The organism is Streptomyces sp. NPDC044921, assembly GCF_056432865.1.
Map to the genome: position 1 here is coordinate 83,294 of NZ_JBWKIF010000009.1, position 228,452 is coordinate 311,745.

General features: G+C 73.2%; 203 protein-coding genes, 4 tRNA genes and 1 pseudogene (2 of these 208 running past the window's edge). 114 read left to right on the plus strand and 94 right to left on the minus strand.

Annotated features, from left to right (window positions below; genetic code table 11):
* The 3 genes from AC07DA_RS16165 to AC07DA_RS16175 all read left to right on the plus strand — a co-directional run.
* A protein-coding gene (locus tag AC07DA_RS16165; RefSeq protein WP_479128558.1) for an alkaline phosphatase D family protein crosses the window boundary here: on the plus strand, positions 1-344 show its final stretch. The gene continues 1,297 nt to the left of window position 1, outside the view; 344 of the gene's 1,641 nt are visible here — the last part of the coding sequence; its start codon lies beyond the left edge, outside the window; the stop codon is at positions 342-344.
* 185 nt (positions 345-529) lie between these two features.
* Positions 530-2,470: an FAD/NAD(P)-binding protein gene (locus tag AC07DA_RS16170; RefSeq protein WP_479128560.1), complete on the plus strand. Its 1,941-nt coding sequence runs from the start codon at positions 530-532 to the stop codon at positions 2,468-2,470.
* Positions 2,471-2,547: 77 nt separating this feature from the next.
* The gene (locus AC07DA_RS16175) at positions 2,548-3,000 is read left to right on the plus strand and encodes a DoxX family protein (protein ID WP_479128562.1); all 453 of its coding nucleotides are present in this window, start codon (positions 2,548-2,550) and stop codon (positions 2,998-3,000) included.
* Between the two features lie 125 nt (positions 3,001-3,125).
* Here AC07DA_RS16175 and AC07DA_RS16180 read toward each other — a convergent pair whose 3' ends face one another.
* On the minus strand, positions 3,126-3,665 hold the full coding sequence (locus tag AC07DA_RS16180; protein WP_479128564.1) for a superoxide dismutase family protein: 540 nt from the start codon (positions 3,663-3,665) through the stop codon (positions 3,126-3,128).
* 276 nt (positions 3,666-3,941) lie between these two features.
* Between AC07DA_RS16180 and AC07DA_RS16185 the strand changes: the two genes are divergently transcribed.
* Complete coding sequence (locus AC07DA_RS16185) at positions 3,942-4,538, plus strand: DedA family protein (RefSeq protein WP_479128567.1); 597 nt, start codon at positions 3,942-3,944, stop codon at positions 4,536-4,538.
* A gap of 156 nt (positions 4,539-4,694) precedes the next feature.
* On the plus strand, positions 4,695-5,978 hold the full coding sequence (locus AC07DA_RS16190) for a phosphatase PAP2 family protein (RefSeq protein WP_479128953.1): 1,284 nt from the start codon (positions 4,695-4,697) through the stop codon (positions 5,976-5,978).
* A 435-nt stretch (positions 5,979-6,413) separates the two neighbouring features.
* Here AC07DA_RS16190 and AC07DA_RS16195 read toward each other — a convergent pair whose 3' ends face one another.
* Positions 6,414-6,647 (minus strand): DUF2277 domain-containing protein, encoded by a 234-nt coding sequence (locus AC07DA_RS16195; RefSeq protein ID WP_479128569.1) that lies wholly within the window; start codon positions 6,645-6,647, stop codon positions 6,414-6,416.
* Positions 6,648-6,748: 101 nt separating this feature from the next.
* On the opposite strand from AC07DA_RS16195, the gene AC07DA_RS16200 reads away from it, so the two are divergent.
* Both AC07DA_RS16200 and AC07DA_RS16205 read left to right on the plus strand, forming a co-directional pair.
* Positions 6,749-7,663 carry a ketopantoate reductase family protein gene (locus tag AC07DA_RS16200; protein WP_479128571.1) on the plus strand — a complete coding sequence of 305 codons (915 nt, stop codon included), beginning with the start codon at positions 6,749-6,751 and terminating at the stop codon, positions 7,661-7,663.
* A gap of 51 nt (positions 7,664-7,714) precedes the next feature.
* Entirely contained in the window at positions 7,715-8,068 is a 354-nt protein-coding gene (locus AC07DA_RS16205) for a hypothetical protein (protein ID WP_479128573.1), read from the plus strand.
* A 76-nt stretch (positions 8,069-8,144) separates the two neighbouring features.
* Here AC07DA_RS16205 and AC07DA_RS16210 read toward each other — a convergent pair.
* Positions 8,145-8,216, minus strand: a tRNA-Val gene (locus tag AC07DA_RS16210).
* A 200-nt stretch (positions 8,217-8,416) separates the two neighbouring features.
* On the opposite strand from AC07DA_RS16210, the gene AC07DA_RS16215 reads away from it, so the two are divergent.
* From AC07DA_RS16215 to AC07DA_RS16230, 4 genes are all read left to right on the plus strand, one after another.
* Positions 8,417-9,286 carry a DUF4097 family beta strand repeat-containing protein gene (locus tag AC07DA_RS16215; protein WP_479128575.1) on the plus strand — a complete coding sequence of 290 codons (870 nt, stop codon included), beginning with the start codon at positions 8,417-8,419 and terminating at the stop codon, positions 9,284-9,286.
* Positions 9,287-9,360: 74 nt separating this feature from the next.
* The gene (locus AC07DA_RS16220; RefSeq protein ID WP_479128577.1) at positions 9,361-10,764 is read left to right on the plus strand and encodes a hypothetical protein; all 1,404 of its coding nucleotides are present in this window, start codon (positions 9,361-9,363) and stop codon (positions 10,762-10,764) included.
* Between the two features lie 22 nt (positions 10,765-10,786).
* On the plus strand, positions 10,787-10,999 hold the full coding sequence (locus tag AC07DA_RS16225) for an FmdB family zinc ribbon protein (protein WP_479128579.1): 213 nt from the start codon (positions 10,787-10,789) through the stop codon (positions 10,997-10,999).
* Between the two features lie 55 nt (positions 11,000-11,054).
* Entirely contained in the window at positions 11,055-11,822 is a 768-nt protein-coding gene (locus tag AC07DA_RS16230) for a DedA family protein (protein WP_479128581.1), read from the plus strand.
* Here AC07DA_RS16230 and AC07DA_RS16235 read toward each other — a convergent pair.
* From AC07DA_RS16235 to AC07DA_RS16245, 3 genes are read right to left on the minus strand one after another with little or no spacing between them, the layout of a single operon-like run.
* Positions 11,743-12,552, minus strand: a complete 810-nt coding sequence (locus tag AC07DA_RS16235) for an HAD family hydrolase (protein WP_479128583.1) — start codon at positions 12,550-12,552, stop codon at positions 11,743-11,745. The two genes, AC07DA_RS16230 and AC07DA_RS16235, sit on opposite strands and share 80 nt — an antisense overlap.
* On the minus strand, positions 12,552-15,098 hold the full coding sequence (locus AC07DA_RS16240) for a phosphoribosyltransferase (RefSeq protein ID WP_479128585.1): 2,547 nt from the start codon (positions 15,096-15,098) through the stop codon (positions 12,552-12,554). Before AC07DA_RS16240 ends, AC07DA_RS16235 begins: the two co-directional genes overlap by 1 nt.
* A gap of 44 nt (positions 15,099-15,142) precedes the next feature.
* The gene (locus AC07DA_RS16245; RefSeq protein WP_479128587.1) at positions 15,143-16,309 is read right to left on the minus strand and encodes an HpcH/HpaI aldolase/citrate lyase family protein; all 1,167 of its coding nucleotides are present in this window, start codon (positions 16,307-16,309) and stop codon (positions 15,143-15,145) included.
* A gap of 229 nt (positions 16,310-16,538) precedes the next feature.
* On the opposite strand from AC07DA_RS16245, the gene AC07DA_RS16250 reads away from it, so the two are divergent.
* On the plus strand, positions 16,539-17,444 hold the full coding sequence (locus AC07DA_RS16250; RefSeq protein ID WP_479128589.1) for a TerD family protein: 906 nt from the start codon (positions 16,539-16,541) through the stop codon (positions 17,442-17,444).
* A 54-nt stretch (positions 17,445-17,498) separates the two neighbouring features.
* Here AC07DA_RS16250 and AC07DA_RS16255 read toward each other — a convergent pair whose 3' ends face one another.
* The 6 genes from AC07DA_RS16255 to AC07DA_RS16280 form a co-directional block, all read right to left on the minus strand.
* Positions 17,499-18,233: a TerD family protein gene (locus AC07DA_RS16255; protein ID WP_479128591.1), complete on the minus strand. Its 735-nt coding sequence runs from the start codon at positions 18,231-18,233 to the stop codon at positions 17,499-17,501.
* A gap of 130 nt (positions 18,234-18,363) precedes the next feature.
* Positions 18,364-19,509, minus strand: coding sequence for a DUF475 domain-containing protein (locus AC07DA_RS16260; RefSeq protein ID WP_479128593.1), 1,146 nt, complete (start codon positions 19,507-19,509; stop codon positions 18,364-18,366).
* A 151-nt stretch (positions 19,510-19,660) separates the two neighbouring features.
* Positions 19,661-20,236: a TerD family protein gene (locus AC07DA_RS16265; RefSeq protein WP_479128595.1), complete on the minus strand. Its 576-nt coding sequence runs from the start codon at positions 20,234-20,236 to the stop codon at positions 19,661-19,663.
* A gap of 119 nt (positions 20,237-20,355) precedes the next feature.
* Positions 20,356-20,931, minus strand: a complete 576-nt coding sequence (locus AC07DA_RS16270; RefSeq protein ID WP_479128598.1) for a calcium homeostasis/redox stress adaptation protein — start codon at positions 20,929-20,931, stop codon at positions 20,356-20,358.
* A 147-nt stretch (positions 20,932-21,078) separates the two neighbouring features.
* On the minus strand, positions 21,079-21,537 hold the full coding sequence (locus AC07DA_RS16275) for a peroxiredoxin (protein WP_479128600.1): 459 nt from the start codon (positions 21,535-21,537) through the stop codon (positions 21,079-21,081).
* A gap of 110 nt (positions 21,538-21,647) precedes the next feature.
* Positions 21,648-22,085 (minus strand): DUF3052 domain-containing protein, encoded by a 438-nt coding sequence (locus AC07DA_RS16280; protein ID WP_361199032.1) that lies wholly within the window; start codon positions 22,083-22,085, stop codon positions 21,648-21,650.
* Positions 22,086-22,505: 420 nt separating this feature from the next.
* On the opposite strand from AC07DA_RS16280, the gene aceE reads away from it, so the two are divergent.
* Together aceE and AC07DA_RS16290 are read left to right on the plus strand one after the other, a co-directional pair.
* Complete coding sequence (gene aceE / locus AC07DA_RS16285) at positions 22,506-25,253, plus strand: pyruvate dehydrogenase (acetyl-transferring), homodimeric type (RefSeq protein ID WP_479128603.1); 2,748 nt, start codon at positions 22,506-22,508, stop codon at positions 25,251-25,253.
* An 83-nt stretch (positions 25,254-25,336) separates the two neighbouring features.
* Positions 25,337-26,071 (plus strand): potassium channel family protein, encoded by a 735-nt coding sequence (locus tag AC07DA_RS16290; protein ID WP_479128605.1) that lies wholly within the window; start codon positions 25,337-25,339, stop codon positions 26,069-26,071.
* A 67-nt stretch (positions 26,072-26,138) separates the two neighbouring features.
* On the opposite strand, the gene AC07DA_RS16295 is transcribed toward AC07DA_RS16290, so the two are convergent.
* Both AC07DA_RS16295 and AC07DA_RS16300 read right to left on the minus strand, forming a co-directional pair.
* Positions 26,139-26,450: a small hydrophobic protein gene (locus AC07DA_RS16295; RefSeq protein WP_479128607.1), complete on the minus strand. Its 312-nt coding sequence runs from the start codon at positions 26,448-26,450 to the stop codon at positions 26,139-26,141.
* Between the two features lie 242 nt (positions 26,451-26,692).
* Positions 26,693-28,312 carry an MFS transporter gene (locus AC07DA_RS16300; RefSeq protein ID WP_479128609.1) on the minus strand — a complete coding sequence of 540 codons (1,620 nt, stop codon included), beginning with the start codon at positions 28,310-28,312 and terminating at the stop codon, positions 26,693-26,695.
* A 116-nt stretch (positions 28,313-28,428) separates the two neighbouring features.
* Here AC07DA_RS16300 and AC07DA_RS16305 point away from each other — a divergent pair, with 116 nt between their 5' ends.
* The 3 genes from AC07DA_RS16305 to AC07DA_RS16315 all read left to right on the plus strand — a co-directional run bounded on the left by AC07DA_RS16305 (position 28,429) and on the right by AC07DA_RS16315 (position 31,261).
* Positions 28,429-29,061, plus strand: coding sequence for a TetR family transcriptional regulator (locus AC07DA_RS16305; RefSeq protein WP_479128611.1), 633 nt, complete (start codon positions 28,429-28,431; stop codon positions 29,059-29,061).
* 73 nt (positions 29,062-29,134) lie between these two features.
* On the plus strand, positions 29,135-30,343 hold the full coding sequence (locus tag AC07DA_RS16310; RefSeq protein ID WP_479128613.1) for an alpha/beta hydrolase: 1,209 nt from the start codon (positions 29,135-29,137) through the stop codon (positions 30,341-30,343).
* Between the two features lie 66 nt (positions 30,344-30,409).
* Positions 30,410-31,261 carry a DUF4429 domain-containing protein gene (locus AC07DA_RS16315; protein WP_479128955.1) on the plus strand — a complete coding sequence of 284 codons (852 nt, stop codon included), beginning with the start codon at positions 30,410-30,412 and terminating at the stop codon, positions 31,259-31,261.
* Between the two features lie 80 nt (positions 31,262-31,341).
* On the opposite strand, the gene AC07DA_RS16320 is transcribed toward AC07DA_RS16315, so the two are convergent.
* Together AC07DA_RS16320 and AC07DA_RS16325 are read right to left on the minus strand one after the other, a co-directional pair.
* A complete protein-coding gene (locus AC07DA_RS16320; RefSeq protein ID WP_479128615.1) occupies positions 31,342-32,355 on the minus strand; it encodes an aldo/keto reductase in 1,014 nt (337 codons plus the stop codon).
* Positions 32,352-32,816, minus strand: coding sequence for a MerR family transcriptional regulator (locus AC07DA_RS16325; protein WP_479128617.1), 465 nt, complete (start codon positions 32,814-32,816; stop codon positions 32,352-32,354). Before AC07DA_RS16325 ends, AC07DA_RS16320 begins: the two co-directional genes overlap by 4 nt.
* Positions 32,817-32,914: 98 nt before the next feature.
* Between AC07DA_RS16325 and AC07DA_RS16330 the strand changes: the two genes are divergently transcribed.
* Together AC07DA_RS16330 and AC07DA_RS16335 are read left to right on the plus strand one after the other, a co-directional pair.
* Positions 32,915-33,385, plus strand: coding sequence for a GNAT family N-acetyltransferase (locus tag AC07DA_RS16330; RefSeq protein ID WP_479128619.1), 471 nt, complete (start codon positions 32,915-32,917; stop codon positions 33,383-33,385).
* 18 nt (positions 33,386-33,403) lie between these two features.
* Positions 33,404-34,219, plus strand: coding sequence for a serine hydrolase domain-containing protein (locus AC07DA_RS16335; RefSeq protein ID WP_479128622.1), 816 nt, complete (start codon positions 33,404-33,406; stop codon positions 34,217-34,219).
* Here AC07DA_RS16335 and AC07DA_RS16340 read toward each other — a convergent pair.
* Positions 34,216-34,866: a pirin family protein gene (locus AC07DA_RS16340; protein ID WP_479128624.1), complete on the minus strand. Its 651-nt coding sequence runs from the start codon at positions 34,864-34,866 to the stop codon at positions 34,216-34,218. The two genes, AC07DA_RS16335 and AC07DA_RS16340, sit on opposite strands and share 4 nt — an antisense overlap.
* Before the next feature lie 62 nt (positions 34,867-34,928).
* On the opposite strand from AC07DA_RS16340, the gene fasR reads away from it, so the two are divergent.
* From fasR to fabF, 5 genes are all read left to right on the plus strand, one after another.
* The gene (gene fasR / locus AC07DA_RS16345; protein WP_479128626.1) at positions 34,929-36,134 is read left to right on the plus strand and encodes a fatty acid biosynthesis transcriptional regulator FasR; all 1,206 of its coding nucleotides are present in this window, start codon (positions 34,929-34,931) and stop codon (positions 36,132-36,134) included.
* 89 nt (positions 36,135-36,223) lie between these two features.
* Positions 36,224-37,159, plus strand: a complete 936-nt coding sequence (locus AC07DA_RS16350) for an ACP S-malonyltransferase (RefSeq protein WP_479128628.1) — start codon at positions 36,224-36,226, stop codon at positions 37,157-37,159.
* Positions 37,160-37,175: 16 nt separating this feature from the next.
* Positions 37,176-38,177 carry a beta-ketoacyl-ACP synthase 3 gene (locus AC07DA_RS16355; protein WP_479128630.1) on the plus strand — a complete coding sequence of 334 codons (1,002 nt, stop codon included), beginning with the start codon at positions 37,176-37,178 and terminating at the stop codon, positions 38,175-38,177.
* Between the two features lie 81 nt (positions 38,178-38,258).
* Positions 38,259-38,507 (plus strand): acyl carrier protein, encoded by a 249-nt coding sequence (locus tag AC07DA_RS16360; protein ID WP_003989952.1) that lies wholly within the window; start codon positions 38,259-38,261, stop codon positions 38,505-38,507.
* An 86-nt stretch (positions 38,508-38,593) separates the two neighbouring features.
* Positions 38,594-39,865, plus strand: coding sequence for a beta-ketoacyl-ACP synthase II (fabF, locus tag AC07DA_RS16365; RefSeq protein WP_479128632.1), 1,272 nt, complete (start codon positions 38,594-38,596; stop codon positions 39,863-39,865).
* Between the two features lie 68 nt (positions 39,866-39,933).
* On the opposite strand, the gene AC07DA_RS16370 is transcribed toward fabF, so the two are convergent.
* Positions 39,934-40,428 carry a DUF3145 domain-containing protein gene (locus tag AC07DA_RS16370; protein ID WP_479128634.1) on the minus strand — a complete coding sequence of 165 codons (495 nt, stop codon included), beginning with the start codon at positions 40,426-40,428 and terminating at the stop codon, positions 39,934-39,936.
* Positions 40,429-40,686: 258 nt separating this feature from the next.
* On the opposite strand from AC07DA_RS16370, the gene AC07DA_RS16375 reads away from it, so the two are divergent.
* Together AC07DA_RS16375 and AC07DA_RS16380 are read left to right on the plus strand one after the other, a co-directional pair.
* Positions 40,687-41,580: an SGNH/GDSL hydrolase family protein gene (locus AC07DA_RS16375; RefSeq protein ID WP_479128636.1), complete on the plus strand. Its 894-nt coding sequence runs from the start codon at positions 40,687-40,689 to the stop codon at positions 41,578-41,580.
* A 10-nt stretch (positions 41,581-41,590) separates the two neighbouring features.
* Positions 41,591-42,562 carry an aldose epimerase family protein gene (locus AC07DA_RS16380; protein WP_479128638.1) on the plus strand — a complete coding sequence of 324 codons (972 nt, stop codon included), beginning with the start codon at positions 41,591-41,593 and terminating at the stop codon, positions 42,560-42,562.
* Positions 42,563-42,652: 90 nt separating this feature from the next.
* Here the strand turns inward: AC07DA_RS16380 and AC07DA_RS16385 are convergent, their stop codons facing one another.
* The gene (locus AC07DA_RS16385) at positions 42,653-45,130 is read right to left on the minus strand and encodes a glycoside hydrolase family 3 protein (RefSeq protein WP_479128640.1); all 2,478 of its coding nucleotides are present in this window, start codon (positions 45,128-45,130) and stop codon (positions 42,653-42,655) included.
* Positions 45,131-45,194: 64 nt separating this feature from the next.
* Between AC07DA_RS16385 and AC07DA_RS16390 the strand changes: the two genes are divergently transcribed.
* Together AC07DA_RS16390 and AC07DA_RS16395 are read left to right on the plus strand one after the other, a co-directional pair.
* Positions 45,195-45,776 carry a TetR/AcrR family transcriptional regulator gene (locus AC07DA_RS16390; protein WP_479128642.1) on the plus strand — a complete coding sequence of 194 codons (582 nt, stop codon included), beginning with the start codon at positions 45,195-45,197 and terminating at the stop codon, positions 45,774-45,776.
* A gap of 103 nt (positions 45,777-45,879) precedes the next feature.
* Positions 45,880-47,112, plus strand: coding sequence for a pyroglutamyl-peptidase I (locus AC07DA_RS16395; protein WP_479128644.1), 1,233 nt, complete (start codon positions 45,880-45,882; stop codon positions 47,110-47,112).
* Here the strand turns inward: AC07DA_RS16395 and AC07DA_RS16400 are convergent.
* Positions 47,096-47,890: an EI24 domain-containing protein gene (locus tag AC07DA_RS16400; RefSeq protein ID WP_479128646.1), complete on the minus strand. Its 795-nt coding sequence runs from the start codon at positions 47,888-47,890 to the stop codon at positions 47,096-47,098. The genes AC07DA_RS16395 and AC07DA_RS16400 overlap by 17 nt on opposite strands.
* Before the next feature lie 197 nt (positions 47,891-48,087).
* On the opposite strand from AC07DA_RS16400, the gene AC07DA_RS16405 reads away from it, so the two are divergent.
* Both AC07DA_RS16405 and AC07DA_RS16410 read left to right on the plus strand, forming a co-directional pair.
* On the plus strand, positions 48,088-50,661 hold the full coding sequence (locus AC07DA_RS16405; protein WP_479128648.1) for a M14 family zinc carboxypeptidase: 2,574 nt from the start codon (positions 48,088-48,090) through the stop codon (positions 50,659-50,661).
* Entirely contained in the window at positions 50,658-51,803 is a 1,146-nt protein-coding gene (locus AC07DA_RS16410; protein ID WP_479128650.1) for a serine hydrolase domain-containing protein, read from the plus strand. Before AC07DA_RS16405 ends, AC07DA_RS16410 begins: the two co-directional genes overlap by 4 nt.
* 66 nt (positions 51,804-51,869) lie before the next feature.
* Here AC07DA_RS16410 and AC07DA_RS16415 read toward each other — a convergent pair whose 3' ends face one another.
* Positions 51,870-52,289, minus strand: coding sequence for an organic hydroperoxide resistance protein (locus AC07DA_RS16415; protein ID WP_479128652.1), 420 nt, complete (start codon positions 52,287-52,289; stop codon positions 51,870-51,872).
* Positions 52,290-52,395: 106 nt separating this feature from the next.
* Positions 52,396-53,418, minus strand: a complete 1,023-nt coding sequence (locus AC07DA_RS16420) for an NADP-dependent oxidoreductase (RefSeq protein WP_479128654.1) — start codon at positions 53,416-53,418, stop codon at positions 52,396-52,398.
* 98 nt (positions 53,419-53,516) lie between these two features.
* Here AC07DA_RS16420 and AC07DA_RS16425 point away from each other — a divergent pair, with 98 nt between their 5' ends.
* Complete coding sequence (locus tag AC07DA_RS16425) at positions 53,517-53,969, plus strand: MarR family winged helix-turn-helix transcriptional regulator (protein ID WP_479128656.1); 453 nt, start codon at positions 53,517-53,519, stop codon at positions 53,967-53,969.
* Between the two features lie 205 nt (positions 53,970-54,174).
* Here AC07DA_RS16425 and AC07DA_RS16430 read toward each other — a convergent pair whose 3' ends face one another.
* Positions 54,175-54,975, minus strand: coding sequence for an SCO2400 family protein (locus AC07DA_RS16430; protein ID WP_479128658.1), 801 nt, complete (start codon positions 54,973-54,975; stop codon positions 54,175-54,177).
* A gap of 254 nt (positions 54,976-55,229) precedes the next feature.
* Between AC07DA_RS16430 and AC07DA_RS16435 the strand changes: the two genes are divergently transcribed.
* From AC07DA_RS16435 to AC07DA_RS16470, 8 genes are all read left to right on the plus strand, one after another.
* A complete protein-coding gene (locus AC07DA_RS16435; protein WP_479128661.1) occupies positions 55,230-56,393 on the plus strand; it encodes a mandelate racemase/muconate lactonizing enzyme family protein in 1,164 nt (387 codons plus the stop codon).
* Positions 56,394-56,454: 61 nt separating this feature from the next.
* Positions 56,455-57,459, plus strand: coding sequence for a zinc-dependent alcohol dehydrogenase (locus AC07DA_RS16440; protein WP_479128663.1), 1,005 nt, complete (start codon positions 56,455-56,457; stop codon positions 57,457-57,459).
* Between the two features lie 111 nt (positions 57,460-57,570).
* A complete protein-coding gene (locus tag AC07DA_RS16445; protein ID WP_479128665.1) occupies positions 57,571-58,539 on the plus strand; it encodes a glycosyltransferase family protein in 969 nt (322 codons plus the stop codon).
* A 142-nt stretch (positions 58,540-58,681) separates the two neighbouring features.
* Complete coding sequence (gene chvE / locus AC07DA_RS16450) at positions 58,682-59,794, plus strand: multiple monosaccharide ABC transporter substrate-binding protein (protein ID WP_479128667.1); 1,113 nt, start codon at positions 58,682-58,684, stop codon at positions 59,792-59,794.
* A gap of 45 nt (positions 59,795-59,839) precedes the next feature.
* Positions 59,840-61,390, plus strand: coding sequence for a multiple monosaccharide ABC transporter ATP-binding protein (gene mmsA / locus AC07DA_RS16455; RefSeq protein ID WP_479128669.1), 1,551 nt, complete (start codon positions 59,840-59,842; stop codon positions 61,388-61,390).
* Positions 61,387-62,631, plus strand: coding sequence for a multiple monosaccharide ABC transporter permease (mmsB, locus tag AC07DA_RS16460; protein ID WP_479128671.1), 1,245 nt, complete (start codon positions 61,387-61,389; stop codon positions 62,629-62,631). Before mmsA ends, mmsB begins: the two co-directional genes overlap by 4 nt.
* 56 nt (positions 62,632-62,687) lie before the next feature.
* Positions 62,688-63,836, plus strand: a complete 1,149-nt coding sequence (locus AC07DA_RS16465; RefSeq protein ID WP_479128673.1) for an aldose epimerase family protein — start codon at positions 62,688-62,690, stop codon at positions 63,834-63,836.
* Positions 63,837-64,022: 186 nt separating this feature from the next.
* Positions 64,023-65,783, plus strand: a complete 1,761-nt coding sequence (locus tag AC07DA_RS16470) for a pyridoxal phosphate-dependent aminotransferase (protein WP_479128675.1) — start codon at positions 64,023-64,025, stop codon at positions 65,781-65,783.
* 60 nt (positions 65,784-65,843) lie between these two features.
* On the opposite strand, the gene AC07DA_RS16475 is transcribed toward AC07DA_RS16470, so the two are convergent.
* The 3 genes from AC07DA_RS16475 to AC07DA_RS16485 form a co-directional block, all read right to left on the minus strand.
* A complete protein-coding gene (locus AC07DA_RS16475) occupies positions 65,844-67,280 on the minus strand; it encodes a family 43 glycosylhydrolase (protein ID WP_479128677.1) in 1,437 nt (478 codons plus the stop codon).
* Positions 67,262-68,242 carry an arabinan endo-1,5-alpha-L-arabinosidase gene (locus tag AC07DA_RS16480; RefSeq protein WP_479128679.1) on the minus strand — a complete coding sequence of 327 codons (981 nt, stop codon included), beginning with the start codon at positions 68,240-68,242 and terminating at the stop codon, positions 67,262-67,264. Before AC07DA_RS16480 ends, AC07DA_RS16475 begins: the two co-directional genes overlap by 19 nt.
* A gap of 148 nt (positions 68,243-68,390) precedes the next feature.
* Positions 68,391-68,873, minus strand: a complete 483-nt coding sequence (locus tag AC07DA_RS16485) for an ATP-binding protein (protein WP_479128681.1) — start codon at positions 68,871-68,873, stop codon at positions 68,391-68,393.
* 141 nt (positions 68,874-69,014) lie between these two features.
* Here AC07DA_RS16485 and AC07DA_RS16490 point away from each other — a divergent pair, with 141 nt between their 5' ends.
* Both AC07DA_RS16490 and AC07DA_RS16495 read left to right on the plus strand, forming a co-directional pair.
* On the plus strand, positions 69,015-69,839 hold the full coding sequence (locus AC07DA_RS16490; protein ID WP_479128957.1) for a helix-turn-helix domain-containing protein: 825 nt from the start codon (positions 69,015-69,017) through the stop codon (positions 69,837-69,839).
* Positions 69,836-70,018, plus strand: a complete 183-nt coding sequence (locus AC07DA_RS16495) for a DUF397 domain-containing protein (protein ID WP_479128683.1) — start codon at positions 69,836-69,838, stop codon at positions 70,016-70,018. Before AC07DA_RS16490 ends, AC07DA_RS16495 begins: the two co-directional genes overlap by 4 nt.
* A gap of 3 nt (positions 70,019-70,021) precedes the next feature.
* Here AC07DA_RS16495 and AC07DA_RS16500 read toward each other — a convergent pair whose 3' ends face one another.
* Positions 70,022-70,573, minus strand: coding sequence for a YciI family protein (locus AC07DA_RS16500; RefSeq protein WP_479128685.1), 552 nt, complete (start codon positions 70,571-70,573; stop codon positions 70,022-70,024).
* A gap of 99 nt (positions 70,574-70,672) precedes the next feature.
* On the opposite strand from AC07DA_RS16500, the gene AC07DA_RS16505 reads away from it, so the two are divergent.
* Positions 70,673-71,236: a dihydrofolate reductase family protein gene (locus tag AC07DA_RS16505; protein ID WP_479128687.1), complete on the plus strand. Its 564-nt coding sequence runs from the start codon at positions 70,673-70,675 to the stop codon at positions 71,234-71,236.
* Between the two features lie 59 nt (positions 71,237-71,295).
* Here AC07DA_RS16505 and AC07DA_RS16510 read toward each other — a convergent pair whose 3' ends face one another.
* Entirely contained in the window at positions 71,296-71,946 is a 651-nt protein-coding gene (locus AC07DA_RS16510; protein ID WP_479128689.1) for a DUF4360 domain-containing protein, read from the minus strand.
* 373 nt (positions 71,947-72,319) lie between these two features.
* Positions 72,320-72,778, minus strand: coding sequence for an RrF2 family transcriptional regulator (locus tag AC07DA_RS16515; protein WP_479128691.1), 459 nt, complete (start codon positions 72,776-72,778; stop codon positions 72,320-72,322).
* 77 nt (positions 72,779-72,855) lie between these two features.
* On the opposite strand from AC07DA_RS16515, the gene AC07DA_RS16520 reads away from it, so the two are divergent.
* Positions 72,856-75,678 (plus strand): glycoside hydrolase family 35 protein, encoded by a 2,823-nt coding sequence (locus AC07DA_RS16520; protein ID WP_479128693.1) that lies wholly within the window; start codon positions 72,856-72,858, stop codon positions 75,676-75,678.
* 10 nt (positions 75,679-75,688) lie between these two features.
* Here the strand turns inward: AC07DA_RS16520 and arfA are convergent, their stop codons facing one another.
* From arfA to AC07DA_RS16540, 4 genes are all read right to left on the minus strand, one after another.
* Complete coding sequence (gene arfA, locus AC07DA_RS16525) at positions 75,689-77,203, minus strand: arabinosylfuranosidase ArfA (RefSeq protein WP_479128695.1); 1,515 nt, start codon at positions 77,201-77,203, stop codon at positions 75,689-75,691.
* 82 nt (positions 77,204-77,285) lie between these two features.
* On the minus strand, positions 77,286-78,119 hold the full coding sequence (locus AC07DA_RS16530) for a carbohydrate ABC transporter permease (protein WP_479128697.1): 834 nt from the start codon (positions 78,117-78,119) through the stop codon (positions 77,286-77,288).
* A complete protein-coding gene (locus AC07DA_RS16535) occupies positions 78,116-79,054 on the minus strand; it encodes a carbohydrate ABC transporter permease (RefSeq protein ID WP_479128959.1) in 939 nt (312 codons plus the stop codon). Before AC07DA_RS16535 ends, AC07DA_RS16530 begins: the two co-directional genes overlap by 4 nt.
* Positions 79,054-80,412, minus strand: coding sequence for an extracellular solute-binding protein (locus AC07DA_RS16540; protein WP_479128699.1), 1,359 nt, complete (start codon positions 80,410-80,412; stop codon positions 79,054-79,056). Before AC07DA_RS16540 ends, AC07DA_RS16535 begins: the two co-directional genes overlap by 1 nt.
* A gap of 260 nt (positions 80,413-80,672) precedes the next feature.
* On the opposite strand from AC07DA_RS16540, the gene AC07DA_RS16545 reads away from it, so the two are divergent.
* The 3 genes from AC07DA_RS16545 (at position 80,673) to AC07DA_RS16555 (ending at position 84,126) form a co-directional block, all read left to right on the plus strand.
* Positions 80,673-81,284 (plus strand): toxin-antitoxin system, toxin component family protein, encoded by a 612-nt coding sequence (locus AC07DA_RS16545; protein WP_479128701.1) that lies wholly within the window; start codon positions 80,673-80,675, stop codon positions 81,282-81,284.
* Positions 81,281-82,510, plus strand: coding sequence for a DUF6545 domain-containing protein (locus AC07DA_RS16550; protein WP_479128703.1), 1,230 nt, complete (start codon positions 81,281-81,283; stop codon positions 82,508-82,510). Before AC07DA_RS16545 ends, AC07DA_RS16550 begins: the two co-directional genes overlap by 4 nt.
* A 215-nt stretch (positions 82,511-82,725) precedes the next feature.
* A complete protein-coding gene (locus tag AC07DA_RS16555) occupies positions 82,726-84,126 on the plus strand; it encodes an NAD(P)/FAD-dependent oxidoreductase (protein ID WP_479128705.1) in 1,401 nt (466 codons plus the stop codon).
* A 66-nt stretch (positions 84,127-84,192) separates the two neighbouring features.
* Here AC07DA_RS16555 and AC07DA_RS16560 read toward each other — a convergent pair whose 3' ends face one another.
* Complete coding sequence (locus tag AC07DA_RS16560; RefSeq protein ID WP_479128707.1) at positions 84,193-85,041, minus strand: SMP-30/gluconolactonase/LRE family protein; 849 nt, start codon at positions 85,039-85,041, stop codon at positions 84,193-84,195.
* Positions 85,038-85,811 (minus strand): IclR family transcriptional regulator, encoded by a 774-nt coding sequence (locus tag AC07DA_RS16565; RefSeq protein ID WP_479128709.1) that lies wholly within the window; start codon positions 85,809-85,811, stop codon positions 85,038-85,040. The genes AC07DA_RS16560 and AC07DA_RS16565 overlap by 4 nt, the downstream gene beginning before the upstream one ends.
* A gap of 226 nt (positions 85,812-86,037) precedes the next feature.
* Between AC07DA_RS16565 and AC07DA_RS16570 the strand changes: the two genes are divergently transcribed.
* Positions 86,038-88,068 carry a TerD family protein gene (locus AC07DA_RS16570; RefSeq protein WP_479128961.1) on the plus strand — a complete coding sequence of 677 codons (2,031 nt, stop codon included), beginning with the start codon at positions 86,038-86,040 and terminating at the stop codon, positions 88,066-88,068.
* Positions 88,069-88,109: 41 nt separating this feature from the next.
* Here AC07DA_RS16570 and AC07DA_RS16575 read toward each other — a convergent pair whose 3' ends face one another.
* Together AC07DA_RS16575 and AC07DA_RS16580 are read right to left on the minus strand one after the other, a co-directional pair.
* The gene (locus AC07DA_RS16575; protein ID WP_479128711.1) at positions 88,110-89,354 is read right to left on the minus strand and encodes a PucR-like N-terminal domain-containing protein; all 1,245 of its coding nucleotides are present in this window, start codon (positions 89,352-89,354) and stop codon (positions 88,110-88,112) included.
* A gap of 3 nt (positions 89,355-89,357) precedes the next feature.
* The gene (locus AC07DA_RS16580) at positions 89,358-89,510 is read right to left on the minus strand and encodes a hypothetical protein (RefSeq protein WP_479128713.1); all 153 of its coding nucleotides are present in this window, start codon (positions 89,508-89,510) and stop codon (positions 89,358-89,360) included.
* Between the two features lie 212 nt (positions 89,511-89,722).
* Between AC07DA_RS16580 and pgfA the strand changes: the two genes are divergently transcribed.
* The 10 genes from pgfA (at position 89,723) to AC07DA_RS16630 (ending at position 101,569) form a co-directional block, all read left to right on the plus strand.
* Positions 89,723-90,718 carry a cell envelope lipid trafficking protein PgfA gene (gene pgfA / locus AC07DA_RS16585; protein ID WP_479128715.1) on the plus strand — a complete coding sequence of 332 codons (996 nt, stop codon included), beginning with the start codon at positions 89,723-89,725 and terminating at the stop codon, positions 90,716-90,718.
* 215 nt (positions 90,719-90,933) lie between these two features.
* Positions 90,934-92,085 (plus strand): glycosyltransferase family 4 protein, encoded by a 1,152-nt coding sequence (locus AC07DA_RS16590; protein ID WP_479128717.1) that lies wholly within the window; start codon positions 90,934-90,936, stop codon positions 92,083-92,085.
* On the plus strand, positions 92,082-92,879 hold the full coding sequence (locus AC07DA_RS16595) for a class I SAM-dependent methyltransferase (protein ID WP_479128719.1): 798 nt from the start codon (positions 92,082-92,084) through the stop codon (positions 92,877-92,879). Before AC07DA_RS16590 ends, AC07DA_RS16595 begins: the two co-directional genes overlap by 4 nt.
* Positions 92,876-97,048: an alpha-(1->3)-arabinofuranosyltransferase gene (locus AC07DA_RS16600; protein WP_479128963.1), complete on the plus strand. Its 4,173-nt coding sequence runs from the start codon at positions 92,876-92,878 to the stop codon at positions 97,046-97,048. The genes AC07DA_RS16595 and AC07DA_RS16600 overlap by 4 nt, the downstream gene beginning before the upstream one ends.
* Positions 97,045-98,292 carry a condensation protein gene (locus tag AC07DA_RS16605; RefSeq protein ID WP_479128721.1) on the plus strand — a complete coding sequence of 416 codons (1,248 nt, stop codon included), beginning with the start codon at positions 97,045-97,047 and terminating at the stop codon, positions 98,290-98,292. The genes AC07DA_RS16600 and AC07DA_RS16605 overlap by 4 nt, the downstream gene beginning before the upstream one ends.
* The gene (locus AC07DA_RS16610) at positions 98,289-99,032 is read left to right on the plus strand and encodes a class I SAM-dependent methyltransferase (RefSeq protein ID WP_479128723.1); all 744 of its coding nucleotides are present in this window, start codon (positions 98,289-98,291) and stop codon (positions 99,030-99,032) included. Before AC07DA_RS16605 ends, AC07DA_RS16610 begins: the two co-directional genes overlap by 4 nt.
* A gap of 15 nt (positions 99,033-99,047) precedes the next feature.
* Positions 99,048-99,953, plus strand: a complete 906-nt coding sequence (locus AC07DA_RS16615) for a hypothetical protein (protein ID WP_479128965.1) — start codon at positions 99,048-99,050, stop codon at positions 99,951-99,953.
* The gene (locus AC07DA_RS16620; RefSeq protein ID WP_479128725.1) at positions 99,950-100,171 is read left to right on the plus strand and encodes a Trm112 family protein; all 222 of its coding nucleotides are present in this window, start codon (positions 99,950-99,952) and stop codon (positions 100,169-100,171) included. The genes AC07DA_RS16615 and AC07DA_RS16620 overlap by 4 nt, the downstream gene beginning before the upstream one ends.
* Complete coding sequence (locus tag AC07DA_RS16625) at positions 100,168-100,995, plus strand: FkbM family methyltransferase (RefSeq protein WP_479128727.1); 828 nt, start codon at positions 100,168-100,170, stop codon at positions 100,993-100,995. Before AC07DA_RS16620 ends, AC07DA_RS16625 begins: the two co-directional genes overlap by 4 nt.
* Complete coding sequence (locus AC07DA_RS16630) at positions 100,970-101,569, plus strand: hypothetical protein (RefSeq protein ID WP_479128729.1); 600 nt, start codon at positions 100,970-100,972, stop codon at positions 101,567-101,569. Before AC07DA_RS16625 ends, AC07DA_RS16630 begins: the two co-directional genes overlap by 26 nt.
* Here AC07DA_RS16630 and AC07DA_RS16635 read toward each other — a convergent pair.
* From AC07DA_RS16635 to AC07DA_RS16645, 3 genes are all read right to left on the minus strand, one after another.
* Positions 101,560-102,303 carry a hypothetical protein gene (locus tag AC07DA_RS16635; protein ID WP_479128731.1) on the minus strand — a complete coding sequence of 248 codons (744 nt, stop codon included), beginning with the start codon at positions 102,301-102,303 and terminating at the stop codon, positions 101,560-101,562. The genes AC07DA_RS16630 and AC07DA_RS16635 overlap by 10 nt on opposite strands.
* A gap of 19 nt (positions 102,304-102,322) precedes the next feature.
* Positions 102,323-103,159, minus strand: coding sequence for a hypothetical protein (locus AC07DA_RS16640; protein WP_479128733.1), 837 nt, complete (start codon positions 103,157-103,159; stop codon positions 102,323-102,325).
* Positions 103,160-103,310: 151 nt separating this feature from the next.
* A complete protein-coding gene (locus AC07DA_RS16645; RefSeq protein ID WP_479128735.1) occupies positions 103,311-104,189 on the minus strand; it encodes an ATP-grasp domain-containing protein in 879 nt (292 codons plus the stop codon).
* Between the two features lie 152 nt (positions 104,190-104,341).
* Between AC07DA_RS16645 and AC07DA_RS16650 the strand changes: the two genes are divergently transcribed.
* The 8 genes from AC07DA_RS16650 to AC07DA_RS16685 all read left to right on the plus strand — a co-directional run bounded on the left by AC07DA_RS16650 (position 104,342) and on the right by AC07DA_RS16685 (position 117,393).
* Positions 104,342-105,436, plus strand: coding sequence for a MerR family transcriptional regulator (locus tag AC07DA_RS16650; RefSeq protein WP_479128737.1), 1,095 nt, complete (start codon positions 104,342-104,344; stop codon positions 105,434-105,436).
* 343 nt (positions 105,437-105,779) lie between these two features.
* Complete coding sequence (locus AC07DA_RS16655; protein ID WP_479128739.1) at positions 105,780-107,225, plus strand: acyl-CoA synthetase; 1,446 nt, start codon at positions 105,780-105,782, stop codon at positions 107,223-107,225.
* Positions 107,218-108,564: a carboxyl transferase domain-containing protein gene (locus AC07DA_RS16660; protein ID WP_479128741.1), complete on the plus strand. Its 1,347-nt coding sequence runs from the start codon at positions 107,218-107,220 to the stop codon at positions 108,562-108,564. Before AC07DA_RS16655 ends, AC07DA_RS16660 begins: the two co-directional genes overlap by 8 nt.
* 80 nt (positions 108,565-108,644) lie before the next feature.
* Entirely contained in the window at positions 108,645-108,983 is a 339-nt protein-coding gene (locus AC07DA_RS16665; protein ID WP_479128743.1) for a CU044_2847 family protein, read from the plus strand.
* The gene (locus AC07DA_RS16670; protein WP_479128745.1) at positions 108,980-110,668 is read left to right on the plus strand and encodes a VMAP-C domain-containing protein; all 1,689 of its coding nucleotides are present in this window, start codon (positions 108,980-108,982) and stop codon (positions 110,666-110,668) included. The genes AC07DA_RS16665 and AC07DA_RS16670 overlap by 4 nt, the downstream gene beginning before the upstream one ends.
* Before the next feature lie 79 nt (positions 110,669-110,747).
* Complete coding sequence (locus tag AC07DA_RS16675; protein ID WP_479128747.1) at positions 110,748-111,755, plus strand: AAA family ATPase; 1,008 nt, start codon at positions 110,748-110,750, stop codon at positions 111,753-111,755.
* A gap of 52 nt (positions 111,756-111,807) precedes the next feature.
* The gene (locus tag AC07DA_RS16680; RefSeq protein WP_479128749.1) at positions 111,808-116,187 is read left to right on the plus strand and encodes an SAV_2336 N-terminal domain-related protein; all 4,380 of its coding nucleotides are present in this window, start codon (positions 111,808-111,810) and stop codon (positions 116,185-116,187) included.
* Positions 116,188-116,355: 168 nt separating this feature from the next.
* Positions 116,356-117,393 (plus strand): rod shape-determining protein, encoded by a 1,038-nt coding sequence (locus AC07DA_RS16685; RefSeq protein WP_479128751.1) that lies wholly within the window; start codon positions 116,356-116,358, stop codon positions 117,391-117,393.
* A gap of 13 nt (positions 117,394-117,406) precedes the next feature.
* On the opposite strand, the gene AC07DA_RS16690 is transcribed toward AC07DA_RS16685, so the two are convergent.
* Together AC07DA_RS16690 and AC07DA_RS16695 are read right to left on the minus strand one after the other, a co-directional pair.
* Positions 117,407-118,360, minus strand: coding sequence for an anti-sigma factor RsbA family regulatory protein (locus tag AC07DA_RS16690; RefSeq protein ID WP_479128753.1), 954 nt, complete (start codon positions 118,358-118,360; stop codon positions 117,407-117,409).
* Positions 118,357-118,713 (minus strand): STAS domain-containing protein, encoded by a 357-nt coding sequence (locus AC07DA_RS16695; RefSeq protein ID WP_479128755.1) that lies wholly within the window; start codon positions 118,711-118,713, stop codon positions 118,357-118,359. Before AC07DA_RS16695 ends, AC07DA_RS16690 begins: the two co-directional genes overlap by 4 nt.
* Before the next feature lie 185 nt (positions 118,714-118,898).
* Here AC07DA_RS16695 and AC07DA_RS16700 point away from each other — a divergent pair, with 185 nt between their 5' ends.
* The 8 genes from AC07DA_RS16700 to AC07DA_RS16735 all read left to right on the plus strand — a co-directional run bounded on the left by AC07DA_RS16700 (position 118,899) and on the right by AC07DA_RS16735 (position 126,067).
* Positions 118,899-119,576, plus strand: coding sequence for an ANTAR domain-containing response regulator (locus tag AC07DA_RS16700; protein ID WP_479128757.1), 678 nt, complete (start codon positions 118,899-118,901; stop codon positions 119,574-119,576).
* A gap of 128 nt (positions 119,577-119,704) precedes the next feature.
* Positions 119,705-120,907, plus strand: coding sequence for a hypothetical protein (locus tag AC07DA_RS16705; RefSeq protein WP_479128759.1), 1,203 nt, complete (start codon positions 119,705-119,707; stop codon positions 120,905-120,907).
* 1 nt (position 120,908) lies between these two features.
* Positions 120,909-121,478: a hemerythrin domain-containing protein gene (locus tag AC07DA_RS16710; RefSeq protein ID WP_479128761.1), complete on the plus strand. Its 570-nt coding sequence runs from the start codon at positions 120,909-120,911 to the stop codon at positions 121,476-121,478.
* Positions 121,475-121,921, plus strand: a complete 447-nt coding sequence (locus tag AC07DA_RS16715) for a DUF2243 domain-containing protein (RefSeq protein ID WP_479128763.1) — start codon at positions 121,475-121,477, stop codon at positions 121,919-121,921. Before AC07DA_RS16710 ends, AC07DA_RS16715 begins: the two co-directional genes overlap by 4 nt.
* Complete coding sequence (locus AC07DA_RS16720) at positions 121,918-122,682, plus strand: cytochrome c oxidase assembly protein (protein WP_479128765.1); 765 nt, start codon at positions 121,918-121,920, stop codon at positions 122,680-122,682. Before AC07DA_RS16715 ends, AC07DA_RS16720 begins: the two co-directional genes overlap by 4 nt.
* 11 nt (positions 122,683-122,693) lie before the next feature.
* A complete protein-coding gene (locus tag AC07DA_RS16725; protein WP_479128767.1) occupies positions 122,694-122,831 on the plus strand; it encodes a hypothetical protein in 138 nt (45 codons plus the stop codon).
* 228 nt (positions 122,832-123,059) lie between these two features.
* Positions 123,060-124,811: a polyprenyl diphosphate synthase gene (gene uppS, locus AC07DA_RS16730; protein WP_479128769.1), complete on the plus strand. Its 1,752-nt coding sequence runs from the start codon at positions 123,060-123,062 to the stop codon at positions 124,809-124,811.
* 251 nt (positions 124,812-125,062) lie between these two features.
* On the plus strand, positions 125,063-126,067 hold the full coding sequence (locus AC07DA_RS16735; protein WP_479128772.1) for a ketopantoate reductase family protein: 1,005 nt from the start codon (positions 125,063-125,065) through the stop codon (positions 126,065-126,067).
* 31 nt (positions 126,068-126,098) lie between these two features.
* On the opposite strand, the gene AC07DA_RS16740 is transcribed toward AC07DA_RS16735, so the two are convergent.
* From AC07DA_RS16740 to AC07DA_RS16750, 3 genes are all read right to left on the minus strand, one after another.
* Positions 126,099-126,172: transfer RNA gene (locus tag AC07DA_RS16740), tRNA-Ile, on the minus strand.
* A 180-nt stretch (positions 126,173-126,352) separates the two neighbouring features.
* Positions 126,353-126,425 (minus strand) — tRNA-Asn (locus tag AC07DA_RS16745).
* Positions 126,426-126,430: 5 nt separating this feature from the next.
* Positions 126,431-126,503, minus strand: a tRNA-Asn gene (locus AC07DA_RS16750).
* Between the two features lie 158 nt (positions 126,504-126,661).
* Between AC07DA_RS16750 and AC07DA_RS16755 the strand changes: the two genes are divergently transcribed.
* The 4 genes from AC07DA_RS16755 (at position 126,662) to AC07DA_RS16770 (ending at position 132,278) form a co-directional block, all read left to right on the plus strand.
* Positions 126,662-126,967 carry a YtxH domain-containing protein gene (locus AC07DA_RS16755; protein ID WP_383322825.1) on the plus strand — a complete coding sequence of 102 codons (306 nt, stop codon included), beginning with the start codon at positions 126,662-126,664 and terminating at the stop codon, positions 126,965-126,967.
* Positions 126,968-127,060: 93 nt separating this feature from the next.
* A complete protein-coding gene (locus AC07DA_RS16760) occupies positions 127,061-128,506 on the plus strand; it encodes a xylulokinase (protein ID WP_479128774.1) in 1,446 nt (481 codons plus the stop codon).
* Positions 128,507-128,616: 110 nt separating this feature from the next.
* Positions 128,617-130,350: an ABC transporter ATP-binding protein gene (locus AC07DA_RS16765; protein WP_479128776.1), complete on the plus strand. Its 1,734-nt coding sequence runs from the start codon at positions 128,617-128,619 to the stop codon at positions 130,348-130,350.
* Positions 130,350-132,278, plus strand: coding sequence for an ABC transporter ATP-binding protein (locus AC07DA_RS16770; protein WP_479128779.1), 1,929 nt, complete (start codon positions 130,350-130,352; stop codon positions 132,276-132,278). Before AC07DA_RS16765 ends, AC07DA_RS16770 begins: the two co-directional genes overlap by 1 nt.
* A 103-nt stretch (positions 132,279-132,381) precedes the next feature.
* Here AC07DA_RS16770 and AC07DA_RS16775 read toward each other — a convergent pair whose 3' ends face one another.
* The 5 genes from AC07DA_RS16775 to AC07DA_RS16795 all read right to left on the minus strand — a co-directional run bounded on the left by AC07DA_RS16775 (position 132,382) and on the right by AC07DA_RS16795 (position 139,277).
* Entirely contained in the window at positions 132,382-133,680 is a 1,299-nt protein-coding gene (locus tag AC07DA_RS16775; protein ID WP_479128781.1) for an RNA polymerase sigma factor, read from the minus strand.
* 139 nt (positions 133,681-133,819) lie between these two features.
* Positions 133,820-135,736 (minus strand): DNA primase, encoded by a 1,917-nt coding sequence (gene dnaG / locus AC07DA_RS16780; protein WP_479128783.1) that lies wholly within the window; start codon positions 135,734-135,736, stop codon positions 133,820-133,822.
* 29 nt (positions 135,737-135,765) lie between these two features.
* On the minus strand, positions 135,766-137,031 hold the full coding sequence (locus tag AC07DA_RS16785) for an NAD(P)/FAD-dependent oxidoreductase (protein WP_479128785.1): 1,266 nt from the start codon (positions 137,029-137,031) through the stop codon (positions 135,766-135,768).
* Positions 137,032-137,165: 134 nt separating this feature from the next.
* Positions 137,166-138,443 carry a deoxyguanosinetriphosphate triphosphohydrolase gene (locus tag AC07DA_RS16790; RefSeq protein WP_479128787.1) on the minus strand — a complete coding sequence of 426 codons (1,278 nt, stop codon included), beginning with the start codon at positions 138,441-138,443 and terminating at the stop codon, positions 137,166-137,168.
* 63 nt (positions 138,444-138,506) lie between these two features.
* Positions 138,507-139,277: a sirohydrochlorin chelatase gene (locus AC07DA_RS16795; RefSeq protein WP_479128789.1), complete on the minus strand. Its 771-nt coding sequence runs from the start codon at positions 139,275-139,277 to the stop codon at positions 138,507-138,509.
* A gap of 212 nt (positions 139,278-139,489) precedes the next feature.
* Here AC07DA_RS16795 and AC07DA_RS16800 point away from each other — a divergent pair, with 212 nt between their 5' ends.
* The 3 genes from AC07DA_RS16800 (at position 139,490) to AC07DA_RS16810 (ending at position 143,031) form a co-directional block, all read left to right on the plus strand.
* Entirely contained in the window at positions 139,490-140,176 is a 687-nt protein-coding gene (locus AC07DA_RS16800) for a SanA/YdcF family protein (protein WP_479128791.1), read from the plus strand.
* Between the two features lie 102 nt (positions 140,177-140,278).
* Positions 140,279-142,474: a molybdopterin oxidoreductase family protein gene (locus AC07DA_RS16805; protein ID WP_479128793.1), complete on the plus strand. Its 2,196-nt coding sequence runs from the start codon at positions 140,279-140,281 to the stop codon at positions 142,472-142,474.
* A 131-nt stretch (positions 142,475-142,605) separates the two neighbouring features.
* The gene (locus tag AC07DA_RS16810; protein WP_479128795.1) at positions 142,606-143,031 is read left to right on the plus strand and encodes a gamma-glutamylcyclotransferase family protein; all 426 of its coding nucleotides are present in this window, start codon (positions 142,606-142,608) and stop codon (positions 143,029-143,031) included.
* 117 nt (positions 143,032-143,148) lie between these two features.
* On the opposite strand, the gene AC07DA_RS16815 is transcribed toward AC07DA_RS16810, so the two are convergent.
* Complete coding sequence (locus AC07DA_RS16815; protein WP_479128797.1) at positions 143,149-143,757, minus strand: NADPH-dependent FMN reductase; 609 nt, start codon at positions 143,755-143,757, stop codon at positions 143,149-143,151.
* Positions 143,758-144,026: 269 nt separating this feature from the next.
* Between AC07DA_RS16815 and AC07DA_RS16820 the strand changes: the two genes are divergently transcribed.
* Together AC07DA_RS16820 and AC07DA_RS16825 are read left to right on the plus strand one after the other, a co-directional pair.
* A complete protein-coding gene (locus AC07DA_RS16820) occupies positions 144,027-144,548 on the plus strand; it encodes a hypothetical protein (protein WP_479128799.1) in 522 nt (173 codons plus the stop codon).
* A 108-nt stretch (positions 144,549-144,656) separates the two neighbouring features.
* Complete coding sequence (locus tag AC07DA_RS16825) at positions 144,657-145,331, plus strand: class F sortase (RefSeq protein ID WP_479128801.1); 675 nt, start codon at positions 144,657-144,659, stop codon at positions 145,329-145,331.
* On the opposite strand, the gene AC07DA_RS16830 is transcribed toward AC07DA_RS16825, so the two are convergent.
* Positions 145,269-145,661, minus strand: coding sequence for a winged helix-turn-helix transcriptional regulator (locus AC07DA_RS16830; RefSeq protein WP_479128803.1), 393 nt, complete (start codon positions 145,659-145,661; stop codon positions 145,269-145,271). The two genes, AC07DA_RS16825 and AC07DA_RS16830, sit on opposite strands and share 63 nt — an antisense overlap.
* Before the next feature lie 106 nt (positions 145,662-145,767).
* On the opposite strand from AC07DA_RS16830, the gene AC07DA_RS16835 reads away from it, so the two are divergent.
* The gene (locus tag AC07DA_RS16835; RefSeq protein WP_479128805.1) at positions 145,768-146,688 is read left to right on the plus strand and encodes an NAD(P)-dependent oxidoreductase; all 921 of its coding nucleotides are present in this window, start codon (positions 145,768-145,770) and stop codon (positions 146,686-146,688) included.
* Here AC07DA_RS16835 and AC07DA_RS16840 read toward each other — a convergent pair.
* Complete coding sequence (locus AC07DA_RS16840; protein ID WP_479128807.1) at positions 146,685-147,467, minus strand: sulfite exporter TauE/SafE family protein; 783 nt, start codon at positions 147,465-147,467, stop codon at positions 146,685-146,687. The genes AC07DA_RS16835 and AC07DA_RS16840 overlap by 4 nt on opposite strands.
* Before the next feature lie 153 nt (positions 147,468-147,620).
* On the opposite strand from AC07DA_RS16840, the gene AC07DA_RS16845 reads away from it, so the two are divergent.
* From AC07DA_RS16845 to AC07DA_RS16865, 5 genes are all read left to right on the plus strand, one after another.
* Entirely contained in the window at positions 147,621-148,838 is a 1,218-nt protein-coding gene (locus AC07DA_RS16845) for an NAD(P)/FAD-dependent oxidoreductase (protein ID WP_479128809.1), read from the plus strand.
* Positions 148,838-151,444, plus strand: a complete 2,607-nt coding sequence (gene nirB / locus AC07DA_RS16850; RefSeq protein WP_479128811.1) for a nitrite reductase large subunit NirB — start codon at positions 148,838-148,840, stop codon at positions 151,442-151,444. The genes AC07DA_RS16845 and nirB overlap by 1 nt, the downstream gene beginning before the upstream one ends.
* The gene (nirD, locus tag AC07DA_RS16855; RefSeq protein ID WP_479128813.1) at positions 151,441-151,791 is read left to right on the plus strand and encodes a nitrite reductase small subunit NirD; all 351 of its coding nucleotides are present in this window, start codon (positions 151,441-151,443) and stop codon (positions 151,789-151,791) included. Before nirB ends, nirD begins: the two co-directional genes overlap by 4 nt.
* Before the next feature lie 46 nt (positions 151,792-151,837).
* Entirely contained in the window at positions 151,838-152,422 is a 585-nt protein-coding gene (locus AC07DA_RS16860; RefSeq protein ID WP_479128815.1) for a TetR/AcrR family transcriptional regulator, read from the plus strand.
* An 88-nt stretch (positions 152,423-152,510) separates the two neighbouring features.
* On the plus strand, positions 152,511-153,275 hold the full coding sequence (locus AC07DA_RS16865) for an SDR family NAD(P)-dependent oxidoreductase (protein ID WP_479128817.1): 765 nt from the start codon (positions 152,511-152,513) through the stop codon (positions 153,273-153,275).
* Between the two features lie 72 nt (positions 153,276-153,347).
* Here AC07DA_RS16865 and AC07DA_RS16870 read toward each other — a convergent pair whose 3' ends face one another.
* Positions 153,348-154,466 (minus strand): helix-turn-helix domain-containing protein, encoded by a 1,119-nt coding sequence (locus AC07DA_RS16870; protein WP_479128819.1) that lies wholly within the window; start codon positions 154,464-154,466, stop codon positions 153,348-153,350.
* A gap of 267 nt (positions 154,467-154,733) precedes the next feature.
* On the opposite strand from AC07DA_RS16870, the gene AC07DA_RS16875 reads away from it, so the two are divergent.
* The 4 genes and pseudogenes from AC07DA_RS16875 (at position 154,734) to AC07DA_RS16890 (ending at position 157,295) form a co-directional block, all read left to right on the plus strand.
* Positions 154,734-155,162 (plus strand): peptidase inhibitor family I36 protein, encoded by a 429-nt coding sequence (locus AC07DA_RS16875; RefSeq protein WP_479128821.1) that lies wholly within the window; start codon positions 154,734-154,736, stop codon positions 155,160-155,162.
* A gap of 242 nt (positions 155,163-155,404) precedes the next feature.
* A complete protein-coding gene (locus AC07DA_RS16880; RefSeq protein WP_479128823.1) occupies positions 155,405-156,562 on the plus strand; it encodes an alkaline phosphatase PhoX in 1,158 nt (385 codons plus the stop codon).
* A gap of 43 nt (positions 156,563-156,605) precedes the next feature.
* A pseudogene (locus AC07DA_RS16885) lies at positions 156,606-156,683 on the plus strand (excalibur calcium-binding domain-containing protein); the annotation flags it as partial.
* Positions 156,684-156,776: 93 nt separating this feature from the next.
* On the plus strand, positions 156,777-157,295 hold the full coding sequence (locus tag AC07DA_RS16890) for an NUDIX hydrolase (protein ID WP_479128825.1): 519 nt from the start codon (positions 156,777-156,779) through the stop codon (positions 157,293-157,295).
* A gap of 454 nt (positions 157,296-157,749) precedes the next feature.
* Here AC07DA_RS16890 and ppdK read toward each other — a convergent pair whose 3' ends face one another.
* Together ppdK and AC07DA_RS16900 are read right to left on the minus strand one after the other, a co-directional pair.
* Positions 157,750-160,497: a pyruvate, phosphate dikinase gene (gene ppdK / locus AC07DA_RS16895; protein ID WP_479128827.1), complete on the minus strand. Its 2,748-nt coding sequence runs from the start codon at positions 160,495-160,497 to the stop codon at positions 157,750-157,752.
* Positions 160,498-160,903: 406 nt separating this feature from the next.
* The gene (locus tag AC07DA_RS16900; protein ID WP_479128829.1) at positions 160,904-162,106 is read right to left on the minus strand and encodes an ROK family protein; all 1,203 of its coding nucleotides are present in this window, start codon (positions 162,104-162,106) and stop codon (positions 160,904-160,906) included.
* Positions 162,107-162,227: 121 nt separating this feature from the next.
* Here AC07DA_RS16900 and AC07DA_RS16905 point away from each other — a divergent pair, with 121 nt between their 5' ends.
* The 3 genes from AC07DA_RS16905 (at position 162,228) to AC07DA_RS16915 (ending at position 167,521) form a co-directional block, all read left to right on the plus strand.
* Entirely contained in the window at positions 162,228-163,643 is a 1,416-nt protein-coding gene (locus AC07DA_RS16905) for an MGH1-like glycoside hydrolase domain-containing protein (protein WP_479128831.1), read from the plus strand.
* Positions 163,640-165,577, plus strand: a complete 1,938-nt coding sequence (locus AC07DA_RS16910) for an amylo-alpha-1,6-glucosidase (RefSeq protein ID WP_479128833.1) — start codon at positions 163,640-163,642, stop codon at positions 165,575-165,577. Before AC07DA_RS16905 ends, AC07DA_RS16910 begins: the two co-directional genes overlap by 4 nt.
* Before the next feature lie 156 nt (positions 165,578-165,733).
* Entirely contained in the window at positions 165,734-167,521 is a 1,788-nt protein-coding gene (locus AC07DA_RS16915) for an alkaline phosphatase family protein (protein ID WP_479128835.1), read from the plus strand.
* On the opposite strand, the gene dusB is transcribed toward AC07DA_RS16915, so the two are convergent.
* Positions 167,522-168,655 carry a tRNA dihydrouridine synthase DusB gene (dusB, locus tag AC07DA_RS16920; RefSeq protein WP_479128837.1) on the minus strand — a complete coding sequence of 378 codons (1,134 nt, stop codon included), beginning with the start codon at positions 168,653-168,655 and terminating at the stop codon, positions 167,522-167,524.
* A gap of 78 nt (positions 168,656-168,733) precedes the next feature.
* On the opposite strand from dusB, the gene AC07DA_RS16925 reads away from it, so the two are divergent.
* Entirely contained in the window at positions 168,734-170,194 is a 1,461-nt protein-coding gene (locus AC07DA_RS16925; RefSeq protein WP_479128839.1) for an MFS transporter, read from the plus strand.
* Positions 170,195-170,351: 157 nt separating this feature from the next.
* Positions 170,352-170,558 (plus strand): hypothetical protein, encoded by a 207-nt coding sequence (locus AC07DA_RS16930; RefSeq protein WP_479128841.1) that lies wholly within the window; start codon positions 170,352-170,354, stop codon positions 170,556-170,558.
* Between the two features lie 19 nt (positions 170,559-170,577).
* On the opposite strand, the gene AC07DA_RS16935 is transcribed toward AC07DA_RS16930, so the two are convergent.
* From AC07DA_RS16935 to AC07DA_RS16955, 5 genes are all read right to left on the minus strand, one after another.
* A complete protein-coding gene (locus AC07DA_RS16935; RefSeq protein ID WP_479128843.1) occupies positions 170,578-171,435 on the minus strand; it encodes a GNAT family N-acetyltransferase in 858 nt (285 codons plus the stop codon).
* A gap of 121 nt (positions 171,436-171,556) precedes the next feature.
* Complete coding sequence (locus AC07DA_RS16940; RefSeq protein ID WP_479128845.1) at positions 171,557-172,144, minus strand: TetR/AcrR family transcriptional regulator; 588 nt, start codon at positions 172,142-172,144, stop codon at positions 171,557-171,559.
* 25 nt (positions 172,145-172,169) lie between these two features.
* Complete coding sequence (locus AC07DA_RS16945) at positions 172,170-173,174, minus strand: aldo/keto reductase (protein ID WP_479128847.1); 1,005 nt, start codon at positions 173,172-173,174, stop codon at positions 172,170-172,172.
* A gap of 60 nt (positions 173,175-173,234) precedes the next feature.
* Positions 173,235-173,849 (minus strand): LysE family translocator, encoded by a 615-nt coding sequence (locus tag AC07DA_RS16950; RefSeq protein WP_479128849.1) that lies wholly within the window; start codon positions 173,847-173,849, stop codon positions 173,235-173,237.
* Between the two features lie 137 nt (positions 173,850-173,986).
* Positions 173,987-175,369: a glycine--tRNA ligase gene (locus tag AC07DA_RS16955; RefSeq protein ID WP_383322718.1), complete on the minus strand. Its 1,383-nt coding sequence runs from the start codon at positions 175,367-175,369 to the stop codon at positions 173,987-173,989.
* Between the two features lie 171 nt (positions 175,370-175,540).
* On the opposite strand from AC07DA_RS16955, the gene AC07DA_RS16960 reads away from it, so the two are divergent.
* From AC07DA_RS16960 to AC07DA_RS16975, 4 genes are read left to right on the plus strand one after another with little or no spacing between them, the layout of a single operon-like run.
* Complete coding sequence (locus AC07DA_RS16960; protein WP_479128852.1) at positions 175,541-176,521, plus strand: metal ABC transporter substrate-binding protein; 981 nt, start codon at positions 175,541-175,543, stop codon at positions 176,519-176,521.
* Positions 176,522-176,541: 20 nt separating this feature from the next.
* Complete coding sequence (locus AC07DA_RS16965; RefSeq protein ID WP_479128854.1) at positions 176,542-177,309, plus strand: metal ABC transporter ATP-binding protein; 768 nt, start codon at positions 176,542-176,544, stop codon at positions 177,307-177,309.
* Positions 177,309-178,211: a metal ABC transporter permease gene (locus AC07DA_RS16970; RefSeq protein ID WP_479128856.1), complete on the plus strand. Its 903-nt coding sequence runs from the start codon at positions 177,309-177,311 to the stop codon at positions 178,209-178,211. Before AC07DA_RS16965 ends, AC07DA_RS16970 begins: the two co-directional genes overlap by 1 nt.
* Positions 178,212-178,269: 58 nt before the next feature.
* The gene (locus tag AC07DA_RS16975) at positions 178,270-178,689 is read left to right on the plus strand and encodes a Fur family transcriptional regulator (RefSeq protein WP_479128858.1); all 420 of its coding nucleotides are present in this window, start codon (positions 178,270-178,272) and stop codon (positions 178,687-178,689) included.
* Between the two features lie 68 nt (positions 178,690-178,757).
* Here AC07DA_RS16975 and AC07DA_RS16980 read toward each other — a convergent pair whose 3' ends face one another.
* From AC07DA_RS16980 to AC07DA_RS16990, 3 genes are read right to left on the minus strand one after another with little or no spacing between them, the layout of a single operon-like run.
* Positions 178,758-179,591: an isoprenyl transferase gene (locus AC07DA_RS16980; RefSeq protein WP_479128860.1), complete on the minus strand. Its 834-nt coding sequence runs from the start codon at positions 179,589-179,591 to the stop codon at positions 178,758-178,760.
* 34 nt (positions 179,592-179,625) lie between these two features.
* The gene (gene recO / locus AC07DA_RS16985) at positions 179,626-180,372 is read right to left on the minus strand and encodes a DNA repair protein RecO (RefSeq protein ID WP_094056176.1); all 747 of its coding nucleotides are present in this window, start codon (positions 180,370-180,372) and stop codon (positions 179,626-179,628) included.
* A gap of 26 nt (positions 180,373-180,398) precedes the next feature.
* Positions 180,399-180,614: a hypothetical protein gene (locus AC07DA_RS16990; RefSeq protein WP_436729156.1), complete on the minus strand. Its 216-nt coding sequence runs from the start codon at positions 180,612-180,614 to the stop codon at positions 180,399-180,401.
* Positions 180,615-181,104: 490 nt separating this feature from the next.
* Here AC07DA_RS16990 and AC07DA_RS16995 point away from each other — a divergent pair, with 490 nt between their 5' ends.
* Complete coding sequence (locus tag AC07DA_RS16995; protein ID WP_479128863.1) at positions 181,105-182,586, plus strand: alpha/beta hydrolase; 1,482 nt, start codon at positions 181,105-181,107, stop codon at positions 182,584-182,586.
* Between the two features lie 2 nt (positions 182,587-182,588).
* On the opposite strand, the gene AC07DA_RS17000 is transcribed toward AC07DA_RS16995, so the two are convergent.
* Positions 182,589-182,993 carry a phosphatase domain-containing protein gene (locus AC07DA_RS17000; protein ID WP_479128968.1) on the minus strand — a complete coding sequence of 135 codons (405 nt, stop codon included), beginning with the start codon at positions 182,991-182,993 and terminating at the stop codon, positions 182,589-182,591.
* 583 nt (positions 182,994-183,576) lie between these two features.
* On the opposite strand from AC07DA_RS17000, the gene AC07DA_RS17005 reads away from it, so the two are divergent.
* Genes AC07DA_RS17005 through AC07DA_RS17025 form a run of 5 tightly spaced genes read left to right on the plus strand, consistent with a single transcriptional unit; the run spans position 183,577 to position 190,114 of the window.
* Positions 183,577-185,205: an ABC transporter substrate-binding protein gene (locus tag AC07DA_RS17005; protein WP_479128865.1), complete on the plus strand. Its 1,629-nt coding sequence runs from the start codon at positions 183,577-183,579 to the stop codon at positions 185,203-185,205.
* Positions 185,206-185,209: 4 nt separating this feature from the next.
* On the plus strand, positions 185,210-186,172 hold the full coding sequence (locus tag AC07DA_RS17010) for an ABC transporter permease (RefSeq protein WP_479128867.1): 963 nt from the start codon (positions 185,210-185,212) through the stop codon (positions 186,170-186,172).
* Positions 186,172-188,145: a dipeptide/oligopeptide/nickel ABC transporter permease/ATP-binding protein gene (locus AC07DA_RS17015; protein WP_479128869.1), complete on the plus strand. Its 1,974-nt coding sequence runs from the start codon at positions 186,172-186,174 to the stop codon at positions 188,143-188,145. Before AC07DA_RS17010 ends, AC07DA_RS17015 begins: the two co-directional genes overlap by 1 nt.
* Entirely contained in the window at positions 188,142-189,185 is a 1,044-nt protein-coding gene (locus AC07DA_RS17020; protein WP_479128871.1) for an oligopeptide/dipeptide ABC transporter ATP-binding protein, read from the plus strand. The genes AC07DA_RS17015 and AC07DA_RS17020 overlap by 4 nt, the downstream gene beginning before the upstream one ends.
* Positions 189,182-190,114, plus strand: a complete 933-nt coding sequence (locus AC07DA_RS17025; protein WP_479128873.1) for a dihydrodipicolinate synthase family protein — start codon at positions 189,182-189,184, stop codon at positions 190,112-190,114. The genes AC07DA_RS17020 and AC07DA_RS17025 overlap by 4 nt, the downstream gene beginning before the upstream one ends.
* On the opposite strand, the gene AC07DA_RS17030 is transcribed toward AC07DA_RS17025, so the two are convergent.
* From AC07DA_RS17030 to leuA, 6 genes are all read right to left on the minus strand, one after another.
* Positions 190,111-191,298, minus strand: coding sequence for a sialidase family protein (locus AC07DA_RS17030; protein WP_479128875.1), 1,188 nt, complete (start codon positions 191,296-191,298; stop codon positions 190,111-190,113). The two genes, AC07DA_RS17025 and AC07DA_RS17030, sit on opposite strands and share 4 nt — an antisense overlap.
* Positions 191,295-191,963, minus strand: a complete 669-nt coding sequence (locus tag AC07DA_RS17035) for a response regulator (RefSeq protein ID WP_479128877.1) — start codon at positions 191,961-191,963, stop codon at positions 191,295-191,297. The genes AC07DA_RS17030 and AC07DA_RS17035 overlap by 4 nt, the downstream gene beginning before the upstream one ends.
* Positions 191,960-193,201 (minus strand): sensor histidine kinase, encoded by a 1,242-nt coding sequence (locus AC07DA_RS17040; RefSeq protein ID WP_479128879.1) that lies wholly within the window; start codon positions 193,199-193,201, stop codon positions 191,960-191,962. Before AC07DA_RS17040 ends, AC07DA_RS17035 begins: the two co-directional genes overlap by 4 nt.
* Positions 193,202-193,251: 50 nt before the next feature.
* Positions 193,252-195,345, minus strand: coding sequence for an MMPL family transporter (locus tag AC07DA_RS17045; protein WP_479128881.1), 2,094 nt, complete (start codon positions 195,343-195,345; stop codon positions 193,252-193,254).
* 408 nt (positions 195,346-195,753) lie between these two features.
* Positions 195,754-196,452 (minus strand): tellurite resistance TerB family protein, encoded by a 699-nt coding sequence (locus tag AC07DA_RS17050; protein WP_479128883.1) that lies wholly within the window; start codon positions 196,450-196,452, stop codon positions 195,754-195,756.
* Between the two features lie 186 nt (positions 196,453-196,638).
* Positions 196,639-198,360 (minus strand): 2-isopropylmalate synthase, encoded by a 1,722-nt coding sequence (gene leuA, locus AC07DA_RS17055; protein ID WP_479128885.1) that lies wholly within the window; start codon positions 198,358-198,360, stop codon positions 196,639-196,641.
* Between the two features lie 322 nt (positions 198,361-198,682).
* Between leuA and AC07DA_RS17060 the strand changes: the two genes are divergently transcribed.
* From AC07DA_RS17060 to AC07DA_RS17070, 3 genes are read left to right on the plus strand one after another with little or no spacing between them, the layout of a single operon-like run.
* Positions 198,683-199,744, plus strand: a complete 1,062-nt coding sequence (locus AC07DA_RS17060; RefSeq protein ID WP_479128887.1) for a M4 family metallopeptidase — start codon at positions 198,683-198,685, stop codon at positions 199,742-199,744.
* A 20-nt stretch (positions 199,745-199,764) separates the two neighbouring features.
* Positions 199,765-200,031, plus strand: coding sequence for a protealysin inhibitor emfourin (locus AC07DA_RS17065; RefSeq protein WP_479128889.1), 267 nt, complete (start codon positions 199,765-199,767; stop codon positions 200,029-200,031).
* 57 nt (positions 200,032-200,088) lie between these two features.
* The gene (locus tag AC07DA_RS17070) at positions 200,089-201,420 is read left to right on the plus strand and encodes a GH1 family beta-glucosidase (RefSeq protein ID WP_479128891.1); all 1,332 of its coding nucleotides are present in this window, start codon (positions 200,089-200,091) and stop codon (positions 201,418-201,420) included.
* A gap of 13 nt (positions 201,421-201,433) precedes the next feature.
* Here the strand turns inward: AC07DA_RS17070 and era are convergent, their stop codons facing one another.
* The 10 genes from era to AC07DA_RS17120 form a co-directional block, all read right to left on the minus strand.
* The gene (gene era / locus AC07DA_RS17075; protein ID WP_479128893.1) at positions 201,434-202,387 is read right to left on the minus strand and encodes a GTPase Era; all 954 of its coding nucleotides are present in this window, start codon (positions 202,385-202,387) and stop codon (positions 201,434-201,436) included.
* Between the two features lie 278 nt (positions 202,388-202,665).
* A complete protein-coding gene (locus AC07DA_RS17080; RefSeq protein ID WP_479128895.1) occupies positions 202,666-203,142 on the minus strand; it encodes a hypothetical protein in 477 nt (158 codons plus the stop codon).
* A gap of 172 nt (positions 203,143-203,314) precedes the next feature.
* Positions 203,315-203,668: a cytidine deaminase gene (locus AC07DA_RS17085; RefSeq protein WP_479128897.1), complete on the minus strand. Its 354-nt coding sequence runs from the start codon at positions 203,666-203,668 to the stop codon at positions 203,315-203,317.
* A gap of 20 nt (positions 203,669-203,688) precedes the next feature.
* The gene (locus AC07DA_RS17090; RefSeq protein WP_479128899.1) at positions 203,689-204,048 is read right to left on the minus strand and encodes an MmcQ/YjbR family DNA-binding protein; all 360 of its coding nucleotides are present in this window, start codon (positions 204,046-204,048) and stop codon (positions 203,689-203,691) included.
* Complete coding sequence (locus AC07DA_RS17095; protein ID WP_479128901.1) at positions 204,045-205,349, minus strand: hemolysin family protein; 1,305 nt, start codon at positions 205,347-205,349, stop codon at positions 204,045-204,047. Before AC07DA_RS17095 ends, AC07DA_RS17090 begins: the two co-directional genes overlap by 4 nt.
* A 6-nt stretch (positions 205,350-205,355) precedes the next feature.
* A complete protein-coding gene (gene ybeY, locus AC07DA_RS17100) occupies positions 205,356-205,853 on the minus strand; it encodes an rRNA maturation RNase YbeY (protein ID WP_311686795.1) in 498 nt (165 codons plus the stop codon).
* Positions 205,854-205,867: 14 nt separating this feature from the next.
* Positions 205,868-206,935 (minus strand): PhoH family protein, encoded by a 1,068-nt coding sequence (locus AC07DA_RS17105; protein ID WP_479128904.1) that lies wholly within the window; start codon positions 206,933-206,935, stop codon positions 205,868-205,870.
* A gap of 170 nt (positions 206,936-207,105) precedes the next feature.
* Positions 207,106-208,242 (minus strand): carbohydrate kinase family protein, encoded by a 1,137-nt coding sequence (locus tag AC07DA_RS17110; protein ID WP_479128906.1) that lies wholly within the window; start codon positions 208,240-208,242, stop codon positions 207,106-207,108.
* Positions 208,243-208,378: 136 nt separating this feature from the next.
* Positions 208,379-209,668 (minus strand): glucarate dehydratase family protein, encoded by a 1,290-nt coding sequence (locus AC07DA_RS17115; RefSeq protein ID WP_479128908.1) that lies wholly within the window; start codon positions 209,666-209,668, stop codon positions 208,379-208,381.
* Positions 209,665-210,612, minus strand: coding sequence for a 5-dehydro-4-deoxyglucarate dehydratase (locus AC07DA_RS17120; protein WP_479128910.1), 948 nt, complete (start codon positions 210,610-210,612; stop codon positions 209,665-209,667). The genes AC07DA_RS17115 and AC07DA_RS17120 overlap by 4 nt, the downstream gene beginning before the upstream one ends.
* Positions 210,613-210,707: 95 nt before the next feature.
* Between AC07DA_RS17120 and AC07DA_RS17125 the strand changes: the two genes are divergently transcribed.
* Together AC07DA_RS17125 and AC07DA_RS17130 are read left to right on the plus strand one after the other, a co-directional pair.
* Entirely contained in the window at positions 210,708-211,490 is a 783-nt protein-coding gene (locus AC07DA_RS17125) for an IclR family transcriptional regulator (protein ID WP_479128912.1), read from the plus strand.
* Positions 211,491-211,717: 227 nt separating this feature from the next.
* Positions 211,718-213,070 (plus strand): MFS transporter, encoded by a 1,353-nt coding sequence (locus AC07DA_RS17130; protein ID WP_479128914.1) that lies wholly within the window; start codon positions 211,718-211,720, stop codon positions 213,068-213,070.
* Positions 213,071-213,077: 7 nt separating this feature from the next.
* Here AC07DA_RS17130 and AC07DA_RS17135 read toward each other — a convergent pair whose 3' ends face one another.
* From AC07DA_RS17135 to hrcA, 10 genes are all read right to left on the minus strand, one after another.
* Positions 213,078-214,070, minus strand: coding sequence for an adenosine deaminase (locus AC07DA_RS17135; protein WP_479128916.1), 993 nt, complete (start codon positions 214,068-214,070; stop codon positions 213,078-213,080).
* Between the two features lie 20 nt (positions 214,071-214,090).
* Positions 214,091-214,996, minus strand: coding sequence for a ribonuclease Z (locus AC07DA_RS17140; RefSeq protein ID WP_479128918.1), 906 nt, complete (start codon positions 214,994-214,996; stop codon positions 214,091-214,093).
* A gap of 5 nt (positions 214,997-215,001) precedes the next feature.
* Complete coding sequence (locus tag AC07DA_RS17145; protein WP_479128920.1) at positions 215,002-215,355, minus strand: histidine triad nucleotide-binding protein; 354 nt, start codon at positions 215,353-215,355, stop codon at positions 215,002-215,004.
* A gap of 123 nt (positions 215,356-215,478) precedes the next feature.
* Positions 215,479-218,709: a S41 family peptidase gene (locus AC07DA_RS17150; RefSeq protein WP_479128922.1), complete on the minus strand. Its 3,231-nt coding sequence runs from the start codon at positions 218,707-218,709 to the stop codon at positions 215,479-215,481.
* A 45-nt stretch (positions 218,710-218,754) separates the two neighbouring features.
* The gene (locus AC07DA_RS17155; RefSeq protein WP_479128924.1) at positions 218,755-219,312 is read right to left on the minus strand and encodes a hypothetical protein; all 558 of its coding nucleotides are present in this window, start codon (positions 219,310-219,312) and stop codon (positions 218,755-218,757) included.
* Positions 219,313-219,361: 49 nt separating this feature from the next.
* Entirely contained in the window at positions 219,362-219,754 is a 393-nt protein-coding gene (locus tag AC07DA_RS17160) for a VOC family protein (RefSeq protein WP_479128926.1), read from the minus strand.
* A gap of 18 nt (positions 219,755-219,772) precedes the next feature.
* Positions 219,773-220,513, minus strand: coding sequence for a 16S rRNA (uracil(1498)-N(3))-methyltransferase (locus AC07DA_RS17165; protein WP_479128928.1), 741 nt, complete (start codon positions 220,511-220,513; stop codon positions 219,773-219,775).
* Complete coding sequence (locus AC07DA_RS17170; protein WP_479128930.1) at positions 220,510-221,598, minus strand: nitronate monooxygenase; 1,089 nt, start codon at positions 221,596-221,598, stop codon at positions 220,510-220,512. The genes AC07DA_RS17165 and AC07DA_RS17170 overlap by 4 nt, the downstream gene beginning before the upstream one ends.
* 124 nt (positions 221,599-221,722) lie before the next feature.
* Positions 221,723-222,859: a molecular chaperone DnaJ gene (gene dnaJ / locus AC07DA_RS17175; RefSeq protein ID WP_311686826.1), complete on the minus strand. Its 1,137-nt coding sequence runs from the start codon at positions 222,857-222,859 to the stop codon at positions 221,723-221,725.
* Positions 222,859-223,875: a heat-inducible transcriptional repressor HrcA gene (hrcA, locus tag AC07DA_RS17180; RefSeq protein WP_479128933.1), complete on the minus strand. Its 1,017-nt coding sequence runs from the start codon at positions 223,873-223,875 to the stop codon at positions 222,859-222,861. The genes dnaJ and hrcA overlap by 1 nt, the downstream gene beginning before the upstream one ends.
* 171 nt (positions 223,876-224,046) lie before the next feature.
* Here hrcA and AC07DA_RS17185 point away from each other — a divergent pair, with 171 nt between their 5' ends.
* Both AC07DA_RS17185 and AC07DA_RS17190 read left to right on the plus strand, forming a co-directional pair.
* Positions 224,047-224,778: an MBL fold metallo-hydrolase gene (locus AC07DA_RS17185; protein WP_479128935.1), complete on the plus strand. Its 732-nt coding sequence runs from the start codon at positions 224,047-224,049 to the stop codon at positions 224,776-224,778.
* A gap of 31 nt (positions 224,779-224,809) precedes the next feature.
* Positions 224,810-225,613, plus strand: a complete 804-nt coding sequence (locus AC07DA_RS17190; protein ID WP_479128937.1) for a DUF3097 domain-containing protein — start codon at positions 224,810-224,812, stop codon at positions 225,611-225,613.
* An 18-nt stretch (positions 225,614-225,631) separates the two neighbouring features.
* On the opposite strand, the gene hemW is transcribed toward AC07DA_RS17190, so the two are convergent.
* Both hemW and AC07DA_RS17200 read right to left on the minus strand, forming a co-directional pair.
* On the minus strand, positions 225,632-226,864 hold the full coding sequence (hemW, locus tag AC07DA_RS17195; RefSeq protein ID WP_479128939.1) for a radical SAM family heme chaperone HemW: 1,233 nt from the start codon (positions 226,862-226,864) through the stop codon (positions 225,632-225,634).
* A 48-nt stretch (positions 226,865-226,912) separates the two neighbouring features.
* On the minus strand, positions 226,913-228,452 hold the 3' portion of the coding sequence (locus AC07DA_RS17200) for a SpoIIE family protein phosphatase (protein ID WP_479128970.1). 578 nt of this gene lie beyond the right edge of the window; 1,540 of the gene's 2,118 nt are visible here — the last part of the coding sequence; the start codon falls outside the window, past its right edge — the gene reads right to left on this strand; it ends in the stop codon at positions 226,913-226,915.

Consider the following 228,452-nt stretch of genomic DNA (forward strand, 5'->3'; position numbering starts at 1 on the left):
ACATCGCCGAGCCCTCCTGGCGGTCCCGGCCGGCTCCGGGCGCCCGGGTGGTGCAGCTCGTCTGCTCCCCCGTCCACAACTCGGTCCCGTTGTCGATCCGGCTGGCCTTCCGGGCCGGCTGGAGCGCGACGGCGCGCGGGTTCGGCCGCCTCCTGGCCCGGCACGGCCGCCTGTCCCGTCCGCCGGTCGACTGGCGCAAGACGGGCGGGCCCTGGTTCGGCAACCAGCTCATGACCCTCACCCTGCGCGGCCGTTCGGCCCGGCTCCGGCTGGAACAGGCCAAGGCCCAGCAGGGGGCCGGCCCGCGGCTGACGACCCTCCTGGACTCCGAACTCGCCCCGTAACTCACCTGTTCCGCACGGTTTTTGCCGCTGCGCCCCGTACTGCGGGTGACGCACGCCACAGTGCGCTCCGAACCCTCCCACGGCCTCCACCCACCGCTCCCGGCGACGGCATGATGAGGCGGACCGTCCGCTTCCCCTCCGGCGGACCTCCGACCCCCGCACCCCCACGCCCTGGAGCCCCACCCTTGTCTGCGTCCACCGAGGAATCCGCACCGGCCGAGGCGTCCGTACCGCCCGGGACGGCGGAGCCGCTCTCCGTCGCCCTCGTCGGGGCCGGACCCCGCGGCACCAGCGTCCTGGAACGGCTGTGCGCCTCCGTGCCGGAACTCCTCCCGTCCGGCGCCCGGCTGACGGTCCATGTGATCGACCCGGACCCGCCCGGCCCCGGCCGCGTCTGGCGCACCGGCCAGTCGCCCGAGTTGCTGATGAACACCGTGGCCTGCCAGGTCACCCTGTTCACCGACGACAGCGTGGACTGCTCGGGCCCGGTCCGCCCCGGCCCGAGCCTGTACGACTGGGCGCAGGGCGCGCTGGGCCCGGACGACTACCCGGCCCGGGCCGACTACGGCCGCTATCTGGAGTGGGTGTTCGGCGAGGTCGTGCGCCTGGCACCGCCCGCCGTCCGCATCGAGACGCACCGGGCCCGCGCGACACGCCTCGACGACGCCCCCGACGGCCGTCAGAGCCTCGCCCTCGACGACGGCCGCACCCTGACCGGTCTGTCCGCGGTGGTCCTCGCCCAGGGCCATCTGCCGAGGACGGCCGATGCGGACCAGGCACGCCTCGCCGCCCATGCCGCCCGCCACGGACTGCGCCACGTCCCGCCCGCCAATCCGGCCGACGTCGACCTGTCCGGCGTCCTGCCGGGCGAGCCCGTGCTGCTGCGCGGCCTCGGCCTGAACTTCTTCGACCACATGGCCCTGCTGACCACCGGCCGCGGCGGCCGCTTCGTACCCGGCGACCGGGGTCTGCGCTACCTGCCCTCCGGGCGGGAGCCACGGCTGTACGCCGGTTCGCGGCGCGGCGTCCCGTACCAGGCCCGGGGCGACAACGCCAAGGGCCCGTACGGCCGGCACGTCCCGCTCGTCCTCACGCCCGAGGTGATCGCGGGCTTCCGCAAGCGTGCGGACTCCGGGGAGGCGCCCGACTTCCTGGCGGAGATATGGCCACTGGTGGCGAAGGAGGTGGAGACGGTCTACTACGCCACCCTGCTGCGGCGGACCGGGAGCGCGCGGCGGGAGTTCACCGACCGCTTCCTCGCCGTCCCGCACGGGGACCCGGAAGAGGCCGGGGTGCTCGACGAGTTCGGCGTGGCGGAAGCCGGCCGGTGGTCCTGGGAGCGGCTCTCCCGGCCGTACGCCGGGCGGGACTTCGCCCATCGGGGCGCCTGGCGCGACTGGCTGCTGTCGTACCTGCGCGCGGACGCCGCGCAGGCCGCCCTGGGCAATGTGCACGGCCCGCTGAAGGCGGCCCTCGACGTGCTGCGGGACCTGCGCAACGAGCTCCGGCTGGTCGTCGACCACGGCGGCCTCACCGGCGCCTCCCGCCGCGACCACCTCGACGGCTGGTACACCCCGCTCAACGCCTTCCTGTCCATCGGTCCGCCCCGGCGCCGCGTCGAGGAGCTCGCCGCGCTGGTGGAGGCGGGGGTGGTGGAGGTGCTCGGGCCGCGCCTGCGGGTGGCGGAGGAGGCCGGGGCCTGGACGGCACACTCACCCGACGTGCCCGGCTCGGCCGTCTGGGCGACGACCCTCATCGAGGCCCGGCTGCCGGAACCCGACGTGCGCCGCACGGCCGACGCGCTTCTCACCGGGCTGCTCGGGGCGGGGCAGTGCCGCCCCCACACCGTCGACGGTCACGAGACAGGGGGGTTGGATGTGACTCCACGCCCTTACCATCTGATAGACCGTCAAGGCCGGGCGCACGCACGGCGGTTCGCCCTCGGGGTGCCGACCGAGGGAGTCCACTGGGTGACGGCGGCGGGCGCTCGCCCAGGAGTGGATTCGGTCACTCTTTCGGACGCCGACGCGGTGGCGAGAGCGGCCCTACGTGCGGCTGGGGCCGACGCCGAGCGGCTCCCAGAGGTAAACCATTGGCCAGATGTTGAACTTGCAAGCATCTGTTAGGCGCACCTAGCGTGGGGAGTTCGGTTCCGTCCCCCGACCGGCCCGCCCCGGGCCGGCCGACCGAAGGAGACCCCCCCATGACCACTCGCCTCAACGGCGCCCAGCCATACGCCCTGGCGCTGTTCCGGATCGTCATCGGCCTGCTGTTCGCCTGCCACGGCGCCGTGGCCCTCTTCGGCGTCCTCGGCGGCGCGGACGGCAAGGGCGGCACGGCCGCGACCGGCGCCTGGCCGAACTGGTACGCCGCCGTCATCGAACTCGTCGGCGGCACCCTGGTGCTGCTCGGCCTCGGCACGCGGGTCGCGGCGTTCATCTCCTCCGGCGCGATGGCCTACGCCTACTTCAAGGTCCACCAGCCGGAGGCGCTGTGGCCGATCCAGAACAACGGCGAGGGCGCGGCCATGTACTGCTGGGCCATGTTCCTGCTGATCTTCACGGGCTCCGGCGCGTTCGGCCTGGACCGGCTGCTCGGGCGGCACACCGCCGAGCCGGGACAGCGGACACCGGACCAGGCACCGGTGGCCGCCTGACCCACCCCCGGATCCCGCCGCGAGGGCAGTGGCGTCTTCCCGCACGCGGAGGCGTCGTTCGCTCCGGCCGGACCCGGTCCCGGGCCGGGTGCTCGGACCCTTGGGTGCCCCTTCCGCTCGCCCCGCTAGCCGCCCCCGGCCACCCACCCGAACGGCACCGTGAAGCAGGCCACCCGCGCCCCCGCGCCGCCCGGCACGTCGTGGATCACCACCGAGGACGCCTCTCCCCGCCGGAAACCCCACGGGTGCCGGGCGCTCGCCGCGCCCCCGCCGTGCCGGTCGGCGGTGAAGTCCAGCCAGACCTCGTTGTGCGGTCCGACGTGGTGCGGCTCGTCCGAGGGCCGGTGCTGGTAGTGCCCGCCGGCGGCCTGCGGGTCGGCGCCGCAGGGCGCGCGGTGCACGTGGACGCCGTAGGCGTGCCCGGGCCTCATCCCGCTCACCCTCATGCGGACGGTCGTGGTCCCGTCCGGCGCCGTGCGCTGGCCGACCTCGATCCACGCGCCCACGGGCGCGAGACCACGGTCGTACGTGAGCGCCGGTGACCGTCCCGCGGCCCCCGGCGGGGCGAAGCGGGCGTCCGTCCGCATCGTGTACCCCCCGGCACCGCCCGTCCCGCTCGCGAAGAGGGCGGCGGCGACGGCGCCCGCACACATCCCAGCCAGCATCCTGTCCACCGTTCCTCACCCGGCGCGGGCCCCCGGGGGCCCGCCTCTTCTCCGTTGCTACGGGACGCCCGCACCCACCGCTCCCCGGGGCGCGGCAGCCGGGTGACAAAGTGACGACTCGGGACGAGGTGAACACTCCGTACCGAACATACGAGCCCCCCGTGAACCACCCGTCACACCCCCGCGTACGCTGTATGGCTGTCATCGGCCGCCCCTGCCGCTCCCCCCGCGTCACCGCGGCACGGTCTGGCCCACGGGGGATCACGGGGAGTCGCGGTGCTGGAGCAGGTGGGGTCGCTGATCGGCAGCCCGTGGATCTACGCGGTGGTCACCCTGTCCGTGCTGCTGGACGTGTTCCTGCCCGTCCTCCCCAGCGGCATCCTGGTGATCACGGCGGCCACGGCGGCGGCAGCGGGCTCGGCGACCGACGTGCCCGACATCCTCGTGCTCACGCTGTGCGCGGCCACCGCCTCCGTCCTCGGTGACCTGGCCGCCTACCGGCTCGCCTGGCGGGGCGGTGCCCGGCTGGACCGGGCGATCTCGCGTTCCCGGCGGCTGACCACCGCGCAGGAACGTCTCGGCGCGGCCGTCGCGCGGGGCGGCGGCGCGCTCGTCGTCCTCGCCCGGTTCGCTCCGGCCGGCCGCTCGGTCGTCTCCCTCGGCGCGGGCGCCGCGCACCGCCGCGCCCGCGACTTCCTCCCCTGGTCCGCCCTGGCCGGCCTGACCTGGGCCTGCTACAGCGTCGCCCTCGGCTACTTCGGCGCCCACTGGCTGGGCGCGAGCTGGCTGGGGACGGCGGTGTCGGTCGGGGCGCTGTTCGGGGCCGGCGCGGGGGCGGCCTATCTGATGCGGCGCGAGCCGCGGACGTCGTAGCCCGGCTCCGCGCCGGCACCACGCACGCCACGTCCACTCCACGACCACTCCGACTGGGAAGCGGCTGAGACAGTGACCACCACCGCGACGCGGAAAGACTCCCCGGCCTCGCGCACAGAACGGATCACCCGCACCGCGCGGCGGCATCCACGGGCGGTGCTGTGGGCCGGTGCGGGCGCCATCACCCTGGGATTCCTCGTCGCGCTGGAGATCATCGCACGCCACCTGGGCATACCCGGGCCGATCACCATGCAGGCGCGCGAGGTGATCCACGCCCCCAAGTCGGGCTTCCTGCTGTACGCCAGCATGGCGCTGACGATGGTGGTGCTGACCTGGCGCCAGCGGCTGATCGCCCTGGGGGCGGCGCTCGCCATCGACCTCGTCCTCCTGTCCGTGCGGTGGGCGATCGGCGCGTACCCGACGGACGGCCACCCCTTCGGCAACGGCGCCCTGTGGGTCATCCTGGGCCTCGCCGTCCTCGCCGTCACCCGCCGCACCGGGCCGGAACGCGTCCTGCTGCTCAAGGGCGTCGGGCTCGGTCTGCTGCTGGTGACCGGCCGCAAGACCGGGGACACCTGGCTGCTGATCACCTCGAAGACCCTCCCGGTCACGCTCGACCCCTACATCGCCATGGCCGACCACGCCCTGGGCAACCCGTCGTGGCTGGCGGGCCGGCTCCTGGAGGCGAGCGGCCCGGTCGGCGAGCACGCCCTCGACTACGTCTACGCCCAGCTCGCGGTGGCCGCGGTCGTCGTCGCCCTGTACCAGCTGCGCGACGTGGCCGCCGAGCAGCGCTTCCCGCGCCACCACCTGGTGCGCACCTTCCTGGTGATCGGGCTGCTCGGACCGGCCATCTACATGATCTACCCCGTGGTCGGACCGATGTACGCCTACGGCCCCGAGGGCGGGACCTGGGCTGCGGCCGACCTCTGGCCGAACACGCTGCCGCCGATCACCACGCCCTACCCCCTGCCCTTCGACGAGATCACCCCGCGCAACTGCATGCCCAGCCTGCACACCGCGTGGGCCACCGCGATCTACATCCACTCGCGCCGGGGGCCGCGGGCCCTGCGTCTGGCGGGCACGTTCTGGCTGGTCGCGACCCTCGCCGCGACGCTGGGCTTCGGCTGGCACTACGGCGTGGACCTCGTCGCCGGGGTGGTGTTCGCGTACACGATCGAGGCCGGACTGCGCACGTTCGACCGCGGCTGGGACCGGGCGGGGGTCCTGCTCGTCGCCTACGGGACGGTGGTCTTCGCCGCGCTCCTGACGGCGTACCGCTTCGCACCGCTGGAGATGGCCCGGTACCCGTGGCTCGCCGGGCCGCTGGTCCTGCTGGTCATGGCCTCGGTGGTCGGCGGCTACCAGCGCCTCACGAAGCTGTGGGAGGGCGCCACCGTCCCGGCCCCGCGGGCGGAGCCGCAGCCGGAACCGGCGTGAGGGCTCCCGGCGCCCAGGCGGGCACCGACGCGCCCGGACACCGCTAGGCCCCGGCGTCGCGCCCACCGGTAGGCCCCGGGTGCCGCGCCCACCGGTAGGCCCCGGCGCCGCGTCGCCCGCCGGCTCGACAGCCCGACGGCCCGCCGACCCAGCACCGCGCACGCCCTCGCACACGGCCCGACGCCGTGCACGCCCTCGCACGGCCCGGCGCTGTGAAGGTCACCGCACGGCCCCGACACCCGTGCACGCCGTGGCACAGCCCGACGTCGCGCCGCCCCACGGCCGGCCCGACGCCGCGAAGCCCCTCACAGGCACACGGCCGGCACCGCGCACGCCGTCGCACGCCGCCCAGCGCCGGAAGCCCCTCACACAGCCCGGCACCGACAAGGCCGCGCACAGCCCGGCACCGCGAAGCCCCTCGCACCGGCCCCGGCGCTAGCTCGCCCGGCGGCCGGCCCCGGCGCCCCGGACCTCCAGGCCGTCGAGCAGCTCGGCCGTGGCCCGGGCGACGGCCTCCACGGCGCGGTCGAACACCTCCTGGTTGTGGGCGGCGGGGGCGCGGAAGCCCGAGACCTTCCGCACGTACTGCAACGCGGCAGCGCGAATGTCCGCCTCCGTGGCCTCCTCGGGCAGCGCGGGCGGACGAAGCGTCTTGATACTCCGGCACATGCCCCCAGTCTCACCCCTTCGGCGCCCCCGCGACAGGGATTCCTGCCATGATCACGTCCAGGCGGCCACCATCCCGGGGCCGACCGACGAGAGGAACCCCCGTGGCGCACTCCGCGAATAAACTCACCGTGGCCGTCCTGGGCCCCGGCGGCGTGGGCGGTCTGCTCGCCGCCCTGCTCTCCCGCGCGGGCCACCGCGTGATCTGCCTGTCCGGCGAGGAGACGGCGAAGACCCTGCGCACCGATGGCATCCGCGTCCGCAGCGCCCGGTTCGGTGACTTCACGGCCCGCGTGGAGGCCGGCACCGAGCTGCGCGAACCGGTCGACGCCTGCCTGGTGACCGTCAAGCACACCGCCCTGGACCCGGCCCTGCGGCGGGTGCCCGCCACCGCCCTCGGCGACGGCCTGGTCGTGCCGTTCCTCAACGGCGTCGAACACCCGGCGGCCCTGCGCGCCCGCTACCGCCCCGACCGGGTCGCCCCGGCCGTCATCCGCGTCGAGTCGACCCGGGTCGCCCCGGGCGCCGTCGAACACACCAGCCCCTTCGCGGAGATCGACCTGGCCGGCACGGACGTGCCCCACGCCCGCCTCGACGCCCTCGCCGAGGCCCTGGGCGCCGCAGGTCCCGCCACCCGCGTCCGGGACGACGAGACGGCGACCCTGTGGGCGAAGATGTCGTTCCTGGCCCCGCTCGCCCTGCTGACCACCCGTTACGGCCTGCCCCTGGGCGACGTGCGCACCCACCACCGCGACGAGCTGACGGCCCTGGTGGAGGAGACGGCCGCGATCAGCGGGGCGTGCGGCGGCCCGTCGGACGCGGGGGAGGCCCTCGCCCGCTACGACGCGTTCCCGCCCGCGACGAAGTCGTCGATGCAGCGCGACGCGGAGGCGGGCCGGCCGCTCGAACTGGACGCCATCGGCGGCGCGTTGCTCCGCGCGGCCGAGCGCCACGGGATCGCGGCCCCGGTGACGGACCGGGTCGTGGGCGAACTGCGGCTGGTACACCCGTTCGCATGAACCACGGGAAGGAACTCGCTCCTCTAATTCGAACAGGCGTATCATTGGGCCGTGGCTACGACCTATGACTTTCCGAGTGACCTCCTCGCCGGTCAGGAGGAACTCCATCAGGTCCGGGCCGAGCTGTCGGCCCTTCTGAAGCGACTTCCCTGGTCGGTGGAGCCGCTGGACGGCTTCAGCGACGACAACGGCTGGCGCAAGGTGGAACGCCCCGCCTCCCCGGGCTGGACCGCCGACGAACAGGCCGAGGTGGAGAAACTCCGGCGGCGCGAGCACGAACTCGCGGTGTTCGTCAGCACACACCGCTACTGGTCCGAACTCACCGGACCCGACCGGGTGGCGGCCCGCTCCCAGCTGAAACACGCCCACGAGACCCCGTCGGAGGAGCCGGGCGGGGCGTCGTAGCGCCCCGCCCGCCGACGGAAGTCGCAGAAGAGGCCCCCGGGGGAATCCCTGGGGGCCTCTCGCTGCCCGGCACCGGTGGGCGCGGACGGTTTCGAACCGCCGACATCCTGCTTGTAAGGCAGGCGCTCTACCCCTGAGCTACGCACCCGTGCTCCCGGGACACGCGCCCAGGACGAGTCGACAGCCTACATGGCCCGGGGCACCGTCCCGCAAACCCGTGTGGCGGGGGCCGCCGGGGGTTATCCCCACCCCGGATCCGGGAGCCGCCCGGATCCCCCGGCGGGGCCCGGATCCCTACGGTCGTAGAGCGCCCGAGAGCGCCCGTCGTCCGCCCAGGGGGAGATCGTCATGGTCCGCGCCGCACGCACCGCCGTACCCGCCATCAGCAGCACCACCCGTACCCGCCGTGCCTCCCGAGCGGCCGCCGTCGCCGGCGCCGTCGCGGTGCTCGTCGCCGGGCTCGGCGCCTGCGGCGCCTCCGCCGGGGACGACGAGGCACCCGACCGCAAGTCCTTCGGCCTCCAGGGCCGCACCCTCACCGTCGACTCCGACGACTCCGCGCTGGAGATCGTCGCCGCCGACGGGAACCCGCCGGGCGAGATCCAGGTCACCCGGTGGTTCCAGAGCTCGGTGATGCTCGGCGAGGACCCCGAGGTCACCTGGGCCATGCGGGACGACCGGCTGGTCCTGCGCCTGGAGTGCTCCGGCTTCGTCGCCGACTGCTCCGCCAAACACCGCATCGAGGTGCCCCGCGGCATCACCGTGAACGTCCGGGACGGCGACGGCAGCGTCCGCGCCCGGGGCTTCCGCGACCCGCTGAACATCCGCACGGGCGACGGCTCCGTCCACGTCACCGACACCACCGGGCCCGTGGAGCTGCGCACCGGCGACGGATCGATCCGCGTCTCCGACACCACGGGGCCGCTGCGGATGCGCACCAGTGACGGCTCCGTCCGGGCCGACGTCTCCTCCCGGGACGTGCGCACCCACACCGGCGACGGCTCCGTCCGCCTCGAACTCGGCGTCGTGCCCGACCGCGTGGACGCCCGCAGCGGGGACGGCTCCGTGACCATCGCCCTGCCCCGCGCCGCCTACCGCGTGACCACCGAGACCGGGGACGGCGGCGTCGACGTCTCCGTGCCCCGCGACGACAGCAGCGCCCACGCGGTGTCCGTCCGCACCGGCGACGGCAAAGTGACGGTCCGCACGGCGAACTGACCGGGCCGTGTGTTCGTCCTCAACGGGTGGGAGAATGACACCGGGCAGGGTGGACCACAGCACGGGAGAGGGATGTGACGGCGACACCAGCGCAGCCGTACTCGCCGTCGGTGCCGCCCGCGCGCCGTCCGCGCCACCGCCCCCCGCGCAGACCCGGCCCGCTCCGGGACACGCTCACCCTGGTGACCCTGCCGCTGCTGGCCGCGCTTGCCCTGCCCGCGGCCTTCGCGGGCGGCGGCACCCGCCGCTGGTTCGGCGGCCGGGCCGAGAACCAGCGGGCCGAGGCGCAGGCCGCGAAGGACGCCGCCGCGGCCGCCTTCTACGAGCTCGACACCGCCCAGCGTGACCTGCGCATCTCCATCGAGACGATCACCGCGGTCGACGACTCCCCCGCCGCCCGGCGCGCCGTCGGCGACTTCGACGCCCTCGGCCGGCGCATCGACGAGGCCAGCCACCGGTACATCGACGCCGTCGACGCCCACGACCTCGACCGCGACGACCTGGAGGCCTCGGCCGCCTCCCGCGCCCGCGGGGAGCTGACCGCCGCCAAGGAGGAACTCGGCCGCGTCAAGCAGGAGCTGGACCGGTTCGCCGAGGGCCTCGGTCCCCTGCTCGGCAAGGCCGAGACGCAGCTGGCCCGCCTCGCCCCCGCGGTCGAACGCGCCCGCCAGTCCCTGCTCGCCGCCTCGAACGCCCTCGACGCCGTCCGCGCCACCGGCCTGAAGGCGGACGACCTCGCCGCCCGGCTGGCCGCCCTGTCCCCCGAGCTCACGAAGCTGAACCAGGGCGCCGGTCAGCACGGTGTGCCGCAGACCCTGGAGCGGGCCGAGCGCGTCACCCGCGAGGCCGAGGCCGTGCGGGTCGAAGCCGAGCGGCTGCCGGAGCGCGCCGCCGAGACCGACCGCCGGCTCATCTCCCTGCGCACCCGCGCCCAGGCCCTCACCACCCGCTCCGAGCAGGTCGACCCGATCCTCAGCGAGCTGCGCCGCCGCTTCACGGCCGCCTGCTGGCAGGACCTGCAGCACGTTCCCGACACGGCCGCCGAGAACGTACGCCGGGCCGAGGCGAAACTCGCCGAGGCCCGCGCCGCCCGCGAGGAGCAGCGCTGGGCGGACGCGACCGCCCTGCTGTCGACCGTGCGGGCCCTGCTGAACGCCACGGACGAGGCCGTCTCGGCCGCCGGCGACCGCCTGCACCGCCTGAACGCCGTGCAGAAGGACCCGGAGCAGGAGATCGAGCGCACCCGCTTCGCCATCCGCGACGCCCAGCGCCTCGCCATGGCCGGCCGCAACACCCCCGACCCGCGCCACGCCCGCCCCCTGGACGACGCGGTGGCCCGCCTGGAGCGCGCGGTCGGCACGCTGGAGGGCCGTCACCCCGACTACTGGCACTTCCTGACCGAGACGGAGGCCGTGCGCCGGGCCGTGGCACGCGTGGTCGCCCTGATCCGCGAGGAACGGGGGGCGGCGGGCCACTGACCGCGCCGGTTAACCTGGCCCCATGCCTCGCTACGAGTACCGCTGCCGTACCTGCGGCGACACCTTCGAAGTCAGCCGTCCCATGGCTCAGTCCTCCGCCCCGGCGGCCTGCCCCGCCGGGCACGACGACACGGTGAAGCTCCTGTCCACCGTCGCGGTGGGCGGCTCGGCCTCCGCCCCGGCCCCGAGCACGGGCGGCGGAGGCGGCTGCTGCGGTGGCGGCTGCTGCGGCTGACGCCTTCCGCGGCTTCCTCAGCGTCCCTTCAGGTCCGGTTCCCTAGCGTGGCGGCATGACAGCCATCGCCGCGGACGCCGGACCGCAGTGGGTCAACGACCTCATGGACGCGCTGGGCGCGCCGGGTGCCGGTCTCGCCATCGCCCTGGAGAACCTGTTCCCGCCGCTGCCCAGCGAGGTGATCCTGCCCATGGCCGGGTTCGCCGCGAGCAGCGGGCGGATGAGCCTGCTCGCCGTCCTGCTGTGGACGACGGCCGGCTCGGTGATCGGCGCGCTCGCCCTGTACGGGGTCGGGGCGCTGCTCGGCCGGGACCGGACGGTGGCGATCGCGGGCCGGCTTCCCCTGGTGAAGGTCTCGGACATCGAGAAGACCGAGGCGTGGTTCCTGAAGCACGGCACCAAGGCCGTGTTCTTCGGCCGGATGATCCCGATCTTCCGCAGTCTGATCTCCGTGCCGGCGGGCGTCGAGCGCATGCGCCTGCCGGTGTTCCTCGGCCTGACCACCCTGGGCAGCGCGATCTGGAACACCGTGTTCGTGCTCGCGGGCTACTTCCTCGGCGCGAACTGGCACACGGTGTCGGACATCGTCTCCACCTACTCCAAGGTGGTCCTGGCGGTGGCGGCCCTGGCGGTGGTGGTGTTCGTCGCGGTACGGCTGCGACGGCGCCCCGGAAGGGCGCGGGGAACCGCGCGATCGGCCACCACGGAGCCGCAGCCGTACGACGACCAGGACACCCGCGTGCTCAGGCGCCCCGTACCGCCCCCAGGAACTCCCGCAGGATCCGCTCCCCGGCGAGAACACCCCGGTCGGCGAGCACCCTGATCGAGGAAGCGGTGAAGCCCGCGTCCGCCAGCTCCCCGTGGCCGGGCCGCCAGCCCTGGTCCGCCGCGAGGAGCAGGTCGGTGTCGAGCAGGGAGTCGCCCGCGGCGAGCGTGAGATCGGCGCCGGTCCGCCGCGCCACCTCCCGCATCGCCGCGCTCTTGGTGAGCGGCTTGGGCACCGCGTAGATCTTGCGGCCCTGCAGGGACACGGTCCAGCCGCGGTTCTCGGCCCACACGGCCAGTTCCTTCACCCAGTCCTCGTCGAGCAGTTCGCGCTCGACGACGAGGTAGGCGAAGAGGTCGTCGGCGACGCGGTGCTTGCGCACCCACACCGGGTCGGCGGCCCTGAGCAGGTGTTCCTGCACCTCGGCCAGGGGCGCGCACTGGTCGGCCAGCCGCGCGGTCACCCGCGCGTGCCAGTCCGGGTCAAAGACGCCGTCGACCATCAGGTGGCCGCCGTTCGCGCAGATCGCGTACCTGGGCGGCGGACCGGGCAGGTTGATGCGCTGGTACTGCTTGCGCGTGCGGGTCGTCGTCGGCACGAACACGGCCGCGTCGCCCAGTTCGGCCAGGAGCCGCGCCGCCGTCTCGGTCATGTACGACAGCGGCTTGCTCTCGTGCACCTCCACGCACAGCAGCCGGGGCGCCCGGGCGTCCGGCATGGTCAGCGCCAGGGCCGCGGCGGAGTAGATCAGGGTGCGGTCGAGGTCGCTCGCGACGAGGACGGGCATCAGACCGTCACCGCCTTGCCGTCGGCGCCGGTCGCGCCCCGGGTGTACCTGGGGTGGATCAGGCCGACGCAGGTGTAGGGCAGGCCGGCCACCTCCTCCAGGGGCACGCCGCGTTGCCCGGCCAGCAGCCGGACGTGGTCGAGGTCGCGGCCGGCCCCGGCGCGGGCCAGCACCTTCCAGGGCACGCGGCGCAGCATCACGCGGGTGGTCTCGCCGACGCCGGGCTTGACGAGGTTGACGTCGTGGATGCCGTACTCCTCACTGATGCGTTCGACCGCGGCCCAGCCCTCCCAGGTGGGCGAACGGTCGGCGGCGAGCAGTTCCTTGGCCTGGGCGCAGGCGGCGTCCGTGACCTCGGGGAAACGGGCGGAGACGGCGTCCAGGAAGGTCACCGAGACGTCGGTGGCGGCGAGTTCGCGGTAGAACTTCGCGCCGTGGAAGTCGTGCGGGCCGACCAGGTCGGCGCGCAGCACGGTCCGCGAGACCAGACCGGAGACGGTCGAGTTGAGGCAGGCGGAGGGGATGAGGAAGTCCTCGCGGGTGCCGTAGGTGCGCACGCAGGAGCCGGGGTCGGCCAGCACGGCGATCTCCGGGTCGAACCCGGTGATGCCGTCGGACCGCTCGAACCGGGCGAGCGCCTGGGCGAGTTCGCGGGTGATGGCGCCCTTGCCGGTCCAGCCGTCGACGAAGACGACGTCCCGGGGGTCGTGGTGTGCGGCGAGCCAGCGCAGGGCGTTGGCGTCGATGCCGCGGCCGCGGACGATCGACACGGCGTAGTGGGGCAGGTCCAGGCCGTGCCGGTGCTGCGCCCAGCGGCGCATCAGGATCCCGACCGGCGTACCGGCCCGGGCCAGGGAGACCAGGACCGGGCGCGGGGACCGCTCGGCGAGGACCGTCTCGGTGACGACGCCCACCGCCCGGGCGATCCGGGCCGCCGAGGTCGTGAGCGCGGCGTGGAACAGCTCCTGGTACTGCTCGCTGGGCTGGTACTCCACGGGCAGCGACTCCGCGTAGTGCGCGCCGCCGCTCTGGATCGCCTCCTCGCGCTCCTCGGTGGGCGCCTCCAGGGTCACGTCCGAGAGGTCCTGGAGCAGCCAGCCGACCTCCTCGGGCGCGTACGAGGAGAAGGCGGGGCCGCGGAGGGGCTCGGGCAGCATGGAGGGCCTTTCGGAGGCGTGCGGGGTCTCGGCGGCGGACGGGGGGACGTACGACGGCACGACGGCGAGGAGCACCCGCGGGGTGTGCGCGGCGAGGCGGGCCAGCAGCCCGTCGGGGGCGTGCAGCGCGGGGGTGTCCGCGACGGAGTCGACGACGGCGACGACCGCGTCGAAACCGGCGCCGGCGACGTTGTAGGCGTACCGTTCGCCGGGGCCGTCCGCCGGGTCGTCGTGGGCGGGGAAGGCCAGGCGGGTGCGTATCGCGTAGCCGGGGTCGTCCACGGCGAGGACGGGTGAGCGGGTGGTGGTGGAGAAGCGCACCTCGGCGCCGGCCGTCCGCTCCAGGGCCTCGGCGAGCCGCAGCGGGGCGTACATCAGCTCCTCGGAGCCGAGGACGAGGACGCGCCGGGCACCGGCGGGCAGCGCCTCGGCGATCCGGGCCGCCATGCCGGGCAGGGCGGCTTCCAGGCGCTCCCGGTGGGCGGGGGTGAACCCGTGCCGGCCGCCGTCCGGCAGGTCCTGGGGCCAGTGCACGTCGACGCGGGTGATGTGGGGGCGCGTACGGTCGTCGGCCGGGCGCGGGCCGGTGGGGGCCGGGCGCGGGCCGGTGGGGGCCGGTCGCGCGGTTCCCCGCGCCCCGGAAAGGGCCTCGTACCGCGCCACCAGCTCGCGCCCCTTCTCCAGCACCCCCTCCGGCAGCCGCACCGTGCCCGAGGCCGCCGCCACGAGGTCCACCCGCGCGCCGATCCCACGGGCGAACTCCTCCAGCCGGCCCGCGTCCGCCGCCGACCGCATGTCCACCAGCGCCACCACGACGTACCGCCGCCGCGGATACCGCTCGTGCAGGTCCCGGACGGTGTTCAGCACGGTGTTCCCCGTGGAGAACTCGTCGTCGACCAGGACCAGCGGCCCGTCGCCGGCGAGCAGCCCGGGATCCTCGGGCAGCAGCAGGTGCGAGGTCGCGTGGGAGTGGGACTCCTCGAAGCCGCCGGCCGGGGTGAGCCCGGCGACCGGGCGGCGGGTGGAGTGCAGGTAGGGGACGGGGCCGAGGCCGTCGGCGACGCAGTGGCCCAGGCCGGTGGCGGTCTCCGCGTAGCCCAGGACGACCGCCTCGCGGGCCTCGTCGTCGCCCAGCAGCTCACGCACCCGGCGGCCGAGCGCCACGCCGTGGCCGTGGACCACGGACGGCGACTGCGGCACGTGCTTGCCCAGCACGTTCGACACCAGCAGGTGGGCCCGCCTGGGGTTGCGGCGCAGGGCCAGCCCCAGCAGGTCGGTCAGCCGGTCGTCACCGGCGAGCTCGACACCGAGCCGTTCGGCGACCCAGCTGCCGGACCAGACGCCGTCGCGCACCTCGTGGTGCGGCCCCTCGTTCACTGCCTTCTCCATGGATTCCTTGCGTCGCGTTCGACCGATGGACCGGATTCGCAGACTCAGCTCGGCAGGCCCGCCGCGAGCAGTTCCACGAAGCCGATGTCCTCGTTGGCCACGCCGAAGACCTCGGCGCGCAGCAGCGTCCGCTCCGCCCAGGCCCGGTGCGGCTTCACCTCGTTCATCTTGTTCGTGTACGCCGACCTCAGTACACCCCCGCCGCCGCGCTCGGGGCGCAGGATGTCCTGGGCGTCCGAGAACTCCTCGTGGCTGACGACCGACAGCGCGTGCACCGGCAGCACGTGCGAGGGGTGGATGCAGGTCTTGCCCAGCAGGCCGTTGGCCTGGTCCAGGGAGATCTCCCGCAGCAGCCCGTCCATGGCGTGCTCGATCAGCTTCGCGCGCAGCTCCGCCGCCTGCACCTCCAGGAAGGGGCTCTGCCGCAGCAGCGGTTTGAACATGCGCTCCTGGACCCGGAAGTACTCCCACACCGGTCCGGTCACGGTGAAGCCCGTCCCGTCGGCGCGGCCCAGCATGTTCACCACGTCGGCGATCACGGAGGCGACGATCTGCACGTCGTAGGCGGTCATGTCGGGGCCTCTGCGCAGGCCGTAGGAGGAGCAGAAGTCCGTCACGCCGAGGCGCAGCGCGAGGACGCGGTCGCGGTACTTGTCGATCGCGCGGGAGATGCCCTCCAGGGTCTCCACGCGCGACTCGCGGTAGAGCAGCTCGGGGGACTCCAGCACCGGCATGGCGAAAAGGCGACGGCCGCTTTCGGCCTCGGCGGTGGCCAGGGCCTCCAGGAACGGGATGCCGCGTTCCGCGGTGAACTTCGGCAGGACGAACCCGGACAGCAGGCGGACGGCGGGGCCGAGGCGCCGCACGAGGTCGGGTATCTGCCCGGGGGCCCGGACGCGGATGAACAGCAGCGGCAGGTCCGGGTCCGGGAGCTCGGCGAGCGCCGTGAACTGGCGGACGAGGTTCTCCTCGCCGGGGCCCACCTCCGCGTCGTCGATCGAGTCCTCCAGGCACAGCACCATCGAGACCACGCCGCGACCGCCCTGCTTGAGGACGTCGTCGGCGAGGCGGGGCCGGGTGGCCGGGCTGTAGAGCGTGGCGCCCAGGGCCGCCGACAGCAGCCGCGCCGGGGAGTCCGCGGTGAACACGCACGGCTCCCGGTGGAAGAGACGCTTCCGCACCTCAGGGGCGATGTGCCCGAAATGACGCATGAAACTCCCCCGTGGTGGTTGCGCGACCTGCGAATCGACGAAAGGTGGCCGGTAATAGTACGTAGAAGTCCATGTCCCAGGTTCCCGTCAGGCATGAATATCAGGTAACGCGGGCAAGCACAGCGGGGCCCGGCCATGACGACGGTAGTCCCCGCGGGCCGTCCGCGCCGCTCGTGGCACCGCGGCCCCCGCGTTGTCGTGAGCAGGACCGAGAGGGCAGGATGACCGCATGACGCACGCGATGCTGAAAGGGTCGAACGTCCCGCTGGAGGCCACCACGGTACGCGCCGTGCTGCGCTGGACACCCGGGCAGGGGGTTCCGGACGTCGACGCCTCCGCGCTGCTCCTCGGCCCCGAGGGTCGTGTGCGCTCCGACGAGGACTTCGTCTTCTACAACCAGCCCCGGCACCCTTCCGGAAAGGTGTGGCGGCTCGGCAAGAAGCGGGTCACCGAGGGCCTGACCGACACGATCCAGACAGAGCTCACCGGTGTCGAGCCGGAAGTGAGCCGGATCCTGCTGGTCGCCTCGGCGGACGGCGTGACGTTCGACCGCGTACGGGAGCTGCGCATCCTGCTGTACGACGCCGCCGACACCGGCACGGACGCGCTCGCGTACTTCGACGTCAAGCCGGAGACGGGCGAGGAGACGGCGCTGATCTGCGGCGAGCTGTACCGGCGCGGCGAGGGCTGGAAGTTCCGGGCGCTGGGCGAGGGCTATTCGAACGGGCTGAAGGGGCTCGCGACCGACTTCGGCATCTCCGTGGACGAGTCGGAGGCCGCGGAGGAGCCGACCACGACCGTGCCCGCGCCTCCCACGACGGCCGGTTCCGCCCAGCAGCCCGCCCCCGCCTCACAGTCCTCCGCCGAGGTGTCCCGGCCGCTCCCGCCGGAGCAGCCGCCCGCGGTGCCGGCGCAGTCCGGGTACGGCTATCCGCCCCAGCAGCCTCCGGTGACGCAGCCGGCGTACGGCTACCCCCACCCCACGAGCCGGCCCGCGTACGGCTACCCGCAGGCACCGGCGGCGGGGGGCGCGGCGGGCGGGCAGTCCGGCTACGGCTACCCGCAGCCGGTCACCGCGGCCCCCGACCCGGACTTCCGCCTCCCGCCGCAGGGCCCGCAGTTCATCGGCCGCTGAGGACACGGGCACCGGGCCACCGGCACCGCCCGGGCGGCCGGCGTCCCGCGGGGCTCAGCGGTCGACCTTCGTCTTGTAGCCCCGCCCCCACTGCAGCCCCCATCCGTACAGCCGGTCCAGTTCCGCCTGGAAGCCGTAGACGAACCTGGCCTCGCGGCGGACGACGATCTCGTCCTTGATCTTCTCGATCATGACGACGGCGCAGGAGCGGGCCTGGGGCTGCCGTTCGTCGAGGTGGATCTCGATGCGGGGGCCGTTGCTCGGGTAGAGCGTCACGATGGCCTGGGCGCGGTCGAAGGCGGGCGTCTGGTCGTAGATGTAGACGAAGACCAGGAGCCGCTTGATGCTGTCGCGGTGGTCGAGGTTGATGTACATCGTCTCGCCGGACCCGGAGCCGAAGCGGTCGTCGCCGCTGAGCTTGACGTAGGGCGGGGCGTTGACGTCGCCGAAGTATCCGCCGAGCGGCTGGACGACGCCCTTGGTGCCGTCCTGGAGCTCGTAGAGGCAGCCCAGGTCGAGGTCGACGTTGACCATGCTCTGGCTGTGGCCGATGACCTCCGGTGGCTTCAGCGCCCGCAAGGGGTGCCGCAGCAGGCTCTCGCGCTGGGAGCCGCCGATGTCGGAGGTGCGCATCCGCCAGCTGAGGTTGACGCGCAGGTGGCCGCTGGCCGCGTCCTGTTTGGTCAGTGATATCTGCGCGCGCCGCTTGGTCAGTTCGATCGCGTTGGTCGACGCGTCGCCCGAGTCAAACTGCACGGTGCCGCGCCGGAGTCCGTCGAACAGGCCCATTCCGCCCCCACGTTCACTTGGGGACCGCGGGTCGTCGCCGTACCCGCGGCCCTTGACGACCGACGGGGCGGCCGCCGAGGAGTCGCCTCGGTGGCCGCCCCGTCCAGAGCGTTCCTCACCCGGAGGGGTGTCACACCCCCGAGGAGACCTCGGTCTTGTCGCTGGATCCGGACTTGCCCTCGGCCGCCGCGATGGCGCGGTTGCGGCGGACGGAGGACCAGAAGGAGGCGCCGATCAGGACGACGCCGATGAGGCCGGTGACGATCTCGTTGATCTCGTACTGGATGGTGATCAGCAGGATCATGGCGAGCGCGCCGATGGCGTAGTGCGCGCCGTGCTCCAGGTAGACGTAGTCGTCGAGGGTGCCCTGGCGGACCAGGTAGACCGTGAGCGACCGGACGTACATGGCGCCGACGCCCAGGCCGAGGGCCATCAGGACGATGTCGTTGGTGATGGCGAAGGCGCCGATCACACCGTCGAAGGAGAAGGACGCGTCCAGGACCTCCAGGTAGAGGAACATGAAGAACGCGGCCTTGCCGGCCAGCCTCACCGCGGACTTGGGCTTGCCCTCGCGGACGGCCTGCTCCTCGGCCTCGTGCTCGCGCTCCTCCTCCTCTTCGAGCTTGTCCTCGAAGAAGCCGGACAGACCGCCGACGATCATGTACGTGATCAGGCCGGCGATACCGGACAGCAGGACCGTCTCCGCCTTGTCGGCGTGGGTGCCGCCGTGCTGGTGGGCGTGGGCGCCGAAGGTGATCGCGGAGATCAGCAGCACGATCAGGGCGATGCACACCGACAGCATGTCGACCTTGCCGAGCTTGGACAGCGGCCGCTCCAGCCAGCCGAGCCACTTGATGTCCCGGTCCTCGAAGATGAAGTCCAGGAAGATCATCAGCAGGAACATGCCGCCGAAGGCCGCGATCGACGGGTGCGCGTCGGTCACCAGTTCCTGGTAGCGGTCCTTGTCGGTGAGCGCGAGGTCGACGGCCTCGATCGGCCCGAGCTGCGCGCTGACGGCGACGATCACGACGGGGAAGACCAACCGCATGCCGAAGACGGCGATCAGGATGCCGATGGTGAGGAAGATCTTCTGCCAGAAGGCATTCATCTTCTTCAGGATCCCGGCGTTGACCACGGCGTTGTCGAAGGACAGCGAGATCTCGAGGATGGACAGGATCGCTACGACACCGAACGCGGTCCACCCTCCGTAGAAGACCGCTGCGACCAGGCCGAGCGCGGTGACCGCGAACGACCACCCGAAGGTTTTCAGAACCACTGGTTACCCAATCGTGTGTGAGGGGTCCTCCCAGACGGAGTCTGGAGGGAGATCTCCCCCGCGCCGTACCCGGCTTTACGAACTTTTGAAGGCGAAGTCTAGTCGGGCCCCCTCCGCACCCCAGGGGGCCCCGCGTTTTGCTCATATCGCGCTAGGACACGTTGACCCCGAAGTCGAGGGCGATGCCGCGCAGACCGGACGCGTACCCCTGGCCCACGGCCCTGAACTTCCACTCGCCCTGGTAGCGGTAGACCTCGCCGAAGATCATCGCGGTCTCCGTGGAGGCGTCCTCACTCAGGTCGTAGCGGGCGAGCTCCTGGCCGTCGGCCTGGTTGACCACACGGATGAACGCGTTGCTGACCTGGCCGAAGGTCTGGCCGCGCTCGTCGGCCATGTGGATGGAGACCGGGAACACGATCTTGTCGCACTGCGGCGGCACCTTGGAGAGGTCGATCAGCAGCGACTCGTCGTCGCCGTCGCCCTCGCCGGTGAGGTTGTCACCCGTGTGCTCGACCGAGCCGTCCGGGCTCTTGAGCTGGTTGTAGAAGACGAACCACTCGTCCCCGAGCACCCGTCCGCCGCTGCACACCAGCGCGCTGGCGTCGAGGTCGAACGGGGCTCCGGTGGTGGAGCGCGCGTCCCAGCCGAGCCCGATCATCACCTGAGTGAGGTTCGGTGCGGCCTTGGACAGGGAGACATTGCCCCCTTTGGCAAGCGTGACGCCCATGCTGATGTCCCTCCCCGGGTGGTGTTAGTCAGGTGGTCCTGCACGTCCGGCGCCGCACGTAAACCGTGCGGCGCCGGAAGAAGGACCTGGGGCCCCGTGGCCGGGGCCCGTCAGGTGGCTCAGACGTTCACGCCGAAGTCCTGCGCGATGCCGCGCAGGCCCGAGGCGTAGCCCTGGCCGATGGCGCGGAACTTCCACTCCGCGCCGTGCCGGTAGAGCTCGCCGAAGACCATGGCCGTCTCCGTGGAGGCGTCCTCGCTCAGGTCGTACCGGGCGATCTCGGCGCCGCCGGCCTGGTTGACGACGCGGATGAACGCGTTGCGCACCTGGCCGAAGGACTGCTGGCGGGTCTCGGCGTCGTAGATCGACACCGGGAAGACGATCTTCTCGACGTCGGCCGGGACGCCGGCGAGGTTGACCTTGATCTGCTCGTCGTCGCCCTCGCCCTCACCGGTGAGGTTGTCACCGGTGTGCTCGACCGAGCCGTCCGGGCTCTTGAGGTTGTTGAAGAAGACGAAGTGCGCGTCGCTGGCGACCTTGCCGGAGCTGTTCAGCAGCAGCGCGCTCGCGTCCAGGTCGAAGTCGGTGCCGGTCGTGGTGCGGACGTCCCACCCCAGACCGACGATGACCGCGGTCAGACCCGGCGCCTCCTTGGTCAGCGATACGTTGCCGCCCTTGCTGAGGCTGACTCCCACGAGTCCTCCATTGGTGTCCAGGGGCGGGATGCCCCGTTGTGCTCGGATGTCGGATCAACGGTTCGATCCTAGTGACGGGTTCCCGCCCCTCGCAGGCCCTGAAGCCGACAATCCGGCGGGTGTCGAGCGCAGGACGCCCGACCGGCGTCACAGGGAGTCGAGCGCCTTCACGTAGTCGTTCAGGTCGCGCGCGTCCGGCAGGCCGTTGACGACGGTCCACCGCACGACGCCCTCCTTGTCGATGACGAAGGTGCCGCGCACGGCGCAGCCCTTGTCCTCGTCGAAGACGCCGTAGGCGCGCGAGACGTTGCCGTGCGGCCAGAAGTCGGACAGCAGCGGGTACTCCAGGCCCTCCTGCTCGGCGAAGACGCGCAGGGTGTGGATGGAGTCGTTGGAGACGGCGAGCAGCTGGGTGTCGCGGTCGGCGAACAGGGGCAGGTTGTCGCGCAGCTCGCGCAGCTCGCCGGTGCACACGCCGGTGAAGGCGAAGGGGTAGAAGAGCAGCACCACGTTGCGCCGGCCGCGGAAGTCGGACAGCCGCACGGTCCTGCCGTGGTTGTCCTTGAGCTCGAAGCCGGGGGCCTTCTCGCCGACCTGGATCGCCATGGTTGCGCTCGTCCCTTCCTGGGTGGTTCCGAATGGGACTGCCACCCTACGCAGGGACGCGCACAGGCCTGCGGGCGGGCCGACGGCGCCGGCCCGCCCGGTCCGTGCGGCTAACGCTTGGACTTGGCTGCCTTGGGCGTCGCCAGGCGGCTCCCGCTCCAGTCCTTGCCGACGCTGACGCTCTTGGACGCCGTCAGGCCGGCGGTCGTGGCGGCTTCCGAGATGTCACTCGGCTCCACATACCCCGAACGGCCGGTCTTCGGCGTGAGGAGCAGGATGGCACCGCCCTCTTCGATGTACGTGGTGGCATCGACCAGCGCATCCGTCAGGTCGCCGTCGTCGTCACGGAACCACAGCACAACGGCGTCGGCCACGTCGTCGTAGTCCTCGTCCACCAGGTCGCCCTCGACGATGCTCTCGATGGCCTCGCGGAGTTCCTGGTCCACGTCGTCGTCGTAGCCGATCTCCTGGACCACCTGCCCGGGCTGGAACCCCAGCCTGGCGGCAGGGTTCGTCCGCTCCTCCGCGTGGTCCGCGGTCGCGCTCACGGGTTGCCTCCTGATCATGTTTTGGGAAATAACTCAGCCACGCGCGTGCGCGAAGCATTGGCCGTAGTCCACACGGGCGGGACGGATCGCGCAAGTACCCGGCCGTTCAGACCGCCGAAACGGTGACGATCCTGGCCGTGTCACCGCAACTCCAGGCACACCATCATGGCCCCAGGTGACGCACACCACACCTTTCTGCCCCGTTTGGGCGTTTGGGAATCGTCTGTGGGTACGAGACTCGGAAGTATTCGCCCCATACGTCACGGAGTCGATCTCACGCACGGGTTACCGCTCGGTAGAGATGACGTTTCACGGCCCCGAGGTGGACCATGGGGAACGGCGCGGCCCCCCAGCGACGACGCCCAGCGACGACAGCGAAACAGCGGCCCTCGCACGGCCCTCTGACAGGTAAGGAACAGCGTGGCTTCCGCATCCGATCGCAACCCGATCATCATTGGCGGCCTTCCGAGTCAGGTTCCTGACTTCGACCCCGAAGAGACGCAGGAGTGGCTCGACTCCCTCGACGCCGCCGTCGACGAGCGCGGCCGGGAACGCGCCCGCTACCTGATGCTGCGGCTGATCGAGCGGGCCCGCGAGAAGCGCGTGGCCGTGCCGGAGATGCGCAGCACGGACTACGTCAACACCATCCCCACCAAGAGCGAACCGTTCTTCCCGGGCAACGAGGAGATCGAGCGCAAGATCCTCAACGCGACCCGCTGGAACGCGGCCGTGATGGTCTCCCGCGCCCAGCGCCCGGGCATCGGCGTCGGCGGCCACATCGCCACGTTCGCCTCCTCCGCCTCCCTCTACGACGTCGGCTTCAACCACTTCTTCCGCGGCAAGGACGAGGGGGACGGCGGCGACCAGGTCTTCTTCCAGGGCCACGCCTCCCCCGGCATCTACGCCCGCGCCTTCCTGCTGGACCGGCTCAGCGAGCAGCACCTGGACGGCTTCCGCCAGGAGAAGTCCAAGGCGCCGTACGCGCTGTCGTCGTACCCGCACCCGCGGTCGATGCCGGACTTCTGGGAGTTCCCGACGGTGTCGATGGGCCTCGGCCCGATCGGCGCCATTTACCAGGCGCGCATGAACCGCTACATGGAGGCGCGCGGGATCGCCGACACCTCCAAGTCGCACGTCTGGGCGTTCCTCGGCGACGGCGAGATGGACGAGCCGGAGTCGCTGGGGCAGCTGTCCATCGCCGCCCGGGAGGGCCTGGACAACCTCACGTTCGTCGTCAACTGCAACCTGCAGCGCCTCGACGGCCCGGTGCGCGGCAACGGGAAGATCATCCAGGAGCTGGAGTCGATCTTCCGCGGCGCCGGCTGGAACGTGATCAAGCTGGTCTGGGACCGCACCTGGGACCCGCTGCTCGCCCAGGACCGCGACGGCGTGCTGGTCAACAAGATGAACACCACGCCGGACGGGCAGTTCCAGACGTACGCCACGGAGACCGGCGCGTACATCCGGGACCACTTCTTCGGCGACGACCACCGGCTGCGCGCGATGGTCGAGAACATGACCGACGACCAGATCCTGCACCTGGGGCGCGGCGGTCACGACCACCGCAAGATCTTCGCGGCGTACAAGGCGGCCGTGGAGCACAAGGGCCAGCCGACGGTGATCCTGGCCAAGACGATCAAGGGCTGGACGCTGGGCCCGAACTTCGAGGGCCGCAACGCCACGCACCAGATGAAGAAGCTGACGGTCGACGACCTCAAGCGCTTCCGCGACCGGCTGCACCTGCCGATCCCGGACAAGGAGCTGGAGTCCGGCGTGCCGCCGTACTACCACCCCGGCCGGGACTCGGAGGAGATCCAGTACATGCACGACCGCCGCAGGAGCCTCGGCGGTTACGTCCCGACCCGCGTCGTCCGCTCCAAGCCGCTGCCGCTGCCGGAGGACAAGACGTACGCGACCGTGAAGAAGGGCTCGGGTCAGCAGTCCATCGCGACGACCATGGCCTTCGTCCGGCTCCTGAAGGACCTCATGCGGGACAAGGAGATCGGCAAGCGGTTCGTGCTGATCGCGCCGGACGAGTACCGCACGTTCGGCATGGACTCGTTCTTCCCGAGCGCGAAGATCTACAACCCGCTCGGCCAGCAGTACGAGTCGGTCGACCGCGAGCTGCTGCTCGCCTACAAGGAGTCGCCGAACGGCCAGATGCTGCACGACGGCATCTCGGAGGCGGGCTGCACGGCCTCGCTGATCGCCGCGGGCTCGGCCTACGCCACACATGGCGAGCCGCTGATCCCGGTCTACGTCTTCTACTCGATGTTCGGCTTCCAGCGCACCGGCGACCAGTTCTGGCAGATGGCCGACCAGCTGGCGCGCGGTTTCGTCCTGGGCGCGACCGCCGGCCGCACGACCCTGACCGGTGAGGGCCTGCAGCACGCGGACGGCCACTCGCAGCTGCTGGCCTCGACGAACCCGGCGTGCGTGGCGTACGACCCGGCGTTCGGCTTCGAGATCGCGCACATCGTCAAGGACGGTCTCCGGAGGATGTACGGCAGCTCGCCCGAGCACCCGCACGGCGAGGACGTCTTCTACTACCTGACCGTCTACAACGAGCCCATCCAGCACCCGGCCGAGCCGGAGAACGTGGACGTCGAGGGCATCCTCAAGGGCCTGTACCGCTTCAGCGAGGGCACGGCGGGCCAGACCCCGGCGCAGATCCTGGCCTCCGGTGTCGCGCTGCCCTGGGCGATCGAGGCGCAGAGGATCCTGGCCGAGGAGTGGAACGTCAGGGCGGACGTCTGGTCGGCGACCTCCTGGAACGAGCTGCGGCGCGAGGCCGTGGACTGCGAGGAGCACAACCTGCTGCACCCGGAGGAGGAGCAGCGGGTGCCCTACGTGACGCGGAAGCTCGCGGACGCGCAGGGGCCCGTCGTGGCGGTCTCCGACTGGATGCGGTCGGTTCCCGACCAGATCGCGCGCTGGGTGCCGCAGCCGTACCAGTCGCTCGGCGCGGACGGCTTCGGCTTCGCGGACACGCGCGGTGCGGCGCGCCGCTTCTTCCACATCGACGCGCAGTCGATCGTGGTCGGGGTCCTGACCGAGCTGGCGCGTGAGGGCAAGGTCGACCGGTCGGTGCTGAAGCAGGCCATCGACCGCTATCAGCTGCTGGACGTGTCGGCGGCGGACCCGGGGGCGGCGGGCGGCGACGCCTAGCACGTCAGACCCTGTCAAGGGGTGGTGAGGCTCACGGGTACACCGTGGGCGCACCACCCCTTCGCGTTTCCTACGATGCGCCCATGCAGCAGCTTTCGGCCCGACTCCGTTGGGAACAGCACACGCAGCGCCCCCTGCTCGGTCTGGCCCTGGCCTTCGCCGTCGCCTACGCCGTGCCCATCGTCCGGCCGGACGCGGGCCGGGACGTGGTGGAGGCCTGCGCGGCGGTGGAGTGGGTGGTGTGGGGGGCGTTCGCCCTCGACTACCTCGTCCGGCTCGCCCTGGCCGAGCGGCGGCTGCTGTTCGTGCGGACCCACTGGCTCGACCTCGCGGCGGTGCTGCTCCCGCTGCTCCAGCCGATGCGGCTGCTGCGGCTGGTGTCCACGCTGCTGCTGGTCGGACAGCGGGCCCGGATGGCCTCCCAGATACGGCTCACGACGTACGTCGCCGGCTCGGTCGTCGGGCTGCTGATGTTCGGCTCACTGGCCGTGCTGTCCGTGGAGCGGGACTCGCCCGACGGGAACATCCGGACGCTGGGTGACGCGGTGTGGTGGTCCTTCACGACGATGACGACCGTGGGCTACGGGGACCACGCGCCGACGACCGGGCTGGGGCGGATGCTCGCGGTCGGGCTGATGCTGAGCGGGATCGCGCTGCTGGGTGTGGTGACGGCGAACATCGCCGCCTGGTTCATCGCCCGGTTCGAGAAGGACGACGTCGAGGAGCGGCGGCAGACCGAGGCGATACGGGAGCTGACGGAGGAGGTCCGGGCGCTGCGCGACGAACTGGCGGCGCTGAAGGGGACGTCGGCGAGGTGACGGGAAGGAGGGCCCCCGGCGCCGTCGCCGGAGGCCCTTCCCTCGTCTCCCCGGGTGGGACGGCACGTCACAACAGCATGCCGTTGCCCGGAGTCGCCGCTCCGGCCAGCCAGATGAGGGCCAGGAGCGTGTCGATGGCGCCCAGGACGAGGGCGACCACGGCCGTGACCGGCCGGGAGCCCGCCCAGCTGCGGCCCATGGAGAGCCAGCCGCAGACGATCGCCACGGGGCCGAGGATGATCCCCAGCACGAAGAAACCGGCGACCGCGCAGATGACTCCGATGATTCCGAGCGTCGCGCGATCCGGCCCGGTACGTGACCACGTCCGGCCACGTGAGCGGGGGTGCCTGCGCGTGCCGTGTCCGAAGCTCGCCATCATCAACTCCCGTCAACCCTCCGTCGGTTGGGTTCGATGCGGGTACGACATGGCGAGTACCCCGGAAACGGCCCCCCATCCCGCTGCCTGCGCGCCACCCCCCTCCGGCGGCGCGCCGCAGCGTCCGTCCTCCATGCCCTGCGGAGGACTTGACCCACTGTGACCTGGGAGGGGGCCGGAGTGGGAGGGATCACCGGCCTCGTTCACCCTGATAGGCGAACTCGGCCGGGATCCGCGGCGGTCCGTCAGATGTGCCCGACGCCCGCGCCGGCCTCGGCGTTCTCCCCGCGCTTGGTGAGGAACGCGACGAAGACGGCGACGGCGGCCACGCCCGCGGCGGTCAGCGAGGCCAGGCTCATGCCGTCGATGAACGTGGTGTGCGCGACCTCGGTGATCTTCGCGGCGATCTGCTCGGGTGTGCCCGGGGGCACCGGGGCACTGCCCTGCTGGACGGCCAGCGCGGCCTGCTCGGACTGCGCCGGGGTGAGCGGGGGCAGCCCGGCCTCCGCCCAGTTGCCGGCCAGCTCGCTGTCGACCTTGGAGGCCATGACCGCACCCAGCACGGCCGTGCCCAGGCTGCCGCCGATCTGCATGGCGGCCTGCTGGAGACCGCCGGCGACACCGGAGAGCTCCATCGGTGCGTTGCCCACGATGACCTCGGTGGCTCCGACCATGACGGGGGCGAGGCCGAGGCCGAGCAGGGCGAACCAGACGGACATCACACCGCTGCCCGTCTCCGCGTCCAGGGTGGACATGCCGTACATGGCGACGGCGGTGAAGGCCATGCCGCCGGCCAGCGGGATGCGCGGCCCGAACCTCGTGATCATCACGCCGGCGAGCGGCGAGCCGACGATCATCATGCCGGTGAGCGGCAGCAGGTGCAGACCGGCGTCGATCGGGCTCATGCCGTGCACGTTCTGCAGGTAGAACGTCACGAAGAACAGGCCGCCCATGAACGCGATGGCCATCAGGACCATGAGGACGACACCCGCCGACAGCGGGACGGAACGGAACAGCGCCAGCGGGATCAGCGGCTCCTTGACCCTCGTCTCCCAGAGGGCGAAGAGAACGAAGCCGACGACCGACGCGACGATGAACGACCAGGTCTGCAGATCGCCCCAGCCCCACTCCGGGGCCTTGATCAGAGCCCAGACGAGGCAGAACATGGCCGCGGACAGCAGGGCGATGCCGAGCAGGTCGAAGGAGCGCGGGGCGTTCTCGGCGCGGTGGTCCAGCAGGATCCACACACCCAGGACGACGGCGAGGACACCGACCGGCACGTTGATGAAGAACACCGACTGCCAGTTGACGTGCTCGACGAGCACACCGCCGAGGATCGGGCCGCCGGCGGTGGAGGCGCCGATGACCATGCCCCAGATGCCGATCGCCATGTTCAGCTTCTCGGCCGGGAAGGTGGCGCGCAGCAGGCCGAGCGCGGCCGGCATCAGCAGGGCGCCGAAGAGCCCCTGGAAGACGCGGAAGACGATGACCGCGGTGATGCCCTTGGACAGCCCGATGGCGGCGGAGGAGGCGGCGAAGCCCGCCACGCCGATGAGGAACGTCTGGCGGTGGCCGAACCGGTCACCGAGCTTGCCCGCGGTGATCAGGGAGACCGCGAGGGCGAGGAAGTAGGCGTTGGTGATCCATTGCAGATCCGACCAGGAGGCTCCCAGGTCCTTGCCGATCGCCGGGTTGGCTATGGCCACGATGGTGCCGTCGAGGGCCACCATCATGACCCCCACTGCGACGGTGATGAGGGTGAGCCAGGGGTGCCCTCGCAGCCCCTTGCCCGGCGTCGCGCCCGACGGCGTCGCCGGTGTGCCGCCCCCCGACCCCGTCGTGTCGATGGTGGTCTGACTAGTCATGTGTTCGAGGCTAGTGACAGCCACTGACAATTGACAAACCAATTCACTAGCCGGTAACTGACACGACATCCCCGTATAGCCTGAGCTGGGCGAACACTTCGGACGAGAGGAACGCCTTGAACCTGCGCGAACGCAAGAAGCAGCGCACCCGGGACGCCCTGCTGCGGGCCGCCCTGGAGCTGTTCGCCACGCGCGGGTACGACGAGACCACGGTCGACGACATCGCCGCCGCCGTCGACGTCTCGCAGCGCACCTTCTTCCGCTACTTCGCCGGCAAGGAGGAGACGGCGTTCTTCGTGCCGCGCCTCGCCGAGGCCCTCGTCGTCGACGCCGTACGGGCCCGGCCGCCGGGCGAGGTGCCGCTGGAGGCGCTGCGCCGGGCCGTGGTGGAGAGCTGGGACACCATCCACGAGACCGTCGCGGAGATCGTGCCGATCGAGCTCCACATGCGCGTCTACCGGGTGATCGAGTCGACGCCCGCACTGCTCGCCGCCCATCTGCGCCGGGCGGCCGAGCTGGAGGAGCAGCTCGCCCGCGTCATCGCCGAGCGCGAGGGGCTCGACGTGGACGCGGACCCGCGGCCCAGGATCCTCGTCGCCGTGTTCGGCGGGGTGATCCGGGTCACCGAGCGGCTGTGGTCGGCGGGGGACGACCTCACCCTCGACGGGCTGCGCGCACTCACCACGGCCTACCTCGACCAGGTGGGACCCGCACTGGCCGGGAACTGGCGTGCGGAGCCGTCCCCTTAGCGCGGACACCGAAACGTGATCCCGGTCACTTGGTTAACGCGAGACCCTCTCGTTCTCCTAGTGTGTCCTTTCAGTGACTTCCTTCGACACCTCCCCGCAACTGAACGTCTGGCGCGCACTGCTCGCTCTGGCCGTCGTCTTCGTGATGCTGGCGACCACCGGCTGGACGGCCCTGCGCAACCAGCGGGGCGACACGCCGCTGCGGGCCTCGCTCTCCGCGTGGGAGCAGGGCCGGATCGCCGGCCACCGCCTGCCGGACCCGCGGTCCGAACCGGCGAGGCTCGCCCGCTTCTTCGCCTCGCTCGGCGAGCGGGACCGCTCGGCCCTGGTCCGCAAGTACGCCCTCGCGGTGGGCAACATGAACGGCGCCCCCGTCGAGCTGCGCTACCGGGCCAACCGCGTGGCGCTGGCCGAGGCGCGCGACGTCGAGCGGGAACGCATGCGCGACAAGCGCCTCACCCCGGCCGGACAGCACGAGGCCGGGCGCAGGATGCACCGCCTGGAGGACCTCCTGGAGAAGGACCGCCGCATCCTGGCCTTCGACCCGGAGGGCTCGGGCCGGGTCGCGGAGGTCTTCGGCGACCTGCGCGCGGCGGAGCGGGTCTCGGTCGTCGTTCCCGGCGTCGACACCGACCTGCTCACCTTCCAGCGCACCCACCGCCCCTACGCGGCACCCGTCGGCATGGCGAAGGCGCTGTACGCGGCCGAGAAGCGGGCGAGCCCCTCGACCCGTACGGCCGTGATCGCCTGGGCCGACTACACGGCGCCGAGCGGACTCGGCATCGACTCCGCGACCGCGATGCGCGCCGGGGACGGGGCCGTGCGGCTCGACTCGCTGGTGCGGGCGCTGCCCGGGCACGCGCCGGTGTCGCTGTTCTGCCACAGCTACGGCTCCGTGGTCTGCGGGGTCGCGGCGCACCGGCTGCCGGACCGGGTGTCCGACATCGCGGTGGCCGGCAGCCCCGGCATGCGGGTGCAGAAGGCCGCCCAGCTGCGCACCAGCGCCCGGGTGTGGGCGATGCGGGACGCCGACGACTGGATCCAGGACGTGCCGTACCTGGAACTCGGCGGGCTCGGTCACGGTGCCGACCCGGTGTCCACCGGGTTCGGGGCGCGGGTGCTGTCCGCGGCGGGTGCGAAGGGTCACGCCGGCTACTTCGAGCCGGGCACGGCAAGTCTGTTCAATTTCGCAGAGATCGGCGTCGGCGCATACCGCTCGGTGCACTGCGCGCACGAAGACGGCGTCTGCCGGACCGGTTTGTCCGGTACGACGGCGGCCTGACGCGCGTAGAGGCGAAGAAACCGCGGTCTGCTCGGGAGGGGGACGGAGGAGCGCGTGCCGCATACGATGAGCCGCATGGGTGACGTACTGGCCGGATTTCATGCCGCCTGGGAGTTCGAGTCCGACTCCGTGCTCATCCGCTACGAACGGGGGATTCGGACACCCAAGCTCTTCCAGGCGCTCGGGGAACGGCGTGTCCCCCTGGACGCCATCGCCGGCGTGACGCTGACGCGCGGCAGGCGCGGCACGGTCGTGCTGCGGGTCGAGCCGCGCCCCGGGGCGGACCCGCTGATGGAGGCGGCCGCCGGGCAGCTCAAGGAGAGCGGCGACCCCTACCGGCTGGTGCTGCCCGCCGAGCGGGAGGTGCTCGCGGAGTACTACGCCGACGAACTGCGCGGACTGCTGACCGGGTCCGGGCCCGTGGACCGGTTCCTCGTGGAGCCGCCGAAGGGGCCGCTGTCGTTCAAGGCGTACGACGGGAAGGCGTCCTTCGACGGCCGGACCGTGGACTTCCGCTGGTTCTGGACGGGGGCGTCGTCGGCGAAGTGGAAGGCCGGGGACCAGAGTTTCTCCGTCGAGGAGCTCAACGGGGTGGAGTGGCGCTCGCCGGAGGTCTTCGAGGGGCACCTGCGGCTGCTGCGGCGGGATGCCGGGGAGTGCGCGGTCCAGGCCGACCAGGACCCGGCCGCTGTGGTGTTCGGGCTGGGGTACGGGCCGGTGCACGAGTCGCTGCCGTTCGCCGCGGCGGTGCTGGCCGCGGCGCGGGCGGCCAGCCCGGTGGCCGCCGTGCCGGCACCGCGACGTGATCCCGCGGACATCGCCGAGCGGATCCGGCACCTGGGGGAGCTGCATCAGGCCGGGCTGGTGACGGATGAGGAGTTCTCGGTCAAGAAAGCGGAGTTGCTGGCGGAGCTTTAGCGTCTGCGGGGTACCGCGCGCCGGCGGGTGCGGCTCGAGTGTGGCCGGTCGCGCAGTTCCCCGCGCCTGAAGGCGTTCCTCTACTCCCTGCCGGCGGAAGTGAACGCCATGTCCGCGTAGCGGTCGCCCGCCACCTGGGCCGCCATGCCGTCCAGCAGGTCGAGTTGCTCGTCCGTCAGGACGATCCCGGCCGCCGCCGTGTTCTCCTCGACCCTGGAGGGCTTGCGGGTGCCCGGGATCGGGATGACCGGGAGGTCGCGGATCGTCGCCTGCTGATGGACCCAGGCCAGGGCGATCTGGCCGAGGGAGGCGCCGTGGGCCTCGGCCACCGAGCGGATCAGTCCCAGCAGGGTCACGTTGGCCGTGGCGTTCTCGCCGGTGAAGCGGGGCTGCTGACGGCGGAAGTCGTCGGGCGACAGTTCCTCGGCCCTGGCGAAGGAGCCGGTCAGGAAGCCCCGCCCGAGCGGGGAGTACGGCACCAGGGCCACGCCCAGCTCGCGGGCCGCGGGGACGACGTGCGTCTCGATGTCGCGGCTGAACAGCGACCACTCCGACTGCACCGCGGCGATGGGGTGCACGGCGTGCGCGGCCCGCAGCTCGTCGGCCGTGACCTCGCTCAGGCCGAGGTGCTTGACCTTGCCCTCGCGGACCAGGTCCGCCATCGTGCCGACGCTCTCCTCGATCGGCACGTTCACGTCGCGCCGGTGCATGTAGTAGAGGTCGATGGCCTCGACGTCCAGGCGCTTCAGGCTCGCCTCGACGGCCTGGCGGATGTAGGGCGGGTCGTTGCGCACGACTCGGCGCGTCGGGTCGTCCGCCGGGATGGACAGGGCGAACTTGGTCGCGATGACGACCTCGTCGCGGTGGGCCCTGAAGAACGGCGACAGGAACCGCTCGTTCTCGCCGGCGCCGTACGCGTCGGCCGTGTCGTAGAGGGTGACGCCCAGTTCCAGGGCCCGCTCCAGGGTGGCGCGGGAGGCGTCCACGTCCGAGGGGCCGTAGGCGAAGCTCATGCCCATGCAGCCGAGGCCCTGGACACCCACCTCGGGGCCGTTGTCGCCGAGCTTCGCCGTCGTGATCCTGCCGTCCGTCATCGGGACCTCTCCGACGCCAGGGCACGCCCGGCGTCCGCGTAGAAACTGATCTTCCGGTCGAGCACCGCGAGCGTGCCGCGCAGTTCCTCGATCCTCGCGAGGACGTCCTCGCGGGTCGTGCGCAGCAGTTCGAAGCGCTCGGCGTAGGTGTGGTCGCCCTCGCGCACCAGTTCCGCGTACCTGACCATGTCGGCGACCGGCATGCCCGTCAGGCGGAGCTTGCCGACCAGGTCGAGCCAGTCGAGGTCGCGGTTGGTGTAGCGGCGCTGACCGGTGTGGGAGCGGTCGATGTGCGGCATCAGGCCGATGCGTTCGTACCAGCGCAGGGTGTGGGCCGTCAGGCCGGTGAAGGCGACGACCTCGCTGATCGTGTAGCGGTCCTCGCCGTCCCGGCGCCGGTTCTGCTGCGGCGGGCCCGCGCAGGTGTCGGTCCCGGTCCCCGTGGTCTCCATCACCGTCATGTGCCCCACGCTAGAACCTTGGAGTGCGCTCCAAGCAAGCGCCGACGGTAAGAAATCGGCAGGACGTCCGGTGATCCGGCTGGTTAGCGTACGGCGTCATGAGTCTCGTACGCCGCGCCCTGCCCGAGGACGCCGAGGAAGTCCTGCGCCTGCGCCAGATCATGATCGACTCGCTGTTCCCCGCCGATCCCCCGGCCGGCTGGCACGGGGAGTCCCTGCCCACGCTGAGGGCCCGACTCGGCGACCTGGACGGGGACTTCGCGGCGTTCGTCGTGGACCACCCGGAGCGGCCCGGGGCGCTGGCGTCGCTGGTGGCGGGGACGATCGACTACCGCATCGGCAAGGCGGGCGACCCGCGGGGCAGGGTGGGTTTCGTCTTCAGTGTCGCCACCGACCCGGGCGCGCGGCGCCGGGGGTACGCGCGCGCCTGCATGACGACGCTGCTGGGGTGGTTCCGCGAGCGGGGCGCCCGGCGCGTGCAGCTCACCGCGTCGGCCGAGGCCGAGCCGCTGTACGTCTCCCTCGGGTTCCGGCCCAAGCCCGACCCCTTGCTGGAGCTGACGCTCTGAGCGCATAGGCTCGCACGCATGTCGCTGAAGAGCCTCGCGCTGATCGATAACTGGCCGGTTCCCACCGCCGCCGCGGGTGTCGTCCGGGCGGACGGCACGGTCCTGGGCACCCACGGCCCGGCCGGGCGGCGGTTCCCGCTCGCCTCGGTGACCAAGCCGCTGGCCGCCTACGCGGTGCTGGTCGCCTACGAGGAGGGCGCGATCGAGTTCGACGAGCCCGCCGGCCCGGCCGGGTCGACGGTCCGGCACCTGCTCGCGCACACCTCGGGCCTGGCCTTCGACGAGCACACGGTCACGGCCCCGCCCGGGGAGCGGCGGCTGTACTCCAACGCCGGGTTCGAGCAACTCGGCGACCATGTCGCGAAGGCGACCGACATCCCCTTCGCCGAGTACCTGCGGCAGGCCGTGCTGGAGCCGCTGGGCATGACCTCGACGACCCTGGAGGGCTCCCCGGCCAAGGACGGCGTCTCCACGGTGGAGGACCTGCTGCGGTTCGCCGCCGAGGTGCAGGCCCCGCGGCTGCTGGATCCCCGCACGGTCGCCGAGGCGATGAGCGTGCACTACCCGGGCACCAAGGGCGTCCTGCCGGGCTACGGCCACCAGAACCCCAACGACTGGGGGCTCGGCTTCGAGATCCGCGACTCCAAGTCCCCGCACTGGACGGGCTCTTCGTCCTCCCCGCGCACGTTCGGGCACTTCGGCCAGTCCGGTACGTTCCTGTGGGTCGACCCCGACGCGGGAGCGGCGTGCGTGGCGCTGACGGACCGGCCGTTCGGCCCCTGGGCGATCGAGGCGTGGCCGGTCCTCACGGACGCGGTGCTGGCCGAGCTCTAGGCCATCTCCCAGACGAGGAGCTCGGCCCGTGTCACGGCTTCGGCCTCCAGGCCCTCGGCCCCGGTGATCCGGGCCGCGTCCCCGGCGCCCAGCTCCTCGCCGTCCAGCCGCACCTCACCGCGGACGACGTGCACGTACGCGTACGGCCCGTCCGGCACCGCCGTGCGCTCCCCCGCCGCCAGGCGCCGCACGTGCAGCATCGCGCCGGCCTCGGGGACGGCGTAGGGAGTGGAGTCGGCGATGCCGCGGACGACCTCGTGGAACGGGTCGCCGCCGGGCCGCAGCGGGGCGAGCCACATCTGCAGGAAGACCAGGGGCTCCGGGCCGTCGTTGCGCTCCACGTGCCGCACCCCGGCCGCCGCGCTGAGCCGCTGCACGTCGCCGTGGCGGACGACGGACTCGTGCCCGGTGGAGTCGCGGTGGGTCAGCTCCCCCTCCACCACCCAGGTCACGATCTCGGTGTGGCTGTGCGGGTGCTCGTCGAACCCGGCGCCCGGGGCCAGCCGCTCCTCGTTGCACGCGAGGACGGCGCCGAAGCGGAGGTTGTCCGGGTCGTAGTGGGCCCCGAAGGAGAAGGCGTGCCGGGTCTCGATGCCGGCCGCCGGGTCACCGCCCCGGTAGCGCTCGTCGGCGCGCCGAATGTCCATCACACGGACCACCGTAGACCCGGCGGCGCACCTTCCCGTCCGGATAAGGCAGTCTTGTCCCCGTGCCCGAACCCGAAACCAGCAAGAACGCAGCCGCAGCCCGTGCCGTCCACCCCCATGCCGCGACGCTGAAGCGGCTGGAGAAGTCGTCCGGATCGCTCGCCGCGCAGGCCATCGCGCGGATGGACGAGTCGCTGCCCTGGTACCGGGCCATGCCCCCGGAGAACCGTTCCTGGATCGGTCTGGTCGCGCAGGCGGGCATCGCCGCGTTCACCGAGTGGTTCCGGCATCCGGACGCCCCGCAGGCCATCTCCACCGACGTGTTCGGCACGGCGCCGCGCGAGCTGACCCGGGCGATCACGCTGCGGCAGACCGTGGAGATGGTGCGCACCACCATCGAGGTGATGGAGTCCGCGATCGACGAGGTCGCGGCTCCCGGCGACGAGAGCGTCCTGCGCGAGGCGCTGCTCGTGTACGCGCGCGAGATCGCCTTCGCCACCGCCCAGGTGTACGCCCAGGCCGCCGAGGCACGCGGTGCCTGGGACGCCCGGCTGGAGTCCCTGGTGGTGAACGCCGTGCTGAGCGGCGAGGCCGACGAGGGGGCCGTCTCCCGGGCCGCCGCCCTCGGCTGGAACTCGCCCGAGCACGTGTGCGTGGTGCTGGGCACGGCACCCGACGGGGACAGCGAGCTGACCGTCGAGGCCATACGGCGTGCGGCCCGGCACGCCAAGCTCCAGGTGCTGACCGGGGTGCTCGGGGACCGGCTGGTCGTCATCGCGGGCGGCAGCGACAACCCGCTGGCCGTGGCCAAGTCGCTCATCGGCCCGTTCGCGGCCGGGCCGGTCGTGGCCGGTCCGGTGGTGCCCGACCTGCAGGCCGCGACCCGGTCCGCGCAGGCCGCCGCCGCCGGCCTCAAGGCGTGTTCGGCCTGGCAGGACGCTCCGCGCCCGGTGCTCGCCGACGACCTGCTCCCGGAGCGGGCCATCGCCGGTGACCCCTCGGCCCGTGAGCAGCTGGTGGAGGAGATCTACAGACCGCTGGAGGAGGCCGGGGCGGCGCTTTTGGAGACCCTCAGCGTCTACCTGGAACAGGCGAGCAGTCTGGAAGGGGCGGCCCGGATGCTGTTCGTGCATCCCAACACCGTCCGCTACCGGCTTCGACGTGTGACTGACGTCACCGGCTGGTCACCCTCCGATGTACGCTCTGCGTTCACACTGCGGATCGCGCTGATCCTGGGGCGTCTGGTCGATGGAGATCTCCAGCCCTAGTGTTTTGTCGGGGCTCGACAAAACCCCCTCGTGTTCTTCGTCCCTGTCCCCACGGGCGGCCGTGCCCGTACCCAAGAGAGAGTGTGAGAGTGCTCGTACTCGTCGCTCCCGGCCAAGGCGCCCAGACGCCCGGCTTCCTGACCGAATGGCTCGACCTCCCCGGTGTCCGCGGTGCCCTGGAGGCATGGTCCGACGCCGCGGGGCTCGATCTGATCCGTTACGGCACCGAGGCCGACGCGGAGGAGATCCGCGACACCGCGGTGGCGCAGCCGCTGCTCGTCGCGGCCGGCATGGTGTCCGCGTCCCTGCTGTTCGAGGACCCGGCGGACCTCCCCCGCAAGGTCGGTGCCCTCGCCGGTCACAGCGTCGGCGAGTTCACCGCCGCCTCGCTCGCCGGGGTGCTCCCGCACGAGGAGGCGCTCCGCCTGGTCCGCGCCCGCGGTCTGGCGATGGCGCAGGCCGCCGCCGTCACGGAGACGGGCATGGCCGCGCTGCTGGGCGGCGACCCGGACGTGACGATTCCGCACCTGACGAAGCTGGGCCTGACCCCGGCGAACATCAACGGCGCCGGCCAGGTCGTCGCGGCGGGCACGAAGGAGCAGCTCGCCGCGCTGGAGGCGGACAAGCCCGAGGGCGTGCGCAAGGTCGTCGTGCTGAAGGTCGCCGGCGCGTTCCACACGCACCACATGGCCCCCGCCGTCGAGACGCTGGCGAAGGCCGCCGCCGGAGCCCGGGACACCGGTGACCCGAAGGTCGCCTACATCTCCAACGCGGACGGGAAGGCCGTCAGCACCGGCAGCGAGGTGCTGGAGCGGCTGGTCGGCCAGGTCGCCAACCCGGTCCGCTGGGACCTGTGCATGGAGACCTTCAAGGAGCTCGGGGTCACGGCCCTGATCGAGGTCTGCCCGGGCGGCACCCTCACCGGCCTGGCGAAGCGGGCCCTGCCGGGCGTGAAGACGCTGGCCCTGAAGACCCCCGCCGACCTCGACGCCGCTCGCGAGCTCATCGCCGAGCACAGTGCCTGAGAAGGAGCCCGAGAGCATGGCGAAGATCAAGCCCGGCAAGGGCGCCCCGTACGCGCGGATCCTCGGCGTCGGCGGCTACCGCCCGACCCGGATCGTGCCGAACGAGGTGATCCTGGAGACGATCGAGTCGTCCGACGAGTGGATCCGCTCGCGCTCCGGCATCGAGACCCGGCACTGGGCCTCCGACGAGGAGACCGTCGCGCAGATGTCGATCGAGGCGTCCGGCAAGGCCATCGCGGACGCGGGCATCTCCGCGGAGCAGATCGGCGGCGTGATCGTCTCGACCGTCTCGCACTTCAAGCAGACGCCGGCCGTCGCCACGGAGATCGCCGACAAGCTGGGCACCGACAAGGCCGCCGCCTTCGACATCTCGGCCGGCTGCGCGGGCTTCGGCTACGGCCTGACCCTCGCCAAGGGCATGATCGTCGAGGGCTCGGCGGAGTACGTCCTGGTGATCGGTGTCGAGCGGCTGAGCGACCTGACCGACCTGGAGGACCGGGCGACGGCCTTCCTGTTCGGCGACGGCGCGGGCGCGGTCGTGGTCGGCCCGTCCCGCGAACCCGCGATCGGCCCGACCGTGTGGGGCTCCGAGGGCGACAAGTCCGACACCATCAAGCAGACCGTGCCGTGGACGGACTACCGCGACGGAACGGTCGAGAAGTTCCCCGCGATCACCCAGGAGGGCCAGGCGGTGTTCCGCTGGGCCGTGTTCGAGATGGCGAAGGTCGCCCAGCAGGCGCTGGACGCGGCCGGGATCACCGCGGACGACCTGGACGTCTTCATCCCGCACCAGGCCAACGTGCGGATCATCGACTCGATGGTGAAGACCCTGAAACTGCCGGAGCACGTCACGGTCGCGCGTGACATCCGCACCACCGGCAACACCTCGGCCGCCTCGATCCCGCTCGCGATGGAGCGGCTCCTGGCGACCGGCGAGGCGAAGAGCGGCGACACCGCGCTCGTCATCGGCTTCGGGGCGGGTCTCGTCTACGCCGCGACTGTCGTTACCCTCCCCTAGGCACTCCGTGCCGGATCATGCGGTCCGGGACGGGAAGAACCACCTGCCACACCCTCTGGATATCTACGAAGGAGCGCCAACATGGCCGCCACTCAGGAAGAGATCGTCGCCGGTCTCGCCGAGATCGTGAACGAGATCGCCGGCATCCCGGTTGAGGACGTCCAGCTGGACAAGTCCTTCACCGACGACCTGGACGTCGACTCGCTGTCCATGGTCGAGGTCGTCGTCGCCGCCGAAGAGCGCTTCGACGTCAAGATCCCGGACGAGGACGTCAAGAACCTCAAGACGGTCGGTGACGCGACCGACTACATCCTCAAGCACCAGGGCTGATCGACCGATCAGGCCCTTGGGCTGACTGCCCCGCCACCCGGCGGTGGCGCCGCTTAATCCTCGGATCCGTTGGAGAAAGAATTCCCGTGAGCTCGACCAATCGCACCGTGGTCGTCACCGGTATCGGCGCAACCACACCGCTGGGTGGCGACGCAGCCTCTACCTGGGAGGGCCTGGTCGCCGGACGTTCCGGCGTCAAGCCCCTGGAGCAGGACTGGGCGGCCGACCAGGCCGTCAAGATCGCGGCCCCCGTCGCCGTGGAGCCGACCGAGGTCATCCCCCGGCCGCAGGCCCGCCGGCTGGACCGCTCGGCGCAGTTCGCGCTGGTCGCGGCCAAGGAGGCCTGGGCCGACGCCGGCTTCGAGGCCAAGGCCGGCGAGGACCCCAGCGTCGACCCCGACCGGCTGGGCGCGGTCATCGCCTCCGGCATCGGCGGCGTGACGACGCTGCTCGACCAGTACGACGTGCTGAAGGAGAAGGGCGTCCGCCGCGTCTCCCCGCACACCGTTCCCATGCTGATGCCCAACAGCCCCTCCGCCAACGTCGGGCTGGCCGTCGGTGCCCGGGCGGGCGTGCACACGCCGGTCTCCGCCTGCGCGTCGGGCGCCGAGGCCATCGGCTACGCCATCGAGATGATCCGCACCGGCCGCGCCGACGTGGTCGTCGCGGGGGGCACGGAGGCGGCGATCCACCCGCTGCCCATCGCCGCGTTCGGCAACATGATGGCGATGTCCAAGAACAACGACGACCCGCAGGGCGCGTCGCGCCCCTACGACATCGCCCGGGACGGTTTCGTCCTCGGTGAGGGCGCCGGTGTCGTGGTCCTGGAGTCCGCCGAGCACGCCGCCAGGCGTGGTGCCCGGGTGTACGCCGAGGCGGTCGGGCAGGGCATCTCCGCCGACGCGCACGACATCGTGCAGCCGGAGCCGGAGGGGCGGGGCATCTCGCACGCCCTGCAGAACCTGCTGGAGCGCACCGACCTCGACCCGGCGGAGATCGTGCACGTCAACGCGCACGCGACGTCGACGCCGGCCGGTGACATCGCCGAGCTGAAGGCGCTGCGGAAGGTGTTCGGTGACGACACCGACCACATCGCGGTGTCGGCGACGAAGTCGATGACCGGGCATCTGCTCGGTGGCGCGGGTGGTGTCGAGACGGTGGCGACCGTGCTCGCGCTGTACCACCGGGTGGCTCCGCCGACGATCAACGTGGAGAACCTGGACCCGGAGGCCGAGGCGAACGCGGACGTGGTCCGCGGCGAGGCCCGCAAGCTGCCGGTCGACGGGCGGATCGCCGCGCTGAACGACTCGTTCGGGTTCGGTGGGCACAACGTGGTGCTGGCGTTCCGGACCGTGTGATCCCGAGCGCCGGACGGCCCGGACTCCTCAAGGGGAGTCCGGGCCGTTCGCCGTTGTGCGCAACGGCGTCACACCACCTGGTGGAGCCAGCGGACCGGGGCGCCTTCGCCCGCGTAGCGGAAGGGTTCGAGCTCGTCGTCCCAGGGCTTGCCCAGGAGTTTGCTGAGCTCTGCTTCCAGGTTGGTCTCACCCCGCTGGGAGCGCTGGAGTGCCGCGCGCAGGCGGTCCTCGGGGATGAGGATGTCGCCGTGGATGCCGGTGACGGCGTGGAAGATGCCCAGGTCGGGAGTGCAGCTGTAGCGCTCGCCCTCGGCGGTGGGGCAGGGTTCCGCGGTGACCTCGAAGCGCAGCAGGTGCCAGCCGCGCAGCGCGGAGGCCAGCTTGGACGCCGTGCCCACCTGGCCCTGCCAGGAGAACTCCGAGCGCCAGGTGCCGGGCGCGGCGGGCTGCCGGATCCAGTCCAGGCTGACGCGTGTGCCGAGCACCCCGGCGACGGCCCACTCGACGTGCGGGCACAGCGCGCGCGGCGCGGAGTGCACGTACAGAACTCCACGTGTCGTCACCGGAACCTCCGGGCAGAGCGGACCATCTTGGAACAGGCGGAACGGCGGTGACCGGGCGGGTCACGTTGATGGCGAGGCTACCGTGCGGGGGCGCGAGGAGTGTGACGTACGGTCGGTCCAGGTGCCGGGAAACTCCCGCCATTCACCCAGGGGGACGCTTGTACGGGTGTGAGCCGTTGCACCTGATGGGCCGGGAACCCCCGTGCGTTGTCATGGGTTGGGGAGACAGGGACGGTACGGCGAGGGGACGGAGCAGACATGCGAAACGGGAAACCCCGCTCACGGGGTGTCCTGGCCGTGGTCGCCGCGACCGTGCTGGCCGTGGCCGGGTGTGACGCCGTCGGCGGCGACTCCGCCGCCCCGTCGGCGAGCGCGAAGCCGTCCCCGAAGCCCACGCCCCTGTGGGACCGCAGCCCGAGCTCCGTCGCCGCGGTCGGTGACTCCATCACCCGCGCCTTCGACGCGTGTGACGTGCTGTCGGACTGCCCGGAGGCGTCCTGGGCGACCGGCACCAGCCCCGAGGTGGACTCGCTGGCGGTGCGGCTGCTGGGGCGGACCGAGGCCGCCCGGCGCAGCTGGAACTACGCCGTGTCGGGTGCGCGGATGGCCGACCTGCCCGGGCAGATGGCCCGGGCGGTGCAGCGCAAGCCGCAGCTGGTGACGGTGCTGATGGGGGCGAACGACGCCTGCCGGGCCACGCCCTCGGCGATGACCCCGGTTGCCGCCTTCCGCGCCGACTTCGAGGACGCGCTGCGCTCCCTGCGCAAGGCCCTGCCCAAGACGCAGGTGTTCGTGGCGAGCGTGCCCGATCTGAAGCGGCTGTGGTCCGAGGGCCGCTCCAGTGCGACGGCCCGGCAGGTGTGGCAGCTGGGCATCTGCCCGTCGATGCTGGGCGACGCGGCCGCCCTGGACGCGTCGGCGACCCTGCGGCGCAACACGGTGCAGCAGCGGGTGGAGGAGTACAACAAGGTCCTCAAGGAGGTCTGCGCCGAGGACAAGCGGTGCCGTCACGACGGCGGCGCGGTGTACGACTACCGCTTCGGCACGGCCCAGTTGAGCCGCTGGGACTACTTCCACCCGAGCGTGAACGGACAGGCCCGGCTGGCGGAGATCGCCTACCGCACCGTCACGGCGGAGAGGCCCCTGACTTAGAGTTCCGCGCATGAACGAACTCTTCGGCACACTTCCCGACGGGACCCCGGTGCACCGCTGGACCCTGGAGCGGGCGGGCGTACGGGTACGGGTGCTGTCGTACGGCGGGATCGTGCAGTCGGTCCAGGTGCCGGACCGGGCGGGGCGGGCCGCCGACGTGGTGCTTCGGTTCCCGGACCTCGACGGGTACCTGGCCCGTCCCGAGCCGTATCTCGGCGCCCTGGTCGGGCGGTACGCCAACCGGATCGCCGGCGGCCGTTTCCCGCTGGACGGGCGGACGTACGCCCTCGAGGCGAACAACGGGCCGAACTCGCTGCACGGCGGGGCGCGCGGCTTCGACAAGCGGGTCTGGGACGTGGTCCGGGTCGAGCACGGTGTGCGGCTGTCGCGGGTCAGTCCGCACGGCGAGGAGGGCTTCCCCGGGCGGCTGGAGGTCTCGGCGACGTACTCGCTGCTCGCGAGCGGGGCGCTGCGGATCGCGTACGAGGCGGTCACGGACGCGCCGACCGTGGTGAACCTGACCAACCACAGCTACTTCAACCTGGCGGGTTCCGGTGACACGGGCGGTCATGAGCTGCGGCTGGCGGCCTCCCGGTACACGCCGGTCGACGCGGACCTGATCCCGGCCGGCGGACCGGAGGACGTGTCCGGCACGCGCTTCGACTTCCGCGCGGCCCGCAAGGTGGGGTCCGGCTACGACCACAACCTCGTGCTCGACAAGGGAGTGACGGACGCTCCGGTGGAGGTCGCCGAGCTGCACGACCCGGCGTCGGGGCGGGTGCTGACGGTGGCGACGACCGAGCCCGGGCTCCAGCTGTACACCGGTGACCACCTCGGCGAGCCGTTCGCCCCCGGTGACGGCATCGCGCTGGAGACGCAGCACTTCCCCGACTCGCCGAACCGGCCGGACTTCCCGACGACCGTGCTGCGGCCGGGCGAGGTGTTCCGCTCGGAGACGGTGTACGGGTTCGGCGTGCGGTAGCCCCGGGGCGGCAGCCTCCGGCGGGCCGGCGAGCCCCGGTCCGGAGGTCAGGTCCCGGACCGGGGCCGCCGAGGGGGAACTTGTCCCGGATCAGACGTTAATGGTCGCGGTGATCCTGCGGTCGGCGATCGAGCGTCCGACCTGGATCTCGTACGAACCCTTCACAAAAGACCACGAGCCGGTCGCTTCGTCCCAGATCTCGAAGGCGCGGCGGGGCAGTTCGACGGTCGCCTCGGCCGTCTCGCCGGGGCCGGCCCCGACGCCCGCGAAGCCGGCCAGCCAGCGCGCCGGGCGGGTCGGGTCCGCCTCGCGGGGAGCGAGGTAGAGCTGGACGACCTCGCGGCCGGGGCGGTCGCCGGTGTTGCGGAGGCGGACCTTCGCGGTGGTTCCTTCCGGTGCTGCGGCGACCTCGACCGACTCGTAGCTCCAGTCGGTGTAGCCCAGTCCGTGGCCGAAGGGGTAGGCGGGGGTGCGGCCGTGCTTCTCCCAGGCGCGGTAGCCGATGAAGACGCCTTCCTCATAGGGGAGTTCGCCGTTCTCCGGGACGACCCGGGTGACCGGGGCGTCGGCCAGGGAGCCCCAGGTGGTGGGCAGGCGGCCGCCCGGCTCGTGGGCGCCGGTGAGGACGTCCGCGAGGGCCGCGCCGCCCTCCTGGCCGGGGAACCAGGACAGCAGCACGGCGGCGACCTCGTCGCGCCAGGGCATTTCCACCGGGGAGCCGGAGTTGACGACCACGACGGTGTTCGGGTTGGCGGCGGCGACGGCGCGTACGAGGTCGTCCTGGCGGCCGGGCAGGCGCAGGTCCGTGCGGTCGAAGCCCTCGGACTCGACGCGCTCGGTGGTGGCGACCACGACGACGGCCGTGTCGGCGTCCCGGGCGGACTCGGCGGCCTCGGCGATGAGTTCGTCGGGGTCGCGCTGCGGGTCCTGGTGGGCGAGGGTGAAGCCGATGACCCGCATGGGGTGGCCGTCGGGCGGCGGGACCGTGTGGGTGAGGGAGACCTCGACCGGTTCCCCGGCGGTCAGGCCGACCCGGGCGTGCGGCACGGGCGGGCCGAAGAAGGTGAGGAACGGGTCGTCCCCGTCGGGGCGCTGGACACCGTCGTAGTACACGGTGCCCGCGACGGTCAGCCGGAAGGGGCCGAGGCCCTTGATGCCGAAGGTGTGCGTGCCGGTCTCGCGCGGGGTGAAGGTGCCGGTCAGTTCGACGCTGCGCAGGTTCTCGTGGGTGACGCCGTCGGGGAGGTCGGCGCCCGTCCACTGGATGTGGCCGCTGGGGGCGGAGCGGGTGCCGAGGACGGTGCCGTCGGCGTCCCGGCAGACGGCGCGCAGCTCGAAGCCCGCTTCGGCGATGGGCAGTTCGGTGTTGGGGTCGGCGCCGAGGGTGTAGGTCAGGGCGCCCTCGGGCAGGGCGGCGGTCAGTCCGTCGAGCGGGGAGACGGTCCGGGCCGGGAAGACGGTGGCGGAGCCGCCGCCGAGGACGCGGGCGTCGCGGGCCGCGGCGCCGGTCAGCGCGACCCGGCCGGGCCTCAGCGGCAGGGCGCCGTTCTCGTTGCGGACGAGGACGAAGGAACGGCGGGCGATCTCGCGGGCGAGGGCCTCGCCGTCGACGTCCGCGGGCGGTGCGGTGACGACGGGGTCGGCGCCCTCCAGGGCGCCCACCCGGGCGGCGAGGCGCAGCACGCGGCGGACGGCCGCGTCGACCAGGGCCTCGTCGGCCTCGCCGGCCCGTACGGCCCGGGCGAGGTTCTCGCCGTAGACGGTGGCAGGGCCGGGCATGGCGAGGTCGAGGCCGCCGGTGAGCGCACCGGTCGTGGAGCGGGCGGCGGTCCAGTCGGAGACGTTGACGCCGTCGAAGCCCCACTGGCCGCGCAGGACTTCGTTGACCAGGTGGTGGTGCTCGGTCATGGTCGGGCCGTTGACCGAGTTGTAGGCGGTCATGATGCCCCAGGGGCGGGCGCTCTCCACGATCGCCTCGAAGGGGGCCAGGTACAGCTCGCGCAGGGCGCGTTCGCTCACGAGGTTGTTCACGGTGAGGCGGTCGGTCTCGGCGTCGTTGGCGACGAAGTGCTTGACGGTGGTGCCGACGCCGCCGGACTGGACGCCCCGGACGTAGGCGGCGCCGATCCGGCCGGTGAGGTACGGGTCCTCGCTGTAGGCCTCGAAGTGACGGCCGCCCAGCGGGGAGCGGTGCAGGTTGACCGTGGGGGCGAGCAGGACGTGGACGCCCTTGCGGCGGGCCTCCTGGGCGAGCAGGGCGCCGGCCCGGTGGGCGAGGTCCGGGTCCCAGGTGGCGGCGAGGGCGGTCGGGGAGGGCAGGGCGACGGACGGGTCGTCGGCGCTCCAGTGCACCCCGCGGACGCCGATCGGGCCGTCGGACATGACCAGCGACGCGAGGCCCGCTTCCGGCAGCGCGGGCAGGCTCCACATGTCCTGGCCGGCCAGGAGCCGCGCCTTGGCGTCCAGGTCGAGCCTGCCCAGGGCCGCCTCGACGGCCGCCTCGCGCCGTTCCTCCGCTGTCTCCGTCACGTCGGCACCTCCATGTCGAAAGCCGCTGGACGTCACCATCGTGCACCGGCGACCTGTAACCTGGCAGGTTTCGTTATACCCTCGTGATGTCAGGGTGTTCGGCATGTCGTACGGTGACGCCATGACGGCCAGGACGAGGAGCGGGGAACGGCGCGCGGAGATCGTGCGGGCCGCCCTGGAGGTGATCGCCGAGCGCGGCTACCGGGGAGCGAGCCTGGCGGCGGTCGCCGAGCGGGTCGGGCTGACCCAGCAGGGGCTGCTGCACCACTTCCCGACCAAGGAGGCGCTGCTCGTCGCGGTCCTCGAGGACCGCGACCGCTGGGACGCGATGCCGGCCGGCCGGCTGCGCCTGGACCTGCTGGCCTCCCTCGTCGAGTACAACGCGATGCGGCCCGCCCTCGTCCAGACCTTCTCGGCACTGCTCGGCGAGAGCGTCACCGAGGGGCATCCGGCCCGCGCCTACTTCACCGACCGCTACGTCGGGGTGCGCGCCGGCATGGCGGAGGTGCTGCGCGCCGAGTACGGCGACCGCCTGCCGAGCGGCCTCAGCCCCGAGCGGGCCGCTCCGCTCCTGGTGGCGATCCTGGACGGGCTGCAGTACCAGTGGCTGCTGGACCCGGAGTCGGTGGACATGGCGTCGGCGTTCCGCGACTTCCTGACGCTGCTGGGCGAGAGCGGCGGCTGACCTCCCTCCCCCGGTCACGTATGGCGTGGACCACTCCCGTCACGGGATACTTCCGCCGTCCGGCACCACGCCACCCCCACCGTGACGGAAGGGCCCAACCCCCTTGAACCTCATACGCGTTCGCCTCGGCGTCCTCGGTCTCGCGCTGCTGACCGGCCTGACCACCACCCCCTCCGCCGGCGCCGCCGGGGCGGCCCCCTCCCCCACCGTCGAGGAGCAACGGCTCGACCGGGCCGCCCCGCGGGAGATCCTGCGCCGCTCCGGGTTCGACGCCGTGGCCCCGCGGCTGGCGCGGTCGCTCGACGCGGCCCGCTCCTACGGGGAGGCCCGCCGGGCCGTCACCCGCGAGGGGTCACAGCTGTGGCGGCGGGCCGTCGACCGGGCACAGGGACGCGGCCCGGCGGGCGGGGACCTGAGCCGGGACGACGACCGGCCGCTGTACTGGGCGCGGTTGGGCATGACCCGCGAAGTGCGCACCTGGCAGCCGGAGTTCGGGCTGACCGACCGGCAGCGGGCCGCCCTGCTGGACGAGCTGGAGCGCACCTCGCGCGGCCAGACCGCCCTCCGCTATCCGCACGGCAAGGGCCTGAAGCGCATCCTGCTCACCGGCTTCGACCCGTTCACCCTGGACCGGGACGTCCGCATCTCCAACCCGTCCGGCGCCACCGCGCTCGCCCTCGACGGCACGGTCGTCGAGACCGCGGCCGGACCGGCCCGCATCGAGACGGCCGTGTTCCCGGTGCGCTGGCGGGACTTCACCGAAGGCACGGTGGAGCGGACGCTGCGGCCGCACCTCGGGAAGGTCGACCTGTTCACCACCGTCAGCCAGGGCCGCGTCGGGCGGTTCGACATCGAGCGGACCAACGGGGCCTGGCGGGGCGGCTTCGGGGACAACGAGAACGTCGGCCGCACCGAGACGATCCCCGTCACCGACCCCGCCTCGCAGCCCCAGTGGACGGCGACCACCCTGCCGTACGCGGCGATCGTCGCCGCCCCCACCGGCCGCTTCCCCGTGTACGACAACACGAGCGTCACCGAGATCCCGGCCGGCGCCACCCAGCCCGTCGTGCGCCCCGAGGGGCCGACCCCCGGCTCGACCGCACGCGCGGGCGGCGGCGGGGACTACCTCTCCAACGAGATCGCCTACCGGGCGACCCTGCTGCGCGACCGGCTCGGCCTGCACGGAGTGCTGCCGGGCGGGCACGTGCACACCCCGGTGCTGCAGTTCGGCGCCGGGAACACCACCGAGGTCACCGACCCGGACTTCGTGCGCAACCGGCTGGACATCATCGCCCAGGTGAGGAGCATCCTGAAGGTGGCTACGGAAGCGTCTTGACCGCCTGATCGCCGCCCTCGTCGCTCTCCCGGATCTCCTCGCCCAGCAGCTCACGCGCCATGAGGGTGGCGCCGGCCACCGCGCCCGGCATCAGGAACACCGCCACGAACGGCACCAGGAAGGACACGGCCAGGGGCGTGCCGAAGCCCCAGACCAGGGTCCTGCGGGAGCGCAGCAGCGTCAGGCGGGCGCGCAGTTCCACCCCGCGGCGCTGGAGGGCGACGGCGGTCAGTTCCTCGGTGAGGAAGAACCCGGTGACGAAGAACCCGATCACGGGCACGGCCGTCTGCCCGACGACCGGGACGAAGCCGCAGGCGAACAGCAGTACGCCCCACAGCGCGGCCCGCACGACGATCCGGAGGCTGTCGCGGCCGGAGATCCACAGCTCCCGCCACAGCGGCAGCCCCGACTCGGGGGCGTGCCCGTCCGGGGACACGTCCCGGTCGACCTTCTCGGAGAGGTTCTCGTAGAAGGGCTGCCCGATCAGCAGGGTCACCGCGGTGAAGGTGACGACGGCGAGCAGCAGGGCCAGGGCGAACAGCACGACGGTGAGGAAGCCGCGGAAGAGCCCGGCCCACGGGCTCGACCAGTCGTCGGCGAACGGCGTCGCCCAGGCGACGGCGTCCTCCCCCCACAGCCCCAGCGCGACGAGCGCCGCCGCGTACAGCACCAGGGTGATCAGGCCCGGGAGCAGCCCGAAGCCGTACTGCCTGCCGTGCCGGGCCACCCACCGCTGGCCCTTGAGCAAGTACCGGAAACCCGTCCCCAGATCGCGCATGGGACGACCCTATCGGGGCCGGTGTCGCGCTCCTGACGCGCTCCGGTCACACCGCTGTCACGGGCCGCCCAGGCCGGGGCGGGGCCCGCCCGTGGAGCCGTCCGGGGCACGGGTGAGACCAACGCGGCCTTGTTGCCGTTGAGTCGAACCGGTACACCTCGCCGTACCGATCTCAGGAAGCACCACAGGAGGTACGCGTGCGCACCACGAGAACCGTTCCTGCGAGACCTGTACTGATCGTCACCCTCGGCCTCGTCACGGCGGGTTCGCTCCTGCTCGCCCCCGGCTCCGCGGGCGCCGACCCCCGGCCGGTCACCCGGGAGGGCGCCCCCGTCGACGACCGGGCGGCCCGGGCCCCCGAGAGCACGGCCCGGCGGGCCCTGGCCGCTCCCGGCACGACCCCCGCCACGACGGACACCCGCGGCTACCCCCGCCGCCAGGTCCTCTCCCCCGACCCGGTGAACCCCGGCGACAAGTCCCTGAAGCTGGGGCTCGTCCCGTACCACGGGATCGTCCCGCGCCTGAACGCCCTGCAGCGCCTCGGCGACCGGGTGAGCGTGGAGGTGGCGGGCCGTTCGGCGGGCGGCCACCGCCTCTACCTCGTCACCGTCACCGCCCCGGAGACCACCCGCGAGGCACGCGCCCAGCGGCGGATGCGCGAGCTCATCGAGAACGCACCGGCCAGGGCGGCCAAGTCGGCCGAGATCAAGCGCACTTACAAGACCCCGGTCTTCGTCAACGGCAACATCCACGGCAACGAGTGGGAGGGCACGGACGCCTCCCTGAAGGTCATCGAGGAGCTCGCGACCGCACGGGACGCCAGGACGCGGGACCTCCTCGCGCACAGCCGCCTGTACTTCAACATCACCGCCAACCCGGACGGCCGTATCGCCGGCACCCGCGCCAACGCGGGCGGCTTCGACCTGAACCGCGACTTCGTCACCGCCTCCCAGCCCGAGACCCGCGCGATGCGGCGCATCCAGCTCGACACTCAGCCGGCCGTCCTGCTCGACCTGCACGGCTACGTCAACGGCACCCTCATCGAGCCCACCACTCCCCCGCACGGCGAGAACTACGAGTACGACCTCTTCCTGAAGAACACCTACGCCAACGCCCTCCGCATGGAGTCCGCCGTCAACGCCCTCGGTTACACGCCCGCGAAGGACGGCGTGGAACCGGCCCAGATCCCCTTCCGCGACCAGGAGGAGGGCTGGGACGACTGGCCGCCGATCTTCACCCCGCAGTACGCGGCCTTCCACGGCACGGTCGCCGCCCACACCGTGGAGATCCCGCTGGCGGTGAACAACGAGGAGTACGAGGAGCTGCCCGATGCGGAGCTGCGCCGCCGCTCCGCGGTCAACACGGCCGTGGCGGGCGCGGCCGTCCGCGCGACGCTGGACCACGTGCGGGAGCGGCGCGCGACGCTGATCGCCGACCAGATCGAGGTGTTCCGCCGCGGGGCGGCCGGCGCCCCGCAGGTGCCGGTGTCACCGCGGTCCGTGCCCGGCGTGCCCGGCATCGGCCCGGAGGACGTCTACACGACGTCCTTCCCGCGCGCCTACGTCATCCCGTCCGGTACCTCGCCCGCGCAGCGCTCCGCCCCGGCCGCCGCGCGCCTGGTCGACCACCTCTTCGCCAACGACGTCCGCGTCACGCGCGCCGCCCGCCCCTTCCGGCTCGCCGGACGGACGTACCCCGCGGGCTCGTACGTCGTCGACATGCGCCAGCCCAAGCGCGGCATGGCGAACGCGCTGCTGGCCGACGGCCGGGACATCAGCGGCAAGGTGTCGGTGATGTACGACATCTCCGGCTGGAGCCTGGGCCGGCTGTGGGGCGCCACGGTCGAACCGGTGGCGTCGGGCAGCCTGCGGGACGCGGCCCTGCGCCCGGTCACCCGGGCGGCCCCCGTCGCGCACGTACCGCCGCACGGCGACCTCCTGCTCCGCCTGGGCGACCCGCGCGAGATCGCGGCCCTCAACTCCCTCCTGCGCCGCGGCGTCACCGTGCGCGAGGCGCCGGACGGCGGCGCGATCGTGCCCGCCTCGGCCCGCCGCGAGGCGCTCGCCGCCGCCCGCGCGCACGACGTCTCCTTCACGGCCACCCGGCGCACCGGCACCACCCCGCTGCACCGCCCGCGCGTCGCCGCCGCCGTCACGCCGGGTGAGCTGTTCGCGCTGCGGGAGATGGGCTTCGACGTCACGCCGGTCTCGACCGCCGTGCTGAACGCGGGCTTCGACTGGTCCGGCACGGACGTGCTGTTCGTCTCCGCCGGACTGGACCGCGCCCGGCTGACCGCGCCCGCCCGCGGCGCCCTGGACGCCTTCCTCGGCCGTCACGGCCTGGTCGGCCGGGGCGCGACGGGCGCGGCCCTGAACGCGGCGGCGGGCCGGCTGGCCGTCACGCCGGTGGCGGGCAACGCGGACGCGAACGGCGTGGTGCGGGTGACCAACCCGGGCCCGCTCACCCGGGGCGCGCCGGACCACACCTTCGTCTACGCCCCGCTGTGGTTCACCGGTCTGGGCACCGGGGTGCGCGTCGAGCAGGCGTACGCGCCGGGGAACCCGCTGGTCTCCGGCCACTGGCGGCCCCTGCGGGACGGCTCCGGCGGCCCGGCCGCGGCAGCCGGCCGGGCCGCCGTGGTCAGCGGTGACCGGACGGTCCTGTTCGGTACGGAACCACTCTTCCGGGGCCACCCCAAGGGGGAATTCGCCCAGGTGGCGAGGGCATTGTTCACAGTGGCACACAGCGGTTCGGTTGAGGAGAGCGGATGACGCAGGAGATCCACGGCACCGTGGCGGACGGCTTCGAGGACGTACGCGAGGAGTTCGCCGCGTTCGTGGCCGGGGAACGGCCCGACTACGAGGGCCAGCTGTGCGCCTACGTCCACGGGCGCAAGGTCGTCGACCTGTGGGCGGGGACCGAGCCGGACGCCCTCTACGGCGTGTTCTCGTCGACCAAGGGCGCCGCTTACCTGGTCGTGGCCCTCCTGGTCCAGGACGGCACGCTGGAACTGGACCGCAAGGTGACGTACTACTGGCCGGAGTTCGGTGCCGAGGGCAAGGCGGGCCTGACGCTGCGCGACCTGCTCGCGCACCGGGCGGGCGTGGTCGGCACGGACAGCGGATTCACGCTCGCGGAGCTGGCGGACGACCGCCAGCTCGCCGAACGCCTCGCGGACCAGCGGCCGTTCTGGCGTCCCGGCACGGCGTTCGGCTACCACGCGCTGGTCGGCGGCGCCCTCGTCGGCGAGGTGGTCCGCCGGGCCACCGGACGCACGCTCCAGGAGGTCTACCGGGAGCGGATCCGCATCCCGTACGCCCTGGACTTCCACCTGGGCCTGCCCGCCCCGCAGGAACCCCGCTTCCGCACGACGCAGCCGATGGCCCCGACACCGCAGCAGCGGGCCCTCCTGGACGCCGCGCCCACGGGCCCGCACACACTGACCTCGATCGCCTTCAACCGCAACGCGGCGGAGCCGACCGACCTGGCCTCGCTGCCCAACATGCCGCTGGTGCGCGCCAAGGGCCCGGCGTCGGTGGGCGGGGTGGCGTCCGCGCGGGGCCTGGCCGGGATGTACGCGGCGGCGATCAGCGAGACGGGCGGCCGGGCGCCGCTGCTCAAGCCGGACACGGTGGCGGAGTTCGGCCAGTTCCACTCGGCCGGCTACGACCTGGTGGCCCGGACGCACAAGTCGTTCGGGCTGGGCTTCCAGACGACCGCTGACACGTGGCACCCGTTCCTCGGCGCCGGGACGATCGGGCACAGCGGCGCGAACGGTTGCCAGGCGTTCGCGGACCCGTGGAGCGGCCTGGCGTACGGCTACACGCGCCGCCGGTTCGCCTCCCCGGGCGGGGCGGCCCCGGAGAACGACCGGCTGGCGCGGGCGGTCCACCGGGCGGCACTGGCCGCCTGAGCCGGGCACGGACGAGGCCGCACCCCACGTCCCGGGGTGCGGCCTCCGCGTACGCGACGACGGTCGTCAGACCAGCGTCACGGTGATGTCGCCGCGGGTCGCCTTCGAGTACGGGCACACCTCGTGGGCCTTCTCGACCAGCGACCGGGCGGTGCCCCGGTCGACCTTGGGGATGTCGGCGGAGATCTCGACGAGGATCCCGAACCCCTCCCCGTTCCTGCCGAGACCGACCTTCGCGGTCACGGTGGATCCGGTGAGGTCGGCGCCCTCCTGCCGGGCGACGACACCGAGCGCGCCCTGGAAGCAGGCGCTGTACCCGGCGGCGAACAGCTGCTCGGGGTTGGTGCCGGCGCCGCTCCCGCCCATCTCCTTCGGCGGGTTGACGACGACGTCGAGCTTGCCGTCGTCGGTGGCCACGCGGCCGTCGCGCCCGTTCTCGGCGGTCGCCACGGCGGTGTACAGGACGTCGGACTGCTGGATCGGCATGCGGTGGTGTTCCTTCGGTCGTCCGCCGCGGCTCGCGCCCGGGCCGGGACGGATTCGGAAAGAAGTTACCGCATGCCGGAACTCAAGCAAAGGGGTGCCGGGAGCGTCAGAGCTTGACGATCATCTTCCCGGTGTTGTCGCCCCGGAGCACCCCGAGGAACGCCTCCAGGTTGTTCTCGATGCCCTCGACGACGGTCTCGCGGTACTTCAGCGCGCCGGAGGCGACCCAGGGGGCGACCTCCCGCACGAACTGCGGCTGCAGGTCGTAGTGGTCGCCGACCAGGAAGCCCTCGATGCGGCCGCGGGTCTGGATGAGGCGGGCGAGGTTCTTCGGGCCCGGGGCGGGCTCGGTGTTGTTGTAGACGGAGATCATGCCGCAGACCGCGATCCGGCCGCCCTCGTTGAGGGAGCCGATGGCCGCCTCCAGGTGGTCGCCGCCCACGTTGTCGAAGTAGACGTCGATGCCGTCGGGGGCGGCGGCGCGCAGCTGCTCGCTCACCGGCCCGTCCTTGTAGTTGAAGGCCGCGTCGAAGCCGTACTCCTCCACCAGGAGCTTGACCTTCTCCTCCGACCCGGCGGAGCCGACGACCCGCGAGGCGCCCTTCAGCTTCGCGATCTGCCCGACCTGGCCGCCGACGGCCCCGGCGGCGCCGGAGACGAAGACGGAGTCGCCCTCCTTGAAGGCGGCGGTGCGCAGCAGGCCCGCGTAGGCGGTGAGACCGGTCATGCCGAGCACGCCCAGGTACGCCGAGAGCGGCGCGGCCTCCGGGTCGACCTTCACGGCGTTCTTCGCGGCCATGACGGCGTACTCGCGCCAGCCGAAGAAGTGCAGCACGTGGTCGCCGGCGGCGATCCCCTCGGCGTTCGACGCCACGACCTCACCGACCGCGCCGCCCTGCATGACCTTGCCCAGCTCGAAGGGGGCGGCGTAGGACTTGGCGGCGCTCATGCGGCCGCGCATGTACGGGTCCACGGAGAGGTACTTGTTCCGGACGAGGACCTGCCCCTCACCGGGCCGCGGGACCTCCGCCTCGACCAGGGCGAAGTCCTCGGGCTTCGGCCAGCCGACCGGGCGGCTCAGCAGGTGCCACTCGCGACTGACGGCGGGGAGGGTGGGCGTGTCGGTCATGGTGCGCCTTTCCTTCGGTCGAGCGGATGCTTCAGTACCTGAAACAACCATGCTCCTGAATATTTCAGGTTGTCAAACAACCGGGTACCCTCGACGGCATGGCCTCCACCACACCGGCTCCCCGGAGCAGGACGAACCGCCGCCCCGATCCGCTGACCCTCGAAGTCGTCGAGCTGATCGGGGAGGTCGTGGCGCGGTTCCACGAGGACTACGAGTCGGCGGCCGCCGAGCACGCGCTGACGGGCGCGCAGGCGCGGCTGCTGAGCCTGCTGTGCCTGGAACCGCTGCCGATGCGGAGGCTGGCGCAGCGGCTGAAGTGCGAGCCGTCGAACGTGACCGGGATCGTGGACCGGCTGGAGGCCCGGGGGCTGGTGGAGCGGCGGCCCGACCCCGCCGACCGGCGGGTGAAGGTGGCGGCGGCGACGGAGGAGGGGCGGCGGGTGGCGCGGAGCCTGCGGGAGTCACTGCGGTTCGCGCGGGAGCCGCTGGCCGGGCTGCCGGAGGAGGAGAGAGTGGCGCTGCGGGATGCGTTGCGGGCGATGCTGGAGTGACGTGACCTCGCGGGTGCGCGGGGCCGGCGCCCGGGTCGGGGCGCCGCGCGGCCCGGCGTTCGCGGTGCCGGCGTCGCCATTGAGGCCAGGTGGGTCCGCACCCCGGCGGCGCGGGGTGCCGCCGCGCCCACCCGTGCCGCCCCTGGCGGCACGCAGGCCCGCAGCCGGGGCGGCGCGGCCCCTGCCCACGCCCGCCGCGAAGGCGCTACGTGCACCACCACAGGAACCGGTCGCAGGTCTCCGAGGGGGACGGTTCCGGGTCCGGGGGGCGGGTCGTCGGGCCCGAGGTCGGGGTCGGCGCCGGGGCCGGTGCGGTGGCCGTCGGAGCCGTGGGCGGGCGGCTGGGGGACGTGCCCGCCGGGGCCGATGCCGGGGCCTTCGACGTCTCGTCCTCGTCCGGCGTCTTCGACTTCTCGTCCTTCGGGGAGGCGGACGCCGACGAGGAGCCGGATGCCCTGGGAGAGGGGCTCGCTGACGAGCTCTCAGGTGCGCCGTCCCCACCGGGGCCGGTCCCCGGCTCCCCCGCCTCGACCTCCAGCGCGTCACCGTCCGCCGACTCCCCGCCGGCCGCCGCGGGCCCCCGTGCCGGCTTCTGCGCGTCCATGCCCAGCTCCGCCAGGCTCAGCCCGCCCGCCGCCAGCACGAACCCGGCCGCGATGAACAGGGTCCGGCGCCGCCGCCGGCGGTGCGCCGCGGCCTTGCGGTCACGCCGGCTCGACCCGACCGGCCCGTCACCGGCCGGCTCCGGTCCGCGCCCCGCCCGCCGGCGCGCGGCACGCCCCGACGGCTCGTCACCGGCCTCGTCGGGCGCGTCACCCTCGTCGGGCGTGTCGTCAAAGGCCTCCTCGGCGACCCCCTCGGCGACATCCCCGCTGTCCTCCGCAACGGCGTCGGCGTACACGCCCGGACCCGGCTCACGCCGGGGCATCGATTCCGCTGAGGTGCCGCACCCGGGGCAGGCCAGCGCGCCGTTGAGGTGCCGTCGGCACGGGTCGCAGTAGTCCATGACGCGGGAAGATTAAGTTCCGCGCGGGTGCCGTTCCTAGATCCAGCTGTGAAGGTTCTGTAGGGACGCACTCCGACCGGGGTTTCGAAACTGTCGAAACCGTTATGCGCGCGACCCATTGACACCCCCACCGCCGCGTCCTTACTGTCACGCCAGCATTTCGAACGTGTGCCGAAATCTCGAACATGACATGACGGCGCACGGACGGAAGACTGACGGAAACTGAGCCGACGAAGCTGCGAGGGACAACCGCCGTGCGCATCACCGGAATCAGCACACACGTGGTCGGGACGCCGTGGCGCAACCTGACGTACGTCCAGGTGCACACCGACGAGGGCATCACCGGAGTCGGCGAGACCCGGATGCTGGGACACACCGACGCCCTTCTCGGTTACCTGAAGGAGGCTGAGGCCAACCACATTCTCGGCTCCGACCCGTTCGCTGTCGAGGATCTCGTCAAGCGGATGAAGTACGGCGACTACGGCCGTGCGGGCGAGATCGTGATGTCGGGCATCGCCGTGATCGAGATGGCCTGCTGGGACATCAAGGGCAAGGCCCTGGGCGTCCCGGTCTGGCAGCTGCTGGGCGGCAAGGTCACCGACAAGGTCAAGGCCTACGCCAACGGCTGGTACACCACCGAGCGGACGCCCGAGGCCTACCACAAGGCCGCCCAGGGGGTCATGGAGCGCGGCTACCGCGCGCTCAAGATCGACCCCTTCGGCACCGGCCACTTCGAGCTGGACCACAAGGACACCCTGTACGCGGTCTCCCTGATCGAGGCGGTCCGCGACGCCATCGGCCCCGAGGCCGAGCTGATGCTGGAGATGCACGGCCGCTTCTCCCCGGCCACGGCCGTGCGCCTGGCCAAGGAGCTGGCGCCGTTCAAGCCGGCGTGGCTGGAGGAGCCGGTCCCGCCGGAGAACCTCAAGGCGCTGGAGAAGGTCGCCGCCAAGGTCGACATGCCGGTCGCCACCGGCGAGCGCATCCACGACCGGATCGAGTTCCGGGAGCTGTTCGAGAACCAGGCCGTCGACATCATCCAGCCGGACGTCGGCCACATCGGTGGAATCTGGGAGACCAGGAAGCTCGCCGCGACCGCCGAGACGCACTACATGCTGGTCGCCCCGCACAACGTGGGCGGCTCGGTGCTGACCGCCGCCTCGCTCCAGGTCGGGTTCACCTCCCCGAACTTCAAGATCCTGGAGCACTTCAACGACTTCGCGGACGCGGAGATCAAGAAGGTGGTCAAGGGTGCCCCGCAGGTGAACCCGGAGGACGGCTGCTTCCACCTCTCCGACGCTCCGGGCCTCGGCGTGGAGCTGGACGTGGACGCCGCCGCCGAGTTCCCGCAGCAGCAGGCCCGCTTCGACCTCTGGGCGGAGGGCTGGGAGCAGCGCAAGCCCAAGGCCACCCAGTGACCGTCCGGCCCCCGGAAACCCGGCACCGGCCACCGAAACCTTCGAAAACCGGAGGCGCCCCGTGAGCACCGCGGTAGTGATCGACGCCCCGGGCGAGCACCGTCTCGTCCCGCACGAGCCCCGGCGGCCCGGGGCCGGCGAGGCCCTGGTGCGCGTGCACGCCTCCGGCATCTGCGGCAGCGACCGCGAGGTGTACCAGGGCAACCGCCCCGAGGGGTACGTGCGCTATCCGCTCACCCCGGGCCACGAGTGGTCCGGGACGGTGGAGGCCGTGGGCGCGGACGTCCCCGCCTCCCTGGTCGGCCGCAAGGTCGTCGGCGAGGGCTTCCGCAACTGCCAGGTGTGCGACCGCTGCCACGCGGGCGACACGACCCTGTGCACGGCCGGGTACGAGGAGACCGGGTTCACCCAGCCGGGCGCGATGGCGGCCACGCTGACCCTCCCGGCGCGGTTGCTGCACGTCCTGCCGGACGGCTGCGACCTCACGGCCGCGGCGCTGCTGGAGCCCGCCGCGTGCATCGCGGCCGCCGCGCTGAAGGCGAACGCGCGGCCCGGCGAGAAGGTCGCCGTGGTCGGCACCGGGACGCTCGGCATGTTCGCCGTGCAGTTCCTGAAGGCGAACTCGCCCGCGCATCTGCTGGTCGTCGGCACCCGCCGGGACCGCGAGGCGCTGGCGCGGCAGTACGGCGCGACGGACTTCCGGACCAAGGACGAGCAGCTCCCGGACGACGTCGACGTGGTGATCGAGACGGCCGGGTCCGCGGACGCCGCCCGGCTCTCCGCCGCCCTGCTCAGGCGCGGGGGCCGGCTGGTCCTGACGGGTATCCCGGCCGCGGGTGCCGAGGGCCTCGACCCGACCGACCTGGTCGTACGGCAACTGGAGGTGCACACCGTCTTCGGTGCCCCGCCGGATGCCTGGGCGCACACCGTGCGGGTGTTCGCCGCCGGGCTGCTCGACCCGCTGCCGCTGGTGACGCACGAGCTGCCGCTCTCCGAGTTCTCGCAGGCCATCGAGCTGGTGGGGGCCGGGGATCCGAAGGTGGGCAAGGTGCTGCTCCGCCCGTAGACGTACGCCGGTACGGGGGCGACCTGACGGTTCCCGTACCGGCGTACACCCAGCCTTGCCCTGCCCCGAGCCGCGAACCTCGTCCGACATATCGAACCGAAGGACTTTGCTGTGACCGACGCTTCCGCCCCGGCCGCCCGCAGGCCCGGTGAGCAGGCGCTCACCACCCTGGGCCTGAACGCGCCCGCCCTCGATCCCGCCGACGCCTCGCCGCACTCCTTCCCGGGCGGCGGCCGCTGGCGCACCGAGATCCCCTCGTGCGAGGGCCCGGAGGCACTGGCCGTGGTCCTGAAGGAGGCCTCGCGGCTGGACGTGCCGATCCACCGGATCAGCCAGGGCAGCGGCGTGTGGATGCTGACCGACGCCGAGATCACCGAGATGGTGGAAGCCACGGCCGAGCGCGACATCGAGCTCTGCCTGTTCACCGGCCCGCGCGGCACCTGGGACATCGGCGGGTCCACGCGCACCGACTCGCGGGGGGCCGGACTGCGCGCCCGGGGCCACGACGCGGTCGCCGGGTGCGTCGAAGACGCCGTCCGGGCCACGGAGTTGGGCGTCAAGTGCCTCCTCGTCGCCGACGAGGGCGTGCTGTGGACACTGCACCGGGCCCGCGCGGCCGGCATCCTCCCGGCCGACACCACGCTCAAGGTGAGCGCGCTCATCGGCCCCGTCAACCCGGCGGCGTACGCCGTCTACGAGCGTCTCGGCGCCGACTCGGTCAACGTGCCGAGCGACCTGACGCTCGATCACCTCACCGAGATCCGCCGGGTGTCGGGCGCTCCGATGGACATGTACATCGAGGCCCCCGACGACCTCGGCGGCTACGTCCGGATGTACGAGGTCGCCGAGCTGATCCGGCGCGGCGCACCGCTCTACCTGAAGTTCGGCCTGTCGAAGGCGCCCGGGATCTACCCCTACGGGCACCACATGCGGGAGCTGACCCTGGCCACCGCCAAGGAACGCGTGCGGCGCGGCCGGCTCGCCCTGGACCTCCTGGCCCGTCACGGAGCCGACGGCGACATGGCGCCGCTCGGCTCACGACTGCCGGGCGATCTGCAACGGTTCGAAATCTCGGCATAACGTTCCGGAAACTCGCCTTCACAAAAGAAGACACAGCCGCGCACAATCCCACACATCTCTTCTCGGTCTTTCCGGCACGACCACCCGGAGCGACTTCGCGCCTCCCAGACCGAGCCCTGCACACAGATCAAGGATGATGATCATGCGTAACCGCAGAGCCGCCCTCGCCGCCATAGCCGGAGCCGCGTCCCTCGCCCTGACCCTGTCCGCCTGCGGGCAGAACAGCGAGGGCGGCAGCGAGGAGAGCGGGGACAGCGCCAAGGGCGGGACCATCGGCATCGCGATGCCGACCAAGTCCTCCGAGCGCTGGATCGCCGACGGCAACAACGTCAAGAGGGATCTGGAGTCCAAGGGCTACAAGACCCAGCTGGTCTACGGCGAGGACGACCCGGACCAGCAGGTCTCGCAGATCGAGAACCTGATCACGCAGGGCGTCAAGGCGCTGATCGTCGCGGCCATCGACAACAAGTCGATGAACAACGTGCTCCAGCAGGCCAAGGACGCGAACATCCCGGTCATCTCCTACGACCGCCTGATCCTCGGCACGAAGAACGTCGACTACTACGCCTCCTTCGACAACGAGAAGGTCGGCGAGCTGCAGGGCACCTACATCGTCGAGAAGCTCGGCCTGAAGGACGGCTCCAAGAAGGGCCCGTTCAACATCGAGCTGTTCGCCGGCTCCAACGACGACAACAACACCCGCTACTTCTTCCAGGGCGCGATGAACGTGCTGCAGCCCTACATCGACAAGAAGCAGCTCGTCGTCCGCTCCGGCCAGACCAAGCTCAACCAGGTCACCACCCTGCGCTGGGACGGCGGCACCGCCCAGAAGCGCATGGACGACATCCTGACCTCGGCCTACAAGACCGAGCGCGTCGACGCCGTCCTCTCCCCCTACGACGGCATCTCCATCGGCATCCTGTCGGCCCTGAAGTCCGACGACTACGGCTCCAAGAGCAAGCCGCTGCCGGTCGTCACGGGCCAGGACGCCGAGGTCGCCTCGGTGAAGTCGATCATCGCCGACCAGCAGTCGATGACCGTCTACAAGGACACCCGCGAGCTCGCGAAGGTGGCCTCCAACATGGTCGACGCCCTGCTGAACGACAAGAAGCCCGAGGTCAACGACACCAAGACCTACGACAACGGCGCCAAGGTCGTCCCGGCCTACCTGCTGGAGCCGGTCGCCGTCGACAAGAGCAACTACCAGAAGGAGGTCGTCGACTCCGGCTACATCAAGGAGAGCGACCTCAAGTAGCCCCGCCACCCACCGACGATTCACCACTGATTGGAAGGCACGACCATGGCGGGACCCGTCCTGGAAATGCGCTCGATCGTCAAGACCTTTCCCGGCGTCAAGGCGCTGTCGGACGTCACGCTGACCGTCCGGCAGGGCGAGGTCCACGCCATCTGCGGGGAGAACGGCGCCGGCAAGTCGACCCTGATGAAGGTCCTCTCCGGCGTCCACCCGCACGGCACCTACGAGGGCGACATCCTCTTCGAGGGAGAGGTCTGCCGGTTCAAGGACATCCGGGCCAGCGAAGAGCGCGGCATCGTGATCATCCACCAGGAGCTGGCCCTGGTGCCCTACCTCTCCCTCGCGGAGAACATCTTCCTCGGCAACGAGCACGCCACGCGGGGCATCATCAGCTGGACCGAGACCCTGAAGCACGCCACCGAACTGCTGCGCCGGGTCGGCCTGTCCGACCACCCGGACACCCGCGTCGCCGACATCGGCGTGGGCAAGCAGCAGCTCGTGGAGATCGCCAAGGCCCTGTCCAAGAAGGTGAAGCTGCTCATCCTGGACGAGCCGACCGCCGCCCTGAACGACGAGGACAGCGGCAAACTCCTGGACCTCATCCTGGAGCTGAAGAACCAGGGCATCACCTCGATCATCATCTCCCACAAGCTCAACGAGATCCGCAAGGTCGCCGACTCGGTGACGATCCTGCGCGACGGCCAGACCATCGAGACCCTGGACGTGAAGGCGCCGGAGACCACCGAGGACCGGATCATCAGCGGCATGGTCGGCCGTGACCTGGAGCACCGCTTCCCGGAGCGGTCGCCGCACGAGCCCGAGGAGGGGGCGGCCCCCGCCCTGGAGATCCGCAACTGGACCGTGCACCACCCGATCGACCAGCAGCGCAAGGTGTGCGACGACGTGTCGCTCCACGTGCGCCGGGGCGAGATCGTCGGCATCGCGGGCCTGATGGGCGCCGGCCGCACCGAACTCGCGATGAGCGTGTTCGGGCGCACCTACGGCCGGTACGCGGGCGGCACCGTCCTCAAGGACGGCAAGGAGATCCGCACCAAGACCGTCCCCGAGGCGGTCAAACACGGCATCGCCTACGTCACCGAGGACCGCAAGCACTACGGCCTGAACCTCATCGACACCATCAACCGGAACATCTCGCTGACCGCCCTCGGCAAGGTCGCCAAGCGCGGTGTGGTCGACGAGCACGAGGAGCGGCAGGTCGCCGAGGGCTTCCGCAAGTCGATGAACATCAAGGCGCCGACCGTCTTCGAGCCGGTCGGCAAGCTGTCCGGCGGCAACCAGCAGAAGGTCGTCCTCAGCAAGTGGATCTTCTCGGGTCCGGACGTGCTGATCCTGGACGAGCCGACGCGCGGTATCGACGTCGGCGCCAAGTACGAGATCTACACGGTCATCGACCAGCTGGCCGCCCAGGGCAAGGCGGTCGTCTTCATCTCCTCCGAGCTGCCCGAACTGCTCGGCATGTGCGACCGCATCTACACGATGGCCGCGGGGCGGCTGACGGGTGAGTTCTCGCGGGCCGAGGCCTCCCAGGAATCGCTGATGCGTCAGATGACGAAGGACAAAGAGGTATCCCGATGAGCACGGACGTGACCGCCAAGAGCCCGGCCCCCGCGCCGCCGGGCAGGAGCGGAGGAGCCGCGGGTGACGGCCTGCTGGCCCTGGTGATGGACGGCATGCGCCGCAACATGCGGCAGTACGGCATGCTGATCGCGCTCGGTCTGATCGTGGCCCTGTTCGCCGTGTGGACCGACGGCGACCTGCTGCTGCCGCGCAACGTGTCCAACCTGGTGCTGCAGAACAGCTACATCCTGATCCTCGCGATCGGCATGATGCTGGTGATCATCTCGGGCCACATCGACCTGTCGGTCGGCTCGCTGACGGCGTTCGTCGGCTCGATGGCCGCCGTGTTCATGGTGAAACAGGACATGCCGTGGCCACTGGCCGTGGTGCTGTGCCTCGCCGTGGGCGCGCTGGCGGGTGCCGTCCAGGGGTTCTTCATCGCGTACGGCGGCATACCGTCGTTCATCGTGACCCTGGCGGGCATGCTGATGTTCCGCGGCCTGACGGAGATCTTCCTGGAGGGCCAGACCCTCGGCCCGTTCCCGGAGGGCCTGCAGAAGGTCGCCAACGGCTTCCTGCCCGAGGTCGGCCCGAACACGAACTACCACAACCTCACACTGCTGCTGGGCTTCGCGATGATCGCCTTCGTGATCTTCCAGGAGGTCCGTGACCGCAAGCGGCAGCAGGAGTTCGCGCTCGACGTCCCGCCCGCCAAGCTGTTCCTGCTGAAGCTGGTCGCGATCGGCGCGGCCATCCTGACGCTGACGCTGCTGCTGGCCAGCTACAAGGGCGCCCCGATCGTGCTGCTCATCCTGGGCGTGCTGCTGGTCGGCTTCGGCTACGTGATGCGCAACGCGATCATCGGCCGCCACATCTACGCGATCGGCGGCAACCTCCCGGCGGCCAAGCTGTCGGGTGTGAAGGACAAGAAGGTCACCTTCCTGGTCTTCCTGAACATGGGCATGCTCGCGGCCCTGGCGGGTCTGGTCTTCGCCGCCCGCTTCAACGCGGCCTCTCCCAAGGCCGGCCTCAACTTCGAGCTGGAGGCGATCGCGGCCTCGTTCATCGGCGGCGCGTCGATGAGCGGCGGCGTCGGCACCGTCCTCGGCGCGATCATCGGTGGCCTGGTCCTGGGCGTGCTGAACAACGGTATGAACCTCGTCGGCATCGGCACCGACTGGCAGCAGGTCATCAAGGGCCTGGTGCTCCTGGCGGCGGTCGGGTTCGACGTGTGGAACAAGCGCAAGGTCGGTTCGTAAGTCCATCGGGGCCCCGCCGCAGCGGCGGGGCCCTCTCCTTATCGGGAGCCGCACACATGGAACTGAACAGACGCACGGTCATCGCGGGAGCGGCGGCGGCGGGCATGGCCGCCACCGCGTTCGGCGGCACGGCGCACGCCACGGGAGGCAGGAAGCCGGTGAAGACGCTCTTCGGCAAGCTCGCCGACGGCACCAAGGTGCACAGCTGGTCGCTGGAGAACGGCGGCACCCGCCTGAAGGTCCTCTCCTACGGCGGCATCGTGCAGTCCCTGGAGATCCCCGACCGTCGCGGCCGGTACGCCAACGTCAGCGCCGGTTTCGACAACCTCGAGGACTACGTCGCCAGCAGCCCGTACTTCGGCGCCCTGATCGGCCGGTACGGCAACCGCATCGGCCAGGGCAAGTTCACCCTCGACGGCAAGAACTACCAGCTCTCCGTCAACGACGGCGAGCAGAGCCTGCACGGCGGCGCCAAGGGCTTCGACAAGCGCGTCTGGGACGTCGAGCCGTTCGTGAAGGGCTCCGACGTCGGCCTGTACCTGTACTACACGAGCGTCGACGGGGAGATGGGCTACCCGGGCACGCTGAAGACGAAGGTGACCTACACCCTCACCAAGCACGGCGACTGGCGCATCGACTACCAGGCCACCACCGACAAGGCCACCGTCGTCAACCTCACCAGCCACGTCTACTGGAACCTGGCCGGCGAGGGCAGCGGCACCATCGAGGACCACGAGCTGCACATCGCCGCCTCCCGCTACACCCCCACCGACGCGGGTTTGATCCCCACCGGCGAGCTGGCCAAGGTCGCGGGCACCCCGTTCGACTTCCGCAAGGCCAAGCCGATCGGCCGGGACATCCGCGTCTCCCACCCGCAGCTGGTGACCGCCAAGGGCTTCGACCACAACTGGGTCCTGGACAAGGGCATCACCGCCCGGCCCGAGCCCGTGGCCACCCTGCGTGACCCGTCCTCCGGCCGCACGATGAAGATCTCCACGAACGAGCCGGGCCTGCAGTTCTACTCCGGCAACTTCCTCGACGGCACGCTCACCGGCCCGTCCGGCCGCACCTACCGGCAGGGCGACGCGCTGTGCCTGGAGACGCAGCACTTCCCGGACTCGCCGAACAAGCCGTCGTTCCCGTCGACGGTGCTGCGGCCCGGGCAGACGTACCGGACGACGACGATCCACACGTTCGGCTGCTGAGCCGGACCCAGCGGCCGTCTTCGGCCGTCTTCACAGGTGGCGCACGACTCTCTGAGGGACGCCTCAGTGGTTGAACGGCGTCACCGGAGACTCCGTATGTAAGGGCGGCCCGCGCTCCCCCGCGCGGGCCGCCCTTGAACGTCGGGTCCGGCCGTCCCCAACGGGCCCGCCCCCTACGGAGGTTCCATGGCCGACAACGTCACGTCGCTGTTCCGCAGTACCGCGGCCCACAGCCCGTCGATGGCGGCTCTGACACGCGAGGGCGGCGAGGGAGCCGGCCCCGTGGACTTCTGTATCCCCTGCAACCCCTACTTCCCCACCCCGGCCATGTTCGAGGACATGGCGGCCAGGCTGCGGGACATCATCACCTACTACCCGAGCAGCGCCGACACGATCACGGCGGAGCTGTGCAGCCTGCTGCAACTGCCGCCGCAGTGCGTGGCGATGGGCAACGGCTCGACCGAGTTGATCACCTGGATCGACCACCTGCTGGTCCGCGAGTCCCTCGCCGTCCCGGTCCCCACGTTCGGCCGCTGGACCGACCAGCCCATGGAGACCGGCAAGCGGGTCGACATGTTCCCGCTCCAGGAGTCCAGCGGCTTCGCCCTGGACCTCGCGCAGTACGCCGAGTTCATCCGCGCCCGGGGCACCCGGGTCGCCGTGATCTGCAACCCCAACAACCCCGACGGCGGCTTCCTGCACAAGCACGCCGTCGTGCAGTTCATGGACGCCATGGCCGACCTCGACCTCGTCGTGATCGACGAGTCGTTCCTGGAGTTCGCGGACGCCGAGACCGAACCGTCCGTCGTGCAGGAGGCGATGCTCCGCCCCAACGTCGTGGTCCTGCGCAGCCTCGGCAAGAACTTCGGCCTGCACGGCATCCGCTTCGGCTACCTCGTCGCCAACCCGGCGCTCGCGGGCCGGGTCCGCTCCATGCTGCCCAAGTGGAACCTCAACTCCTTCGCCGAGCACGTCGTCTTCATGCTGAAGGAGCACGGCGCCGAGTACGCGCAGAGTCTGCAGCAGGTGCGCCGGGACCGCCTCGACATGGCGAGCCAGCTCTCCGCGCTGCCCGGTCTGACGGTCTACCCGTCCCAGGGCAACTTCCTCTTCGTGCGCCTCCCCGTGGGCGCCGAGGGCACCGTGGTCCGGGACCGGATGCTCACCGAGCACCGGATCCTGGTCCGCGAGTGCGGCAACAAGATCGGCTCCTCCAGCCGCTTCCTGCGTCTCGTGGTGCGCCCCCAGGTCGACGTGCGTCGCCTGGTGTCCGGCCTGGAACAGGTGCTCTACGGGACGTCCAGGAGGGGAGCCGCCGTGCCCGAGCTGGGCAACGGGACCAGCTACAGCTCGGGTACGGCGGCCGTGGACCGGCTGGTGAGCGAGACGAACGGGGCGGGCCTGCGGGGGCTGGCGGCGCAGGCGGCGGGGTTGGCCGCGGCGCCGGCCGCCGCGCCGGGGGCCGGGGGGCCGGTGCCCGTCGCGGCTCCGGCCGCCGCGAGTGCCGGCCTCCCGGGCCCGGCGCCGGTCCAGGCACCGGCACCCGCGAGCACAGGCGGCCCCGGGCTCGCGCCGGCGCCCGCCGCGCCGATGCCCACCCCTGTGCCCACCCCCGTCCCCGCTCCGGCCGCCGGCATCGGCATGCCGCTCCCCGCCGCCGCGTCCGCCGTTCCGGCGGGTACGAGCGGCGGGATGCCGATGCCGGCCGCGGCGCGGATGCCGCAACCGCAACCGGTCCCGCAGATGCCGCAGCCGCAGGTGCCGCAGCCGGTCCCCCAGCCGGTGGCCGCGCCCTTCAGCGGGCCGACGCCGCCCGGTGTTCCGGCGCGTGGGGGTCTGACGGCCGCGCAGGTGCGGGGCACCAACGGGCTGACGCCCGCACCGGCCACGGGGTGGCCCGCCGCGCAGAGCTGGCCCAACGCGGCGGGCATGGGGCAGGCCGGGTAGTTCGGCGGGCGCGGGTGGTCGGTGACTGGTCACGCGGTTCCCCGCGCCCCCCGGGGGGCGTTACACCGCCGTCAGCCTCCACTGCTGGCAGGTGTTGTTGAGCCAGGTCCACTGGCGTACGTCGGCGCTGTCCGCCGTGGAGCAGTCGGCCACGTCCGCCACCTTGCCCGTGGCCTGGTTGGCGATGCGGACGTAGCCGCCGTCCGTGGCCACGAAGCGGAACCGCTGGCAGCTGTTGTCCAGCCACGACCACTGCCGCAGGTCGGCGCCGTCGGCGGAGGAGCAGTCGGCGGTGTCGAGGACCTTGCCGGTGGCGACGTTCACCAGGCGGTGGGTGTCGTCTCCGAGGTCCTCCAGGCGCCAGCGCTGGTTGGCGTTGCCGTTGCAGGTGTACTGCGCGACGTTGGCGCCGTCGGCCGTGGAACCGCCCGCCACGTCCAGGCACTTGCCGCTGTTGCGGTTGGTGACCGTGTACGTGGTGGAGGCGCTGGACGGCTCCCCGGAAGGCCCGGGCAGCGAGGCGCCGAGCCGCACCGGTGTGCCGAGGTTCGGGGTCCCGTCGGCGTTCCAGGTGAACTTCTGGGCGCGGGTCGTGCGGCCGTTGTCGCAGCCCTCGGAGGCCGAGTCGTTGGCGTGGTAGACGATCCAGTTCTCGCGGCCGTCGGGTGAGGTGAAGAAGCCGTTGTGCCCGGGCCCGTACACCCCGCCCGCGTCGCTGCGCTGGAAGACGGGCGTGGACTTCTTCGTCCAGGACGACGCGGACAGCGGGTCGGGGCCGGTCAGCTCCAGCTGCCCGAGTTTGTAGTCGGGGGTCCAGCAGCCGCTGGCGGAGTAGATCAGGAAGGTGCGGCCGCCCCGCTGGAGCACCTCGGCGCCCTCGTTGACCGTGCCGCCCTGGCGTTCCCAGGCGTACGTCGGGGTCGAGATGGTCGAGTAGGAGCCGCTGACGGTGTACGGGTTGGACATGGGGGCGATGACGAGGTTCTGCGTGCCGCCCGTGATGGCGCTGCCCAGCATGTACAGCCGGCCGTTCACGTTCAGCACGCTCGGGTCGAGCATCCACACGCTGCTGAGCTGGCCCTTGTAGGTGTACGGCCCCATGGGATCGGAGCCGGCGCTCTCCAGGACGTGGCTGCGCTGGGTCGGGTTGTAGTCGGACACGTTCTGCCCGGCGACGTAGTACAGGTACCAGCGGCCATTGAGGAAGTGCAGCTCGGGCGCCCAGATGTTGCAGCAGCGGGAGGCGGCGTCGCCCTTCCACACCTGGACGCTGGGGGCGGTGGAGAGTCCGGCGAGGGTGGTGGACTTGCGGATGGTGATGACGTCGGTCCAGCTGGTCGTCACCAGGTAGTAGTTGCCGTCGTGGTAGGAGATCCAGGGGTCGGCGCCCTTGACGGACTTGACGGGGTTGGTGAAGGAGGCGGCGCTCGCCTGGCTCTGTCCGACGGACAGGGCCAGCAGCAGGGCCGCCAGCAGGGTCAGTAGGCGACGGGCCATCCGCTGCTCCAGTTCAGAAGGTTGATGCCCAGCTTGGGCGTGCCGTTGTCGTTGCCGTCGTAGTAGTGGTAGACGATCAGGTCGCCGTCGGCGTCCTTCAGGATCGACTGGCCGCCGGGGCCGATGACGCTCCCGTGCGATTCGAGGACGGGGGTGCCGCCGTTGTTCATCAGGTCGACGCCGTTCCTGTCGCGGTAGGGCCCGGTGACGCTGGAGGCGCGGCCGACCTTCACCTTGTACGTGGAGCCGGTGCCGGCGCAGCAGGTGTCGTAAGAGGCGAACAGGTAGTAGTAGCCGCCCCGCTTGACGATGAAGGGCGCCTCGACGGCCTTGGTCCCGGTGGGGCGGGAGGCGAGCGAGTGGCGGGTGGTGTCGGAGCCGAGCTGCTTGCCGGTGGAGGGATTGATCCGGATCATCTTGATCCCCGTCCACCAGCTGCCGAACGACAGCCACCACCTGCCGTCGTCGTCGACGAAGAGGTTCGGGTCGATGGCGTTGAAGTCGCTGGCGGAGTTGGAGGTGTAGACGGTGCCCTGGTCGGTCCAGCTGCCCGGCTGTCCGGTGCTGGAGGTCGCCAGTCCGATGGCGGAGGTGTTCGAGCCGAACTTCGAGACGGAGTAGTACATCAGGTACCTGCCGCCCTGGTACGAGATGTCCGGCGCCCAGGCCTCGGGAACGGAGGAGTAGTTCCGCCACCAGCTCGGCCTGCTGGTGAAGGCGTCGGCGCCGTTGCGGAAGGCGGTGCGGTCACCGCTGGTCTTGTGGGCGATGCCGCCGCCGGTGGCGTAGAGCAGGTACTGGCCGGACGAGGTCCGGATCATCGACGGGTCGTGGGTGACGATGTCGCCCGTGACGCGGCCGGGGTTGGGGTAGGCCGACGCCGTGCCCGGGATCAGGGCCAGGAGGGCGGCGGCGGGGAGGGCGAGCAGAGCGGTGCGCCTGCGCAGGGGGATGCGGCTCATACGGGGGGTCCTCCTTGCGGTGGGGGTGTTCGACTGTTCGGAATGCCGAACAGTGCTCGCAAGTTCGAACGGGAACGTAGAATCGAACCCCTTGCGCGTCAATGGTTCGCGCAGCAACGACCACGCCCCGGGCAGGAGATGCCCCCGGTCATGTCGGCTCGACGACGTCGATCCATTCCGGCAGGTCGATCTCTGCCCGCACCGTCTTGCCGGGCGGCTCACGGTCGAGCACCTCCCATCGATCGGCGAGCGCGTCGACGAGGACGAACCCGCGGCCGTGCTCGCCGAGGGGCCGGGGCGGCCGTACGGCACCGGGTGCGGGCGGGCGGGGCGGCCCGCTGCGGGAATCGGTCACCTCGACGCGGACACGGCCCGGCGCGAGCTCCAGCCGCAGCGCGAAGTCCCGCCCCGGCACGCGCCCGTGCGTCACGGCGTTGGCCGCCAGCTCGGCCACGATCGCGGCGACCGCGTCGGAGACGTCCGTGCCGTAGGGGATGCCCCACGAGTGCAGCTCGCTCAGCGCGAGGCGGCGGGCGAGTCGGGCACCGCGTGGAGTGGAGCTGAGGCGCTGCTTGAACACACGTACGGTGACCGGAGGTTGGGCGGTGCTGCGGATGATCGGCGCTTTCATGTGCCCAATGTGACCTGCGGGGACGGCATTCTCCAGGCCGGAGCCGCGTACGCTGCGGCAGTGTACGCGGTCACGGACTGGACAGTACCGGTGACCGGCCGTGACCATGATCCGGGGAGGTGACCGTCAGTGGTCGATGGCATGGTGGGGACGGGTGGCGAGCCGGAGTCGTCGGACAGTCTGCGGACGTTCGGGGCGGTGGTCCAGGGCTTGCGCGAACACGCCGGGCTGAGCCGGGAGGAGTTCGGGGAACTGGTGCGGTTCTCCAAACACACGGTGGCCTCGGTGGAGTTGGGGAGGCGGATGCCGGATCCCGAGTTCGTGCAGCGCGCGGAGGAGGTGTTCGGCAGGACCGGCGCGTTACAGAGGGCGGCGGGGTGCCTGGAGCGGCAGCCGGGGCTGGCGGCTTGGTTCCGGCGGTGGGCCCGGCTGGAGCAGGTGGCCATCACGCTGTACACGTACGAGTGCCGCATGATTCCGGGCTTGTTGCAGACGGAGGCATACGCCCAGGCGTTGTTCGCCAACCAGTTGCCGCCCTTGGACGACGCACAGATCGATCAGCGTTGGGCAGCTCGTGTGGAGCGACAGCGACTGCTGCGTGAGCGGCCGAACACCGCGTTCAACTTCATCCTGGAGGAGCACACATTCCTGCGGCGAACAGGCGGTGCGGAGGTCACGCGCGGGCTCATCGACCACGTCTTGGAGATCGCCGGGCGACGAAACGTCGAGTTCCAGGTCATGCCGCTGGCGCAGGGGGCACATGCAGGCCTGGCGGGCCCCATGCAGTTGCTGGAAACGCCCGAGAATCGCTGGTTCGCCTACAACGAGGGGCAACGCGGCGGGCAGTTCGTCTCTGACCCGAAAGAGATCAGCGTGCTGCACAGGCGATATGCCAGGATGCGTTCACAGGCTCTCACCCTCGAAGACTCCGTGAGCCTGTTGCAGCGGATGCGAGGAAACCTATGAGCAGCTTCGAACTGGCCTGGTTCAAGTCCAGCTACAGCAGCAGCGGCGACGGCGACTGCGTAGAGATAGCCGCTGCCCCCGACACCATCCACATCCGGGACTCCAAGAACCGTCAGGGTCCCGAACTCCACGTCTCCCCCACCGCCTGGTCCGCCTTCCTCACACACGCCGGCGAGTAACCCTCACCGCCGCCCCCCGAACTCCCACGCGTGTACCTCGACCTCGGCGTACGCGCCCCGGGTCAGCACCGCGCCCGCCGCCTCCGCGTCTGCGGCCCGAACCAGTGCCGCCGTACCCACCCACACCTCACCGTCGTCGGACAGCAGCGGCCCGTACGCGATCAGGTCGTCCCGCACGGCGTCCGGAGCGTCGAGATCCACACCCTCCCCCGAGCCGAACCCGAGCACGAGGTACCGCTTCCCGCCGGACCGGCCGCCGGGGAACTCCCACATGGTCCGTCCGAGCACGTTCCGCCACCGCCGCAGCAGGACGTCCCGGTACACCCCGGCCTGCTGGTTGGGCTCGTCGAAGGCGAACGCCCGGGCCGCGGCGGGGTCCGGGAGGTCGACGATGTGGACGCTGCCCGTCGGGGTCTCCCCGTCCGGGGCGAAGGTGGGGCCACGCGCGATCAGCTCCGCCTCGTAGCCGTCCATGTAGGCCCAATGCGCCTCGCCCAGGTCCTGGCGCAGCGGCAGGGAACCGGACCGGTCACGGTGGTAGCAGAAGAACTCCATGCCTCATCCAACCGCGAACTGCCCGGATCGCGCGCGTCGCGATGAGTTCCGCCTGGCCCGGCGGTCGTAAGGTCGGATCCGTCAACCAGGAGGACTTCGATGCGCAGCGTGACCTATGCGATGAACGTCTCGCTCGACGGCTACATCGTCGGGCCCGACGGCGATTTCAACTGGTCGGAGCCCATGCCGGACGTCTTCCGCTTCTGGATCGACGACATGAGGCAGGTCGGCGTCCACCTGATGGGGCGGCGGCTGTACGAGACGATGCTGTACTGGGAGACCGCCGAGCAGGAGGACTCGCTCGACGAGGCGGAGCGCGAGTGGGCCGCCCTCTGGAACCCGCTTCCCAAGGTGGTGTTCTCCACCACCCTGTCGGAGGTGCGCGGCGCTGCCCGCCTGGCCTCCGGCAGCCTGGCGGAGGAGATCGAGCGGCTGCGGGCCGAGCCGGGGGAGGGCGAGATCGCCATCGGCGGCGCGACCCTCGCCGCGCAGGCGGCCGAGCTGGGCCTGATCGACGAGTACCGGGCCATGGTCTACCCCGTGCTGGTGGGCGGCGGCATTCCCTTCTTCCCCCGCGGTGAGCTCCGAGTGGATCTCGAACTCGTCGAGACCCGTACGTTCAGCTCCCGAGTCGTCCTGCTGCGCCACCGCGTGACGCGTTAGGCGACCGTCCGCACGACACCGGGGCACGGGGGCCGGCTCCTGCTCCGGCCCCCGCCCTCCTACCGGCCCGGGCACTCCTTCCACGCCATGTGGTACACCGTGCTGATGTCCCCGTCCGTCGAGTCCATCGTCATGAAGCTGACCTTGTCGGCCGCCTGCGTACCGGCGTTGACCCGGATCTCGGTGTTGATGTTGAAGTTGCGCTGGACGCCGCAGGGCGCGTAGACGAGCTGGGCCCAGTCCGTTTCGTCGGTGGCCTGCCAGTTGTCGTTGTAGGGGCCGCTGAAGGGGTGACTCCGGTACGCCGTGCTCGGCGAGCCCTGGAAGTAGTACGAGGCCCGCTGGGTGGCGCTCGCCCCGCGCTGGAGTGCGGCGAAGCCGCGGTAGTCGGCGCTGGCGATGGCGTACGTGAAGCCCTGGGGCACGTGGACGATCAGACTGAGCTGGCAGTTCTTGCGGAACGCGGTGGGGTCGGAGTTCCCGCCCGCCTGGGCGAGGTAGTCGCTGTAGGTGACCGTGAAGGCCGTGTTGTCCTCGGAGACGGCGACCGCGGCCGTGCCCTGGGGGCAGCCGGAGCCGTTCACGGTGGCGACCTTGATGACGATCTTGTCCGGGGGCGGGTCGACGAACCCGGAGGACGGGGATTGCGCGGGAAGTGCGCTGGTGAGCAGCGCGGCGATCGCGCCGCTCAGGAGCAGGCCACCGGCCATGGTTCTCCCATCCGTTCGTGGGGGGTGGATCCACAGTGGGCATGAGCATGTCAATACGACAGCGCATGCGCGCCCGGCCTGTGTCCATGAGATGGAGGAGCTGTGAAGGCCGGGAGCGGTCGCATCGTACGCAGGGCCACCGGGGGCGGCCAGGTCGTCCTCCGGCCATTCACAGGGCGGGATTTCACATCGGTTCCCCATCGGCCGAGGTGGGGCGGGGAACGTCCCGCGCCCGGCCCGGCCCCGTCGGCGCGGCCGTGCCGCCGGGCGCATAGGGTGCGTTAGCAGTGCGTCGACCGAGGCTCCCGAGGACGCGATGAGGATCACCCACGGACCCGCCCCCCGCGGCCCGCTCAGCCGCGGGCGCGGCCCGTCACGGGTTCTCCCAGGCCGCCGGTTCGGCCGCGAGCCGCTCCACCGGCTCGGGCAGCGCCCCGGCCGCGAGGTCGGCGATCGTCACGCCCTCCAGGATCCGGCGCACATTGGCCCGCAGCGCGATCCACAGCGGCAGCAGCGGCTCGGCGGTGCCGGTGTAGGCGAGGCCGGTCGGGCGCTCGCCCCGCACGGAGACGATCGGGCCGTCGACGGCGCGGATCACGTCCGCGACGGTGATCCGGTCCGCCTCCCGGGCCAGCCGGTAGCCGCCGCCCCCGCCGCGGCGGCTGTCGACGACCCCGCCGCGCCGCAGATCGCCGAGGATCCCCTCCAGGAACTTGTGGGGGATGTCCTGCGCGGTGGCGACGGTCTCCGCCTTGACCGGCCCCTCCCCCTGCCGGACGGCCAGTTCCACGACCGCTCGTACCGCGTAGTCCGCACGTGCCGAGATCCTCATAGCACCATTGTCGCGGTCACCCTGTAGACATTGAGCACACGCACCACGCATGGCATGGCACAACAGGAGGCGCTCCCTTGGAGCTCAGCAGGCGTACCTTCCACGCTCTCGCCGGCACGGCGGCGCTCGGCTTCGCGCTGACCGGCAGCGGGTCGCCGACCTCCGCCCACCCGGCCCGCAGCGCCCCGACGGGCCCGCCGCCGCCCGTGCCGCGCGCGGACGGCCGGCGGCACGAGATCGGCTTCGACCGGTACTCCCTGCTCGTCGACGGCCGCCGCCTGGTCCTGTGGTCGGGCGAGATGCACCCCTTCCGGCTGCCGAGCCCGTCGCTGTGGCGGGACGTGCTGCAGAAGATGCGCGCCCACGGTCACAACGCGGTCAGCGTGTGCGTCGCCTGGAACTACCACTCCCCCGCGCCCGGCCGGTACGACTTCACCGGCGTGCGCGACCTGGACCTGTTCCTGCGCACGGCCGCCGAGACGGGGCTGTACGTGATCGTGCGGCCGGGCCCGTACATCGAGGCCGAGGTCGACGCCGGCGGCTTCCCCGGCTGGCTGACCGCCACCGACGGCACGGCCCGCACCTCCGACCCGACCTACCTGCGGTACGTCGACGAGTGGCTGACCGCCGTCAACGCCGTCGTCGCCAAACGCCTGTTCACCCGTGGCACGGGCACGGTGCTGCTCTACCAGCTGGAGAACGCGTACGACGCGCACGTCGGCGAGCCGGCCGGGCGCGCCTACATGTCGTACCTGTACGAGAAGGTCCGCGCCGACGGCATCGACGTGCCGCTCCTCCCCGGCGACAAGGGCAGGAACGGGCGCTGGGCGCCCGGGTCGTTCGGAACCGGGGGCCGGTCCGACCCGTGGGGCGGCTCCTCGTTCGGCGGCAAGGGCTACGCCGAGTCGCGCCGGATCCGGGACGCCGCGTACGAACGGCGCTTCCACCTGACCAACCTCGCGGGCGGCAGCACGCTGCACAACGTCCCCATGACGTACGGCGGCACCTCCTGGGGCTGGCTGCCCGCGCCCACGGTCTACACGTCGTACGACTGCGGTGCCGCGATCGACGAGGCCCGCAACGCCACCCCGAAGCTCGCCCCGATGCACCAGGTCGGGCAGTTGCTGCGGCACGTGCCCGACCTGGCCAAGCTGAACCCGGCGAAGCGGGTGCGCGCCACCGACGAGCGGATCAGGGTCCACCACCTGACCAACCCCGACACCGGCGCCCACGTCTACGTCCTGCGCAACGACACCGGCGAGGCCGTCTCCGCGACGCTGCCGGACGCCGGGATCGACGTGCCGCTCACCGTGGGGGCCCGGGACGCCAAGCTGATCGCGGCCGGACTGCGGCTCGGGCGGCGGACGCTGGTGCACTCCACCGTGCAGCCCATGCTGAGCCTGACCGCCGGGCGGCAGGACATCGCCGTGTTCACCGGGCGGCGCGGCGAGATGGCGCAGGTCGTGCTGCGGTGCGCGGACGAGCCGACGCCCATGCGGCTGGACGCGGAGCCGGCCTGGGCGTACAACCTCGGCAAGCTGCACATCACCGCTCCGCTGGGCGCGGGCGGGCTGAGCCGGGTGCGGGTCGAGGGCGACGGCGTGGACACGCCGATGCTGGTGCTGTTCGCCGACGACGCGACCGCCCTGCGCCTGTGGCCCTACGAGACGCCGTCCGGCCCGCTGCTCGTCTACGGCCCGGCCCTGCTGCGCTCGGCCGAGCTGCGCGGCTCCACCGTCCACCTCACCGGCGACACCATCGGCGCGACCGGGCTGGAGGTGTGGGGCCCGCGCGGCATCACCCACGTGACGTGGAACGGGCGCCCGGTGCCGACGCGGATCAGCGCCTCCGGCAGCCTGCTCGCGCTGCGGCCGCTGCCCGGGGTGACCCGGCCGGTCCTGCCCGCCCTGGCCGGCTGGCGGCGGCGCGCCGGGAACCCGGAGGCGGAGCCGGACTTCGACGACTCGGACTGGACGACGGCCGACCGCACGACCACCTTCAGCACCACGCCCGTGCCCGACGGGCAGCCCGTCCTCTTCGCCGACGACTACGGCTTCCACTACGGCGACGTCTGGTACCGGGGCGCGTGGACGGGCGCGGGCGGCGTCGAGTCGGTGTCCCTCGCCTACAGCACGGGCACGCAGGGCCTGCTGATGGCCTGGCTGGACGGCGAACCGCTGGGCACCCACCGCATGCCGGTGCCCGGCCGGGACCGCGCCCGGCGGGGGACGTGGACGGCGCAGGCCTCCTTCGGCCTGCCGGACGAACTGCGCGAACGGCTGCGGGAGGAGCGGCCCGGGACACGCCACGTGCTGTCCGTGCTCGTGCGGCCGATGCAGCACGACATGGACGGCGGTGCGCGCGACACGCACAAGGCCGCGCGCGGGCTGACCGCCGTCACCTTCGAGGGCGCCCGACCGGAGGTGACCTGGCGCATCCAGGGCGCCACCGCGCCCGACCCGGTGCGCGGCCCCATGAACAACGGCGGGCTGTACGGCGAGCGCGAGGGCTGGCACCTGCCCGAGCACGACGACCGGGACTGGAAGGAGACCGAGCTGCCCCGGGCCGACCGGCGGCAGGGCGTCACCTGGTACCGCACCGGCTTCCGGCTGGACGTCGACCCGGGCGTGGACGCCTCGGTCGGCCTCCTCCTCGACGACGACCCGGACCGGGCCTACCGCGTGCAGATCTTCCTCAACGGCTGGAACCTCGGCCAGTACATCAACGACGTGGGGCCGCAGCACACGTTCGTGCTGCCGAACGGGATCCTGCGCACACGTGGTGCCAACACACTGGCACTGGCGGTGCTGTCCGACGGGACCACCCCCTCCGGGCCGGGGACCGTGCGGCTGACGCTGCTCGGTGCCGCGGCCGGAGGGGTGCCCGTCAAACCGGTGTGACCGGGCGCCGTCACGCCAGCCGGATCACGTTCCAGGACAGCGGCTCCAGGACGGTGCTCAGCGTGCCGTCCTGGAGGGTGGTGCCGTCGACCGCGTGCGGGGTCACCCGCTCGGGGTCGTCGAGGGTGTTGCGGGCGTCGGGGTCGGCGTCCGCGAGGGCGCTGTGCTCGACGACCGACGACAGGTCCAGCCCGTTCAGCGCGACCTCCAGGGGCAGCGGCTCGGTGCGGCTGCGGTTGACGGCGAAGACGGTGACCGTGCCGTCCTCGCCGCGCACGGCGGTGGCGTGCAGCAGGTCGGTCTCGCCGTACTTGCGCGTCGCGTACGTCGGCGAGTCCACGCGCACGTCGAGGACCTGGCCGCGGCCGTACTTCGAGGCCTGGGCGAACGGGAAGAACGTGGTCTGCCGCCAGGCCGGGCCGCCCGGCTCGGTCATGATCGGCGCGATGACGTTGACGAGCTGGGCGAGGCAGGCGACGGTGACCCGGTCGGCGTGCCGGAGCAGGGCGATGAGGAGCGAGCCGAAGACGACGGCGTCGGTGACGCTGTAGTTGTCCTCCAGCAGGCGTGGCGCCTCCGGCCAGTCGTGCTGCTCGAAGGTCTTGGCGCGGGCCTCCCACTCCGGCAGGTACCAGACGTTCCACTCGTCGAAGGAGAGGTTGATCTTCTTCTTCGACTTCAGTTTCGCGCCCACGTGGTCGGCGGTCGCGACGACGTTGTCGATGAACGACTCCATGTCGACGGCGGAGGCGAGGAAGGAGTCGAGGTCGCCGTCCTCGGGCCAGTAGTAGGCGTGCAGGGAGATGTAGTCGACGAGGTCGTAGGTCTCCTCCAGGACCGTGGCCTCCCACGCGGCGAAGGTCGGCATGGACTGGCTGGAGGAGCCGCAGGCGACGAGTTCGACGCCGGGGTCCTGCTGGCGCATGGCCCGGGCCGTCTCGGCGGCGAGGCGGCCGTACTCCTCGGCCGTCTTGTGGCCGGTCTGCCAGGGGCCGTCCATCTCGTTGCCCAGGCACCACAGCCGGATGCCGAAGGGGTCCTTGTCGCCGTGGGTCACGCGCAGGTCGGACAGGGCCGTGCCGCCGGTGTGGTTGGCGTACTCCTGCAGTTCCAGGGCCTCGGCGACGCCGCGGGTGCCGAGGTTGACGGCCATCATGGGCTCGGCCTGGGGGCCGATCTTGCGCAGGAAGCCGATGTACTCGGACAGGCCGAAGCGGTTGGTCTCGGTGGAGTGCCAGGCCAGGTCGAGGCGGCGGGGGCGGGATTCGGCGGGGCCGACCGAGTCCTCCCACTTGTAGCCGGAGACGAAGTTGCCGCCGGGGTAGCGGACGGCGGTGACGCCCAGTTCGCGGACGAGGGCGAGGACGTCCTGGCGCAGGCCCTTGTCGTCGGCGGTGGGGTGGTCCGGTTCGAAGACGCCGGTGTAGACGCAGCGGCCGAGGTGCTCGACGAAGCTGCCGAAGAGCCGGGGGTTCACTTCGCCGACGGTGAAGGCGGGGTCGAGGGTGAAGCGGGCGGTGTGCATGCTTGCCTTTCGGGGTTCAGTCTTGTCTGCGGGTGGTTCGTGGCCGGTCGCGCAGTTCCCCGCGCCCCTGTCGGGGCGCCATCTACTGCCCGGCCAAGCCGGTGTGGGCCACGCCCGCCACGATCTGCCGCTGGAAGAAGACGAAGACGATGATCAGGGGCAGGCCCGCCATCAGGCCGCCGGCCATCAGCTGGGCCCACTGGATGCCGTAGGAGTTCATGACGGTCGCGATGCCGTTCGGCATGGTCATCAGGTCGGGGTTGTTGGTCACCATGTACGGCCAGAGGAAGTTGTTCCACGAGGCGATGAAGGTGAAGATGCCGACCGCGGCCAGGGAGGGGCGGGAGAGCGGCAGGACGATGGTGAAGAAGACCCGCCAGCGGCCCGCGCCGTCGATGAAGGCGGCCTCCTCCAGTTCGCGCGGCAGGCCCTGGAAGAACTTGTAGAGGATGTAGACCATCGCGGCGGGCGCGCACTGCGGCAGGATCATGCCCCAGTAGGTGTCGACCATGCCCATCTGCTGGACGGTCGTGAACAGCGGGACGCCGAGCACCGCGGGCGAGATCATCAGGCCCGCCATGACCAGGCCCAGCAGCACGTTCTTGCCGCGGAACTCGGTGCGGGCGAAGCCGTATCCGGCCAGCGCGCTGACCAGCAGCACCACCGCCGTCACGCAGACCGAGACGACCACGGAGTTCACGAACCAGTTGGTGAGGGTGCCGGCCTCGAAGAGGGCCTGCCAGGCCTGGCCCGTGACGTCCTCGGGGAGCCAGTGCGGAGGGACCTCGACGGCCTCGGTCTCCGACTTGAGGGAGGTGAACAGGGCCCAGGCGAAGGGGGCCAGGAAGACGACCGAGACGGCCGCCGCGAGGAGGGTCAGGACGATCTGGGCGGGGCTCCACGCCTTGGTGGTCATCGGGCGCTCTCCTCACGGTTGCGCAGCAGCCACATCCGGGCGAGGGCGACGGCCGCGATGATCACGAAGAAGATGACGGAGATCGCGGAGGCGTAGCCCACGCGGTAGCTGGTGAAGCCCTCTTCGAGGGTGAACTGGACGAAGGTCCGGGTCGATTCCTCGGGCCCGGGGCCGAAGTCCTGCATCACCACGGCCTGGTCGAAGACCTGGAGCGAGGCGAGGATCTGCAGGGCGACGACGAGGCCGGTGATGTTGCGCAGCATCGGCAGGGTGATGTGGACCGTGCGGTGCCAGGCGTTGGCGCCGTCGAGCCTGGCCGCCTCGTAGAGGTGGCCGGGGATGCCCTGGAGGGCGGCGAGGTAGAGCAGGAAGCTGAAGCCGACGGTCCACCACAGGGTCATGATCACGATGGCGGGCATCGCGTAGGACTTGTCGGTCAGCCAGGGGGTCTCCAGGCCGAGGACGTGGTTGACCATGCCGGTGCCGGGGTTGAACAGCCACTGCCACAGGTTGCCCGCGACGGTGGACGGCAGCAGGAACGGGGCGAAGAAGCACAGCCGCCACAGCCACTTCCCGCGTTCGATGTGGTGGGCGAGCATCGCGAGGAGGAAGGCCAGGACGGTGATGCAGGGCACGACCAGGGCCGTGAAGAAGGCGCTGTGGCCGAGGGAGTCCCACAGCAGCGGGTCCTTCAGGGCCTCGCGGTAGTTGTCGAGGCCGACGAAGCTCGCGCCCTCGCCGGTGATGTTGGCGTCGGTGAAGCTGAGGTAGACGCCCTTGAGGAGCGGCCAGATCACGAACAGGGCGAACAGGGCCAGGAAGGGGGCGACGAACCAGCCGCCGTGCTGGAAGCCCTGCTTGCGGCGGAGGGAGGCGCCCGCGGCGGCGGTGCGCGCGCGGGCGGGTACGGCGAGGGTCTGGGCGCTGGTCGCCATCACGCGGCCGCACCTCCTTCGGCGGCGGTGCGGCCGTCCATGGGGTTCTTCGTGGCGAGCAGTCCGGTGAGGGCGCTCTTCATGCGGCGGGCGGCGGTCTCCGGCCCGGCGGAGCCGGTCGTGGCGGAGACGACGATCGGGCCGACGCGCTGGGCGAGGATGCCGGTGGAGCCGGCGAACCACACCTTGGGCTCGTTGGCCTGGTGGTCCATGGCGGAGACGTACTCGCTCTGCGGGTCCAGCTTCCGGTAGGCGGCCGTGGACAGGGTGGGCGTGTAGGCGGGGATGTGGCCGCCGGCCGCCCACTGCCGGGCGTGGCGGACGACGTAGGCGGCGAGCCGGTGTGCCGCCTCGTTGGTGGCGCCGCCGCGGCCGGACTGGTGCGGCAGGACGAAGGCGTGCGACTCGGCGTGGGTGGCGGGCCTGCCGAAGAGGGGCGGCAGCGGGGTGGCACCGTAGTCGAGCTTCGCGCCGGAGAAGACGGGCACCGACCAGTTGCCCTCCCAGACGAAGGGCGAGCCGTTGAGGAACTGCTCGGCGCCCGCGCCGCCCCCGAAGCCCGGGTCGGCGAATCCGCCGGTGACGTGCCGGCGCAGGAACTCCAGCACCTGGACCGCCTTGCCGGTGTCGAAGGTGACCTCGGTGCGGGCGGCGTCGAACCAGGTGCCGCCGAGCTGGGTGTAGAAGGCGACGAAGAACCACCACTGGAAGTTCTGGTCGTTGTGCCAGAAGCCGATGGTCTGCAGCCCCTTCGCGGTGGCCTTCCTGGCCTCCTTGAGGACGTCGAACCACTCCTCGGGGGAGCCGACCGGCACCATCCGGCCGTCGGCGCCGAGCAGTCCGGCCTTCCGCAGCACGTCCTTGCGGTAGAAGCAGAGCTGGACGTGGATGTCGAGGGGCAGCGCGTAGAGCTTGCCGTCGACGACGGCGCGTTTCCACAGGGCGGGGTTGAAGTCCTCCTCCCGTACGCCGTACTCGGCCAGCAGCGCGGTGTCCCAGGGGTCGAGGAGGCGGCCGGGCGCGAAGCCGGTGACGCGGCCCAGGTGCATGACGCCGAGGTCGGGGGCGCGGTGGCCCGCGGCGGCCATGGCGAGCTTGGTGTAGAAGGGGTTGCCCCACTGGAGGGTGGAGTCCTTCACCGCGATGCCGGGGTGGTCCGCGCGGAAGGCGTCCAGCATCGCGATCATGTTGGCGCCGTCGCCGCCGCTGAAGAGGTTCCAGTAGCGCACGCGGGTGCTCGCGTCGGAGGCGAGCGCGTCGGCTCCGGTGCCGAGGGCGGCGAAGCCGAAGCTGCTCGCGACGAAGAGTCCGCCGAGCCCGCCGAGAAGCCGCCTGCGGTTCAGGTCAGGTCGTCCCATGCCCTGCCCTCACGATCGATGTCCACGGGTTGTTCGGGATTGTTCGGTATTTCGATAGTCGCTCGTTACTTCGAACGGGACCGTAAGTTCGAAGCGCGGGCGCGTCAATGGTCCGGTCAGAGATTGGACGGGGCTTCGCGAGCACGAACGGTCGTTCCCCGTCGAACATCGGACGTCGGATCGCATGACGCGCACACTTTCGGGCGCGTAGGCTCGGACGGGCTGCCGAAGCCGCCGGCCGGTGGTGAGAAGGGGGAGCGATGGACATCGCGGGCGCGCGGACGATGGCCGCCCGGGTCACCGCCGCGCTCGGGCGTTCGCGCCGCGGCGCGGCCATGCGCGGTCTGGCCGCCGACCTCACCGCGGCGGTCCGCGCGAGACCCCAGGCGCCGGCCGACGTACGGTCGTTGTGCCGGGCGCTGTGCGAGGAGATGAGCGCGCGGCGCGGCGGGCGGCCCGTGGAGCTGCGGTTCGAGCGCTTCCCGGACGAGATCGAAGTGACCGGCCTGTGGGTGGAGTTCCAGGACTTCGACCTGGTCATCGTGGAGGAACGGGCCGAGGCGGTACAGCAGTTGGTCATCCTCGGGCACGAGCTGTGGCACCTGCACGCGGGGCACGGGCATCACCGGGGCGCGGGCGCGGCGGCGGCCCACGCGTTCGCCGACCGGCCCGGCTGGGAGGACGTCGCGCTGGCGGTGGCCGCCCGCAACGGCTCCCGGGAACGCGACGAGGCCGAGGCCGACGCCTTCGGGCACCGGCTGGCCGCGGGATGCCGCACGCTGCTGCCGGGCGGGCGCGGCCCCGACGTCCCCCTCGAACCCGTGCAGCGCTCGCTGTACTACCGGGGACCGCGAGGAGGTGCCGCCCCGTGAGGACGCTGGCACTGACCCCGGTCGAGTTCGTCAACCAGTTCTACCCGAACTTCTGGTGGATCCCGGCGGGGGTCCTGGCCGCCGCCCTGGCCATCAAGCTGCCGAGCATCATCCGGCTCTGGAAGGACCCGATGCTGCGCGCGGTCGGCGGACTGCTGCTGCTCGCCTGCGCGGTGTTCGTCTTCGTCGCCCCGTCGACGATCGCCCGGGTCAACCGGCTCACCGGGGTGGCGAACTTCTCGGGCCCCTGGGTCTACTCGCTGCTCACCGCGTTCTGCGCCTTCTGCCTGCTGCTGATCATCTCCTGGCGCAACGGCCTGTCCGACCGCTCCGAGCGCACCCGGCGGGCGATGCGCGGGGTCGTGGTGGTCTACTCGGGTGTGATCGTCGCGATGTGGGTGCTGTTCGCGCTCGCGGACGTGCCGGTGGAGCGGCTGCGGGACCTCGACACCTACTACGCGAACACCCCGTACATGCGCGAGGTGATCGTCCTCTACCTGCTCGCGCACACCGTGGCCGCCCTGGTCACCAACGGGCTGATCTGGAACTGGGTCCGCACGGACGGGCTCGACTCGCTGCTGCGCTGGGGGCTGAAGTTCCTCGGCGTGGGCTACGCGGCCCAGTTGCTCTTCGACGCCGCCAAGATCAGCGCGGTGGTGGCCCGTTGGTGCGGACGGGACGTGGACTGGCTGAGCACGGCCGTCGCCCCGCCGCTCGCCTGCCTGTCCGCCGTGCTCATCGCGATCGGCTTCATCCTCCCGCACGCCGGGCAGTACCTGCACGGCCGCTGGCACGTCCGGCTCGCCCACCACGAACTGCGGCCGCTGTACCTGCTGATGAAGACCGTCAACGGCGCGGGCGTCCCGTTCCTGCTGCGCGCGACGCCGGAACTGCGGCTGGTGCGCCGGGAGACGTTCATCCGCGACGTGCTGCTGCCGCTCACCCGGCACGTCGACGAGGACCGCCGGGCACGGTTCCACGACGCCGCCCTCGCCCTCGGCCACCCGCCCGACCGGGCGAAGGCACTGGCCGCCACCGCGGCGATCCTGGACGCGGCCGACGCCCGGCACCGGACACGGGAGGAGGACGACACGGGAGCCCACGACACCACCGACCTGCTGCGCGAGATCGGCGCCGTGTCCCGGGCCCTGCGCCGCACGGAGGACCTCCGGGCGATCCGCGCCCTGGCGTACGACCACGCGGACGGCAGGTCGCTCACCGGCTGACGCCGCGTCCGGCCGCCTGCGGGGCGGGACCCGCACGGGGGGTCGCGGGCACGGTACGTGAAGGTACGGTGAGAGCCGTCCGGAACGAGGCCCGCGTGGCTGGAAACCGGTGCCTGCGGCCGGTGTTGCGCGCTGCACGGCCGCGGCCGGACGTCGGGGAACGCCCCCTCACCAGGGGGGCGAAGGAGCCTTCATGGCTGAGTGCGAGGAGTCGCATGTCGCGTAGAGCTGTCGTCATCGGTGCGGGTCTGGCCGGCATGCTGGCCGCCGCGGCCCTGTCCGCCGTCGCGGACGAGGTGATCGTGCTCGACCGCGACGACCTGCCGGAGGGGCCCGAGCACCGCAAGGGCCTGCCGCAGGGACGTCACGCGCACCTCCTCATGGCCGGCGGCCTGGCCTCCATGGAGGACCTGGTGCCGGGCGTGAGCATGCGCAAGCACCTGCTCGCCGCCGGGGCGCACGAGATACCGCTCGGCTCGGGCATGGTCGCCCTCACGCCCGAGGGCTGGTTCCGGCGTTGGCGCCACCCCGGACCGCGGATGCTGACCTGCACCCGGGCCCTGCTCGACTGGGCGGTGCGGGGGGCCGTGCTGGACAGCACGGGGGTGGTGATCCGCAAGGCGCGGGTGCTGGAACTGACGGGGTCGCGGCAGCGGGTGACCGGGGTGCGGCTGTCGACCGCCGCCGGCGACGAGGAACTCGCCGCCGACTTCGTGGTGGACGCGAGCGGCCGGGGCTCGCGGATCGTGACCTGGCTGGCGGGGCTCGGCGTCGACGACGTGCGCGAGAAGACGGTGGACGCCGGCCTGGTGAACGCCACCCGCCTGTACCGCACGCCCGAGGGGGCGGATCGTTTCCCCTTGACGATGGTGCAGGCCGATCCGTATCGGGGGCGCCCCGGCCGCAGCGGCATGGTGCTGCCCATCGAGGGCGACCGCTGGATGGTCAGCCTCGCCGGCACCCGGGGCGGTGGCGAACCGCCCTCCGATCCGGACGCGTTCCTGCGGTACACCCTGGACCTGCCCGACCCGATCGTGGGCCGGCTGATCTCCGGCGCACAGCCGCTCACCGACGTCCACGTCAGCCGCAGCACCAGCAATCACCGCCGGTACCTGGAGAAGGTGCGCTCCTGGCCCGACCGCCTCGTCGTCCTCGGTGACGCGCTGGCCACGTTCAACCCCGCCTACGGGCAGGGCATGTCCGTGGCCGCGCTGGGCGCGCGTGCGCTGGACCGGGAGCTGCGGCGGTCCGGCCTCGACGAGCCGGGGCTGGCCCGGCGGGTGCAGCGGCGGGCGGCCAGGCCGGTGGAGGCCGCGTGGACGATGGCGGTGAGCCAGGACGTCTGGTACCCCGGGACGCGCGGGGGCTCGCCCGGGGCCGCCGACCGTCTGGTCACCGCGTACACCCGCCGCATGATCCGCACGGCGACCGGCTCGTTCACGGCGGCGTCGGCGGTGTGGGACGTGATGAGCATGACGACGGGTCCGGCGCGGCTGCTGCGGCCCTCGACGGTGCTGGCGACGCTGAGCGGGCCGCCGTTGCCGGCGGCGGTGGGGGCGCCGCTGACGGAGGACGAGCGGGAGATCCTGCGGCGGCTGGACCAAACGGGCCGCTGAGCCGGCAGGGGCCGTCGCCCCGGCCCCTGCTCCCTCGTTCCCTGGTTCCCTGGTTCCTTCTCCCGGTCAACCGGCGAACGCGGGCTCGACCAGGCCCTTGCCCGCCCCCGGCACCACGAACAGCGAGCCCGCCAGCGCGGGCGGCTCGCCCAAGCCCGTACGCGCCGTCGTGACGTACAGGTCGGTCAGCCCGGCCCCGCCGAACGCGCAGGCCGTCACCAACGGCACCGGCAGCTCGATCACCCGGTCCAGCCGGCCCCGCGGCGTGTACCGCCGCACCGCCGCGCCCTCCCACAGGGCCACCCACACACATCCGTCGGCGTCCACGGTCAGCCCGTCCGGGAAACCGGCGCCCTCCTCGATCTCGGCGAGCGTCCGGCGGCCGGACACCCGGCCGTCCGCGTGGTCGAAGACGTCGACGCGGCGGGTGGGGGTGTCGATGTAGTACATGAGCCGCCCGTCGGGGCTCCACCCGGTGCCGTTGCTGACGGTCACGTCGTCGAGCACGACCTCGGCCGAACCGTCCCCGGTGACGCGGGACAGCGTCCCGCCCCCCGGCGCCTCGTCGTACCGCATGGTCCCGGCCCACAGCGCGCCGTCGGGCGCGACCGCGGCGTCGTTGGCCCGCCGGCCGGGGACGGGGTCGCGGTGCAGCCAGCGGAAGTCGCCGTCCGGGTCGAGGAGGCCGACCCCGTCGCGCAGGTTGAGCACCAGACCGCCCCCGGCGCGCGGCTTCACCGCCCCGACGTGCTGCTCGGTACGGCGGACCGTGCGCCGCCCGGTGACCGGGTCGTAGGTGTGCAGGCGCGAGCCGAGGATGTCGATCCACAGCAGCCGCCCGGCCGCCGCGTCCCAGGTCGGGCCCTCCCCCAGCTCGGCCTCGGCGCGCACGGCGACCTCGTACGGCCGCGTCATGCCACGCTCCGGTGACCGAGGTGCTCGGACAGCTCGGCGGCGCCCTTCGCGGCGAGCTGCTCCAGCTCGGCCCGGCGCTCCTCGCTCCAGCGGATCATGGGCACGGAGATCGACAGGGCGGCGACGACCTGCCCGGCGCGGTCGCGCACCGGCGCCGCCACACAGCTGACGTCCGGGTTGGACTCGCGGCTCTCCACGGCGATGCCCCGCTCACGGATCTCGGCCAGGGCCTCGCGCAGGACGGCCGGGTCGGTGATGCTGTTGGGGGTCATCGCGGCCAGCTCGGCGCCGTCGGGGATGCGCGCGGCGAGTTCGTGCTCGGGAAGGGAGGCCAGCAGCATCTTGCCGACGGAGGTGCAGTGCGCGGGCAGCCTGCGGCCTGCGGCCGACACCATCCGCACGGCGTGCGTGGAGTCGACCTTGGCGATGTAGATGACGTCCGTGTCCTCCAGGATCGCCACGTGCACGGTCTCGTCGCAGGTCTCGGCCACCGACCGGGCGACCTGCTGCCCCTCGGCGGCGAGGTCGAGCTGCTCGGCGTAGCGGGCGCCGAGCTGGTACGGGCGCACGCCGAGCCGGTAGCGTCCCGGCTGGCCGGGCACGGGGACGATGTACTTCCGGGCGGCGAGCGTGGTCACCAGCTCGTGCACGGTGGTGCGCGGCAGCTGCAGCTTGCGCACGATGTCGGGGGCGGAGAGCGTCCCGTCCCCGTCGAGAAAGAGCTCGAGAATGTCGAGAGCCCGGGTCACGGCTGGTACGAGTCGTCCCACGACCGGCCCCCTCCCTAATGTGTTCTCAGCGCCCGCGTTCGAGATTTCAACAGGCGATCGGCATGACGAACACAGGCTAGCCATAGAGGTTTGCCCGGGCAATGGGGAGAGCGGGAGCGGGCGGAAACCGACGAGCACCCCACGAACACGTTGCGTGCACATTAAAGTGCCGGTGTGCGGCACGTCACAGGTGTCGCAGAGGTGGGGGGATTCTTCTGTGCGTGACATGACCATGGGCGCGAACGTGTCCTTGTCGGCCCTGAGCGAGAACGTGGGCTCCGCGATCGTGAGCCTGGGCTGGTCCAGCCCGACCGGGGAGGGCGACGCCGACGTCTCCGTCCTGCTGCTCGACGGGAACGGCAAGGTCCGCAGCGACGCCGACTTTTACTTCTACAACAACCCGGTGGCCGCCGACGGCAGTGTGCAGTTGCTCGGCAAGGAGCCCACGGACGACGGCAGCGAGGACCGGATCAGCTTCGACCTGACCGCGGTCCCGGCCGACGTGGAGCGGATCGTCGTGGCGGCGAGCCGCTACGAGGGCGCCCGGTTCGGCGAGCTGGACGACGTGCGCGTGACGCTGGCCGACGCGGTGGGCGAGAGCCTCCTGCGGTTCGTCGTCGAGGACCCCGGCGCGGTGAGCGCGATCATCTTCGGCGAGCTGTACCGGCGGGGCGAGGAGTGGAAGTTCCGGGCCGTCGGACAGGGCTACGAGAGCGGCCTCGCGGGACTGGCCACGGACTTCGGCGTCGACATCGAGGACGACGAGGCGGAGCCCGAGACGGAGGGCGAGGCGGCGGTCGCGGCGGACCCCGCCGTTCCCGCCGCCCCCGCGGCCGGCGCCCCGCCGCCGGCGACCCTGGAGGCCGTCCCGGCACCACGTCCGCCGGCCGACGAGGAAGCCGCACCGAAGAAGCGGCCGGCCCGGCCCCGGACGGCCAAGAAGAAGGTCACGCCGCCGAGGGCACCCGCGAAGAGCCTGGCGGAGAACGACTCGTGGAAGCAGGCCCGGCTCTTCCCGGTCTCGACGCTCAAGAGCGACCGGGACCGGGAGATGCGCGCCACCTCCGTGCTGCTGTCGGTGATGGCCCAGGTGCCCCGGTTCGGCCGGCGCATCACCGCCCCGTTCGGTGCGCCGTCCGGCCGCATGGAGACCTTCACCGAAGTCTCCCTGCCGCACGGGGACACACCACGGCGCCCCGACGGGGTGATCCGCGTCGAGCGCGCCGGGAAGCTGTGGACCGCGCTCGTGGAGACCAAGACCAACGGCAACCCGCTCAAGTCCGACCAGGTGCAGGCCTACATGGACATCGCGGCCCGGCGGGGCTACGAGGCCGTGATCACGCTGTCGAACGACGTGGCGCTGGAAGGCAGCCCGCTGGTCGACGTCAAGATCGACCGGCGGCGCAAGCACCAGGTGGCGCTGTGGCATCTGTCCTGGGCCGAAGTGGCCCACCAGGCCCAGATGCTGATCCGGCACGAGGGTGTCGGCAACGCCGCACGCACCTGGCTCCTGCAGGACCTGCTCCACTACCTCCAGCACGACAACTCCGGTTGTCACGGCTTCCAGAACATGGGCTCGGCCTGGGTGCCGGTACGCAACGGCATCAATGACGAGACCCTCTGCCAGGGGGACCCGCGCGCCCTGGAGGTCGTCGAGAGCTGGGAACGGCTCGTCCGCCAGGTCTGCCTGCGGCTCGGCGGCGAACTCGGGCAGAAGGTGCTGCCCGCCCAGCGCACCAGGCGCGGCACCGACCCCGGGGCCCGCCGTGCCCGCCTGGCGGACCAGCTGTGCCTGGAGGGCAGGCTGCAGGCGGAGCTGCGGGTCGAGGGCGCGCCCGGTCTGCTCGGCATCAGCGCCGACCTGCGGACCGCCAAGCTGCGCACCTCCGTCGAGATCCCGGCTCCCGAGCAGGGCTATCCGCTGACCTGGGCCAAACGCCTGATCCGCCGCCTCGCCGAGGCACCGGCGGACCTGCACGTCGAGACGCTGGTGGAGGGCGAGGCGCAAGGCCCCCGGGGCACGTTGGAGCGGCTGCGCCCCGAACCGGCCGATCTGCTGCCGAAGGACAGCGCCACCCGCATCACGGGCTTCCGGCTGTCCCTGTTCAAGGGCATGGGCAGCGGCCGGGGCAACGCCGAGTCCGGTTTCATCCGCAGCGTCGACGACGCCGTGCACCGCTTCTACACGTCGGTGGTCGTCCACCTGGACGCCCCGGCGTCCGGGCGGGCCGCGGCGAAGGAGCGCGCCACGGTGTGACGGTGCGGCGGCGGTGGGTCCCGCCGGGCGCACCGGCCGCCCTACCGCCGCCCCCGCACCGCCCCCAGTTCCCCCCGCAGCCGCTGCGCCCGCAGGACCAGTTCGAGTTCGAAGCGGCGGTCCGGGTCGTCTATCTCGTCGCCCCACAGTTCGCGGATCTGGCGGAGGCGGTAGCGGACCGTCTGGGGGTGGACGCCCAGGCGGGCGGCGACCTCGGGGGCGCCGCCGCGGGTTTCCAGCCAGGCCAGGAGGGTCTCGGCGAGGCGGCGGCCGTGGGTGGGGCCGCAGTGGGTCAGGGGGGCCAGGCAGCGCAGGGCCAGGTCGTCGATCAGTTCCTCGGGCTGGAGGAGGACCAGGGCCTCGGTGTGCTCGGTGCAGTGCAGGACCTCGCCGGAGGGCAGCAGGTCGCGTTCCATCAGGCGGACCGCGGCCTCGGCCCAGCGCAGCGACTTCGCCGCGTCCGCCAGCGGGACGGGCGGGCCGATCGCGCCGGACCAGCCGGTCAGGGCCCGGTGCAGCAGTTCGTGGCGGCCGGCCGCGTCCGGCTCGGGGACGACCATGCGGGGCTGTTCGTACTCCATGTCGAGCAGGACCCCCTGGCCGACGGCGGGGGCCATCGCCTCGCGGGCCGGGCGCAGCAGGACGCCGACCGCGACCTTCTCGGGCAGCGGCCAGCCGATGCGGGCGGCGCGTTCGGTGAAGGCCTCGGTGGGGTCGCCGCGGTGGTGTTCGGCCAGCAGCAGTTCCATGAGGCGGCGTTGCAGCCGCAGGCGTTCGCCGGCCTGGCGGGCCGCCGCCTCGGCGTAGCCGCGCACGGACTGGTCGACCAGTCCGTCCAGGTACTCGTAGCCCGCGTCGACGAGTTCGTACATCGCCGGGGGCGGGATCTCCACGCGCTGGCCGATGTCGGCGAAGCGGCGCCAGGCCAGGCGTACGCCCATGCGGTAGATGGCCTGCAAAGAGTCCAGGGAGCGGCCGTTCAGGCCCTCGCCGCGGCCGAAGTCCTGGAAGACGCCGGGCGGGACGGTCGGGCGGCCCTCCGAGTTCTCCAGGTGCTGCACGAAGACCTCGATGGCGCGGCGGATGCCGACCAGGGCCATCGGCTCGCCGGAGTCGTCGAGGACGACGGGCAGGTGCGGGTACTCGCGCTGGATCTCAGCGAGGATCTCCTCGGCGAGATCGGGCGCCTCGGCCATGGCGATCGCCGCGAACCGGCGCACCTGGAAGCGCGGTACGTCGTGCCAGGCCGAGCGGGTGGTGACGGTTCCGGTGCGGGCGGCCGTCATCCGTCAGCTCCCCTGCCCGGCACGCTCGTAGGTGATCAAGGGCGTGTTCGGCTGGTCGGGTGTGGCTTCGAGCAGCGCGACCACGCCCAGCGCGGCCCCCACGGCGAGGGCGGCGGCGAGCGCCATGGTCAGCGCGGCAGCGAGCAGTCTGGACATCGCAGGGTCAGCCTCTCTGTCCGGATACGTCCGGAGATCGTCCGGAGGTCGCCCCACCCGGCACCCCGTCCCTGCCTGTCCCGCCCAGTCTCGACAAGCATTGACACCCCGTCAAGAGCCGCCTACGGTTCCCGGCCCAGCCGCACGCGCGCATCCGCCGCCGTGCCGGTCCTCTCGTACGTCGAGCCGTCCCAAGCCACTGGAGTGCCCGGATGCGCCGTACAACCTCTCCCTTCTCCCTGGTCCTGCTGGGTCTCGGTACGTTCCTGCTGGTACTGGCACCCCTGCTCGCCTGGTACGTGCAGCCGCGGGCCGCGGTGAACCCGATCGACATCGACACGACCGCCGTCTACGAAGGCCGGGGCAGCGTCTTCGACACTGACCGGATCGAGACGGTGCCCGACCGGAAGATCACGGTGACCCAGCGCGTGCGGGGCAACGTCGCGGACAGCGAACGCAGCGGCAACGCCGTCTGGGACGTGACGACCACGGTCGACACCGACAAGTCCCTGCCGGCCGCCGATCCGCACGACGCACTGGACTTCGTGCCGCACCGCTGGGTGATGGACCGCAGGACCACCCGGCCGGTGCACTGCTGCGGGGAGAAGCCCCACATCGAGGGCGAGGCGTACCTGAAGTTCCCCTTCGACGTGCAGAAACGCTCCTACCAGTGGTGGGACAACACCCTCGGCGACACGGTCGTGCTGCGCTACCGGGGTACCGAGAAGGTCCAGGGGTACACGGGCTACAAGTTCACCGGCTCGGTGCCGCCGACCCGGACCGGCACGCGGATGGTGCCCGGCACCCTCGTCGACCAGCCGGACCGGCCGCAGGTGCTGGCCGAGGAGTGGTACAGCAACCACGGCTTCGTGCTCGTCGTCGACCAGGCCACGGGTCGGGTGCTGTACGCGCAGACCGGGCCGAAGCGGACCCTGCGGGCGCCGGGCGGGAAGAAGGACGCGGCGGTGCTGCTGGACAGCGAGAAGGTCGCCTTCACGACGGCGACGCAGAAGGAAGCGGTGCGGCAGGCGAAGCGGGACAGCGGTCAGCTCCGGCTGGTGGGGACGACCTTGCCGATCGGGGCCGGGATCGCCGGTCTGGTGCTCGCCGCGGTGGGCGGCGTTCTGGTGGCCCGTGGGCGGAAGGAGCCGGAGCAGCCCGCTCCGTCCGATACGCCCCGTACGCCCCAGCCCACGCTCACGATGTGATGTGACGTCAGCTCTAACAAAGCCGGAAATTGTCACGCCGGTGAGTAGCCGTGGAGTTCGTCCGGGCGAAAACTGTCCAACCCCACCCGAGCACACCCCGTCCACACTCCCCTCCCAGGAGGAGCTCAGGCCCCCCACAGGCCGGCCCCTCCCCGACGACCCCACCCCCGGCTTTCCCCACCGAGTTCCGCACCCCGAGACGAGTTGGAGCACCGATGCCCCAGCACGTACCGTCCACGCTGCGCACCGCGTCCCCCCACGCGCCGCAGCACCCTCCGGCGCTCCCCCCACAGCCGCGCCGGATCGTCTTCCTCGCCCATCGTGATCTGGACAATCCCTCCGCCGGCGGCTCCGAGCTGCTGGTCGACAAGCTCGCCGACGGGCTGACCCGGCTGGGTCACCAGGTGACCCTGCTGTGCGGCGGCCCCGCGGCGTTCCGCGACTACCGGGTCGTCTCGGCGGGCGGCCCGTACGGGCACTACCTGCGTGCCCGGTCGGCCTTCGCCCGCCAGGTCGGTGACTGCGACCTGCTGGTCGAGGTGTGCAACGGCATGCCCTACCTGGCGCCGCTGTGGCACCGGGGACCGACCCTGTGCCTGGTCAACCACGTCCACACGGACCTGTGGAAGATGCGGTTCGGCGGCCCGCTGGCGCCGGCGGCCCGCCTCGGCCGAAGGCTCGAACACTGGGCACTGACGGGCGCGCAGCAGCGCAACCTGCTGGTCGCCGTGTCGTCCTCGACCGCGCACGCCCTGCGCGCGATCGGGGTCGAGCGGGAGCGGATCCGCGTCGTGCACAACGGCGTCGAGGAGCCGGGGCCGCGCGCCGAGCGCTCGCCCGAGCCGTTGTTCGTCGCCGTCGGGCGGCTCGTCGAGTACAAGCGGATCGATCTGCTGCTGCGGTTGTGGGAGCGGGTGCGGCCGGTGACCGGCGGGCGGTTGGTGATCGTCGGGGACGGGCCGGAGCGCGAGCGGCTGGAACGGATGGCCGGACCCGGTGTGGAGTTCACCGGGTACGTCTCCGAGGCCGAGAAGCACCGGCTGCTGTGCGCGGCCTGGCTGCTGCTGCACCCGTCCGCCGTGGAGGGGTGGGGCCTGGTCGTGACGGAGGCGGCGGCCCGGGAGACGCCGAGTGTCGCCTTCGACGTGCCCGGGCTCAAGGACTCCGTGGTCGACGGCGAGACCGGCATCCTGGCGCGCGGTGAGTCCTCGTTCGCCGCGGCGTGGTGCGCGCTGGCGCTGTCCGCGCGGCGGCGCGAGCTGATGGGCAAGGCAGCCCGGGAGCGGGCGGCGCAGTTCCGGTGGGACCGGACCGTGCGGCAGTTCCGGGTGGTGGCCGCGGAGGCGGTGAGGGGCTGGGGGCCGTGACGCCGCCCCCGCGCCCCCGGGGCGGATCCGCACCCGTCCCCGCCCCGCGCCCTGCGGGAGCGGCCCCCTACAAGGACCCCTCCTTCCGGCGCTCCCTGACCCTGTTCCGTGCCTTCCTGCGCGAACAGGACGACCCCGGGGCCTGCTACTCCCTGCTCGCCCGGGACGCCGTCGACCAGGTCGAGGCCTGGGACGGGCCCGTGGCCGGGCGTACCGTCCTGGACGTCGGCGGGGGCGGCGGGTACTTCACCGCGGAGTTCCGGCGGCGCGGGGCCCATGCCTACCTCTTCGAACCGGACATGGCCGAGCTGGGCGAGAAGCCGCCCGACGGCGCGGTCGTCGCCGACGGGTACCTGCTCCCGCTGCGGGACGGCGTCGCGGACGTCACCTTCTCCTCCAACGTGCTGGAGCACGTCGCCGACCCGGAGACGTTCCTCAGTGAGCTGGCCCGGGTGACCCGGCCCGGCGGGCTGATCTACGTGTCGTTCACCAACTGGCTGTCGCCCTGGGGCGGGCACGAGTGGGCCCCGTGGCACTACCTCGGTGCCGAGCGGGCCCGGGCCCGCTACGCCCGGCGGACCGGCAGGCCCGCCAAGCACACGCTCGGCGAGAACCTGTTCGCGGTGCACATCGGCTCCACCCTGCGGCAGGTGCGGGCCCGGGACGACGTCACGGTCGTCTCGGCGCGCTCCCGCTACTGGCCCTTCCTCGCGGAGGCCGTCGTCAAGGCGCCCGGGATCCGCGAGTTCGCCACCTGGAACCTCCTCCTCATCCTGCGGCGGTGTCCTACATGACAACCACGGTCCAGGCTCCTCCCCCGGCAGCCGTCCCCACCACCGCGACCGCGTCGGGCCCGCCCGACGGCCCCCGGTCGCGGCGCTGGCTGCTGGGTTTCTGGGCCGTGGTGTTCGTGCTGTTCCTGGCGGTGCAGCCGGGGCGGCAGACGTTCGACACCAAGCTGGGGGTGACCACCGACCCGGGCCAGTTCCTCGCCGACCTGGGGCAGTTGTGGCACGACCGGGCCGGGTTCGGCGGCATCCAGGACCAGTACGTCGGCTATCTGTGGCCGATGCTGCCGTTCTACTGGCTGTGCGACCTCGTCCAGCTGCCCGTGTGGCTGGCGGAGCGGCTGTGGCTGTCGGTCGTCGTGTCCGTCGCCTTCTGGGGCGCGTTGCGGCTGGCCGAGCGGCTGCGGGTGGGCAGTCCGGCGTCCCGGCTGCTCGCGGCCGCGGCCTACGCGCTGTGGCCGCTGTTCACGACCGTCATCGGCTCCACGTCGGCCGCCGCGCTGCCCGGCGCGTTCCTGCCGTGGGTGCTGCTGCCGCTGACGGACGAGCGGTACACGGCCCGGGTCGCCGCCCTGCGCTCGGCGCTGCTCGTGCCGTTCATGGGCGGGGTGAACGCCTCGGCGACGCTGGCGTCCCTGCTGCCGGCCGGGCTGTACCTGCTGTCCCGGCCGCCGGGGCCGCGGATGCGCAAGCTGATCGCCTGGTGGGCCCCCGCGGTGATCGTGGTGACGGCCTGGTGGTGGGTGCCGCTGCTGCTGCTCGGCGTCTACGGCGAGAACTTCCTCCCCTATATAGAGACCGCGCGGACCACCACGGACACCATGTCCGCGACCGAGGCGCTGCGCGGCGCCGGGAACTGGGTCGCCTATCTGCACTTCGGTGAGGCCTGGCTGCCGGCCGGCTGGACCGTGGCCTCCTCCGTCCTGGTGATCCTGTGCTCGGCGCTGGCGGCCGGACTGGGGCTGGCCGGGCTCGCCCGGCGGGACGTGCCCGAGCGGCGGTGGCTGGTGCTGACGGTGCTGGTGACCGCGCTGGTGCTGCTCGCCGGGTACGGCGGGGCGTTCGGGGCGCCGTTCCACGACGGGGTGCAGGGCTGGCTGGACGGGTGGCTGTCGCCGTTCCGGAACATCTACAAGTTCCAGACGGGTCTGGCGCTGGCGCTCGTGCTGGGCCTGGCCCACCTGGTGGGGGTGGCCGCCGAGCGGCGCGGGGCCCGGCCGGTGCGCGGCCGGCGGTTCGCGCCGCTGATCGCGGCCGTGCTGGTCCTGCCCGGTCTGCTGTGGCCGTACCTCAACGGCTCCATCCTCAGCCCCGGTTCCTTCCAGAAGCTGCCCACCTACTGGCAGGCCACGGCCGACTGGCTGGAGAAGTACTCGCCGGACTCGCGCGCCCTGGTCGTCCCGGCCACCGCGCACGGCGTCTACACCTGGGGCTCCCCCATCGACCAGCCGCTCGACGTGCTCGCCGAGTCGCGCTGGGCGCAGCGCGACTACGTCCCGTTCGGCACGCCCGGCAACCGGCGTGCGATGGACGCCGTCGAGCAGGCCCTGCTGTCCGGCGGCGAAGTGCCGGGCCTGGCCGACTACCTGAGCCGGGCCGGGCTGTACTACGTCGTCGTGCGCAACGACCTCGACCCCGACCAGATCGGCGCCGTGCCGACCGCGACCGTCAAGCGCACCCTGGAGCAGTCCGGGTACGAGCGCGTCACGGGACTCGGCCCGGTGATGACCGGCGGCCGGATCGCGCAGGACGCCCCGCTCCAGGTCGAGGGGCTGTACCCGCGGCAGCGGGCCGTGGAGATCTACCGTCCGGCGGGCCCGGACGTCGTCCGGCCCGGGCAGGCCGGGCTGACCCCGGTCGCCGACACGGCCGTGGTCTCCGGCGGACCCGAGGCGCTGCTGCCGCTCGCCTCCGAGCTGCGCGGCCGCGCCACCGTGCTGACCGGGGACCACCACCCGGGGCTCGGCACCCCGGCCGTGCAGGTGGTGGGCGACGGGCTGCGCCGGGCCGACACCCGGTTCGGGCTGGTCAACGCCAACACCTCGTACACGTACACGCGCGACGAGCGCAACGCGTCCGGCGCGCAGCAGGACCCGGGCGAGAAGCCGCGGCAGATTCTGCCGACCGAGGGCGCCGAGCACCAGACGGTCGCCGAACTGCGCGGCGCGCGCTCGGTGTCGGCGTCCTCCTACGGCAACTGGCTGTTCCACCTGCCGCAGTACGACCCGGTGAACGCCTTCGACGGCAACCCGGACACCGCCTGGACGGAGGGCTCGCCGGACACGCCGGACGGGCAGTGGCTGCGCATCGGCTTCACCGGCACCTACACCATGCCGTCCTCGTTCGAGGTCACGCCGCTGCCGCAGGAGGGCGTGCGGGCGGCGGCGACGAAGGTGCGGGTGGAGACCGAGAAGGGCGAGCGGACCGGCTTCCTCCAGCCGAACGGCAGGACGCAGCGGATCAAGGCGCCCGAGGGCGCGACGCGCTGGATGAAGCTGACGATCGTGGACTCGGTGGAGCGCCGGGCCGGCCTGACCGGCGCGGGCTTCTCCGAGATCGACCTGCCGGACGTGCAGGTGACGCGGCTGCTGCGGCTGCCGTCCGACGCCGACGAGGCCACCGCGGCCGCCACCGTCGTCTCCCTGCACCGCGCCGCCGACCCGACCGGCCTGTCCCCGACCGGCACGGAGGCGGGCCTGCACCGCCGCTTCACGACCCCGGCCGCCGGGACGTACGAGGTGAAGGCGCGCGCGGTGCCGGTGCCGGGCGCGGCACTCGACGAGCTGCTGTACGAGGTGGCGCCGGAGCAGCAGGCCCGGATCGTCGCCACCGCCGACTCCACGGCACGGCTCGGCGCGGGCATCGGGGCGCGCAACCTCACCGACGGCGACCTGACGACGGCGTGGATCGCGGGCGACCGGCCGACGATCCACCTGCGCTGGGAGGGCGAGCAGCCGGTCGGCGAGCTGGTCCTGGCCCCCGCGGGCGGCCTGTCCACCCGCGCCTCGAAGGTGCACATCAGCTCCCCGGACGGCGCGGCCATCGCCGGGGTCGACGAGAACGGCTGGGTCCGCTTCCCGCCGATCACCACCGACCGGCTCGACATCACGATCACCGAGACGGCCCGGCTGACCCTGCACAACCCGGTCGCCGACGAGGACCTGCGCCTGCCGGTGGGCCTCACCGAGGCCTACATCCCCTCCCTCGACCAGTACCGCACCCCGCAGCCGGACGGCACCCGCGCCTTCTCCCTGCCGTGCGGCAAGGGCCCGGACGTGGCGCTGGACGGCGAGCTGTACCAGACGAGCGCGAAGGGCACCGTGCGCGACCTGGTGGAGCGGCGGGGCGTGGCGGTGACGCTCTGCCAGGAGGGCCGCGGCGACGCCGAGGTGCGGCTGGCGGCGGGCGAGCACCGGCTGGAGGGCGGCGACGCGGGGCCGCTGGCGCTGACCGACGTGACCCTGACCCGCGGGGCGGTGAGCGGGGCCGCGGCGGCCGGGCGCGACCTGCGCGTCCGGGACTGGCTGGGCGACCGGCGCGAGGTGACGGTCGGCTCGGGAGCGGCCTCGTACCTGACCACGTACGAGAACTTCAACGACGGCTGGCGGGCCACGCTGAACGGCAGGGAACTGACCCCGGTCCGGCTGGACGGCTGGCAGCAGGGCTGGCGGATCCCGGCCGGGGCGGGCGGCGCGGTCAAGCTGTCCTACGAGCCGGCCACGACCTACGACATCGGGCTGATCGGCAGCGGCGTCGGCATCGCGGCCCTGCTGGGCCTGGCGGTGTGGCGCCGCCGCGCCCCCAACCCCGACGCGCCGCAGCCCGCGCCGCCGCTGCCCGGCCTGTGGCTCGGCGCGGTGGCCCTGACGCTGGCCGGCGTGGTGATCGCGGGGTGGCTGGCGCTGCTCGTCCCGGCGCTGGCGCTGCTCGCCGCGCGGCGGCACGCGCTGCTGGTGCCGCTGGCGTTCGCCGCCCTGGCCGGGGCGGGGATCGCCGCGGCCTTCGGGGCCGGTGAACCGGTGGGCGCGGGCGGGGGCGCCTTCGGGCACGTGGCCCAGCTCCTGGCCCTGACCGGCCTGTTCGCGGCACTCGTGAGCCTGCGCGAGCGGCCGGGAGCGCAGGCGCCGACGCGGCCGTTGCCGAGGACGGACCCCGGGGAGGGCAAGGCCGTATGACGACACCGGTGCGCGTCCCGTTCCCGGTGGTGGACGAGGTCTCCCGGCACTGCCTGCAGGAGGAGGAGCCGGAGACGGTCCACATCGAGGTGCACCTGCCCGGCCCCCTCGACCACGCCCGCCTGCGCAAGGCGTTCCTGGAGGCGCTGCACCGGCACCCGCGCATCCTCATGCGGGAGGCGCCGGGGCCGTGGTACCGGCGGCGCTACGAGTGGGAGCTGACGCGCGAGCCGGACGTGGAGGTGGTGTCCTTCGCCCCGCCGGGTCCCCGCGCCCTCCAGGACGCCCGGGCCCGGGCCCTGGCGCAGGCCCCGCCGCTGTCGCAGTCGCCGCCGATACGCCTGGAGGTGGTGGACTCGGTCCTGCTCCTCACCATCAACCACACGGCCCTCGACGGCCCGGCCTGCCTGCGGATCCTCGCGACGGCCGCCGAACTGTACGGCGGCAGGGACAACTCCCCCGCCGCGCCCCCGGTCCGCCCCGCCGAGCCGCACCAGGAACCCCCGGACACCCCGGCCAACTGGGCGCCCCCGGCCCGCGTCGCGCGGGGCACGCCCGAGCCGTCCCCCGGCAACGGCGTGCTCGTCACCGAGCTGGCCCTGCCGCAGCGCCCCAAGGGCTCCCCCTACACCGTCAACGACCAGCTCATGGTCACCACGGCCCTGACCATCGCCCACTGGAACCGGGAGCACGGCGCCCGGCCCCGCCCGCTGCGCATCACCATGCCCGTGGACGACCGGCCCCGCGACACCTCGATGCCCATCGGCAACGGCACCCGCCTGGTGGAGGTCCCCTTCGCGCCGCGGGAACTGCGCGACCCGGACCTGCCCGTCCTCCTGCGCCGCACCGCGGAACGCACCCGCGCGCTGAAGTCCCTGCCCCGCCCGCAACTCGGCCACGGCGCCACGCTCCTGACCACGCCGTGGGCGCCGGTCGCCGCCCGGGCCGCCCTCACCCGCGCCCTGCGCCGGGCCGCGGCGCCCTGGACGTCGACGACCCTGCTCAGCAACATCGGCCGGATCCCGTACCCGCTGGACTTCGGCGAGGAGGCGGGCCGCGCGCACGCCGTCTGGTTCTCCGCACCGGCCCGGATGCCGCGCGGCCTGACCGTGACGACCGCCTCCACGGCCGGCCGCCTGCACCTCGCCCTGCGCTGGTCCCGCGCCCTGCTCGGCCCCGGCGACGGCGCCCACCTGCGCGACCTGTTCGAGCACTACCTGCACACCACGGAGGCCACGTCATGACGGCCGCACCGAGCACCGCGCCCCACCCGAAGGACCTGCGCGACTTCTACGAGAACCCGGCCGTCCCCGTCGCCTCCGGCACCCCGCGCAGCCTGCGCCAGGCCCGGATGCTGGCCCGGGCGCTCGGACCGGCCGCGAGCCGCCCGGGGACCGTCCTGGACATCGGCTGCGGCGACGGCACCGCCGCGGCCACCGCCGCGCCCCTGCTGCCCGGCCACCGCATCGTCGGCGTCGACTGGTCCCAGGACGCGCTCCGGCGCGCCCGCACCCGCGTCCCGTACGCGGTGCGCGGCGAACTCACCGGCGGCGGGCTGCCCTTCGCGTCCGGCTCGGCCGACGCCGTGCTGTTCAGCGAGGTGATCGAACACCTCGTCGACCCGGACGCGGCTCTGGACGAGATCCGCCGCGTGCTGCGCCCCGGCGGCCATCTGATGCTGTCCACGCCGAACCTGGCCGCCTGGTACAACCGGGCCCTGCTGCTCGCGGGCGTGCAGCCGGTCTTCTCCGAGGTCAGCCTGCGCGGCATCCACGGCCGCCCGGGCAAGGAGGTCGTGGGGCACCTGCGGCTGTACACCCCGCGCGCGCTGCGGGAGTTCGTCGCCGCGTCCGGGTTCACGGTCGTACGGCTGGAGGGCGCTCCCTTCCACGGTGTGCCGCGCCCGCTGCGCCCGCTGGACCGGCTGGCCTGCGCCCGGCCGCAGCTCGCCTCGATCCTGCTGCTGCACGCCCGGAGGACGTAGCCCATGTGGTGGGGAGTGGCCGCGGCCCTGCTGGCGAACACCCTGTACAGCCTGGGGTTCGTGCTGGAGAAGCGGGCGCTCACCTCGCTCCCCGAGGTGAGCATCCGGCAGCCGGCCCGGCTGGTGCGCCTGGTCCTCGGCAGCCCCCTGTGGATCGGCGGCTCCCTCGCCCTCGCCGCCGGTTTCGGCGCCCAGCTCGTCGTCTACCGCACCCTGCCGATCGCCGCCGCGCAGGGCATCTTCGTCTCCGGACTGGTGCTGCTCGTGCTGCTGTCGGCCCGGCTGCTCGGCGAGGAGACCAGCGGCCGGGAGCGGTACGCGCTCGGCGGGATCCTGCTCGCTTTGCTCATGGTCGTGCTGTCGCTGCGCGAGGGCACGGACACCGTCAGCCAGCACGCGCCCTACCCGCTGATCCTGCTGGTGTGCGTGCCGTCGCTGGCGGCCGGGGTGTGGCTGTACGGCTCCGCCGAGCGGCGCGCCCGCAACCGGCACCGGCGCCCGACGACCGGCGTCGAGTACGGCGTGGCCGTGGGCCTGCTGTACGGGGTCAGCTCGCTGGCCATCAAGGGCGTCTCCAGCCATCTGACGACCGACGGGATCGGCGGCGCGGTCCTGGACCTGCTGAGCTCGCCGTATCCGTATCTGCTGCTGTTCACCGGGGTGTTCGGCCTGGTGATGTCGCAGGCGGCGCTGCAGCGCTGCCGCGCCTCGCTGATCGTGCCGGTGTGCACGACCGTGACCTGCCTGTTCACGGCGGTGCTCGGCACGCTGTCGTTCGGCGAGGCCCTGCCGCACGAGCCGCTGCGGCTCGCGCTGCGGGTGGCGGGCACGGCCCTCGCGGTCGCCGTGCTGCTGACCATGCCGAAGCACGACCCCGCTCCCCAACCCGCCGCACCAGCCGAGGAGTTGGCATCCCCATGAAGCCCGACGACCCGCTGCTGAAGATCCTGGCGTGCCCGCTCGACAAGGGCCCGCTGCACCTGCTGCCCGAGGAGGCCGGGCACGAGGAGGCGCTGTACAACCCGCGCCTGCACCGCCGTTACCCGATCCTGGACGGCATCCCGCAGCTGCTGCCGTCCTCGGGCGAGCAGGTCCCGGACGACGTGCACGAGGAACTCCTCAAGAGGATGGCACCGTGACCAGCCTGGCGGCGCGCCTCGCGCCCTTCCTGCCCACCCGGCTGGTGGCCGCGACGGCCCGGGCGCTGTACCCGCGCTTCGAACCGGAGCTGGCCCGGCTCGCCGAGCTGTGCCCGCCGGACTGCGGGACGGCGGTGGACGTCGGCGGCTGGTACGGGCCCTGGACCCACCGGCTGGCGGGCCGTGCCGAGCACGTCGTGGCGATCGAGCCGGTGCCCCATCTGGCCCGGCTGCTGGCGGCCGCCGCGCCGCCGAACGTGCGCGTGGTCCGCGCGGCCGCCTCGGACCGCCCGGGCATCGCCCGGCTGTGGCTGCCGCCGGGTGACTCGGGCGACCGGGGCGTGTCCTCGCTGGTGCGGCGCGACATCCACGGCCGGGCGCTGGACGTGCCCAGCGTGACGCTGGACGAGCTGGGGCTGCGCGACGTCGGCTTCATCAAGATCGACGTGGACGGCAACGAGCCGGCGGTGCTGCGCGGCGCGACCGGGCTGCTGGCCCGCGACCGGCCCGCCCTCTTCGTCGAGCTGGAGTCCCGCATCCAGCCGATCGCGCCGGTGGTGACGTACCTGGCCCTGCTGGGCTACGAGGGCTGGGTGCTGCCCGGGGACACCTGGGTTCCGCTGGCGAGGTTCCCGCTGGAGGACCACCAGGCCCGCGCCTCCTACGTCGTCTCCCACGGACTGCTCCGCCGCGTCCTGCCCTCCCCGCTCCTGCGGGGTCCGCGCTACGTCAACTCGGTGCTGTTCCTGCCCGACGGCCGCCGCCCCGGCACCGCCCCGGTGGGCGACGATGGGTCCCATGCCCTCCGGAAAGCACCCCGCTAGCCCCTTCACCCCGCTCGACTTCCAGCTGGTGCTGCTGCGCCGCATGGCCGACCACAACCCCGGCCTGGTGGAGGCCGCCCGGCAGGAGCTGGGCGTGTCGATCGCCGGCCTGCGCGAGGCCAACAAACGCTGGCAGGCGATGGTCCGCTCCCCGCGCTCCCGCGCGCCCCTGTCCCGGTACCGGTCCGTGCTGGGTGAACCGGAGTCCCGCGCACCCCGCCGCATCGGCGACCTCGACTGCGAGGCGTGGCTCTGGCCGGTGCCGCTCTGGCCGGACCTGCGCTTCGAGGTGCTGACCGCACCGAACGGCGCGGTGTGGAACGAGTGGCTGGTCCGGGCCCCGGGCGCGACGGGACCGGAGCTGCGCGCCCTCGACGACCTCACGCCCTGGTCCTGCACGGTCGACGAGGCGGCCCGCGCCTTCGCCCCGGTCCGACCCGTGGAGGGCACGGCACCGACCCGGTGGGGGCTGGCGTTCACCGCGCCGGACGCGGACGGCGTGCCCCGGCAGGTCACCGCCGAGTTCACCTGGGGGCTGCTGCAGCGGGTGGCCGTCGCCGGCACTCAGGGCTGAGGCGCGCCGGCCCGGTCGAGGGCGGGGAGGAACTGGTCGTAGAAGGCGGTCTTGATCCGCAGGGCCCGTTCCTCGGTCTCGCGGAAGGCGTCGGGGGAGCCGTGCCGGGCGAGGAGTTCGCTGATGCGGGTGGCCAGCCGGTCGGAGTGGGTGGCCGACAGCAGGGACACGGCGGTGAGGGGGCGGGCCTTGGCGTCGTGGACGTAGTGCGGGTAGTAGAAGCGGGAGCGGTTGTGGCCGTCGGCGGCCAGCACCGGCGCCATGCGCCGCCACAGGTGCTCGTACTCGACGGACACCAGGACCTCGCCCCAGAACCGCAGGAAGGTCAGCAGCCGCAGGTCGGCGTCGTCGTGACCGCCCGCCTCGCTGATCGTCGCGAAGGCCTCGTCGATGGCCCGCCGGGTGGCCGGCGTCGGCCGGGAGGCGACCAGTTCGGCGCGCGGGACGCCCAGCTGGAGCAGGTCCTCCTTCATGTCCTCGCGGTGCGAGCGGGTGTGGCCGCGGCCGTCCGGGTACTCCTCGCGCAGGATGGCCCGCGCGATCCGCAGGCCGGCCTCGTCGGACAGCAGGTCGATGGCCAGGTCGTACGAGGGGGTGAAGGCCAGGGACACGAAGCGCCGCTGGAGCAGCAGCGCGGCGAAGTCGGCGTCCGCGAGGCGCGCGGTGTGCGCCAGGACGGGGTGCTGCCGGAAACGGTCGATCAGCGCGTCCTCGAACGCGTCCAGGTCTGTCATGTGCGTATCCCTTCCAGGGTCACTGGTTCGTGTCCACCGACCTGCGCCAGTCGTCCAGGTCCACGTCGCGTCCGATGCTCCACAGCGTGTCCAGTTCCTGCTGGATCTCCCGGCCCATCACGGTGTCGCCGCCCTCGATCTCCAGCTGGGTGGAGTCGATGGCGAGCCGGCCGTGCAGGAAGGAGCTGACCAGGTAGTGCTCGTCGGCCTTGTAGACGGCGATGGAGGGCAGCGCCTGGTACACGCGCACCTGGAGGCGGGCCCGGTCGCCGTCGCGCACGCTCCGGAAGAGGGAGGCGAAGGTCGACAGGCAGCGGGCGACGCCCGCCTGGACGTCCTCCGCCAGGGCCGGGTCGCGCAGACCGCGCAGGGCCTCGTTGCGCAGGTCGGCGACCGGTGAGGAGGGGTGCAGCAGCAGGACCCGCACCCGGACCCGGCGGTCGACGATGGCCTGTTTCAGCGCGGACTCGAAGCGGTGCACGTTCGGGATCCACGTCTGCAGGATGGTCACCTCGCGTCCGGCGCGGTTCAGGTAGCCCTCGAAGGCCTCCTCGGGGAAGCGCCGGTGCACGCGCACCACACCGCCGTAGTGGTCGTGCCGCAGGTCGCGGGCGAGGGCGTCGATGTCCAGCCTGGACAACTGGGTGCTGATGTTGTCGAGCGCCTTCAGCCGGTCGATCTCGAACAGCAGGAACAGGGTGACCGTGCTGAGCGTCAGCAGCGTGAGCTTGGGGACGGTGTCGGCCGCCAGGCCGTCGAGCAGGTCCACCTGGTCGGCGAGGGTCACGGCGATGCCGACGGTGGCGGTCAGGCCCAGGAGGACGCGCTCGGCCCAGTAGCGGAAACTGCTCCCCATGCCCACTCCAGCGTGCGGCTCGACGGCGTGCGGCTCGACGGCGTCGGCGAAGACCGTACATGGAGACTTTGCGTCAAGTGACGGATACAGGCCAGGAGTTCGCCCGGATACGTGAGTCCGTGAGCATGCTGGTGCGAAGGCCCGGTGGCGGTCAGCGGGCGGCGGCCAGCACCGCCTGGACGACCCGGGGCACGGAGTCCGGGTGCAGGTCGAGGAACAGGTTCGGCTCGATCAGCTCCAGCTCCATCACCACGGGCTCCCCGTCCGGCCCGGTGACGAGGTCCACGCGCGCGTACAGCAGCTGAGGGTCCCCGGGCACGGCCGCCAGGGCCCGTTCGGCGACGGCCAGTTCGGCGGCGGTGGGATCCCAGCGCCGTATGCCGGGGTGGGCCACCTTGTCCGCGTCGTACGGGGTGCCCGGGGCGAGGACCGCGCCCTTGACGCCGGCGTGCAGCAGCCGGCCGCCGAAGAACTGCAGGGCCCGCTCGCCGTCCGTGTCGATGGCGGTCAGATACGGCTGCACCATCGCCGTGAACCCCTCGGCGTGCATCCGCTCGACCTGGCGCACGGCCGCGTCCCGCTCCCCGGCCGGGTACCGGGCCGCGTACCGGGCCCCCGCGCCGGAGGTGGGCTTGACCACGTACTCGTGGTCGGCGGGCAGTTCGATCGGGTCGCCCGGCGCGAGGTAGCGGGTGGGCACGGCGGGCACCCCGGCCCGCGCGAGGCGACCCAGGTACCGCTTGTCGGCGTTCCACCGCACCACCTCGACCGGGTTGGCGAGCCGGGTCGCCCGCGCGCAGCGCTCGGCCCAGGCCGTGAACTCGGCGGCACGCCAGCTGTAGTCCCAGGTGGAGCGGATGAGGGCGAGGTCGAAGGCCGCCCAGTCGACGGCGGCGTCGTCCCAGGGGACGGCGACGGCTTCGGCCCCCGCCTCGCGCAGCGCGCCGGCGAGCACCGGCAGGTCCCGGTCCTTGTGCTCCTCGGCACCGGGGTCGTAGGTGACGAGCGCGATGCGCGGAGTGCCGGCCACGGCGGCTCCCTCCTCGGGCAGACGATCGGTCTCCGACTTCCGCCGCAGGCTAACAACCCCCCGCGGAACCGCGACACCGCATTTGACCTTCACCTTCGGTGAAGCCCCAGCATCGGTGGCGGAACGGACGAGCGTGAGGCGCGGGAGGTCGCATGGGCATGCTGACGATCGGCGCGTTCGCGAAGGCGTGCCGGCTCTCCCCGAAGGCACTGCGCCTGTACGACGAGCTGGACCTGCTGCGGCCCGCCCGGGTCGACCCGGGCACCGGGTACCGGTACTACGCGACGGCCCAGCTGGAACGGGCCCGGCTGGTGGCGTGGCTGCGGCGGCTGGGCATGCCGCTGGCCGAGATCCGCCGCGTGTGCCTCCTGCACGACCGCGACACCGCGTCCGCCGCCCGGGAGATCCGTGCCTACTGGGCCCGGGTCGAGGCGGAGACGGCGGTGCGGCGCGACCTCGCCGCGTTCCTGGTCGCCCACCTGACGACGGACCCGCACGGGCCCGGAGAGGACACCACCATGCTGGAACTGCGTTACTCCGCACACTCGGACACCGGACGGGTCCGCCCCGCCAACCAGGACACCGCGTACGCGGGCACGCGGCTGCTCGCCGTGGCCGACGGCTTCGGAACCGCGGGGGCGCCCGCGAGCAGCGCCGCCGTGGAGGCCCTGCGCTTCCTGGACACGGACGAGGTCCCGGCCGGCGGGGTCCTCGGCCTCCTGGAGGACGCGGTCCGGGGCGCCGCACAGGCCGTCCGGGACGTCGCCGGGGGCGCCGACGACGTCGGCACGACCCTGACCGCGCTGCTGTGGACGGGCTCACGGCCAGCCCTGGTGCACATCGGCGACTCCCGGGCGTACGTGCTGCGCGGGGGCGGGCTGTTCCGCGTCACCCACGACCACACCGTGGTCCAGTCGATGATCGACGAGGGCCGCCTGAGCGCCGAGGAGGCCGTGTCCCATCCGCAGCGCGCCCTGCTGCTGAAGGCCCTCACCGGCTCCGGGCCCGCCGCGGCGCCGGACCTCCGCCTCCACGACGCCCACCCGGGCGACCGCTATCTGCTGTGCTCCGACGGCCTGTCGAGCGTGCTCCCCGAGGACCGGGTCGGGGAACTCCTCGGCTCGTCCGCCTCACCCGAGGAGACGGTCCGCGCCCTGATCGGCGCGGCGAACGAGGCCGGTGGGCCGGACAACGTCAGCTGCGTGGTGGCGGATGTCGTGGAGGCCGGGGACCGGGTGGGCGTCTAGGGGCCGTCCGGCCCGGGGTCCGGCTGCCGCACCTGCGCCACCGCGCGGACGCGGCGGCGCGGGGCCGGGGCGGCCCGCCGGGGCTGTCCGGCGGGGATCGCGTCGAGGGCGGCCCGGGCCGGCGGAGGGAGCGGGCGGGGCGGCCGGGCTCGTCCTGGCCGCCCACGACATGGGGCGCGAGCGTTTCTTCCGGCGGCCGATGGTGTACGGAGGGAACGTGGTGGCCGTCGTACCGGCGGCCGCCCGGCCGGTGACGGTCGTACCCGGCCGGGGGCGGTCCCCCGGCCCACCGGCCTCCGCCGTGCACCGGCGACCGGACGCGACAGCCAAGGAGACGTGACGCGTGACCCCTCTCTTCCCCGCCCTGACCGAGCACCCGGCCGACCGGCCCGCCCTCCGGTTTGGCGAGCGCTCCCTGACCTACGCGCAGCTCGCCGCCGCGGCCGGAGCGCTCACGGGCCGCTTCGGCGGGGCCACGCGGGTCGCCGTGTGGGCGACGCCCACGCTGGAGACGGCCGTCGCCGTCGTCGCCGCGCTGCTGGCCGGCGTGCCCGCCGTACCGCTCAACCCGAAGTCGGGCGAGAAGGAGCTCGGGCACATCCTGTCCGACAGCGCGCCCGGCCTTGTGCTCGCGGCCCCGGACGACCGGCTCCCCGCCGCCCTGGCCGGACTCGCCCGCGTGGACGTCGACGTGCACGCCACCGGCCCCGTGCCCGAGGACCGCGGCGCGGACGAGGATCCGGCCGTGATCGTCTACACCTCCGGCACCACCGGCCCGCCCAAGGGTGCCGTCCTCCCGCGCCGGGCGATCGCCGCCACCCTGGACGCCCTGGCCGACGCCTGGCAGTGGACGGGTGACGACGTCCTGGTCCACGCACTGCCGCTGTTCCACGTCCACGGCCTGGTCCTCGGCACGCTCGGCCCGCTGCGCCGCGGCGGCTCGGTACGGCACCTGGGCCGGTTCAGCACCCAGGGCGTCGCCCGCGAGCTGAACGGCGGCGCGACCATGCTGTTCGGGGTGCCGACGATGTACCACCGGATCGCGCAGGCCGTGACGGGCGAACCGGAGCTGGTGAAGGCGCTGGCCGGGGCGCGGCTGCTGGTGTCGGGCTCCGCCGCGCTGCCCGTGCACGACCACGGGCGGATCGCGACGGCCACCGGGCGGCGGGTGATCGAGCGGTACGGCATGACGGAGACGCTGATGAACACCAGCGTCCGCGCCGACGGCGAGGCCCGCCCGGGCACGGTCGGCGTGCCGCTGCCCGGCGTGGAGCTGCGGCTGGTCGAGGACGACGGCTCGGAGGTCACCGCGTACGACGGGGAGACGGTGGGCGAGATCCAGGTGCGCGGCCCGAACCTGTTCACCGGATACCTCAACCGGCCGGACGCCACCGCCGCCGCGTTCACCGCCGACGGCTGGTTCCGCACCGGCGACATGGCGGTGCGCGACCCCGACGGCTACGTCCGGATCGTCGGCCGCAAGGCCACCGACCTGATCAAGAGCGGCGGTTACAAGATCGGGGCCGGTGAGATCGAGAACGCGCTGCTGGAACACCCGGGGGTGCGCGAGGCCGCCGTCACCGGGGAGCCGGACCCCGACCTGGGCGAGCGGATCGTGGCGTGGATCGTGCCGGACGATCCCCAGGCGCCGCCCGCGCTGGAGGAACTGGCCGGCCACGTGGCCGAGCGCCTCGCCCCGCACAAGCGGCCCCGGGTGGTGCACCACCTCGACGCCCTGCCGCGCAACGACATGGGGAAGATCATGAAGCGGGCGCTGACCCGTGGCTGAGCGGCTCTCCGCCCGCGAGGTCCTCACCGCCCTCGCCGACGAGGCGACCTTCGGCGAACTGCCCGCCCCCGCGCGGACCTCACCGCCCGACGGCCCCCTGGCCTGGCCCGGCTACGACGCCGCCCGCGCCCGGGCCGCCGCACGCACCGGCGAGGAGGAGTCCGTGGTGTGCGGCACCGCCCGCGTCGGCGGCACCCGGGCCGTGCTGATCGCGTTCGAGTTCGGCTTCCTCGGCGGCTCCCTGGGCGAGCGCACCGGCGACCGGCTGGAGGCGGCGTACGCCTGCGCCCGGGAACGCCGCCTGCCGGTCGTGCCGCTGGTCGCCACCGGCGGCAGCCGGATGCAGGAGGGCATGCGGGCGCTGGCCCAGCTCCAGCGCGTGGCCGCGCAGTCGGCGCTCACGCGGCAGGCGGGGCTCGCCCAGGTGGCCGTGGTGCGCGACCCGACGACCGGAGGCGGCTGGGCGACGCTGGGCGCGGGGGCCGACGTGGTCCTCGCGCTGCCCGGGGCCCAGGTCGGCTTCGCCGGCTCCCGCGTGCGCCCGGCGGACGCGGACCCGGTGGCGTACACGGCCGAGGCGCAGGTCGCGGCGGGCGCGGCCGACGCGGTCGTCCCGCCGACGGAGCTGCGCGCCACGCTGGCGCGCTGGCTGCGGCTGCTGACCTGCCCGTCCACCACGCCCGCACCGCCGCCCGACCCGGTCGGCGGGACCGCACTCCTGCCCGCCACCGGCTGGGACGCCGTGCGGCGCGCCCGCGCGCCGCTGCGCCCGCGCGCCGCGGCCTACCTGGACGCCTACTTCACCGACCGGGTCGCGATCAGCGGCGACCGCTGCGGCGGCACCGACCCGGACGGCATGCTGTGCGGCTTCGGCGCGCACGAGGGACGGACGATCGCCTACGCCGCCCAGACCGGGACCGCGACCCGCCCGGCCGGCTACCGCACCGCCGCCCGGCTGATCCGCCTCGCGGACCGGCTGGGCATCCCCGTGCTGACCCTGGTGGACACCCCCGGCGCCGCCAACGACGCCGAGGCGGAACGGCAGGGCGCGGGCGCCGCGATCGCCGACCTGTTCGGCGCGGTGGCGGGCGCCCGTACGCCGCTGACCACGCTGGTGATCGGCGAGGGCGGCTCGGGCGGCGCCCTGGCCCTGGCCGCGCCCGGCAACACCTGGGCCACCCCGGACAGTTACTTCTCGGTGATCGCGCCGGAACTCGCGGCAGCCATCCTCAAGCGGCCCCCGCGCGAGGTCGAGGCGACGGCGGACCGGCTGCGCATCCGGCCGCAGGACCTCGTGGAACTGGGGGTGATCCGCGGCACCGTCGGTCCCCTCCCCTGAGGTACCGGTGGATGCCTGTCGCGTCATCAAGTACCGTCCGTCACAACAGCAGTGCTCACCGCGAGGACGACGGGGGTGTCGTGGACGGGTTGGTCGAGTTCAGAACCGCCGACGGTGCGGTGGTCACCGTCGAGGCGGCCGGGGAGCGCTCCGGCTCCCGCCTGGTCTCCCGGGGCGACGGCACGGTCCAGGCGACCCGCACGTTCGAGGGCGCCCTGGACGGGGTGCGGGCGGCGGCCGAGTCGGCGCTGCGGGTGTTCCGCGACGGGTCCCTGAAGCCGGACGGCGTGGAGATCGAGTTCGGCGTCAAACTGGCCGCCGAGACCGGCGCCTTCATCGCCAAGGGCACGGCCGAGGGCCACCTGGTGGTCCGGCTGACGTGGTCCCCGGCCGCCCCGGAGGCACGCCCGGCCTCATGAACAGCGCCGAGTGGCACGCCCGGATCGAGTTACGGGGCCGCGTGACCGGAGCGGGCTTCCTGGTCACGCCCCGCACGGTAGTGACGTGCGCCCATGTGGTGGGCGACGGCGAAGGGCTCGCGGTGAGCTTCACGGAGCTGCCCGGCACCCCGCCCGTGTCCGCGCGGGTCGTCGCCCACGGCGGCTGGAGCGGTGGCGCCGCCGACCCCGGCGACCTCGCCGTGCTGGAACTGGACCAGGAGGTGTCGGCCGCCCCGGCCGCCCTCGCCCCGGCCGGCGCCGCCCACGGCACGCCCCCGCGCAAACTCGTCGTGTACGGCTACCCGGCCGGCTACGACGAGGGCACCCTCGCCGAGTACCGGGTCACCGCCCCGCAGTTGATCCGACGCGAGTGGCTCCAGCTGGAGGCCTGGCACGTCGGCGGCCAGCCCCTGGCCCCCGGCTTCAGCGGGGCCGCGGTCACCCTGGCCGACACCGGCGAGGTCGTCGGCATGGTCACGGCGGCGGCCGACGCCCCGGACGTGCGCACCGGCCGGATGATGCCCACCCAGGTCATGGCCCGCTACTGGCCCGCTCTGCAGGGCCTGGTCCCCACCTGCGACCACACCACCGCCGAGCGGGCCCGGCTGCGCGCCCTGGTGGAGCAGGCGGCCCGCGCGGGCGTCGGGTGCGACCCGGCGCGGCTGTACGGCGCGGCGGCCGGCCCGTTCGATCCGCCGCCGCCCGAGGAGGGGTTCGACTCCCTGTGGTCGGCGGCCCTGTTCGTGCTGTGCGAGCTCGACGGCCCGGGCGCCGCGGGGACCGTCGCCCGGTTCGCCGACCGGCTCGAAGCGCTGCTGCGCGCCCCGGCCGTGCCGGCCGCGGCGCCCGACTGGTCGCCGATCCTGGTCGAACTCGGCCACAGCGGGGCGGGCGACGGCCTGGTCCGGGTCGACGTGTCCGCGTACAGCGGGGGGCGGCGGCACCCGGTCGACTCCGGCACGGTCGAGCGGCACCGGCTGCACGCGTACGTGCGGGACCGGATCGAGGCGGCGTTCCGGTACCTGACGCCCGGCGCCGACGAACTGGTCGCGTTCGCGCTGCCCCGGGACTGGCTGGACTGGCCCGTCGACCGCTGGGAGAGCGCCCCGGACGACGCCACTCCGCTCGGCTGCCTCTACCCGCTGGTCGTCACCGACCACGCCCGGCGCAAGGCCAGCACCCGGCACGTGCTGACCCGGGCCTGGAACCGGCTCGACGCCTTCCCGGGCGCGCGGCTGCACCGCGTGGAGTGCGGCGGCCCGGAGGAGCCCGGGCGGCTGCGGATGCGGCTGCGGCGGCCCGACGCCTGTCTCGCCGGGTTCGGCGCCGCACCCGGCGCCTCCCGTACCCGGCCGCACTTCGACGTCTCGCTCACCGCGCCCGCCCCGGTGATCGTCTGGTCGCGGGGCGGCTGCGGCTCCGGGCAGGAGGAGTGCGCGGGGACGGACGGCTGCACCGGAAAGGCCTTCCTGGACGCGCTCGACGCGTGCGTGGCGACCGTGCCGCCCGCCGAACTGCCGCGGCACGTCCTCGCGTTGCGTGAGGAGGCGCACGCGGAGGAGGGCCACTGGGCGCACGGCATCCAGTTGCTGTGGGACGACCCGCGGGTCTTCACCGACCCGCACGCCGTCGCCGCCGCGCACCCGGGGTCGCCGGTGGCCTGACCCCGCCCGGGGCCGCCGGAAGGCGGCCCGACGCGCCCGAGGAACAGCTGCACGAAACGGAGAGCGGAGACCACCCCCCATGCCGCACTGGTCCGTCTACACCGGCGACCACGAGCCGCACGACGGCATCGACGACCTTCCGGCCCCGCCGCCCTGGCGGGCCTTCGACGGCGGGCCCGCGCTGCCGCCGCCGCACGACAGCGACGACGCGTCGGCCGTCTCCCCCGACCGGGTGCACCGCGCGAAGTCGTACGTCGCCACCCCGGAGACCGTCCGGCTCGTCAACGCCGCGCTCGTGCTGCGCCGGCCGCTGCTGGTCACCGGCCCGCCCGGCACCGGCAAGTCCTCGCTGGCCTACGCGGTCGCCCGTGAGCTGCGGCTCGGCCCGGTGCTGCGCTGGAACATCACCAGCCGCAGCACCCTCGCCGACGGGCTCTACCAGTACGACCCGCTGTCCCGGCTCTACGCGGCCCGGGAGGGGCGGGACCGGCCCGGCGCCGTGGAGGACCATCTGCGCCTGGGCCCGCTCGGCACGGCCCTGCTCCCCTACGACCGGCCGCGCGCGCTGCTCGTCGACGAGATCGACAAAAGCGACCTCGACCTGCCGAACGACCTGCTCAACGTCCTGGAGGAGGGCCAGTACGAGATCCCCGAACTGGTGCGGGCCGCGCGCCACTCAGGCGGCGGCGCGGCCGAGGTCCTCGCCGACGGCACGGACTCCCCCGTCACCGTCCGGCGCGGCCGGGTCCGCTGCCGGGCGTTCCCGTTCGTCGTCCTGACCAGCAACGGCGAACGCGAGTTCCCGCCGGCGTTCCTGCGGCGCTGCGTCCGGCTGAAGCTGCGCCGCCCCGACCGCGACCAGCTCACCGACATCGTCCGCGCCCACCTCGACACCCCGGGCGGCGACGCGGACCGGCTGATCACCCGTTTCCTGGAACGGGCCTCCGGCGGCGAACTGGCCACCGACCAGCTGCTGAACGCCCTCTACCTCACGGGCGTGGCGGGCCTGGACGCCGACTCCCGCGACGACCTGGCCGAACAGCTGATGCCGTACCTCAGCGCGGCGGCGGACGGCGATGGCTTCTGACCCCGCCCCACCACACGCTCCCGGCCCCTCTCCGTCCGCCCGCACCCCAGGCGTGCCCGGCACCACCCCCTCCCCCCAGCACACCCCCGCGCCCTCATCGTCCGCCCGCACCCCACCCGCCCCCGACGCCGCGGCCGCGCCCCGGCGGCTCACCGGCCCCCGCCCCTCCCCCATCGCCCGGCTGGCGGCCGTCCTGGCCGCGGTGGGGGTCGAGGCGACGCCGCGGGAGATCGCCGAACTGGTGTGGCTGGCGGATCAGTTGGGCGACGAGGGGCAGGGCGCGGCGCCGGAGCGGCAGGCGCGGCCCGAGGACCCGGCACCCGCGACCGGCCGTCGGACCGCCCCCGGCCCGCCGGTATCCCCCGAGGACACGCCGCCCCTCCCCCCGCGGCGGAAGCCGGCCGCCCGCACGCCCGAGCGCGTGCCGCTGACCCTGCCCGCCCCGCGGTCCCCGGACGCCCCCGAAGGCGGCGGCACAGCCGCCCTGCTCGCCCCCGCGCCCCCGATGCTCCCCCACCCCCTCCCGCTGCAACGCGCCCTGCGCCCGCTGAAGCGCGAAGTCCCCTCGCCGTACGCGCGGGTGCTGGACGAGCGGGCGACGGCCGACCGGATCGCCCGGCTCGGCGCCCACCCGGACGTGTGGTTCCCCGTGCTGTGCCCGGCCCCCGACCGCTGGCTGCGCCTGAACCTCGTGCACGACACGGGCCCGACCATGCCGGTCTGGCGCCCCTTGGTGAGCGAACTGCACACCGCCCTCGCCCAGACGGGCATCTTCCGCACGGTCACCCTGCACCCGGCCACGCCCGACGGCCGGGCCCGGCGGGTCCCCGACCCGGACGACGGCCGGACCGTCACCCTCGTCGTCAGCGACTGCATGGGCCCGCAGTGGCGCCCGGGCGAGGCGGGCGACCGCTGGTACCGCACCCTGCGCCACTGGGCGCGCCGCATGCCCCTGGCCGTGGTGCAGCCCCTGCCCGAACACCTGTGGCCCTCCACGGCGCTGCCGGCCGAGCCGGGCCTGCTCGCGTCCCCGGCCACGGCGACGCCCTCGGCGGCCCTGGCCTTCACCCCGTACGACCCCGTCGCCCCGCCCCCCAACCGGGCCCTGCCCGTGCCGGTGCTGGAGCCGGGCGCGCCCTGGTTCGCCCACTGGGCCGCCCTGGTCGCCGGCCCCGGCGGCGCCCGCGTCCCGGGGGCGGCGGCCTGGCTGCCGCCCGCCCCCGCGCCGCCCGCGGAACCGGCCGCCGACCTCACCGGTGCCTCCGCCGAGGACCTGGTGCTGCGCTTCCGCGCGACCGCCTCCCCGGAGGCCTTCCGGCTCGCCGGGCACCTCGCGCTGGCGGTCCCCTCCGTCCCGGTGATGCGCCTCGTCCAGCGCGCGGTGGACCGCGACCCGCGCCCCCAGCACCTCGCCGAGGTGATCCTCAGCGGCATGCTCACCGCCGCCCCCGGCCCGCCCGGCTCCTACGCCTTCCGGCCCGGCGTGCGGGAGTTGCTGCTGCGCTCCCTGCCCCGCACGGCCCGCGGCCGCACCCGGGAGTTCCTCGCGGAGACCGGCGCCCTGATCGACGAGCGGGCGGGGCTCGCGGCCGGGGAGTTCCGGGCGCGGACCGACGGCGGCCGGGACGGCTCGGGCCCGGTGTTCGCCACGGTCAGTGAGGAGACCGTGCGGCGGCTGGGCGGGCAGGGGCCGCCTCAGCGGTTGTTCGCCGGGCACTACCGGCTGACCGGACGGCGCGGCTGGAACGGGCGCGTGTCGCGCGCCGTGGACGTGCGCACCGGACGGCAGGTGATCGTGCGCCGGTACCGCGAGCAGCAGGCGCCGCACGAGCGGTTCCTGCGGGAGGCGGGCGCGCTGGCCGGGGTGGACGACCCGCACGTGGTGCGGGTGCTCGACTTCGGGGTGGAGGGGGACGCCCCCTACCTGGTGACGGAGTTCGTCGACGGGCTGACCGTGTCGGAGGTGCTGTCGGGGCTCGACTTCCGGACCTTCGTCCGGCTCGTCGCCCAGGGCACGGCCGGTCTCGCGGCCCTGCACGCCCGCGGCCTGGTGCGGGGCGAGCGCGGCCCGGCGGGCCTGCTGCTGCGGCCCGACGGCACGGTGCTGCTCAGCCGCTTCGCCCTGGGTGAGGAGTCCGTGGGCAAGGACGCCGCGTCGGACCTGGCCGAGTTCCGCCGGCTGCTGAAACAACTGGCGGCGGGCGGGCGGGTGCCGCCCGAGCACCGGGAGCTGCTCGACCTCGTGGACCGGCACCGGTGGTCCGAAGCCGCCAGCCACGCGGACCGCCTGGCAACGGCGGGCCCCTGGCCGTCGGCCCGCTCCTGCACGCTGCTCGGCCCGCCGCGCATCACCGCCGGCGCGGAGGAGATCGGCCTTCCCTCCCCGGCGGCGCTGGCGCTGTTGTGCATGCTGCTCCTGCGCCCCGGGCGGCGCGTGCCCCACACCACGCTGGCCGCGGGCCTGTGGGAGGAGCCCCCGCCGGAGCGGGAGGCCGCCGCCCGCCTCGAGGAGCTGGCGCGGGAGGTCCGGCAGGTGCTGCCCCCCGACCGCCTCCTGTCCTTCTCGCGGTCCTACGCCCTGCACGCCCCGGACGTGTACGTCGACGTCACGCACTGCGAGGAGCTGCTGGACAGCGACCCCGGGCGCGCGCTCGGCCTCTTCTACGGCGACCCGCTGGACGGCGTCCCCGGCCCCGCCGCCGCGGCCGTCCGGGACCGGCTGCACGCCCTCCGGCGGGACCTGCGGTCGGCCCGGGACCGTACCGCGGGGGGCACCGCCCCCACCATCGTCTTCGAGGCCGGCGGCCTCACCGGCCACCCCGAGGCCCGCATCACCCTGGAGTACGCGGTGCACGAGATGCTCTCCCGGGGCGCCCTGGCCGCCCACCAGTTCGACGTGCGGGTCCGCCCCGACGGCTACGTCGTCCACACCGAGCCGGGCACCTACGTCCTGCCCGTCCTGGTCGCCGTCCTGCGCGGCCTGCCCGAGGCGCTCACCGGGGTCGAGGAGCCGCCGCCGCTGACCGTCACCTTCTGGGACCGGCCGTCCCCGCCGCCGCACGTGCCGCCCGTTCCCGCCGGGATCCAGGTGGTCGTCGCCCCGTCCGTGTACGAGGAGTTCGCCGCCAGCTCCGCCGCCCGGGGGCCCCGGCGCTTCCGGCCCCTGTACCGGGACGCCGCGGACGGCACCGCGGACACCCCGCCCGTCGCCTGGTACTGCCCGCTGTCCCCGGCCGCCGCCCCGCAGCCCGAGACCCGCGACCTGGTGCGGGGGCCCTTCATCACGCACGACCCGCACCGGCTCGGGCTTCCGGTCCCCGGCCGCACGGCCGTCGTCCACGCCCGGCCCGACGGCCCGCTCACCCTCCTGGACCCGGCCCGGCCGCCCGGCGGCGGGCCCTCGCGGCTCGTGACGTACTACCAGGTGGACCTCACCACCCACCAGTCCCACCACCGGGTCTCCCTGCCGAGCTCCGGCAAGGGCGCCTTCGCGGCCGCGGTCGAGCTGTCCTGGCACGTCCGGGACCCGGTCGCCTTCGTCCGCGCCGAGGTCACGCGGGTCGCCGAGCCGCTGCTCGGCCACCTGCTGGAGGAGGCGTCCCGGATCACCCGCCGCCATCCGCTGCGCCGGGCGGGCGCGGCCCAGCGGGCGGTCAACGCCGGGCTGCGCCACTGGCCGGTGCCCGGACTGTCGGTGGCGGTGTCGGTGCGGCTGGCCCCGGAGGGCGCGGCCCTGCCCGCTCCGCAGGGCCCGGCCCCCGCGGAGCGCCCGCTGTCCGGACTCCTCGGCGAGGCCGAGTCCGTACTGCTCGGCTTCGACGGCCCGATGGCCCGGCTGTTCTCGGCGCGGGCGGCGGGTGAGGCGACGGCCGACCTGCTCGCCCTGGTCGCCGAGCACCGCAAGGCGCCGCCGGTCGCGGTGCGCGACACGTTCACGCATCCGCTGGACGTGCTGCGGGCCTTCGCGCGGGACCCGCTGGGCCCGCTCCTGCGCGACCGCCTCGACGCACTCGAACTGCGCGCGGTCCCGGACGCGCCCACCACGCACAACTCGGTGCCCCTGGTGCGCGCCCTGCACGACTCCGGCCGCCGCGTCAGCGTGGTCTCGGACGTCAGCGCCCCGGCCGTCCACCGCTACCTCGACCCGTACGGCCTGCCCCTGGACGGCGTCCACGCCCGCGGCCCGGACCCGACCCTGCTGACCCCGCACCCCGACTGCCTGCTGCGCGCCACGCGCTCCTCCGGCGGCGGCGCGGCGACCGGCGTACTGATCGGCTCCACGGTCGCCGAACTGACCGCCGCCCAGCGGGCGGGCCTGCGCTTCGTCGGGCTCGCCCGCAACGCCACCGCCGCACGGCTGCTCGAAGAGGCGGGCTGCGAGACGACGATCGCCTCCCTGGCACCGCTGCTGGAGGCCGCCCGTTCCCTGTAGCGGGGCCCGAACCGCCCGTTCGGCGGCGCCCCGCCCGGCCCCCTCCGAAAGGCGGCCCGATGCCCTCACGCGCACGATGCGAGGGAGGCCCGCCGCTCGGCGGCCCCACGTCTGCGAGGCCCGCCACCTGGCGGCCCCCCACGGTCTGTGCTCTCGGGAGGACCTGCCATGACCGCCAGTCTGGAGCAGTTGCGCCGCTGCCATTTCGCCGTCGACCTGGGGGCGGCCCGCACACGGGTCTACGTCAAGGGCGCCGGGCTCGTCGTCGACCAGCCGTCCGCCGCCGCCGTGAACACCCGCACCGGCGCGCTGATCGCGGTCGGTGAACTCGCGGAGCAGATGACGGGCCGCACACCGCCCTACATCCGGGTCGTCCGGCCGGTCTCCGGCGGCACCGTCGTGGACATCGAGATGGCCCAGCGCATGCTGCGCCACCTGCTCGGCGACAAGATGCGCCGCGGTCTGCGCCGCAAGCCCATCCTGCGGGCCGCGGCCTGCACCCCGCACGACGCCGACCCGCTCGCCCAGCGGGCCGCGATCGAGACGCTCGTCGGTCTCGGGGCGCGGCGGGTGGAGCTGGTGGACACGCTGATCGCCGCCGCGGTCGGCTGCGGGCTGCCCGTGGAGCAGCCCGAGGCGACCATGATCATGGTGTGCGGTGCGGCGGCCACGCAGGTGGCGGTGCTGTCCCTCGGGGCGATCGTCACCGCCGAGCGCGTCCCGGTGGGCGGCGAGGCCGTCGACCAGGCGATCGTGCAGCACCTGCGCCTGGAACACGAGCTGATGCTGCCGAGCCAGTCGGTGCGGCCGCTGCAGCTCGCCCTGTCGGGCAACGGCCTCACCCCGCACGGCCCGGCCAGGACGGAGATCCACGGACGGGACGTCGCCACGGGCCTGGCCCGGTCCGTGCAGGTCGACACGGCGGCCGTGCGGGACGCCATCCAGACGCCGCTCACCTCGATCCTGGACGGCATCGGCAAGGTGCTGCGGTCGTGCCCGCCCGACCTGGTCGCCGACCTCGCCGACCGGGGGATCATGATGGTCGGCGGCAGTGCCCTGCTGCCGGGCCTGGACCAGATGCTGCGGCAGGCGACGGGCATGCCCGTGCACATCGCGGAGCGCCCGGACGTGTGCGCGGTCCAGGGCCTGGGGGCCATGCTGGAGGGCAGGATCGAACCGCTGGCGCTGGACCCGCTGGGCAGCTGAGCGGCGGCCGCGGTCAGAGGGCGAACCAGCAGCGCACGGTCGTGCCGCCGGCGCCGCGGTGCACCCGCACCAGGTCGGCGATCAGGTTTACCAGCAGCATGCCCCGCCCGCCGCGCTGGTCCCGGGGCACGGTCCGGCGCCCGGCCAGGACGTCCGCGAGCCGCCCCTCGTCCCGGACCTCGCACACCACGTGGCGGTCCTCGCCCCACACCCGCAGCACGCCGGTACCGCCGCCGTGCACCACGCTGTTGGTGGTCAGCTCGGCCGTGGCGAGGGCCAGGTCGTCCCGCTTGACGCCGGTGAGCCCGAGCCGGGAGGCCTCCCCGACGGCGACGTGCCGGGCGTGGGAGAGCGACTCGGCGTCGAAGGCGAAGGCCAGCGCGTGCGCGACGGGGTCGAGGGGCTCGTTGTAGCGGTCGACGACGTGCCCGGGGTCGTACGCGGCGCTGTCCCGCGCCGTCCGGGAGCCCTCGGGGATGACGACGGGGTGGGTGGCGTGGGCGTCGGCGAGCACGTGCGCGGGCAGTGCCCGGGTGTCGTACGGGCACAGGATAGTCGCCGTACTGTCCTGGAAGGCGGCGTTGATCAGCGCCTCGTGCTGGGCGCAGGCGGGGTACTCGGCGTCGGACCGCCCGGCCCAGATCGGCTCGCCGATGATCCGCACCCGGCGCCCGGCCGGCTGGGCGTCGGCGAAGGCGCACAGCACGCCGGGGATGATCCGCCCGGGGTTGCGTCCGGCCTCCCGCATGTCCAGGAGCCGCACCGCGGCGGCGTCGTCGCCCAGGGCGTCCCGGACGAGGGCGAGGTTCTCGCCGGGCACCGCGACCGCCACCGGTTCGCCGGCCGCCAGCCCCTCGCGCACGAAGGGCACCGTGACGTCGAGGTACTCCTGCTCGTCGCGGTAGAAGAACGCGGGATGGACGAAGGATCGCGAGGGCCCGAAGGGGTCCGCCACCGCAGTGGTCATGACGTACTCACCTCGATCCCCTCCTGGTCGGGCCACAGCAGGTCCAGCGTGCGCCGCAGCGCCGCCGGCGGACGGCGCACCACGAAGCGCCGCCCGTCCCCCAACCGCCCGGCGGCGGCCGCGAGCGCACCGGCGCCCGCCACGTCGACGAACGTCACGTCGGACAGCTCCAGGTGGTACACGTCCTCGCCCTCACGCACGGCCTGCTCGAGTACACCTTCCCAGATCGCACGCGTGGTCAGACCGACCTCCCCGGCCGCCCGGACTCCCCGGCGGCCCGGCAGCGGGAACACCGCCAGGCCCGGCCTGGGCGCGCGGGCCTGGCCGGACGGCACCTGATACGGACTGTTCACGCCCTCTCCCCACGCTCCCGGACCACAGCGCTCGTACCCGCACAACGGGTGCTCATTCCCCCGGACCGCGTGTAGTGCGCCGTACGGCGGGCAGGCGCACCTCTACACCGGCGTCGACGGGGGCGAGCGACGTGGTGCAGTCCGGCGAGACGGACCCGACCGACGAGGACCGACAAGGCGGTGACATGACCTCTGCGGCATCACCACATCTCACAGGGAGGCTGAACACCCTGGTCATCCGTGGCCGCGTCGACGCGGACCGTGCCGAGCTCACCCCGCGCGGCGAGCTCGTCCACGGCTGCGCGGACGTCCTGGCCCGCACGCTGGCCGAACTGCCGGCCGGCATCACCCGGCTCGATCTGGACATGGCGGACGTGCACTTCATGGACACGGCCGGGCTGCAGTTCCTGGACGTGCTGGGGGACTTCCGGCGCCGGCGGTCGCTGACCGTGACGGTGACGAACTGGAACGGCCAGCCGCGCCGCATCCTGGAGCTGGCCGGCCTGGACACGGCCGACCCGCTGACCGGCCCGGACACCACCGAGCCGGCCCCCGTGGCCTCGGCGGTCGCCCTGGAGCGCGCCGAGCGCCTGCACGTGCTGCAGGAGGAGGTCGAGCAGCTGCGCCAGGCCATCGCCTCCCGCCCGGTCATCGACCAGGCCCGCGGCATCCTCATGGCCACGCACGGCTGCACGTCCGACCAGGCCTGGCACATCCTGCGGGAGACGTCCCAGCTGTCGAACACCAAGCTGCGGGAGGTGGCGGCGGCGGTGACGGCCAGCGCGGAGGGGGACGGTCCGGCACCGCCGGCCGCACTGCGCACGGCGCTGCAGACGGCCATCGCGCGGCGCCGCCGGGGCTGAGCCGGGGCGCTGCGGAGCGGTGGCCGGTTCCCGCGCCCGGCGGGCCGGCCGCGCCCCGGCCGGTTTCACGCGGAGGGCGCTCGGGTACCCGGCGGCGGCCCGCTCCGCCCTCCGGCGAGGAGAACCCCATGGGTTTCAACCCCCTCGAGCACCAAGGCATCCCCCTCGACCGCCAGCTGCGCAGCTGGCGCGAGCTGGACGTCGAACCGATCGACCCCGACCACGCCGATCCCTACACCCGGTGCCGGATCATCACGATGAACGGCATCGAGGTCGAAGCGATCATGTTCAGTCACCAGCTCGCCCGCCGCTGCCCCGACCCGGACGTCAAACGGCAGCTGGCCGAGGTCCGTTACATCGAGCACCAGCAGCAGAAGGCGGTCAACTGGCTGCTGCCGGGCCTGGCTTCCGTCCTGGAGACCACGATCGCCTACGAGCAGGTGGCCGTGGACCTGACCGGCTGGGTGGCCCGCCACGAACCCGACCCGTACCTGAAGCAGGCCTACGAGTTCGGTGTCCTGGAGGACTTCGACCACCTGTACCGGTACGCCAACCTCTACGAGATGATCGAGCACCGCAAGGCGGAGTCGATCGTCGACGGGCTGACCGAGGTGATGCCGGGCCGCCCGACGAAGTTCCACCACCGCCACCCGCACGACAACGTGCGCGAGCCGTACGACCGCTCGACCACGAACCCGCTGTCCAAGCTGCACGCCCTGACGATCATGTCGGCGGAGCAGCAGACCATGAACTTCTACATGAACGTCGGCCCGCAGTACATGGAGCCGATCGCCCGTCAGCTCTACCAGGAGATCGGCCTGATCGAGGAGGAGCACGTCACCCACTACGAGTCGCTCGTCGACCCGGGCGAGACGTGGTGGGAGCAGCTGGTCAACCACGAGTACAACGAGTGCTACCTCTACCACTCCTTCATGGAGCAGGAGCCGGACCCGAAGGTGCGGGCCATCTGGGAGCTGCACCTGAACATGGAGCTGGAACACCTGCGGATCGCCTGTGACCTGATGCGACGTCACGACGGCCGCGAGCCGCAGGAGATCCTGGCGCCGGAGCTGCCGAACGTGCTGACGTTCGAGGAGAACAAGGCGTTCGTGCGCAACCTGCTGGACACCCAGATCGACCTGACCACGCTCGGCACCGGCTACGTCCGGGACGCGCACGAGCGGTTCGAGAAGCTGCAGGAGCAGATCCACGGCGGGGAGGAGCCGCCCAGCGAGCGCGTGATGGCCCAGCACCAGGAGATGTTCGGCCGCGAGTACCGCATGGAGACCGAGGGCGAGCACCCCGACCCCGCGCTCCGGGAAAGGGACTGACATGGCGGGAATCGCAGCGAGTGACACGGACGTCGTGGCGCTGCTCATGCGCCAGCACGGCGACATCCGCAACCTCTTCGACGAGGTCGAGCGGACGTCCGGTGACGAGCGCAGGAACGCCTTCCGCCGGCTGGTGCGGCTCCTGGCCGTGCACGAGACGGCCGAGGAGGAGGTCGTCCGGCCCTTCACCCGGGCGAACGTGCCGGGCGGCGAGCAGGTCGTGGAGGACCGCCTGAACGAGGAGCGGGAGGCGAAGGAACTGCTGTCCCGGCTGGACGGCATGGACACCGACGACCCGAAGTTCCTGCCGGAACTGCTCGCCCTGCGCCTGGAGGTGATGGCCCACGCCCGGGCGGAGGAGCGCTACGAGTTCAACCACATCCGCCGCCACGCGGACCAGGGCCGCCTGGCGTCGATGGCCTCGGCCCTGAAGGCCGCCGAGGCCATGGCCCCGACCCACCCGCACCCCGGCACGGAGTCCGCGGCCAAGAACCTCGCCCTCGGCCCGCTCGCGGCCCTGGTCGACCGCACGCGGGACGCCGTCCGCAAGGCCATGGGCAAGGACGGGTGACGTACCGCCGCTCACTCGCCGGTGGGGCGCTGTCGGGAGTCGGCATCGCCGCGTTCGTCGACGAGGTCGTCTTCCACCAGTTGCTCCACTGGCACCACTTCTACGACAGGTCCACCCCCGAGGTGGGACTGGTCTCCGACGGCCTGTTCCACGCCGGGGGGTGGCTCGCGATGGTGTCGGGCCTGTTCCTCTACGCGGACCTGCGCCGCAGGGGCGGCCCGCTGCGCCCGGCCTGGTGGTCCGGCGTCTGCCTGGGCCTGGGCGGCTTCCAGCTCTACGACGGCACGGTCCAGCACAAGCTGCTGCGCCTGCACCAGATCCGCTACGAGGTCGATCCGCGGCCGTACGACTGGACCTGGAACGTCGTGGCGGTCCTGTTCCTGCTGGCCGGGCTGCTGCTGTGGCGCCGGGCCCGGCGCGCGGAGCGCGGGAGAGCGCGATGACGACGCCCGGCCCCCTGCCGGTCGCGGTCCTCCTGTGCTGCCTGCTGTACACGGCCGCGGCGGCCCGGCTGCGCCGCCGCGGGGACCGCTGGCCGGTGGGCCGGGACGCGGGGTTCTGGCTGGGCGGGGGCATGCTGGTGGCCGCGTTCGCCCTCCCGTGGGAGGCGTGGCTGCCGCCCTTCACCGCGCACACGGCCGCCCACGTCCTGGCGGGCATGGCGGCCCCGCTCCCCCTCGTCCTCGCCCGCCCGGTCACCCTGGCCCTGCGCACCCTCCCCCTCCCCGCCCGCCGCGCGCTGGTCACGCTGACCCGCTCCCGCCTCGTCGCGGTCCTCGTCTTCCCACCGGTGGCCGCGACGCTGGACATCGGCGGCCTGTGGGTGCTCTACCGGGCTCCCCTGCCACCCTCGCTCCACCACCACCCCCTTGTCCTCCCGCACCTCTTCCTCGCCGGTCTGCTCTTCACCTTCGCCCTGCTCGCCGTGGACCCGGTCCGCCACCGGCCGGGCCTCGCCGTGCGCGCGGGCACCCTCCTGGCGGCCGCCGCGGCCCACGCCGTCCTGGCGAAGGGCCTGTGGGCGACGGGCCCGCCCGGCACCGCCCACACCCCGGCCGACCTGCACCTGGCCGCGCAGCTCATGTACTACGGCGGGGACGCGGTGGAGATCGCGCTGGCCCTGCTGCTGGCGTCCCAGTGGTACCGCGCCCAGGGGCGATCACTCCGGCCGCACCGGGGTACCCGGCAGCCGGCACCCGCGTAAGGAGACACACGATGAGCGACCAGACCCCGTCCCAGGCCGAGGGCGACCGCGAGGACGAGCAGAACACGGCACCCACCCCCACCCCGACCCCGTCCCAGGCGGAGGGCGACCGGGACGACACGGAGGCGGAAGACGACGACACGGCGTAGCGCCCGCGCCCGCCGCCCGGGCCCGGCGACCGCGCCCCGTTCCGACCGGGGGGCCTCGGCCAGCGGGGGCGGGCAGGGCCGCGTCGGCGGCGCCCTTGCGACCGGGCGGACCCGAGCCCGGCGCGGTCCCCTGAGCCGCGTCCGGTCGCCCCGGCGACGGACACCGCGCGGCGCGGCCGTGCCCCGGGTGCTCGGACCGCCGTACGGGGGGCACGTAATGTCCTCGGTGTGAGCGATGCGCCTGCCGACCCGGCCCTGCGGGCGGCCTACCGACTGTGCCGACGCCGGACGAAGAGCGAGGACCCGGCGGAGTACGCCCTCATCCAGCTGGTCCCCGCGCCCCTGCGCCCGGCGCTGCACGCCCTGTGGGCCGCGGCCAACGCCCTCGACGACCTCGGCGACGACCGCACCGCCCCGGCCGCCGAACGGGCCGCCCGCGTGGAGGCGTGGATCACCGCCCTGCACCGCGAACTGCCCACCGGCACCAGCCCGGACCCGGTCCGCCACGCCCTGGTGGACACCGCGGCCCGCTGGCGCCTGGACCTGTCCGAGCTGCACGCCGCCATGACCCAGGTCCGGGACGACACCGAAGGGCGCCGCTTCACCGGCTGGGCCGAATGGCGCGCCTGGGGCCGGGAGAACCTGCTGCCCTGGTTCGCCCAGGTCCGGGCGATCCTCGACCGCGCGGGCGTTCCCGTGGCCCTGCGCCTGGACACCCGGGAGGCCTACGAGGAGTTCCTCGACGGCGTCCGGCTCACGGACATCCTCACCGACCTGTCCGCCGACCTCGCGCAGGGCGACCTCCTGCTGCCCGAGGAGGCCCTCGCCCGGCACCCGGGCTCGGCGGACGGCCTGGCCCACCGCCGCTGGAGTCCCGCCGTGGCGGCCCTGGTCACCGAGGTGACGGGCCTGGCCCGCCGGTGGGTGGCCCAGGAGACCCTCACCCGCGGCATGCACCCCGGCCCCGCGACCGTCCTGCACACGATGGCCGCCCTGCTGCACGCCCAGCTCGACGCCGTCGACGCGGCGGGCCCGGCCCTGCTGCGCGCCCGCCCCCGCCCGGCGCTGCGCACCAGGGCCCGCATCCTCGCCCCGGCCCGCACCCGCGCGGCCCTGGCCTGGTCCCTGACCCCGCTCACCCTGCCGCCGCACCACCGGCCGGCGGACGCCCCCCGGCCACCCTCCCCCGCCCGGCCGGCCACCCCGCGCATCTTCCGCAGCCCGCCGCCCCACCCCAGCGGCGACCGCCCGCCCGTCATCCCACCGGCCCATCTCCCCGCGCACGTGGCCGTGATCATGGACGGCAACGGCCGCTGGGCGCAGCAGCGGGGGCTGCCCCGGCACGCGGGCCACCGGGCGGGCGCCCACGCGGTGCGCGAAGTGGTCCACGGCGCCCTGGAGATCGGCCTCGCGCACCTGACGCTCTACACGTTCTCCACCGAGAACTGGCACCGCGACGCGGAGGAGGTCGACGCGATCCTCGGTCTGCTGCGCGACGAGGTGGCCGAGGACCCCTTCCGGGACCTCGACGTCCGCATGCGCTGGCACGGCCGCGCCGGCCGGCTGCCCCCCGACCTGGCCGACCTGCTCCACCTGCGGGAGCGCACCACCCGCGACCGCACCGGCCTGACCCTGACGATGTGCATCGACTACGGCGGCCGGGACGAGATCACCCGCACCGCCGCCGCCCTGGCCCGCCGGGTCCGGGCCGGTCACCTGGACCCGGACGGGATCACCGACGAGGACTTCGCACGCCACCTGCCCCACCCGGACATGCCGGACGTGGACCTGCTCTGGCGCACCGGCAACGAGCAGCGCACCTCCAACTTCCTGCCCTGGCACTCCGCCTACGCCGAACTGCACTTCACGCCCGGCCTGTGGCCCGACACCGACCGCCGCCACCTCTGGCAGGCCGTCACGGCCTACACCCACCGCCAGCGCCGCCACGGCACCACGAACCCGGACCCGCTGCCCCGGTAGCGGCGCCGCGGGGCGAGTTCCCCAGCGGATGCCTGTCCCGGCGCCGGACACCACCGCAACGGCCACGCGCCGGGCGGGACTTCCTCCACGGCCGTGGAGGAACGCCCGCGGGGTACGGTGGGCAAGGCGTACCGGGGGGCCCAAGTGCCGCGCGTGCACGGCGGGTTGGTTCCGGCCGGGAGCCGCGGCGAGGAGGAGGACGCGCCCCTCGGCCGACCAGCGGATCGAACGAGCGGGGAGCCAGGAACGACATGCGCTGCATCGTCATCGGGTCGGGAGCGGTCGGCGGTTCGATCGGGGGGCGGCTGCACGAGAGCGGCCGGTCCGTCGTCCTGGTCGCCCGCGGCGCGCAGGTGGGGGCGCTGCGCGAGCGGGGACTGCGGCTCACGGTCCCCACCGGGACGCTCACCCTCGACGTGCCCGTCGCGGACGGGCCCGGGGAGGTCGGCCTGCGCGAGGACGACGTGCTCGTCCTCGCGGTCAAGACCCAGGACAGCGTGGCCGCCCTGGACACCTGGGCCGCACAGCCGGTGGCGGGCGGCGGCACGGCGGGCGAGCGCCTGGCGGTGGTGTGCGCGCAGAACGGCGTGGAGAACGAGCGCCTGGCCCTGCGCCGCTTCCGCGAGGTGTACGGCATGTGCGTCGTCCTGCCCAGCAGTCATCTGACCCCGGGTGAGGTCGTGGCGCCCTGCGGCCCGTACTCCGGCGCCCTGGTCCTCGGCCGGTACGGGGCGGGCGGTGACGACACGGCCCGGCGGATCGCCGACGACCTGGAGAAGTCCCGCTTCCTGGCTCCGGTGGTGGCGGACGTGATGCGCTGGAAGTACGGCAAACTCCTCGGCAACCTCGCCAACGCCGTCGAGGCCCTCTGCGGCTCCGCCTCGGACGCCGCCGCCCGGGACCTGATCGCCCGGGCGAAGGCCGAGGGCACCGCCGTCCTGGACGCCGCGGGCATCGCCCACGCGAGCGGGGCGGAGATCACCGACCTGCGCAGCGGCATGGTCGACGTGCAGCCGCTCCCCGGCGAGCCCACGCGCAGCTCGACCTGGCAGAGCCTGGCACGGGGCGCGGGTTCGATCGAGACGGACTACCTCAACGGGGAGATCGTGCTGCTGGGCCGCGAGCACGGCGTACCGACCCCGGTGAACGCGGCCCTGCAGGCCGCCGCCCGGGAGAGCGCGCGGCGGGGCAGGGAACCGGGCGGCCTGACGGCCGAGGACCTGAGCCGGCGCGCCGCCGAGAGCGCCACCGCCTGAATGGAAACGGTTCTGCGCGGGGAGCGCGCAGTGGGGCGGGTGGGACTCGAACCCACGGCCGACGGATTATGAGTCCGCTGCTCTAACCGGCTGAGCTACCGCCCCATAGCGGCGTGTCGCGTACATGTGTGCGCGCCGTCTGCCGCAGCATAGCCGCTCATACGATCTCCTGCTTCGGATGGTCGGCTCGGCCACGGCGTTCGTGACCTTGATGACTCCGCCCCGGGCCGGACGGTTCCACCGGACATGAAAAAGGACCCCTTGAGGGGGTCCTCGTTCACCGTGCTCCCCCGACTGGACTCGAACCAGTAACCTGCCGGTTAACAGCCGGCTGCTCTGCCAATTGAGCTACGGAGGACCGAGCTCCCCGGACTGGACTCGAACCAGTAACCTGCCGGTTAACAGCCGGCTGCTCTGCCAATTGAGCTACCGAGGAAGGTCTCGTTGCATCGAACGTACCTACCTGGGTATTCGCCAGGGGGCGCGCGCTCGCTGCGACACATACATTAGCGCAAGCAGGGGGGTGCTCCGCCAATCGGTACTCCCCGGCGCCGACGCCGCACCGGAGACATACGCAAGGAAAGGGTGGCAGCCATGCGTTACCGGCTCACGTTCGTCGCCGGAGTCGTCCTGGGTTACGTGCTGGGCACGAGGGCCGGACGAGAGCGCTACGAACAGCTGAAGAAGTCGGCCCGTCAGTTCGCGCAGAACCCCGCCGTCCGCAACACCGCGGAGACGGCGGCCCAGCAGGGGCGCGAGTTCGCGGGCAAGGCGTACCACGTGGTCAGCGACAAGGTCGGTGACCGCGTCCCGGACTCGGTCGCCGACCGCGTCCGCCACCTCAAGGAGCGCGCCACCCACAACGGCGGCGCGGACGACTGGGGTACGAGCAATACCTGATCTCCCTGATGCGGCGCGCGGTGACGTCCTTCACCGCGCGCTCCACGGCGCCCACGGCTCGAGCCCGGCCCGGCGTGCGGCAGAATTTTGGCCATGGGGATAGTCGCCGGGTTGGACAGTTCACCCGATTTCACTCGCATCGTCGTCTGTGACGCGGACACCGGAGCCGTGCTCCGGCAGGGATATGCGCCGCATCCGGTGGAGAGCCCCGACGGCGGCCGGCCGTCCGACGTCGACCCGCAGGCCTGGCTGCTGTCCCTGGGCGAGGCCGCGGGCGGCGGACTGCTGGAGGGCGTCCAGGCGATCGGCGTCTCGGCGCAGCAGAACGCGGTCGTGCCGCTGGACGCGCAGGGCAACACCGTGCGTCCGGCGATGGTCGGCGGCGACAAGCGCACGCAGGTCGCCGCCGCCGATCTGGTCGACGCGCTCGGCGGGCGCGAGGCGTGGGCGCAGGCCGTGGGCTGTGTCCCGCAGGCCGCGCAGCCGGTGACGAAGCTGCGCTGGCTGGCGCGGACCGAGCCGGAGAACGCGCAGCGCACGGCGATCCTGCTGCAGGCGCACGACTGGCTGGTGTGGCAGCTGCTGGGCCGGCCGGTCCGGAGGACCACCGACCGGGGCGGGGCGTCCGGCACCGGCTACTGGTCGGCGGCGACCGGCGCCTACCGGCCCGACCTGGTCGAGCTGGCGCTCGGCCACCAGGTGATGCTGCCGGAGGTGATCGGCCCGGCGGACGCGGCGGGTACGACGCCCGAGGGGCTGCTGATCTCCGTGGGGACCGGCGAGACCATGGCGGCGGCGTTCGGCCTGGGCATCGGCCTCGGGGACGCGGTCGTGTCGCTGGGGGCGTCCGGGTCCGTGATGGCCGTGCACCCCGAGGCGCTCGTCGACGGCTCCGGGATGATCACCGCGCTCGCCGACGCGACCGGCATGCACCTGCCCGTCGTCACCACGCTCAACGCCGTACGGACACTGCGCGGGACGGCCGAGCTGCTGGGGCTGCCCGATCTGGAGAGCCTGTCGGACCTCGCGATGAAGTCGACGCCCGGGGCGCACGGCCTGGTGCTGCTGCCCTATCTGGAGGGTGAGCGGACGCCGAACCTGCCGCACGTCGCCGGGACCCTGGCCGGGCTCAGGCGCGAGTCGATGAAGGCGGAGCACCTGGCGCGGGCCGCGTTCGAGGGCATGCTGTGCGGGCTCGCCGACGCGCTGGACGTGCTGCGCGGCCGGGGTGTGGAGGTGCGGCGGGTGTTCCTGCTCGGGCCGGCCGCCGAGCTGGCCGCGGTGCAGGCCGCGGCGCCCATGCTGTTCGGGACGCAGGTCGTCGTGCCGCAGCCCGCGGACTACGCGGCGATCGGCGCCGCCCGGCAGGCGGCCTGGGCGCTCGGGGTGTCGCAGGGCACGCTCGACACCCGGATGCCGCCGCTGTGGCAGGGCGCGGTCGCGCAGGTGCTGGAGCCCGGGGAGGAACTGGCCGTGGGGCAGGCGGTGCGGCAGCAGTTCGTGTCGGTGCGGGAGCAGACGCACCCCGGGGCCTTCTGAGCGCCTGACCGCCTGTTGGGTTAATTCGGTTGAGGTAACGCGGGTGGAGTGTCCGACGATAGGGGCCAGGGGCAACCAACCGCCCCGTCGACCACTCCGAGAGAAGCAGCGTGCTCATACGACTCCTGCGGACCTGTCTCAGGCCCTACAAGAGACCCCTCGTCCTGCTGGTGCTGCTGCAGCTCCTGCAGACCTGCGCCACGCTCTACCTGCCCACGCTGAACGCCGACATCATCGACCGGGGCGTGGTCAACGGCGACACCGGCTACATCATGGGCCACGGCGCCCTGATGATCGGCATCTCCCTCGTCCAGGTCGTGTGCAACATCGGTGCCGTCTACTACGGCGCCCGTACGGCGTCGGCGCTCGGTCGGGACGTGCGGGCGTCCGTGTTCGACCGCGTGCAGTCGTTCTCGGCGCGTGAGGTGGGTCACTTCGGGGCGCCGTCGCTGATCACGCGGACGACCAACGACGTCCAGCAGGTGCAGATGCTGGCGCTGATGACGTTCACGCTGATGGTGTCGGCCCCGATCATGTGCGTCGGCGGCATCGTGCTGGCGCTGGGCCTGGACGTGCCGCTGTCGGGCGTGCTGGTGGCGGTCGTGCCGGTGCTCGGCATCTGCGTGACGCTGATCGTGCGGCGGCTGCGGCCGCTGTTCCGGTCGATGCAGGAGCGGCTGGACACGGTGAACCGGGTGCTGCGCGAGCAGATCACCGGCAACCGCGTGATCCGGGCCTTCGTCCGCGACGCGTACGAGCAGCAGCGCTTCCGCAGGGCCAACACCGACCTCACCGGCTTCGCGCTGGGCACCGGCAACCTGCTCGCGCTGATGTTCCCGATCGTCATGACGGTGGTGAACCTGTCGTCGATCGCCGTGGTGTGGTTCGGCGCGCACCGCATCGACAGCGGCGGGATGCAGATCGGCGACCTGACCGCGTTCCTCGCCTACCTGATGCAGATCGTGATGGCCGTGATGATGGCCACGTTCATGTTCATGATGGTGCCGCGGGCGGAGGTGTGCGCCGAGCGGATCCAGGAGGTGCTGGACACCTCCTCCAGCGTGGTGCCGCCGTCGGCGCCGGTGCGGGAGCTGCGCCGGCACGGGCACCTGGAGATTCGCGGGGCCGGTTTCCGCTATCCGGGTGCCGAGGAGCCGGTGCTGCGGGCCGTGGACCTGGTGGCCCGGCCGGGCGAGACGACCGCCGTCATCGGTTCGACCGGCAGCGGCAAGTCGACCCTGCTGGGGCTGGTGCCGCGGCTGTTCGACGCGACCGAGGGGCAGGTCCTCGTCGACGGGGTCGAGGTCGCACGGATCGAGCCGGGGCTGCTCGCGCGGACCGTCGGGCTGGTGCCGCAGAAGCCGTACCTGTTCGCGGGCACGGTGGCCACCAACCTGCGCTACGGCAACCCCGACGCCACCGACGAGGAGCTGTGGCACGCGCTGGAGGTGGCGCAGGGCAAGGAGTTCGTCGAGCGGCTGGAGGGCGGGCTGGACGCGCCGATCGCGCAGGGCGGCACGAACGTCTCCGGCGGGCAGCGGCAACGGCTCGCCATCGCCCGGACGCTGGTGCAGCGGCCCGAGATCTACCTGTTCGACGACTCCTTCTCCGCGCTCGACTACGCCACCGACGCGGCCCTGCGGGCCGCGCTCGCGCGGGAGACCGCCGAGGCGACCGTGGTGATCGTCGCCCAGCGGGTGGCGACCATCCGGGACGCCGACCGGATCGTCGTGCTGGACGAGGGCCGGGTCGTCGGCACCGGCCGGCACCACGAGCTGATGGCGGACAACGAGACCTACCGGGAGATCGTGCTCTCCCAGCTCACGGAAGCGGAGGCGGCCTGATGGCGGGGCCCATGGGGCGGATGACGGCCGGGGGCGGCCCCGACCAGCGCTCGCTGGACTTCAAGGGATCGGGCAGACGGCTCGTCGCCCGGTTCCGGCCCGAGCGGACGACCCTCTGCGTGCTGCTGGCCTGCGTGGTGCTCAGCGTCGGCCTCAACGTCGTCGGGCCGAAGATCCTCGGCAGGGCCACCGACCTGGTCTTCGCGGGCATCGTCGGGCGGGACATGCCCGAGGGGGCGAGCAAGGAGCAGGTCCTGGAGCAGATGCGGCAGCGCGGGGACGGCGACGTCGCCGACATGCTGCGCGGCACCGACTTCACCCCGGGCGAGGGCATCGACTTCACGGCCGTCGGACACGTCCTGCTGCTCGCGCTGGGCGTGTTCACGGTGGCCGGGCTGCTGATGGCGGTGGCGACACGGCTGGTGAACCGGGCCGTGAACCGGACCATGTTCCGGCTGCGCGAGGACGTGCAGACGAAGCTGTCGCGGCTGCCGCTGTCGTACTTCGACAAGCGCCAGCGCGGCGAGGTGCTGTCCCGGGCCACGAACGACATCGACAACATCGGGCAGACGCTGCAGCAGTCGATGGGGCAGCTCATCAACTCGGTGCTGACCATCATCGGCGTGCTCGCCATGATGTTCTACGTCTCCTGGATCCTGGCGCTGGTGGCGCTGGTGACGGTGCCGCTGTCGTTCGTCGTGGCCACGCGCGTGGGCAAGCGGTCGCAGCCGCACTTCGTGCAGCAGTGGCGCTCCACCGGCAAGCTGAACGCCCACGTGGAGGAGATGTACACCGGGCACACCCTGGTGAAGGTGTTCGGGCGGCAGGAGGAGTCGGCGCGGCAGTTCGCCGAGCAGAACGAGGCGCTGTACGAGGCCGGGTTCAAGGCGCAGTTCAACAGCGGGATCATGCAGCCGCTGATGATGTTCGTGTCGAACCTCAACTACGTGCTCGTCGCGGTCGTCGGCGGGCTCCGGGTCGCCTCGGGCTCGCTGTCCATCGGCGACGTGCAGGCGTTCATCCAGTACTCGCGGCAGTTCTCCATGCCGCTGACGCAGGTGGCGTCCATGGCGAACCTGGTGCAGTCGGGGGTCGCCTCCGCCGAGCGGGTCTTCGAACTGCTCGACGCCGAGGAGCAGGGCGCCGACCCGGTGCCGGGCGTGCGGCCCGGGGAGCTGCGCGGGCGGGTGGCGCTGGAGCACGTGTCGTTCCGCTACGACCCCGACGAGCCGCTCATCGAGGACCTGTCGCTGAAGGTCGAGCCCGGGCAGACGGTGGCCATCGTCGGCCCCACGGGCGCGGGCAAGACGACCCTGGTCAACCTGCTCATGCGGTTCTACGAGGTCACCGGCGGGCGGATCACCCTCGACGGCGTCGACATCGCCCGGATGTCCCGGGACGAACTGCGGGCCGGGATCGGCATGGTGCTGCAGGACACCTGGCTGTTCGGCGGCACCATCGCGGAGAACATCGCCTACGGGGCGTCCCGGGAGGTCACCCGCGGGGAGATCGAGGAGGCGGCCCGGGCCGCGCACGCGGACCGGTTCATCCGGACGCTGCCGGACGGGTACGACACGGTGATCGACGACGAGGGTTCGGGGGTCAGCGCGGGCGAGAAGCAGCTCATCACCATCGCCCGGGCGTTCCTGTCCGACCCGGTGATCCTGGTGCTGGACGAGGCGACGAGCTCCGTCGACACCCGCACCGAGGTGCTGATCCAGAAGGCCATGGCGAAGCTCGCGCACGGGCGGACCTCGTTCGTCATCGCGCACCGGCTCTCCACGATCCGGGACGCGGACACGATCCTGGTCATGGAGAACGGCGCGATCGTGGAGCAGGGCGCGCACGGCGAGCTGCTGGCGGCCGGTGGGGCTTACGCGCGGCTGTACGCGTCCCAGTTCGCGCAGGCGGTGGCCGAGGTGGACTGACGCGCCTTCGGGGGTGCCGCGTGGCGCCGTGAGGCGACCGCGGCACCGTCGTGGCCGTTCGCGCGGTTCCCCGCGCCCCTGAAGGGGCGCCCGCCGACGGCAATCAGTCCAGATAGCCCCGCAGCTGGTCCGCGAACGCGTGATCCCGCAGCTTGTTCAGGGTCTTGGACTCGATCTGCCTGATCCGCTCCCTGGTCACGCCGAAGATGCGGCCGATCTCCTCCAGCGTGCGCGGACGGCCGTCCGCGAGCCCGTAGCGGAGCTGGACCACCTTGCGCTCCCGCTCCCCCAGCGTCGACAGGACCGCCTCCAGGTGCTCCCTGAGCAGCAGGAACGCGGCCGACTCCACCGGGGAGGCCGCGTCGCCGTCCTCGATCAGGTCACCGAGGGCGACGTCGTCCTCCTCGCCCACCGGCGCGTGCAGCGACACCGGCTCCTGCGCCAGGCGCAGCACCTCGCCGACCCGCTCGGGCGGCAGGTCCAGGTGGGCCGCGACCTCCTCGGCCGTCGGCTCGTAGCCGCGCTCCTGGAGCATGCGGCGCTGGACGCGGACGACCCGGTTGATGAGTTCCACCACGTGCACCGGGACCCGTATCGTGCGGGCCTGGTCGGCCAGGGCGCGGGACATGGCCTGGCGGATCCACCAGGTCGCGTACGTGGAGAACTTGTAGCCGCGGGCGTAGTCGAACTTCTCGACGGCGCGGATGAGTCCGAGGTTGCCCTCCTGGACGAGGTCGAGCATGGTCAGGCCGCGGCCCACGTAGCGCTTGGCGACGGAGACGACCAGGCGCAGGTTGGCCTCGATGAGGCGGCGCTTGGCCATCCGGCCCATGACGACGAGCCGGTCCAGATCCAGTGCCAGCTGGCTGTCCAGGTCGGGGGTGTTGCTCAGCTTCTCCTCGGCGAACAGCCCGGCCTCGACGCGGCGGGCCAGTTCGACCTCCTCGGCCGCGGTCAGCAGGGGGATGCGGCCGATCTCCCGCAGGTACTGGCGGAACAGGTCCGAGGAGGGACCGCTGCCGGTGTCGGCGCGGGCCGGGGGCGGTTCGACGGCCTCGGGGGCCTCGTCGGCGGTCACGATGGCCTCGGCGGGCGGCTCCTCCGGCTGCGCTTCCGTCTCCGGGCGGTGCACGAGGCGGCTCTGCGCCGGTAGCGCGGACAGGGCGTCGGCCTCCGGCGCTGCGCCGACGGCGCCGAGGGCACCGCGGACGTCGGTCTGGGTGAGGGTCTGGGTCTGCACGGGGGCGACCTCCAGGATGATCGCTGCCAGGGGGTGCGGCAGCGGTACTTCGGGGGCGGAGTCGACGGCCTCGCCGCTTTCCGTCCCGTACGCGATGAGCGGAACCGCGGGGAGTTGGGACCCGTCGGTGACGGACCGGCCGCGCTCCGAGGACTCAGGCACCGGAACCCAGTGTGGGGTAAGACACATCGCCGCCACGAGGGGCGTGCGGTGACTTTTTGCTTCCGGTCCGTGACCGCGCGCTCGCACCTCGTGGGGAGCCCGGACGCCACACCCGCCCCTGGTGCGCGGCGGAGCGGCGTCAGAGCGCGGCGGCGCCGTGTTCGCGCAGGGCCTGGTCGTACTGCTGGAGCACCCACAGTTCGTTCTGCACGGCGGCCAGGCGGGCCGGGTCGCCGTGGGTGCCCAGGCGGGTGAGCTGACCGGTGATGTCGCGGATGCGGCGCTCCACGGCCCGGCGGCGGACGGTGACCAGCTGGGCGCCCGCGTAGTTCTCGTCGACGCCCTTCACGCCCCTGTGCAGCATGATCGCCTCGACGGCCAGTTCCGTCACCATCGCGCGGACCGCGTCGTCCGGGGCGGCCTCGCGGACCCGGACCAGGTAGTCCTGGGGGTCCGCGACGCCCAGTTCGGCGCCGCCCGCGTCCAGGATGGCCTGGCGTACGGCGGCGTAGGGCGGGGCCGTGAACTCGTCGACGCCGTACGCGTCGAAGGCCGGGGAGACCAGCTCGGGGCGCTGCAGGGCCAGCTTGAGCAGTTCGCGTTCGGTGGCGTGGACCGGGTTGCGGAGGTTCAGGGCCGGGCCGCGGGGGGCGGCGGGCGGCGGGGCGGCGCCGTACTGCTGGGGTGCCTGCCGGTCGGGGGCGGGACCCTTGCCGCCCCGGTCGCGGGCCCAGCGGGCCAGCTGGGCCACGCGCTTGACGACGAACTGGGTGTCGAGGATGCCGAGCATGCCGGCGAGCTGCACGGCGACCTCGTGCTGGGCGCCGCTGTTCTTGATGCGGGCGACGATCGGGGCGGCCTCGTCCAGGGCGGCGGCGCGGCCGGCGGGGGTGTCGAGGTCGTAGCGGCTCACGATCTGGCGCAGGGCGAACTCGAAGAGCGGCGTGCGGGGTTCGACCAGGTCGGCGACGGCCTCGTCGCCCTTGGCCAGGCGCAGGTCGCAGGGGTCCATGCCGTCGGGGGCGATGGCGATGTAGGTCTCGGCGGCGAACTTCTGGTCGTCCTCGAAGGCGCGCAGGGCCGCCTTCTGGCCGGCGGCGTCGCCGTCGAAGGTGAAGATGACCCGCGCCGAGCCGTTGTCCATGAGCAGGCGGCGCAGGATCTTGATGTGGTCGCCGCCGAAGGCGGTGCCGCAGGTGGCGATGGCGGTGGTGACGCCGGCGAGGTGGCAGGCCATGACGTCGGTGTAGCCCTCGACGACGACCGCGCGGGACGTCTTGGCGATGTCCTTCTTCGCCAGGTCGATGCCGTAGAGCACCTGGGACTTCCGGTAGATCGCCGTGTCGGGCGTGTTGAGGTACTTCGGGCCGTTGTCCGCCTCGTAGAGCTTGCGGGCGCCGAAGCCGACGACGTCGCCGCCGATGTCGCGGATGGGCCACATCAGGCGGCCGCGGAAGCGGTCGATGGGGCCGCGGCGGCCCTCCTGGGAGAGGCCGGAGAGCAGCAGTTCCTTGTCGGTGAAGCCCTTGCCGCGCAGGTAGCGCGTGAGGTGGTCCCAGCCCTGGGGGCTGTAGCCGACGGAGAAGTGCTGGGCGGCCGCCTGGTCGAAGCCGCGCTCGGCGAGGAACTGGCGGCCGGTGTCGGCCTCGGGGCTGCTCGCGAGCTGCTCCGCGTACCACTCGGCGGCGATCTTGTGGGCCTCGACCAGGCGGATCCGCTCGCCGCGCTGGTGGGAGGGGTTGTACCCGCCCTCCTCGTAGCGCAGGGTGATGCCCGCCTGGCCGGCCAGGCGCTCGACCGCCTCCGAGAAGGTGAGGTGGTCGATCTTCATCACGAACGTGATGGTGTCGCCGCCCTCCTGGCAGCCGAAGCAGTGGAACAGGCCCTTGGCGGGGCTGACCTGGAAGGAGGGCGACTTCTCGTCGTGGAACGGGCACAGGCCCTTGAGGTTGCCGCCGCCCGCGCCTCGCAGCTGGAGGTACTCGGACACCACGGCGTCGATCGGGACCGCGTCCCGTACCGCCTTCACGTCCTCGTCGTTGATCCGTCCTGCCACGCGTGAAGTCTACGGGGGCGGACCGACACTCACGGTGCGAGGTTTTCCAGCGGGACGCGGGGGTCCGCCAGGTTCTCCGTGTTCACCGGGGTCCTGGCGCGGACCAGGCGCTGGATCTTGTCCGTGACGTTCCACACGTTCACGTTCATCCCGGCGAGCACCCGGCCCTCCCTGACCCAGAAGGCGATGAACTCGCGCTTGCCCGCGTCGCCGCGGATCACCACCTGGTCGTAGCTGCCCGGCGGTGCCCAGCCCGAGTACTCCATGCCCAGGTCGTACTGGTCGGAGAAGAAGTAGGGCACCCGGTCGTACGTCACGTCGTGGCCCAGCATGGCGCGCGCCGCCGCCGGGCCGCCGTTGAGCGCGTTGGCCCAGTGCTCCACCCGCAGCCGGGTGCCGAACAGGGTGTGCGGGAAGGAGACGACGTCGCCCGCCGCGTGGATGTCCGGGTCGGAGGTGCGCAGCCGCTCGTCGACGACGATGCCGCCGCCGTGCGCCGGGTCGGCGATCTCCAGGCCGGCCGCCTCCGCGAGGTGGGTGCGCGGGGCCGCGCCGATCGCGGCCAGCACGTCGTGCGCCGGGTGCTCCTCGCCGTCGTCGGTGCGGGCGGCCAGGACCATGCCGTCCTGGCCGGTGATCTCGGTGAGCCGGGCGCCGAAGTGGAAGCGGACGCCGTGCTCGCGGTGCAGCTCGGTGAAGAGCTGGCCCAGCTCCGGGCCGAGGACCGAGTGCAGCGGCGTCGGCCCGCTGTGGACCACGGTGACCTCCGCGCCGTACTCGCGGGCCGCCGCCGCGACCTCCAGGCCGATCCAGCCGGCGCCGGCGATCACCAGGTGGCCGTTGTCGCGGCCGAGGTTGGTGAGGACGTGCCTGAGGCGCTCGGCGTGGGCGAGGCGGCGCAGGTGGTGGACGCCCGCCAGGTCCGTGCCGGGGATGTCGAGGCGGCGGGGTTCGGCGCCGGTGGCCAGGAGCAGCTTGTCGTAGCGGACGGCCGTGCCGTCGTCACCGAAGCGGACCGTCTTGGCGGAGCGGTCGATCGCGTCGACCGTCTGGCCGAGGTGCAGCTCGACGTCGTGCGCCGCGTACCAGGCCGGCTCGTGCACGAAGACGCTGTCGCGCTCCTCCTTGCCGAGGAGGTAGCCCTTGGACAGGGACGGGCGCTCGTAGGGGTGGTCGCGTTCGTCGCAGATCAGTATCACCCGGCCGGTGAAGCCCTCCGCGCGGAGCGTCTCGGCCGCCTTGGCGCCGGCCAGTCCGCCTCCGACGATGACGAATGTCTGATCCGCGTCGACCACTTGTTGCCTCCTCGTCAGGGTGTCGCCACTTGCGAGCGTCCCGCACGCAGCGTGATGCGGGAAGAGGGAGTGACCCGATCAGGCCACGGAGGGTCACATTCGGGCGGGCCGGGGCCCCTTGGCTCCCGTCGGTCTCACGCGTGCCCCGTCAGACGGGCGTGAAGGGAACGGGCCGAGGTGTCGGTGAGCGAGGCGATCTGGTCGACGATCACCCGCTTGCGGGCCCGGTCGTCGGGCGCCTGGTCGAACAGCGCGCGGAACTGCGGGTCCAGGCCGTCGGGGGCGCGGGCGGTGAGCGCCTCGGCCAGTTCGGCGACGACGATCCGCTGGTCGGCGCGGAGCCGCTCCTGTTCGGCGCGCTGCATGACGTAGCGGTCGGCGACGGCCTTGAGGACGGCGCACTCCATGCGGATGGCGCGCGGGACGACCAGTTCGGCGGCGTAGCGCGTGAGCCGGCCCGTGCCCCAGGCGGCGCGGGTCGCCGTCTCGGCGGCCAGGCAGAAGCGGCCGATGAGCTGGCTGGTGGCGTCCTTCAGCCGGGCCTGGGCGACGGCGGAGCCGTCGTAGCCGTGCGGCCACCACTCCTGCGCGAGGAGCCGGTCGAGGGCCTCGGCGAGTTCGGCGGGGTCGGTTCCGGGCGGCACGTAGCGGCCGGCGGCCACCCGGAAGACGTCCTGCCGTTCGGGCTCGGCGTGCAGGCAGCCGGGGTCGATGTGCCCGGCGTGCAGGCCGTCCTCCACGTCGTGCACCGAGTAGGCCACGTCGTCGGACCAGTCCATGACCTGCGCCTCGAAACAGGTGCGGGTGCCGGGGGCGTCCTTGCGGACCCAGTCGAAGACGGGGCGGTCGTCCTCGTAGACGCCGAACTTGGGCGAGGCGGGGTCGGTGGGGTGGGCGCCGCGGGGCCAGGGATACTTGGTGGCGGCGTCGAGGGTGGCCCGGGTGAGGTTCAGGCCGACGGACCCCTCCGGGGTGAACCGTTTGGGCTCGATGCGGGTGAGGAGTCTGAGGGACTGGGCGTTGCCCTCGAAGCCGCCGCAGTCGGCCGCGAACTCGTTGAGGGCCTGCTCGCCGTTGTGGCCGAAGGGCGGGTGGCCGAGGTCGTGGGAGAGGCAGGCGGCTTCGACGAGGTCGGGGTCGCAGCCGAGGGCGGCGCCGAGCTCGCGGCCCACCTGGGCGCACTCCAGGGAGTGGGTGAGGCGGGTGCGGGGGCTGGCGTCCCAGGCGGGACCGAGGGTGCCGGGGGTCACCACCTGGGTCTTGCCGGCGAGGCGTCGCAGGGCGGCGGAGTGAAGGACCCGGGCGCGGTCGCGCTGGAAGGCGGTGCGGCCGGGGCGTTTGTCGGGTTCGGGGGCCCATCGCTCGACTGAGGTCGGGTCGTAGGCCGTGGGGTGGGTCGTGGTGCCTGGCATGGGTCGAACAGTAGGCGCCCGCGCGGGTGCCGGGTTCTGTTTCCGGGCGTGTGCCGCCCGGGGTCAGGCCGAGGCCAGGTGCGGCAGCGAGGGCGACGTCCGCAGGGCCTCGTCGTAGCGGTGCAGGACGAGGCGGGCCATCGACGGGTGGGTGCCGAGGGGGGCCGCCGCGATCCACGGGGCCGCCCGGGCGCACTCCGTGGCGAAGCGGCCGGGGGCCGTGAAGTAGGAGGCCAGGGCTATCCGGTTGCGGCCCCGGGCGAGGAGGGTGCGGACGGCCTGCTGGACCGTGGGGGCCGCCGCCGAGGCGTAGGCGGGCAGGACCGGGACGCCGAGGCGGGCCGCCAGGAGGTGGGCCGTGCGGGCGGTGTCCGTCTTCGCGTCCGGGTCGCGGGAGCCCGCCGCGGCGAGGACGACGGCACTGGTGCGGCGGGGCGTCGCACCCCAGCCGGCCTCCGTGAGGCGGGCCTGGAGGGCGTCGGCCAGCAGGGGGTGCGGGCCCAGGGGGGCGGCCACGCGGGTGCGGGCCGGGGAGGCCGCCGCCATCTCGGGGATGTCCTGCTTGACGTGGTAGCCGCGGCTGAGGAGGAGGGGCACCAGGACGGCCTCGGTGTCGCCCAGGGCGGCGAGGGTGTCGGGCAGCAGCGGGGCGTTGAGCTCGATGTGGCCCAGCCGCACCGGCACCTCGGGGCGCAGGGCGCGGACGCGGTCCAGGAGGGCGCGGACGGTGCCCAGCGCGCGCGGGTCGCGGCTGCCGTGGGCCACGACGACGAGGGCGGGCGGGGCCGGGCGGCGCGTGGCGGGCGGCGGGACGAGGCGGAGCTGACTGGGCATGCGTCGATGGTCGCGGCGCCACGTTGCCTCCCCGTTGCCGGGGCGTCACGGGTGTTTTCCAGGGGTTCACCGTCCGGGGCGGGGGGTGTGTGAGCGGCGGTGACCTGCGGTTTCCGGCGGCGCGGTGACACTGGTCACGCGCCGGGTGGTGAACCGGGCGGCCCGGCGGCGCGTCCCTGAGTGTCGAGGGCCGACCTGGGGAGGGCGTTGCGATGCGTCGGGTGGCGTTGCGCGGACCGCGGCTGCCGCGGACCCGCCGGGGGCGGCGGCGGCTCGTGCAGGCGGTGATGGCCGGGTGCGTGCTCGCGCTGCTTCCGTCGGCCTGGACGTACACCGCCGCGGGCGAGCGGCTGCGGACGGTGGAGGAGGTGCCGCGCACCGGTGTGGCCGTGGTGTTCGGGGCCGGGCTGTGGGACGGGGAGCCCTCGCCGTATCTGGCGCACCGGCTGGACGCGGCGGCGGAGCTGTACCGGCGGGGCCGGGTCGAGGTGGTGCTCGTCACCGGGGACAACAGCCGTGAGGACTACGACGAGCCGGACGCGATGCGGGTCTACCTGACCCGGCACGGGGTGCCCGACGGGCGGATCGTCAGCGACTACGCGGGGTTCGACACCTGGGACTCCTGCGTGCGCGCGAAGAAGATCTTCGGCGTGGACGAGGCGGTGCTGATCAGCCAGGGCTTCCACATCCGGCGGGCGGTGGCGCTGTGCCGGGCGGCGGGGGTGGAGTCGTACGGGGTGGGCGTGGCCGCCGTGCACGACGCGACCTGGTACTACGGGGGCGCCCGGGAGATCCTCGCCGCCCACAAGGCCGCCCTGGACGCGGTGTTCCGGCCCGACCCGCGGTTCCTCGGGCCGCGGGAGCCGGGCGTGGAGCGGGCGCTGGGCGGGGCCGGGTAGCCGGTGCCTCACGCGGGCGGGACGGCGGCGGGGAGGTCCCCGTCCCGGCCGCGTAACAGGGAACCGTCCCGGGCGTAACACGGCCGACGCACGCTGGACGGCATGCAGAACACCGTCACGCCCACGCACTGCCCGTACTGCGCCCTGCAGTGCGGGATGAACCTCACCCCGACGCCCGACGGGACCGTCGAGGTGAGCGAGCGCGCGGACTTCCCGGTGAACCGGGGCGCCCTGTGCGGCAAGGGCCGTACGGCTCCCGCGGTACTCGCGCGGAACGTCCGCCTGACCTCGCCGCTGGTGCGCGACGAGGGCGGCACGCTGGTGCCCGCCTCGTGGGACGAGGCTCTGGACCGGATCGCCGCGGGGCTGCGCCGGACCCGGGACGGGCACGGGCCGGACGCGGTCGGGGTGTTCGGCGGGGGCGGCCTGACGAACGAGAAGGCGTACACGCTCGGGAAGTTCGCGCGGGTGGTGCTCGGCACGTCCCAGATCGACTACAACGGCCGTTTCTGCATGTCGTCGGCGGCCGCCGCCGGCATCAAGGCGTTCGGGCTGGACCGCGGGCTGCCGTTCCCGCTGGAGGACGTCCCGAAGTCGGGCTGCGTGATCCTCGTCGGCTCGAACCTGGCGGAGACCATGCCGCCGTCGCTGCGGTACTTCACCGAGCTGAAGGAGAACGGCGGCACCCTGATCGTCATCGACCCGCGGCGCACCAGGACCGCCGAACAGGCCGATCTGCACCTGGCGCCCCGCCCGGGCACGGACCTCGCCCTCGCCCTGGGCCTGCTGCACCTCGTCATCGCCGAGGGGCGGGTGGACGAGGAGTACGTCCGCGAGCGCACGGCCGGCTGGGCGGACGCCCGGGCCGCCGCGATGGCCCACTGGCCGGAGTACGTGGAGCGGATCACGGGGGTGTCCGTTCCCGAACTGCGCCAGACCGTGCGGCTGTTCTGCGAACCGGAGTCGGCGATGGTCCTCACCGCGCGCGGTCCCGAGCAGCAGTCCAAGGGCACGGACACCGTCGGCGCCTGGATCAACCTGTGCCTGGCGACCGGCCGGGCGGGCCGCCCGCTGTCGGGGTACGGCTGCCTGACCGGGCAGGGCAACGGGCAGGGCGGGCGCGAGCACGGGCAGAAGGCCGACCAGCTGCCGGGCTACCGCAAACTGGACGACCCGGCGGCGCGGGCGCACGTCGCCGAGGTGTGGGGCGTGGACCCGGACAGTCTGCCGGGGCCGGGGCGCAGCGCGTACGAGCTGCTGGACGCGCTGGGCACGGACATCAGGGCGCTGCTGCTGATGGCGTCCAACCCGGTGGTGTCGGCGCCGCGGGCCGCGCACGTCGAGGAGCGCATCAGGTCGCTGGACTTCCTGGCGGTGTGCGACGTGGTGCTGTCGGAGACGGCGGCGCTCGCGGACGTCGTCCTGCCGGTCACGCAGTGGGCCGAGGAGACGGGCACCACGACCAACCTGGAGGGCAGGGTCCTGCTGCGCCGCCGGGCGATCACCCCGCCGGACGGGGTCCGCAGCGACCTGGAGGTCCTGCACGAGCTCGCGGCCCGGCTGGGCGTGGAGAAGGGCTTCCCGACGGACCCGGAGGAGGTCTTCGAGGAGCTGCGCCGGGCGAGCGCGGGCGGCCCGGCGGACTACTCCGGGATCACCTACCGCAGGCTGGCGGAGGAGAACGGGGTGTTCTGGCCCTGCCTGGCCGTGGAGGAGGCGGTGGAGGACGGCGAGGACGCCCTGCTCGACGCGCCGCCGCCCGACGACCCCGCCCGGGAGACGCCCACCGCGCACCCGGGCACGCCCCGCCTCTTCCTGGACCGTTTCGCCACGCCCGACGGCCGGGCCCGGTTCGTGCCGGTCTCCCACCGGGCGATCGCCGAGGAGCCCGACGACGAGTACCCGGTGCTGCTCACCACCGGCCGGGTGGTGGCGCAGTACCAGTCCGGGGCGCAGACCCGGCGCGTGGCGGAGCTGAACGCCGCCGCGCCCGGGCCGTTCGTGGAGGTCCACCCCCGGCTGGCGGCCCGGCTCGGGGCGGCCGAGGGCGATCGGGTGGCCGTGGTGTCCCGGCGGGGCCGGGCCGTGGCGCCGGTGAGGATCACCAGCGCCATCCGGCCCGACACCGTCTTCATGCCCTTCCACTGGCCGGGCGAGGGACGCGCCAACTCCCTCACCAACCCCGCGCTCGACCCGACCTCGCGGATGCCGGAGTTCAAGGCGTGCGCGGTGCGGCTGGAGCGGGTCGGACGGGAGCCGGCCGGGCCGGAGCCGGTCGCGCCGGAGCCGGTCAGCTGACGGGTGACCGCGCGCCGGGCCGCGGCCATCGCCCGGTGTTCCGGGGCGTCCTCGCCGGAGCGGTCCCTCGCGGCGTTCGGCGTGGCCGTGCGGGCGCCCGCGTGGTCGGCGCAGGGTACAGAATCGTTCCCGTGCCCCTGCCCTTCTTCGTTTACGGCACCCTGCGCCCGGGCGAGGTCAACCACGACCTCTTCCTGCGGGGCCGCACGTGCTCCGAGGAACCCGGACGGCTCGCGGACACCGTGCTGTACGAGGGGCCGGGGTACCCGTACGCGGTCGAGGAGCCGGGCGGCGGCGTGGTGCGCGGGGAGCTGGTGACCGCGCGGCCGGAGGCGTACGCGGGGCTGCTGGCGGACCTGGACCGGCTGGAGGAGTACGTGCCGGGGGACGCGCGCGGCAGCCTGTACGTGCGGGTGGAGCGGACGGTCCTCCGGGACGCGGACGGAGCCGGTGTGCGGGCCTGGGTCTATGTCGCGGGGGCGGACGTGGCGGCGCGGCTGCGGGTTGCCGGGCGGCGGGTCGAGGGTGGGGAGTGGCGGGGGCGGAGGGGCGGGTAGAGGGCAGGGGCCAGGAGGGGGCGCGAGGCGTGTGCCGGGTGCGGGTCCGGTGTGGTTGCTCGCGCCGTTCCCCGCGCCCCTGGCGGGGCGCCGGACACCCGCTCCCCTGACGGGTGGTCAGGCTGTGTACGGGTGAGTGGTTCTGGCCTCCCTCAAGGCCCTGCCCCACCAGACCAGTTGGTCCAGCATGGTCTTCGCCGCCGCGTCCGGGCCGGACGGGTCGCGCAGGCGGCCGTGGTCGTCGAAGGACGCGCCGGCGTTGTGGAAGGAGACGGTGTCGCGGACCGTCACGGCGTGCAGTTCCGCGAAGACCTGGCGGAGGTGCTCCACGGCCCGCAGGCCGCCGGCCAGGCCCCCGTAGGAGACGAGCGCGACCGGCTTGGCCCGCCACTCGCCGTAGTGCCAGTCGACGAGGTTCTTCAGGCCCGCCGGGAACGAGTGGTTGTACTCGGGGGTGAGGACGACGAAGGCGTCCGCATCGGCCAGCTTCGGGGTGAGGCCCGACAGCACGGCGTTCGCCTCGGGTGTCGGTTCGAGGGACGTCGGCAGTTCGGCGTCGGCGACGTCCACGACCTCGGCGACCAGGTCGTTCCGGCTGCGCAGCCGGTCCAGGAGCCAGTCGGCGACGACCGGGCCGAAGCGGCCGTGGCGGTTGCTGCCGACGACCAGGGTCACCCGGAGGGCGTCGGTCTGCTCGGCGGTGGGTGCGTCAGTGGTTGTCTTCATGCGCCACAGCCTCGTACCTCAACCTTGCTTCAGGTCAAGCGCCGCCGCGCGCCCGCGGGTCACCCGTTCACCGGTGCCGCCCGCGATTTTCCGCCCCGGCCCGCCGCACGACCCGTGACCTGGCGAAACGCGGCCTGACGGATCGTCGGGCGCACCGGCGCCGACACCCGTTCACCCCAATTCTGACGGCCTCTCAGAAAGCGCGGTGGCCGCGCTGGCCGTTACCTCGGAAGGGCAGGTGCACGACCGAACAGCTCGAAGGAGCACCGATGCGACGTACCGACCGGCCCCTGACCGCCACCGCGCTCGCCGTCGCCGCCGCCGCTCTCGCCACCGCCCCCGCGCACGGCGCCCCGGCCGGTGACCTGGGGCTGTCCCCCGCCTCGGTCGAACCCGGCGGGCACGTCACGGTGCGCACCCCGGCCTGCGGGCGGGACGGCGCGGCGGCGGGCGACGCCAGCGCGGTCGGGGCCGGTGCGTTCGGTCTGGCGCCGGGCCGGCACGGGACGGCGGCGAGCGGGCGGTTCCGGGTGCCGCCGAGCGCGCAGCCGGGAACGTACGAGATCACCGCGACGTGCGCCGTGAGCGGCCGGCGGGTCACCGGGGACCTGGTGGTCTCGCTGACGGCCGGGCAGGAGCGGGTGCATCCGAGGGGGAGTGTCAAGACGGGGGTCGGGGGCGCGTTGGGCCCCGACCCCGTGCAGACCGCGGCCGGTGTGGCGGCCCTCGCCGTCGCCGCCGCGGGCGGTACCTGGCTCCTGCATCGCCGGGCGAGAGGCGACGGGATCTGACGGACACCCTCCGCTGTCCGTCGCCGGTACCGCAGTCCCCTCCCCCTCCGGGTCCGACGCCCCTCGCGGCCCGGAGGGGGCACGGGGCCGGAGTCAGGGAAGGTGGGTATGCACAGGTTCCGCAGGTTCGGCAGCCCCGTGGGCAGCCCGGCGAACGCGGCCATGGCGGCCGTCACGGTGTTCGCCCTGTGCTCCGGGGTGTGGCTGCTGCGCGACGGCGCCCAGACGCACGCCCCGCCGCAGCCGTCCGCCGCGCAGGCCCGGTCCGGGCAGGACGGGCGGGCGGGCCGGACCGGTGGGTCCGGGCGGGCCGTCGCGCCCGCGCTGCCGCCCTCGCCGCCCCACCGCATCCGCATCCCGGCGATCCGGGTGGACGCCCCCCTGACCGGGCTCGGCCTGACGGCGACCGGCAGCCTCGACGTGCCGCCGGCCGCGCGCGAGAACCTCGCCGGCTGGTACGAGGCGGGCACCACGCCCGGTGAGCGGGGCACCGCCATCATCGCGGGCCACGTCGACAACGCCGACGGCCCCGCCGTCTTCTACGACCTGGGAGCCCTGAAGAAGGGCAGCACGATCGAGGTGGACCGGCGCGACGGCCGCGTCGCGGTGTTCACCGTGGACGCCGTCGAGGCGTACGCCGCGAAGGACTTCCCCGACCAGAAGGTCTACGGCGCCGCCCGGCGCCCCGAGCTGCGGGTCATCACCTGTGGCGGCGGCTACTCACGCGCCACCGGTTACCAGGGGAACGTCGTCGTCTTCGCGCACCTGACCGGGAGCCGGTGATCCGCCCAGGACATGGGTCCTGCCCCACGCCCCCAGCGGTTCCAGCGCCTCGTTCAGGGACACGCCCCGGGGCGTCAGGGAGTACTCCACGCGCGGCGGCACCTCGTCGTACGCCTCGCGGTGCACCAGCCCGTCGGCCTCCATCTCGCGCAGGTGCGAGGCGAGCACCTTCTCGGTGATGCCCGGCAGCTCCCGGCGCAGCTCGCCGAAGCGGCACGGCCGCTCGTGCAGCGCCCACAGGACGAGCACCTTCCACTTGCCGCCGATCACGTCCATCGCGGCGTCGATCCCGCACACGTACGCCCCCGGCCGCCGCCCCGTCGTCCCCATGCCCGCGCTCCTTTCGTGCCGCCGCCTGGATCCTTCCCGCGAGGTAACCACCCACTTCCAAGTGCGTACTTGAGCAGGTGATTCCCCGAGGACGAGCCTAGACGCCATGACCGACACCGCAGTTGCTCCCCGCACCCCCGTCACCCTGCTCGGCACCGGCGCCATGGGCACGGCGCTGGCCCGCGCCTGGCTCGCCGCCGGGCATCCCGTGACCGTCTGGAACCGCACCCCCGCCCGGGCCGAGGCCCTGGCCGCCGAGGGCGCGGCCGTCGCGCCGAGCGCCGCCGCGGCCGTCGCGGCCAACCGCCTGGTGATCGCCTGCCTGCTGGACGACGCCTCGGTGGGCGAGGCCCTCGACGGGGCGGACCTCGCCGGACGGGACCTGGTGAACCTGACCACCGGCACCCCGGGCGAGGGCCGTGCGCGCGCCGCCTGGGCCGAGGCGCGCGGCGCGCGGTTCGTGGACGGCGGGATCATGGCCGTGCCGCCGATGATCGGGGTGCCGGACTCCGGCGGCTACGTCTTCTACAGCGGCTCGCGCGCCCTGTTCGACGAGCACCGCGACACCCTCGCCGTCCCGGCCGGCACCCGCTGGGTCGGAGCCGACCCGGGCTTCGCCGCCCTGCACGACGTGGCGCTGCTGAGCGCCATGAACGGCATGTTCGCGGGCGTGCTCCACGCCTTCGCCCTGATCCGCCCGGAGGAGATCGCCCCGAAGGACTTCGCGCCCCTGCTCGCCGGCTGGCTGACCGCGATGGCCCCGGCCGTCCACCAGACCGCCGAGCAGCTGCAGAGCGGCGACTACACCGAGGGCGTGGTCTCCAACCTCGCGATGCAGGCCGCGGGCGTCCCCACGTTCCTGCGCACGGCCGAGGAACAGCGCGTCAGCCCGGAGCTGCTGACGCCGTACCTGGAGCTGATGCGCGAGCGGGTGGCGCAGGGGCACGGGGACGAGGACGGGACGGGCATGATCGAGCTGCTGGACCTGCGCGGCCGCCCCGAGGGCCTGTCCGGACAGCACACCTAGGCGATCCACTGCTCGTACGCCAGGTTCCCCACCAGCGCGAACACCACCGTCAGCAGCACCACCCGGACGAAGCCGCTGCCCTTCTTCAGGGCGGTGCGGGCGCCGAGGGTGCCGCCCGCGAGGTTGAAGACGGCCATCAGGGCGGCCAGCTGCCACAGGACCGCGCCCTGCCAGGCGAAGGTGGCCAGGGCACCGGCGTTGGTGCAGCAGTTGACGATCTTGGCGGTGGCGGAGGCGGTGACCAGGTCGAGGTGGAGCACGGCGGTGAGGGCGAGGACCAGGAACGTGCCGGTGCCGGGGCCGATGAGACCGTCGTAGAAGCCGATGCCGAGGCCCGCGAGGCCGATCGCCGCCAGGACCTGGCGGCGGGTGGCCGGGCCGCTCGCGGGGGCCGTGCCGAAGGCGGGCCGCAGGATCACGAACGCGGCCACGCCGAGCAGCACGACCATGATCACCGGCTTGAGGACGTCGGTGCTCATCCCGGCCGCGAAGAAGGCCCCGCCCGAGGAGCCCGCCAGGGCGGCCAGTCCGATGCGGACGGCGGTCCCCACGTCCACCGGGGCCTTGCGGGCGTACGTCACGGCCGCGCCCGTGGTGCCCACGATGGCGACCGCCTTGTTCGTGCCGAGGGCGTGCGCGGCGGGCGTGTGCGACGGCAGGCCGAGCAGCAGCACCGGCAGCAGCAACAGGCCCCCGCCGCCCACCACGGCGTCGATCCAGCCGGCGGCGAGGGCCGCCAGGCAGAGCAGGACGATCATGGTCAGCGATATGTCGGGCACGATCGCGACCTTATGCGAAGCGCGCCTCACCGCTGGTCGCCGCCCACATCCCGGAACCCTCACACGCACCCCGCGCTCCCGCTGAGGGCAGCGTTCCCCGTGGGAAACAGACGCGATGCTGCCGGGTAACACCGGCACCGCACGCTCGGTGGCATGACCTCGAATGAGCGTGTGGTGGTGATCGGCACCGGCCTCGCGGGCGTACGGCTCGCCCGGCGGCTCGGTGAGCTCGGCACGCCCGCGACCCTGATCGGCGAGGAGGAGCACCGGCCGTACAACCGGGTGCTGCTCGCCGAGGTGCTGGCCGGACGGTACAGCCCCGAGGTGATCGCCCTGCCGGCGCCCGCGCGGGTGGTGCGCGCCCGCGTCACCGGCATCGACCGCGAGCGGCGGAGCGTCGCCTGCGCGGACGGCTCGGTGATCGCATACGACCGGCTGGTCCTGGCGACCGGCTCCAACCCGGTGCTGCCGCCGCTGCGCGGCCTGTTCACCGAGGACCGCCGGCTGCCCGAGGGCGTGCACGCCTTCCGCACCATGGACGACTGCCTGGGCCTGTCCGAGGCGGTCCGGCCGGGCGCGCGGGCGGTCGTGATCGGCGGGGGGCTCCTCGGGGTCTCCGCGGCCCGGGCGCTCGCCCTGCGCGGCGCCCAGGTGGTGCTGGCCCAGCAGTCCGAGCGGCTGATGGAGCGCCAGCTCGACCCGGCCGCCTCCCGGCTCGTCCAGCGGCACCTGACCGGCCTCGGCGTCGAGGTGCACACCGAGTGCCGCGTGCGGGACGTGCGCTGCGTCGGCGGCGCGGTCCGCGGTGTGGAGATGGCCGACGGGTACGCCCTCGGCGCCGACCTGGTGGTCGTCGCCTGCGGCGTCCACCCCCGGGTGGGTCTCGCGCGGGCCGCCGGCCTCGACGTCCGCAAGGGCGTCGTCGTCGACGACGAGCTGCGCACCTCCGACCCCCACGTCCACGCCATCGGCGACTGCGCCCAGCACGACGGCGTCCTGTACGGGCTCGCCACCCCCGCGCTGGAACAGGCCGACGCCCTCGCCGAGCTGCTGGCCGGTGACGCGACCGCCCGCTACACCGGCACCCGCTCGCTGACCCGGCTCACCCTCAACGGGAACGACGGCCCCTTCGACCTCGCCGCGTTCGGCGAGACCGAGGCGCTCCCGGGCGACGACGTCGTCCAGCTCGCCGACGCCACCCGCGGCACCTACCGCAAGGTCGTCGTCCGCGACGACCGCCTGGTCGGCGGGGTCCTCGTCGGCGAACTCGGCACCGTCGGCGCGCTCGCCCGCGCCTGGGAGGGAGCAGAGCCGCTCCCCTCCGGCGGCGGCCCGCTGCTCCACCTGCTCACCAACGATGGAGGCTCCTGATGACGGCCACCCCCGGGGCTACCCCCACGATCGTGCTCGTCGGCCACGGCATGGTCGGCCAGCGCTTCCTCGAAGCGCTCGCCGAGCGCGGCCTGACCGCCACGCACCGCGTGGTCGTGCTCTGCGAGGAGCCGCGTCCGGCCTACGACCGGGTCCAGCTCACCTCGTACTTCTCGGGCCGGACCCCGGACGACCTGTCCATGACGGACATGCAGTTCATCGAGGACCACGGCATCGAGCTGCGCATCGGCGACCCGGCCGAGACGATCGACCGGGAGGCCCGCACGGTCACCGCCCGCTCCGGGCTCGTCGTCGGCTACGACGTGCTGGTCCTGGCCACCGGCTCCTACCCGTTCGTGCCGCCGGTGCCGAACAAGGACGCCGAGGGCTGCTTCGTCTACCGCACGATCGAGGACCTGCTCGCCATCGAGGAGTACGCCAGGACCCGGGCCACCACCGGTGCCGTGGTCGGCGGCGGACTGCTCGGCCTGGAGGCCGCGGGCGCGCTGAAGGGACTCGGACTCGACGCGCACATCGTGGAGTTCGCGCCCCGGCTGATGCCCGTCCAGGTCGACGACGGCGGTGGCGCGGCCCTGCTGCGCACCATCGAGGAGATGGGCCTGAGCGTCCACACCGGCGTCGGCACGCAGGAGATCGTGGTCGGCGAGGACGGCGCCGTGACCGGCATGAAGCTGTCCGACGGCTCCGAACTCGCCACCGACATGGTGGTGTTCTCCGCCGGTGTCCGCCCGCGCGACCAGCTGGCCCGCGACTGCGGCCTGACCGTCGGCGAGCGCGGCGGCATCGCGGTCGACGCGCAGTGCCGCACGGTCACCGACCCCCACGTGTTCGCGATCGGCGAGTGCGCGCTGGCGGCGGACGGCCGGGTGTACGGCCTGGTCGCGCCCGGCTACGAGCAGGCGGAGACCGCCGCGGCGACGATCGCCCGGGACGAGGCGGAGTTCACCGGCGCGGACCTGTCCACCAAGCTGAAGCTGCTCGGCGTGGACGTGGCGTCCTTCGGTGACGCGCACGGCACCGCCGAGGACTGCCTGGACGTCGTCTACTCCGACTCGCGCGCGGGTCTGTACAAGAAGCTGGTCATCGGCCGCGACGGCACGCTGCTCGGCGGCATCCTGGTCGGCGACGCGGAGGCCTACGGCACGCTGAAGGCGTTCACCGGCTCGATCCCGCCGGTCTCGCCCGAGTCGCTGGTGCTGCCCGCCGGTGCCGGCGCCCCGGCCCAGCTCGGCCCGGCCGCGCTGCCGGACGACGCGATCATCTGCTCCTGCAACAACGTCACCAAGGGCACCATCCGCGGCGCGGTCACCGAGCACAGGTGCACCACCGTGCCGGAGGTGAAGAAATGCACCAAGGCCGGCACCACCTGCGGCAGTTGCGTCAAGGTCCTCGGCCAGCTGGTCACCGCCGAGCTGGAGGCGTCCGGCGTCGAGGTCGACAAGGGCCTGTGCGGCTGCTTCGCGCAGACCCGCGAGGAGCTGTACGAGATCGTCCTGGCGCTGCGCATCACCTCCTACCAGGACCTGCTGGACCGCTACGGCCGCGAGGAGGCCCGGGGCGGCGACGGCTGCGAGGTCTGCAAGCCGACCGTCGGCTCGATCATCGCCTCCCTCGCCCCCACGATCGGCGCGAGCGGCTACGTCCTGGACGGCGAGCAGGCGGCGTTGCAGGACACCAACGACCACTTCCTGGCCAACCTGCAGAAGAACGGCTCGTACTCGGTCGTGCCGCGCATCCCCGGCGGCGAGATCGCCCCGGAGAAGCTGATCGTGATCGGCGAGATCGCCCGCGACTTCGGCCTCTACACGAAGATCACCGGTGGCCAGCGGATCGACATGTTCGGCGCGCGCGTCGAGCAGCTGCCGCTGATCTGGGCGCGTCTGGTGGACGCCGGCTTCGAGTCGGGCCACGCCTACGGCAAGTCGCTGCGCACCGTGAAGTCCTGCGTCGGCTCCACCTGGTGCCGCTACGGCGTCCAGGACTCCGTGAAGATGGCGATCGACCTGGAGCTGCGCTACCGGGGCCTGCGCTCCCCGCACAAGCTGAAGTCGGCGGTCTCCGGCTGCCAGCGCGAGTGCGCCGAGGCCCAGTCGAAGGACTTCGGCGTGATCGCCACGGCCAACGGCTGGAACCTGTACGTCGGCGGCAACGGCGGCGCGACCCCGCGCCACGCCGACCTGCTCGCGCAGGACCTGTCGGACGCCGAACTGGTGCGCCTGATCGACCGGTTCCTGATGTTCTACATCCGCACGGCCGACCGTCTCGAACGCACCTCCACCTGGCTGGAGCGGATCCCGGGCGGCCTGGACCACGTGCGGGACGTCGTGGTGCACGACTCGCTCGGCATCTGCGACGAGCTGGAGCAGCTGATGCGGGCGCATGTCGCGCACTACCGCGACGAGTGGGCCGAGACCGTCAACGACCCCGAGAAGCTCGCCCGGTTCGTGTCCTTCGTGAACGCGCCGGACACCCCGGACCCGGTCGTCGCGTTCGTGCCCGAGCGCGACCAGATGAAGCCCGACCTGCCGCTGCTGTCCCTCGGCAAGCGGCCCGCCGACGTCCTGGAAGGAAGCGCCCAGCGATGACCCTGGCTCCCGAGACCACCGACCTGAAGGTCCAGCTCTCCCTGGACGGCGACTGGTTCACGGTCTGCGACCTGAGCACGCTGCTCCCGGGCCGCGGGGTGGCGGCGCTGCTGCCCGACGGCCGTCAGGCGGCGATCTTCCGTGACCGCACCGGCGAGCTGTTCGCCATCGACAACCGCGACCCCTTCACCGGCGCGGCCGTCCTCTCCCGCGGCCTGACGGGCACCCACGGGGGCCGCCCGTTCGTCGCCTCCCCCCTGCTCAAGCAGCGCTTCGACCTGGCCTCCGGCCAGTGCCTGGACGACGAGGCGGTGAGGGTGACGGCGTATCAAGTCCGCACCGCGTAGAACCCTTTCTTGACCGGTCGTTCCGAAACGACCTAGGCTGCGACGCGTGGCCAGGACCAAGGAGTTCGATCCGGACGCCGCGCTCCAGGCAGCGCTCGAGCTGTTCTGGCGGCGCGGCTACGAGGCGACGTCGATGTCCGACCTCGTCGCGCACCTCGGCGTCGGGCGCGCCAGCCTCTACGCGACCTTCGGCAGCAAGCACGAGCTGTACCTGAAGGCGCTGGAGCGCTACGACCGCGCCGGGCTCCCGCCGATCCTGCGGGAGCTGTCCGGGCCGGGACCCGCACTGCCGGCCGTGCGGAGCGTGGTACGGCGGTACGCGGCGGAGGCCGGCGACCCCGAACTGCGCCTGAACGGCTGCATGATCACGAACACGGCGGCGGAGCTGGCCCCGCACGACCCCGCCGCCGCCCGGTGCGTGGAGCGCAACTGGGACCAGCTGGAGACCGTGCTGCACTCGGCGCTGGCCCGCGCGCAGGCGCAGGGCGAACTGGCCGCCGACCGCGACCCGCTCGCCCTGGCGCGCATGCTGCTCGTCCTGCTGCAAGGGCTGCGCCTGGTCGGCAAGGGGTCACCGGATCCGGCGCGGGTGCGGGACGCGGCGGAACAGGCGCTGGCGCTGCTCGACTGAGAGCACCGGGCGGGCGGCGCCCTTTTTTCTGCCGCCATACTGGACCGACCGGTCAAGAAACAACCGGTCAAGAAAACAGGGGACATCCATGACCAAGCGCTTCACCGGCAGAACCGCTCTCGTCACCGGCGCCGGATCGGGCATCGGCCGGACCGTCGCGCTCGCGCTCGCGGCGGAAGGGGCGCACGTCGTGCTGGCGGGCCGCCGGCGCGAACCGCTGGAGGAGACGGCGGCGGCGATCGAGGAGGCGGGCGGGAAGGCGCTGGCCGTCACGGCGGACGTCGCGCGGGCCGACGACGTGCGGGGCGCGGTGGCGGCCGCCGTCGAGCACTTCGGCTCCCTGGACGTGGCGGTGAACAACGCGGGGGTCTTCCGGGGCGGCGCCCCGCTGGCCGACCTGCCCGAGGCGGACTGGCACGCCCAGCTCGACACCAACGTCACGGGTGTGTTCCTCGCCCTGCGGGAGGAGGTCCGCCAGATGCGCACCCAGCCGGCCGGCGGCGCCATCGTCAACATCGCCTCCACCTACGGCGTCCACACCCGTGCCCCGGGAGCCGCCGCGTACGCCGCCACCAAGGCCGCCGTCTCCGTCCTCACCCGGGGCGCCGCGCTCGACCACATCCGCGAGGGCGTCCGGATCAACGCGGTCAGCCCCGGAGCCGTCGAGACGCCGATGTCATTGATGCCGGGCGAGACGGACGCCGACCGCGCCGACCGGGCCCGGGCGGGCCTCCCGCTCGGCCGGATCTCCACGACGCGGGAGGTGGCCGCGGCGGTCCTCTACCTGGCCTCGGACGACGCCGCGTCGGTGGTGGGCACCGACCTGGTGGTGGACAGCGGGGCCACGGCCTGACCCCGGGACGGCCCCGGCGGCCGGTTCCGCTCCCGGCGGACCGGCCCGGCCGCGGAACGCCTGGGGCGACGTTCAGCGCGGTGGCCGTGCCCCTGCGGACGCCTTCGGGGAGGCGCCCGGGTCCGCGGCCCGTGCGCAGTGCGGCCAGTCGCCGAAGTCACGGTCCCGGCTCCACAGTTTCCTGGCCGCCTGGATGTTCCACTCGGGGTCCAGGGCCTGGCGCGGGGTACCGCCCAGCTCCCGCAGACGGGCGTCGGAGATCTGGAACAGGCCCCAGTTCCGGGTCCCGTTGGTGTTGGGCAGGATGTGCAGCGGGTCGAGGAAGGACTGGCAGTCGGCGATGGCGACGGCCTTGTCCGGCACCTCCGGGAAGACCGCGCGGACCCGCTGCCGCACCTTCTCCTCGGGCCAGACGGTCATCCGGACCCGCGAGGCGTACAGCGCCTCCTTGGTGGGTTCGGCGACGACCCCGTTGGGCCGGAGACCGGCGAGCACCTGGAAGGCGGTGACCCGGCGCAGGGTCTGCGGCCCGAAGCTGCCGTCGACGTCGATGTCCGCCCCTTTGGCCCGCAGCAGGCGCTGCACCTCCTCCACGCAGGTGTCGTGCTCGCCCATGGCGATCACGGGCGGGCAGCCGGCCGAGAACAGCGGCCGCGCGTCGCCGGCGCCGCCTCCGCCCCCGCCGGACTCGCCGGAGGGCGACCGGCCGTTCGACAGCGCCCAGGCGGAGACGCCGACGGCGGCGACGGCCACCGCGACGACGACCGACGTACGGATGCCGCGCCGGCGCGGCCGCCGCGCGGGCCGGGAAGCCGGCTCGCCGGCCGGTTCCGCCCCCGGGTCACCACCCGGGTCACCCCCCGGATCCTCGGCCGCCGGTTCCGTGTCGTGTCCGGCCCCGGGTTCCTCTTCCGGCTCCGTTCCCGCTTCTCCCGCCGCCGTCTTGCGTTCGGCGTCCGCTTCCCCGGCCGCCGCCTTGCGTTCGGCGTCCGCCAGCGCCCACAGGCGGTGCAGGGCGCGCAGCTCGTCCGGGGTGGCGCCGCAGACCACGGCCAGCCGGTGGACGATCCCGTAGTCCTGCGGCACCGAGGTGCCCCGGCAGTAGCGGTGCAGGGTCGAGCCGGCCAGTCCGGACTTCCTGGCGAGGGCCTCGTAACTCAGCCCGGACCGGCCCTTCAACGAACGCAGCAACGCGGCGAACCGCTCCGTTTCCGGACATGCGAACAACGCCCATCCCCCCTCGACGATCCCCACCGGACGCTGGTCGGGCGTCCCGTGCCGACACTGTGCCACCAAAGGCGTCCCATGGCCGTCCCAACGGTCGCGCAAGGCCCCAGTCCGGCGGTGTCCCACCGTCCCGGCGTCCCAGCGGGCCCCGCCGTCCTTGCCGGCCGGCGCCGTGCCTTGCCAGCGTCGGGCCGTCCGCTCCACCGTCCCCCTCTCCGAGGAGACAGGCTCATGCGCCTTTCCGTACGCCGCACCTCCCGCACCACCCCGCTGTTCGCGGCGCTCGCCGTCAGCGCCGCCGCGGTCACGACCCTGGCCGTGCCGGCCTCCGCGTCGGCGGCGCCGGCCGCTCCGGCCGCGGTGGACTGCGCCTCCGGGCACGTCTGTTTCTGGACCGGCGCCAACTTCACGGGCAGCAAGTGCTCGTGGGACGTGGCCGACCCCGACTGGCAGAACGGCTCCATCCGGTGCTCCTGGGCCGCCACGACCAACGTGAAGTCGGTGTGGAACGCCGGCACCAGCAGCTCCAGCGGCGTCGCCTACTACCGGGGCGCCGACTACAGCGACCGGGTCGGCTGCACCCGCCAGCAGCACGGCGGCAACCTCGCCGGGACCTACAAGGTCCGCTCCCACCGGTGGATCTCCGGCAGCTGCGGCTGACCCGCCCGCACGCACGGGGGGGGTGGCGTGGACGCGCTCGCGCGTGCACGCCACCCCGGCATGTCCGGGGTCGGTCCGCGGTGATCCGCCCACCCGCGGTCCCGGAAGCCAGGCGGTCGCCCCCCGGCCACTGGTTGTCCATGCTCCGTCAATCCGGCCCGCTTAGCGTCCTTCCCGCCTCCCCCCACGCACGACCCTGCCGTCGACCGGCGGCGGGGCGGTACGGCACCTCTGGAGTGAGAGTGGAACGTCGTAGCCTCCTGCGTGCGGCCGTCCTCGGCGGCACCTCGGCCGCGCTGGGCGGAACCCTGTGGCGCGGCGCCGCGTACGCGGCCCCGGCCCAACCCGGCGCCGGCCCCTACGGGGCGCTGGGCTCCCCCGACGCCAACGGCATCAGACTGCCCAGCGGCTTCACGAGCCGGGTGATCGCCCGCTCCGGCCAGCGGGTCGGAAGCACGTCGTACATGTGGCACAACGCCCCGGACGGCGGCGCCTGTTACGCCGACGGCACCGGCTGGATCTACGTCTCCAACTCCGAGATCAACCCCTCGGGCGGCGCGAGCGCGGTGAGGTTCTCCTCGACGGGCGCGATCACCGGCGCGTACCGCATCCTGTCGAACACCCGCCAGAACTGCGCGGGCGGCACGACCCCGTGGAACACCTGGCTGTCCTGCGAGGAGGTCGACCGCGGCTACGTCTACGAGACGGACCCCTGGGGCGTGAAGGCGGCCGTGCGCCGGGACGCGATGGGCCGTTTCAAGCACGAGGCGGCGGCGGCCGACCCGGTGCGCCGGGTCGTCTACCTGACGGAGGACGTCACCGACGGCTGCTTCTACCGCTTCCGGCCGACGACCTGGGGCGACCTGTCCTCCGGCACGCTGGAGGTCCTGGTGGCGGGCAGCGGCACGAGCGGCCCGGTCACCTGGGCGCGCGTGCCCGACCCGACCGGCGCCACCGCCACCCGCAACCAGGTCTCCGGCGCCAAGCGCTTCAACGGCGGCGAGGGCTGCTACTACGCCGACGACACCTGCTGGTTCACCACCAAGGGCGACAACCGCGTCTGGCAGTACAACGCCGCCGCCCAGACCATCGAACTCGCCTACGACGACTCCCTGGTCACGTCCGGCACGGCCCCGCTCACCGGCGTGGACAACGTCACCGGCTCCGCCTCCGGCGACCTCTTCGTCGCCGAGGACGGCGGCACCATGGAGATCTGCGTCATCACCCCCACCGACGTGGTCGCCCCCTTCCTCCGCGTCGACGGCCAGTCCGGCTCGGAGATCACCGGCCCGGCCTTCTCCCCGGACGGCACCCGCCTGTACTTCTCCAGCCAGCGCGGCACCAGCGGCAGTTCCTCGGGCGGCATCACGTACGAGGTGCGGGGCCCGTTCCGCTCGTAAGCCCGCTCCGTCCGCCTTCACCCGACCATCCACCGCCGAAGGTGCTAACCCACGGCGCGGTGAACCCGGGTACGCCTCACACCCGGACCGTGACGACGACGGAGTCGCCCGCGAGACCTGAACCGGACCCGCCGGTGACCATCGGCCCGTCCGGCCGTTCCACCGGTTGGGCAGTTCGTCGTGGACTGCCCGGCCGAGGGAAGGGAACACCACCGTGGACACGACCGCGCCCGCCACCGACGTACCGCGCGTGCTGCCGCGTGCCGAGTGGGTCAAGACGCTGCCGCAGACCATCGTCGCGTCCTGCGTCCTGCTGCTCGACGCGCGGGACCGGGTCCTGCTGCTGCGCTACGCCGCGGGCCAGCCCGGTGCCGGGCTCTGGGGCCTGCCGGGCGGCATGCTCGACCACGGCGAGGACCCCCTCGGGGCCGCCTGCCGGGAAGTGCACGAGGAGACCGGGATCGTGCTGGACGGCACGCCCCGGCTCATCGGCTACGACCACCGGGCCGACGTCAAGGGCACGGGCCCCGTGATCGACTTCTACTACTACGGCGGCAGGCTGCCCGCCGAACCGGCCGTCCGGCGCAGCGGCGAGCACGACGACCACGGCCTGTTCGCCCTCGACGAGCTCGGCTCCACCGCCCTGCTGCCCCCGCTGCCCGCCCTGACCGCCCTGCACACCGCGGCCCTCACGGGCGCCGTCGTGGCGCTGCGGGAGGGCCTGCCGCGGTGACCGGGACGCGCCGGGCCCGGGGCCGCCGCCGCGGCGGCCCTCGCGTCGCCCCCGGCCGCCGGGCGGCTCACGCGCTCGGCCGTCCGGCGCCGGGCAGCGCGCCGGGGCCGTCCCCGTACGCTCCCAGCCGCGCGGCGGGCGGGGGCGTACGGGCGGGCCCGCCCCGGCACCGGCCGTCCGGTGCCGGGCACTCCCCGCTCCCGGCGGGCGGCGGACCGGCCGATGCCGGAGCGGAAAGGGTCAGCGCGCGCACAAGAAGGCCCACCGACGCGGACGCGGCACGCCGGCACCGGTGCCCGGCCCGCACCGGCCACGCACCCGTGCCCGCCCGGCGCGGCGCGAGAGCGGGGCCCCGCCTCCGCACAGGTGGGGCCCCGCTCCTCTTCGTGCTCCGGAGCCGCCGCGATCGGTGAGGGTCGGGGACCGTCGGCGGCTCCGGGTCCGTGCGCCCCGGCTAGCGGTGGTCGCTGCCCTGGGACTGGACGGCCGCCCGGCCCGCTTCCAGGCGGGCGACCGGGATGCGGAAGGGGGAGCAGGAGACGTAGTCGAGTCCGACCTCGTGGAAGAAGTGGACCGACTCCGGGTCGCCGCCGTGCTCGCCGCAGACGCCGAGCTTGAGGTCGGGCCGGGTCTCGCGGCCGGCCTTGGCGGCCAGCTTCACCAGGGAGCCGACGCCGTCCTTGTCGATCGTCTCGAACGGGGAGACGCCGAAGATGCCCTTCTCCAGGTACGCGGTGAAGAAGCTCGCCTCCACGTCGTCCCGGGAGAAGCCCCACACCGTCTGGGTGAGGTCGTTCGTGCCGAAGGAGAAGAACTGCGCGGCCTCGGCGATCTGACCGGCGGTCAGGGCGGCGCGCGGCAGTTCGATCATCGTGCCGATGGACAGCTTCAGCTCGGCGCCGGAGGCCGCCTCGACCTCGGCGATGACCTTGTCGGCCTCCTCCCGCACGATCTCCAGCTCCTGGACCGTGCCCACCAGCGGGATCATGATCTCGGCGCGCGGGTCGCCCTTGGCGGCCTTGCGCTCGGCCGCGGCCTCGGCGATCGCCCGGACCTGCATGGTGAACAGGCCGGGGATGACCAGGCCGAGCCGTACACCGCGCAGGCCGAGCATCGGGTTCTGCTCGTGCAGCCGGTGGACCGCCTGGAGGAGCCGGAGCTCGTTCTCGTGCGGTTCCTGGCGGGACTCGGCGAGGGCGACACGCACCGACAGCTCGGTGATGTCGGGCAGGAACTCGTGCAGCGGCGGGTCGAGCAGGCGGATGGTGACCGGCAGGCCGTCCATCGACTCGAAGAGCTGCACGAAGTCCTGCTTCTGCAGCGGCAGCAGCTGCTTGAGGGACTCCTCGCGCTCGGCGTCGGTGTCGGCCAGGATCAGCCGCTCCACCAGCTCGCGGCGGTCGCCGAGGAACATGTGCTCGGTGCGGCACAGGCCGATGCCCTGGGCGCCGAAGCGGCGGGCGCGCAGCGCGTCCTCGGCGTTGTCGGCGTTGGCGCGGACCCGCAGGCGGCGCTTGCGGTCGGCGAAGGCCATCATGCGGTGCACGGCCTCGACGAGTTCGTCGGCGTCGTCGGCGCCCGGGTGCATCCGGCCCTCGAAGTACTCCACGACCGGCGACGGCACGACCGGCACCTCGCCGAGGTAGACCTTGCCCGTGGAGCCGTCGATGGAGACGACGTCGCCCTCCTCGACGACGTGTCCGCCCGGCACGGTCATCCGGCGGCGCTTGGTGTCGACCTCCAGCTCCTCGGCGCCGCAGACACAGGTCTTGCCCATGCCGCGGGCGACGACGGCCGCGTGGGAGGTCTTGCCGCCGCGGGAGGTCAGGATGCCCTCGGCGGCGATCATGCCGTCCAGGTCGTCGGGGTTGGTCTCGCGGCGGATCAGGATGACCTTCTCGCCGGAGCGGGACCACTTGACGGCCGTGTAGGAGTCGAAGACGGCCTTGCCGACCGCCGCGCCCGGGGAGGCCGCGATGCCGCGCCCGACCTGCTCGACCTTGGCGCCCTCGTCGAAGCGCGGGAACATCAGCTGCGCGAGCTGGGCGCCGTTGACGCGGGTGAGCGCCTCGGCCTCGTCGATCAGGCCCTGGTCCACCAGCTGGGTCGCGATGCGGAAGGCCGCGCCCGCGGTGCGCTTGCCGACGCGGGTCTGCAGCATCCACAGCACCCCGCGCTCGATGGTGAACTCGATGTCGCAGAGATCCTTGTAGTGGTTCTCCAGGGTCTCCATGATCTGCATGAGCTGGTCGTACGACTTCTTGTCGATGCGCTCCAGCTCGGCGAGCGGCACGGTGTTGCGGATGCCGGCGACGACGTCCTCGCCCTGCGCGTTCTGCAGGTAGTCGCCGTAGACGCCCTGCTGGCCGGAGGCGGGGTCGCGGGTGAAGGCGACGCCGGTGCCGGAGTCGGGGCCGAGGTTGCCGAAGACCATGGAGCAGACGTTGACGGCCGTGCCCAGGTCGTGCGGGATGCGCTCCTGGCGGCGGTAGAGCTTGGCCCGGTCGCCGTTCCAGGAGTCGAAGACGGCCTTGATGGCGAGGTCCATCTGCTCGCGCGGGTCCTGCGGGAAGTCCCGCCCGGCCTCGGTCTTGACGATCTTCTTGAACTTGGTGACGAGCTTCTTGAGGTCGGCGGCCTCCAGCTCGGTGTCGTCCGTGACCTTCTTGGCCGCCTTCGCCGCCTCCAGCGCGTCCTCGAACAGCTCGCCGTCGACACCCAGGACGGTCTTGCCGAACATCTGGATGAGGCGGCGGTAGGAGTCCCACGCGAAGCGCTCGTCGCCGGCCTGCTTGGCCAGGCCCTGCACGGACTTGTCGGACAGGCCGATGTTGAGGACGGTGTCCATCATGCCGGGCATGGAGAACTTGGCGCCCGAACGCACCGACACCAGCAGCGGGTCGTCGGCCTGGCCGAGCTTCTTGCCCATGCGGGCCTCCAGCGCGTCGAGGTGCGCACTCACCTCGTCACGCAGTGCCGCCGGTTCCTCGCCACTGTCCAGGTAGACCTTGCAGGCCTCGGTGGTGATGGTGAAGCCGGGCGGGACCGGAAGGCCGAGGTTCGTCATCTCGGCGAGGTTCGCGCCCTTGCCACCGAGGAGGTCCTTGAGGTCCTTGTTGCCCTCGGTGAAGTCGTAAACGAACTTCACGCCCTCAACACTCTTACCGTGCTCAGCTACGTGGGGATCTTTGTTTTCCGACACGGGTCTCGACTCCTCGAGGACGCGGTGGCTGCCCTGACGGCGAGGAACATACCCAGATCAAAGGCGTCTGGGGAGGTCCACTCGCGCGTCATGCGCCTGTAACCACTCGTCCGCCAGCGGATCGAAAGTCAAGGCGCGACAAGCGATCACAGCCGCATGTTTTCACTTCTTGAACGCGAGAGCCTTCCTCGAACCTCGCGTGCGCTCACATGAGCGGTCATTCCGCACATTTGATTTCGCTCGATGAACGATCAAAGGGTGGCACTCAGTGCCACCCTTTGGAGAAGTGCAGCCGCTCAAGATCCGCTCATCTGAGCGCAACCCTTATCAAGGGTGGCGAGAATCACGCTGCCACAGCCGACCGGATTTCACCATGCGGACGCGTCTTCGGGCGGAAACGCGCCCGTCACACCCCGAGCGCGCGCAGCCGCTCCTCGACCCGCTCGGGCGCGTAGAGGTGCTCCACGACCATCGCACCCGCCCCCACCAGGCCCGCCCGCTCGCCCAGCCGCGCGGTGACGACGTCGAGGTGGGCGGTGGAGCGGGGCAGCGCCCGCTGGTAGAGCAGCTCGCGCACGCCCGTCAGGAAGGGTGTTCCGGCCAGATCCCCGGCGATCATCAGCACGCCGGGGTTGAGCAGGGTCACCACGGTCGCAAGGACGTCCCCGACCCGGCGCCCGGCCTCCCGGGCGAGTCCGACCGCCTCCGGGTGCCCCGAGGCCAGCAGGTCCCGCACGTCCGAGCCGGAGGCGGCCGGCACCCCGGCCTCCGCGAGCCGCCGCGCGACCGCTCCGCCGCTCGCGACGGCGGCCAGACAGCCGTAGGAGCCGCAGCGGCACAGCGCCTGGGCGCCCTCGGGCACCCGGATGTGCCCGATGTCCCCCGCGCCGCCGTCGACGCCGCGGAACACCGAGCCGTCGACCACGACCCCCGCGCCGATACCGGTGGAGACCTTGACCAGCACGAAGGCGGAGCAGTCGGGATAGCCGGTGCGCTGCTCGCCGTACGCCATGAGGTTGGCGTCGTTGTCCACCAGGACCGGCACCGGGCCCGCGCCGGTGTGCTCGGTGAGGGCGCGGGCCGTCCGGCCCCTTAGGTCGTAGCCGTCCCAGCCGGGCATGATCGGCGGCTGGACGACGCGCCCGGTGTCGCTGTCGACCGGCCCGGGCACCGCGAGGCCGACCCCGCACACCGCCTCCGCCCCCTGGCCGGCCTTCGTCAGCAACTCGGCGAACCAGCGGCCCAGTTCGCCGAGCACCACGTCCGGCCCGTCCTCGACGACGAGGGTGCCGGAGTGCTCGGCGAGGATCTCGCCGCTCAGCGACAGCACGGCCGCCCGGGCGTGCCGGGTGTCCAGGTCGGCGGCCAGGACCACCGCGTGCTCGTCGTCGAACTCCAGCGTGATGGAGGGCCGTCCGCCCAGCGGGGAGTCCACCGGCCCGCCGGCGCCCTCGCGCAGCCAGCCCGCGCGGAAGAGCCGGTCCAGGCGCTGCCCGACGGTCGCCCGGGACAGTCCGGTCGCCTGCTGCAGCGCACCCCGGGTCGTGGCGCGGCGACTGCGCACCAGTTCGAGCAGATCGCCGGCGCTGCCCTGACCGCGTCCCGTCATGCACACCCCCTTGTGTTTCCCAACCCTGCATTACATAGTGGGTTTTGCGTGTTAAATAGACGTAACTCTACGGTAGCTCTTGCCGGTCCCGGTCAGGAGTACGGCCTTGGGAGAGCCCCGAGTGGATCGCACCGCCCAGCTCACCCCGCGCCCCGCGGGGCGCGGGATCGCATACGGCCCGGCCGCCTCGGCGCCCTGCCTGCGGGCCGGGGCCGCACAGGTGCTGGAGGACAACTGGACGGGCAGGTCCACCGTGCCCTCACGCGGCCTGTATCCGCACCAGTGGTCGTGGGACTCGGCGTTCATCGCGATCGGCCTGCGGCACCTGTCACCGTTACGGGCCCAGACGGAGCTGGAGACGCTGCTCGCGGCGCAGTGGGGGGACGGGCGGATCCCGCACATCGTCTTCAACCCCTCCGTCCCGCTCGACGCGTACTTCCCGAGCCCCGACTTCTGGCGCTCGTCGTCCGCCGGGCGCGCCGCGGGCGCCCCGCGCACCGTACAGACCTCCGGGATCGTGCAGCCACCGGTCCACGCGCTGGCCGTCTGGCTCGTGCACCTCGCCGACCCCGGCCTGTCCCGGGCGCGCGGCTTCCTCACCCGGGCCTACCCCCGGCTCGCCGCCTGGCACCGCTACCTGCTGCACCGGCGCGACCTGGGCGGCGGCGGCCTGGTCTGCGTGGTGCACCCCTGGGAACAGGGCATGGACAACAGCCCCTGCTGGGACCGCCCGCTGTCCCGGATCACCCCGGCCCCGGCCCGCTCCTTCCGCCGCGCCGACCTCGCCCACGGCGCGCCCGAGGACCGGCCGACCGACCTGGACTACGGGCGCTACGTGCGGCTGGCGGTGGACTACCGGGACGGCGGATACGCCGACGGGCGGGGCGAGTTCGCCGTCGAGGACCCCGCCTTCAACGCGCTGCTCATCGCCTCCGAGTACGCCCTGGCCCGGATCGCCGGCGAACTGGGCGCCCCGGGCCGGGACCGGGCCGCCGCCCGCGCCGGGCGGCTGACGGCGGCACTGGTGGAGCGGCTGTGGGAACCGGCCGCGGGCATGTTCCTGTGCCGGGACGTGCGCGCCGGGGAGCCGATCCCCGAGCGCGGGGTCTCCGGGCTGATCCCGCTGCTGCTGCCGGACCTCCCGCGCGACCTCGCGGCCACCCTGGTCCGCACGGTCTGCGGCCCGCACTTCGGCCTCGGCGGCACGACCCGCCTGGTCCCCAGCTACGACCTGCTCGGCGACGCCTTCGACGCGCACCGCTACTGGCGCGGCCCGGCCTGGTTCAACACCAACTGGCTGCTGGAGCGCGGACTGCGGCTGCACGGCGAGCGCGGCCGGGCCGACGCCCTGCGCAGGGGCATCCTGCACACCGCCGGCGCCTCCGGCTTCGCGGAGTACGTCGACCCGCACACGGCACAGCCCTGCGGCGCCACCGGCTTCGGCTGGACGGCCGCACTCGCACTCGATCTGCTGCACGACCGTCCCGCAGGGGACCGGCACGGCCTCACGGCGATCATGGGAGGGGACCGGGGATGACGGACCGGCATCATCTGCTCGTGCACGGCCAGACGTTCGCCGCCGTGGGCGATCGCGGCGACATCAGCGGCTACCGGGGTGGCAGCACCCCGGACGGCATGTTCGTACGGGACGCGCGGCACCTGAGCCGGTGGCAGCTCACCGTCGACGGCGCCGTGCCGGAGACCCTGACACCGGTGGCCGACGGGGACACCGCGCGCTGTGTCCTCGTCCCGCGCGGCGGCCGCGACGAGCCGCCCGCGTACACGCTCTTCCGCGAACAGGCCGTCGGCGACGCCTCGTTCGTGGAGTCGCTGCGCCTCACCAGCAACCGGCCGGTGCCGACGACGGTCCGCCTCGCGGTCACGGCCGACGCCGACTTCACCGACCAGTTCGAACTGCGTTCCGACCACCGCACCTACACCAAGGCCGGTGCCGTCCGCTCCCGTCAGGTCCTCGGCCACGGCGTGGAGTTCGTCTACCGGCGCGGCGAGTGGCGTTCGGTGACGAGCGTGACGGCCGAGCCCCGGCCCGACGCCGTGGAGGAGACCGGCACCGGCGCCCGCCGCCTGGTGTGGACCGTGCACCTCGGCCCGCACGACAGCGCCGAGCTGGTGCTGCGGGTCGTCGCCCGCCCGCACGGCGACAAGCGCGCCCTGCGCGTGCCCCGCTCCCCCGCCGCCGTCCAGGAGCACCTCATCGCCCGGGAGGGCGCGTTCATGGAGGGCGTGGCGTTCCCGAGCGGCTGGCCGGAGCTGGCCGCGGCCTGCGCGCGGGGCCTGGCGGACCTGGCCGCGCTCCAGGTCCCGGCGACCGGCCCGGACGGCGAGGAACTGCGCGTCCCGGCGGCCGGCGCCCCGTGGTTCCTCACGCTGCTGGGCCGGGACGCCCTGCTGACGTCGCTGTTCGCCCTGCCCTACCGGCCGGGACTGGCCGCCGCGACCCTGCCCGCGCTCGCCGCGACCCAGGCCACCCGCGCCGGCGCCGACGAGGTCGCCCAGCCGGGGAAGATCGTGCACGAGGTGCGCCACGGCGAGCTGGCCCACTTCGGCCAGGTCCCCTACCGCCGCTACTACGGCTCGGTCGACGCCACCCCGCTGTTCCTCGTCCTGCTCGGCGCCTACACCGAGCACACCGGCGAGACGGCCCTGGCCCGGCGCCTGGAACCGCACGCCCGCGCGGCCGTCGGCTGGATGCTCGACCACGGCGGCCTCACCTCGCGCGGCTACCTGGTCTACCGCGCCGACCGCGGCGGCCTCGCCAACCAGAACTGGAAGGACTCCCCCGGCGCCATCTGCTCCGCCGACGGCACCCGCCCGCACGGCCCGGTCACGGCGGCGGGCGCCCAGGGCTACGCCTACGACGCGCTGCGCCGCACGGCGTGGCTCGCGCGCGCGGTGTGGCAGGACGGGACGTACGCGGAGCTGCTCGAACAGGCGGCGGGTGATCTGCGCGACCGGTTCCAGCGGGACTTCTGGATGCCGGAGCGGTCCTTCCCGGCGCTCGCGCTCGACGGCCGCGGCGACCGGGTCGACGCGCTCGCCTCCGACGCCGGGCACCTGCTGTGGTCGGGCCTGCTGGACAAGGAGTACGGCGAACTGGTCGGGCGGCGCCTGCTGGAGCCCGACTTCTTCTCCGGCTGGGGCGTGCGCACCCTGGCCGCCGGGCAGCCGGCGTACCACCCGCTCTCCTACCACCGCGGTTCCGTCTGGCCGCACGACAACGCGCTGATCGCCCTGGGCCTGGCCCGCTACGGACTGCACGACGAGGCCCGGGCGATCGCCCACGGCCTGGTCGACGCGGCGTCCGTGACCGGGCACCGGCTGCCGGAGGTGCTCGCCGGGTACGGCCGGGACACCCATCCGGAGCCGGTGCCCTACCCGCACGCGTGCGTACGCGAGTCCCGGTCGGCGTCGGCCCCCTTGGCGCTGCTCACCGCGGTCGGCGGCGCCTGACGAGGGCCGGTTGGCCGTCCGTTCGCCCGGTGTTCGCCGAGTGGCGGCCCGCCGGGCTGAACGCACCCGGCGGACGCCCCGTACGGAACGGAGGCGGACCCGTCCCCCCACGCGGGTCCGCCACTTCGCCGGGTTTCGTACGGGAAGGACCTCCGGGTGCCTGTCTTCACACGCCTTGGCCAGTCGTCGCGCTCGGGCAGTCCGGGGGCCGGACCCGGGACGGGGCGGGAGGGGGCCCCAGCGGAGGAGGCCCGGGCTGCCGCGCCCGGGCCCCGGCTCGCGCACCTGCGCGCCTGGCGCACCCGTCGTCCCCGGGCCGCCCGCGCCCTCCACCTCGCCACCACCGCCCTCGCGGCCGTCCTGGTCCTCGGCGTGCTGCTCCTGCCCAACACCCTGCCCGCCCTCGAAGCGGTCAGCTTCACCCGCGTCCCGGCGGAGGCGGTCATCGGCGCCGTCGTCGTGCTGGCACTGCCCCGCCGGCCCCGGCTGGCCGCCGCCGTGCTCTACGGGCTCGGCCTCACGGCGCTGACCGCCGTGAACCTGCTCGACATGGGGTTCAACGAGTACCTGGGTCGGGGCTTCAACGCCGCGCTCGACTGGGACCTGCTGCCCGACGCGCAGGCCTACGTCCGGGACACGCTGGGCGGCACCGTCGCGACCGCGGCCGCCGCCGGCGCGGTCGCGCTGATCGTGCTGCTCGCCGCCGTGCTGGTCGCGGCCTCGGTCCGGCTCGCCGAGACGCTGGCCCGCCACCGGGTCCCGGCGACCCGGGGCGCCCTGGCGGCCGGCACCGTCTGGGTCACCTGCTCCGCCCTGGGGCTCACCCTGTTCGGCGGGCCGATCGCCTCCGAGCGGGCGGCCGGCGCCCTCCGGGTGCACGCGCAGCGCACGGTGGAGTCACTGCGGGACGAGGCGGCGTTCACCCGGCAGGCGAAGGCGGACAGCTTCGGCGCCACCCCGCCCGATCAGCTCCTGCCCGACCTGCGCGGCAAGGACGTGATCTTCACGTTCATCGAGAGCTACGGCCGCAGCGCACTGGAGGATCCGGTCATGGCCCCCGGCGTCGGCCGGACCCTCGCCACCGGCACCGAGTCCCTGGCGAAGGCCGGCTTCCACGCCCGCAGCGGCTGGCTGACCTCGGCGACGTTCGGCGGCAGCAGCTGGCTCGGCCACTCCACGACCATGTCCGGCCTGTGGATCGACAACCAGCGGCGCTACCGCACGGTCACTGCGGGCGACCACCTCACCCTCACCAAGGCCTTCCAGAAGACCGGCGCGTGGGACACGGTCGGCGTCATGCCGGGTGTGCAGAAGGGCTGGCCGGAGGAGGAGTGGTACGGCCTCGACCGGCTCTACGACGCCTTCGACCTGGGCTACCGGGGGCCGAAGTTCAGCTGGTCGACCATGCCCGACCAGTACGCCCTGGAGGCGTTCCAGCGCCGGGTGCACGGCGCGGAACGCGACAAGCCGCTGATGGCGTTCGTGATCCTGACGTCCAGTCACCAGCCCTGGGCGCCCCTGCCGCGGATGGTCGGCTGGGACGAGCTCGGCGACGGCTCGGTCTTCGACGCGATCGAGAAGGCCGGCAACAAGGCCTCCGACGTCCTCACCGACACCGCCAAGTCCCGCCAGGAGTACGGGAAGTCCATCCAGTACTCGCTCACCGGCCTCACCCAGTGGCTGGAGCGCTACGGCACCGACGACACCGTCCTGGTCTTCCTCGGCGACCACCAGCCCATCGCCCGGGTCAGCGGCGCCCGGGCCTCCCGTGACGTGCCCATCTCCGTCGTCGCCAGGGACCCGGAGGTCCTGGAGAGGATCGGCGACTGGAACTGGACCGAGGGCCTCAAGCCGGACCGGGACGCGCCGGTGTGGCGGATGGACGCCTTCCGCGACCGCTTCCTGAAGGCGTACGGCTCCACACCGCGCCCCTCGAAGGGCTGATCAGCCGCCGGAGGTGTCGAGTTCGGCGTCCTCGCCGACGCCGGCGCAGTCGTAGGGGTCCTTCAGCCAGCCGTCCGGCAGCACCACGCGGTTGTTGCCCGAGGTGCGGCCGCGCGGTCCGTCGGCGCCGGCGGGCCAGGGCTGATCGAGGTCCAGTTCGTCCAGGCCGGAGCGGAGTTCCGCCAGGGACGAGGTGATCGCGAGCCGCTTGCGCATCTCGGAGCCCACCGCGAAGCCCTTGAGGTACCAGGCGACGTGCTTGCGGAAGTCGATCACACCCCGGGACTCGTCGCCGATCCACTCCCCGAGCAGCGTGGCGTGCCGGACCATGACGTCGGCGACCTCGCGCAGGGTGGGCCGGGCGATGTCCTCGGTGCGGCCCTCGAAGGCGGCCACCAGGTCGGCGAAGAGCCACGGCCGCCCCAGGCAGCCCCGGCCCACGACCACACCGTCGCAGCCGGTCTCGCGCACCATCCGCAGGGCGTCCCCGGCCGACCAGATGTCGCCGTTGCCGAGCACCGGGATCTCCGGGACGTGCTCCTTGAGCCGGGCGATGGCGTCCCAGTCGGCGGTGCCGCCGTAGTGCTGCGCGGCGGTGCGGCCGTGCAGGGCGATGGCGGTGACCCCCTCCTCGACGGCGATCCGGCCGGCGTCGAGGTAGGTGATGTGGTCGTCGTCGATGCCCTTGCGCATCTTCATCGTCACGGGCAGCTCGCCGGCGCCGCTGACGGCCTCGCGCAGGATCGCCCGCAGCAGGTTCCGCTTGTACGGCAGCGCGGAGCCGCCGCCCTTGCGGGTGACCTTCGGCACGGGGCAGCCGAAGTTCAGGTCGATGTGGTCGGCGAGGTCCTCCTCCGCGATCATGCGGACGGCCTTGCCGACGGTGACCGGGTCCACACCGTAGAGCTGGATCGACCGGGGCCGCTCCGTCGCGTCGAAGTGGATGAGCTGCATGGTCTTCTCGTTGCGCTCGACCAGCGCCCTGGTGGTGATCATCTCGCTGACGAACAGTCCCTTGCCGCCGCTGAACTCCCGGCACAGCGTGCGGAAGGGCGCGTTGGTGATCCCGGCCATGGGGGCCAGGACGACGGGCGGCTGGACGGTGTGCGGGCCGATCTGCAGGGGCGTGGACATCTCTCCATTGTGCCGTGCAATGACTTGGCAAAATTCATTAGTTAGCCACACTATCGAAGTCGGCGTACGATGGAGCCCATGCCCGAGCCCAGTCCCCGCCGCCGCGCGCTGGTGCTCGCGATCTGCTGCATGAGCCTGCTGATCGTGAGCCTGGACAACACGGTCCTGAACGTGGCCCTGCCGTCCCTGCAGCAGGACCTGGACGCCGGCACGTCGGGCCTGCAGTGGACCATCGACGCCTACACGCTGGTACTGGCGTCGCTGCTGATGCTCGCGGGCTCCACCGCCGACCGGATCGGCCGCAAGCGCGTCTTCATGGCGGGCCTGGTCGTCTTCACGCTCGGTTCGGTGCTGTGCTCCCTCGCGCCGAGCCTGGAGGCGCTGGTCGCCTTCCGGATGGTCCAGGCGGTGGGCGGCTCGATGCTCAACCCGGTCGCCATGTCGATCATCACCAACACGTTCACGGACCCGCGCGAGCGGGCCCGGGCGATCGGCGCCTGGGGCGCGGTCGTCGGCATCTCCATGGCCGCCGGTCCGCTGGTCGGGGGCCTGCTGGTGGAGTCGGTCGGCTGGCGCTCGATCTTCTGGATCAACCTGCCGGTGGGCCTGGCGGCCCTGCTGCTGACCCTGCGCTTCGTCCCCGAGTCCCGCGCGCCCCGGGCCCGCCGCCCGGACCCGGTGGGGCAGGTCCTGGTGATCGCGCTGTTCGGTTCGCTGACGTACACGATCATCGAGGCGCCCAGCACGGCCTTCGCGTCCCTGGCCCCGCCGGCGGTGCTCGCCCTGGCCGCCCTCGCCGCCTTGCTCTGGTACGAGCCGCGCCGCACGGAGCCCCTGATCGACCTGCGCTTCTTCCGTTCGGCTCCGTTCAGCGGGGCGACCGTCGTCGCCGTCAGCGCCTTCGCGGCGCTCGGCGGCTTCCTCTTCCTGTCGACGCTGTACCTGCAGAACGTACGGGGTCTGACCGCCCTGGAGGCGGGGCTGTGGATGCTCCCGATGGCGGTGCCGACGTTCCTGTGCGCGCCGCTGTCCGGCCGTCTGGTCGGCACGCGCGGGCCCCGGCTGCCCCTGGTGATCGCGGGCCTCGCGATGACGGCGAGCGCGGTGCTCTTCGCCGCGTTCGAGGCCGAGACGTCGAACGTCACGCTCTGCGCCGGCTACGTCCTGTTCGGCGTCGGCTTCGGCTTCGTCAACGCGCCCATCACCAACACGGCGGTCTCCGGCATGCCGCGGGCCCAGGCGGGGGTGGCCGCGGCGGTCGCCTCGACGAGCCGGCAGCTCGGGCAGACGCTGGGGGTCGCGGTGGTGGGCGCGGTGCTCGCCTCCGGCGTGGGCGCGTCCTCGTACCGGGAGGCGTTCGTGTCCGCCGCGCGGCCGGGGTGGTGGATCCTCGTGGCGTGCGGCTTCGCGGTGCTGGCGCTCGGGGCCGTGACGAGTGGACGGTGGGCCCGGCGGACCGCGGAGCGGACGGCCGAGCGGCTGGCGACGCCCGACGCGCGGGACGCGGTGGTGACGGCGGAGCGGGCCCAGGGGCGCTGACCGGGCAGGTCGGCGAAGCGGCCGTCCCCTCCTGTCCCGGCGCGCGCGGCGCACGGTCTGACAACTCGCTTCCGGGGAAACCCTGTTATGTCGGTCTCGCCGCACTGCTTGCCGCGAGCCGACCGGACCGGTCGGATTCCTGGACGCGGGAGGCGTCATGGCGCACATCGACACCAGCAAGGTCAGCCGCTGGGACCTGCACGGCCGCGAACACGTGGTGCGGGTGCGGCACACGGGGGCGCAGCGCACGATCAGATGCGACACCTGCGGCTGGCACAGAGGCGCCCAGTTCCTGCCCTGGCTGAAGGCGGAGGAGCACCTGGCCGAGGCCCACCAGGCGACGGTGGACCCGACGGCGGCGTGAGCGGACCGGGGAGGCCGGCCTAGTAGAGGATCGAGGGCAGGTACGCGCCGTCCGGCTGGTTGTAGAGGCCGATGGTCATCAGGCTCAGCAGCTGCACGACCTTCAGGCCGTGGGACAGGCACCAGCGGAGCAGCACGGCGTCGCCCACCGGGACGAGGACGCCCGGGCCGCCGAACCGCGGGGCCGCCGCGATCAGTGCCTGGAGGTCGGGGGTGGTCTCCCCCACGGCGTGCGCGAAGAACGCCAGGTCGGTGGCGTACCCGGTGACGCGGCCCGCTCGCTCCACGATCCGGGCCGTGCCCTGTTTCAGCGCGTCGGCGACCTCACCGCCACGGTCGACGCCGTGGACCTGCCGGCACAGGTCGTTGCAGGCGGCCAGGTCCGCGTCCGTGGCCTCCCGCACCGCGTACCCGGGCAGGGCGCGCCCGATCGGCGGCCCCTGCACACAGGCCACGGTGGCGCGGTGGACGAAGCCGAGGCTCACGTACAGCGAGAACGACCGGTTGTGGTAGCCGCTCTGCAGCAGCCGGATGCCCGGTGCCCCGCGCTCGGCGGCCCGCTCCACCACGTCCCGCATCAGACGGCGGCCCACGCCCGCGTTCTGCACGGCCGGGTCGACCGTGACGGGCCCGACCCCGGCGACCGGCGAGCGTTCGTCGAGGAAGTTGCTGCCGACGGTCCGGCCGTCGAGCTCGGCGACGACACCGTAGAACCCGGGGTGCGTCAGGGCGCCCTCGATCAGCGCGACACCGACCTCGGGGCTCGGGATGTCGGGAGGGAAGGCGTGCTCCTCGGCGACCCCGGCGAAGGCCTCGTAGCAGATGCGGCCGCACTCCGCGGCGTCGTCCGGGGTGCCCGGGCGGAGTGTGAGATCCATGATCGCCATCCCCTTCTGCGCGGCGCTCCCCCGCGGCGACCCGCCCCTCGCTCCCATCCTGTGCCCCGCACGGCCCGAGCGCACCCGGGGGCGCTCCCCCGGCCGGGCCCGCAGCGCTCGATCAGGCCCGCAGCCCCCGCACCAGCACGTCGACGACCGCCGTGAAGTCCGCCTGCGCCCCGGGCTCCTCCCACTCCCGGGCGTAACAGGGGTCGTGGAAACGGCCGGTGGCCTGGAAGACCGCGCGGGCGGTGGCCTCCGGGTCGTCGCAGGAGAAGTCGCCGCTCTCCACGCCCGCCCGGACGATGCGGGTCAACTGGGCGGTCAGGTCGGCGATGTGCTCGCTCACCGCCGTGCCGTTCTCACCCGTCAGGACCGTGTACGTGGCGAACAGCTCCGGGTCCGCGCCCGCCTTGCGGCGCTTGGCGGCGAACAGCGCGGCGAGCCAGGCGCGCAGCCGGGCCTCCGGGGCGCCGTCGCCGGCCGCGATCCCGGACAGTTCCCCGGAGGTGCGGTCCAGCCAGCGCTTGGTGACCGCCTCGCGCAGCGCCGCCTTCGTCCGGAAGTGGCGGTAGACGCTGCCGTGGCTGACGCCGAGCGCGCGGGCCACGTCCACCACGGTGGCCTTCGCCGGGCCGTGGCGGCGCAGCACCTCCTCGGTCGCCTCCAGGATGCGCTCGGCGGTCAGGGTCTCGCTGGTCGGTGCCATGCCCTGACCGTACCCGGAGCCCGGTTCACGCTTCGAGGTGCGCCATCTGCGCCGCCGGGTAGCGGTCGCCGGCGGCGGCTCCGGCGGGCACGGCCTGTTCGACGGCGGCGAGATCGGCCGCGTCCAGCGTCACGTCCAGGGCGCCCAGCGCCTCGCCGAGCCGGTCGCGGCGGCGGGCGCCGACCAGCGGCACGATGTCCGCACCGCGGCTGAGCACCCAGGCGATGGCGATCTGCGCGACGGTGACGCCCTTCCGCTCGGCGATCTTCCGCAGCGCCTCGACGAGACTGAGGTTGTGCGTGAGGTTGTCGCCCTGGAAGCGCGGCGACATCGCCCGGAAGTCGCCCGCGCCCAGCTGCCGGTCCGCCGTGAAGTGGCCGGAGATCAGACCCCGGGAGAGCACTCCGTAGGCCGTGATGCCGATGCCGAGGTCGCGCACGGCCGGCAGGATCTCGGCCTCGATGCCCCGCGAGAGGAGGGAGTACTCGATCTGGAGGTCCGAGATCGGTGCCGTGGCGGCCGCGCGGCGGATGGTCCCGGCGCCGACCTCGCTGAGGCCGATGTGCCGTACGTAGCCCTTGTCGACCAGGTCCGCGATCGCGCCGACCGTCTCCTCGACCGGCACGTCGGGGTCGAGCCGGGCGATGCGGTAGACGTCGATGTGGTCGACGCCCAGCCGCTGCAGGGAGTAGGCGGCGAAGTTCTTCACGGCGGCGGGCCGGCCGTCATAGCCCAGCCAGCTGCCGTCCGGACCGCGCAGGGCCCCGAACTTCACGCTGACCAGGGCCTGTTCGCGCCGGGCGGCGGGGGCCGTGCGCAGCGCCTCGCCGATCAGCAGCTCGTTGTGGCCCATGCCGTAGAAGTCGCCGGTGTCCAGGAGGGTGACGCCCGCTTCGAGCGCCGCGTGGATCGTCGCGAGGGACTCGGCCCGGTCCGCCTCGCCGTACAGGGCGGACATGCCCATGCAGCCGAGTCCGAGGGCGGAGACCTGGGGGCCGGTGGTTCCGAGGGAGCGCGTTCGCATCGTCATGCCGTCCACCCTGACATGACAGCTGACAGATTTCAATATCTGTCATTCAATACTTGTCAGCTACCGGGCCGTGACCGCCAGCTTGGCCCCCAGCGCCACGAACGACCCCGCGAAACCCCGGCGCAGCCAGGCCATGACGCGCGGACGGCTCAGCACGTGGCCGCGCACCGACGCGGCCAGCAGGCCGTACGCGGCGAACACCAGGAAGGTGGCCAGCATGAACACCCCGCCCAGCCCGGCCATCCGCGCCAGCGCGTGCGGCTGCCCCGGGGTCACGAACTGCGGCAGGAACGCGAAGAAGAAGAACGTCAGCTTGGGGTTGAGGATGTTGATCAGCACACCCCGCACGATCACCCGCCGCGCGGACAGCGGCGCGGACGCGCGCTCGCCGGCCCCGAGGGAGTCCTTGTCGCGCAGCGTGGCCCACGCCATGTACAGCAGGTAGGCGACCCCGGCGTACTTCAGCACCTGGAAGGCGGTCGCGCTCGCGTGCAGCAGGGCGGCCAGGCCGGTCACCGTGGCCAGCAGGTGCGGCACGATGCCGAGAGTGCAGCCGACGGCCGCGACGACACCGGCGCGGCGGCCCCGGGAGAGCGCCGCGGCGAGGGTGTAGACGACACCGGTGCCGGGCGTGGCGACGACGATCAGGGTGGTCAGCAGGAAGGCGATGCTCATGCGCCTCACCCTGGTGCGGCCCGGCCGGCGGCGACAGGGCCAATCGCCCTCGCCGGTGCCGGACCACTGAAGCGAGAGAACGCCGGTGCCGGGCCCCTCCTGGGAGGGACCCGGCACCGGCGTACGGGGAAGGGGCGTCAGCAGCCGACCAGGCGGGCCGCCAGGTAGCCCTCGATCTGGTCGAGGGAGACGCGCTCCTGCTTCATCGAGTCACGCTCGCGGACGGTGACCGCGTTGTCCTCCAGCGTGTCGAAGTCGACGGTCACGCAGAACGGCGTGCCGATCTCGTCCTGGCGGCGGTAGCGGCGGCCGATGGCGCCGGCGTCGTCGAACTCGATGTTCCAGTGCTGGCGCAGCGCCTGGGCGAGGCCCTTGGCCTTCGGCGACAGCTCCGGGTTGCGGGACAGCGGCAGGACCGCGACCTTCACCGGGGCGAGGCGGTGGTCGAGGCGCAGCACGGTGCGCTTCTCCATCTTGCCCTTGGCGTTGGGCGCCTCGTCCTCGACGTAGGCGTCCAGCAGGAACGCCAGCATCGCGCGGCCGACGCCGGCCGCGGGCTCGATGACGTAGGGGGTCCAGCGCTCGCCGGCCTCCTGGTCGAAGTACGTCAGGTCCTGGCCGGAGGCCTTGGAGTGGGCGCCGAGGTCGTAGTCCGTGCGGTTGGCCACGCCCTCCAGCTCACCCCACTCGCTGCCGCCGAACTGGAAGCGGTACTCGATGTCGGCGGTGCGCTTGGAGTAGTGGGAGAGCTTCTCCTTCGGGTGCTCGTACCAGCGCATGTTCTCCTCGCGCAGGCCCAGGCCGGTGTACCAGTTCCAGCGCTGCTCCATCCAGTACTCCTGCCACTTCTCGTCCTCGCCCGGCTTGACGAAGAACTCCATCTCCATCTGCTCGAACTCGCGGGTGCGGAAGATGAAGTTGCCGGGCGTGATCTCGTTGCGGAAGGACTTGCCCATCTGGGCGATGCCGAACGGCGGCTTGCGGCGCGAGGTGGTCTGCACCTGCGAGAAGTTGGTGAAGATGCCCTGCGCGGTCTCGGGACGCAGGTAGGCGATGGAGCCGGAGTCCTGGGTCGGGCCGAGGTGCGTGGACAGCAGGCCCGAGAACTGCTTGGGCTCGGTGAACTGGCCCTTGTTGCCGCAGTTGGGGCAGTTGACGTCGGCCAGGCCGTTCTCCGGCAGGCGGTTGTGCTTGGCCTCGTAGGCCTCCTCCAGGTGGTCCGCGCGGAACCGCTTGTGGCAGGAGGTGCACTCGGTCAGCGGGTCCGTGAAGGTGGCGACGTGGCCGGAGGCGACCCAGACCTCGGGGGCCAGGATCACGGACGAGTCGATACCCACGACGTCCTCGCGGGACGTCACCATGTAGCGCCACCACTGGCGCTTGAGGTTCTCCTTGAGCTCGACACCCAGGGGGCCGTAGTCCCAAGCGGCGCGCTGACCGCCGTAGATCTCACTACAGGGGAATACGAAGCCACGGCGCTTGCTCAGGCTGACGATGGTGTCGATCTTGTCGGCGGCCACGGTGCTCTCTTCATTACGACGACGGGCGACGGAGCAGGTTGCTTCCAGCGAATGATTCAGGTTACCGGCGGGGGCGCCCCCTCAATCAAATCGCTCCCCCTCCGCGGCCCTCAAGGCCCCGGTCAGGACGTTTGTTGACAACGGTTTCCATATTTGTTGAAAATGACTGTCATGAACGTACGACGACGCCTCATACCCGCCGCCCTGGCCTCCGCTCTCGGCCTGGGCGCCCTGACCGCCTGCTCCAGCGACAGCGCGGCGACGGGCAACACGGACAAGTTCGACGTCGTCGCCTCCTTCTACCCGATGGCGTTCCTCGCCGAGCAGATCGGCGGCGACCACGTGAACGTCACGAGCCTGACCGAACCCGGTCAGGAACCGCACGACCTGGAGATCAGCACCAAGCAGCGGGCGCAGCTGGAGGAGGCCGACGCGGCCCTCTTCCTCAAGGGCCTGCAGCCCGCCGTCGACGAGGCGGTCGCGCAGACCGGCATCAAGACGAAGATCGACGCGGCCACGCTCACCACCCTCGAGGACCACGGCACCGGCGGCCACAGCCACGAAGGCGAGGAGGGCCACTCCGAGGAAGGCCACGCCGAGGAGGAGGGCCACGCCGAGGAGGAGGAGCACGCCCGCGACCCGCACGTCTGGCTGGACCCGGTGAAGTACGCCGAGGTCGCCGAGGGCGTCGGCAAGGCCTTCGAGAAGGCCGACCCGGAGAACGCGGCCGACTACGGGAAGAACACCGCGGCCCTGGTGAAGAAGCTGAACGACCTCAACGGCGCCTTCGAGAACGGGCTGAGGAACACCAGGACCAAGGTCTTCTTCACCAACCACGCCGCCTTCGGCTACCTCGCCGAGCGCTACGGCCTCACCCAGGAGGCCATCTCCGGCCTCGACCCCGAGAGCGAGCCCAGCGGCGCCCGGGTGCGCGAGCTCCAGGAGGAGGCCAAGGCCGACGGCGTCACCACCGTCTTCTACGAGACACTGGTCTCCGACAAGACCGCGAAGACCCTCGCCCGCGACGCGGACCTGAAGACGGACGTCCTCGATCCCCTGGAGGGCATCACCGACAAGTCCCGCGGCGACGACTACTTCGAGGTCATGGAAGCCAACCTCAAGGCCCTGCAGAAGGCCCTGGGAGCCAAGTGATCGACCCATCGGAGGACGGCATGACCGAGCCCGTCGTATCCCTGCGCGGCGTCCGCGCGGACCTGGGCTCGCGGCCCGTGCTGCGTGGCATCGACCTCACCGTGCGCCGCGGTGAGGTCGTCGCGCTGCTCGGCGCCAACGGCTCGGGCAAGTCGACGGCCGTGCGCAGCGTCATCGGCCAGGTGCAGACCGCCGCCGGCGAGATCCGGCTGTTCGGCACCGAGCGCGCCCGCTTCCGCGACTGGCACCGGGTGGGCTACGTCCCGCAGCGCACCACGGCCGCCTCCGGCGTGCCCGCCACGGTGACCGAGGTGGTCTCCTCCGGCCGTCTGTCCCGGGCCCGCTTCGGCGTGCTGCGCAAGGCCGACCACGCGGCCGTCCGGCGCGCCCTGGACCTCGTCGGCATGGCCGACCGGGCCAAGGACCCGGTCGACGCCCTCTCCGGCGGCCAGCACCAGCGCGTCCTGATCGCCCGCGCGCTGGCCTCCGAACCCGAACTGCTGATCATGGACGAGCCGATGGCGGGCGTCGACCTGGCCAGCCAGGAGGTCCTCGCGCACACCCTGCGGGAGCAGGTCTCGCAGGGCGTGACGGTCCTGCTCGTGCTGCACGAACTGGGACCGCTGGAGCCCCTCATAGACCGGGCGGTCGTCCTGCGGGACGGCTGCGTCGCGCACGACGGGCCGCCCCCGAAGGCCGTCGGACAGCACGCCCTGCCCGGCCACGACCACGTACACCCGCACGCACCGGCGGGCGCCGAACCGATCCGCACGGGACTGCTGAGCTGATGGACCTCCTCGACTACGCCTTCATGCAGCGGGCGCTGCTCGCCGCCGTCCTGGTCGGCATCACCGCCCCCGCGGTCGGCATCTACCTGGTCCAGCGCCGCCAGGCCCTGATGGGTGACGGCATCGGCCACGTGGCGATGACCGGCGTCGGCCTCGGTTTCCTGCTGACCTGGTCCCCGGTGTGGATGGCGACCCTGGTCTCCGTCCTCGGCGCCGTCCTCATGGAGCTGATCCGCTGGTACGGCAAGACCCGCGGCGACATCGCCCTCGCGATGCTCTTCTACGGCGGCATGGCCGGCGGTGTGATGTTCATCAACCTCGCGCCGACGGGCTCCAACGCCAACCTCACCTCGTACCTGTTCGGCTCCCTGTCGACGGTGTCCGAGTCGGACGTCACGGCCATCTGCGTGCTGGCCGCCTTCGTGGTGCTGGTCACCCTTGGCCTGCGCCGGCAGCTGTTCGCGGTCAGCCAGGACGAGGAGTTCGCGCGGGTGACGGGCCTGCCGGTGCGCGCCCTGAACCTGCTCACGGCGATCACCGCGGCCGTCACCGTGACGGTGGCGATGCGCGTGGTCGGCCTGCTCCTGGTGAGCGCGCTGATGGTGGTGCCCGTCGCGGCCGCCCAGCAGATCGCCCGCAGCTTCGCCGCGACCTTCGTCGTCGCCGTGGCCATCGGGGTGAGCGTGACGATCGGCGGCACGGTCACCTCGTACTACCAGGACGTGCCGCCCGGCGCGACGATCGTGCTGCTGACCATCGGCGCCTTCCTCGTGCTGACGGCGGTCGCGGCCCCGCTGGCCCGCCGCCGCGCCCGGGCCCGGGCCGCCGAGCAGGGCGCGGGCGACCCCACCGAGTGCGCGATTCCGGGCAGCCGGGAGTCGGCCGACGAGGTCGGCGTCTGACCGCCCCCACGCCGGGCTGGCACAATGGCCCGGGCAAGGCAGACGTGAGGAGGCAACGGTGACGACCGCTGGACCGTCCGTGAAGGGCCGCGCCACCAAGCAGCGGGCCGCTGTGGCGGCGGCCCTGCAGGAGGTCGACGAGTTCCGCAGCGCGCAGGAACTGCACGACATGCTCAAGCACAAGGGCGACTCGGTCGGGCTCACCACGGTCTACCGCACCCTGCAGTCCCTCGCCGACGCCGGTGAGGTCGACGTCCTGCGCACCGCCGACGGCGAGTCGGTCTACCGCCGCTGCTCCACCGACGACCATCACCACCACCTGGTGTGCCGCGGCTGCGGCAAGGCCGTCGAGGTGGAGGGCCCGGCCGTGGAGAAGTGGGCCGAGGCCATCGCCGCCGAGCACGGCTTCGTGAACGTGGCCCACACCGTGGAGATCTTCGGCACCTGCGCCGACTGCGCGGCCGCCTCCGGCGGCTGAGCCGCCGTCCGCCGCGGACGCCGCCGGTTGGGGCGCGGTTTTCGAGGGGAACCGCGCCCCAACCGTGCCTACTCCTGCTTGCCCTCCATGGCCAGCAGCTCCTCGTTCGGGATCGCCCCGCCGAAGCGCCGGTCCCGGGAGGCGAACTCCAGGCAGGCCCGCCACAGGTCGCGCCGGTCGAAGTCCGGCCACAGCACGTCCTGGAAGACCATCTCGGCGTAGGCGCTCTGCCAGATCAGGTAGTTGGAGGTGCGCTGCTCGCCGCTCGGGCGCAGGAACAGGTCCACGTCCGGCATGTCCGGGTAGTACATGTACTTCGCGAAGGTCTTCTCGGTGACCTTGGACGGGTCGAGCCTTCCGCTGCGCACGTCCTCCGCGAGCGCCTTCGCCGCGTCGGCGATCTCGGCGCGGCCGCCGTAGTTCATGCAGAAGTAGAGGGTCAGCCGGTCGTTGCCCTTGGTCTGCTCCTGGGCGATCTGGAGCTCCTTGGCGACGGACCGCCACAGCTTCGGCATCCGCCCGACCCAGCGCACCCGCACGCCCAGTTCGTCGAGCTGGTCCCGGGTCTTGCGGATGAAGTCGCGGTTGAAGTTCATCAGGAAGCGCACCTCGTCGGGCGAGCGCTTCCAGTTCTCGGTGGAGAAGGCGTACAGGGAGATGGCGCCCACGCCCATCTCGATGGCGCCCTGCAGGACGTCCAGCACGCGCTCGGCGCCGACCTTGTGCCCCTCGGTGCGCGGCAGGCCGCGGTCCTTGGCCCAGCGGCCGTTGCCGTCCATGACGATCGCCACATGCTGCGGTACGAGCTCCCCGGGGAGCTTCGGCGGCCGCGCGCCGGACGGGTGCGGCTCCGGCGTCCTGTACTCCCGGCGCTGACGCCCCAGGATCCCGCGTACGGCCATGTGTGTCTCGTCTCCTCGTGCTTGCTTGCTTCGGTTACTTCTCGACGTAGCGCAGCGAGCGCAGGCCGCGCTCCATGTGCCAGTGCAGATAGGCGGACACCAGCCCGCTGCCCTCCCGGACGTGGCGCGCCTCGCACGCGTCGGCGGTCTCCCAGTCTCCCGTGAGCAGCGCGCCGAGGAGTTCCAGGGCCTGGGGCGAGGGTACGACGCTGCCGGGCACCCGGCAGTCCACGCAGACGGAACCGCCCGAGGCGACCGAGAAGAACCGGTTGGGGCCGGGCATCCCGCACTTCGCGCAGTCGCTGAAGGTCGGGGCGTAGCCGTTCACGGCGAGGGAGCGGAGCAGGAACGCGTCGAGCACGAGGTGCGGCGCGTGCTCGCCCCGGGCCAGGGTGCGCAGGGCTCCGACGAGCAGCAGGTACTGCTGCACGGCCGGCTCGCCCTCGTGGTCGGTGAACCGCTCGGCGGTCTCCAGCATGGCGGTGCCGGCGGTGTACCGCGCGTAGTCGGTGACGATGCCGCCGCCGTAGGGCGCGATGGTCTCGCTCTGGGTGCACAGCGGCAGCCCGCGGCCGACCAGCTCGCTGCCCTTGGCGAAGAACTGCACGTCGACGTGGGAGAAGGGTTCGAGGCGCGCGCCGAACTTGGACTTGGTCCGGCGCACGCCCCGGGCCACGGCGCGTACCCGGCCGTGACCGCGCGTGAGCAGCGTGATGATCCGGTCCGCCTCACCCAGCTTCTGGGTGCGCAGCACGATGCCGTCGTCGCGGAACAGACTCATGGCGCCATTCTCGCAGGGTCAGCGCGTCAAGGGACCTCGCCCCTGCTGCGGGCGTTGGCGTACGCGGTCGCCGCGCGCAGCCGCTCGGCCGGGGTGGCGTGCCGGACGACGCCGGGGTCGGCGTCCCACTCCTTTCCGCCCCCGTAGGGCCGCAACTGCACGTAGGGTCCCTCATGCCCCATGACGATGCCGATGCGCCCGCTGCGGGTGTCGACGACGTAGGCGCCGACGGGGGGCTTCACCGCACCACCGCCACGGCCGGGCGGGCGGGCCGGGCGGAAGGCCGGACCGATTCCGCGAGCGGGCAGGGAGCGTCCCGCACACGACGCACCGGGTCGAGTTCCGGTGACGTCCGGGACGTTCCGGTCCTGACGCGTTCTGCCCGCAGTTCTTTCACCGTGTCCTCCGCTTCTTCGGCGCGAGCGCCGAGTGTCGTGCCTCCACCGTGCTCCCCCTCCTCGCGGAGTTTCACTCTTCGCATCCTTTCGGTGACTCTCCGCGTCTACACTCGGGAAGGGTCTGTGTCGTACAACTGCGGGGCGGCACAAAGAGGTTCGTCATGATCGAATCGTGGACACGCGCGTACGGAAGGGCGGCGGCGGTGACGCGCCCACCGGGGACGGCCACCGGCCGGAGCCTTCGTCTCCCCGCGGTCACCGGGGGTAAACCCCCGGCGGAAAGCGGGAGTTGGCCGGATGGGGAGCGGGGGCGGGACCGCGTCAGGATCGGCCCATGGACAAGAAGCAGCTCACGCGCCACGCCTCACTCGCCGCGGCCTCCGCGCTCCTGCTCTCCCTCGCCGCCCCGCTGACCGCGTCCGCCGGCACCCCCGAGGCGCTCACGTGGTCCGCCTGCCGGGGCGGCGGACTCGACCCCAGGCAGCAGTGCGCCACCGTCGAGGTCCCGATGGACTACTCCGACCCGGACGGGCGGACCATCGAGATCGCCGTCTCCCGCATTCCGAGCGAGAAGCCCTCGGCGCGCCGCGGCGCGCTGTTGCTCATCCCCGGCGGTCCGGGCGGGGAGAGTCTCTCCGACCCCTCCGGCAAGGGGCAGAAGCTGCCGCAGAAGGTGCGCGACGCCTACGACCTCATCGGCTTCGCGCCGCGCGGCATGGCGCCCTCCACCGCCGTCGACTGCAAGCTCGACCCGGCCGACCTCAGTATGACCAGGCTCCTGCCCTGGCCCGCCCCGGACGGCTCCGTCGCCGGGAACATGGCCACCGCCCGGCGCGTGGTCAAGGCCTGCGACCGCAACGGCGGTGAGCTGATCCGGCACATCAGCACCGCCAACGAGGCCCGCGACCTCGACCGCGTCCGGGCCGCGCTCGGGGAGCCGAGGATCTCCGCGTGGGGCGTCTCGTACGGCACGTACGTCGGCGCCGTGTACGGGCAGTTGTTCCCGCACCGCACCGACCGCATCGTGCTGGACAGCAACGACGACCCCGATCCGGCCCGGGTGACCCGCGGCTGGCTCGCCGCCTTCGAGACCGGGGTCGAGGACACCTTCCCCGAGTTCGCCGCGTGGGCCTCCCGGCCCGGGAATCCGTACCGGCTCGCCCGCACGCCTGCCGAGGTGCGCTCGGGCTTCCTGCGGCTCGCCGCGCGGCTGGACCGTGCGCCGCTGCCCTGGCCCGGCGCCGTCCCGGACCGGCTGGACGGCACCGCGCTGCGCCAGACCATGCTGAGCAGCCTCTACGACCCCGACGACTATCCGGTCCTGGCCCGGACGGTCCTGGCCGCCCGCAGGGGGACCGTGCCGCCGGTGCCCGAGTCGCCGCCCGAGCCGGTGCTCCAGAACGTCGCCGCGGTCAGTGCGGGCACGGTGTGCAACGACGTCGACTGGCCGGACTCCGCCGACGCCTACCAGCGGGCCGTCCTCGTAAGCCGGGCGAAGTTCCCGCTCACGGCGGGCATGCCGCGCGGGCCGATGGTGTGCGCGGCGCTGCCGTACGGGCCGGCGGAACCGGCCGTGCGGATCACCGACCGCGGGCCGTCCAACGTCCTGCTCGTGCAGAACGAGCGGGATGTCGCCACCCCGCTCAGCGGCGCCGTGAGGCTCCGCCGGGCCCTCGGCGACCGGGCCGTCATGGTCACCGTGGACTCCACGGGCCACGGGGCCTACCTGGCCAACGGCAACGCCTGCGGCGACCGGGCGGTCTCCCGCTTCCTCGCCACCGGCAAGCGGCCCGGGTCCGACCTGTACTGCCCGTGACGTCAGCGGGGGCGGCCGAAGCGGCGTACGTACCGCCGCTGCCAGGGCGTTTCCACCGCCCGCCGGTCGTAGTGCCGGCGGACGTACGCCACGGCCTCCGCCGCGGGCACGCCGTCCAGCACCGCGAGACAGGCCAGGGCCGTGCCCGTGCGGCCCCGGCCGCCCCCGCAGGCGATCTCCACCCGCTCCCCGGCGGCCCGCTCCCACGCCGCCGCCAGGGCCGCGCGGGCGGCCTCCCGGTCCGCGGGGAGCCGGAAGTCGGGCCAGCGGATCCACTCCGACGCCCAGGGCACCTCGGGCGGCCGGCGGCCCAGCAGGTAGACGCCGTAGGAGGGCAGGGGCGCGGTGGGGTCCAGCGGGTGGCGCAGGCCCCGGCCGCGCACCGACCGGCCGGAGGGCAGGCGCATAACGCCGGTGTCGCGTTCGCTCCACAGGTCGCTCACGCCCGCCATCATCCCCCGTGCGGGCCCCGGCGTCGGCTCATTCTCCGCCTCCGCCCCGCGAGCGACGCGCCGGCGGTGCTCCGAGGCCCCGGACGTGCACGGTCACCGCACGCCGCGCGCCCCCTGCGTCGCGGGCGGGCAGGGCGGTGACGAGGGCGCGAGGGCGGCGGACGCCGGTCCCGGGCCGGCGGGGCGTGGAGCCGGCCGCGAGCGCCGGGGACCCGCCGGAGGGCGGCGAGCGCGCGGGACGAGGTGGTCACCCGCCGGTCCCGGCCGCGCGTTCCACGAGGCGCTCCGCGCCTCCCTCGCGAGGACCACGTCCCGTCTCCGGCGGTGCCGGACGCCGCGGCCACGCCGACGGGACGCCAATCCCGGCCCGGGGGCGTGCCATTGGTGCGACCTGTGGTGGATGGGCCATTCGTGTGCGATCCCTTGACCGGCCCCACGGCCCCTCCTATGGTCGCGCTGACCGCAGGACGTAGGACGTCGTATCTCCGCAGCCAGCCCCCTCCCCCCCCCCCCCCCCAGACCTCTCGCTGGAGGACCCGTGCGCGACGTGACCCCTGACGTGCCGGCGCCGCGCCGCCGGTCGCTCCTGAAGTACACCGGCGCGCTGGGCGCGGCCGCCGCGGTCCCCGCGTCGCTTTCGGCCTGCTCGGCCGGGCCCGAGTCCACGAACGACACCGGTGACGGCGGCGGGGCCGACGGGACCCTGACGGCGGTCATCGGCTACGGCAACGACGGCAGCTGGGACCCCACCCAGACGGCGTCCGCGTTCTGCATGGCGGCCAACCACCACATCTACGAGGGCCTGCTGGACACGGACCCGATCTCCCGGGAGCCGTACGCCGCCCTGGCCACCGAGGTGCCGGGGGACCCGGGCGGCACCTCGTGGCGGTTCGCGCTGCGGAAGGGTGCGACGTTCCACGACGGCAGGCCCGTGACCGCCGACGACGTGGTGTTCGTCTTCGACCGGATCCTCGACCCGGACACCCAGACCCTCGCCAAGGGCTTCTTCGCGAGCTGGCTGAAGGAGGTCCGCAAGATCGACGCGCGCAGCGTCGAGCTGGTGCTGAGGTTCCCCTTCCCGGACGGGCTCTCCCGGCTGACGCTCGCCAAGATCATGCCGAGGCACGTGTTCGGGCGGCCCGGCGGCTGGAACGAGGCCATCAAGGGCAAGGCGATCGGCTCGGGCCCCTACCGGCAGACCGCGCACCACCCCAAGTCGAACACGGCCTTCGAGGCCTTCGACGCCTACAACGGCCCGCGCGAGCCCGCCTTCCGGAGGCTGAACTGGCTGACGATCGTGGACGCGGCGCCCCGCGTCGCGAAGATCTCCGGGTCGAGCGCGGGAGCGCAGATCGCGGACAACATCCCGTACGCCAACATCGGCCGGCTGGAGAGCAGCGGGCTCACGGTGGCCGGCGGGGCCGGGATGAACAACCTGTTCCTGATGTTCAACACCAAGCGCAAGCCCTTCGACGACGTGCGCGTGCGCCAGGCCCTGCGCTACGCCATCGACACCGACGAGATGGTGGAGGTCGCCCTCAAGGGCCACGGCAAGCCGTCCAGTTCCTTCCTCGACGAGAGCAACCCGTCCTACCGCCGGGCGAAGACCGTCTACGACCACGACCCGGACAAGGCGAGGGCGCTGCTGAGGGAGGCCGGGGTCAAGGGCCTGAGCGTCGACATCCTGGCGGTGAACGTCAGCTGGATCGTCGACTGCCTGCCGACGATCAAGGCGTCCTGGGACGCGATCGGTGTGCGCACGACCCTGTCCCCGCAGGAGACCACGGCCGTCTTCACGAAGCTGGACCAGAAGCGGGACTACCAGGTCGTGGCCGCCGCCTCGAACCCCAACCAGTTCGGTGTCGACGCCGACCTGATCATGCGTTACAACCACGGCCCCGAGAACCTGTGGATGCAGTACACCCGGTGGGCCTCCGACCCCGTTGCCCGGCAGCTCTTCAAGGACATGGACCGGGCGGCCAGGGAGCCGGACGCCGGGAGGAAGAAGGCGATGATCCAGGACTACATCGACGTCGTCGCCGAACAGGCCGTGCTCTACCCGGTCGTCCACAACGAGCTGATGACCGCCTGGGACCCCGACCGGCTCAGCGGCATAAGGGCCCAGCCCTACCCGGGCATCAACCTCCTCCAGGCCAAGTGGGCCTAGCCGCATGACGGCCGTCGTGCGGATCCTGCTGCGCCGCGTCGCCCTGCTCGTGCCCCTGATGCTCGGCATCGTGCTGTTCGTGTTCCTGGTGATGCGGTTCTCGGACGCCGACCCGGCGTCCGCGTTCTTCCAGGGCGCCAACCCGACCCCGCGGCAGCTGCAGGACTTCCGCGAGGAACACGGTCTGCTCGACCCGCTGCCCGTGCGCTACTTCGCCTTCGTCGCCGACCTGCTCCACGGCGACCTGGGCACCAGCGCGCTGACCCGGGCGCCGGTGATCGACCAGGTGACCACGGCACTGCCGCTCACCCTCCAGCTCACCTTCCTGGGCCTGGGCATCGCGGTCGTGCTGTCCCTGCTGGGCGGTGTGACGGCGGCGATCCACCGGGGCCGGCTGCCGGACCAGATCATCCGGGTCGTGTCGCTCACCGGGGTCGCCGCTCCCGGCTTCTGGCTGGCGCTGCTGATGATCCAGTACCTGGCGGTCGACCTGGGCTGGTTCCCCACCGGTGGTTACGTCAACCCGGCCGACTCCTTCACCGGCTGGCTGAGGACCATGACGCTCCCGGCCCTCGCCCTCTCCCTGCCGGTGGCGGCGCAGCTGACCCGCATCGTGCGGACGGCCGTGGTGGAGGAGCTGGACAAGGACTACGTACGGACGGCGATCGGCAGCGGGCTTCCGCCCCGGGTGGTGGTCGGGCGGAACGTGCTGCGCAACGCCCTGATCAACCCGCTGACCGTGCTCGGGCTGCGTGTCGGCTATCTCCTCGGCGGCGCGGTCGTCATCGAGACGATCTTCTCGCTGCCCGGCATGGGCAAGCTGATGATCGACGCCGTGAAGAACGGCGACCCGGCCGTCGTCCAGGGCGTCGTGCTGACCACGGCGGCGGGGTTCGTCGTCGTCAACCTCGTCATCGACGTCCTCTACCTGCTGGTCAACCCGCGACTGAGGGATGCGACCACGTGATGACCCGCAAGAGCCTCACCGCGGCCCTGTCCCGGCCCGGCGTGCGGCTGCGCGGCCGGCGCCGGCTGCCGCCGCTGTCGAGGATCGCCGTCTGCTTCCTGGCGGTCGTCGCCCTCGTGGCCCTGTTCGCGCCGCTGCTCGCCCCGCACGACCCGCTCGACCAGCAGCCGCCGGTCGGCGGCACCGGGCACCCGTCCGCCGGGCACTGGATGGGCCAGGACAGCCTCGGCCGGGACATCCTGAGCCGGCTGATGTACGGGGCACGCTGGTCGCTCGCGATCGGGCTCGGCGCGACCGGGCTCGCCCTGGTGGCCGGCGCGCTGCTCGGGGCGATCGCGGCGACCTCCCGCAAGGCGGTCGACGAGACGCTGATGCGCTGCCTGGACGTGGTGATGGCGTTCCCGGGCATCGCGCTGGCCGCCGTGCTGGTGGCGGTGTTCGGCGGCGGGATCGCGGTGCTGATCTGCGCGCTCGCCTTCCTGTTCACCCCGCCGGTGGCCCGGGTGGTGCGGGCCAACGTCCTCGACCAGTACGGCGAGGACTACGTGACGGCGGAACGGGTCATCGGCGCCCGGACCCCGCACATCGTGCTCAGGCACGTGGCGGTCAACTGCGCCGCGCCCGTGCTGGTGTTCTGCACGGTCCAGGTCGCCGAGGCGATCGTCTTCGAGGCGTCGCTGTCCTTCATCGGGGCGGGCGTGCGGCCGCCCGACCCGTCCTGGGGCAGCGTCATCGCCGACGGCAAGAACATGGTGCTGACCGGCGGCTGGTGGGCGACCGTGTTCCCGGGGCTGCTGATGCTGGTCACGGTGCTGTCCCTGAACATCCTGTCCGAGGGCGTCTCCGACGCGTGGGCGGCCCCGTCGGGCCGGGAGGTGGCGGCGCCCGTCGACGACGACCGGCTTCAGGCGCCCGAGCCCGGCAGCGGGGAGGCCGTGCCGCTGCCCGGCCTGGCCGAGGCGGCGCGCAGGCTGCGGGCCCGGGCCCGGCACGTGCCCCGGGACGGGCAGCCGGTGCTCGCGGTGGACAACCTCGCCATCGGCTTCGAGGGGCGGCACGGCGGCGTGGACATCGTGGACGGCGTCGGCTTCGAGGTGCACCCCGGCGAAGTGCTCGGCCTGGTCGGCGAGTCGGGGTGCGGCAAGTCGCTGACCGCGCTGGCGGTGATGGGCCTGCAGCCGAAGGGGGCACGGGTGCGCGGCCAGGTCCGCTTCCGGGGGCGGGACCTGCTCGCCGAGCCGATGCGCCAACGCCGCAGGCTCCTCGGCCACGAGATGGCGATGGTCTACCAGGACGCGCTGTCCTCCCTCAACCCGGCCATGACGATCCGCGCCCAGCTCAAGCAGGTCGTGCGGCGCGGCGGGCGGCGCACCCCCGCCGACCTGCTCACCATGGTCGGCCTGGACCCCGGGCGCACCCTGCCCAGCTACCCGCACGAACTGTCCGGCGGGCAGCGCCAGCGCGTCCTGATCGCGATGGCCCTGTCCCGCGAGCCGGGCCTGATCGTCGCCGACGAGCCGACGACCGCGCTCGACGTCACCGTGCAGGCACAGGTGATGGAGCTGCTGCTGCGGCTGCGCGAGGAGCTGGGCTTCGCGCTGGTCCTGGTCTCGCACGACCTGGCGCTGGTCGCGGACGTCACCGACCGGGTAGCGGTGATGTACGGCGGGCGGATCGTGGAGACCGGCGTCACCGCCGGCCTGGTGGAGGCCCCGGCCCACCACTACACGCGCGGCCTGCTCGGCAGCGTGCTGTCGCTGGAGTCGGGTCAGGAGCGCATGACGCAGATCAGGGGCGTCGTCCCGTCCCCGGCCGGCTTCCCGGCGGGCTGCCGCTTCGCCGACCGGTGCCCGCGCGCGAGCGAGGTGTGCCGGACGACGGCTCCCGTCCTGGCCGGCACCCCGGCGCACACGGCGGCCTGCCACCACCCGGCCGTGGAGCTGTCGGCCACCGGGACCGAGGCGGTGTCATGAGCGAGCCGGTCACGGCGTGCGGTCCCGCCCTGGTGGAACTGTCCGACGCGCACGTCGTCCACAAGGCCCGCGGCGGCGGTGTGTTCACCCGGGACCGGGTGTACGCGCTGACCGGCGCGGACCTGGCCGTCGCGCCCGGCGAGACGGTCGGTGTGGTCGGCGAGTCGGGCTGCGGCAAGTCGACCCTGGCGAAGGTGCTGGTGGGGGTGGAGCGGCCGACCCGGGGGACGGTGTCCTTCCGCGGGCGGGACCTGTGGGCGATGCCGGCCGCCGAGCGCCGCAGGGCCGTCGGCGCGGGCACCGGCATGATCTTCCAGGACCCGTCGACGGCCCTGAACCGCCGCCTGCCCGTCCGGCGGATCCTGCGCGACCCGCTCGACGTGCACGACCGCGGCACTCGCGCGCAACGGGAGGACCGGGTACGCGAGTTGATGTCCCTGGTCGGCCTCCCCCGGGCCCTCGCCGACGCCCTGCCCGGCCGGCTGTCGGGCGGGCAGCGGCAGCGCGTGGCGATCGCCCGGGCCCTGGCGCTCGATCCGGACCTGGTCGTGGCGGACGAACCGACCAGCGCCCTGGACGTGTCGGTCCGGGCCCAGATCCTCAACCTCCTGCTCGACCTGAAGGAACGCCTGGGGCTGGCCCTGGTGTTCGTCTCGCACGACATCCAGACGGTGCGGCGGATGAGCGACCGGGTGATCACCATGTACCTGGGCCGGATCGTCGAGGAGTGCCCGGCCGCACTGGTCACCGACCGGGCCCGGCACCCGTACACCCGCGCCCTGTTCTCCGCCACGCCCGGCCTGCTCGACCCGATCGAGCCCATCCCGCTGTCCGGTCCCCTGCCCTCGGCGACCCGCCCGCCGAGCGGCTGCCCGTTCCGCACCCGCTGCTGGAAGGCGGACGGCGTCTGCGCGGACGAGATGCCGGGCTTCTTCGCCGCGTCGGCCCCCGCCCACCGCTTCCGCTGCCACCATCCTGTCGGGGAGGACGAGTCGACCCGTGACCTCGTCCCCCGCGGCGACCCGATGGAGGCCCCATGACGATCCCCCCGCTGACCGGTGTCATCCCGCCCCTGTGCACGCCCCTGACACCGGACGGCGAGGTGGACGTCCCCTCGCTGCTCAGGCTCGTCGACCATCTGGTGGGAGGCGGGGTGCACGGCCTGTTCGTGCTCGGCTCGACCTCCGAGGCGGCCTATCTGACGGACGCGCAGCGCGGACTGGTCGTCGAGGCGGTCGCCCGCCACACCGGCGGGCAGCTGCCGGTGCTGGCCGGGGCGATCGACATGACCACACCCCGGGTGCGGGACCACGTCGCCGCGGTGACGGCGGCGGGCGCGGACGCGGTCGTGGTCACCGCCCCGTTCTACGCCCGCACCCATCCGGCGGAGATCGCCCGTCACTACCGCGCCGTCGCCGCCGCCAGCCCCGTCCCGGTCATCGCCTACGACATCCCGGTCGCCGTCCACACCAAGCTGCCCGGCGACGTCGTCCTGGAGCTGGCCGCCGACGGCGTCCTGGCCGGGCTGAAGGACTCCAGCGGCGATCTGGCCGCCTTCCGGCAGGTCGTGACCGGCGCCCGGGACCACCAGGGCATCTCCGGCTTCCGCGTGCTGACCGGCTCCGAGCTGATCGTCGACGCGGCCCTCGCGCTCGGCGCGGACGGCGCGGTGCCCGGCCTCGGCAACGTCGACCCGCACGGTTACGTCCGCCTGGACCGGCTGTGCCGCGCCGGGGACCTGGAGGAGGCCCGGGCCGAACAGGAGCGGCTGTGCGCGCTGTTCGGCCTGGTGTCCGTCGGCGACCCGGCGCGCATGGGCCCGGGCTCCTCGGCGATCGGCGCCTTCAAGGCCGCGCTGCACCTGCGGGGCGTGATCGACTGCCCGGCGACGGCCGAGCCGCAGGTGCCGCTGTCGCCGGACGAGGTGGAGCGGGTCGGCGCGCACCTGGCCGCGGCCGGGCTGCTCTAGAGCTCCCCGGCCGGGATCCGCCGGAACGCGATCGTCTCGTACGGCCCCTGACCGCCGGTCTCGTACAGGATCCCCACCGCCTTCCGGCCGAGCGGCACCAGGTCGGAGTAGGCCGCGGGCCGCCGGGAGAGCGTCAGCGCCTTGGTGAAGGTGGCGCCGCCGTCGGTGCTGCGCCACACGGCCATGTCCCGGCGGGCGGTGGGGACGGACGGGCCGGAGAACAGCAACGGCCCGTCCCGGCCCGGAAGTTGCAGCACACTGCCCTGGACGACCGGCACGTCGTTCAGGGCCGGCTGCACGGTGTAGGGCCGGTCGAGCGTCGCGCCGCCGTCGCCCGACCTGCTGTCGAGGCGGTGGCCCGGGCTGGTGCCGTGCTGGTCCCGGGCGCCGAAGTAGACGTCGCCGTCCGGGAGTTGGGCGGCGGTGGACTCGTTGGCGTTGACTGTCCCCTCGTAGGAGTCGTCGACGAAGCCCAGCCGCCAGGTGCGGCCGCCGTCGTCGCTGAGGAGCGCGTGGGCGCCGTAGTGGCGGGGTTCCCGGCCGGTGTCCGGGGAGCCGGGCGGCGGGGACGCCGAGTGGTTCGCGGGCACGACCAGGCGGCCCGCGTACGGGCCCCGGGTGAGGGCGAGCGCGTGGCCGGGGCCGGTCGCGTACCAGCGCCACGACGGGTGCTTCACCTGGGCGGTGATCTCGCGGGGTTGGGTGAAGCGGCGGCCGTCGTCCCGGCCGCGCTGCACGAAGACGCGGCGGCCCTGCTCGGGCGTGACCTCGCCGCGCATGATCTGCGCCTCCGTCACGTCGCCGCCGTTGTAGGAGGTGAGCAGGACCACGGCGCCGCTGCGCGGGTCGACGACGGGTGCCGGGTTGCCGCGGGTGTCGCCGTCCCCGGCGGCGACGACGGTGAGCGGGCCCCAGGTGCAGCCGCCGTCCGCCGAGCGTCTGAGGACGACGTCGATGTCGCCGCTGTCGCCCGGCCCGCCGCGTCTGCCCTCGGCGAAGGCGAGGAGGGTGCCCCGGGGCGTGGTGACGGCGGCGGGGACGCGGTACGCGGCGTAGCCGCCCTCGCCCGAGACGTACGGGACGGAGGACGTGCAGCCGGGGGCGGCCGAGGCGCCGGGGACGGCGGCGGCGAGGGGGGCCAGGAGGGCCGAGGCGACCAGGAGGGTGCGGGTGAGGAGTCTCATCCCTCCGATGTCCCCGGCGTCACCATCCCCGACTCGTAGGCGACGATGACCAGCTGCGCCCGGTCGCGCGCCGCCAGCTTGCCCATGATGCGGCTGACGTGGGTCTTCGCGGTCAGCGGGCTCAGGCCCAACACCTCCGCTATCTCGGTGTTGTTGAGGCCGCGCGCGACCAGCGTGAGCACCTCCCGCTCCCGCTCGGACAGGCACTCGGGCCCGCCGGTCACCGGCGCCGGGGGGCTGCGCAGGAACCGCTCGATCAGCCGTGCCGTGGGCCCCGGCGACAGCAGGGACTCACCGGCCGCGACCGTCCGGATGGCGTCCAGGAGTTCGGCCGGCCGGGTGTCCTTGACGAGGAAGCCGGAGGCCCCGGCGCGCAGCGCGTCGACGATGTTCTCGTCGGTGTCGTACGTGGTGAGCACGAGTACGCGCACGCCCGCGAGGTCCTCGTCGGCCGCGATGAGCCGGGTCGCCTCGATGCCGTCCAGGTCGGGCATGCGGATGTCCATCACGACCAGGTCGGCGCGTGTGCCGCGGGCCAGTTCGACGGCCTGCCGTCCGGTGGCGGCCTGGCCGACGACCGCCATGTCCCGGGCCGACTCCACGAGCATCGCGAACGCCTCGCGCACCAGCGTCTGGTCGTCCGCGAGCAGCACCCGTATGGTCATCCGTTCCTCTCCCCCGTCGCGGCCAGCGGCAGGACCGCCGTCACCTCGAACCCGCCCCCGGCCCGCGGTCCGGCGTCGAGTGTGCCACCCACGCTGCGGGCCCGCTCCCGCATTCCGACCAGTCCGAAGCCCGGGGTGCCGCCCGGGGCCGGTCCGGCGCCGTCGTCGCGGACCGACAGGTGCAGGGCACCCTCCCGCTCGTCCAGCTCGACGCGGACGGCCGGCGCGGGTCCGGCGTGCCGCACGGCGTTGGTGAGGGCCTCCTGCACGATGCGGTAGGCGGCGGCGCCGACGGCGGGCGGCGCGTGCCGTATCCGCACGGTCTGCTCGACCCGGGCACCGGCGAGCCGCGCCGCCTCCGCCAGGTCGGCCAGCCCGTCCAGGCCGGGCAGCGGGCCGCGGGCGTCCCCCGCGTCCTGCGCGCGCAGCACCTCCAGCGTGGTGCGGAGTTCGCCGCGGGCGCTGCGGCAGGTCTCGGCGATGTCGTCCAGCGCCCTGGCGACCGTCTGCCGGTCCAGCCGGCCGGGGTCGGCGGACAGCACGTGCGCGGCGACGGAGGTCCGCACGCCGATGAGGGTGATGCTGTGGGCCAGCAGGTCGTGCAGGTCCCGGGCGATCCGCAGCCGCTCCTCGGCGACGCGCCGCCGGGCCTCCTCCTCGCGGGTGCGTTCGGCCCGTTCGGCCCGCTCGACGATGGAGGCGACGTACTGGCGGTAGAAGCGCACGTCGACTCCGCAGAACAGCACGGCGACGACCCATCCGGAGATCTTCAGCAGCTCCAGTGCCTCGTGGGCGCTGACCGTGAGCATCACGCCGACGGAGAGGGTGACGACCCCGGCCCCGACCAGCACGGCGCGCAGCGGGCGGCCGGTGACGGCGACGGTGTAGAGGGCGATGTAGGTGGCCGGGGTGGGCGCGGAGTGGACGTTGTCCAGGGCGTGGTACGGCGCCACGCAGAGCACGATCAGGAACAGCACGAGCAGCGGCCGGCGCCGCCGCCAGGGCAACGGCACGTGACTGGCGAGCAGCAGTGCCCACCCGAGCGCGTCGGGCTCGCGCCCGTCGTCGACGAACAGCGCGATCCCGGCCGCGAGCGCCGCCGCCGCGCAGGCGAGCAGGGTGTCGTTGCGGAGGGCGTGCGGGGCGGTGAGGGGGTCGCGGTTGACGGCGGCCATGATCCGCTCGGCGGGGCGGGACCAGCTCGTGGACGCGGTGGTGGACTGCTGCACGGGTGTCATCCTCGGCGAGGAGGGCGTCCCTCCGGGAGGGGAGGGACGCCCGCGGCGGGTCAGGGGGCGTGCGCGGACACGGGCTCGTCCTGCGTCGCCGGTGCGGTCCGCCCCGGTGCGCGCGAGAGCCCGCCCGGCCACCACATCCGCCGTTTCAGCAGCACACTCGCCGTGGTCACCAGGTACGTCCGCACCAGGAAGGTGTCCAGCAGCACCCCCACCGCGATGACGAACCCCAGCTCGACCAGCCCGACCATCGGCAGGGTCGTCAGCACCGCGAACGTCGCCGCCAGCACGATCCCCGCCGAGGCGATCACGCCGCCGGTCGTCCGCAGCGCGGTCAGCGCCGCCGCCTCCGGCTCGGCCCCCTTCACGGACTCCTCCCGCATCCGGTGCATCAGGAAGATGCCGTAGTCGACGCCGAGGGCGACCAGGAACACGAACGACAGCAGCCCGAGCCCGGGATCCGCCCCGCCGAAGCCGAGCACCGGCCCGAACACCAGCCCGCCGATGCCGAGCGCCGCGCCCCACACCGCGACCACCGCCACCAGCAGCAGCAGCGGCGCGACCAGACTGCGCAACAGCCCGACCAGGATGACGAACACCGCGACCAGCACCAGCGGCACGATCACCTTCCGGTCCCGCGCCTCGCCGGCGGCGAGATCGATCTGCTGGGCGCTGGGCCCGCCGACGTACGCGCCCTCGCGGTCGAGCCCGGCCCGCAGGGCCTCGACGGTGCGGGTCTCGGCCGGGGTCTCCGGCGGCGCGGTGGCGAAGACGGCGATCTCCGTCCAGCCCGCCCCGCTGCGCCCGGGCACCGCCTCGGCGACGCCGTCGGTCGCCCGGGCCCGCTCCAGGACCGCGGCGGCCCGGCCGTCGGGGGCGACGACGGTCAGGGGCCGGCTGCTGCGCTCGGGGTACTCCCGTGCCAGCGTGCGCATCGCGGCGATCGACTCGGGCCGCTCGGTGAAGGAGTCCTCCTGCTTGATGCCGCCGGGCAGGTTCAGCGTGCCGAGCGCGAGGGCGCCGAGCAGGACGCCGCCGCCGGCGAGCACGGCGGCGGGCCGGCGCGTCGCCGAGGTGCCCATCGCGGCGAACAGCGACCGCCGTGCCTTCGGCTCGCTGCCGAACGCGGGGATCAGCGGCCAGAAGACCCGCCGCCCGAGCAGGACCAGCACCGCGGGCAGCAGCGTCGTCATGGCGACCAGCGCCGCGAGCACCCCGACCACGCCGACCGGCCCCATGCCGCTGCTGCTGTTGAGGTCGGCGGCGAGCAGGCACAGCAGCCCGGCCGCGACGGTCCCCGAGGAGGCGAGGACGGCCGGTCCGCAGCCGCGCAGCGCGGCGCGCATGGCGTCGTAGGGGCGCTCGTGGCGGCGCAGTTCCTCGCGGTAGCGGGAGACGATCAGCAGCGCGTAGTCGGTGCCGGCGCCGAGCACGAGGACGGTCATCACGCCGCCGCTCTGCCCGGTGACGGTGACGTCGAACAGCGCGTGCAGCCCGTAGCCGGCGGCCATGGCCGAGGCCGCGGCGACGCCCGCGACGGCGAGCGGCACGAGCCACAGGAAGGGGCTGCGGTAGATGAGGACGAGCAGCACGGTGACGACGCCGAGGGTGGCGTACAGCAGGGTGGCGTCGAGTGTTTCGAACACCTTGTTCATGTCGGTGTTCAGCGCGCCCGGGCCGCCGACCTCGACGCTCAGTCCGCCCCCGCCCCCGGCGATCTCCCGCACTCCGTCGACGAAGGCGTCCCGGGCCTCCTCGTCCTGGCCCGGCTGGGTGCTGGACACCGGGTACATCAGGGTGGAGCCGTCCTCCGAGGGGACGCCGCGCGGCTCGCCCGCCAGGTCGTAGGCGCCGCGCACCTCGGCGACCTGCTCGGCGGCCGTGCGCCGGTCGGCGTCGGTCAGTCCGCCGCCGCGGTGGTACACGAGCACCAGGTCGGTCGACTCGCCGCCGGGCAACTCGTCCTGCACGCGCGCCACCTGGGTCGAGTCGGCGCTGTCGGGCAGGTAGTCGACCGCGCGGTTCTGCTGGATGCCGGCGAACTTCCCGGCGAGCGGCCCGAGCAGCACGAGCGCGGCGAGCCACAGCCCGACCACCACCCAGGGCACGGCCCGCCGCCGCCCCGTACGCGTCCTTACGGCCCCCATCTGCCCGGCTCCCTCCGTCGGCTGTCCGGAACGCATCCCAGACTCCCGGCCCGGGGCGACCGGCACGTCGGGCGTGAGACGGAGGAGGGCGGTACCGCGGGGGGTGGTGCCGGGCCGGGGTTACTCCCCGGGGAGTACCGGCGGGCGTCGGCCGTCGCGCGGTCGCCGGAGTGCGGGCGGCATCGGCCCCCGCGCGTTCCGGGTGGCGCAGCGGCTCGCCTCCGCGGTACCCACCGGACCCGCACGTCGTACCGCGGCCGCCGGGCGCGCACGCGCGGACTGCCCGCGGTCGGCCCGTCGATCAGCCCCCGCCGCGTCGACGGGCACGAGCCCGTCGTCCGGCCCACCGCCCAGGACAGCGTCCGGGGGTACGCCGCCCGCCCGGACCGCCGCGCCGCCGCGTCCGGTTCAGGACGGCGTGCGGGCGGCCGCCGCCAGCAGGCGGGTGACGTCGTCGGAGCAGATGGTGAGCGCCGCGCCGACCGTCGCGAGGACGTCCCGCTCGGCCGGGGTGTACGGCCCGTCCGCCAGGGCGATGCGCGCGCCCTGCAGCAGGATCGATTCGCGGCCGACGGTGGCGAGGTGCGGGGCGAGCGGGTCGAGGGCCTCGTGGAGCTCTATGGCCAGCCCGGCGCCGCAGGGTTCGCCGCTGAAGCGGCCGGTGTCCGCCTCCAGCGCCTCGACGAGGGCGGCCAGTTGCTCCTCGGTGCAGTCGTCGAACCCGGCCGCGCGCACGGCGAGCACGGCGCACTCCAGTGCCGTACGGGATCCGGCGCCGCCCGCGGCCAGCACCGCCAGGGCGACGGTGTGCACGGCGTCGCGGAGCATCGCGGAGAAGCGGGTGGTGGTCGGGTGGTCGAGGACGTCGGTGCCGAAGTGGCGGCGGCAAGCGGCGCACTCCACGACCGGGCCGGTCTCGCCGCGCGGCAGCACGGGCACGCCGAGCAGCGTGAAGCGGCGCTGTCCGGTCAGCCGCTGGTAGTTGCGGTCACCGCCGCAGCCGGGGCAGAAGAACTCCCCGTCACCGGCGGCCGTCCACGCGGTACGGGTGCCCAGGATGCGGGCAAGCCCGGCGGCACGGCCGTTTCGTCCCCGTCCTGGCAGCACGTCGCACCTCCGTCATGCCGCACGGCGACGTCGCCGCGCTTGCGTGATGTTAGCCACATCCGCGAGGAGGAGTCAGCACCCCGGAGGAGACCTTTCCGCGACCCTCACAGGGATTGGCCGGTATGTGACGGGGCTCCGTCCGCCGGACATCGGCGGACGGAGCTCTCAAACCGCCTTGAGGGCTGGTCAGCGCGTCGCGCGGTTGACGGCCGAGACGACGGCCTTCAGCGAGGCGCGGGTCGTGTTCGCGTCGATTCCGATCCCCCACAGGACCTTGTCCTCGATGGCGCACTCGATGTAGGAGGCGGCCTGCGCGGAGGCGCCCTCGCTCATCGTGTGCTCCTGGTAGTCCAGCAGGCGTACGTCGATGCCGATGGACTGCAGGGCGTCGAAGAACGCCGAGATGGGGCCGTTGCCGGAGCCGGTCAGGACGGTGTCCCGGCCGTCGACCGTGGCCTCCACCTGCAGCGTGTCCACGCCGTCGGTGTCGGTGGTCGACTGGTTGTTCTTGACCTGGATGCGGCCCCAGGGGTTGTCCGGGTTGGGCAGGTACTCGTCCTGGAAGACGGCCCAGATGTCCTTCGGCGTGACCTCGCCGCCCTCGGCGTCGGTCTTCGCCTGGATGATCTTCGAGAACTCGATCTGCATCCGGCGCGGCAGGTCCAGCTTGTGGTCGTTCTTCAGGACGTAGGCGATACCGCCCTTGCCGGACTGCGAGTTGACCCGGATGACCGCCTCGTAGGAGCGGCCGACGTCCTTGGGGTCGATGGGCAGGTACGGCACGGCCCACTCGATGTCGTCGACGGTGACGCCCTTGGCCTTCGCGTCGGCCTCCATGGCGTCGAAGCCCTTCTTGATGGCGTCCTGGTGGGAGCCGGAGAAGGACGTGTAGACCAGGTCGCCCACGTACGGGTGGCGCGGGTGGACCTCCATCTGGTTGCAGTACTCCCACGTGCGACGGATCTCGTCGATGTCGGAGAAGTCGATCTGCGGGTCGACGCCCTGGGAGAACAGGTTCATGCCCAGGGTGACCAGGTCGACGTTGCCGGTGCGCTCGCCCTGGCCGAACAGGCAGCCCTCGACGCGGTCGGCGCCGGCCATCAGCGCCAGCTCGGCGGCGGCGACGGCGGTGCCGCGGTCGTTGTGCGGGTGGACCGACAGGCAGACGTGCTCGCGGCGGGAGAGGTTGCGGCCCATCCACTCGAAGCGGTCGGCGTGCGTGGAGGGCGTGGAGCGCTCGACGGTGGCGGGCAGGTTCAGGATGATCTCGCGGCCCGGGCCGGGCTGGTAGACGTCCATGACCGCCTCGCAGACCTCCAGCGCGAAGTCCAGCTCGGTGTCGGTGAAGATCTCGGGGCTGTACTGGTAGCCGAACTCGGTCTCGGGGCCCAGCAGTTTCTCCGCGTACTCCATGACCAGACGCGTGCCGTCGACGGCGATCTGCTTGATGTCGTCCCTGGAGCCGCGGAAGACGACCCGGCGGAAGACCGGCGCGGTGGCGTTGTACAGGTGGACCGTCGCGCGCCTGGCGCCCTTCAGGGACTCGACGGTCCGCTCGATCAGGTCCTCGCGGGCCTGGGTCAGCACGGAGATGGTGACGTCGTCGGGGATGGCCCCGGGCTCCTCGATGATGGAGCGCACGAAGTCGAAGTCCGTCTGGCCCGAGGCCGGAAAGCCGACCTCGATCTCCTTGTAGCCCATCTTGACCAGCAGGTCGAACATGGCGCGCTTGCGGGCGGGCGACATGGGGTCGATCAGGGCCTGGTTGCCGTCGCGCAGGTCGGTGGAGAGCCAGCGGGGGGCGGTGGTGATGCGCTGCTCCGGCCAGGTGCGGTCCGGGATGTCGACCTGGTCGTAGCGGCCGTACTTGTGGATCGGCATGGAACTGGGCTGCTGGCGGTTCGCCATGATGCTGGGGCTCCTCAGAGGGTGTCCGGAAGGACGGCCGACGACGCAGCACCAAGCTCCGCGGGGAGGGAGTCGGCCTCGACTACAGGCCCTCGCCGCGGCAGCTAAGGAGAAGCAGCCCGAAACGCATGATGCGCAGCATGCTAGCCGAGCCCCTCCTCTGCGCGTGGGGTCGTATCAGTATGCGGGACCCGGCGCCCAAACGGGACAAAAAGTGCGCTATACCACTCCGACACGGAGAGTGAGGTTCGCTGTCCCGGTATTTCACCAATCATGGTGGCCACCGGTGACAGTTTCGTCACGCAGTGCAAGGGTTCCGGACATGACGACTCACGGGGGCTTCGAGCCCGTCTTCTGCACCATCGTCCCGCCCCACGTCCTCGACAAGCTCGCCCAGGCCGAGGACCCCGCGCTCGCCGGACCCGCCCGCCGCACCCTGCAGCGCGACGCCTTCGAGCGCACCCAGCGCCGCCTGACCACCGTCCTCGGTGCCCCGGCCGTCCCCTCGGCCGCCGAGGGCAGGCCGCGGCGCACCGTCCACGACGCCGGGCACGGCACCGATCTGCCCGGCCGCAAGGTCCGCGGCGAGGGCGACGTCCCCGGCACGGACGCCACCGTCAACCGGGCCTACGCCGGTCTCGGAGCGACCTTCGAGCTGTTCCTGCGCGCCTTCGGACGCGACTCGATCGACGGCAACGGCCTGCCGCTCGACGCGACCGTGCACTACGACCGCGACTACAACAACGCCTTCTGGAACGGCGAGCAGATGGTCTTCGGCGACGGGGACGGGGAGATCTTCCTGGACTTCACCCTCCCGATCGACGTCATCGGCCACGAACTCGCCCACGGCGTCACCCAGTACACGGCCAACCTGACCTACTTCGGCCAGCCCGGCGCGCTCAACGAGTCCCTGTCGGACGTCTTCGGCGCGCTCATCAAGCAGTACACGCTCGGTCAGACCGCCACCGAGGCCGACTGGCTGATCGGCGCCGGCCTGCTCGCCCCGCGGGTGACGGGCAGGGCGCTGCGCTCGATGAAGGAACCGGGCACGGCGTACGACGACGACGTGCTGGGCAAGGACCCCCAGCCCGCCACGATGGACGACTTCGTCCGCACCGGCCGCGACAACGGCGGCGTCCACATCAACTCGGGCATCCCCAACCACGCCTTCTACCTCGCCGCGACGGCCCTCGGCGGCCACGCCTGGGAGCGCGCCGGACAGATCTGGTACGACGTGCTGACCGGCGGCGAGCTGAAGGAGCAGGCCTTGTTCGCGGACTTCGCCACGCTCACCGTCAAGGCCGCCCGCGGCCGCTTCGGCGACGGCGAGGAGCTGGAGGCCGTGACGAAGGCCTGGGAGCGGGTCGGGGTGCGGACCCCGTAGTTCCGTACTAGACAGGTGCCATGCGTATTCAGGTGAGGCGCACGGGCGGTTTCGCGGGCATCGAGCGGCACGCGCAGGTGGACACCGCGGGGCGCCCCGATGCCGCCGAGTGGCACGCGCTGGCCGAGCGGGCGCTGGCCGGCGGCCGGACCACGCCGCCGGTCGGCGTACCCGACGGGTTCGCGTACCAGATCACCGTGGACGGCGAGACGGTGTACGCGGCCGATCCCCGGCTGACCGACGAGCAGCGCAGACTGATCTCGCGCGTCCTGAAGGAGGGGGCGTAACGGCCGGTTCCCGCCCGGGCGTTGACTTCCGTTACCGCCGGTACGGATGATCCGCGCATGGCGACTGACGCAGGCAATCCGATCCCCCGCTTCCCGCCCGGCTTCCTGTGGGGCGTGTCGACCTCGGCCCACCAGATCGAGGGCGCGGCCGAGCTGCGCGAACCCTCCGTGTGGGACGCCTTCACGGCCGGGCCCGGGCGGGTCAAGGACGGCTCGACGGCGGCGGTCGCCTGCGACCACTACCACCGCCACCGCGAGGACGTGGCGCTCCTGTCGGACCTGGGCGTGAACGCCTACCGCTTCTCCGTGTCCTGGCCGCGCGTGCGCTCCAAGGGCGGCCTGGACTTCTACGACCGGCTGGTGGACGACCTGGGCGCGGCGGGCGTCCGCCCGGTGCCGACGCTGTTCCACTGGGACCTGCCCGTGGACCTGGACTGGCTCGACCGGGACACGGCCGCGCGCTTCGCCGAGCACGTCGCGCTGGTCGCCGGCCGGCTCGGCGACCGCGTGACCCGGTGGATCACACTGAACGAGCCCGCCGAGCACACCCTGCTGGGCCACGCCCTCGGCGTGCACGCGCCGGGCAGGCGGCTGCTGTTCGACGCGCTGCCGGTCGCCCACCACCAGCTGCTCGCCCACGGCCTGGCCGTACGCGCCCTGCGCGCCGCGGGCGCCACGGACATCGGCATCGCCAACTCCCACGGCCCGACCTGGGCGGCCTCGACCGAGGCGGCGGACGTGGAGGCGGCGGACTTCTACGACCTGCTGCTGAACCGCCTGTTCGCCGACCCGCTGCTGCTGGGCCGCTACCCGGACGGCATCGAGGCGCTGATGCCCGGGGACGTCGAGGCCGACCTGAAGGTGATCGCCGAGCCGATCGACTGGTACGGCGTCAACTACTACGCCCCCACCCGGGTGGGGGCGCCGCGGGGCACGGAGATCGAGTTCGGCGGGGTCACCATGCCGGCCGAACTCCCCTTCTCGGTGCGGGAGATCGAGGGCCACCCGGTGACCGACTTCGGCTGGCCCGTGGTACCGGAGGGGCTCACCGAGATCCTCACCTCCTTCCGCGACCGCTACGGCGACCGCCTCCCGCCGGTCGTCATCACCGAGAACGGCTGCTCCTGCCCGGACGTCGACGACCAGGAGCGCATCGCCTACCTGGACGGCCACCTCCGGGCCCTGCACCGGGCGCTGGAGGCGGGGGTCGACGTGCGCGGCTACTTCGTCTGGTCGCTGCTCGACAACTTCGAGTGGGCGGAGGGCTACGCCCGCCGCTTCGGCCTGGTCCACGTCGATTTCGACACGCTGGAGCGGACCCCCAAGGCCTCCTACGCGTGGTTCCGGGAGGTGCTGCGCGCGCAGACGGAGGCCCGTGCCCTCCGGTGAGAGGACCCCGTGGTCAGAACCCCAGGCGCCGCAGCTGCTTCGGATCGCGCTGCCAGTCCTTGGCCACCTTCACGTGCAGGTCCAGGAAGACCGGCGTGCCCAGCAGCGCCTCGATCTGCTTGCGGGACTTGATGCCGACCTCCTTCAGGCGCTTGCCCTTGGGGCCGATGATGATGCCCTTCTGGCTGGGGCGCTCGATGAAGAGGTTGGCGTGGATGTCGAGGAGGGGTTTGTCGGCGGGGCGGTCCTCGCGCGGGAGCATCTCCTCCACCACGACCGCGATGGAGTGCGGCAGCTCGTCGCGGACGCCCTCCAGGGCGGCCTCACGGATCAGCTCGGCCACCATGACCTGCTCGGGCTCGTCCGTCAGGTCGCCCTCCGGATAGAGGGCGGGGCCCTCCGGGAGCATCGGGATCAGCAGGTCGGCCAGCAGCTCGACCTGCTTGTCGCCCACCGCCGAGACCGGAACGATCTCCGCCCACTCGATGCCCAGCTCCTTGCCCAGCTGGTCGATGGCGATGAGCTGCTCGGCGAGGGTCTTGCCGTCGACGAGGTCCGTCTTGGTGACGATCGCGACCTTCGGGGACTTCTTGATGCCCGCGAGCTCCTTGGCGATGAAGCGGTCACCGGGACCGATCTTCTCGTTCGCCGGCAGGCAGAAGCCGATCACGTCGACCTCGGCCCAGGTGGTGCGCACCACGTCGTTGAGGCGCTCCCCCAGCAGCGTGCGCGGCTTGTGCAGGCCCGGGGTGTCCACCAGGATCAGCTGGGCTTGAGGCCGGTGCACGATGCCCCGCACGGTGTGCCGCGTGGTCTGCGGCCGGTTCGAGGTGATCGCCACCTTCTGCCCGACCAGAGCGTTCGTCAGGGTGGACTTGCCCGCGTTGGGGCGGCCCACGAAGCAGGCGAAGCCGGCGCGGTGGACGGTCTCGCCCGGCTCTTCGGATGACTGCATACGAACGCTCATGCCGCCCATTCTCCCTGATCCAACCGACCCCTCCGCACCGCGGCCCGCGCACCCGCGGCCGCGTGAGCTGTCCGCCGCGCCCAGGACGCGGTGTGCTCGTACGCGGTGAGCTGGACGTTCGGGGAGGCCGGCCGACGTCACACCGGGCTTCACCGGGGCGATCCGGTGCCGCAGGTGCGGATCGAGGCCGTCGTGACGGACCGGGCGCCGACGCGTTCACCGGCGCGGGCGGGCCCGGCCCCGGCGCGCTCCGGCACCGGGGCCGGGCCCGCCGCGGTTCAGTCGAAGACGAACGGGCCCGGTGACTGCGGCCCGGTCGCCGTGCAGGTGATGGTGATGCCGAAGACGGTCATCCTCAGCGAGCCGCCGAAGGCCTCCAGACTGTCGCCGGGGGCCACGGTGCCACCGAGGGGGCCGACCTCCACGGGGGCGCCGGCGGCCATCGCCGGGTTCTCCGTGCCGGTGAAGTCGACGGTGCCGCCGCCGGCCCTCACCAGGGTGAGGGTGGACGCGATCGAGTCCTCGCCGAGCGCGATCGGCGCGGTGATGGCGGAGGACATGACGGTGACGGTGGCGGCGGTGCCGTCCTGCGTGGCCGTGAGCGTGGCCTCACCGCTGCCGAAGGCGCCGCAGTCGGCGCTGATCGTCGCCGTCTGGGGGGTGACGGCGAGTGCCGCGGGGGCGAGGGCGAGCCCGGAGACCGCGAGGGCCCCGGCCGCCAGTGCCGCACCTGCTCCGATGCGCTTGCCTCTCATGGGATCGCGGCTCCGTTTCCGTGTGGGGGGACCGCTCGGCACGTGGATGCGGGCACACGGCCGAGAGCCGGACCTGACGGTCCGTCGGAACTGACGGTTCCATTGATGCGCCCGGGAGCAGGGGCGGCAAGGTTGAAATCGCGCCTAATTACCGGCGGTTACAGCGGGGGGCTCAGCCGGCGGTGACGATGCTGCGGACGGTCCCGTCGACTCCCGCCAGCAGGACCGGCGTCTGCGCGCTGCCGAGGTCCCGCACGGCCGCGCGGTCCTCGTCGGGCACCGACTCCGCCTCCGTCACGACCGCCGCCGCCTCCAGCGACCGCGCGCCCGAGGCCACCGCCATCGCCACCGCCGTGCGCAGGGCGCTGAGCCGCAGGGAGTCGAGGGACACCGTGCCCGCGACATAGGTGCGTCCGGTCTCGTCCCGTACGGCCGCCCCCTCGGGCACGCCGTTGCGGGCCCGCGCGGAACGGGCCAGGGTGACGATCTTGCGGTCCTCGGGGTCGAGCGCGCTGCTGTCGGTCATGATCCGAGCATACGGAAGCGTCACGGACGGTCGAGGCGGAGGCGGTCCGCTCGCGGCAGGCCGGACACGACGAGGTCGTAGGAGTCCTCGATGAGCTCCCGGACCAGCCGGTCCGGGAGGTCCGCGTCCACGGTGACCGTGTTCCAGTGGCGCTTGTTCATGTGCCAGCCCGGCACGATCAGCCCCTCGTGCTCGCGGCGCAGGCGGACCGCCTCGTCCGGGTCGCACTTGAGGTTGACCTTCAGGGGGCGCGCGTCCAGGAAGGAGAGGGCGAAGAGCTTGCCCCGCACCTTGAACACCGAGATCTCCGGGCCGAAGGGGAAGTCCTCCTCCGCCGCGTTGAAGGACAGGCAGAACGCGCGCAGTTCCCGGGGGGTCACTCCGGCTTCTCCTCCCGCGGTGGGTCCGGCGGGTCCACGGGCTCCGCGAGCACCGTCACGATCTTGTTCCTCCGGCCGGCCGCGGCCTCCGCGGTCAGGCGCAGTTCCCGGCCGTCGGGGAGGGCGACGACGGACGAGGCCCCGGCGATGGGCACCCGGCCCAGTGCCTTGGCGAGCAGCCCGCCGACCGTCTCGACGTCCTCGTCGTCGAACGCCTCCAGGCCGTACAGCTCGCCCAGGTCGCCGATGTCGAGGCGGGCGGTGACCCGGAAGCGGTCCTCGCCGAGGTCCTCCACGGGCGGCAGTTCCCGGTCGTACTCGTCGGTGATCTCGCCGACGATCTCCTCCAGGATGTCCTCGATGGTGACGATGCCGGCCGTGCCGCCGTACTCGTCGATGACGACGGCGACGTGGTTGCGCTCCTTCTGCATCTCGCGCAGCAGGTCGCCCGCGTTCTTGGTGTCGGGCACGAAGAACGCCGGGCGCATGGCCGTGGACACCTGCTCGGACTCGGCGTCGCGGCTGATGTGCGTCCTGCGGACCAGGTCCTTCAGGTACACGATCCCGACGATGTCGTCCTCGCTCTCGCCGGTGACCGGTATGCGCGAGAAGCCGGAGCGCAGGGCGAGGGTGAGGGCCTGGCGGATGGTCTTGAACCGCTCGATGACCACCAGGTCCGTGCGCGGCACCATGACCTCGCGGACCAGCGTGTCGCCCAGCTCGAAGACCGAGTGCACCATGCGGCGCTCCTCGTCCTCGATGAGCGACTCCTTCTCGGCGAGGTCGACCAGCGCGCGCAGCTCCGCCTCGGAGGCGAACGGGCCGCGCCGGAAGCCCTTGCCGGGCGTGAGCGCGTTGCCGATGAGGATCAGCAGCGACGGGATCGGGCCCATGATCCGGGCCAGCGGCACCAGGACGTACGCGGAGACGGTCGCCGTGTTCAGCGGGTGCTGGCGGCCGATGGTGCGCGGCGAGACCCCGACGGCGACGTACGACACGAGGACCATGACCGCGATGGCGATCAGCAGGGCCTCGGTGGTGCCGTCGAACTCCTTGAGGCAGCCGTAGGTGATCAGCGCGGCGGCGGCCATCTCGCAGGCGACGCGCACCAGCAGCGCCACGTTGAGGTAGCGGGTCGGGTCGGCGGCGACCTGGGAGAGCTTGGCGCTGCCACGGCGGCCGGAGCGCACGGCCTCCTCGGCGCGGAAGCTGGAGACACGGGCGAGGCCCGCCTCCGCGCAGGCGGCGAGCCAGGCCACGACCACCAGGGCGACGGCGCCCAGGGCGAGTTGCGGACTCATCGGCGGCTACGAGACCGTCGGTGCCGGGGACGGGCCGGTCAGGCCCCGCTCCGCGCGCCAGCCGTCCACGATGGCCGCCTGGAGGCCGAACATCTCGGCCTTCTCGTCCGGTTCCTCGTGGTCGTAGCCGAGCAGGTGCAGCACGCCGTGGACGGTGAGGAGCTGGAGCTCCTCGTCCATGGAGTGCTGCGTCTCCGCTTCCCTGCCCTGCTTCTCGGCGACCTCCGGGCACAGCACGATGTCGCCGAGCAGTCCCTGCGGCGGCTCGTCGTCGTCCTTGGACGGCGGGCGCAGCTCGTCCATCGGGAAGGACATGACATCCGTCGGGCCGGGGAGGTCCATCCACTGGATGTGGAGCTGCTCCATGGCGTCGGCGTCCACGACGATCACCGAGAGCTCGGAGAGCGGGTGGATGCGCATCCGCGCGAGCGCGTAGCGGGCGATGTCGAGGATCGCCTGCTCGTCGACCTCGGTTCCGGACTCGTTGTTGACGTCGATCGACATGGTGCTGTGTGTGTCTACTTCCCCTTGTGCCCGGACTTGCCGCGGCCCTTGTGCGCGCCGTTCTGGGTGCCGTGCTTGGTGTCGTACTGCTCGTACGCGTCGACGATACGGCCCACCAGCTTGTGCCGGACGACGTCCTGCGACGACAGCCGCGAGAAGTGCACGTCCTCCACGCCGTCCAGGATGTCCTGGACCTGCCGCAGACCGGACTTCGTGCCGTCGGGGAGGTCGACCTGCGTCACGTCACCCGTGATCACGATCTTCGAGTCGAAGCCGAGGCGGGTGAGGAACATCTTCATCTGCTCGGGGCTCGTGTTCTGGGCCTCGTCCAGGATGATGAAGGCGTCGTTGAGCGTGCGGCCGCGCATGTAGGCGAGCGGCGCGACCTCGATCGTGCCCGCCGCCATCAGGCGCGGGATCGAGTCCGGGTCGAGCATGTCGTGCAGCGCGTCGTACAGCGGGCGCAGGTAGGGGTCGATCTTCTCGTAGAGCGTGCCCGGCAGGAAGCCGAGGCGCTCGCCGGCCTCGACCGCGGGGCGGGTCAGGATGATGCGGTTGACCTGCTTGGACTGCAGGGCCTGTACCGCCTTGGCCATCGCCAGGTACGTCTTGCCCGTACCGGCCGGGCCGATGCCGAAGACGATCGTGTGCTTGTCGATCGCGTCCACGTAGCGCTTCTGGTTGAGCGTCTTGGGGCGGATCGTGCGGCCGCGTGAGGACAGGATGTTCTGCGTGAGCACCTGGGCCGGGGTCTCCTGGCCGTCGCTCTCGCCGCTGTCGCTCGCCTTGAGCATGGCGATCGAGCGTTCCACTGCGTCCTCCGTCATCGGCTGCCCGGTGCGGAGCACCAGCATCATCTCGTCGAACACGCGGGCGATGAGGGCGACGTCCACGGGGTCGCCGACCGCGCTGATCTCGTTGCCCCGGACGTGGATGTCGGCCGCCGGGAAGGCCTTCTCGATCACGCGCAGGAGGGAGTCGCCGGACCCCAGAACGGTCACCATGGGGTGCTGGGCGGGGACGGTGAACTGCGCTCTCGCCTGCTCCTGCGCGGGGGTGTGAGCTGTGGGTGTCTGAGTCATGGGCCGGCGCTGAAGGCCTGCGGTTCCTCCTCGTCACGGCCGCGTAGCTGAGGGCGGCCTCGCGACTCCCAGGGTACGACGGTGGAGTGACAACGCCGTAGGGGTTTTGGGAGCGGGGTTCGTCACCAGGACTTCCGTGGCCGGGGCGCGTGCTCCCGGGCCGCGGGGCCTCACGCCGAGCGGCGGAAGCCGATCGTGGGGACGGCCCGCCGCAGCGGCCAGGGCCGCACCAGTTCCTCCGGCACCAGGCCGGCCAGGAACCCGTACCGTTCCAGCGCCACCGCCGACTGTCCCTCCACGGACTGCACCTTCCGCCACCACGCGGCGATCTCCGACCAGCCCGGCGCCGACAGCGAGCCCCCGAACTCCTGCACCGACAGCGCCGCCGTCAGCCCGGCGAAGGCCAGCCGGTCCGCCAGCGGCCAGTCCGCCAGCGTCCCGGCCACGAACCCGGCGACGAACACGTCCCCGGCCCCGGTCGGATCGAGCGCCTCGACCTCGATCGCGGGCACCTCGGCCGTCTCCCCGGTCCGCCGGTCCACCGCGTACGCCCCGTCCGCCCCCAGGGTGACCACGGCCAGCGGCACGTACTCGGTCAGGGCGTGGGCGGCGGCCCGCGGGCAGTCCGCGCCGGTGTACCGCATGGCCTCCTCCGCGTTCGGCAGGAACGCCTCGCAGTGCCGCAGGTCGGGCAGGCCGGCGAGGTCCCACGCCCCGGTGTCGTCCCAGCCGACGTCGCCGAAGACCCGGGTGCCCTCGCTCGCGGCCTGGGCGATCCACGGCGCGCTGACGCCGGGCGCGAGGGAGGCGACGGCGGCACGGGCCCGGGGCGGGCAGGCGGGGGCCGGCTCCTCGGGGGGCGGCTCGTGGCCGTGCGAGACCATCGTGCGCTCGCCCTCGTAGGCCATGGAGACGGTGACCGGGGAGTGCCAGCCGGGCACCCTGCGCGACGGGGAGAGGTCGATGCCCTCGCCGTGCTCCAGGGCGTCCCAGCAGTAGTCGCCGTAGTGGTCGTCACCGAAGGCCGCCGCGAGGGACGTGCGCAGGCCGAGGCGGGCGAGCGCGGTGGCCATGTTGGCGACACCGCCGGGGCTCGAACCCATCCCCCGCGCCCAGGACTCCGTCCCGCGCACCGGGGCGGAGTCGAGGCCGGTGAAGACGATGTCGAGGAAGACCGTGCCGGTGAGGTAGACGTCCCAGGGCGGGTCGTCCGGCCTGCGCAGCGGGGCGAGGGGATCGACCTGGGTCTGGCGGTGCGATCCCTTTCCGGCCGGGCCCTTACCGGCCGGGGCGGTGGACGCGATCACGATGCGCTCCCTGACGTGGTGCGGATCAGGCCAGTCTGCACCACGCCACCGACAACGTGACGCCGATCACGCGGGACCCACCCGTTCCGTCAGCGCGCGCCGGTCCCCCGCGCGCCCCGCGCCCGACCGGGCGGCGCTACCAGCGCGGCAGCGGCGGCGTCACCCACGCCGGGTCGGTGATCCGCATGGCGGCCGCGTCGTCGCGGTCGCGCAGCGCGCCGTCGTCCTCCAGCCACCGCCGGTGCAGCGCGGCCAGCCGGTCGCGGTCGAGTTCCACGCCGAGTCCGGGGGCGTCGGACACCGCCACCCGGCCGCCCGCGAAGGCGAGCCGTTCGGTGAGGACGTCCTCCGACTGCCAGGGGTAGTGGGAGTCGCAGGCGTGGTGGAGGTCCGGGACGGTGGCGGCCACATGGGTCATGGCGGCGAGCGAGATGCCGAGGTGGGTGTTGGAGTGCATGGACACGCCGACGCCGAAGGCGCGGCAGACGGCGGCGAGCTGCTGGGTGTTGCGCAGTCCGCCCCAGTAGTGGTGGTCGGAGAGCACGACCTGCACGGCGCCGCGGGTGAAGGCCTCCCTGATCTCGGCGAAGGTCGTCACGCACATGTTGGTGGCCAGCGGCACGCCGGTCCGCGCGGCGACCTCGGCCATGCCGGCGGTACCGAGGGTGGGGTCCTCCAGGTACTCCAGGACGTCGCCGAGCTCCCCGGCCACCCGCAGGGAGGTCTCCACGGACCAGGCGCCGTTGGGGTCCAGCCGCAGCGGGCGCCCGGGGAAGGCCTCGGCGAGCGCGCGCACGGCCGCGATCTCCTCGTCGGGCGGGAAGACGCCGCCCTTGAGCTTGAAGGAGGTGAAGCCGTACCGCTCGGTGAACCGCCGGGCCTGCTCCACCACGCCCGCGGGGTCGAGGGCGGCGCCCCAGTCGTCCTGTCCGGCCGGTACGCCCGCGGGGTGGCCCGCCCACTTGTAGAACAGGTAGGCGCTGTATTCGACGGTGTCGCGCACCTTGCCGCCGAGCAGGGCGTGCACGGGCAGTCCGAGGGCCTTGCCGAGGGCGTCGAGGCAGGCGACCTCGAACGCGGAGAGCACGGACAGCCGCAGTTTGCCGGCCGTCTGCACGCCCCGCAGTCCGCCGACGTCGATGGCGTCCTCGACGCGGGAGGCGTCCACGGCGACCTCGTCCGCGACCGCGAACAGCCCGTTGAGGTCGCTGACCCGCCGCCCCGTGATCCGCTCGGCGAAGGGCCGGGCCAGCTCCAGGTACTTGGTGTCGCCGTAGGTCTCCCCCACGCCGGTGATGCCGTCCGCCGTGACGACCTCGACGATCAGCCGGGGCGTGTACGGCTGGTGCACTCCTTGCGTGTTGAGCAGCGGCGGGTCGGCGACCAGGACCGGCGTCAGCCGGACGTCCGTGACGGTCAGGTTCACAGGGCGGCTCCCACGAGGTCGAGTCCGGCGGCGAGGAGGGTGCCGAGGGCGGCCAGGTCGGCGGGCGAGGGGTCGGTGAGCGGGGCGCGCACCGGGCCCACGGGGTGGCCGCGCAGCCGGGCGGCGGCCTTCACCAGGGACACGGCGTATCCGGGGACGCGGTCGCGCAGTTCGACGAGCGGGACGTAGAAGTCGCGCAGCAGTTTGTCGACCGTTCCCCGGTCGCCGTCGCGCAGGGCGGTGAAGAAGGCGCCGGCGATCTCGGGTGCGAAGGCGTGGACGGCGGAGGAGTAGGCCGGGACGCCGACGGCGGCGTAGGCGCGGGCCTGGACCTCGGCGGTGGCGGCCCCGTTGAAGAACAAAAACTCCTCGGGCGCGGCGAGCGTGAGGCGCTGCATCCGGTCGAGATCGCCGTGGCCGTCCTTCAGGCCGATGACGGTGGGCAGGGCGGCGACGCGCCGGAGCGAGTCGGCGGTGAAGGCGACCTGGCCGCGCTGGTAGGCGATCAGGGGCAGCGGGGTGCGGGCGGCGAGCTGCTCCAGCTGGGCGACCAGGCCGTCCTGCGGGACGGCGACGAGGTAGTGCGGCAGGACGAGCAGCGCGTCGGCCCCGGCGTCCTCGGCGATGCGCGCGAACCGGGCGGCCTGCGCCCAGCCGTAGCCGGTGCCCGCGACGACGGGGACGCGGCCGGCCGCCTCCTCGACGGCGATGGTGACGACCTGCCGGTACTCGTCCTCGTCCAGCGAGAAGAACTCGCCGGTGCCGCAGGCGGGGAAGACGGCGCCGGGCGCGGCGGCGAGCCGCTCGGCGACACAGCCGCGGAAACCGTCCGGGTCGAGGGCGCCGTCGTCGCGGAAGCTCGTCAGCGGGAAGGACAGCACCCCGCCCGCCATTCCCTCCCGCAGCCGCCGCGCGACCGCCACCGGTCCAGCGCTCACGGTCATCTCCTTATGTAGACGTGATCCACGTATGAGGATGAAGGCTAGGTAGGTGAACAGTGGGCGTCAACAGGGCGCCACCGGACGATTACGATCGGCCCATGTCAGACACAGGGGGCGTCCGCGAGGTGAAGTCCGCGGCGCGCACGGTCGAGCTGCTGGAACTCCTCGCGGCGCGCGGCGACCGCCCGGCCCGGCTCCGGGAACTGGCCGACGCGCTGGACGTGCCGCGCAGCTCGATGTACGCCCTGCTGCAGACCCTGATCTCCCGCGGCTGGGTCCGCACCGACGTCACCGGCTCCCTGTACGGCATCGGCATCCACGCGCTGCTCACCGGCACCAGCTATCTGGACTCCGATCCCCGGGTCCGGGTGGTGCGGCCGTACCTCGACGAGGCGTCCGAGGCGCTCGGCGAGACCATCCACATGGGCCGCCTGGACGGCCGGGACGTGGCGTACCTGGCGACGCGGGAGTCGCACGAGTACCTGAGAACGATCAGCCGGGTGGGACGCCGCCTGCCCGCGCACGCCGGCGCCCTGGGCAAGGCGCTGCTGGCGGAACGCCCCGACGAGGAGCTGCCCGAGGGTCCGTACCAGGCGCTGACGCCGAACTCGCACACCGGCCGGGAGTCCCTGGCGGCCGACCTCGCGCGGATCCGCGACCGCGGCTGGTCCGTGGACCGCGAGGAGGGCGTGCCCGGCATCGTCGGCTTCGGGTTCGCGCTGCGCTACGACACCCCGGCGCAGGACGCGATCAGCTGCTCGGTGCCCGTCGCGCGGCTCACCCCGGAGCACGAGGAGCGGATCGTCGCCGTGATGCGGGAGATCCGGGCGAAGATCGAGGCGACGGTGCCGGCGGGTGCCGGATCGGTGCACTGGCGCTAGCGGAAGACGCGCACGAGGAGCGGCGGGTACCCCCGGAACGCCCGGAGGAAGCCGCTCGTTTACCCGGGCTTCACCACCCCAAACGCAACGTGTTCCACATCACACCCCCCGGGCTCCCGTGCCCGAGTGCTTGCTTGATACAAATTGCCCGCGCGTTCCTGTCCGTCGACGGTCGTCGCCCCATCCCCCTTCTCCCGCCGCTCCTTTCGCATGCCCTGGGAACGCCCGTGCTCGCCCCCCGCACCACCCCCTGGCCCCTCGTCGCCCTCTTCACGGCCGGGTACCTCGCTCCGTACCTGCTCCCGACCACCGTCGGCAGGCTCGACTCGGCCCTTCCGCTCTCCGCCACGCAGGCCGGTGCCGTCGGCAGCGCGCTGCTGCTGAGTTCGGCCGCCGCCGGATTCGCCCTGGCCTCCCGCGTGGAACGGATCGGCGCCCGCACCCTCGCCCGGCTCGGCCTCGTCCTGGCCGTGCTCGGCTACGGCGGCGCCGCCCTGACCTCGGCCGTCCCGGCCGTCGTCGCCGGCGCGATGGTCGGCGGCCTCGGCTCCGGCACGGCCACCACCGTCGCCGCCACCCTCATCGCCGGCCTGGGGGCGCCCCCGGGTCGGGCGGGGTCGAGGACGTGCGGGAGCGACCCGCACCGCGCCTCCACCGCCGGGCTGCTGAGTGTCTCCGCCCTCGCGGGCGCCGTGTACCTGACGGTGCCGCACCTCGGCCCGGGGCACGGCCTGCCGCTGGCCGCGATCGCCCTCACGGCCCTGGCCGTCTGGCCGCTGACCGGCCGGCTCCCCTCCGGCGTGCCCGCCGCACCGGCCCGGCGGGACAGGGCCCGCCTGCCGCACGCCCGTTCCGGGCTGGTGCTGGCCGCCGCCATGGTCTGCTGGTCGCTCGCCCAGAACTCCCTGTGGGGCGTGAGCGGACGCATCGGGCGGGAACAGGCCCACCTCGACGAGGCGACCGTCGGCGCGGTGTTCGCCGTGGCGCTGGGCGCCGGACTGGCCGGAGTCCTCGCGGCCGGTGCCCTCGGCGCGCGGCTCGGACGGGCCGTGCCGATCGGCGCGGGCACGGTCCTCATCGCGGGCTGCATCGTGCTCAGCGCGTCCGCGACCGGCCTGGGCAGCTTCGCCGCCGGCGAGATCGCCTGGAACACGCTGTACCCGGTGGTGCTGTCGTACCTGATCGGGCTGGCCGCCTCGCTCGACCCGCGCGGGCGCTGGGCGGTCCTGGTCGGCTCGGCCTCCTCGCTGGGCACGGCCGCCGGTCCGCTGACCGGCAGTGTGCTGTCGGCGCAGGCCGGCTTCCCGGTCATGGGCCTGGTCCTCGGCGCCGGCCTGCTGGTGATCGCGCTGCCGATGACCGCCGTGGCCCTGCACACCGGCGGGCGCCCGCTGCTGCCCGGCGCGATCCGCCGCCGCGGCGGGCACCCGGCCGCCCTGGTCGCCGCCGCCACCGGCGCCCCGGCCGGCGCGGTCCCCGAGATCGGCGCCCCGGAGCAGCCGGTGGTGGAGATCGCCGTGGACACCCCGGCCGTCCCCGCCCAGCGCGCCTACGGCAAGGCGGGTTCGGAGGCCCTCTGAGGCCCGCCTAGGCGAAGGTGTACGCCTCGACCTCGGCGAGGTACCGCGCCCGCAGCTCCTCGTCGTTCTCCAGGAAGGAGGCGAGGAAGGAGTTGCGGGCGAGCTCGCGCAGCCGCTCCCGGTCCAGCCCGAGGGTCGCGCGCACGGCGTCGAAGTTGTCGCCGGCGTAGCCGCCGAAGTAGGCCGGGTCGTCGGAGTTGACCGTGCACATGAGGCCGGCGTCCAGCATGGCGGGCAGCGGGTGGTCGGCCAGGGTGCCGACGGTGCGCAGCCGGACGTTCGACAGGGGGCACAGCGTCAGCGGCACGCGGTCCCGCACCAGCCGCTCCACCAGCGCCGGGTCCTCCACACAGCGCAGCCCGTGGTCGACCCGCTCGACGCCGAGCACGTCCAGCGCCTCGGTGATGTACTCCGGCGGGCCCTCCTCGCCCGCGTGGGCGACCCGGCGCAGACCGAGCGCGGCGGCGGCCGCGTAGACCTCGCGGAACTTCACCGGCGGGTGCCCGACCTCCGCCGAGTCCAGGCCCACGCCGGTGATGCGGTCCAGGTAGGGCTCGGCCGCCTCCAGGGTGGCCAGGGCCGACTCGGCGGGCTCGTCGCGCAGGAAGCACAGGATCAGCCGGGTCGAGACCCCGTGGTTCTCCTCGCTCCGCCCCAGCGCCCGCCACAGCCCCTCGACGACCGTGCCGAGCTCCAGACCGCGGCCGGTGTGGGCCTGCGGGTCGAAGAAGATCTCCGCGTGCCGCACGCCCTGAGCGGCGGCCCGGGCCAGGTACTCGTTCGCCAGGTCCTCGAAGTCCCGCTCGGTGCGCAGGACGGCCATGAGCTCGTAGTACAGGTCCAGGAACGACTGGAGGTCCTCGAAGCGGTAGGCCTCGCGCAGCTCGTCCGTGTCGGCGTAGGGCAGCGTGAGGCCGTTGCGCGTGGCGAGCTCGAAGGCCAGCTCCGGTTCCAGGGTGCCTTCGATGTGCAGGTGCAGTTCGGCTTTGGGGATGGGCATCAACGCATCGTACGGGCGTTTCACCGACGCTTCGGAAGCGGCACCCGCAGCAGGTCGTGCGCCACGGTCAGCTCGCCCTCGTACCCGGCGGCCCGGGCCTGCCGCTCGAACTCGTCCGGGTCGGTGTAGCGCTGACTGAAGTGGGTGAGCACGAGGTGCCGCACACCCGTGTCCCGGGCCACCCGCGCCGCCTGCCCCGCGGTCAGGTGCCCGTGCTCCACGGCGAGTCGCTCGTCCTCGTCGAGGAACGTCGATTCGATGACCAGCAGGTCGCACCCCTCGGCCAGCGCGTACACGCCGTCGCACAGGCGGGTGTCCATGACGAACGCGAACCGCTGGCCGCGCCGCACCTCGCTGACGTCCTCCAGGGTGACCCCGCCGAGCGATCCCTCGCGCTGGATCCGGCCCACGTCCGGGCCCTTCACCCCGTGCGCGGCGAGCCGCTCGGGCAGCATGCGGCGGCCGTCGGGCTCGGTCAGCCGGTAGCCGTACGACTCCACCGGATGCGACAGCTTGCGGGCCTCCAGCGTGTAGCCGCCGGTGCGGGCGAGGGGCCCGTCGGAGTCGACCGGTGCCTCGGTGATGCCGACGGTCTCCCGGTAGGCGGTCGCGTACCGGAGCCGGTCGAAGAAGCGCTGACCGGAGCGGGGGTAGTGGGCGGTGACCGGGTGCGGGACCTTGTCGAGGTTCACGCGCTGGATCACGCCGGCGAGGCCCAGGCAGTGGTCGCCGTGGAAGTGCGTGACGCAGATCCGGTTGAGGTCGTGCGCGGCGACCCCGGCGCGCAGCATCTGGCGCTGCGTGCCCTCGCCGGGGTCGAACAGGATGCCCTCGCCGTCCCAGCGCAGCAGGTAGCCGTTGTGGTTGCGGTGGCGGGTCGGGACCTGGCTGGCGGTGCCGAGGACGACCAGTTCGCGTACGGACAAGGCGGTTATCCCGGGGGCCATTCGAGGCCGCGGCCGCCGAGGACGTGGCCGTGCACGTGCCAGACGGTCTGGCCGGCGCCGCTGCCGGTGTTGAAGACGATGCGGTAGCTGTCGAGCTTCTCCTCGTCGGCGACGGCCTGTGCCTCGCGGAGCACGTCCGCGGCCAGGGCCGGGTCGGCGGCGGCGAGGGCGGCGGCGTTCTCGTGGTGGGCCTTGGGGATCACGAGGACGTGGGTGGGAGCCTGGGGGTTGATGTCGCGGAAGGCGAGGGTCGTCTCCGTCTGGCGGACGATCGTCGCCGGGATGGTGCCTGCGACGATCTTGCAGAACAGGCAGTCGTCCTGGGGTTCCCCTGCCATTTTCCCTCCGGGGGTTGGCCGAATACGGTCCGACCCGGGCATCGTATCGTCGTCGGGTGCGGGTGCGTTGGGGCCGGTCGGGCCCTCGCGGCGGAGCCGCACGCGGACACGGCCCCGCGCACCTCAGAGCGTCGGGACAGCCGGGGGCGTCTTCGCGGGACTGGCCTCCAGCGCCTCCAGCGCCAGCCGGATCGCCTCGTCCAGTTGCGGGTCCCTGCCCGCCGCGTGGTCCTGCGGGCGCTGGACGACCTCCACGTCCGGGTCGACGCCGTGGTTCTCCACCCCCCACCCGTAACCCTCCAGCCAGAACGCGTACTTCGGCTGGGTGACCAGGGTGCCGTCGACCAGGCGGTAGCGGCTGTCGATGCCGATGACGCCGCCCCAGGTGCGGGTGCCGACCACCGGGCCGATGCCGAGGGCCTTGATCGCGGCGTTGACGATGTCCCCGTCGGAGCCGGAGAACTCGTTGGCGACGGCGACGACCGGGCCGCGGGGCGCGTCGCGCGGGTAGCTCTCGGCGCGCATGCCGCGGGGCAGGTCCCAGCCGACGACGCGGCGGGCCAGCTTCTCCACGACGAGCTGGGAGGTGTGGCCGCCGCGGTTCTCGCGGACGTCGACGACCAGGCCCTCGCGGGCCACCTCGACGCGCAGGTCGCGGTGGATCTGGGCCCAGCCGGGCGCCTGCATGTCCGGGACGTGCAGGTAGCCCAGGCGGCCGCCGGACTTCTCGTGGACGTAGGCGCGGCGGTCGGCGACCCAGGCGTGGTAGCGCAGCGGCTCCTCGTCGGCGACCGGGACGACGACCGCGTGCCGCAGGTCGCCGCCGCCGGACGGGGAGACGGTCAGCTCCACCGGCTTGCCCGCCGCGCCGATCAGCAGCGGACCGGGACCGGCCACCGGGTCGACGGGCTGCCCGGCGACCGCGACGATCGCGTCCCCCGGGCGCACCGCGACGCCGGGTGCGGCCAGCGGGCTGCGGGCGTCGGGGTCGGAGGTCTCCGAGGGCAGGATGCGGTCGACGCGCCAGGTGCCGTCCTCGTGGCGGGAGAGGTCGGCGCCGAGCAGGCCCTGGCGGGGGCCGCCGCCGTGCCCGCCGCGCGGGGTGACGTAGGCGTGGGACGTGCCGAGTTCGCCCTGGACCTCCCACAGCAGGTCGACGAGGTCGTCGTGGGTGGCCAGCCGTTCCACGACCGGGCGGTAGCGGTCGAGGACGCCGTCCCAGTCGACGCCGCTCATGTCCGGCCGCCAGAAGTGGTCGCGCATGATGCGGCCGTTCTCGTCGAACATCTGCCGCCACTCGGCGGCGGGGTCGATCATCTGGCGGACCCGGCTCAGGTCGACGGTGATGTTGCTGTCGCTGTCGTCGTCTCCGGAGGCGCGCCGGTCGCTCGGGACGACCTTCAGCCGTCCGTCGGTCCACAGCAGCACCCGCTTGCCGTCGCCGCTGACCTCGAAGTGGTCGGCGTCGACGGCGAGGTGCTCCACGCGCTGCTGGGCGAGGTCGTAGCGCTCCAGCTCGGTCTTCGGCTCGGGATCGTCGGGGGTGGCCCGGGACGAGCCGAGCACGCCGGCCACCGGGTGGCGCAGCCACAGCACCCCGTCCTTGGCGGCCCGCAGGTTGGAGTAGCGGGCGGCCTCCACCGGGAAGGGCACGATGCGGTCGGCGAGGCCCTCCAGGTCGATCCGGGTGGTGGGGGTGCCCTCGCTGTCGGGGGTCTCCTCGCGGTCCGGCGTCTCGAAGGACCGGCCGTGCCGCTGCGGGCCGAACGGGGAGGGCGTGGTGGCCGCGAGCGTGATGAGGTGCGGCCGGGCGCCCTCGACGAAGGCCAGGTCGAAGACGTGCTCGTCGTAGACCGGGTCGAAGGAGCGGGTCGACAGGAACGCGAGGTGCTTGCCGTCCGCCGTGAACGCGGGCGCGTAGTCCTGGAAGCGCAGCGGGGTGGCCTCGGTGACCGACAGGTCGGTGGTGTTGGCGAGCTTCAGCTGGCTCAGGGGCCGCGGGCCGGGGTGGGACCAGGCGAGCCAGGACGAGTCGGGCGAGAAGACCAGCCCGGACACGTCGCCGTCCTCGCTGCGGTCCACCTCCCGCACCTCGCCGGTCTCCCGCTCGACGAGCAGCAGGCGCCCGTCGTGGGAGGCCACGGCGGCGCGGCTGCCGTCGGGGGCCATGGCGAGGTCCAGCACCCTGCCGAGCTGCCCGGCGGCCAGCCGGCGCGGGGTCGCGCCGGGGGCGAGGCCGGTGGCGGGCGCGAACTCCAGGGCGTCGTCGCCCTCGGCGTCCGTCACCCACACCACCCACTCCTCGCCGTCGGCGCGGAACGTGCGCGGCAGCCGGGCCCGGACGCCGGGGGCGGCGGCGAGCGCGCGGGCGGGGCCGGAGCGGTGGGTGACCCAGTGGACGGTGCCGCGCACCGAGACGGCGCTGCCGCGCGCGGTGTGGTCCGGGGAGGCCGACCCGAACCAGCGGGCGGCGTTCACCGGGAACGGCTGGAGGTCGACGCGCTGCCCGCCCAGGCGCACGTCCAGCCGGCGCGGCTCGGCCCCGTCCAGGTCGTCCAGCAGCCAAAGTTCGCCAGCGCTGGAGTAGACGACCCGGCTGCCGTCGGTGGCGGCGTGCCGGGCGTAGAAGCCTCCCCCGCTCTCGGCTTCGCCCGAACGGGCGGTGCCCCCATGCGGCGTGTGCCGGCGCAGGTCGGAGCCGTCGGCGAGGGAGGAGTACAGCGCGCCGGTGCCCTCGTGGTCGGAGAGGAACGCGATCCGGTCGCCCACCCACAGCGGGTCCTCGATGTTGCCGTCGAGGTCCTCGTGCAGCCGGACGAACTCGCCGTCGCCCTCGCGGTCGATCCACAACTTGCCCGCCGTGCCGCCCCGGTAGCGCTTCCACCAGGCCGCCTCGCGCCCCATCGGCGCCGACAGCAGCACCGTGTGCGGCCCGTACGCGACGTGGCCGACCGGCCCGTACGGCAGCGTGGTGGCCGGGCCGCCGTCCAGCGGCACGGCGCGCGCCCAGGTGCGGCGCAGACTGGCCTGCCCGTGGGAGCTGATCGCCAGGACCTCGCCGCCGGGCGTCCAGCCGCGCACCTGGGTCTTCGCACTGCCCCAGTACGTCAGGCGCCTGGCGGGGCCGCCGGCGACCGGCGCGACGAGCACCTCGGGGGCGCCGTCGCGGGTGGAGGTCCAGGCGACGGTGGTGCCGTCGGGCGAGATGCGGGGATGGGTCACCGGCGTGTTGTCGGCGCTGACGCGCCAGGCCCGGCCGCCGTCGAGTGGCGCGAGCCACACGTCGTCCTCGGCGGTGAAGGCGACCAGGTCGCCGTGCACGTGCGGGAACCGGAGGTAAGCAGGCGATGTCACCTGATCACCCTATGCAGCGAGGGCGCCGCGCGGACAGGGTTCGGATCACTTGCCCTCGACAGGGCGGCAGTCCGGGTACCGGTCGCACCAGATCGTCTGCGTGACCGTCACGGTGACCGCCGGTCCGGGCCGGCCGTCGGTGGGCCCGCCGCCCACCGGGGGCGGGCTGGTGGAGTCGCAGTCGCCGAGCCCGTCGACCTCGAACCACACCTTGCCGTCCACCTTGGCGGTGATGTTCCCGCGCACACAGGCGCCGTCCACCGCGTGGGTGACCTCGCCGTCGACGGTGATGTCCTTGCCGTCGTCGGTCTCCCCCCGGCAGTCGACGCTCGCCACGGTGTCCTCGCTCGCCGGGGGCGACGACCGGGAGTCCTCGCGCCTGTCGCCGTAGGAGGCGGTGCAGCTGAGCCAGCGCACGCCCGCCTTCTGGCGGTTGAGTTCCCGCGTCACGGTCTCGTCGGTGGTGTACGCGACGGCCGCGGAACTGATGCCGCCGCCCGGCTCGCAGGCGACCGCGCCGCCCACGGCGACGACCGCGAACACCGCCGCCACGGCCACCCGACGGCCGCGCGGCCCCCGCCGAAACCTCCTCGAAGCCCCCATGGAGGGCAGCCTGCCACCCACGGGGGCGGCGCGGTAGGGCGCAAAGGCGTCAACCGCGCAGCAGCAGCCACTCCTGGAGCTCCACCAAGTTGCCCTCGGGGTCCTTGAGATGGGCCACCCGCATCCGGTCCGTCAGGGGCGCGGGCCCCTGCAGGACGGTGGCGCCGCGCAGCGTGATCTCCTCGCAGTACGCGTCCAGCGCGTCCACCCGCAAGACCACCAGCGACCGGTGCCCGGCGGCCGGACGGCCCACCTCGTCGAGCACCTCGGCCATCATCGACCGGTCCTGCAGCGCGATCCCCGCGGAGCCGGCCGCGGGGCTGAACTTCTCGTAGGGGCCCTCGCTCGCGCCCGACTGCGGCTTGAGGCCGAGGACGTCGCCGTAGAAGCGGTAGCAGGCGGCGAAGTCGGTGACGAGCAGGCGTACTTGGGCGAGTTCCACGGTGCCTCCAGGGGGTTTTCAGGACCAGCGGCCGGTACGCGCCAGGAGCACGGCCGCGGCCGCCGTCCCGGCCGTCGATGTGCGCAGCACGCTGCGCCCGAGGCGATACGCCCCGGCCCCCGCCTCCTCGAACAGCGCCAGCTCCTCCGGCGCCACACCCCCCTCGGGTCCCACGACCAGGACGATCTCGCCGGCCGCCGGCAACTCGGCCGTGGCCAGCGGGACGTCGCCGCTCTCGTGCAGCACCGCGGCGAAGTCGGCGTCCCGCAGCAGCGCGGCGACCTGCTTGGTCGTGGCGGCGTCGGCGATCCGCGGGAAGCGCACCCGGCGCGACTGCTTGCCGGCCTCCCGGGCGGTGGCCCGCCACTTGGCGAGCGCCTTCGCCCCGCGGTCGCCCTTCCATTGCGTGATGCAGCGGGCCGCCGCCCACGGCACGACGGCGTCGACGCCGACCTCGGTCATGGTCTCGACGGCCAGTTCCCCGCGGTCGCCCTTGGGCAGCGCCTGCACGACGGTCACCCGCGGCTGCTGGGGCGGTTCCTCGCTCACCGAGTCCAGCTGGACGATGAGCCGGTCCTTGCCCTCGGTGCCGAGCACCACGCAGTCCGCCCAGCGTCCGGCCCCGTCGGTGAGGATCACGTCCTCGCCGGGGCGCAGCCGCTTCACGGAGACGGCGTGCCGCCCTTCCGGCCCGTCCAGGACGTACCGTCCGCCGCCGCCCGCGTCGAAGTGCTCGACGACGAACACCGGCGCGGTCATCGCACGCCTCCGCCCGCGACGCCCCCGCCCGACAACGCTGTCCTGGCGGCGGCGAGTTCGGCGGCCAGCACCTCCACCAGCTGCCCGGCGGGCAGCTCTCGGGCCATGCGGTGCCCCTGCCCGGCCCACAGCGCCATGCCCTGCGCGTCCCCGGCCTTGGCGGCGGCCTTGCGCAGCGGCGCGGTGAGGTGGTGGATCTCCGGGTAGGCGGCGGGCGCGTACGGGCCGTGTTCGCGCAGGAAGCGGTTGACCAGGCCGCGTGCCGGGCGGCCGGAGAAGGCCCGGGTCAGCTCCGTCCGCGCGAACAGCGGGTTGGTCAGCGCCTGCTTGTGCAGGGCGTGCGCGCCGGACTCGTGTGTGGCGAGGAAGGCCGTGCCCAGCTGGGCCGCGTCGGCGCCGGCCGCGAGGACCCCGGCGATCTGGCCGCCGCGCATGATGCCGCCGGCGGCGAGGACGGGGATGCCGACGGCCTCCCGGACCTGCGCGACCAGGGTCAGCAGCCCGAGGCCGGAGCCGTCCGTCTCGGGGACGTCCCGGTGGGTGCCCTGGTGGCCGCCGGCCTCGACGCCCTGGGCGATGACGGCGTCCGCGCCGGCCCGCTCGACGGCCCGGGCCTCGTCGGGGGTGGTGGCGGTGGCCAGGACGAAGGTGCCGACGCGGTGCAGGGCGTCGATCACCTCGCGGTGCGGGACGCCGAAGTGGAACGACACCACCGGGACGGGGTTGTCGCGGAGCACCGCGAGCTTGGTCTCGTAGCCGTCGTCCCGGCCGGTCTCCGGATCGCCGAGCTCGGTCTCGTACCAGGTGGCCTCGCCGGCCAGCTGGTGGGCGTAGACGTCGACCGCGGCGGGGTCGGCGTACTCCGGCTGCGGCATGAAGAGGTTGACCCCGAAGGGCCTGCCGGTGAGGCTCCTCAGCTGCTTGATCTCCTGGTACATCCCGTCGGCGGTCTTGTACCCGGCGGCGAGGAACCCGAGCCCGCCCGCTTCGCACACGGCGGCGGCGAGCTTCGGCACGGAGACGCCGCCCGCCATGGGGGCCTGCACGATCGGGAGCGGGAAGAGATCGGTCAGTGCGGAGGACATGACCGCATGTTGTCACGTCCTCCGGACGACTCCGAAACCGGCCTGCCGGGTGGCACAGACCAGAGGAACCACCGCTTCCGCGGCCCCGGCGCCCCCTGACGGACGACGCCGGAGCCCCTTCGCGTCAGCGACCGTTGAAGGCGTCCTTCAGCCGCGAGAACAGCCCTTGCTGCCCGGGCTGGAACTGGCCCGTCGGCCGTTCCTCACCGCGCAGCTTGGACAGCTCGCGCAGCAGGCGCTCCTGCTCGGGGTCGAGCTTGGTCGGGGTCTGCACCTCGACGTGGACGATGAGGTCGCCGCGTCCGCCGCCGCGCAGGTGCGTGACACCGCGGCCGTGCAGCGGGATCGACTGGCCGGACTGGGTGCCCGGGCGGATGTCGACCTCCTCCATGCCGTCCAGGGTCTCCAGCGGCACCTTCGTGCCGAGGGCCGCCGCCGTCATCGGCAGCGTGACCGTGCAGTGCAGGTCGTCGCCGCGGCGCTGGAACTGCGCGTGCGGCAGTTCGTGGATCTCGACGTAGAGGTCGCCGGCCGGACCGCCGCCAGGCCCGACCTCGCCCTCACCGGCGAGCTGGATGCGCGTGCCGTTGTCCACACCGGCCGGGATCTTGACCGTGAGGGTCCGGCGGGAGCGCACCCGGCCGTCGCCCGCGCACTCGGGGCACGGCGTCGGGACGACCGTGCCGAAGCCCTGGCACTGCGGGCACGGGCGGGAGGTCATGACCTGGCCCAGGAAGGACCGGGTGACCTGCGAGACCTCGCCCCGGCCGCGGCACATGTCACACGTCTGCGCCGAGGTGCCCGGGGCCGCGCCCTCACCGTTGCAGGTGTTGCAGACGACGGCCGTGTCGACCTGGATGTCCTTCGTCGTGCCGAAGGCCGCCTCGTCGAGCTCCACCTCGATGCGGATCATGGCGTCCTGGCCGCGGCGGGTGCGCGAGCGCGGTCCGCGCTGCGACGCCGTGCCGAAGAACGCGTCCATGATGTCGGAGAAGTTCCCGAAGCCGCCGGCTCCGAAGCCGCCCGCCCCGGCGCCGCCGGACTGCGAGAGCGGGTCGCCGCCGAGGTCGTAGACCTGCTTCTTCTGCGGGTCCGACAGCACCTCGTAGGCGGCGTTGATCTCCTTGAACCGCTCCTGGGTCTTCGGATCGGGGTTGACGTCCGGGTGCAGCTCGCGGGCGAGCCGCCGGAAGGCCTTCTTGATCTCTTCCTGCGACGCGTCGCGGCGCACGCCGAGTACGGCGTAGTAGTCCGTGGCCACTACGACTCCGCCAGGATCTGTCCGACGTACCGTGCCACTGCGCGTACCGCTCCCATCGTTCCCGGGTAGTCCATGCGGGTCGGTCCGACCACGCCGAGCTTGGCGACTGCCTCGCCGCCCGAACCGTAGCCGACCGACACGACGGACGTGGAGTTGAGTCCTTCGTGGGCGTTCTCGTGACCGATACGGACGGTCACGCCCGGATCCTTCGCCTCGCCGAGCAGCTTGAGGAGCACGACCTGCTCCTCCAGCGCCTCCAGCACGGGCCGGATCGTGAGGGGGAAGTCATGACCGAAGCGGGTCAGATTGGCGGTGCCGCCGATCATCAGCCGCTCCTCGTTCTCCTCGACGAGCGTCTCCAGGAGTGTGGAGAGCACCGTGGAGACCGTACCCCGGTCCTCGGGCTCGAAAGCCTCCGGGAGATCCTCCACCAGACTCGGCACATCCGCGAAACGGCGGCCCGCCACCCGGCTGTTGAGGCGTGCGCGCAGATCCGCGAGCGAGGCCTCGCCCAGTGGTGCCGGGCAGTCCACCACGCGCTGCTCGACCCGTCCGGTGTCCGTGATCAGCACGAGCATCACCCGCGCGGGCGCCAGGGCGAGCAGCTCCACGTGCCGCACGGTGGACCGGGTCAGCGACGGGTACTGCACGACGGCGACCTGGCGCGTGAGCTGCGCGAGCAGCCGGACCGTGCGCGCGACGACGTCGTCGAGGTCGACGGCGCCCTCCAGGAAGTTCTGGATCGCGCGCCGCTCGGGCGCGGTCATGGGCTTGACGCCGGCGAGCTTGTCCACGAACAGGCGGTAGCCCTTGTCGGTGGGGATGCGCCCGGCGCTGGTGTGCGGCTGGGCGATGTATCCCTCGTCCTCCAGGGCCGCCATGTCGTTGCGGACGGTCGCCGGGGAGACGCCGAGGTTGTGCCGCTCGGTGAGGGCCTTGGAGCCGACCGGCTCCTCGGTGCCGACGTAGTCCTGGACGATGGCGCGCAGCACCTGAAGCCTGCGTTCACTGAGCATCGCGCACACCTCCAGAAGTCGTCCGCCCGTTGCCCGCCGTTCACGGCCTGGCACTCTGCGCGTGCGAGTGCCAATGTTCCCCGGCCCAGTGTACGGCGGTGGGGTACGCCTGCGGCAAGGCTGGTCGTGCGGCGTCGTGCCCCGGGCGGGGCGCACCGCTAGCGTCGCCGTATGACGGTGACTTGGGAAGAGGCAGGGTGGGAGCGCCTGGCCGCCGGGGTGGGCCGGTGCCGGCTGCCGGTGTGGGACTGCACGGCGGGGCTGGTCGCCGGCGAGGGCGCGGTCCTGCTGATCGACGCCGGGTCGAGCCCGGCCGAGGGCGCGCGGTTGCGCGCGCAGGCGCGGTCGCTCACCGGCGGCCGTGTGACACATCTCGCGCTGACCCACCCCCACTTCGACCACGTCTTCGGGGTGGCGGCGTTCGAGGACGCGGAGGCGTTCGGCGCGGTCGGCGTGGACGCGGTGCTGACCCGGGCGCGCGACCGCGCGGAGCTGTGCGCGGACGCGGTGCGCAACGGCCTGGCGGAGACCGTCGCGCGGGAATCGGCGGACCGGCTGGTCCCGCCCCGCCACCTGGTCTCCGGCGAGTGGACCCTCGACCTGGGCGGCGGCCGCCAGGTGCTGCTGGCGAACGTCGGCCCCGGACACACCGCGCACGACCTGGCGGTGCTGGTGCCGGGCGAGCCGGAGGTGGTGTTCTGCGGCGACTTGGTCGAGGAGTCGGGCGAGCCCCAGGCGGGCCCGGACGCGGTGCCGTCGCACTGGCCGGCCGCCCTGGACCGGCTGCTGGCCCTGGGCGGCGAGGACGCGCTGTACGTGCCCGGTCACGGAGCGGTGGTGGACGCGGCGTTCGTCCGGGCCCAGCGGGACGCGCTGGCGGCGCGTTTCGGCGTGTCTGCGTGACCACCCGCCCGGTTCTCCTATCGTCATCCGAATGCGCCAGTACTCTCCGGACCTGACCCCGCCGTGGAAGAAGCCCCAGCCGGTCCCCGAGGTCCCGGCGGAACCGGGCCTGGTGGTCGAGGAGCCCGGCACCGGCTTCTGCGGGGCGGTCGTGCGCTGCGAGGCCGGCACGGTGACCCTGGAGGACCGCTTCGGCAAGCACCGCGTGTTCCCGATGGAACCGCGCGGTTTCCTGCTGGAGGGCAGGGTGGTGACGCTGGTCCGCCCCTCGTCCGGCGCCCCGGCGCGCCCCGCCCGTACGGCCTCGGGTTCGGTGGCGGTCCCCGGAGCACGCGCGCGCGTGGCCCGGGCCGGCCGCATCTACGTCGAGGGACGGCACGACGCCGAGCTGGTCGAGAAGGTGTGGGGCGACGACCTGCGCATCGAGGGCGTGGTCGTGGAGTACCTGGAGGGCGTGGACGACCTCCCGTCGATCGTGGACTCCTTCGCACCCGGCCCCGACGCGCGCCTCGGCGTCCTGGTCGACCACCTCGTGCCGGGCTCGAAGGAGTGGCGCATCGCCGAGTCGGTCACCAGCGAGCACGCGCTGGTGGTCGGCCACCCCTACATCGACATCTGGGAGGCGGTGAAGCCGTCGTCCCTGGGGATCGAGTCCTGGCCCCGCGTCCCGAGGGGCCAGGACTGGAAGACGGGGGTCTGCCGCGCCCTGGGCTGGCCGGAGCACACGGGCGCGGCGTGGCAGCGGATCCTGTCCCGGGTCCGCTCGTACAAGGACCTGGAACCGGAACTGCTGGGCCGGGTGGAGGAACTGATCGACTTCGTGACGGCACCGTAGCCACCGCCGAGCGCTCGCTCAGTCCACGAGGTCGCGCACCACGCCGTCGGCCAGCAACCTGCCCCGCAGAGTGAGCACGGCCCGCCCCCGCACGTACGGCTCCGCCTCCAGCAATCCGTCCGACAGCGCCCTGCGCGAGGCGGCCAGCCCCTGCTCCCGCAGCAGCGACAACGGCACCCCGTCCCGCAGCCGGAGTTCCAGCAGGATCCGCTCGACCCGCCGGTCCTCGTCGCTCAGCACCTCACGCCCGGCACCGGGCGAACGGCCGGCCGCCAGCGCGGCCGCGTACGCGCCCGGATGCTTCACGTTCCACCACCGCACCCCGCCCACGTGGCTGTGCGCCCCCGGCCCGGCGCCCCACCAGTCGGCCCCCCGCCAGTACAGCTCGTTGTGCAGGCACCGCCCCGCCGCCGAGGTCGCCCAGTTCGACACCTCGTACCACTCGAACCCGGCGCCCGAGAGCACCTCGTCCGCGATCAGGTACCGGTCGGCGTGCACGTCGTCGTCGGTCATCGGCACCTCGCCGCGGCGGATCCGCCGGGCCAGCTGCGTGCCCTCCTCGACGATCAGCGCGTAGGCGCTGACGTGGTCCGGCCCGGCCCCGAGCACCGCGTCCAGCGACGCCCGCCAGTCGTCGTCCGACTCGCCCGGCGTGCCGTAGATCAGATCGAGGTTCACGTGCTCGAACCCGGCCGCCCGGGCCTCGGCGACGCACGCCTCCGGCCGCCCGGGCGTGTGCGTGCGGTCCAGCACCTTCAGCACGTGCTGCCGCGCGCTCTGCATCCCGAAGGAGACCCGGTTGAAGCCCCCCTCCCGCAGGGTCGCCAGGTAGGCCGGGTCGACCGACTCCGGGTTGGCCTCCGTCGTGACCTCGGCGTCCGCCGCCAGCCCGAACTCCTCCCGGACGGCGCGCAGCATCCGTATGAGGTCACCGGCGTCCAGCAGCGTCGGCGTGCCCCCGCCCACGAACACCGTGCGGACGGGACGCGGATCGTCCCCCAGGACCTTGCGGGCCAGACGGATCTCGTCCACCAGCGTCCCGGCGTAGTTGTCGCGGGAGGCGAGCACACCGCCGCTGCCGCGCAGCTCGGTCGCCGTGTAGGTGTTGAAGTCGCAGTAGCCGCAGCGGGTGGCGCAGTACGGGACGTGCAGGTAGAACCCGAGCGGGCGGGCGGCGGCCCCGGCGAGGGCGGACGCGGGCAGCGCGCCGTCCTCGGGGACGGGCTCGCCGTCGGGGAGTGCGGAAGGCATGCCTTCCATTGTCCAGCACCCGCGCCGTGTCTCCGCCGGGAGCGGCGCTCACTCGGCCTGGAGCACCAGCAGCGCCAGGTCGTCCGCCGGGGGCCGCGCCCCGAACTCGTGCACGAGCCGCTTGATCCGCTCGGCTATGAGCTCCGCGTCCAGTCCGGCGCACCCGGCCAGTGCCGCGGCGAGCCCGTCCTCGTCGTCGAACTGGCGGGACCCGGAGCGGCGCTCGGTGACACCGTCGGTCACGCACAGCAGCGTGTCGCCGGAGCGCAGCTCGAAGGTCTCGCTGGTGTAGGTGGCGTCCTCGACCACGCCCAGCAGGGTCTGGGGCCGCGCGCACGGGTGGACCTCGCCGCCCGCCCCGAGCCGCAGGGGCAGCGGGTGCCCGGCGGAGGCGACGGTGCAGCGCACCCCGCCGTCGAAGGGGACCAGCTCGCCGTAGAGCAGGGACAGGAAGCGGGTCTGCGGGCCGTCACCGGGCGGGGTCGACCGGGCGCCCGCCGCCACCAGGGCCCGGGCCGCTGCGTCCGCGGCCTCCGTGGCGTCGTCGAGCAGGAGCTGGTTGAGGCGGTCGAGGACGTCGGCGACCCGGTAGCCCTCGCGGGCGAGCAGCCGCAGCCAGGGGCGGGCCAGGCCGATGACGACCGCCGCCTCGGGCCCCTTGCCCTGGACGTCGCCGACGGCGAAGCACCAGCGGCCGTCGCCGGCCGGGAACAGGTCGTAGAAGTCGCCGCTGGGCCCGCCCTTGTCGCAGGGCTCGTAGACGAGGGCACTGCGCACGCCGGGGATCTCGGCGACGGCTCCGGGCAGCAGACCGCGCTGCAGGACGGCGCTGATCGTGGCCTGGCGGGCGTACTGCCGGGCGGCGCCGATGGCCAGGGCCACCCGGCGGCCGAGATCCTCCACGAGGCCGGTGATCTCGTCGGGGAAACGCGCGGTGCGGGACCGTCCGATGACCAGGGTGCCGAGCGGGCGTCCCCCGGCCACGAGCCGGTACGCGAGGGCGGAACCGGACTCCCCGGGGGCGTCGCCGAGCGCCTCGCCGGGCCACGGGTAGCCGACGGGCCCGGACCCCGCCGGGTCGGACGGGGGCGGCGGCTCCTTCTCCAGGGTCCGGCGCAGCTCCTCGATGCGGTTCTCGCTGCCGTGCCAGACCCGGGCCAGCCGGGGGCCGCCGCCCCCGCTCCAGCCGCCGCCGGTGGCCTCGTCCTCCAGCCAGACGGCGCACCAGTCGGCCAGCCGCGGCACGATCAGCTGTCCGGCGAGAGCGGCGACCAGGTCCTCGTCCAGCTGCCCGGCGAGCAGGTCGGAGGCCTCCGCGAGGAAGGACAGGGCGCCGCGGCCGAGCCAGGAGCCGTCGGGCCCGTCGCGCCCGTCCGGGTTCTCGTGGCGGTCGCGCCAGTCCCGCAGGTCACGCCAGTCGCGCAGGTCGCTCCAGTCCCGGAAGTCGCTTGCGTCCCGAAAGTCGCGCCAGTCCCGCAGGGCGGAAGAGTCGGGCGGGGCGGAAGGGCCCAGTGCGGGGGAGGAGTCCCGCACGGGCACGGCCGTTCCCTCCCCGTCGCCCGGGGGCGGCTCCGGCGCCAGGACCTCC

Coding starts and splice junctions, on each gene's coding strand:
- AC07DA_RS16950 (WP_479128849.1), bottom strand. CDS start 173,849: ATGAGCATCGCCTTCCTGCTGACCACCCTGATCGTCGTCGCCACGCCC.
- AC07DA_RS16815 (WP_479128797.1), bottom strand. CDS start 143,757: ATGAAGACAACCACTGACGCACCCACCGCCGAGCAGACCGACGCCCTC.
- AC07DA_RS16630 (WP_479128729.1), top strand. CDS start 100,970: ATGCCCTCCGGAAAGCACCCCGCTAGCCCCTTCACCCCGCTCGACTTC.
- dusB (WP_479128837.1), bottom strand. CDS start 168,655: ATGTCCACGCCCCTGCAGATCGGCCCGCACACCGTCCAGCCGCCCGTC.
- AC07DA_RS16600 (WP_479128963.1), top strand. CDS start 92,876: ATGACAACCACGGTCCAGGCTCCTCCCCCGGCAGCCGTCCCCACCACC.
- AC07DA_RS16475 (WP_479128677.1), bottom strand. CDS start 67,280: ATGGCCCGTCGCCTACTGACCCTGCTGGCGGCCCTGCTGCTGGCCCTG.
- AC07DA_RS16935 (WP_479128843.1), bottom strand. CDS start 171,435: ATGGATCTCACACTCCGCCCGGGCACCCCGGACGACGCCGCGGAGTGC.
- AC07DA_RS16580 (WP_479128713.1), bottom strand. CDS start 89,510: ATGTCCAGACTGCTCGCTGCCGCGCTGACCATGGCGCTCGCCGCCGCC.
- AC07DA_RS17045 (WP_479128881.1), bottom strand. CDS start 195,345: ATGGGGGCCGTAAGGACGCGTACGGGGCGGCGGCGGGCCGTGCCCTGG.
- AC07DA_RS17065 (WP_479128889.1), top strand. CDS start 199,765: ATGCGTATTCAGGTGAGGCGCACGGGCGGTTTCGCGGGCATCGAGCGG.
- AC07DA_RS16390 (WP_479128642.1), top strand. CDS start 45,195: ATGTCGTACGGTGACGCCATGACGGCCAGGACGAGGAGCGGGGAACGG.
- mmsA (WP_479128669.1), top strand. CDS start 59,840: ATGGCGGGACCCGTCCTGGAAATGCGCTCGATCGTCAAGACCTTTCCC.
- AC07DA_RS16770 (WP_479128779.1), top strand. CDS start 130,350: ATGGCGGGGCCCATGGGGCGGATGACGGCCGGGGGCGGCCCCGACCAG.
- AC07DA_RS16825 (WP_479128801.1), top strand. CDS start 144,657: ATGCACAGGTTCCGCAGGTTCGGCAGCCCCGTGGGCAGCCCGGCGAAC.
- AC07DA_RS16530 (WP_479128697.1), bottom strand. CDS start 78,119: ATGACCACCAAGGCGTGGAGCCCCGCCCAGATCGTCCTGACCCTCCTC.
- AC07DA_RS16910 (WP_479128833.1), top strand. CDS start 163,640: ATGACGGACCGGCATCATCTGCTCGTGCACGGCCAGACGTTCGCCGCC.
- nirB (WP_479128811.1), top strand. CDS start 148,838: ATGACGGCCACCCCCGGGGCTACCCCCACGATCGTGCTCGTCGGCCAC.
- AC07DA_RS16245 (WP_479128587.1), bottom strand. CDS start 16,309: ATGCGTCATTTCGGGCACATCGCCCCTGAGGTGCGGAAGCGTCTCTTC.
- AC07DA_RS17025 (WP_479128873.1), top strand. CDS start 189,182: ATGACGATCCCCCCGCTGACCGGTGTCATCCCGCCCCTGTGCACGCCC.
- AC07DA_RS16340 (WP_479128624.1), bottom strand. CDS start 34,866: ATGGACATTCGGCGCGCCGACGAGCGCTACCGGGGCGGTGACCCGGCG.
- AC07DA_RS16705 (WP_479128759.1), top strand. CDS start 119,705: ATGGGTTTCAACCCCCTCGAGCACCAAGGCATCCCCCTCGACCGCCAG.
- AC07DA_RS16215 (WP_479128575.1), top strand. CDS start 8,417: ATGGTCCGCGCCGCACGCACCGCCGTACCCGCCATCAGCAGCACCACC.
- AC07DA_RS16800 (WP_479128791.1), top strand. CDS start 139,490: ATGCGTCGGGTGGCGTTGCGCGGACCGCGGCTGCCGCGGACCCGCCGG.
- AC07DA_RS16700 (WP_479128757.1), top strand. CDS start 118,899: ATGACCTCTGCGGCATCACCACATCTCACAGGGAGGCTGAACACCCTG.
- AC07DA_RS17085 (WP_479128897.1), bottom strand. CDS start 203,668: ATGACCGACAGCAGCGCGCTCGACCCCGAGGACCGCAAGATCGTCACC.
- AC07DA_RS17040 (WP_479128879.1), bottom strand. CDS start 193,201: ATGACACCCGTGCAGCAGTCCACCACCGCGTCCACGAGCTGGTCCCGC.
- AC07DA_RS16640 (WP_479128733.1), bottom strand. CDS start 103,159: ATGGGGAGCAGTTTCCGCTACTGGGCCGAGCGCGTCCTCCTGGGCCTG.
- AC07DA_RS17020 (WP_479128871.1), top strand. CDS start 188,142: ATGAGCGAGCCGGTCACGGCGTGCGGTCCCGCCCTGGTGGAACTGTCC.
- AC07DA_RS16555 (WP_479128705.1), top strand. CDS start 82,726: ATGTCGCGTAGAGCTGTCGTCATCGGTGCGGGTCTGGCCGGCATGCTG.
- AC07DA_RS16545 (WP_479128701.1), top strand. CDS start 80,673: ATGGACATCGCGGGCGCGCGGACGATGGCCGCCCGGGTCACCGCCGCG.
- AC07DA_RS16605 (WP_479128721.1), top strand. CDS start 97,045: ATGACGACACCGGTGCGCGTCCCGTTCCCGGTGGTGGACGAGGTCTCC.
- AC07DA_RS16410 (WP_479128650.1), top strand. CDS start 50,658: ATGACGCAGGAGATCCACGGCACCGTGGCGGACGGCTTCGAGGACGTA.
- AC07DA_RS17035 (WP_479128877.1), bottom strand. CDS start 191,963: ATGACCATACGGGTGCTGCTCGCGGACGACCAGACGCTGGTGCGCGAG.
- AC07DA_RS17015 (WP_479128869.1), top strand. CDS start 186,172: ATGACCCGCAAGAGCCTCACCGCGGCCCTGTCCCGGCCCGGCGTGCGG.
- AC07DA_RS16335 (WP_479128622.1), top strand. CDS start 33,404: ATGTCGCTGAAGAGCCTCGCGCTGATCGATAACTGGCCGGTTCCCACC.
- AC07DA_RS16790 (WP_479128787.1), bottom strand. CDS start 138,443: ATGCCAGGCACCACGACCCACCCCACGGCCTACGACCCGACCTCAGTC.
- AC07DA_RS16720 (WP_479128765.1), top strand. CDS start 121,918: ATGACGACGCCCGGCCCCCTGCCGGTCGCGGTCCTCCTGTGCTGCCTG.
- AC07DA_RS17095 (WP_479128901.1), bottom strand. CDS start 205,349: ATGAGTCCGCAACTCGCCCTGGGCGCCGTCGCCCTGGTGGTCGTGGCC.
- AC07DA_RS16755 (WP_383322825.1), top strand. CDS start 126,662: ATGCGTTACCGGCTCACGTTCGTCGCCGGAGTCGTCCTGGGTTACGTG.
- AC07DA_RS16830 (WP_479128803.1), bottom strand. CDS start 145,661: ATGGGGACGACGGGGCGGCGGCCGGGGGCGTACGTGTGCGGGATCGAC.
- mmsB (WP_479128671.1), top strand. CDS start 61,387: ATGAGCACGGACGTGACCGCCAAGAGCCCGGCCCCCGCGCCGCCGGGC.
- AC07DA_RS16635 (WP_479128731.1), bottom strand. CDS start 102,303: ATGACAGACCTGGACGCGTTCGAGGACGCGCTGATCGACCGTTTCCGG.
- AC07DA_RS16685 (WP_479128751.1), top strand. CDS start 116,356: ATGACCGCCAGTCTGGAGCAGTTGCGCCGCTGCCATTTCGCCGTCGAC.
- AC07DA_RS17165 (WP_479128928.1), bottom strand. CDS start 220,513: ATGACCGCGCCGGTGTTCGTCGTCGAGCACTTCGACGCGGGCGGCGGC.
- AC07DA_RS16650 (WP_479128737.1), top strand. CDS start 104,342: ATGGGCATGCTGACGATCGGCGCGTTCGCGAAGGCGTGCCGGCTCTCC.
- hrcA (WP_479128933.1), bottom strand. CDS start 223,875: ATGCTCAGTGAACGCAGGCTTCAGGTGCTGCGCGCCATCGTCCAGGAC.
- AC07DA_RS16930 (WP_479128841.1), top strand. CDS start 170,352: ATGGCGCACATCGACACCAGCAAGGTCAGCCGCTGGGACCTGCACGGC.
- AC07DA_RS16940 (WP_479128845.1), bottom strand. CDS start 172,144: ATGGCACCGACCAGCGAGACCCTGACCGCCGAGCGCATCCTGGAGGCG.
- AC07DA_RS16925 (WP_479128839.1), top strand. CDS start 168,734: ATGCCCGAGCCCAGTCCCCGCCGCCGCGCGCTGGTGCTCGCGATCTGC.
- AC07DA_RS16620 (WP_479128725.1), top strand. CDS start 99,950: ATGAAGCCCGACGACCCGCTGCTGAAGATCCTGGCGTGCCCGCTCGAC.
- AC07DA_RS16515 (WP_479128691.1), bottom strand. CDS start 72,778: ATGAGGATCTCGGCACGTGCGGACTACGCGGTACGAGCGGTCGTGGAA.
- AC07DA_RS16465 (WP_479128673.1), top strand. CDS start 62,688: ATGGAACTGAACAGACGCACGGTCATCGCGGGAGCGGCGGCGGCGGGC.
- AC07DA_RS16420 (WP_479128654.1), bottom strand. CDS start 53,418: ATGACCGACACGCCCACCCTCCCCGCCGTCAGTCGCGAGTGGCACCTG.
- AC07DA_RS16610 (WP_479128723.1), top strand. CDS start 98,289: ATGACGGCCGCACCGAGCACCGCGCCCCACCCGAAGGACCTGCGCGAC.
- AC07DA_RS16575 (WP_479128711.1), bottom strand. CDS start 89,354: ATGACGGCCGCCCGCACCGGAACCGTCACCACCCGCTCGGCCTGGCAC.
- AC07DA_RS16540 (WP_479128699.1), bottom strand. CDS start 80,412: ATGGGACGACCTGACCTGAACCGCAGGCGGCTTCTCGGCGGGCTCGGC.
- AC07DA_RS17125 (WP_479128912.1), top strand. CDS start 210,708: ATGTCAGACACAGGGGGCGTCCGCGAGGTGAAGTCCGCGGCGCGCACG.
- AC07DA_RS16970 (WP_479128856.1), top strand. CDS start 177,309: ATGGACCTCCTCGACTACGCCTTCATGCAGCGGGCGCTGCTCGCCGCC.
- AC07DA_RS16505 (WP_479128687.1), top strand. CDS start 70,673: ATGCGCAGCGTGACCTATGCGATGAACGTCTCGCTCGACGGCTACATC.
- AC07DA_RS16670 (WP_479128745.1), top strand. CDS start 108,980: ATGAACAGCGCCGAGTGGCACGCCCGGATCGAGTTACGGGGCCGCGTG.
- ybeY (WP_311686795.1), bottom strand. CDS start 205,853: ATGTCGATCGACGTCAACAACGAGTCCGGAACCGAGGTCGACGAGCAG.
- AC07DA_RS16510 (WP_479128689.1), bottom strand. CDS start 71,946: ATGGCCGGTGGCCTGCTCCTGAGCGGCGCGATCGCCGCGCTGCTCACC.
- nirD (WP_479128813.1), top strand. CDS start 151,441: ATGACCCTGGCTCCCGAGACCACCGACCTGAAGGTCCAGCTCTCCCTG.
- AC07DA_RS17145 (WP_479128920.1), bottom strand. CDS start 215,355: ATGGCAGGGGAACCCCAGGACGACTGCCTGTTCTGCAAGATCGTCGCA.
- AC07DA_RS16560 (WP_479128707.1), bottom strand. CDS start 85,041: ATGACGCGGCCGTACGAGGTCGCCGTGCGCGCCGAGGCCGAGCTGGGG.
- AC07DA_RS17135 (WP_479128916.1), bottom strand. CDS start 214,070: ATGCCCATCCCCAAAGCCGAACTGCACCTGCACATCGAAGGCACCCTG.
- AC07DA_RS16175 (WP_479128562.1), top strand. CDS start 2,548: ATGACCACTCGCCTCAACGGCGCCCAGCCATACGCCCTGGCGCTGTTC.
- AC07DA_RS17170 (WP_479128930.1), bottom strand. CDS start 221,598: ATGTCCTCCGCACTGACCGATCTCTTCCCGCTCCCGATCGTGCAGGCC.
- AC07DA_RS16710 (WP_479128761.1), top strand. CDS start 120,909: ATGGCGGGAATCGCAGCGAGTGACACGGACGTCGTGGCGCTGCTCATG.
- AC07DA_RS16425 (WP_479128656.1), top strand. CDS start 53,517: ATGGCCTCCACCACACCGGCTCCCCGGAGCAGGACGAACCGCCGCCCC.
- AC07DA_RS16875 (WP_479128821.1), top strand. CDS start 154,734: ATGCGCCTTTCCGTACGCCGCACCTCCCGCACCACCCCGCTGTTCGCG.
- AC07DA_RS16835 (WP_479128805.1), top strand. CDS start 145,768: ATGACCGACACCGCAGTTGCTCCCCGCACCCCCGTCACCCTGCTCGGC.
- AC07DA_RS16820 (WP_479128799.1), top strand. CDS start 144,027: ATGCGACGTACCGACCGGCCCCTGACCGCCACCGCGCTCGCCGTCGCC.
- AC07DA_RS16400 (WP_479128646.1), bottom strand. CDS start 47,890: ATGCGCGATCTGGGGACGGGTTTCCGGTACTTGCTCAAGGGCCAGCGG.
- AC07DA_RS16805 (WP_479128793.1), top strand. CDS start 140,279: ATGCAGAACACCGTCACGCCCACGCACTGCCCGTACTGCGCCCTGCAG.
- AC07DA_RS16675 (WP_479128747.1), top strand. CDS start 110,748: ATGCCGCACTGGTCCGTCTACACCGGCGACCACGAGCCGCACGACGGC.
- hemW (WP_479128939.1), bottom strand. CDS start 226,864: ATGCCTTCCGCACTCCCCGACGGCGAGCCCGTCCCCGAGGACGGCGCG.
- AC07DA_RS16240 (WP_479128585.1), bottom strand. CDS start 15,098: ATGGAGAAGGCAGTGAACGAGGGGCCGCACCACGAGGTGCGCGACGGC.
- AC07DA_RS16295 (WP_479128607.1), bottom strand. CDS start 26,450: ATGATGGCGAGCTTCGGACACGGCACGCGCAGGCACCCCCGCTCACGT.
- AC07DA_RS16470 (WP_479128675.1), top strand. CDS start 64,023: ATGGCCGACAACGTCACGTCGCTGTTCCGCAGTACCGCGGCCCACAGC.
- AC07DA_RS16385 (WP_479128640.1), bottom strand. CDS start 45,130: ATGGTGACGTCCAGCGGCTTTCGACATGGAGGTGCCGACGTGACGGAG.
- AC07DA_RS16590 (WP_479128717.1), top strand. CDS start 90,934: ATGCCCCAGCACGTACCGTCCACGCTGCGCACCGCGTCCCCCCACGCG.
- AC07DA_RS16230 (WP_479128581.1), top strand. CDS start 11,055: ATGACAGCCATCGCCGCGGACGCCGGACCGCAGTGGGTCAACGACCTC.
- AC07DA_RS16945 (WP_479128847.1), bottom strand. CDS start 173,174: ATGACGATGCGAACGCGCTCCCTCGGAACCACCGGCCCCCAGGTCTCC.
- era (WP_479128893.1), bottom strand. CDS start 202,387: ATGAGCGTTCGTATGCAGTCATCCGAAGAGCCGGGCGAGACCGTCCAC.
- AC07DA_RS16490 (WP_479128957.1), top strand. CDS start 69,015: ATGGTGGGGACGGGTGGCGAGCCGGAGTCGTCGGACAGTCTGCGGACG.
- AC07DA_RS16375 (WP_479128636.1), top strand. CDS start 40,687: ATGCGAAACGGGAAACCCCGCTCACGGGGTGTCCTGGCCGTGGTCGCC.
- AC07DA_RS16330 (WP_479128619.1), top strand. CDS start 32,915: ATGAGTCTCGTACGCCGCGCCCTGCCCGAGGACGCCGAGGAAGTCCTG.
- AC07DA_RS16355 (WP_479128630.1), top strand. CDS start 37,176: ATGGCGAAGATCAAGCCCGGCAAGGGCGCCCCGTACGCGCGGATCCTC.
- AC07DA_RS16735 (WP_479128772.1), top strand. CDS start 125,063: ATGCGCTGCATCGTCATCGGGTCGGGAGCGGTCGGCGGTTCGATCGGG.
- chvE (WP_479128667.1), top strand. CDS start 58,682: ATGCGTAACCGCAGAGCCGCCCTCGCCGCCATAGCCGGAGCCGCGTCC.
- AC07DA_RS17070 (WP_479128891.1), top strand. CDS start 200,089: ATGGCGACTGACGCAGGCAATCCGATCCCCCGCTTCCCGCCCGGCTTC.
- AC07DA_RS16180 (WP_479128564.1), bottom strand. CDS start 3,665: ATGCTGGCTGGGATGTGTGCGGGCGCCGTCGCCGCCGCCCTCTTCGCG.
- AC07DA_RS17120 (WP_479128910.1), bottom strand. CDS start 210,612: ATGACCGTGAGCGCTGGACCGGTGGCGGTCGCGCGGCGGCTGCGGGAG.
- AC07DA_RS16225 (WP_479128579.1), top strand. CDS start 10,787: ATGCCTCGCTACGAGTACCGCTGCCGTACCTGCGGCGACACCTTCGAA.
- AC07DA_RS17105 (WP_479128904.1), bottom strand. CDS start 206,935: ATGACTCAGACACCCACAGCTCACACCCCCGCGCAGGAGCAGGCGAGA.
- AC07DA_RS16265 (WP_479128595.1), bottom strand. CDS start 20,236: ATGGGCGTCACGCTTGCCAAAGGGGGCAATGTCTCCCTGTCCAAGGCC.
- AC07DA_RS16255 (WP_479128591.1), bottom strand. CDS start 18,233: ATGGGCCTGTTCGACGGACTCCGGCGCGGCACCGTGCAGTTTGACTCG.
- AC07DA_RS16415 (WP_479128652.1), bottom strand. CDS start 52,289: ATGCCGATCCAGCAGTCCGACGTCCTGTACACCGCCGTGGCGACCGCC.
- pgfA (WP_479128715.1), top strand. CDS start 89,723: ATGCGCCGTACAACCTCTCCCTTCTCCCTGGTCCTGCTGGGTCTCGGT.
- AC07DA_RS16325 (WP_479128617.1), bottom strand. CDS start 32,816: ATGACGGTGATGGAGACCACGGGGACCGGGACCGACACCTGCGCGGGC.
- AC07DA_RS16250 (WP_479128589.1), top strand. CDS start 16,539: ATGACGCACGCGATGCTGAAAGGGTCGAACGTCCCGCTGGAGGCCACC.
- AC07DA_RS16430 (WP_479128658.1), bottom strand. CDS start 54,975: ATGGACTACTGCGACCCGTGCCGACGGCACCTCAACGGCGCGCTGGCC.
- AC07DA_RS16980 (WP_479128860.1), bottom strand. CDS start 179,591: ATGGCCGTACGCGGGATCCTGGGGCGTCAGCGCCGGGAGTACAGGACG.
- AC07DA_RS16995 (WP_479128863.1), top strand. CDS start 181,105: ATGGACAAGAAGCAGCTCACGCGCCACGCCTCACTCGCCGCGGCCTCC.
- AC07DA_RS16360 (WP_003989952.1), top strand. CDS start 38,259: ATGGCCGCCACTCAGGAAGAGATCGTCGCCGGTCTCGCCGAGATCGTG.
- AC07DA_RS17060 (WP_479128887.1), top strand. CDS start 198,683: ATGACGACTCACGGGGGCTTCGAGCCCGTCTTCTGCACCATCGTCCCG.
- AC07DA_RS16480 (WP_479128679.1), bottom strand. CDS start 68,242: ATGAGCCGCATCCCCCTGCGCAGGCGCACCGCTCTGCTCGCCCTCCCC.
- AC07DA_RS16960 (WP_479128852.1), top strand. CDS start 175,541: ATGAACGTACGACGACGCCTCATACCCGCCGCCCTGGCCTCCGCTCTC.
- AC07DA_RS16845 (WP_479128809.1), top strand. CDS start 147,621: ATGACCTCGAATGAGCGTGTGGTGGTGATCGGCACCGGCCTCGCGGGC.
- AC07DA_RS16570 (WP_479128961.1), top strand. CDS start 86,038: ATGACCATGGGCGCGAACGTGTCCTTGTCGGCCCTGAGCGAGAACGTG.
- AC07DA_RS16795 (WP_479128789.1), bottom strand. CDS start 139,277: ATGCCCAGTCAGCTCCGCCTCGTCCCGCCGCCCGCCACGCGCCGCCCG.
- AC07DA_RS16690 (WP_479128753.1), bottom strand. CDS start 118,360: ATGACCACTGCGGTGGCGGACCCCTTCGGGCCCTCGCGATCCTTCGTC.
- AC07DA_RS16495 (WP_479128683.1), top strand. CDS start 69,836: ATGAGCAGCTTCGAACTGGCCTGGTTCAAGTCCAGCTACAGCAGCAGC.
- AC07DA_RS16900 (WP_479128829.1), bottom strand. CDS start 162,106: ATGACGGGACGCGGTCAGGGCAGCGCCGGCGATCTGCTCGAACTGGTG.
- arfA (WP_479128695.1), bottom strand. CDS start 77,203: ATGCACACCGCCCGCTTCACCCTCGACCCCGCCTTCACCGTCGGCGAA.
- AC07DA_RS16235 (WP_479128583.1), bottom strand. CDS start 12,552: ATGCCCGTCCTCGTCGCGAGCGACCTCGACCGCACCCTGATCTACTCC.
- AC07DA_RS16725 (WP_479128767.1), top strand. CDS start 122,694: ATGAGCGACCAGACCCCGTCCCAGGCCGAGGGCGACCGCGAGGACGAG.
- AC07DA_RS16965 (WP_479128854.1), top strand. CDS start 176,542: ATGACCGAGCCCGTCGTATCCCTGCGCGGCGTCCGCGCGGACCTGGGC.
- AC07DA_RS16380 (WP_479128638.1), top strand. CDS start 41,591: ATGAACGAACTCTTCGGCACACTTCCCGACGGGACCCCGGTGCACCGC.
- AC07DA_RS17030 (WP_479128875.1), bottom strand. CDS start 191,298: ATGAGACTCCTCACCCGCACCCTCCTGGTCGCCTCGGCCCTCCTGGCC.
- AC07DA_RS16300 (WP_479128609.1), bottom strand. CDS start 28,312: ATGACTAGTCAGACCACCATCGACACGACGGGGTCGGGGGGCGGCACA.
- AC07DA_RS17190 (WP_479128937.1), top strand. CDS start 224,810: ATGCGCCAGTACTCTCCGGACCTGACCCCGCCGTGGAAGAAGCCCCAG.
- AC07DA_RS16760 (WP_479128774.1), top strand. CDS start 127,061: ATGGGGATAGTCGCCGGGTTGGACAGTTCACCCGATTTCACTCGCATC.
- AC07DA_RS17080 (WP_479128895.1), bottom strand. CDS start 203,142: ATGAGAGGCAAGCGCATCGGAGCAGGTGCGGCACTGGCGGCCGGGGCC.
- AC07DA_RS16315 (WP_479128955.1), top strand. CDS start 30,410: ATGAGCCGCATGGGTGACGTACTGGCCGGATTTCATGCCGCCTGGGAG.
- AC07DA_RS16485 (WP_479128681.1), bottom strand. CDS start 68,873: ATGAAAGCGCCGATCATCCGCAGCACCGCCCAACCTCCGGTCACCGTA.
- AC07DA_RS16535 (WP_479128959.1), bottom strand. CDS start 79,054: ATGGCGACCAGCGCCCAGACCCTCGCCGTACCCGCCCGCGCGCGCACC.
- AC07DA_RS16865 (WP_479128817.1), top strand. CDS start 152,511: ATGACCAAGCGCTTCACCGGCAGAACCGCTCTCGTCACCGGCGCCGGA.
- leuA (WP_479128885.1), bottom strand. CDS start 198,360: ATGGCGAACCGCCAGCAGCCCAGTTCCATGCCGATCCACAAGTACGGC.
- recO (WP_094056176.1), bottom strand. CDS start 180,372: ATGAGTCTGTTCCGCGACGACGGCATCGTGCTGCGCACCCAGAAGCTG.
- AC07DA_RS16500 (WP_479128685.1), bottom strand. CDS start 70,573: ATGGAGTTCTTCTGCTACCACCGTGACCGGTCCGGTTCCCTGCCGCTG.
- AC07DA_RS16320 (WP_479128615.1), bottom strand. CDS start 32,355: ATGACGGACGGCAGGATCACGACGGCGAAGCTCGGCGACAACGGCCCC.
- AC07DA_RS17185 (WP_479128935.1), top strand. CDS start 224,047: ATGACGGTGACTTGGGAAGAGGCAGGGTGGGAGCGCCTGGCCGCCGGG.
- AC07DA_RS16290 (WP_479128605.1), top strand. CDS start 25,337: ATGCAGCAGCTTTCGGCCCGACTCCGTTGGGAACAGCACACGCAGCGC.
- AC07DA_RS16275 (WP_479128600.1), bottom strand. CDS start 21,537: ATGGCGATCCAGGTCGGCGAGAAGGCCCCCGGCTTCGAGCTCAAGGAC.
- AC07DA_RS17000 (WP_479128968.1), bottom strand. CDS start 182,993: ATGCGCCTGCCCTCCGGCCGGTCGGTGCGCGGCCGGGGCCTGCGCCAC.
- AC07DA_RS16195 (WP_479128569.1), bottom strand. CDS start 6,647: ATGTGCCGGAGTATCAAGACGCTTCGTCCGCCCGCGCTGCCCGAGGAG.
- AC07DA_RS17155 (WP_479128924.1), bottom strand. CDS start 219,312: ATGGGGGCTTCGAGGAGGTTTCGGCGGGGGCCGCGCGGCCGTCGGGTG.
- AC07DA_RS17010 (WP_479128867.1), top strand. CDS start 185,210: ATGACGGCCGTCGTGCGGATCCTGCTGCGCCGCGTCGCCCTGCTCGTG.